Consider the following 230,686-nt stretch of genomic DNA (forward strand, 5'->3'; position numbering starts at 1 on the left):
GGGTTTTTTGCGTCGCTGCGACCGTGGCGACTTTCTGGTCGGTTGGTATCTTCGCCGATGGCGATGCTGGCCGCAGCGGTGGTTCCCGTCATCGTATTGCTCTTCTGGCAGGGAACGTTGGAAAACCTACTGCGTCGCGATCTGCACCTGGTGCATCGCGGCGAGGACTGGCGGTCTGCGGTTGCTGCAATCGACGAGCTTCGCATTGCGGGGCAACCGGTCGCCGTCGATGCAGGCTTGATCGAAGCGAAGCGATGGGAGCGGAGTCGCAGCGAGGGACGTGGTGCTGAATCCGCGATGTTCCTTCAGTATCTGTGTTGTCCCGTGAATAATATCTATCCACTGCGCGAAGTCGTTCCGCTGGCTGGCGTCAGCGAAGAGGAGTTGCTTCGCTTTCGGCAGCAGTCGGCCGATCGGAATTCCTCCGATCGCGAGATGTTATGGATCGTAGCGCGCGTTCCGCAGCGGCGTCATCAAGACGTCGCTGAACTGCTGCAGTCGTTTGCCTCGCGTCAAGCAGACCGCGCCGCCGGCGGCAAACGCTTAAAGTTCGCCACGCACAGCTTCGGCGGCGTGCTCGTGATCCAATGGCGAGTCGAGTGACACGCCCGTTGTTCGCAGTCGTTGGATAGCCGCTCCGTCGGCGAAGCATCAGTTCTATTGTTGCCGTTTTGGGAAGCGGGTGGCTGGGCTGCGATGCGATTAGCACAACGCTGTGATGATTTCTTTGGTTAGGTCTGGGGATCGCTGACGTTGGTGTTCGAGTTCGAGGACGCTGTTGATGATGGTGAGATCTTGGGCGTCTTTGAGGTCGGATTTTTTGATGAAGTTGTTTTCCCAGAGCCAGTGGGCGACTTCGCACCAATTCCACAGTAAAGCACCGTCGGTGATGTTGCATGCGGGGGCTGGGAAACCGCCTGGTCCTCGCGATCCGTTGATGTATTGGTTTACAAGCTGGCGGCTGCGATCGATTCGGCGAGCGATGTCCGCTTGAGTTACCAGTTCGCACGTATCAACTCGGAGTACCGTCGCGGGGATGCCTGAGTCGCGGACACTTTTGATCGCGCTTAAGATCGCGTCTTTCAGTGAGGGTGCGGAACGCGAAAATGTTAAGTAGATACGACCGAACCGCAAGCTGATCGTGGCATCGTCGCAGCCCGCCTGGAAAAGTGAGTCTTCTAAGCTGGGAGTTATCGTGTCAACTCCATCGAGCAGCAGGGTGAAGTCGAATTCGGGTTCGCGCTCAGTCATGTTCTTGTTCCGGTTACTTGTCGATGGCGGTCGTCGTGTCAACGTGCGGGCATCGGTCCACTTCTCGCCAGATGTGTCGTGCGTGGTTTTCCGGATTTCGGGGAGTCGACCAAATGCTGACGATGCAGCCTGACTGGCTGCTCTGTGGGCAATGAAGTCGACCCCAAGCGTGTCCTCCCGGCAATTCGACACGCCAGCCCAGCGATTCAGCGAATTGGATCGCATTTTCGATGTGCTTGTTGGGGTGTCGAGGGCGGGGCATCTCGTTAATGATAGATTTCCTGTTGACAGTTGTCAACAGAAAGTAAGGGGCGGCTGGGACGACGGGCTAGTAGGTCCCGCTGGTAGGGTGTGAGTGTCGACGCCCGGCTTATCGCGGTGTTAGGATGTCGAGTGTCGCAGGTGGTTCCCGCGGAGGCGTTTGTCGATGGATGAGGATCCGGAGGAGAGTGACGATCGGCTGAAGAACCCGCACGATCGGTTTGTGCGGCGGTTGTTGGGCGACACCGATCATGTCCGCGAGTTGGTGCGGTGGCAGTTGCCAGCGGAGGTGGTTGCAGAGTTGGATCTTGAAACGCTTGTGCCGGCCAAGGAGACGTTTGTCGATAAAACGTTACGGGGTGGGCTCTCGGATTTGGTTTTTCAGGTGGAGTTGGCAGGCGGAGGGGATGCGTTTGTGATGCTGTTGTTCGAGCACAAGTCGGTTGTCGACGAGCAGGCGGTGTTTCAAGTGCTCCGTTATATGGTCGCGATCAACGAGCAGCGTCAACGCAACGGTCAGCCGCTTTGTTGCGTGATTCCCTTGATTTTGTATCACGGTGTGCGGTCGTGGAATGCTCCGCGGCGGTTGCCTGAACTGATTCATGCACCCGCGGCTTTTCGCGGTTATATTCCGGACTTCGACATGCCGCTGCTCGATTTGAGCGGCTGCAGCGACGCGGAGTTGCGGCGAGAATCGGTCTTCCTCGCCTACATGACGCTGCTAAAATATATACGGCGGGATGAGTTGCCGGAGCGTTTGCCCGAGATCCTGTCGCTATTTCACCGCTTGCTGCCGCCAGCGACGGCGCTTGAGAGTATCGAAACAATTCTTCGCTATCTCGTGGTCGGCACCGACCGCGTCTCGCGGCAGGAGTTGGTGACTGTGTTTACTCGCGTGATGCAATCCGAAGGAGCATCGGCTATGCCAACAATCGCAGAAGAGTGGAAAGAAGAAGGACGCCAAGAAGGACGCCAAGAAGGACGTCAGGAAGGGCGTCAGGAAGGAGCAATGATTGGTCAGGTCTTAGCCTATCAGCAATTTCTTGGTCGGCCGACTTCCGGTGAAGAGGCGTTGCTGGCGATGGGTGCGGACGAGTTGCGTGCGCTGTTTCAGCAGTTGGAGGCAGAGTTTCGCAAGCTACATCGCTAGCGGTGACGCTGTTTCACCGCTTGTTGCCGCTGGCGACGGCGCTTGAGAGTATCGAAACAATTCTTCGCTATCTCGTGGTCGGCACCGACCGCGTCTCGCGGCAAGAATTGGTGACTGTGTTTACTCGCGTGATGCAATCCGAAGGAGCATCGGCTATGCCAACAATCGCAGAAGAATGGAAAGAAGAGGGCCGCCAGGAAGGGCGTCAAGAAGGGCGTCAAGAAGGAGCAATGATTGGTCAGATCTTAGCGTATCAGCAATTTCTCGGGCGGCCGTCTTCCGGTGAAGAGGCTTTGCAGGCGATGGATTCAGGTGATTTGCGTACGCTATTTGAGCAGTTGGACGCGGAGTTTCGCAAGCTGCGTCGTTAAAGCAGCTCCGCAAAAGAGCGTCGTCATTTGCGAGCGACGTCGCTAACTATCGCGCCGGGACTGCCGGGGGCGGAGTTGCCGTGGGAGTCGCTGTGGGGGGCGGAGGCAGTTGCAAGGTTTGGGTGTTTGGTGTGAGCGATTGCTGGTAGTGTTGCAACAGTCCGTAGACCGACTGGAATTCGGGACGCGCGGCCAGTTGTTGGAACTGCGGATTGGTCGCCACCGATTGGAAATGGGCGAGAGTTTGTTGGACTTGTTGCGGCGTGGGGGGCGCACCATCTGCTGTCGCTGAGAAGGGGAGAGCGAGGTAGGTCTTCCATTGTTCGTCGAGCAAGGCGAACAGTTTGGGGGCGATCTGCAGAAGCTGGCCGCGGAGCACGTCCGATTCTTGTGCCGTGTAGCGTTGGGCCAACGGTGGCATCTGGCTTGTCGAGGTCCCTTCGGTGGGAGCGACTCCGGCGGCGTAATTGGCGATCCGCTGCGTCAGCTCTTGTGCCGCTGGCGGGATCACAACCGGTTGTCCCGGCGCTGGACTGCGGTAGTAGGTTCCGGTGGATAGTTGGTCGATTTGCAAGACCGAGCCGTCGATCGCTACGCCCGCGAACAGGCCGCGGCTGCGCGAGTAGGAATAAATCTCTGCCTGTAGTCGTCCGTCGGTCGCCACCGCGCCTTGGAGTCCGACGGGGCCGGCCGCTGCGGCTGCATCGGCACCGATCGTCAGCGTGCCCGACAGGATGCCTTCAACGCTTTTGGCAGTCTTGAATACCAAGACGATGTCCGACGATTGGAGGCCGGCTTGCCAGCCGATGTTGCCACCGGTCAAGGTGATGAAAACCGGAGCGTGCCAGATTCCATTAGGATCGCGAACGAACAGCAGTCCGCGGCCGTGGCGGGCGCCGATAATGAAGCCCCCTTTGATCACATTGGGGATGATCGCCACGCCATGCGCGTCTGTCAGCATCGATCGCGGGATCTGGTTCAGCGACGTCGACATCGCTTGGCTGAGTACCGCCGAGGCAGCGAGTACAATGCCCTCTTCAGCACTTTGGGCGGACGCCGGTTGCGGTGGAGTAGCCAATGCCAGCAGCAAAAAGCAGGTAATGTAGCGAGCCATCCGTGCGTACCTCGAAGAGATTGTTCAATGGGAGTCGATTGTGGTTGAAGCGGTTGCTCAACGCGATCCTCCGATTGTAGTAGATTCCTCGTGGTGGCAGAACAGCGAATTTAGGCCGTTTGTGCAGGGCCTACGCGTGGCGTTCGAAGCGAACTTCACCGCCGACGATCGCATGAGTCGCTTGCCCGAACAGCTCCTTCCCTTCCCAGGGCGTGCTGTTGCTGCGGGATTGAAATTCATCGCCGCGAACGGTCCAGGCGACGTCGGGATCGATGATCACGATGTCTGCTGGCGAACCAGGTTTTAAGCTGCCGCCGGGAACGCCTGCGATCTCGGCGGGGCGAGTCGATAGCCGAGTGATCGCGTCGGGCCAGGAGAGCAGGCCAGAGCGGATCATGTCGGTGTTGATCGAAGCGAGCGTCGTCTCCAGGCTGACCATGCCAAACGGCGCGAGGTCGAGGTCGTTGACTTTCTTTTCGCGAGCCCGCGGCGTGTGCCCGGTGGAGATGCAGTCGATCGTGCCGTCGATCAACGCCTCGCGGCAGACTTCGATATGTCGCTCGTTTCGCAGCGGCGGGCGGACTTTAAATCGCGCGTCGAACGATTCGAGTTCTCTGTCGGTCATCGACGAAAGAGTTTGCGGCCAGACGCTGGCGGAGATGCTGATCCCGCGCTGCTTGGCTCGCTTGATCAGCTCCACGCCTTGCAGAGTGCTGATTGGGCCGATGTGCAGTCGCCCGCCGGTCGCTTCGGCTAGTCGCAGATCGCGGGTCACGGCGAGGTCTTCGGCTTCGGTCGGCAGTCCCTGTAATCCAAGGATCGTCGAGACGCGGCCTTCGTGCATCACGCCGCTGCCGGTCAGTTCGGGGACCAGCGGCAGGTCGTAGATCGGCAGGTCCAGCATGTGGCAATATTCAAGCGCTTTCTTCAGTAGAGCGCTGTTGGACGTCGGCCGCGGTGCGTCGCTGAAACCGACCGCGCCAGCTTCGGCCAGCAGTCCCAGTTCCGCCATGTCGACTCCCTCGCGACCGCGACTCAGGCAAGCGATCACGTGGATTCGGCAGGTGCGAGCTCGCTGCGCCTTTTGGCGAACAAACTCGACAGCGCCGGGGGAATCGATCGGCGGGTAGGTGTTCGCGGCGCAAAGGATCGTCGTGAACCCGCCGGCAAGCGCTGCGTTGCCGCCGGTTTCGATCGTCTCATCCTCTTCGCGACCCGGTTCACGAAGTTCGGTTCCCAGATCGATCAGGCCCGGGGCGACGATTCGGCCGCGGGCATCGATGCGTCGGACGTTTGGCGGCAGGTCGCCATCGTCGGGATTGATCGCCGCGATCAGCCCGCCGGTGACAAGCACGCGGGCCACGCGATCGATCGATTGCGAGGGGTCGACGAGGCGGCCGTTTTCGATCAGCAGTGGTGTCATGGTCAGTGGACGATCGGTTCGCTGGAGGAGGAGTTGTGGGGGGCGTTTGCCAGCAGCCAAAGGGCCGCCATCCGGACCGCGATCCCGTTGGTGACTTGTTCCAAAATCACCGAGTGCGGACCGTCGGCAACTTCGGGCGTGATCTCGACACCGCGATTGATCGGGCCGGGCGCCATGATCAGGATGTCCGATTTGCTGCGACGCATCCGGTCGGCGTTCATCGCATACAGGTTGGCGTATTCGTGAACCGATGGGAAAGGGCGCGTCGTCTGCCGTTCAAACTGGATTCGCAGCAGGTTCAGGACGTCGCACCGCGGCAGGATTTCGTCGAGGCTGTAAGCGACTTCGACATCCAGTTCACGCCAGCGATGGGAAACGAGAGTCGACGGGCCGCACAGGATCACGTGCGCGCCGAGCTTCTTCAGTCCCCAGATGTTCGATCGAGCGGTTCGGCTGTGCGCGATGTCGCCGACAAGCGCGACGGTCAGGCCATCGATGTTCCCGCGATGTTGGCGAATCGTCAGGATGTCCAGCAAGCCTTGAGTTGGGTGTTCGTGAGGGCCGTCGCCAGCGTTGAGGACCGAACAGGAGAGTTCGCGAGCGAGCAGATGGGGCGTGCCGGGTGTTTGGTGCCGCGTCACGACCCAATCGACTCCCATCGCTTCGATCGTCTTGGCGGTATCGATGAACGTTTCCCCTTTGGCGACGCTGCTGCCGGAGGAGGAGAATTCGACGGTGTCGGCCCCCAGGCGTTTGGCGGCCAAAGAGAAACTGTTTCGCGTGCGAGTGCTGTTCTCGAAGAACAGGTTGGCGCAGGTCTTGCCTGCTAGCAGCGACAATTTTTCGCGACAGTTGTTGGTCGCTTCCTTCAATTGTTGAGCGGTGTCTAGAAGTGTCCGCAGCTCATCGACTGAGAGATCTTGCAATCCGAGCAAGTGGCGGCGGTTCCAGCCCGATGGTGGTTCCAGCAAGGTTTTGGACATGGGGCTCAGCTGTCGTGAGGTGGCGGAGTGGCTGTCTGTCGCATCCAATCAAATTGGCGGAGATTCTACCGAAATCTCGGCGAAAGTGTCAGAGGGCTGCTAGCAAACAAATCTGCGGCAATCGGCATAATCGTTAAAGTCTGCCGGGCTTGGCAGCCGATCGGGAATCAAAGTGGAAGCGTATTGCCCGGATTCCGTGGCCTTTGTTTCCCAGCCGGGGGGCTGAGCGAATTGTTCAACGACGCAGCGAATCGCTGCTTGCAAATCCGTATCTACCCGCGATTGGGAAACCTCATCATGTCACCTCGCCGCTCGAATTGCTTGGTCGCTCCCCTGCTGGCTTTCTGCCTGCTGAACACCGGATGTGCTAGCCTGGCGCTCTTTCCGTCGGACGATAGCGATGCACCAAATGAGGCGACGCTACACGAATCGCCCGAGGCTGCGATGTTCCGAGCCGTGCAGACCGCGCGGCAAACCAATTCGATCGTCTTGCAAGTCGAAGGTGCCGAGAAGCCGATGCGAGTGATTCCGCTTCCCACCGATGGGAAGACTGTGTTCATGAACGACCTGCTTCGTCAGACCGGATTGAAATCGAAATACAACGGGCTGGACATCGTCCTGTTGCGCAGCGGTGCCGGTGAGATGGATGGTGTGAAAATGGCCGTCACGTTCGACGGTAAAGGCCGCGTCAGCACCGGTACCGATTACGCACTTCGCCCTGGCGATCGGATCATGGTTCGTAAGGTGCTGAACTCGACGATCCAAAACGTCTTGGATGGACTCATCCCGCCCGTCGCTCGCGGCTAGCGTCGCGCTGGAGTCGAGGCTTCAGCCGAACGCGCACCACGGCTGGATCGGCTAGATCCTCGACACCAACTTCGGTGTCGTTTGAATTAAATGTTGTCGATTGTGCCGGTGCTGTCGGCGAATGATTGAGTTGGCGATCCGAGTCGCTGAAGCATCGTGGCGAACAGGTTCGACAGCGGCGTGTCCTCGTGCGTGACTTTCTTCTGCCATGGCTCTTGCCCTCCGTCCCAAGCACCGCCCTGAGGGTTGCTGCCTGCATGATCGATGTATTGGCCATGCTTGAAGCCCATCTGTTTGCCCCCGGCCAAAATCAGCGGGTAGTTGCGGGATAGATGGAAGGCGCTCGATGCCGATCCAAACAACAGCAGCGTGTTGTCCAGCATCGTTCCCGTGCCGGCCGGTTCGGGAGTCTGTTTCAGCTTGCCGATAAATCGCCCGTATTCTTCGTTGAGGAACTGGCAATAGATGGCAAAGTTCTTCCAGCCGCCAGGATTTTTGGTCTCGTGCGACAACTGATGTGCCAGGTTGAATCCAACGGCGCGAGCTAGGTGATCGCTTCGTCCGACGCCGTTTTCGCGGCCGATCTGATAGGTTGCGACGCGAGTCGAATCGGTCTTGAACGCTAGATAGATCAGCTCGAACATCGTTTGTAGGTACTCGCGAGGTTCGTCGGTCGTCAGTTCCAGGTTCAGGTGATCGCCATCGATCTTTGGCAGTGGAGCGTTGATCCAGCGTTTCGCCTTTTCGACTTTGATCTCCGCTTGGCGGACCGAGTCGAGGTATTCGTCCAGGTTCTGTTGATCGGCCGACGAGAGCGTCTTACGAAGCGAACGCGCATCGACCAGCATGTCGTCCAGTGCGCTGCGGCTGAGTGCCAACCGTCGAGCTGAATCGCCGTCGCTCTTGACGAACAACATGTCGAAGATCTGTTTCGGGCGGTGTTCGGCGGGGATCGCTCGGCCGTTGCGATCGAACGAGATCGTGTGAGCGCCGCGAGCGGTCCCGGTGCCTCCGTCGGTCGACATCACCAACGATGCAAATCGCGTTTGGTCCCCCACAACCTTCACGTATTCTTGATCCAACGAGATCGTGTTTGCGTATTCCATGTCGCCTCCGCCGGTGGCAGCTCCGGTCAGGAACTGGTCCGCGTTGTTGTGGCCATGCGAATTGCGGCTCTTCGGATGCGAGAATCCTGATAAGACGGTTATTTCATCGCGCAGCGGTTCCAGTGGTTGCATGCACTTGGTGAAAGTGAAATCGTCGCCGTTGCGATGGGGGAACCAAGCCCAGTCCTGGTAGGCGGGATCTTCGGCCAGTGGCATCGGAACGCCGTCGGGAAAGTAGAAGCATCCCAGGCGTTTTGGATTCGCGCGGGCTGCCGCGCCACGCGCTACCGGAGCGGCGAGAGATCCAAACATCGGCAGAGCCAACGCGAGGCCCGTCCCTCGCAGGAATCGTCGGCGATCGATGCGGTTCATGTTCAATTTCATAGCGTTGCTCCGCTGCGGTTGGGGGCGGTGAAGTTTGGTTGCGTCTATTGGGTTTGAAACAATTCGCTGGCAATGATTGTCTGAATCATCGTGGCGAGTCCGTCGCCACGGGTTCGTACTTCGGCAGTGATCGTGTCGACATCGGCTCGATCGGCGAACGTCAGTGGCCGCCCGAGCGCGTAGGTGGTCAGCTTGTGGACCATCGCCCCGACAAATTGGTCTTGCCGGTTTTCTAGCAGGAACCGCTTCAAGCCCTCCATCCCGTCGAGCGTCTCGCGGTTGAAAAGTTCGCTCGACGCAGAGACTGGTTTCCCATCGATCTCGTTTCGCCATCGCCCTAAGGCGTCGTAGTTTTCAAATGCGATTCCCCAGGGATCGATCTTCACGTGGCACGACATGCAGGCCGCGTGATTGCGGTGGTCTTCGATCCGTTCCTTCAGCGTCATCTTCGCGATCTCCGGATCAGCGAGATCGATTTGCGGAACCGCGGGAGGCGGTGGCGGTGGCGGATCGTTGAGGATGCTTTCCAGCAGCCAGACGCCTCGCTTCAGCGGATGGGAATCGGGCCAATCGGAATTCATCGCCAACAGGCCGGCCTGAGTCAGGATGCCGCCGAGTTTGAAGTCGCCGTCTAACGCTACGCGGCGGAAATGATTCCCGCGAACCCCCTTCAACCCATAGTGCCGGGCGAGTCGTTCGTTAGCCATCGCGAAATCGGTGTGAATGAAATTCAGGACGCTTTCGTCGTGCTTCAGCACCTCGTGAAACAACGCGATCGGTTCGTGCTGCATCGCTTCTTTCAGCAGCGGATCAAAGCCGCGGACGTTTTGTTTGATGTTCAGGAAATCGAGCAATTGCAGGTCCAGCCACTGGTGGACAAACTGCTTCGCAAATCGCTCGGATCGAGGATCCGCCAGCATCCGTTGGACCTGTTCGGTCAGCGTTTGCGAGTCGGCTAGTTGGCCGCTGTCGGCCAGTTTTAATAGTTCTTCATCGGGTAGGCTACACCACAGGAACATCGATAAACGTGTCGCCAATTCGTGTGGTGAAAGCGGTTGCCGTTCCGATGGAGACTCCGGCGTTTCATCCGCTTGGTCCTGTGCGATGTACAGAAAGTGAGGCGACGAAAGGATCGTTGCCAGGACTTCGGTGACCGCTTCTTCAAAGCTGTTGCATTGCGGTCGCAGTGTGTCGAACAGCTTAAGTTTCCGGTCGAGTTCGTCCTCGCTGACCGTGCGTCGCCATGCGCGGTGCATGAACGCGGCGATGATCTCTCGCGCGTAAGCCGGCTCATCGTCAGCGTTTTTGCTGTCGAAAAAGATCTTCTTGTGGGACGCCGGCGGCCATTGGTCGTAGACCGGCGCGGAGATCTCGACATAGTCGACTTGAATGTCTCCTGGAGAGGGCGTGCTGTTGGCCAAGCGGATGTATTCCGACGGACTGGGCGTCACGCCCATCGGCGACGTCTTCCGCACGGAGTTGCGAGGGTAAATCTCGCCCAGCGGAAAATCCCATTGATAGATCTCCGGTTGGTCGGGCCCAGCGGTGATCAGCGTGTCTTGTTCGCTGACCCGGATCAGTGCTCGCCCCTCGTTGCTCGCTTGCCAACCGAACAGCATCTGCATGCTTGGGGCCGGGGAATCGTCGCTGGTGGTCCGCGAGGCGCGAACGCGAACTCGCATCGTTCCCTCGTCGGGGACTTGGTTCCCAAGTTCTACGATCAGCTTGGTGCCACGATTGGCTGGCAGGACGGCGACCGTATCGAACGAATCGGGAAACTCGGCCGGCGAGTCGGTCGGGGCGAAAGCGTATTTAGCTCCATAGTACTGCCACGTAGCCGCGGCGGTGCGGCCGGTCGACAGTTCGCGAAAGTAGGCTCCGCGATGCGATTGCTTAAACTTCGCATCCAGTTTGTCCAGTTCCTCCTGCTGCTTGGCAGGATCTTCCTTGAACTGTTTGGTTACCTTTTCAATCTCTTTAGCTTGCTTGGGCCATTCGAAGTTAGCCACATCTTTCATCGACACGCCCCAGTGCCGCACGGCCGGCCGCTGGCCGCGAACCGTGGCGCGAGCGAGTGCTGTTCGGGCGATCCGATGATAGGTTTCAAACTGCGAGACCGACATGTGCAGCAGTTCGGAGCTGTTCTGAAAACCGTCCTCCGAATGCGATTCCGGCGGCAGGTCTTTGGCAAAGTCCCAAGGCAGACCCAACAAGTCTTGCAATGCGTAGTTGTATTCGTAACGCGTCATCCGTCGAAACGCAGAATGCCCGCCCGATCGGCGTCGCACAGTCGACGCGACTTGCATTTCATTGGCCAGCCAGTTGACGACCTTTTCGCGATCCTCGTCCGTCAGTTCACCTTCGTCGGGCGGTGGCATTTCGCCTTTACTGATCGCTGCAAAAACTTCGGTCCACCAGTCGACGTCTGCCCCCGACAAGAGATCGGGATCGAGCGTATCGATCCGCACGTTCCCCTCTTGCGCATCGGGGCCGTGGCAATCGAAACAGGCTTGTTTCAAGATCGGCCCAATCGTCTCGCGGAACTCCGCCAGATCCGGCTCTGGATGAGCCGGAGGTTCCGCGCTCGGCTGCGCGTTCTTGAATCGTGACTTCTGTGCGCCAACGGCTTTCAATTCTTCAAGGCTCGGCCGCTCGTCGGCCGCCGACGTATGCAACGCGGCGGAGCACATCGTTAGCAATATCCAAGCGATCAGCGGCAGGAAGCCTTTGCTGTCGCGCAGAGAGTATCGAGTGTTTACGTCATTCATGCGTGAAGGCCGCGCTGATAACGCAGCGGAAGGGCAGGGTGGGGGACCAAATTTGGCGGGCAGGTGGACCGCAATGCACTTGCAGCTTACCGCTCCAGCATACCGCAACCAACTCCGGAAATCACGCGGAAATAGGAGATCGCTAACCTCGCCGACACCTGTTTTCGGCGCCAGCGCAATACCGTTCAGCGAAGGAGCCTCGGACCGTGGGAAGACTTAGCGGCGGGACGTAGTGGTCGAGGTTACGAGCTGTTGATTACCCACAAGTCGCCGCAAAAACAGCTCGTTTTGGCACGGTATTTGCGCTTGTAGTATTTCATTTTGCACAATGAAATCTTAAGGTGAAAGCATGCAACCGACCAGTATCGCATACGAATTTCAAGATATTCAACTTGGAGACAAACGTCTCAACGATCGAGCCGAAGCGTTGCTCGCCTCGCTGGCGGCCAACCCTTCGGCCAGTATCAACGAAGCTTGCAGTGGCTGGGACGAAACCAAAGCCGCCTACCGTCTATTCGATAACCCCAACGTCGATCCCGAAGCCATTCTCGGGGCTCACGCTGAAAAGACACTCCAACGAATCAAAGCCCAAGACACCGTTTGTATCGCACAAGATACCACCGAACTGGACTACACCGCGCATCCGCCCGAAGGCGTCCGTAATCTCGATCGCTTAGGCCGCCGTGGACTTTACGATCATTCCCACATCGCCTTCACTCCAGAGAAACTTTGTCTCGGGGTGGTCGGTGTTAAGTTCTACGATCGCGACAAAGAAACGCTCGGCACCAGCAAGAAGCGAGAAGGCCAACCCCTACACACCGGCGAAGGGCAACGATGGCTCGATGGTTATCGCAAGGCCTGCGAGATCGCCGGGAAATGTCCTGAAACTCAGATCGTTTCGCTGGCCGATCGCGAAGGAGACATCTACGACATTTTCGTCGAAGCCGATCAGCATGAAACACCGGCTCAGTTCGTCATTCGCTCGCAGCGAAAACGCTCGTTGCCGGAGAAAGACCCCGATGGCGGGCCTGCGGCTTATAGGAAAATGCGTGCCGAAATCGCATCCGCCCAGCCGGTCGCTTACCGCGAAGTCCAGCTTCCCCAAACGCCCAAGCGAACCAAAGGATCAGGAAACAAACAACACCCCGGCCGTGAAGCACGCACTGCGAAGTTAGAAATTCGAGCGAAACGGATGACTCTTCGTGCGCCACACAACAAGCAGTCTTCGATGCCGCCGGTCGAGATCAGTGTCGTTTGGGTGAGCGAGATCGATGGCCCAGGCGACGGAACCGAAGTCGACTGGCTGTTACTGAGTTCTCTGCCGGTCGACACGATTGCCCAGACGCTGCGGATTGTGGATTTGTATGTGGCTCGTTGGCCAATCGAAGTATTCTTTCGAGTTTTCAAAACTGGCTGCCGGGTCGAAGAGATTCAACTCGAAGCGAGAGACCGACTGATCCGCGCGTTGATGTTTTACAAAGTGATCGCATGGCGGATCATGTTTGTGACCTTCTTAGGCCGCGAGTGTCCAGAGCTTCCCTGTGATGTCGTCTTCAGCGAAGCGGAATGGAAGTCGGTCTGGAAAGTGGTGGAAAAGACGGCTCCCCCAAAGCAAGCTCCTGAGCTGTCACAATTCATCCCGGTCCTTGCGACCCTTGGCGGCTACAATCACCGCGAAGGCGACGGTCCGCCGGGAGCCGAAGTGATCTGGCGAGGCACGCGGCGAATGCTCGACTTCGCCCTCTGCTGGCAAGCCTTCGGACCAGACCAATGACTTGTGGGTAATCGACAGGAGGCTACGAGTCCCAGCGATTTGGTCTGATGCAAAAGGACTCGTAACCTCGTCCACTACGCTTCGTTGAACGGTATTGGTCGCCAGCGCTTGTCGGCTGAATATCAAAACCGTCACCTCATAGCGTTTTTGTGCTGCGGGGTAGGGGAGGGCAGGGCGGTGTCAATCGCCGCTGACGCGCCAGCGGGCTCGGAATAGCCAGATCATGATCCCCATCATGCTCGCTAGCAGGCAGATCGAAACGCCGAAGTAGGCGGCCAGAAGCGATAGGTCGCCGGCGTTGGCGATCTCGCTGCCGTCGAGACTCAGGTCGGCGTTGAGCGGCACCGAAATGGCCGCCACAAACGGACTCGCCACGCCCCACCAACGCGAGGCGTCGATCGTCTCGGGCGAGAAGTTGAGGATCCCCATCAACAGCACCGCCGCCACGGGGGCGACATATAAAATCAACAGGCTCAGATAGGTTGCCATCAGGCTGGTCGAGGTCTTGTGGAAGACGGTTGAACAGAACAACGCAACGACCGAATCGACTAAACAGACCATCAGCACGATCGCGAAGAACGACAAGACCGCCAGCCAATTGGTCCAGTATTGCGGGACCATCAGCGTCGCTAGCAACAGCGGCCACAGCAGGAAGGAGGTCAGGACGGCGGAGATTCGAAAACCGGCGACCAGTTTGCCCCACAGGATCTTCCAAGGGGTGATCGTGGTCGTCAGCAACAGGTCCAGCGTCTGGCGTTCGCGTTCGCCGGTCACGCTGCCGGCCGAAAAGACGGGGCCGACAAGCATGTTGAAGACGACGACATACACGGTGTAGAAGGCGCACAGGTGCGAGCGGGCGAACAATAACAACGCCATCAACGGGATCGCCAACAGCATGCTGATCTGGATCACCAGTCGCAGCATCAGCGTTCCTTGGCTGAAGATCTCGCTGTGGATCTCTTTGTCGTAGACCGGGTTGGCACCGTCAGCCATCAATTCGCGGCGACGCGGCGGCGCGAACAGTTTGTCGGGGAACTGGTCCCGTTGGATGACAAGGCCGACCGCCGTTTCGGCTTCGCGGTCCAGATCGACCACCTCTTTTCCTTCGCTCCCCATGTCGGGCGGATACAACATCCGGGCCGCCGCGTTGGCGCACAGCAGCAAAACCAAGGCGATCCCGAAAGCTGGGATTACGGTTATGGCGAGGTTCAGACGCAGCGCCCCTTCCTGTTCCAAGCTGGTCCAGAAGAGAACGCCTAACATCACCAGCGGTAGGATCACGAGATAGCTGACGACCAGCGATGCCGACGTGCGGCCGAAGTAACTGCTGCAGGCGACGCCGATCGCACCAAAACAAACGACCGACACGATCAGCCCGAGGTAGGCGGCTAGCACTTCGTAGATGCTCACGCCTCCCAGCGGCAGGCACAACACGATGATCGGCAGCGAAGCGACGATCAACATGCCCAGGTGGGTCAACGAAGCGACCATCTTGCCGAACACGATCGCGGTCGGACGCAGCGGGCTGGCCAGCAGCATCTCGTATGTCTTGCGTTCTTTTTCGCCGGTGATCGTGCCGGCGGCAAAGCTGGGAGCCATCAGCGACGCCAGCACGTATTGGCCTAAGAAAAAGAGATCGACCAGCTTGCGAGCACTCGGCGGGTTCTGCGTCAGGTCCAACTTCTCGTCGGTCGGCCAGGCGACCAACACGACCGCGGCCAATAGCACTTGGTAGAGTGCCAGCAGGAAAAAAGCCCGATGCGTGCGGAGGTTGACGAGCAGTTCGCGTTGCAGGACGGGATTTTCAAACACAAACACGGGATCGATCCGTAGACGCAAGCAGTGGGAATGAAAAGTGCATCGTATCGTAGTGGATCTTGTTAAAAGATCCGTCAGCGCAGAGGATCTTTCAACAAGATCCACTACGTCTAAAAGGTTCTTCGCAACAAGGATCTTTAACAAGATCCACTACGTTTAGATCGGCTTGGAGACGTAGCGCCGGTCGGAGATGGCAATAACGAAGCGTTTGTTATAGTCGCAAACCGCGACCCTCGCACGCTGCCATCGTCGACTTTGCCGCTTCGCCCGCGTGACACTGCCTCACGCTTCCCATTGGTTCATCCGCGTCGCGATCCGCCGCAGCGTCTCTTTATGCTTTTCGATCGCCATCAGCCCGGCCAGCAACATCAGTCCCATCGTGATTCCAAACGCCCACCACGGCCAAACTTGATCGATCGCTCGCCCCGCGTGCCAGACCATGCTGATCAGCCCGACGACGACAAATCCGGTGCCGAGATAGAGGAACGCCCGCACGTGCATCACCACGCCGATCGCGATCCCGGCAAAAGCCAACAGGATCAGCACGATCGGCCCCCAGATGCTCGATCCAATCTGCTGGACGATCATGTCGGCGGTGCTACTGATATAGATCGTCAGCGTCGCCGCATAGCGAACCGCCGTGACGATCTGCGGTTGCAGGCGTTTGCGTTCGGCATGCACCGCGCCCAAGACACAGGCCGCCGGAGGAATCAGCCACAATTGCGGATGCTGCAGAAATCCCCAGCCGGGATTCTGAGTCAACGTTACCCACAACGCGGCGTTGGCCGCGATGATCCCGGCGACTCGCGTGATCCGATCTCCCGGCCAAAGTGCTGACAAGGCGAGATAGAAGACCGCCGCCAGCAACAGGACCACGTTGTACTGAATCTCGCTATCGGCAAAGATCCAGTCCTGTCCGCGTCCGGTCAGCCAGAATCCGACCAGCGGAATCAACGGCAGGAAGAGAGCTGAATTGCGCAGCGGTCCCAGCAACACTGCGTCCTCGCGTCGCTGAGCCCATGTCGATAGGCCGGCGCTGACAAAGGCCAGTGCCATCACGATGTAAGGCCAATATTCCCGCAGTCCCAGCGTGTCGGGCTGGCAGGCGAGTTTGTTCGCCACGGCCAGCAGCATCAAGACTTGAGCGGCGTAGACGAGTCCTTGGCGATGGGGAATCGTTAACCGTTCGGCGGCGGAGGCCAGGAACTTTCCAGGAGCGATCGCGATCAGCAGCGCGAGCAAACTGAACAACGCGATCACCAGAGAGGTTCCGACGACCAGGATCGTTGGGATCTGAGGGATCCCGACGCCATCGGTTCGCAGGACAACTTCCATCGCTAGCAGGCCGAACAATGCGATCGTCGCAACGCTCGCAGAAAAGATCGCAGACCGCCGGATCGGGGTGCTCCAACGATCGGGATCGAGCGCCAGCAGACGCGGGGCAACCCAGGCGACCAGCGGGATCAACCACACCGACGCGATGAACAGACGCATCGTTTGGGCGAGGGCTCGCGCTTGGCCGAGGTCGACGCCACGCACATCGGCGACCGAACCAAACATCGCCGCGATGCACAGCGAACCAACCGCCAGGGTTCGTAGCGTGTGCGAGGTGCTGTTGCTGCCGATTCGGCCGATCGCGATCGCACAGGCGATGATCGCTCCGATCCAGACCCAACGCCACAGCGGCTCGCCATGTTCCAAGATCGCCGCGGCGGTTCCAAACATTGCGAACAGCAGAGTCGCGATTAATAGGCCACTCAACTCGCGCCGCATCCCCGTTTCGCTGCCGGTTCGCCAGGGGATTTGTCGACCGGCAAGGAAGCGACTGAGCATCCGATGCAGCGGCCACAACCACGCGGCGATTGCTGCAAGCATGCCAAGCGTTAGTCCCGCGATCGCGGAGAACGCTCGCGAGTCGTGCTGCCAATGCGACGCGACGAGCATCACGGTCGCGGTCGATAGGCAGGCTGTGATTAGGTAAGCAACGGTCACTTGCCCGCGGCTGTCCCAGCGAATCGTCGACGCCGCGATGGCCAACAGGCCGACCGGCAACAGCAGGACCGCGGTGTTTCCCATCCGTTCGATCGCGTGAACGCCAAGTTCAAAGCAGTTCGATGCGATCGCTGGCGTTAGGATCGCCAACAGTATCGTCCCAACAAACAGAAGTACCGTGTCGATCTTGAACTTCAGCAGTTCACTGGTCGGAACCGATCGTTTGTAAAAGACAAACCGCAGCCGCCAAAGCACGCCGCAGAACAGCAGCCAGACGATGGCGATCAGGATCGTTGCGAAGAAGTACCGGTTGCCAACGATCATCTGCCAAGCGTTCGACGCATATTCATCGACTGCCCAGGTCAGCAGGATTCCCGAAACGATCGGCACTCCGCTGATCAGCCGGATGCCGCGACGCGATCCGCGATGCAGCGTGACCGCCAGTCCGACCAGCGTGCCGATCGCCCATGGGATCAGCCAAAAGTTAGCTCGTGGCGCGTCCAATGCAACGCTCGAAAGGCCGCTGGCAATCAGCAGCCCCGATCCGACCAGCGGGATCGCGACGGAGCGGCGGCTTGGCGTCGCATTCGCAACGCTGACCACGGCGGCAAGGACCGTGGCGGCCGACCAGATCGATAACATCACCCCCCACGCGACCGTCACATCTTCGGAGCGCCACGAGGTCCAGGCGATTGCCACCGTCGGAGCTGCCAGCGTCATCCATCCCGCCGCGTCGACGAGGCCTCGCTGACGTCGGCTGGCGATAAACCAAAACGCTCCCGCAGCGATCACGAGTGTGAGCCCCATCGCGTTGCCGATGGTCGATACGAGCAGTGCCGGGACGCCTTGTACATTCCAGGCGATCTCGCTCGCCGTCACGACGCCCGAGATCAGGCTGGCCGCGATTCCGATCGAGGCAAGTTGAGAGGTCGCTGTTGGCCAAGCATCGGGCCAGATCCGGAGGACCGGCAGCGAAAGGGGCGGCATGACGCTGGGTGCTTCCTGTTGCCAGCGTTGCAGACAGCGGATGACTCCGGTTTGTTCGGCGATCCGTTGAAACGCAGCGAGAGCAAAACAGCTGAGGCCTAGCAGGTGCAGGCTGTTGACGGCGAGTCCTGCGGGCTGGCCGATCGCTGCGATCCCAGCGGTCATGATTCCGATGATGCCAACGGCCGCCGCTGCCAACGAAAAATCGGCTCGCCGATACCAGGTCGCCTGCACCGCGAACCAGGCCGAAGCCAGCAGCGCGATTGCGGGAGCGACCCAAGCGGCGATCGGATCGATCGTGCCGCCAGAGATCAGCGGTTGCCAGATGCCAAAGACCAGCAGGGCGGTCGTGGGAATGCCTGCCCACAAAGCGGCGGAGGTCCGCTGGCTCGCCATCAGGCCGTTTTCGATCGAGCTGGCGAAAATCGTTTTCCGGATCGTTGCCGTTCGGATCGAGATGCCTATGGCGATGGCAAACGCCAGTGTCGCCGCAGCCAACGTCGGGACTTGGAATGCGGATGGAGAGAGCGTTACGGCCAGCCATCCGATCGCCGCGTAAGAGAGCCACAGCAGCATGACCGCCGCGCTGCGAAGCGTATCGGCAAAGCGAAGACGGCCGCGATGGTGCACTCCGATCGCCGTCGTTGCCGCGGCAAACAGGATCGCTGCGAATGGAGTGATTCCGAATCGTTGCCAGCCGACGATCCAAGCTGCCGGCTCGTCTGCCGAGTCGGTCGGCGCGATGTACAACCCGATCGCGATCAGGGCGGTGGTCGACGCGAGGAGGATGCTGGACAAGCTGCTGGCAAAGCCAAGCTGTCGATGGAGGCCGATCGGATGATCTTCTGCGTTGGGCCAAGCGGTTCGGGCTACGAATTGGATCGCGTGCCAGAGCAGGGCGTAGCTGCCGGCGACCGCGACCAGCATCCAAAACACGGTGCCGTCGATCCAATGAAGTCCCGTGGTAAACAGTGTCGGTTGGTAGGCGTGCAGACCCAGCGTCAGCCCGAGCAATCCAATCGCTTGACCACAGGCGAACCATGCTCGCTGCGCCCCGCGGGTGGCAGCGAGGATCCAGACGATCGCGGTGGCGGAGACCATCGCGGCGCTGCGGATTGGTTCCAAGGGAACGATCAAAACGGCAAAGCCTATCGCCAGGAGGCCCGTTCCTTGGTGCCAGCGGTCGCAATTTTGCAACCGTTGTTCGCTCGGATCGATGTTCGAAACGCGAGGCAAGAAACGCCAAAACAATGCCAGGGCGAACATGCAAATCAGCAGTAGGCTGGCCGCGCTGGAGGCGACAAGGAGCAGCGTCTCCAGCGAGTTGAGCCATTGCGTTTCGGGGCGGCATGCAGCGATGCTGAAGGCAGCCAACCCAAGGCCGCTCAAGTGGATCGCGGCAGGTTGCTTCCAGGCTCCCGCCAGGCCGATCGCGAGCGACTGGATCAACAAGATCGCCAGGATGACGGTCGCCGAGATCGATCCGCTCCAAGCGACCGGACCGATCGCAACGGCGGCTGTGACGGCGAGCCCCAACACCGCAGCGATGCCGCCGACGATCGCCGGTGGCCGCATCCAGTCGGATTGTTTGCGTAGCGTTGCCGCAATGGCTGCGAAGCCCGCCGCGATCAATGGCAGCAGGATCGCACTCTCCCCCGAGACCAGTCGTCGCCACAACGGGAAGCTCGGCTCCCAGCCGGTTCCCATGATCGCGTTGCCCGCGATCAACAGCAGGCCGATCGCCGCGGTGGCACTGGCGACATACAGCATCGTCGGCACGCGAAGGGCGATTGCAAGTGCGATCGAAAGGCCGGCGCAAAGAGCGGCCCAGGCGATCAGGTGCGTTTGCGAACCGAGCGTCGCGGGGAACAACGCTGCGACGATCACTCCGGCGATCATGATCGTGGCGGTCGCCATCAATCGCAGCACGCTGCTCGAATCACGCGTGAATCGGTTTCGCAAGACGCCGCCGCAGGCCATCAGTGCCAGCACCGCAGGCAGCATGCCAAAGGTCAGCGGCACGATCGATGTCAGTCCTCGCGGCAGGTGGAAGGCAAAAAATCCGCTGACCACCGCCAGCGTGTAGATCGCCATTCCGGCCAGCAGTCCAAATCGCCAGCCGGCTGGTGTCGACATCGGTCGGTCGCGTTTGCGGATCAATGCGGCGACGATCGCTGTTCCAATCACCGCCGACGGCAGCAGGTTCAACCAAGCTGCATCGACATTCCAGTGTCGGACAGCGGCCGGAATGAAGGGCATCAAAAACGAAGGGCCGCCAACGGCGAGACTCATCTGCCAGCGGTCGCGTCCGAAAATCGCTCGCCCGGCCAACCACAGCATCAGGCTGTAAGCGATCGTTGCGATCGCGATCACGGCCAGAGTCAGCGGCTGCGTCAACTGGACCGATCCGCCGTCGCCGGTGGCCAGCGCGATCCCCGCGACGACGTTCAGCGGAATCAGCAGCGTGACGATCACCAGCACCGCACGGCTGGTCTCTTTCAGATTCCACTTTCGCAGCGTGTACAGTCCCGCCGCTTCGATGCCCGCGGTTCCCAACAAAAAGACCAGCGATGGCAGCAAGCGGTGCGTCTGCTGCATCGTGCTCCATAAACTGATCACCAACCCGACGCTGCAGATCACGATCAGCAGTCCCGCCAGCAGTTCGCCCCAACGGATGTTGTTCGATGCCAGGAAGCTTTGCAGTACGGCTCCCATCGCCCGCCGCGGTTTGTTCGGAACAGCTGTCGCCGCCGCGACGAATTCCGGTTCCTCTTCGGGCGATCGGTCCAGTGGATGTCGTTCCACGGCTGCCGGCGCATCTGCAGACGTTTCGGCCGGTTCACGCGAATCGATCCGCGGTGGCGTGAGCGATTGCGGGGGAACGATTTCGGCGATGATCGGTTCGGGATCGGCGGCGGTCGAAGAGCCGCCGAGCTCTTCGGTTGGCTCGGGTTCCGCGTTCGCGGGCGTCGCCAAGCCGGCGAGCTCTCGCAGGCGTCGATGCTCTGTTTCGGTCAGCTTTCCCTGCCAATACATCGACGCGAGGATGCGGCTGAACGAGAGCAGGTCTTCGTTGCGGTCGGGCGCTTTATGCGAAGTTTTTTGCGGGTCGTCGAAAATCTTACGAATCAGGAAGGCCGCGACGACCCAGATGCCATGTCCGACGAGGGTCACAATCGTCATGATCAGCAGGAAGAAAAAGAGCGGTTCCATGGCGACATCGCGTTGTAACGGTTGTTTGGTTTTGAGCAGCTGGCGGCGTGCGGCAGCTCCCGCTTGTAAGTATGGCTTACGCAGTAGAGCCCAGCGACGGACGAACGTTGCGCACCCAGGTGTCGATTGACCCGTTGTGGCAATCGGTGGACAATGGATCCCACGCCGATCGCCCTTTTTCGCCTCTGCATGTACCGAGAACGCTGTTGTCCGACGACGCTGAATTTGACGAATTGCTGGGGGAGATCTTTGAAAGGATCGAAGCCGGTTCAGCTCCTTCGCCCGAAGAGTATCTGCAACGTTATCCGCAGTTTGCCGACGAATTGACCGAGTTCTTTCGCAATCAGGCTTGGTTCGCTGCACCCGCGTTGGCCGAAACGCTTGCCGGCGATTCCGAACCGATGGTCGCCGCGTCGTTTGTCGGTTGCGAGGTCGGCCCGTATCGATTGATCGAGGAGATCGCTCGCGGTGGGATGGGAGTCGTCTATCGCGCACTGCAAACGGAACTCAACCGCGAGGTGGCGGTGAAGTTGATCAGCAGCGGCGCGATGGCGTCGCCGGAAGAACTGCGACGGTTTCGCCAGGAAGCCGAAGCGGCGGCTCAGTTGCATCATCCGAATATCGTGCCGATCTACGACGTCGGCAGCTGGCGCGGGCAGACCTACTTTTCGATGACCTTGATCGAAGGGGAATCGCTGCAGGACTGGGTCGCGTCGCGGCGATGCACGATCCAACAAGCGGTTGTGGCGGTTCGCGAGATCGCCCGCGCGGTCAGTTATGCACATCGCCGCGGGATCGTGCATCGCGATCTGAAGCCGGCGAACATCTTGGTCGATGGCGAGGGGAAGCCGATGCTGACCGATTTCGGATTGGCCAAGTGGCATCGCGACGGATCGGCGCTGACGCAGACCGGCCAGATCTTGGGGACGCCGAACTACATGAGTCCCGAGCAGGCGAGCGGTTCGACGAAGATCGGCCCGTCGGCGGACATCTATGCTTTGGGAGCTGTCCTCTATTCGCTGTTGACCGGCCAGCCTCCTCATTGTGGCGAATCAACTGTCGAGATTTTGACCAAGGTGATGGGGTGCGAACCGGTTCCGCCACGCGAACTGAATCGCGAGGTCTCGTCCGATCTGCAGCGGATCTGCATGGAGTGTTTGAACCATGATCCGAAGGAACGCTACGCCACGGCGGCGGAATTAGCCGACGACCTCGATCGCTATCTCAACGGCGATTCGATCTCCGCCGGCCATTCGGGAATGTTCTTGGAATTGGCTCGCACGCTGCGCCGCGACCAGCATTACGAACACTTCCGCAATTGGGGCAAGGCGTTGGTCTTGATGGGGCTGAGTATCTTTCTGGCTCACGTGGCGATCTTCGTGTTGGTTCGCCGCGGCCATTCCGATTGGGCCGCCTACTGGACGCCACGCTGCTACATGGCGGTCGCGCTGACGGCCGTTATCTATTATTACCGCAGCGGGGCGTTGCGGGCGCGGAGCGTTGCCGAGCGACCGATCTGGTCGATTTGGATGGGGTACCTTGTCGCCTTGGGAACGATGAACGCGATCTTGACGCTGCGTGGGACCAGCCAAGTGGAAGTCTTTCCGTTTGCGTCGACCTTGGCCGCGTTTGGCTTCGTCGCATTGGGAGGCCACGTCTGGGGCGGCAGCTATTTATTGGGCGGCCTGTTTGTCGTCAACGCCCTGGTTTCAGTCTTCATCGGGCAATGGGCGATCTTGTCCTTCGGAGCCTGCTGGCTGCTCGCCCTAGCGGTGTTGGCGTATCGCTACCGCAAAGATGCCGCGTCGTAAAACGGTGGGCATAGCGCTTTGGCTCCGCCCAGAGATGTGTCCTGCGGCGCGAGCCGCAGGATCGTAGGCCGCGATCGATCAAATGGGAGGGCCGCCGGAGGCGGCGACAGGTGCGTCTAAATCTGTCGCCGCGTCCGCGGCTACGGAGGCGGTTTGATCGCGGAGAAAACGTCACCCAGGCCGGAGATTGCTTGTGTCGAGAATCTTTTACGGCAGAATAGAGCTTCATCTGAAAATCACCAGCCGCGGCACCAAGTCAATAAGCGAGTACGACACATGCTTAAACCTTTTACAAAATACAACCTTCGGCAACTTGTTGGCGTGTGCTGCGTGCTGCTGTTTACTGCCGGCTGGATGGTGGCCGATGCCGATGATTTGAGTGCTGACCAGGTTGGGACGCGTCCCGTCACGATCGTCACGTTAGGTGATTCGATTACCAAAGGGGTGCGATCGGGAGTGACGGCGGAGCAGACGTTTGCCGCACTGGTCGAGAAGGGGCTGCTGCAGAATGGGGTTAAGGCACGCGTCGTGAATGTTGGTATCGGTGGTGAGCGAACCGATCAGGCATTGAAGCGGCTGGATCAGATTGTCGAACTTCCGGCTGAGAAGAAACAGCTTGCCGCGAACTCCACCATGCAGCCCGATATCGTGACGATCATGTACGGCACCAACGATAGTTATGTGGATAAAGGGAAGACGACCAGTCGGATCACTGTGGATGCGTATCGCGACAACTTGCAGACGATGGTTGTTGAGCTGCTTCGGCGTGGCATTCTTCCTGTCTTGATGACGGAACCGCGTTGGTCCGAAAAAGCGTCGGTCAATGGTGTTGGTGAGAATCCGAATGTTCGTCTGGAGCCATTTGTGGTTGCCTGTCGTGAAACGGCTGACAAGTGGCGCGTTCCGTTGATCGATCATTTTGCTGCTTGGACCGAGGCCGGCGACGCTGGTACCAATCTGCACCAATGGACCACCGATGGCTGTCATCCGAATCCGACAGGGCACCAGAAACTTGCGGATTTGATGTTGCCGGTACTGCAGCAGGCGGTGGGGCCCGAACTGAAGACTCGCCAGAAACTGGCCGCCGGAAAAAACGTACGCGTTGTCTGTTTTGGCGACAGCGTAACCGGGGTTTATTATCACACCGGCAGCCGCCGGGCGTATACCGACATGCTGGGGATCGCTCTGCAGCAAGCCGCGCCCCAGGAGAATATCGAAATGATAAACGCAGGGATCAGCGGCCACACCACCGAAAATGCGTTAGCTCGCATCGATCGCGATGTCATCGCTCACCAACCCGATCTGGTCACTGTCATGTTCGGCCTGAACGATATGACGCGAGTGCCACTGGAAAAGTACAGCGAGAATCTGAAAGCGATCGTCTTGAAATGCCAGGCCGCTGGCAGCGAAGTCGTTCTGGCAACTCCGAATTGTGTCACGACGACTGCCGATCGTCCGACGGAAAAACTAATTCAGTATTGCGACGCCATTCGTCAGGTTGGCAGCGAATTGAACGTTCCCGTCTGCGATGTGTATCGAGAGTTGGACGCGGTTCGAGAAGATGCGGCGTTCGAATGGCGACTGTTGATGAGCGACCCCATTCACCCGAACATGGCGGGGCACAAGCGGATCGCTACCTGTCTTGCTCAGTCGATCACTCGGCAGCGTCAGTCCCTCGACGACGTGCCTGCTCCGGCGAATCCTGTTGATAGAACTCTGGAGTCGCTGAGCGAAGGAAACCCGGTTCGAATCCTCGCCATGCCTCCCTTTGACAAATCGATTGCCCCGGCACTTCGGACGTTCTATCCCGACGCTGAAATCACAGTCGATACGTGGCCGACCGAAAAACTTACGCTTGCCGAAATTGAAGCTTCTGCCAAGGGACGCGTCAGATCGCTAAAGCCCGACCTTGTCCTGATCTCCGTACCTCGCAGCGCCGCGTCTGACAGCGACGAAGCGTTTGCCGAGTCTTACGCATGGATCATGAACTGGTCGTTGAACTTCGGCTCACCGACCTGGGATGTTGTCGTCGCGCATCCTGCGGTGGCTGATATGACTTCGGAGCTTACCCAACGCGATGATTTGGTTCGCCGATTGGTTGGTGCCCAGGACCTGTCGCTGATCGACCGCCCCGCCGGCAGCACAGCCACTGCGGAGGAAATCCTGCTTCAGTGGCTGCAGCAGTTTGCGAAGTAAACATCGATGAAAAACAAGTGGCTAGCGGGGCGTTGAAATACTCCATCAATAACCTGCTAAGTAGGTCGCATTCTGTTTTTTCGTTTAACCGTAATGCCGTTCAACGAAGCGTAGTGGACGAGGTTACGAGCTGTCGATTACCCACAAGTCATTGGTCTGGTCCGAAGGCTTGCCAGCAGAGGGCGAAGTCGAGCATTCGCCGCGTGCCTCGCCAGATCACTTCGGCTCCCGGCGGACCGTCGCCTTGGCGGTGATTGTAGCCGCCAAGGGTCGCAAGGACCGGGATGAATTGTGACAGCTCAGGAGCTTGCTTTGGGGGAGCCGTCTTTTCCACCACTTTCCAGACCGACTTCCATTCCGCTTCGCTGAAGACGACATCACAGGGAAGCTCTGGACACTCGCGGCCTAAGAAGGTCACAAACATGATCCGCCATGCGATTACTTTGTAAAACATCAACGCGCGGATCAGTCGGTCTCTCGCTTCGAGTTGAATCTCTTCGACCCGGCAGCCAGTTTTGAAAACTCGAAAGAATACTTCGATTGGCCAACGAGCCACATACAAATCCACAATCCGCAGCGTCTGGGCAATCGTGTCGACCGGCAGAGAACTCAGTAACAGCCAGTCGACTTCGGTTCCGTCGCCTGGGCCATCGATCTCGCTCACCCAAACGACACTGATCTCGACCGGCGGCATCGAAGACTGCTTGTTGTGTGGCGCACGAAGAGTCATCCGCTTCGCTCGAATTTCTAACTTCGCAGTGCGTGCTTCACGGCCAGGGTGTTGTTTGTTTCCTGATCCTTTGGTTCGCTCGGGCGTTTGGGGAAGCTGGACTTCGCGGTAAGCGACCGGCTGGGCGGATGCGATTTCGGCACGCATTTTCTTATAAGCCGCAGGCCCGCCATCGGGGTCTTTCTCCGGCAACGAGCGTTTTCGCTGCGAGCGAATGACGAACTGAGCCGGTGTTTCATGCTGATCGGCTTCGACGAAAATGTCGTAGATGTCTCCTTCGCGATCGGCCAGCGAAACGATCTGAGTTTCAGGACATTTTCCGGCGATCTCGCAGGCCTTGCGATAACCATCGAGCCATCGTTGCCCTTCGCCGGTGTGTAGGGGTTGGCCTTCTCGCTTCTTGCTGGTGCCGAGCGCTTCTTTGTCGCGATCGTAGAACTTAACACCGACCACCCCGAGACAAAGTTTCTCCGGCGTGAAGGCGATGTGGGAATGATCGTAAAGTCCACGGCGGCCTAAGCGATCGAGATTGCGGACGCCTTCGGGCGGATGCGCGGTGTAGTCCAGTTCGGTGGTATCTTGTGCGATGCAAACGGTGTCTTGGGCTTTGATTCGTTGGAGTGTCTTTTCAGCGTGAGCCCCGAGAATGGCTTCGGGATCGACGTTGGGGTTATCGAATAGACGGTAGGCGGCTTTGGTTTCGTCCCAGCCACTGCAAGCTTCGTTGATACTGGCCGAAGGGTTGGCCGCCAGCGAGGCGAGCAACGCTTCGGCTCGATCGTTGAGACGTTTGTCTCCAAGTTGAATATCTTGAAATTCGTATGCGATACTGGTCGGTTGCATGCTTTCACCTTAAGATTTCATTGTGCAAAATGAAATACTACAAGCGCAAATACCGTGCCAAAACGAGCTGTTTTTGCGGCGACTTGTGGGTAATCAACAGGAGGTTACGAGTCCTTTTGCATCAGCCCAAATCGCTGGGACTCGTAACCTCGTCCACTACATCCCGCCGCAAATTCTTTCGACGGTCTGAGACTCCTTCGTTAAACGGTATTGCGTCTAACCGCGAGCCCATCGGGCCGCGCGATCCTGGAAGCGCGGGGCGATGCCCGCGCGGTTGACCTAGGAAATTTCGTTCACTTTGTCGCTGGCGGATGCAGATCTCGGATGCCGTTTTTCAGGCTGTAGAGCTGCTTCACTTCGTCCTGGTCCAGAACGCGGTTGAATACGCCCAGGTCGTCCATGTGTCCGACGTAAGACGCACCCAGAACGAGTAGCACCTGCGACGGATCCCAGCCGAAGGTCAGGTCCCAGTTCTCGATCGCTCCTTGCAGTTCGCCGTTGATATACAAACGACCCGCTTGTGGTTTGCTCTTGTCGTTGACGTTCTCGAGAGTAAATACAACGTGCGTCCATTCTTCACGTGTGAACGGAGGGCGATCGACTTGCACCATCGGGCGTTTGTTAAATGGGATATCCGCCCAGGATACATTGTCGGGATTCCAGATATGGAACAGCGGGCGAATGGCATAACGGAAATAACGTGGCGTTTCATCTTTTGAGAACTCAAGGAAGATGAACCCCTTTTTCCCGTTGTCGCCAACGATCTGGATTGGATCGCAGTAGCCGGGCTCGAGGTCCAAGTCTGGATTCAATTTCAACCAGACCGAAACGGTGGTGCTCCAATTGTCGTCGCTGTAACCAAGGACACCGCCGTCTTTAAATGTAGGCTGAAAACCGCTCTTCTTTGGGAAATGCAACGCACCTCCAAATCGCCCAGCCTCAGGAAGAAGCTTTGCGTCGTCGTTCGCTTCGACACGAAGCAACTTTCCGCTTCGCCGGACGTAACAAATCTTGTCGCCGGTCGAGAAGTCCGCGTCCAAGCCCTCGTCGAATGAAGCGTGCAGTGTCAGAGCGGAAGCGAGTTTTCCGTTTGGAAGAGTGTGAGCACCTTTGGGTGCATCGGCTCGCATGATGGTCGCCAGATACTTCGCCGTTTCGTCGGCGATGACGTTGTAGCCAGCGAGGTTGGGATGTCTGTCGCCATACCAACCGGGCAAGTGCCCCAGGACCGAATCGAGTTCATTGTCTATGACGACGACGCGTCCTCCTCTAATGAACGGTGCCACCAGTTCCTGGTACTTGTCTGGCACTCTTTCCGTAGGGTATCGGCGGTAGTTGAGCATGTTGGGACCGTTGGCCAATTCCGCCGAGTACCGCGGGTAGATGTCGAAGACTTCCAGCTTTTCTTTCTCCGCGACCTGCCTGACCAGATCGTTGATTTGATTGCAGCCCTCTTCGTTCCCGTAGGGGATCACCGTCATAGGAATCAGCAATGCCTGGGGATGATCCTTGCGGAGGCGGTCGATGAGTTCGTGGAAGTGCTTCGGGAATTCCTCCGCGAAGTTTTCAACTCGAACGCGATCGTTCAGGCCGTAGCGAATGAAGATGTAGTCGAGTCCGGGAAGCTTTGCGACGTCGCGATCGTAGCGACCCGAATCGATGAGGCGGCGAATGTATTCACCGCCGACACCTGAGTTGATGACTTGGCTGGGAGGAAGATCTTTTTCGGCTGCGAGCAATTGCTCGATCACCGATTCAAGGTGAGGGCCTTCCGGTTTGATCAGCCTTGGAATGCTCCCTTCGGTCGTGCTGTCACCGAGCAGGAGGATCTGAACTTTGCCTTCATGCTTCGCCAATGCGACGGAAGTTAGCATCGCGATGGCGACTGCAAAGCTGAGGATTGGGACGGTTCGTCGAATCAGATACTGGATGGGACTACTCATGGGGCGGGATCTCTTTGGTGAGTTTGGTGGCGGGCGGGGCGAGAGCGTGACCGTAATGGCTTCTGCTTCGCAGGACGAATTGAAATCATATTGCCTGCGATGGCTCTTGTCACGGAATTCGGCAGGCATCGCCAGGGCTATTCAGTGTTTCAATTTGAGGTATCAGCCGCCACGCGCTAGCAGCTTGTCGGTTTAATCAGCCGATTGGGCGTTAGCCCCGGTTCCGTTGCCACTAAACCGGGGCTAACGCCCAAACGGCTAATGCAAGGAAGCTCGTTGTGACTAAACCGACAAGCCGCTAGCGCGTGGCGGCTAATTTGCCTAAGCACAAACGGCTGATTAGCCGTGCAGGCATCGCCATTGCCCAGGCCGGGATTCTGCTTGCAGAGCTCGGTTTGCTTGGTCTGGGGTAGGCGAATCGCCTGTTTTTCGGGCCTTGCGGGGACTTTTCGGTGGCGGAGCCGAAGCGGTTTGGGATCGTATTGTTCCGGTTTTGCCGGTTGCTCGCGTCGACCGGGCTTGCTTCATGCAAGCGTTCGAATCGGTCGATTCATAACAACACATCGCCCGTTTATCGAACCAACGTCTTTGCGAGGATCGCGCCGTGTTAGCAAGAATTGCCTGTCTCTCGTTGCTCGCGCTGAGTGCTGTCCCCGCGTTTGCGGATCATCCCTACGGTAGCCTCGACCTGCCGCGGGTCGAGCTGTTCGATTGGGTCGAACGCATCGAGCCGCTGTCGTATCGGGCTCGTTACAATCGGCCGCGCTACGTTGGCGGTAAGATCGCGTTTTACATCGCGCCAAGCAGCCAAGGGGCGATGTCGTGGCACGAGAACGTGCACAACGGAAACTACCGAAATCACGCCGGGCCGACGATTAAGAAGTACTATTATCCCAAGCCATGGGAAGCATTGCAGGTCGGTCCCCGCAGCGCCACACAGGGGCAATACAAAGTGCTCGATGTCAGTCCGGCCGAAGTTGAATCGGTGATCATCGAACCGCCAGCCAATTAATTGGCAGATCGCATCGCCATCACGCGTTTCCTAAGTTGACGAAAAATCGCTCTGCCGGTTTACACCCGCAGCTAGTTGCTGCCGCCGCTTCGCGGCTGTGGATCCTAATCGCGAAGCGATGACAGCGTTTAGCCATGAGCGTCAGCTCGTGGACCCGAGCTACTTCGGTTGCAGTTCGCTCAGCCGGAGTGTTTTTTCTAGCTGGGCTTTTCCCGCCAGATCGCGGACCTCGATCGTCACGGTTGGATCGGGGGCGTCCCAGTCGATGGAGATGACGCCAAAGTTTTCTGCGTGGTAGGTTTGCTTGATCGCCCGAAAGCGGTTGCGAGTTGGCGTTCCACGCGGGTGCTTCTGGTTGAAGCTGCTGGAAGTTGCGTCCAACAGTGGGTACGCGGCACCATCGCTTGCGACAGACATTTCGGCCCAGTGTCGGTCGCCGCTGACAAAGATCACACCGCCGGCGGCAGTGCTTTGCACTAGATCAAACAGACGCGCTTGTTCGTGCGGCAGATTGGCCCAGGTTTCTTGGCCAGCCGATTCGGCAACCACTTGCATCCCCGACGCAATCACGCGCAAGTCCGCTGGCATGCGAAGCTGCTCTTCCAGCCACTTCCACTGCGCTTCGCCCAAGATCGTCTTCTGCGGATCGTTGTCCGGAACATAGGGGCCGCCCAGTTGGCGAGGCCCTGTCTTCAGCGGCGAGCGAAAGTATCGCGTGTCCAGCATGATCACCTGCAATCGTTTTCCCGGCGGCCCAAATCGTTTCGCTTCGTAAATGCCGGGTCGCTGGCGTTTCGGTGAATCGGCCGGTTCGCCCCAGAAATCGAGAAACGCTTGTTGGGCGGCAACGCGCTGTGGGTAGGTCGCACCGCCATCGTTTACCCCGTAATCGTGATCGTCCCATGTTGCCATCACTTGGCATTCCGACGTCAAAGCCTTGAACCCATCGTTGCTTGCCAGCTTGGCGTACTTCGCTCGCATCACATCCATGTCCGATGTGTCGGCGTAAATGTTGTCACCCAGGAACAGCAGCAGTTCGGGCTCGGTTTGCGACATGACGGGGAAGATCGGCGTCGGATCATCCTGCTTGATACAAGATCCAAACAAGACACGGCGAATTGCCGTATCGGTCGACGCCTTATCAGCGGGTTGCTCGGCTGAAACAACCAGCGGGGCAAGGATCAGCAAACCAATGAAACATGGATTCCAAATACGCGACATCATATGTTTTGCCGATCGGACAAGATGTGAGAAATCTGTGAAGCTAAGAAGAAACCGACATCGCGTCGGCATCCTGCCTGCGTGTGCCGATGGCAGATTTTAGTGCAACGCGAATTGGTTTTGTACCTGCGCAGGTTAATCGCCGCAGGTCTGTGGAGTGTTTGTGATTCGGCAGATTAGCTGGCACTCGCTAGTTCAGCGTTGTCCAGGGAAGCCGGGTGCTAGCCCGTGCTAGCTGATACTTCCAGTTGAAACCGTGAGGTGCGTTGGTTTTAAGCGATTTCCAGCTGGCTTGCCATTTTGGAGTCGGGTAGGATGGTGGTTCTCGCCGCCGACTTTATCGGCCCTTTCCTGCCCCACTTTCCGCTCAATCGAAACATGTGATGCTCGCGATACGTCGATTCACATTCTGCTTGTTCCTGCTAGCTTGCGGCATGGTCGCGGGAGCGGAATCGCTGCAGTCCACGTTCAAAGAAGCCGTGCTGCCGGTTGTGCAAGCCAATTGTCTGGAGTGCCACAACCAGGAGACGACCGAGGGCGATCTCGATTTGAGTGCCGATACCGATCTCGCGTCGGTCGTGAAGAACTTCCGTCGTTGGTCGATTGTTCTGGATCGCATGGAAGCTGGCGACATGCCGCCCGAAGATGCGGATCACCAACCGACAGCGGCCGAGCGAGCCGCGGTGATCGCGTGGATCCAACAGGTCAGGACCGCCGAAGCGGAGCGGACTCAGGGCGACCCTGGCATCGTTTTGCCGCATCGGCTCAGTAGCAATGAATACAACTACACGATCCGCGATCTGACGGGTGTGGACATCCAACCGGCAGCCTCGTTTCCGGTCGATCCCGCCAACGAAGCGGGCTTCGATAACTCGGGTGAATCGCTCAGCATGTCGCCTGCTCTGCTGAAAAAGTACCTCGCTGCGGCAACGATTGTCTCCGAACATTTGGCGCTGACGCCCCGTGGATTCGAGTTTGCACCGCACCCGGTCATCACCCCCACCGATCGCGATAAGTTTTGTGTTAACCGCATCATCGATTTCTATCGGAAACAGCGGACCGATTACGCCGACTTCTTTGAGTTGCTGTGGCGATATCAAAATCGCGAGACGCTCGGAATGGCGGATCGGACGCTCGAGCAATTAGCCGATCAAAGCGGTCTGAGTCAGCGGTACAGCCGAACGCTGTATCAACTTTTGTGCGAGCCAGACGAAAGCGACGCCGGCGGGGAGATCGGGCCGATCGCAGCCCTCAAGCAGTTGATGAGTGAACTTCCCGATGCGTCGACGCCTGAAAACGTGGCGGCTGCGGTGAAGGGTTGCCAGACGATGGCATCGTTTGTCTCGACCCTGCGATCATCGCTCGTGCCGGAAGTTGCAAACTTGACCTCTCCCGGGGTGCACAATGGTTCGCAGCCGTTGGTGCTTTGGAAGAATCGTCAGTTCGCTGCCAATCGACGTCGTTATGTCGGCGATACGCTCCCCGATGGCAGTTTTGGATTGCCCGATGATTCGAAGGCGGCGGAGTTGATGCAGGTGCCCGGCGAAGCGGGCGCGGCCCAGTATAAGGAAGCGTTGGGGGTGTTCTGCGATGTGTTCCCCGATGCATTTTTTGTTTCCGAGCGGGCCCGGGTGTATCTGGATCCGAAGAAAGAGAAAAAGTTGAAGGGGCGGTTTCTGAGTGCCGGGTTCCACAGCCAGATGGGATACTTTCGCGACGACGCGCCGCTGTACGACTTGATGCTTGATGACGCTCAGCAAAAGGAACTCGACCGTCTGTGGTTGGAATTGGATTTTGTGACTTCGGCTCCGATGCGTCAGTATGCGGGCTTCATCTGGTTCGATCGGACGGATTCGCAGTTCATGCGAGATCGTGTTTTCGATCGTTATCGGGCGGAGGACAAAGACAGCACTTCGGCAGAGAAAGTGGCTGGGCTGGCCGACGCATACTGCGAGAAAGCCGAAAGGTTGGGGGGCAGCGAGCAAGCGCTGGAGGTCATTCGGTTCTACTTTGACGATATGAATGCGACCTTCCGGCGACTCGAACAACTCAGCATCGATTCGCAGCCTCGGCAGCTCGATGCGTTGATCGAATTTGCTCAGCACGCCTACCGACGCCCTTTATCGAGCGATGAAGCCGCGTCGATTCGGTCGTTTTATGATTCCTTGCGGAGCGAGGAAAGGCTCAGCCACGAACAGGCGATTCGCGGTGGAGTGGTCGCCGTTTTGATGTCGCCTCATTTCTGTTACCGGATGGATTTGCCAAACGATGCTGTGGCCGGATTGGAGGCAGCGGACGCGGAGGTTCCCGCCATTGTGCCGTTGAGCGATTATTCGCTGGCCAGTCGGCTGAGCTACTTCCTGTGGTCGAGCCAACCCGATCGCGAACTGCTGGAACTGGCCAGTAAGGGACGGTTGCATGAACCGGAGGTGTTGAGCGAACAGTCGCGTCGGATGCTGAAGGACGATCGGGTCGAAGGGTTTGTCGTCGAGTTCACCGGCAATTGGTTAGACTTCCGTCGGTTCTCGGAGCACAACGGCGTCGACCGCCAGCGGTTTCCCGTGTTCACCGATGAACTGCGTCAGGCGATGGCTGAAGAACCGCTCCGGTTCTGCCGCGATCTGATCGAACGCGACGGATCGGTGTTGGATTTTCTGTATGCCAAGCACACGTTTGTGAACCCCGTTTTGGCCGAGCATTATGGCGCCGAAGTCGATTCATCGGGGGATGCGAACGAGTCCTGGAGTCGGTGGGATCAAGCGGGGCAGCGCCAGCGTGGTGGATTGTTACCGATGGCTGTTTTCTTAACACATAATTCGTCGGGGCTGCGAACGAGTCCGGTTCAGCGCGGCAATTGGCTGGTCCAGCGGATCCTTGGTGAAAAGGTGCCCGCGCCGCCAGCGACGGTGCCCGATTTGCCCAGCGACGAATCGAAGCTTGGCGATCTAACGCTGCGGGAAGCGCTCGCGCGACATCGCCAAGATGTTGCCTGTGCCGGATGCCACAACCGCATCGACTCGATGGGGCTGGTCTTCGAGGGTTACGGCCCCATCGGCGAACTTCGCAATTTCGATATGGGCGGCCGCGCGATCGATGACTCGGCGGTCTTCCCCAATGACCGCAAAGGGAACGGACTGGCGGGCGTGCTCCAGTATATTCGCGATGCCCGCCAAGAGGATTTCGTTGACAATCTGTGTCGAAAGCTGTTGGCCTTTGCGCTCGGTCGGACGTTACAGCTATCGGACGAGTCGATTATTACCGACATGAAACATAGGCTCGCTGGCAACGACTATCGATTCAGTTCGATGGTCGATGCGATCGTGACGAGTCCCGCATTTTTGAACAAACGTATTCGCATTTCTCTCGACGAAACGGTGGCAATTCCATGAGCAATCCAGAAAATCGTGCAGGCTCGAAATCTAACCGTGCAGAACGCTCCGTTTCTCGACGAACGCTGTTGCGAGGCACCGGGGTGGCGATGGCGCTGCCGTGGTTGGAATCGATTCCGGTTTGGGGAAGCGAAAAGCTTACCGACGATCAAGTGACCGCTTCGCCGCAACGCTTTGCCGCGCTGTTCATGGGCTGTGGGATCAACCGAGATCATTGGTGGGCTAAGGGAAGCGGCACCGAGATGGAGCTTGGAAAGAGCCTTGCACCGATGGAGCCGATCAAGCACAAGATGAATTTCATCACCGGCTTGTATAACGAAAATGCCAACGGCGTCGGCATCCACCCAGGGCAGACCGGCAACATTCTTTCCGGTGCGTCGCTGAAGAAGGGATCGGAGCTGCGTGGCGACATCAGCATGGATCAGGTGCTTGCCAATCATTTTGCCGAAGAGACCGTTGCTCCGAGCCTGGTGCTTGGTTGTGAGCAACCGACGACGGGGTACCACGAAACCAATTTTTCGATGGCGTACAGTTCCCATATCTCATGGCAGAATGCGACCTCGCCGGTGCCGATGGAAGTCTATCCTTCGCTGGCCTTTGACTCCTTGTTCGACAATCACGGCAGCCGGCGGATGGAGAGTATTCTCGACCGGGTGCGTGAAGAGACCGCGTCGCTGAATCGCAAGATCAGTCAGTCGGATCGTACGAAGTTGGACGAGTACCTGAGCAGCGTTCGCGAAGTCGAGAAGCGAGCCGAGGCGATGCGAACCGTTCATGCGAAGGCGACCGAGCGAGCTCATCATCGCGGTCAACCGATCGCTGCGATGAAGCGTCCCGACGACGGTTTGCCTGAAGACATTCGCGAGCACATGCAATTGATGTGCGACATCATCGCGATCGGTTTTCAAACCGACAAGTCGCGCGTGGCGACGCTGCTGCTGAACCGCGACCTGTCGGGATTGTTCTATCCGTTTTTAGACGTCACAAAAACGCATCACTCGGCGTCTCACGACGACCGTTCCGACGAATACGAACGAATCTCACGCTACTACTGTTCGCAGTACGCCTACCTGGCGAGCAAGCTGGATGCGATGCCCGAAGGAGATGGGACCGTCCTGGATCACTCTTGCCTCTTGTTTATCTCGAGCATGTGGTCGGGCAGTTCTCACGATTCGACTAAGTTGCCCGTCTTGTTAACCGGTGGTATGTCCGGGCAGATGGAGACGGGTCGAGTGCTGGATTATCTGGACAAGGGAGATGACAACCGCAAGCTTTGCGGTATGTATCTAACGATCATGAACCGCATGGGAGTGAAGTTAGATGCATTCGGTGACGCCGAAGAACAGCTCGCCGGATTGTAGATGAGAACGCAAATTGCCTTGTTGATTACTCGTCTTGATCCCGAAGGGATGCCCGCCATTCGCAGTAAACTGATCGATGCGTTCAGTTTACAGGCAAGAGATAGCGTGCGATTATCAAGCGTCGTTTGATGCATCAAAGCATGAGTCGGGCAGGCGAGTGCCGCAGCACGTCGCGTCTACACTCATCGCTCGGGTATCAGTTGCCAACGCGATTGGAGGCAACTGTCCCCTGCTGAAAGAAGAGGACGAGTGGCCCCCAGGATTTAGGGCATCTCACTCGATCGCGGCGTGCCTACGGCAGTTTGCTCTCGGTCAGCGGGAAATCAAACGCGAATTGATGGCCATCGGCTCCCGGAACATGTTTGGTTCCCTCGCACAACTCTTCGTTGCTGGGGTGGAACGTCCACGCTTCGACGCGATTTTTGGCTGGGTGAAAACGATATAGACGCAGCCAGCCGGTGCTGTAGTCGGAGAGGACCTGATGAACTTGGTTGCCATGATCGCCCACCGCGACTTCGTGTAGCGAGTGGCTTCGGCTTTGATCGCCGCAGCAAATCATGGAGAGGTTGGCATGTTTGCGAAAGCACTTCTGCCACATCTCTTCTGGAGTGTTGCCAAGTTTGCCGTGGACCTTTTTCCATTGCATCCGGCCCTTGGGAGCATCCATGTAATCGCTTGGTATCTTGGGGTGGTGCTTTGGCCCCAGGCACATGTGTGTCGTGATGATCGCTCGCCGGTCGTTGTGCTGCGTTAAGACTTCATCGGCCCACGCTAAGACGTCGTCCGGTGCGTTGCATTCCAGATGCAGGAAGACAAAGTCGATGCCGGCGGTTGAAAACAGTTGGAAGCTGTTTGCGTTGTTGCCCGAAACCTCGACGCCATGCGTTTTGGGCGTGTAGCATCCGCCGTACCAATCGCAATTGGCAAAGCGTTCCGTCGGGAAGTACTTCTGGAACAGCGACGAATCGCCCGCTCGCGTCATGTCGTGATTGCCGACCGAGATGCCGTAGGGAACTTTGTCGTGCAGGCGGTTCATGCACTGTTGAGCGACGGTCCATTGTTCGTCGATGTTCCTGTCGATGATGTCGCCAACGTGGCTGACGAAAACGATGTTCTGCTTCTCCAGGTTGGCGAGTGTCCAATCGATGTGTTGGGTAAAGATGTCGTTGGATAGTTTGCCATCTTTAGGGCGATACAGTTGTGTGTCGGGGATGACAACGATCGAAAACGAATCCGCATCGGCGGCGGGGAGAGTTCGTTCTTGAGCATCCGCCGACGAAGTGAAGGTTCCTAAGTGGAACGTCAAGGCGAGCAGCAACAGCGGGAAGGAGAGCTTTTTGTGGGGGGAGATTAACAACGGTTCGTTACTCTTGGAATGTGGTGGGGTGTCTATGAAGATACGGCAGGCGGTTTGATCGTTCTCAAACCACACTGCCGTACCATAATATTATAGTGAACTATCGCCTCTTCTTTTTCTCCGAGGGTTCCACCGCAAAATCGTAGGTAGAGTCCTGATGTTCGAACTCATGTTTGGTGACAAAGGTGTCAAACAGCGGTTCGACGATTGGTTCGCCATCTTGGTCCATCTCGGCTTTGGTTTGAAAGCCGGTGACCTCTAAGGTGTAGGCGCCTCCGACCAAGCCCATGCCGGGCTGCGTCGAAAACTTGCCGTCTTTCACATAGGCAACGCTCGCCGGCCCTTTATTGCCAGACGCTGTGTCGGGAGCGAACAGGATCTCTCCTTCGGGTAACGGCTGGCCTTCAAATGTAACGGTCCCTGTGACGCTGTATTTGCCGGGTCCCGCGTCACTTGTTCCACAGCCGACCAGTGCGGTCAGCGAAGGGATAAGCAGTAGTGTCGCGGCGGCGAAGGTTGAGATTCGAGTTGGTGATTGGATCATTGTGGCAGTCCTCCGATTGGCAGCGAATCGTTGCGGATGCCGAGTTGGCGATAGATGTTGAGGTCCATTGTTTCGCTGACAAAGTTCACTGACGCGTCGGCCATCAACATGTTGCAACCGCCGGGGTGAAAGCTGCCGAACAGACGGGAGTATCCGGTGCGTGAATCGGTGCTTCCCTTGGGGACGCTGCCGGTCGGGATGCGAGAATTGATCGGCTCGTACGTTCCAGCCAGCGTCACGGGGTGAGGCATCGTTCCGCCGGTGCCGAGGCGAATCGAAGAGGCCCAGCTGTGGTAGAAAGTCGAAACGGTGCCCGCTTCGGTCAGGTGGTACTTCGTTTCGCCGACCAAAAAGGTGTTGGTGGTTCCGTCGGTGACATCGCGAAACTTGCTGCTGGAGTTTGCGTAGAGGATACCGTTGACGAAGAAGACGTTCGAGTTTCCGCCCCAGCAGTTGACAGTCGTTGAGTCACCGCCCCCTTGGACGCCAAAGTAGCTCAGATTGTTCACGTCGCCACCCGAGGAGGGATCCGACGGGCATTGGTAGTTTGCGTTCTGTTCGTACCATAGCGGGCGGTTTGGTGAAGAGCTGGGGACTTGGCTGGTGTACGAAGCCGACAGTGGAAGGTCGAAGTCGTATTGGTCATACCGCGCGCCCTCTTCCATGAAGGGCAGGATCAATACAGTCCACGGTGCGCCTTGTGTGGAGGATCCGGCGTTACACCATGTGTCGCCAACTCCTTTGGTGACCTTTTCTGCTACGATTCCGCCTGGCGGAAAACTGCGGTGTGTATCGTGATAGTTGTGCAGTGCCAAACCGATCTGTTTGGTTTGGTTGGTGCATTGAATTCGTCGAGCCGCTTCGCGAGCTTGCTGAACCGCGGGAAGCAGCAGTCCGACTAAGATCCCAATGATCGCGATCACGACCAACAGTTCGACAAGCGTGAAGCCCTTTGTATGTGTGTTCGTCCGTTGCATTTTCTTGTTAATTCTGGCGAGCTGGTTCAAAGTTGTTTCTTCAGTAAAGTGAGTAAAGCCGTGCTGGTGGGCCGTTCCCCTTTGCGTTGGCACGACTTGGGGAAGACTATAAAAACAACTATGAAGCGAACGTTAAGGTCGAGTTTAGATTTGGGATTGTCCTGTTTTTCTATCGTGAGTTACTTGCTTTGGTTGGTGGCAATCTTCCGAAAGGACTGGCATTGGCTGCATAGTCGATCCGTTGCGGTGGCAGACCACTGAAGAGAGAGGCGGTCGCATGGACTGGCGGCGTTGTCGGCCGCCGAATTGGGGCAGGGGAGGGCGTCCGCAGAATCGATTGTGTCTGCCTGGAATTGCCCGATGAGTAGCTGAAGAAGCTGCCCGAAGAGCTTCTGACTTGAGGGCCTTGCGATGGCTAGGCAGGAGAGTGGCACTGCCGTAGTGCAGATCAGCCGTCTTGCAGGTCGGGCGTTTTGTCCGCTGGGCTTTTGGGGCTGGCGGTGATCTCTGGAATGGGCGGTCGTCCGAGCATCACCACGAGTCGAGAGAGCGACTCGTGTTTGATCTGCGGGTTTGCACCCGCAGCGAGAGGGCTGCCACCGCTTTCGCGGCTGTGAAGACACGAATCGCGTCGCGATGGCAGCTTTTGTCCATGAGCGTCAGCTCGTGGAGCGGTTTAGAGGTTGAAGTCGAGGGCGTTGTCACCTTCGACAACCGTAGCCGTCAAACCCGATGTGCTTGGGTTTCCGAATTCGGCAGGAACCAACATCGTTGGTGCGGCGACCGGGTCTTCGGGGGTGCCAGCTGGTAGATCCATCGCGGTCACTGCGACTGTGTGGTCTCCTAGGACTGCTCCGTCGCCGGGATCGTAAGTCTTCAGCGAATAGGTTCCATCGGGTTGGATCTCTGCGGTTGCGGGTGGGCCGCCAGTGGTCGGAATAAACATCACGGTACCGGTTGTCACGGGAGCGCCTTTGTAGGTGACCTTTCCTTTGACAGGAGCGGTCGCGATCCGTTTGCCTGTTGGTCCACAGCCGGCTGTTGATAGCAGCAGTGCTGAGGCGATGGCGATCGAAACGGTAGAGCGGAGCCGAGTGGATCGGCCCGCGGTAAGGGAAGTTGGCTTCATGCGTTTGGCTTCAATTCTGTTGTGGGAGAACGTGGATTAAGGGGTCGAGATCACTTCGCCTTGGGCGCGTGTTGCCAGGGCGTGAAGGATGTTCAAGTCCATCGTTTCACTCTGGAATCGCGTGCTCCCATCGCTGAACGAAAACTGCGCACCGCCAGGGTGTGCACTGCGATAGGGGCTTGCGTTGGTGGTGACGCTGCCCGGAAAGTTGATCGGGTATTGCACGTATTTGTTGTCGATCTGCAACCAGCCCGCATTGCCGGAGTAGTAGTAATAACCCCAGGTCCACGGTTGGATTCCGCCCCAGCCGTTGAGCATCGAGTCGGTCCAGCCTTGTCGGTCGGAGATTTCACCGATCAGCAGAGTGCTGCTGGTTCCGTCGGTGATGTGGGCGAACTTGGTTTTGCTGAGCGGGTAGATCACGCCCGAGGTGCTGATGGTTTTTCCGCTGTCCGATCCGGCAACCATTCCATAGTTTGCCGAGCCAGCGTTGGCGCGGTAATGCAGGGTCCCCTGTTGGACGTTGATCTGTGGTGCCGATCTAGCTTGCTCGCCGAGTGGTGACGAAGGGCAGGCGAACGCCGGGATTGGGTTGGCGAAAATCTCGTGGGCGCCGTTGTGTGGAGCCCCGAGGGTGCGGTATGGGGTGATCGTTACCAACGCGTCAGCCGACATGCTGTTCATCGCGTCTAAGCGGTTCCCTTCTTCGATGAAGTCGAAGATGCGGCCGGGCCAGCCGATTCGATAGAGAGTGACTGGCAGTCCGCCGGTCGGGAACTTGAGGTAAACATCGTGGTAGTTGTGCATCGCCAAGCCGAGTTGCTTGAGGTTGTTGCTGCACTGCATCCGGCGAGCTGCTTCGCGTGCGGCTTGAACCGCAGGGAGGAGCAGGCCGACCAGGATGCCGATGATCGCAATAACGACCAGGAGTTCGACTAGCGTAAACGCTTTTGCTTTTTGGGAGTGTCGCATGATGGCAGGTACTTTGGGGGATGAAATCGAAGGGGGGAGGGGCTCGGGCTGGGCTCACTTGATCCGCACGCGGCGCACACACTGGCGATAGGTTCAATGATGAATGAGAATTGCCAGTGGGGGCTTTGCGGACGAAAAGTTCCTTGTCAACGTTCGCCTGTTTGAGGTGTCAGCGGAGGCTGGTTCAGCGTGCCGGCCGGGAAAGGCCCCCGGGGCAAGCTTGTGTCTCAGTGAACGTTGGTAGGAGGGGCTAGGCAGGTGAGCGTGGCAGGGGCGGTCAGCCGCCTAGTGTGGTGCTGACAGCCTTTATTTATGCGGGCAGGGCGTATAAACCACCGCGCAGTGGGTGAAGTCTACCGGCAAGACAAGCAGATGTCAAACAGATTCGTTGTTTCAGGAGGCTGTTTGGTGGGACGATCCGAGCCCTGCCCGGGGGCGGTGGTTCTGGTGCTGGGCACCGGTCTCTTCAGCGGACACTTTGTCGGTGAATCATGGAGTGGTCGCGGCGATCGCTACAGCAGGTCTTCGCTGTTGCCGGTGAATTCGCGGCCGAGGTGTTGGTAGGCTTTGGGAGTTGCCATCCGGCCGCGGCGGGTGCGGACGATCAGTTCGAATCGCAGCAGAAACGGTTCGACTTCGTCTTCGATCGTGTCGATGCTGACGTTCATCGTGTGCCCGATCGCTTCGATCCCCGCCGGTCCGCCGCCGAAGACGCGGATCAGCGTATCGAGGTAGTTGCGGTCCTGTTTGTCGAGTCCCAACGCGTCGATCCCGGTCATCTTCATCGCATCGATCGCTGTCTGGTAAGTCGCTTTGCCATCGCTGCGGCTCTGCGCATAATCGCGGACCCACAATAACCGGTTGTTAGCGATCCGCGGGGTGCTGCGACTGCGGCGACCGATCTCCATCGCGGCTTCTTCGTCGACCGGCACGTCCAGTTTCTTGGCGTTTCGACGGACGATCTCGCTGAGGTCGTCGAGGTCGTAGAAATCGAGGTGCTCGCGAATTTGAAAGCGATCGCGGAGCGGAGCGCTAAGCATTCCGGCTCGCGTCGTCGCTCCGATCAAAGTGAACGGTTGCAGGTCCAGATTCAGTGTCCGCGCGTTGACCCCTTCGCCCAGCACGATGTCGATTCGGAAATCTTCCATCGCCGTGTAAAGATACTCTTCCACCGTCCGCGGGATGCGATGGATCTCGTCGATGAAGAGGACCGAGTTTTCCGCGACGTTGGTCAGGTAGGGGATCAGGTCCTTGGGGGCCTTGAGTCCCGCGCCGTTGGCGATCTGGACGGCGGTCTTCAGTTCGTTGCCGATCACGGTGGCGAACGTTGTCTTGCCGAGGCCGGGAGGTCCGTCGAAGAGGATATGTCCCAACGGATCGGATCGTCCGCGGGCGGCATCGATCGCGATCTGCAGTCGTTCGATCACATCGCGTTGGCCGACCATATCGGCCATCCGCTGCGGGCGCAACTGGCGATCTTGTTGGTCTTGTTCTTCGTCGACACTGGACTGTTGATAAATCGCTTCGCGTGCCATTTCCGATCCGTGGTTGGCGGGATGGGGGGCGGGAACTGTCTGGCGGTCTCACCTTGCCCACGAGGGAACCAAACGTAGGCTACCAAAAATAGGCGAATCGCCAAAGATAGCGAAACATGCTAGCTAAGGCTGCCCTTGGTGCTCATCACTCCCTGAACCCGCGGGTCGACTTCGACAGCCATCCGGACGGCGCGAGCTGTCGCCTTAAAGACCGCTTCGGCGATATGGTGGCTGTTGCGGCCGTAGTGCATCAGCACATGCAGATTGCAGTGCGTGTTGGCGGCGAAGCTTTGCCAAAAGTGTTCGATCAGCTCGGAATCAAAACTTCCCAGCTTCGGATTGGCGATCGGGGCTCGGTATTCAAACGCATAGCGGCCGCTGAAGTCGATCGCGACGGTGACCAGTGTTTCGTCCATCGGCAGGGTGAAGTGACCGTAGCGGCGGATGCCGGCCCGATCGCCGAGAGCTTTGTCGATCGCTTGGCCCAAGCAGATCCCGACATCTTCGGTCGTGTGGTGGTCGTCGACTTCCAAATCGCCGCTGGCGTCGACTGTCAAATCGATCAACCCATGCCGGGCGAACAGGTCCAGCATGTGATCGAGAAACCCGACGCCGGTCGTCCGCGTGCCAGCCCCTTGGCCGTCGAGGTCGATCGAAAGGCTGATGTCGGTTTCGCCTGTTTTGCGTTGAATCGATGCGGCGCGTGTCATGTGATTCTCGATTGTTTGTTGCTCATAGACCGACCGGCCCCAAAGTCGATGGAGATTGCCAAGGAAGCGGGGGAATCGCCGCTGCGAAGATCGGGCCCAAGGGCCGCCAATGGCGGAACCGTGGGGCAGGTCCGCCAACTCTCAATTTACCGCAGCCAGCCTTTTATGGATACGTGCATCGGGTGGACGGGGTTAAGCGTCCAAGCCCCCAGCCGCTTGTCCAGCCGCACCGGCCCTCCCCGAAAAACTCGCTAAACGCTCGTTCTCCGACCCTCCCTGGCTTCGCCGGGCGGGTGAAGGTTGGCAGCACTTCACCCTCCCCAAAACGAAGTTTTGCGGGGGAGGGTCGAACGAGCGCAGCGTTGTTCGGGGAGGGAAGTCCGCTTGGGAATCGACCTTTACCCGTGCTGAATTCCCTCCCCGAAAAACTTGCTAAACGATCGTTTTTCGGATCCTCTCTGGCTTCGCCGGACGGCCGAAGCTGCACGATCTTCGCAGCGGAGCAGGGTAGGGGAGGGCGGTTGGCCTGGATTATCCGCCTGCTGCTGACCTGTGTTCCTTAATATAGAAGGGGCAGCGAGCTGGAGATCTGTCGCGATTTCTCGATTTTTCGGGAATTGAACGTTAACCCTTTTCGCTTTCGAGGCATTTGCAATCATGCAACCCGAGCTTCCCCATCCGCCGAGCGATGCCGAATTTGTTGGCTTGTTGACCCAAAGTCAGCTGTCGCTGCTTTTATATGTCCGCAGCTTGATGCCTGGCGAAGCGGATGCCGGCGACGTCGCTCAACAAGCCAACGCGAAGATCTGGGAGAAGCGAGCCGATTTCGCGTTGGGGACCAATTTTTTGGCTTGGTCCTTTGCGATCGCTCGCTTCGAGGTGCTGAATTACCGCAAGCGGCAGGCTCGCGATTCGCGGCTGACGTTTTCCGAGGATCTGGAGCAGACGATCACCAGCGAGTTGCAGCAGATCGATGACGATCTATTGTCCCGTCAGGAGGCGCTGCGGAAGTGTCTCGACGGGCTGAAGCCGGAGAGTCGAACGCTGCTGATGGATCGCTACGGCACGACCGAATCGCTTTCCGATTTCGCTCGCCGCATCGGTCGCTCCGCCGGTGGCCTCAAGGTCTCGCTGCATCGCATTCGCACAACGCTAGCCGATTGCATCGAACGACGCCTCGTATCGGGAGCCTCGCAATGACCCCCGAAGAACGCGAAGAGTTGATCGACAGCTTGATCGATGGAGAGATCGATGAAGCCGATTTCCTGCGGATCGAAGCGGAGATGTCGGTCGATCCCGAGGTCCGTGCCCTCTATTACAACCGCCTGAAGTTGGATCTGCTGCTGCAGCGCGAAGCGCGCGGCGGCGTTGATGATTCCGAATCGGGTGTTGCCCAAGTGGTTGCTCCTGCGGCGGCGATTTCGCCGGCTGCGCCTGTCAACATTCTGCAACGTCGTTTGACAGGAATCTTCGCTGTGCTGGCGGCTACGGTTTTAGGATTTGTTGCCTGGTCGGTCTGGAATCCGGATTCGATTCGTTTAGGATCGCCCGCCGGATTGGCGGGCAAGTTGGAACCGACAGCCGCCGGGTTTGCGATCTTGCACGGGCAATCGGATGCGGTTTGGGAAGGCGATCCGCTGGCGACCGGTTCGTTGGTGCCCAGTGGCCCGCTGCGGCTGTTGTCGGGCGTGGCGCAGATCGAATTGTTCAGCGGCGTGCGGATGGTGATCGAGGGGGACGCGCAGTTTGTCGTCCAGTCGGCGATGCTGGTTCAACTGGATCGCGGCCGCGCGAGGGCTCAAGTTCCCGAAGCAGCTCGCGGCTTCCGGGTTCAGACGCGGCATGGCGACTTGATCGATCTGGGGACTGAATTTGCGATCGACGCCGGCGACGAAGCGGCTCGCGTCGAGGTGCTGACTGGCGAAGTCGAACTGCAGGGCCAAGGGGCCGCACCGCAACGCGTGCTGGAAGGGGACGCGTGGCAGTTGTCCGATGCGGGCGTTTCCGAGCGATCGGATTCGGATTCGTTGCAGGTGATCGGCCCCGATGCGTTTGAGCGTCAGTTGTCGTCGCAGCAAGTCGACCAACGGCGGCGGTGGCAGCAGCGTGTCGCGTCGATGCGAGAGGACGATCGATTGATCGCCTGGTATCAAACTCAACAGACGTCGGCCGACGGGCGGCAGTTGCCGAATCTTGCCCAGAGCGACTCGCAGACCGCGGGGGCCGCGGCGATCGTCGCATGTCAGCCATCGAGCGATCGTTGGGGACAGGCTGGCGGTGCGCTCGATTTGAGCCGCACGGGCAGCCGGATCCGCGTCGACGTGCCGGGAGAGTTTGGCAGTTTGACGATGATGTGTTGGGTGAAGATTCACAGTTTGGATCGCCTGTACAATTCCTTGTTCCTGACCGACGGGCACGAGCTTCAAGAACCGCACTGGCAGATCATGAACGATGGCCGGTTGTTCTTCTCGGTGAAGAAGTTCGATGGGGCCGAAGGGAAGCGTCGCCGCCCCGACAAATACAACTTTTATTCGCCGCCGTTCTGGGACGCATCGCTCAGCGGACAGTGGATCATGTTGGCAACGACCTACGATGTCCAGGCTCGTCGCGTTTCGCATTACTTCAACGGAGCGGAGATCGGCAGCGAAGCGATTCCGGCCGATTATCTGGTCCCTCGGGTAACGATCGGCCCTGCGTCGATCGGCAATTGGAGCGAACCGATGTATCGCACCGACCCGCAGTTTGTCGTTCGCAACTTGAACGGCAGCCTCGATGAATTTGTCTTGTATTCGTCAGCTCTTTCCGGATCGGAAATCGCTGAACTATATCGCTTGGGAAACCCCGCTCGGTGAATGTCATGAATCAGAAAACCCATCACATGATTGGCTGCCTGCTGTTGCTGGCGTCACTGGCTGGTTCGGTCGCCCGGGCCGAAGAAGCGGCCGGTAGCAAGGCTGATGAAAAACAGCAGGCGATCGAGCGAGACTTCACGCTGAACGTGTTGCCGGTTCTGCGTAGCAAGTGCTTGGGCTGTCACGGCGGCGACGCCGATGACATCAAGGGTGACTTGAGCGTTGTCAGTCGCGAGGCGTTGTTGCGCGGCGGCGAATCGGGAGACCCGACGGTTGTGCCGGGGGATCCCGACGCGGGGACGATGCTTGCGGCAATCCGTTGGGAGAGTATGGAGATGCCTCCCAAAGAAAACGATCGGCTGACCGAGAAGCAGATCGCGGAGATTCAGCGTTGGATCGAGCATGGTGCTCCGTGGCCCGATGAGGCGACGCAGCAGCACTATCGCGATTTGGAGAGTCAGAAAAAGTCGACGGCGGATGGCATGATCGTCTCGACCAGCGGAGGCCTTTCGCAGGACTGGACCAACCGGCGGTATGCCGCCGATGATCTCTGGGCCTACGCTCCGCTGCCCGCGAAGGAATCATTGGCCGCCGATGGCCTGCCGCTCCCCGCGGCGATCGATCTTTATATCGATCGGCAATTGCAGCAGGCGGATCTGCAAGCCAGTGGCGAAGCGACTCCCGCGGCGCTGCTGCGGCGTGCGACTTTGGATCTGACCGGATTGCCTCCATCGCCCGATCAGTACGATGCGTTTGAGATCGCTTGGCATCGGGATCGCGAAGCGGCTTGGGCGGCGCTGATCGATCGCTTGTTGGCTAGTCCCGAATATGGCGAGCATTGGGGGCGGCACTGGTTGGATGTAACGCGTTATGCCGACACCGGTGGGATGGCGAATGATTTCGAGCGATCGAACATGTGGCGTTATCGCGATTACGTCGTGCGGTCGTTGAACGAAGATAAACCGTACGATCAGTTTGTGGTGGAGCAGTTGGCTGGTGATGAGTTGGCCGACCTGTCGGTTCGCCAGCGGACCGGTGGCGATGTCAAAACCGTTCACCAAGTGCAGCTCGATGGCGATTATACGCCTGAAGAAGCGGAGTGGATCGTGGCGACGGGTTTCCTGCGGATGGGCCCCTGGGACAACGCGATGATCGAAGCCGAAGAGGCTCGGCAGATCTATCTCGATGATTTAGTGAACATCACCGGGCAGGCGTTTCTTTCGACGACGATGCGGTGTTTCAAGTGTCACGATCACAAGTTTGATCCGCTGCCGACTCGCGACTACTACCGCATGTACGCCGCCTTTGCGACGACGCGGATGGCCGAACGGACGGTTCCCTATCTGGACGACGAGAGTCGCGAAGGGTTTGAAGCGGGGCGAGCGCACGTGCAACGGATGCTCGATTTTGCTGTCGCTCAAAAGAAGAAGCTCGTTGACAAACGCGAGGCCGCGGCGCGGGCGTGGTTTGAAGAGCACAATCTGCCTTATAAGAACGATGCCGAACGCAAAGATTTGCCCGATGAGGAAAAGCCGGAGCGGCATGTCGGTTTGACGACGGCGGAGCAGGGTGAGTTGAAGGTTCGCGAGCAGGATGAGTGGATCTGGAATCGGCGGTTGGAGCGTTATCAGCCGATGGCTCAAAGCGTGTTTAACGCCGAGGCGGGCAGGCTGGCTTGGAATGGGGCTCGCAAGTTGAGGATCCAGCGGTTGAAGAAGAGCAGTCCGCTGACGAATCACATTTTGTTGGGTGGCGCGTTGACGGCGTTGGGTGAAACGGTGATGCCGGGCGTGCTGAGTGCTGTCTCGTTGCCAGTCGATCCGGCGGCAAAAGATCCTTTCCTGTTGCCTGCCGATATCGATGGCCGGCGGCTTGGACTGGCACGCTGGATCGCAAGTCGCGACAACGGCTTGGCGACGCGTTCGATCGTCAATCGGGTTTGGCAGTACCATTTTGGAACCGGATTGGCTGCCAATTCGATCAACTTCGGCGTCAAGGGAGCAAAGCCTTCGCATCCGGAGCTGTTGGATTTTCTGACGGTCGATTTTGTCGAGAACGGCTGGACGCTGAAGCGACTGCACCGGGCGATCATGCAATCGCAGGCCTATCGTCGCAGCACCGTTCCCGTCGATTCGCAGCGAATCGCCAAGCTCGATCCCGGCAACCAGTTGTTGTCTCATTTCCCGCGGCGACGGATGAGTGCCGAAGAGCTGCGCGATGGGCTGCTGCAGATCACCGGCGAACTGCAAGCGACCCGCGGCGGGCTGCCGGTGATGCCCGAGATCAACATGGAGGTGGCGCTGCAGCCGCGAATGATCCAGTTCTCGCTGGCGCCGGCTTACCAACCGTCGCCGACTCCCGAGTTGCGGAATCGCCGCACGATCTACGCCTACCATGTTCGCGGTCAATCCGATCCGTTCACCGAGCTGTTTAATCAGCCGAATTCGAACGAGACGTGTGAGGTTCGCGAATCGGCGGCCGTCACGCCTCAGGTTTTTGGTTTGCTCAACAGCGACGTGATCACCGATCGCAGCATCGCGTTGGCGCTGCGACTGCAACGCGAGCAGCAGACGGTTGCGGATCAGGTCGCTTATGCGTTTCGTTTGGTCTTGGGACGCGATCCCACGGCAAACGAATCGCAACGATTGACTCAGTACGTTCGCGATATGCAAGCGTATCACGAAGAAAAGGCTCCCGCGGCGGTTCGTTATCCGACCGAGATCACGCGTTCGTTGGTCGAGGAGTTTTCGGGAGAGGTGTTTGAATATCAAGAGATCCTGCCGGTCTTCGAACAGTACGTTCCCGATGCCAAAGCGAGCGACGTCTCGGCCGCAACGCGAGCCTTGGCCGACGCCTGTTTGCTGTTATTCAATACAAATGAATTTATGTATGTGGAATGACCATCCCCTTCGGGCTGTGGTGAATCGTTAACTCTGACTTTCCGTCCACTTTTTCCTGCGAGCGAATCGATGAACGTTCATCCTCAAATCAACGACTCACGGCGATCCTTCCTGTATCAACTGGGAGCTTCGCTCGGTTCGGTCGCACTGACGAATCTATTGGCTAGCGAAGCGGCTGCGGCTGCCGGACCGCTGTCGCCCAAGCCGCCGATGATGCCGGCCAAAGCGAAAAACGTGATCATGTTGTTCATGGAGGGTGGCCCCGGGCACATGGACACCTTTGATCCCAAGCCGGAATTAACGCGGCTGCATAAAAAGGAATCGAAGCTGAAGGCGGGGCAGGAAGCGGGTTTCAAGTTCTTCGTCGGCAGCCCGTTTGGTTTTCAGAAGGTCGGGCAATCGGGGATCGAGATGTGCGACCAGTGGAAGCATCTGGCCGATCCTTACGTGGCGGATGAGTTATGCAATTACCGCGGTTGCCAAGCCGAATCGCTCAACCATCCCGAAGCGTTGTTCCACATGAACACCGGCAGTCGGTTGGGAGGCGACCCGGGGCTGGGGGCTTGGGCGACGTACGGTTTGGGATCGGAGAACGAGAACCTGCCGGGCTACGTCGTGATGACCGAGTTGGCGTTGCCGCAGGGGGGCGCGGGAAACTGGACTAATGGATTTCTGCCTCCTTATTACCAGGGAACGCGGTTGCGTCCGACCGGTTCGCCGATCTTGGATCTTGCCTCGCAAGAGTTCAAGTCGCGGCAGCATCAACGCCGTGCGCTCGACGAACTGGCGCAACTGAATCAATCGCATCTCGAATCCTTGGGAGCGGAGGATCAGCGGTTGCGGGCGCGGATGGAAAGCTACGAATTGGCGTTTCGGATGCAGACCGAAGTGCCGGGCGTGATCGATCTGTCGAAGGAGACTCAGCAGACGCTGGACATGTACGGACTGAACGCGCCGGAGACCGAGACCTTTGGTCGGCAATGTCTGATGGCTCGGCGGTTGGTCGAAAGTGGCGTCCGGTTTGTGCAGATCTTCAGCGGCGGATGGGACAGCCACGATTACTTGGAACGCGGGCACACCTCGCGGATCAAGAGCGTCGATCAACCGATGGCGGCGTTGATCCGCGACCTCAAGCAACGTGGAATGTTAGAGGATACGTTGATCATCTGGACGGGCGAATTTGGTCGCACGCCCGACAACAACAAACGTGGCGGCGTCTATTCGCTGGGCCGCGGGCACAACAACAACGCGATGACGATGCTGATGGCTGGCGGCGGAGTTAAGCGAGGTGCGGTCGTCGGCGCGACCGATGAACTAGGGGCGTCGGCTGTCGAATGTGTACATCCGATCCGCGATCTGCACGTCACACTGATGCATCTGCTGGGGCTCGACGACAATAAGCTGACCTATCTGCATGCAGGTCGCTATAAACAGCTGAGCCAATTCGGCGGCGAAGTGATTAAAGAACTGATCGCCTAGCATTTGCTGGAGTCCAAGGCTCCAGCCGATCGAATTTCCGAGCTGGAGTCAAAGGCTTCAGCCGATTGAATCTCCGCGCTGGAGTCCGAGGCTTTAGCCGATTGAATCCCCGAGCTGGAGCCCAAGGCTTCAGCCGCAAAACGCTTGCAGCGAGTGACACAAACGGGCCGCTCGCTGCTTGGGGATGTAAATCAACACCGCTTCGCAGCGGAATCGCTCACCTTACCTGTTGCTACTTCTTCTTCGCAGCTTTGGCTTCTTCGGCCAGTTGTTGATGATAGGCCATCTCTTCGTTGACCACCTGTTGCTCGAAAGCTTCGATCTCGGTCGCACCGGTCATCGTTGGCTGTTCGGTGCTGCATCCCAAGGTTGGGATGGCGAGCATTAGCATTAAGGCGGCATTCCGGTAGTTCATGTTGGTCACCTCTTTGAGTAGGAAATTTTGGGTGCTAGTTGAAGATGTCTTCGTCGAGCGCTACACCGTCGCGGATGGTGCAGAAGTTCTGAAAGTTGACGGCGTCGACGGTGTAGGGAATCATCACGACCGAACCATCGGCGCGAACGCCTTGGACACCGCCGGGGTGTGAACCGCCGAAGCGATTGGACCAGTGGGTCGATTGGGTGCTGTCGGGGTGGTCGTTGTCCGGTTCGGGCAAGAAGTTGCCGTAGCGAACGATGTCTTGATCCCAGCCGGCGTTGGCCCAAACTTCGTTGTCGCCGCCAGCTGTGCCGAAGGTCGACCAGTGGACCTGTTTTTCAGCGACCAGCAGAGTGTTGGACGTGCCGTCTTTGATGTCGTCCAAGCGACGCGTTTGGTCGGGATTGAAGTTGGTTGTGCTCGAAGGCAACGGAAGGGTTTTCCACTGGCGAACGAAAGGTCCTTGCCAGGTTTGGGTTGTGATGCCGCCGTTGCCAGCGTAATCGGCACGAAAGCTTCCGTTCCAAAGTTGTGCCGGTCGGCGAGAGGGGCAGACGTACGATGTGATCAGCGAAGAGTAGACGTCGCTGTCGGTGGGCAGTTCGTGAACGTTGTTTTGTTCGATGAAGGGAGTCAGTTGGTATAGCCAGCTCCAGCCTTCGCGGACCGTCGAATTGCAGCAGGTTTTGAACGGTCCGTCGGATCCGCCGGTCGGCAGGTAGCCAAACGTGTCGTGGAAGTTGTGGCTGGCGAGGCCGATCTGTTTCAGGTTGTTGCTGCACTGCATCCGGCGGGCGGCTTCGCGGGCGGCTTGGACGGCGGGCAACAACAGACCAACCAAGATGCCGATGATGGCGATCACAACAAGTAGTTCCACTAGCGTGAAACCGCGGCGTTTGTTTCTCGGGATTAACATGGGAATCCTTTTTGATGGAAGAACGACGAACCGAGCGTCAATAACTTGAGGGGATGCGGAGAGAGCGACAGCTGTGATTACAAGTTTTGTTTTGTGACCACAGGGGAAATCGCGGCAGCAGGATAACAATCAACGTCGACTTTCAGGAAGCGTTCCGCCCGCGATCAAACGCAAATTCATCAGCTCTTCATCAACACCGGTGGAATCAGCATTTGTTCATGAATTTGTAGCAAATTTTGTTGATGAACGACTGTTAATTTGAGTGTCTCGGAATCGCTTCTGGGGGGCTCGGGGCCGTCGCTCGCCGCGGTGCGAGTTTGGCTCCTGTCGGAAAGATCTCCCGCGGAACCTGCGGGGGACGTAGTCGAAGGTTGGGAGCGGGCGACGTGTCGCGCACGCCGAATCGGAGTAAACTGTTGGCAGTTCTCCATCTGAGCAACACTCCATCTCTCGTGCGCTGCCGACTCCATGAAATCACCACTCGAACGAATTCGCTACGGTGCGGTCATTCTGGTGTCGATCGTGTGGGGTGCCGTGATCGGGTTCCGGTTCTTGGGTGACTACGACTGGATCGGAGCAATCTGGATGGTCGTGATTACGATCTCGACTGTCGGTTACGGCGAACAGAGCAGCATGGAGCCGGAACTGAAGCTGTTCACCGTGCTGGTGATTTTGTTGGGGATGTCGGCTGCGGCTTACACCTTTGGAGGCTTGTTTCAGTTGATGCTGGCAGGGGAATTGGAACGCGCAATTGGGCGACAACGCATGACAAAAGATCTGAACAGGATGAGTGACCACATCATCGTTTGTGGTTTCGGGCGGATGGGGCAGAACTTGGCAAGCGAGTTGGTGAGCCAAGGGGAGACATTGGTCGTGATCGACTTGGATCCCGATGTGATCCAAGAAAACAGTTCGGCCGAGATGGTCTGTTGGCAGGGGGACGCCACCGAGGAAGCGACGTTGGAGGCGGTTGGCATCGCGCGAGCGAAGACGCTTGTGATTTCGTTGCCCAACGATGCTGAGAGCGTCTTTATCACGCTGACCGCTCGAAATCTAAATCCTCGTTTGCAGATCGTCGCTCGTGCGGAGAAGCAGAGTACGGGGAAGAAGTTGCGGCAGGCGGGAGCTACCAAAGTTGTGATGCCAACGGTCGTGGGAGCGCGACAGATGGCTCGCTTGATCACGCGTCCATCGACCGCTGATCTGATGGAGCGTGTCTCCGAAACCGCGTTCGTCGAATTGGAACTCGACGAACTGTTGATTGCGGAAGAATGTCCTCTGGTCGGAATGACTGTCGGGCAGACCGATGCGCATCGACTGCACAAGCTGCTGGTCATCGCGATCAAGAAATCGGACGAGAGCTTGATCTTTAATCCCGACGCAGGATACGTCTTTCAGTCGCACGACATCATCATGATTATGGGGCACGGCGAGGATATCGCCAGGTTTCGAGAGACGTTCCGGATTTGCTGATTCGCTCGCTCGGCGGAGTCTCGATCGATGCGTCTGAAGCCTAAGCTCACGGTTTTGCGAACCAACGTTCATAGGCTTTCTGCCGCACGATATTTGTGCCAACGGTCAGAGTCTGCGCGGTTTTTATCCGCCGCGCGGCCAGATTTTGTTCAGTCGCCATTCGACGGATCTGGATCGTCTCGGGATGAGAAACGCTTGCCCTAGGCGATTTGGAGAGGCTGTTTGCTGTTTCGGCTTCATCTGGTGCGACGGAGCGGTGGGAAGCGGCCTGATGTATCGCGATCCTGCCGAGCGAAAATTCTCAAAGTTGATTTCAATGCGATATGCAGGGATTTGCTTGTTCTGTGGCCTTTCTTGCCGCAAGGTCTCCGGCGTTTGGCAGCGATTGGTACGGCGGCTGCACTGCGGGTCGCAAGCACAATGGCTGTTTGGGGATACCTGCCGCGCTTCGCATCGCTGTTCGTCGGCAGGGGAATGGCTGTGGCGCGATCTGACGAAGTGGCGTCGGGAGCCGTGGCGGTCAGTCGTCTTCGGGAACTGTGGATCGTCAGTGCCAGCTCGGGCGGATTTGTCCGGTTCATTTCCTATCCAATTCATATCAGCATCGAGGACTATGCAATGACCGCCGCACCATTCAACGTGTTGGTCGTCGACGACGAACCGGGGATTCGCATCGGGTTAGCCAGAGGACTGTTTGGGGAAGCCGACTTGGTCGCTACGGCGGCGGATGCCAATGAGGCGCTGGAACTGTTTGGCAAAGAAGCGTTTCACTTTGTGATCATCGATTTCAATTTGAGGTCCGGCCTTTCGGGGCTCGAGCTGTTGCAGCAATTTCATAAGTTGCAGCCCGGTACCGACGCGATCGTGATCACCGCGTATGGATCGGTCGATGTTGCGGTGCAGGCGATGCGAGCTGGCGCGTTGGACTTCGTTTCCAAACCACTGGATTTGAACGACGTGCGGCAGCGCGTGCGGAGCGCTCGCATGAAACATCGATTGGAATCGGAAAGCAATCGGGTGCCGAAGGCTCCGGGCGATGGGCCTCCAAACGAAGTCGACGGCGATGTTGGCGAGCAGCTTCCGTCACCGAGCCTGCTGCAAGCTTCGCGTGGTCCGTCCGCCGCGCCGGGGTCGTTGCCTAATTCGCTCGCCGAAGCGGTTCAGGAATGCGAGCGGATGACGATTAATCGGGCGTTACAGGCCTGCGGTCGCCACCGCGAGAAGACAGCCAAAGCGCTGAAGATCAGCGTCAGGACATTGCACTACAAAATGGGACGCTACTCGCTGCATTGAGTCGACCCGACGCGCTTCATGCTGACAACTACTCTTCGTCTGTCAGCGCAATCGGAACGCGGCAGCTGAACGTCGCCGCGGGATCGCCGCGATCGACGATCGAACTCCACAGCGACGCGATCGTTCGTTTTGCGGGTCCCGAGAAAATTGTGCGGCCTTCGTAGATGACCTCGATCGGTGAATCCAAGTCGACTAAATCGTCGCGCAGCAGAAGTGCAAATCGGTCGACGTCGGATGCTTCGATCGTGAAGGTGTTACCGTTTCGCGACGCGATGATTTTGCTGCCCTGTGGGGCTGTGCCATCGGGAACGGCTAGCCAGTAGAGCCGGTGATGCAGTACATCGTCTTGCAGCCAGGCAACTCTCTGTGGCAACACGTTTCGAGTGAATTGCATCATCCATTTCACTCCCGAAGCATCTTGGCGGTCCATCCAGTGCCCTTTGTCGGGATGGATCTCAACCCAATGACGATAGCCATCCGGATCGTTTTCGCGCAGCGTCGCCAGTTCCCGTTTCCATCTCGCCGCATGTTCGTTCCGCTGATACGCCGCGTCACACTCTCCGATGTGCAGCGTGAATGGCAGATTACGCAGCCCCAGTGGTTTCGTTTTGTTGGGGTGCCCGGCCATCATCGCAGCCGCGGCGAACTGGTCGGCCATTCGCGGCGCGAGTTGGTAGACGCCGTCGCCGCTAGCCGAATAACCGGAGAGGTAAACGCGGTCGGGATTCACGTTCTCCAACAGCACCATGTTCTCGATCAAACGCGTGAACAATGGGTCGATATGCGGCAGGTGCCACATGTTCCAGGCATCGGTGGGAGCTCGGGGAGCGACGTAGAGCCCTTGCTCCAGAGTGTACAAACCGATCTGGTTCTTCCACTGTTGATCGTTCACGCGAGCCGTCGTTCCACCGCCGCCGTGCATCGAGATCACGAGGCTGTATCCGCCGGCGGGCGGTTCTCCATAACGGCGTTTCCGATATTTCATCGATATGCCGTCGACCTGAACGACGTTCGCAGCGTGTTCTTTGGCCCGTTCGTGGCGAATTTGATTCCGGTAGGCGGCCCACAGGCTTCGTTCCGCCGCGACACATTGTTGCCGTGTTAGCGGCGTGGTGGCGAAGTCTTGCGATGTGAGTTCATCCAACGGGTTTGCGTCAGAGCTCACGTAATCATCGAGTTGACGAAGGGCCGGCAGTTCGTCCACTGACGGTTCGGACGACCAGCTGCTGCCCGCCGGGAACATCAGCAGGCCAGCCACTGCTAGGCTCATCGTCAAGGTCTTGGTTCGCCACATCGATGTCATCTCCCAGGATGGGCTCGGCGGGGGCGGGGGCCGCTTTAGAATTCGATCTGGTACTTCTCAGTCATCTTGCGGCGGATTTCCGTGGTCGATGTTGCGATCTCTTGCATGATGTTGTTAGCCGACGCATACCCTTTGCTTGTCTCTTGTTGCTGGATCTGAGCAAGTTGTTCACCGTCCTGGCGGAGCGACGCGCGGGGATTGTACTGGTAGCGGTAAGCGTAGGCGCCGCCGATGCTGTCGTAGTAGGGGCCGTAATGCGCCCCGGCTCCCGCCGCGTACTTGTAGTTATAGACTTGTGCGTCGGGAATGTTCATCATCCGCGACGCCGTTCGCGCGCCAGCCGACCGCATCGCGTTTTGCGATTGACGCAGGGCACCGGAAACCTGAGTCGCAAAGGTCACCATCTCGGGATCGACGTGCAGGATCGGCAAGGCGTCGATCTTCGCTGCATACTTCGCGTACCAGATCGCTTCCAAGCCAGGCGTGGTCGTTTGGTGTTCCTGATCTTCGTGCTTCAGATCGTTGATCAACAGGTTGATCGATTTGAAGTACTGCTGCGTCGCATGTGCCATCAGTTTTGGGTCTGGCTTTTTCGAATCGGTCGACGTGGAGGCGGACGCCGTGGACGAAGCGTTTGGCAGTGGTTGAAAACCTGGTGGCATATCGAACAGGCTGAAGACTCGCTGGATTCCGCTCGACTGCAGGCTTCCTTTAAGCAGCATCTCCTTCGTGCCCACCTGGACTTGCCAGTCCTTGAATTCTTTGAGCATCACGCCGTGGCTGCCAAGCGTTTCCAGGATCAACGCTTTGGCAAAGTCCTTGGTGGCCGAGATGTCTTCGTCGAAATCGATCTTCAGGCCGCCGGTGACGCGGTCGCTGATCTCGATCCCCAACGTCACGCCGCGGACGCTCGACAACGCGGTGGCGAGTTGATCCAAGTCGGCCTTCTTGTCTTGCAGCGATTTCATCTGCGCCAGTTGATGTCGGATGAACTGTGGCGAAAGCAGGTGCTTCAGATCCATCGCCAAGATGATTGGCACATCCTTTTTGTCTGCGAAGTCTTCGGCTGCAAGCAGGTAGGGCGTCAGCGGTTTGCGGTCTGTCATGGAGAATACGTCGTCGATCCAGACGGCCACTTGTTGGCGATCGGCTGGGTACATCACTCCGGCGATCGACTTGCCAAACTTGACCACGTAGGTGTTGTTGGGAAGGACCGCTGCGTCTTGCCGGCTGATCGTGTCGACGTTGCCGCCGTGACGCTCGGTGACCGTCAACATGTCCGGCTCTTCGGTCAGATCCATGACCGATGCGTGCCAGCGCGGTTGCATTAGTTCGATGTCCATTTGGGAAGCGATCGCCAAGTGCAATGCTTGAGGTGGCACCATCATCAGGCCGGCGGCGAATTTTGCCTGTTCGTTCTCTTTCCACTTCTGCTGAACAGCCAGCGGGCTGGCCATGATCTGTTCCATGTTGAACAGCACCAGCGTGTTCGCCTTGTTGGGAAGATGGCGGACCAAGTTTTCGAACTGGGCATGGCTGGTGGGTAGATGAGTCAGCGCGATCGCTGTGACCATCAGTGACGCGAGTAGATAGTTTTTCATCGCAGGCTGCTCGTTGGATTTGAGTAATAAGTCGAACGTTGGTGTTTTGTGCTTCGGTGCAGAACGCGTTCGGAGTCCGACCGGCTTTGCTGCCGCTTTAGGATTTGCCGCGTTCTTCTTTCACGATCGAATCCGAGGCGTCACGACGACGCGTCGGAGCGGTGCTGGCGAGGTGGTCGCATGTGCACTGCCGAGGCTTGGGCTACCGAAGGACAGTGCCGTTTTAGTCTTCGGCTCCGCGATTTGCACCTGGCAATTTGTTCAAGAGTCCAGATTGGCGAAGGTTTCACACCGATCCGGAAAAATCCGACGACTCGGGCTGCGTTGGGATCTTGGTGCGACCCGCACGTCGGCTGGCTGTGCTGTTCTTGAAGAGAATCAGCCTGCGGCATCGCTTGGCGGTGCTAAACCAATTTGGTAACGCAGGGTTGTGTCGGCATGATCACGTGATGTGTCTTGCGACTGCCACGGAGCGAAGCCCGCGACGTGTGTGACCATTGTGCACAGGGACGGCTGGTTCAACCGTCCTTGGAAGTTGTGCAGACGCAACTGGCAAACCGAATCGCCGGCGAATGTTGCCGGGCGACTCGGTTTGTCTGTCTCTATGCGTCTGTTAGTTGCAGTGTTGGAGGGCTAGCAACTATTCGGCCAGTTCGATCTCGCTCGGTTGCCAGCTTTTGTCGAAGAACGACGGCATTGGGCTGTAGAGACGCAGGATTGTGAACCAGCCTTTGTCGGGAGTGGTCTGGATCCAGTTGCCTCGTGCGATACCCTCGGGTTGTTGAGGGCCGAAGTAGATCGTGGTCGAACCGTCCTCGGCGACTGTTGCGGCCGGAGAAGGATAGGACTGGCTGCCGGCGCGTGGGTATTTCTGTGGCGTTTGCAGCATCGAACGGGATTGATTGTCGTACAGCGTGAGCGACCAGAAAGCGTGGGCTGGAATCCCCTTGGGGAGCGTAAGCTTGTAGGTTTTGCCACCGTCGAACGCTTCGCCTTCGCTGTCCAGGAACCCCATCAGGTACTGAGAACCGACACCGGGGATTCGCATGATCATGCCCGGGGAATCGAGCGTGTAGGCGTAGTAGAACGCAGTGCGAGAATCGAGCGTTCGCGCTCCGGTTGGTGGCAGTGGCTTGAACATCCCGTCGGCATACGCGGGAGGAGGTGTTTCGAAGAAGGCCCCACCTTCGAACAGCATGTTGCCCCACTGAGAATTGGGGTAATAGGCCCAGTCGGGATGGATCGCGGCGTAACGCCAGTTCAAGACGCGACCTGCGGCGTTGCCGATTGCTGCGGCGTCGCTGAGGATCCGTTTCGTCCGCGCATCGGGCTCGAAAGGTTTGCCATGTTGGATTCCAATCGCCGCCAATTGCCCCGCCAGTTCGACGTCGTAACTGGTGGCTGGTTCTTGTTGGACGTTCTCGTTGATCATCTCGAAGAAGCCATAATCGCTAGGTGGGATCGTGTTGAACGATTTCCCCGACGCTTCGATGAACTTCGTTTCTGGCAACGGCGGATTCATGCCCAACTTGACTTCTCCCTCGAGCGCTTCGGCGATGCTGGTGCCGAAACCGCCGGGAGTGTACGGGTAGAGCTTCAGGTTTTTCTTGATGTTCTCGACAGCAGGCTTGGGATCGTTTTCAACGAGGAACGAACGGGCGGCGTAGAGGACGCGGTTGGTCTTCGAGTGGGCAATGAAATAACCACCTTCGGGCAGCGGGCCGTCGTAGCCTGGTGGCACGATCAGGTACTTGCCCCCTTGGCCGCGATCGGGACCAGGCCGACCGATGTCGATGATCCACGAGAACCACATGTCGTTGATAGTTCCCAGTCCAGCCGGCGGTTGCTCCAGCACCATCGGTCCGTTGGACAGATTGATCGCGCTCATGTAATAGACGGTGTCGCAGTTGGCTGTCAGGAACAGCGAGCTGGCATCCATCAGTTCGGAGAAGATGACGATCGAGTTGTCCGCCGCGCCGATACTCTTCAGTCCTTTGGCGATCGCATAGGCCGAAGCGCCGCGGAAGCTGTTGTTGTAAGCAGCCAACGCGTTGGTAAAGGTCAGGACATCTTTTACCTTTTTCGCGGTCCCCTCGGTCGGCGCTCCGTCTTGGAATTCAAGCGTCCCCAGCGGGCTCTCCACTTGATCGGGAGTGCTGATCGCCGCGGGGATGGGAGTCCCCTGTTGCGCGTACGCGCAGCGGTCTTCAGGAATCAGTCCCCACGCCGCGGTCACGGCGAGGGCTGTGGCGATCACGCCGGTGCGACTCGAATAAGTCATGGGATCTTCTCGAATTGTGTGAGTGTTAGAAGAGATTGTCGCTGCAGCCAAAAAGCGTACAGGATGCCCGTTGGGGGCGGGGGATCGGTGAGGCGATATTGGTCCCCGCTAGCTACGGACGCCAGTCCGTTTGGTCCGTTCTGGCAGCCGATATCGTATCCCGCGTGGGCGGGGAGGACAATCCGCGCGATCTACGAGGACTTGCGTAGGGACTCGGGAAGAAGGTGGGCTAGCGATGCCGTTGCTCGGTGAACATGTTTTCCAGCAACTCGCAATCGGCCCCCGTGGAAAGCTGATCGATCTCACCATTGCCCGGGGCCGCCCGAGCAATGGTTGGTCGCGTCTTTTTTGTTAACGCATCGGATAAATTTGGCAACGATTAGCTGCCAGTAAAAAAATCCGGCACTATTCCGGCCCAGTTGTGAGGTGCCAGGCACGGTGCGGCAGTCGGCGTTGCGGTTGTTTCCAACGTTAGGATGCTGCTCGCTTGCGACGCCAAGAATTCACGCCCGCAGCAGCTAGGCCACAACAAGCGATGAACAACGAACTGGGTTCTGGAACTGTTGAAGTGACGCTGGCATTGCTGACCACATAGCCTGGTGCCCCTGGGACATAGTTGGCCATCGTATCTCCGAACACCCAGTTCACCCCGTACGCATTATTGGTCCCAAGCTCGCGAGGTGCACCGCCGCCAAGTCCGGCCCAGCCTGGCGTGAAATCAGCGACACTTGGAGCTTGAATTACAAAATCCGCCAGATCGGCAAAGGTTAGCCCAACACCATGCCCCAATCCTTTGTTTGGCAACCAGCTCAAATCCGAGGTCTCGTAAATTTTTGCGGTTTTGTCGGCTAGATCGGCGAAGGTCAGGTCGTAACCGTTGTTGAATAGTGAATTGAAAGCCGAGTTGGATGGTTCGTTGGCGACCACTGCGTACTTACCCAAACCGTCGGTGATCCAAAAATTCAGGTAAGGCGCAACGAACGCTCCACCTGTCAAGCCTGTTCGGTCGTCGGTCCGCGTGATCGCCAAGCTGTCGATGTCCTTCAGCTTCGTTCCATCGATATCAGAAGACCCAAGGCCTACCTTTTGTCCGCCTCTAGTGATGCTGATGTCGTATCCTCCGGCACCATTGTCAGTCCATGAGGCCGGTGGCCCCACTGTTTCCGTACCTTGTGGATTTGCGTTGCGAATATTGAAAATTACAAAACCAGCGGATGCGGTCTGGGTGAGCATGCAGGAGAGTAAACCGGCAAGCGTGAGCGCTTTCATAGTCATCGGCGATAGATCCAAGGGGTGGTGGGGCGTGAGGTGGGGGGGGGTAACACACTGCCTCACAATGTAGTCGTCGTGTTTTGGTAAACAATCCGGCCTTCTGGTGATTGCGTTTCTGTCGAAGGTGCTGGTTGTGGGCGCTGCTTAATCTATGCGGAAGCCGAATTGGGGGCTGTTTTTACGTCTCCGCAATTCATCTGTCTGTGGAATGAAGGCCCTCAGGGAGCAGGGCCAACTGTGTCTGCAGGCGTTACCCGGTTTGCGAGGGCTGTTAAATTGTGCGTCGTTACGAAGAAACGTTAATTTTCCGTTTCGCGGGGGCAACGGGAGGCGGTCAGCGGATAGCGGAAGAGCGTCAGGGCTAATTGTTTTGGTGTGACACTATTAGGGACTCGCTCACCCAGGGGTTCGAATCCGAGCCATTGGATTAGAAAGTCAGGCAGTGGTTGAGGTATACTCTGATCAAATTGGACGCGTTGTTTCTGTTTGACGAGGAATCCCACGAGTGAATGCTTCTCTGTTTCGCCGGCTGTCGGCTCTCTTTTTGATCGCTGCGGTGACGATTGTCGCTGTGGCGGATGACCATCGCTTGGTGCTGGTCGCTGGAAAACCATCGCACCCGCCGCGGTTGCACGAATTTAATGCCGGCGTTCAGTTGTTGGCTAAGTGCTTGCAAGACGTTCCCGGTCTGCAGACCGACGTTGTCTTGAACGGTTGGCCCAAAGATGAATCGATCTTGGATCAGGCCGATGCGATCGTCTTCTATATGGATGGCGGGGCCCGTCACGAAGTAGTTCAAGAGGAAGGGCGGCGGTTGAAGATGCTCGACGCCCTCGCCAAAAAAGGCGTAGGACTCGGCTTCATGCACTACGGCGTGGAGATCTTAGCCGATCAGGCGAGCGACGAATTCAAGCGTTGGATCGGCGGCCACTATGAAAACATGTTCTCCTGCAACCCGATCTGGGAGCCGCAGTTTGCCAATTTGCCCGAGCACCCGATCACCCGCGGCGTGAAGCCGTTTGCGATTCAAGACGAATGGTATTTCAACATGCGGTTTGTCGCTGATATTCCCGGCAACGAATCGCGCGAGGTCGAGGATCTGAAGTTTGTCCCGATTCTTGTCGCCGCTCCCAACGATGCGGTTCGCGACGGTCCCTATGTCTATCCCAAGGGACCCTACCCGCACATCCAAGCATCGAAGGGACGCGCCGAAGCGATGCTGTGGACGGTGGAGCGTCCCGATGGCGGACGCGGCTTCGGTTTCACCGGTGGCCATTTCCATGACAACTGGGGAAACGACGATTTCCGCAAAGTGGTGCTCAACACCATGCTCTGGACCGCAAAGGTTGAAGTGCCAGCAGAGGGCGTCGTCTCGAGCATCAGCGAAGAACAGCTGAACGCGAACCTCGATCCCAAGCCATCGCGAAAGAAGAGGTAACGGCCGCGGCGGAGATGTTTTCTCGCCACGGTTTTCCGTTGGTTTGTCGATCGATCAACAGCAATGCGTTAGCGTCTGGTGCCTTGAGGAACCGTTCGCTAACGCATGTGTGGTGATTTGCACAAAGCGGCTTAGCGATGCCAGCGAACGTTGCTACGCCAACGTTTTGTCAAACAGGGCAAGCATCCGTTTCCAAGCTTTTTCGGCTTGTTCTTGGTTGTGGACGCGCGTGTCGGGCGGGCACCAACCGTGCCCCGCCGGATAGACTTCGATCTCTGCCGGCAGGTTGGCGGCGGCAAACGATTTTTCCAACACGTTCTTCGCTTCGGGATCGCGTTGGTCGTCGTTCTCTGCGACCGCGATCAGGAACTGCGCCTTCATCTGCGGGATCAAGCGATGAGGGCTGTCGGGACTGTCGGTCGCCAGTCCACCGCCGTGGAAGGTGGCGGCTGCACCGACGCGGGTTGGCACGGCCGCAGCGGTTCGCATCACGATCGGTCCGCCCATGCAGTAGCCGGTGGTGCCGATCTTCTTGCTCTTGTCGACTTGCGGTTGCGCATCCAACCAGGCGATGAAGGCTTTGGCGTCGGTTGTCTGCGTTGTTGCGTTGAGCGACTGGGCCAACGGACGCACTTCGGGAATTGGCGTGTTAGCTCCCTTCTCTGCCGTGGGGGCTTTCATCGTCCGGTAGAACGGATTGACGACCAGAACGCTGTAGCCCGATTCGGCGAGCCGCTGGGCCATCTGACGGAATGCGGGGCGCAGTCCAAAGATGTCGGGCCAGATCAAGGCGGCCGCGTGGGCGCCAGTTTTTGGAGCGACAAAGTAGGCGTCGCAATCGCCGTCGGGAGTTTTGATCGTCACGTCGCTGCCGCTAACTTCCGCAGCATCGGCCGCCCGCGGCAGCAGCATCGCGGCGCCAACACCTGCGGCCGCCATGGTGCCGAGGTCGCGACGGGAGTACTTTTTCAGGTCGTCTTCAAAATGATCTTGATCACACATTGCGGAGAGTTTCTCAGGAGGAAGGGAGCGTTCAGGATGGAACTCCATTTTGTGCTGTCGCGCGACCGCAAATCAACAGGGCGAACGGGCGTTTCCATTGGAAGTGTTTTGCTGCCGCCGATTTCCAGGGTGAGCGGAGTTCGGCCAATTGGTTGCCCGATCAGACGTTTGCCAGGGCGTGGCAAAGCTACGGGGAAACGCTCGCCATCGGTGATGGCAAGGACGTTCAGTAGCCAATCTATATTCGAACTGCGAAGCAGTGGCCGCGTTAATCATGGGGTCAGACTGGCTTGCCAGTCGCAGCCCCAGGTTCCGTAGCGAAGCGCTGCGTGCCTGGTTTTCGTTTTGGCGGCACAGCCGCCAAAACGAAAACCAGTTATGGGGTTGGACGTTGCTGCGACCTGGGGTTACACCATCGGCGCTGTCGCTTGGATGGTTCACCCCAGGCTTTATGCGGCCGCTGCTCCGCAGCTCGGAGAGGGGACGTTTGATTCCGGTGGTATTCGCTGCGCTCAAACCACCGGCTACCTTCTTGGATCCCTTTGGGATCGGGACGGGGGCTATATGGGATGTTGGTGGTTGGGATGTCTTCCATGCGTCCGAACCAACCGATCTTTGGCGGGCCGAAGGTCCAGCAATTTGCCTAGCCCAGGTCGCAGGCCTGGGTTTCATGCGAGCGAGCATATCGGCAAGAAGGGCCAACGGCCCGACAGATTGTCCTCTGTCCCTTCCCCATCGCAGAGATCAGCCACGCGGGCAACTCGCTCGCGCGTCCGGCGTTCCCAGCGGAATTGCAGTTTGCGTCGGGCCGCCTAGCGATCAGGCCAAAATGTTTTTGATCACGTTGCCGTGGACATCGGTCAGGCGGAAGTCGCGGCCGGCGTAGCGGTAGGTCAATTTGGTGTGATCAAATCCCAGCAAGTGCAGGATCGTCGCGTGCAGGTCGTGGACGCTGCAAGGATTCTCCGTCGCTTTGAAACCAAATTCGTCGGTCGCACCATGGATGGTGCCGCCGCGGACGCCGCCGCCCGCCATCCAGACGCTGAAGCCGTAGTGGTTGTGGTCGCGGCCGAGCGTCTCGGCTCCGCCACCGGTTAGTTCCACAGTCGGCGTGCGGCCAAACTCGCCTCCCCAGATCACCAGCGTGTCGTGAAACATGCCGCGTCGTTTCAGATCGGTCAGCAGGGCGGAGATCGGTTGATCGATTTCGCCCGCCAGCTTCCGGTGTCCCTCTTCGAGCTTCGCGTGATGATCCCAGACGTTGCCGGCACCGTGCCACAATTGAACGTAGCGGACGCCGCGTTCCAACAGTCGCCGCGCGATCATCGTTTGCCGGGCGTGAACTCCTGTGCCGTACAGTTCATGGGTCTCCTTGGTTTCATCGGTGACATCAAACGCGTCGGCAGCTTCCATCTGCATCCGAAAGGCCAGCTCGTACGATTGGATCCGCGTTTCCAGTCGCGGATCGTGGCGGGGTGATTTGTGTTCGGCGTTCAGTTGTCGCAGCAGATCCAGTTGCCGTTGTTGGACTTTCGTCGTGGCATGGGGGCTGCGGATGTTCTCGATCAGTTTGTCGATCCGGCTGTGCTTTGGATCGACGTAGGTGCCTTGGTAGCTGCCCGGTAGAAAGCCCGACTGCCAGTTCTCGGCTCCTTTGACCGGTAGGCCGCTGGGACACATCGAGATGAAACCGGGAAGGTTCTGGTTTTCGCTGCCGAGGCCATACAGAGCCCACGCGCCGACGCTGGGGCGTGGCAAAACCGAATCGCCACAATTCATCAGCATCAGTGATGGTTCGTGGTTGGGAACCTGTGCGTACATCGAACGGATGACGGCGGTGTCGTCGATATGTTCGGCTGTTCGCGAGAACAGTTCGCTGACTTCGATCCCGCTTTTGCCGTACTTCTTGAACGCAAACGGCGACGGCATGCAGGCTCCCGTTTTTCGTTCGGTCGCCAGCGACATCGGCGGCGCCTGTCCGGCATACTTCTCAAGCGTCGGCTTCGGATCGAACGTGTCGACATGCGATGGTCCGCCGTTGAGAAAGAAGTGGACTACGCGTTTCACGCGGCCGGGAAAGTGAGGTTGTTTGGTCGCCAGCGGTGACGCGGTCCGGTTGTCGTTTGCACTGGGCGTCGTCCCTTCTTGGTCGGCTAACAAGCTGTTGAGGCCCAGCATTCCCAGGCCGATGCCGGAACGCTGCAGCAGGGATCGACGGTCGATGCGATGCGATGGTGAGTCTGGCATTGGGGATTAGTCCACAAACATGAATTCGTTGGAGAGGAGCAGCGTTTGGGCGAGCTGTTCCCAGCGGTCGAGTTGCCGCGTGTGCAGGCCAGTAAAGTCGCGTTGGCTGGCCCAATCGGGGTTGCCGGCGGTCTCCGAGACATCTTCCGCTGGCGGAAGCCGCGCGATCTTCTGGGACCATTGATGTTGGTCGCTGTGCAAGACCTTGTAGATGTCGACGACAAAATCGATCGTCTCTCCCTGCTCGACATCGACCGACGGGATGTCCACGTCTAACGCCGTGTTGTGGAGGATCTCGCGGCGTAACACCTTGTCGCCCGCGAGCACCCAGCATCGGATTCCGTCGCCGGGAGATTCCGCGTGTTCGATTGTGCTTTGGATCCAGTAGCGACCGCTGGCCGGAGCGGTCCAGCGGCGGATGATCGCGTGTTTCAAATCGTTGCCGGGGTGTCCTCCGTCGGCGTCGATCTGGGCCCATCCGATTTTGCCGTCGGGATATTTGGGGCTGCCTTGCCAAGCGGAACCGCTGAAGTAGGGCAGGGGAGTGAAACTCAACAGCCGCTGCGCGTCGGCATCGATCTCGCCGTAGCCGTAGGTCCATGCAAGTTTTGCCTGCTCCGCTGCCTCATCGATCGACTGAGATTCCCCGTCGCGAACAAACTCCAACGTTGCAGCCAGTTCCGATTCGCTGGGCTGACGCTGCAGTATCGCTGCGAACATCTGGCGAATCCGTTCGGCGGGGGCTTCGGAATCCGAAGTCTTCGAGGTGGCGGCGATCTCGCGAGCGCGGTCGGCGACAAACGGATGGTTTAGGCCAAACAACGCCTGTTGCGGAACGGTGGTTTCGGAACGCCGGGGCGTATGGAGATCGGGGTTCGCAAAATCGAAGACTTGCAAAACGCTTGGCAGCGACTGGCGATCGATCATCGTATAGATCGTCCGCCGTGCGCCGCTGGGGGCCGAGGCAAACAAATCGACAGCTTTGCCGCCGCGCTGCATGTCCAACGTTCCCGCCGCGGCGAGTTGTGCGTCGCGGAGTTCTTCAAAACGGAGCCGCCGCGCGTTCATCCGCCACAGCAGGCGATTCTCGGGATCGGCGGTGCGAGCGGCTGCATATTCCGTCGGACTGTCTGGCCCGGATGATCGTTGGCGATAAGCTGACGAAATCATGATCTGACGATGCAGCCACTTTGTGCTCCAGCCCGATTCGATAAATCCGCGAGTCAGCCAGTCGAGCAGTTCCGGATGCGATGGCGGCTGGGCACGGGTGCCGAAGTCGCTGGTCGTCGGTACGATTCCGCGACCGAAATGATGAGCCCAGACGCGGTTGACCCAGACCCTTGCTGTCAGCGGGTTGTCGGCCGACGCGATCGCCTGGGCGAGTTCCAATCGTCCGCTGCCTCGAGCGAACGGGGCGCGGTCGCTGCCAGCGACGGCGCCAAGGAATTGTCGCGGGACTTCATCGCCAATGTTGACCGGGTTTCCGCGGCGGAAGATCCGTGGCTGAACCAACGGCTCGCGGTCTCGCAAAACGATCGCATGCGGAGCGGCTGACGGATTGGAGATGATCCATTGGTCCACGGCGTTCTGCAGTTTCCAAAGCGCGACACAGGTGCCGGTGTCGACATCAAATTCGATGTTGATGATCGGCAGGTCCGGAATCATGCAAGGAGATCCGTCGCCGTAAAACACTTGCCGCAAGCTCTCATCGGCCGGATCGGGCAACTGCGTCGGCGGCGTCACCTCGGCTTGATTTTCAGCGGCTTGTGTCGCTTCTTCGACTAGTGTATGCCACTGCTGATCGACCTCGGTGAACAGCTTTGCGTACCGATCGACCATTTCCTGCTTGGAACTTGGGGCCGTCGCAAACGCCGCCGCGACGCGTGGATTGATCGCGGGGGCGTCCTGTGAAAGGCTGGCCAGCGCCGCTTGCGAAAGCTCCGCGAATCGATCGTCGGGCAATGGTGCCAAGTGATGCCAAATCAAGAAGATCGGGTCGGATTGCCGCTCGGGCTGCTGCAGGTATTTTTGCCAACGTCGAACGGTGGATGGCAGTAGGTCTCTTTTGTTGAGGATCTGGCTGAACGATTGTTCGGGGTATTTGTCCAGTTCGAATTGAGCTTGCAGGTATTCGCCGATCCGCTGTCGGGCGAGCTTCGCGAACTCGGTGCGGGCTGCCGAGAGGCCAGCTTCCAACGCACCCTGCCGTTTTTTGAGTTCGACTTCAAAATCCGAAAGTTCATCGGACGCAGGAGGGCTTTGAGGTCGCGGCAGCGCGACGGGATGTTCCGCGCAGTTTTGGAAAACGCCGTACAGCGAGTAGTAATCGGCGGTGGGGATCGGATCGAACTTGTGGTCGTGGCAGCGAGCACAGCTGACCGTCAGCCCCATCGTGCCGCGGGTGACGACATCGATGCGGTCGTCGATGATGTCGGGTTGGACTCCTAGAAATCGGCGTCCCAGGGTCAAGAAGCCCATCGCCGCCGCGGCCGCTGGATCGTCGGGGGCTGCTTGGTCGGCGGCGATCTGCAGCAGCAGGAATCGGTCGTAGGGAAGGTCTTCATTGAAGGATCGGATCACCCAGTCGCGATAGTGCGACGCATGGATGAAGCGTTTCTCTTCGCGTCCGTAAACGTAGCCCTTGGTGTCGGAGTAGCGTGCAACGTCCAGCCAGTGTCGCCCCCATTGTTCCCCATAGGCTGGCGAATCGAGCAGCCGATCGATCAATAGTGGATAGGCGTCGACACCATCGTCGTCGACAAATTGTTGAACTTGTTCTGCGGTCGGTGGCAGCCCGGTTAGGTCAAACGTCGCTCGGCGGATCAGCGAGCGTCGGTCGGCGGCCGGCGACGGCGATAGATTTTGTTGTTCCAACGCATGCTTGATGAATGCATCGACGGGCGTCTGTCCCCAGTCCACGTTTTGTGGAGTCGGCGGCGTGGGAGAGGTTAGAGGTTGGAAGGCCCAGTGCGATGCGGCGATATCAGCCATGTCGTTGCTGGGGACGTCCGATTCGGGCCAAGCGGCCCCGCTGTCGATCCAGTGTTTGAGATCCGCGATCGCTGCGGCGGTCAGTTGTTTTTCGCTGTCCGGCGGCGGCATCTTTTCGGATTCGTCATCGGAGACAATGCGGCGGATCAATTCGCTTTCGTCCGCTGATCCCGCGACAACCGCCGCTCCGCTATCGCCACCTTGCAGCAACGCTTGGCGGGAATCGAGGCGCAGTCCGCCCCATTGCGTATTGCCACCGTGACAGCTTTGGCAATTGTCGACCAGCAGTGGGCGGATCTTGTTCTCGAAGAACTCGATCGCTTGCGGCGACTGTTCCGCTGTTGCGATCGATCCAGCGAGGATGAATAGAATGACTGTTGCTGGGAGGCGATAAGCGTGGCCAGCAAACGGATTCGTATTCCGTGAGGCCAGCGCAGCGGCGGCGCAGCGCAAGAGTTGCGGTCGCTTCGACTTTAGGGGAGGGCTCATGTGGTTTTCACCGGCGGGATGGCGAACGAAAGCGGCGAGTCCGGGGGCCCCGAATCCTCTCCGCTTTCTTGGACTCCGACGCCATTATAGTGTCCCGGTCGCAGCGAAGCATCTTTGGCCGTCGATTGTCAGCGGGGCAGCTTGCGAGGCTCTGATCGAAGGCATCGTGCGGTGCCCGCGGCGCAGCGAACCGCCTAGTGAGAAGAGCTTCATGAAGTAGGCGATTGAACGTTTCGTACCGGCGATGAAGGCTTGATCGTCGTTGTCTGCGACACGCTTTTGCGAATGCGTTACGCGTCGGATTGCAGCAGGCGAGCCAGAACGACTAGGGCGGCGTCGATCTGTGCGTCGGTGCCGATCGTGATTCGCAGTCCGTCGCCCCAGCCGGCGTAGTCCATGTAGCGGACGAGCACTTGGTTCTCTTTCAACGCTTCGTAAATCGGTTTGAGTGCGCGATCGGGGTGGGTGCACCACAAGAAATTTGCAGCCGAATCGAGGACGTCGAACCCGAGTTCCCGCAGCTTCCCCTTGGCTCGCTCGCGCGTCGCCAGGATCTTTGCTCGATTGTCGGTCAACCAATCGTTTGACGCCATTGCCGCAGTCGCCGCGGCGATCGCGATCGCGTCGCAGTTGTAACTGTCTTTGATCTTGGTCAGTTCGGCGATCACGTGCGGTTGGGCGACGAGGAATCCAAATCGCAGGCCGGCCAGCGAATACGATTTGCTGAGTGTTCGGGTCACCAAGATGTTTTCGTGTTGCTTGACCAGTTCGATGCAGTTCTCTTCGGCAAAGTCGCCGTAGGCTTCATCGACGACGAGAGGGCAGGGGAGGGGGGCGGCGATTTCCGCGACAGCTTGCGGCGACAGAACGGTTCCGCTGGGGCTGTTCGGATTGGGCAGAAGGGCCAGTCGGGGATCGCCATCGCTGCTGCTGAAAGCGGCCGGCAGGGTCCAGTCGGCGTTAAACGAAATCTCTTCGCAGCGGGCGCCTTGGATCTCGGCGAGGGTCCGGTACAAGATGTAGCTGGGCGTTGGCATCCGCAGCAGGTCGCCGTCGCTCAAAAATCCGCGGACCAGAATCGTCAGGATCTCATCGCTGCCGTTGCCGCACAAAATCCACTCGGGGCCGGGCAGACCAAGTCGCTGCGCGGCCATGCGGCGAAAGGACGAACCGACGGGGTCGGGGTAGCGTTCCAGTCGGCTGTCGGCCGCGGCGCGGATCGCTTCGACCACGGCGGGAGCCGGTGGGTAGGGATTTTCGTTGGTGTTCAGCTTGATGAATTTGCCACCCTGCGGCTGTTCGCCGGGAACGTAGGCCTTCATCTTCGACAGCGCGGGGCGGAAGCGGAGTTTGCTGTTGGTCATCGGTTGAGATCGAGCTGGCGGTTGGTTGGTCGCCTTTCGCTCCGCGAAAGGATGTTGGTTTAATCCCCATTCGCTCCGCGAAAGTGCGTTGGAGGGGCGTACTGGGTGCCGCACTTTCGCGGAGCGAAAGGCGAACATCGGTGTTATCGGCGGATCGAGACGCTGAGTCGATGGGCGGTGAGGCCTTCTTTTTCAGCCAGCAGTTGGACGTCGTCGGCGATGTTTTCGAGTCCGGTTTGGTCGAACTCGATCATGCTGCCGCTGCGGACGAAGTCGTTGCTGGACAGGCCAGCGGCCCAGCGGGCGGTGCCGCTGGTCGGCAGCACGTGGCTGGGGCCCGCTGCATAATCGCCCAGAGCGACGGGGGTGTAGTTGCCGATGAATGTGGCGCCGGCGTTGCGAATCGATGTGGCCAGTTGGCGAGCCGATTCGCATTGAATGTGCAGATGCTCCGGTGCAAACGCATCGGTCATCCGCCGCGCTTGTTCGCGGTCGTCGACGAGGATCAGCGCGCCGTAGGCTTCCAAGCTGGGGCGGGTCAGGTCGCTGCGTTCCAGGGTTTCTAGTTGCTCGCAGATCGCCGCGTACGTGGCGTCCAGCAGCGACTGACTCCACGAGATCAGGATCGCCGAGCCGGGGGAGTGTTCAGCTTGCGACAACAGGTCGGCGGCGACGTGGGCTGGGTTGGCGGTGTCGTCGGCGATCGCGATCACTTCGCTGGGGCCGGCGATCGAATCGATGTCGACATGTCCATAGACTTGCTTCTTCGCCAACGCGACAAACAAGTTGCCGGGGCCGACGATCTTGTCGACTGCCGGGACGGTATCGGTTCCGAAGGCCATCGCCGCGACGGCTTGGGCGCCTCCCATCCGGTAGACCTCCGTCACGCCCAGTTCATGGCAGGTGGCGAGGATGTCGTTGTTGTACGATCCGAATTTTGTCGGCGGCGCGACGACGGCGATCTCCCCGACGCCGGCGACTTGCGCGGGGACTACTGTCATCAACACCGTCGACGGATAGGCGGCGGCGCCACCGGGGACGCAGACTCCGATCCGTCGCAGCGGCACATACCGCTGGGTCAAGCTGACGCCTGGCTTGGGCGTGATCGTGACATCTTGGTGCAGGATCGCCGATTGGAACGTGCGGATGTTTTCAGCGATCCGGCGGATGCATTGCAGGAACTCGGGATCGGCCGCGGCATGAGCTTGCTGCAGTTCGGCGGCGGGGACGCGCAGCGAAGCGGCATCCAGGTCCGCTCCATCGAGCGCTTGGCAATAGCGCAGCAGAGCGGTGTCGCCATCGCGTTGGATATCGTTGCAGATCCGATCGACGACGGCGGCCGGAGCCAATGCTTCGCCGAAGACCTTTAGCGTCAATTCGCGCCCCTTGGGGCTGACGACATCGCCAGCCGGGCTGAGCTTGGCGCGCAGTTGGGCGAGGATCGCGGGGGCGGCGCCATTGCGGGCATCGACGCGTGGGATGTTGATGGAAATTGGCTGGTTCACGGCAGATCGCGTTTGGAGGCAAAGAGGACAATGCAGCTTCTTCACCAATATAACTCGCCCGCCAGCAATCGCGTATGGCCCACAAAACAGGGCAGGGGAGGGCGGATTGTGTTTCGTTGAGTCTGCGGGCCGCTGAATACTGTCGCCGCTGTTCGATTGAATCGCGAAGCGATGGCAGCGATTAGCTGCAGGCGTCAGCCTGCAGAAAAGTGTGCGTCCGCGATTGTGCTAGCCGCGAAGCGGCGGTAGCGGTCGGTTGCTTTCGCCGCTTCGCGGCTGCGGCTTTCTGTGGGAGGCGTTTGGTCTGCGAGCTTACGCCCGCAGCTAAATGCTTTCGCCGCTGTCGCGGCTGTTCATATTTGTTGTTCAGGCGTCAACGCATGGGGATGTGTGGGCAACCCCTTTTTTCTTCCCTGCGATTTTGCTTGTTGCCTCACTTGCGGGCCCCATTCAGTATGCTGGATGCGGAAAGCGGGGGCGTGCTCCTTTTTGGGGGCTGAACAGAGCGGAGCCGCGCTTTGTCTGAACCCGTTTTGTTTTTAGTTTCTCCTTTCCCTCCAACAGGCGATCTTCACCTATGACACTCTCCCGTCGACGTTCTTCGTGTTTCTACTGCGCTGCGTTTTTACCGCTTGTTCTGTTGGGGAGCACGTTGGTTTCGCTGTCTGCGAGTCCCGTTGCGATCGCAGGCGACGTGCGGGTGATGAGCTTCAACATTCGTTATGGGACGGCGTCCGATGGCGAGAACCATTGGGAGCGGCGTAAGGAGTTTGTTGCTGAAACCATCGCGGCCTACGATCCCGATCTGTTGGGGACTCAGGAAACGCTGGAGTTTCAAAAACAGTTCCTCGAGCAACAGATGCCGGGTTACACAAGTGTTGGTGTGGGGCGAGACGATGGCAGCGACAAAGGCGAGATGACGGCGCTGTTCTTCAAGACCAAGCGTTTTGAATTGCGCGATGAAGGCCACTTCTGGCTCAGCGAGACGCCGGGCAAAGCGGGCAGCAAGTCGTGGGATAGCAGTCTGCCACGGATCTGTTCATGGGTGCGATTGAAAGACCGCCAGTCGAACGCGCCGCGCGAGATCCTGTTTATCAACACGCACTTCGATCATCGCGGGCAACAGGCACGCAACGAATCGGCCGCATTGGTGTTGCGGAAGATCGACGAACTGGGAGCGGACTGCGACGTCGTCTTGACCGGAGATTTTAATTCATCGGTTACCAGTGTGCCCTATCGAACTCTGTTCGCCGACGCCGCGGAATCGTCGCGGCTTGTCGACACCTTCGCGGTCGCCGGGACCAAGGAGACGAAGGGGGATACGACGATCTCGAGGTTCCTGGGCGATCAGTTTGCCGGGCCTCGAATCGACTGGATCGCAACCCGTGGCAACTGGAAGATCCTCGACGCGCAAATCGATCGCACGGCCAAAGAAGGGCGGGCGCCATCGGATCACTATCCGGTGACCGCACGCTTGCAGCGAGATGGTAAATAGTGATCGTGCGGAGGGTGGGACGGCTGTTTCTTTTTTTAGCCACAGAGGTCTCAGAGATCACTGAGGGTGCGCTCGTTTAGATTTCTCTGTGGCGTGGTTGTTTTTGGATTGGTTGGGATTGGACGCGCGGGGTGTTGCCCTCGCGGTTAAACGAGATTTCGCCTGAAGGCTCGACTCCAGCGGGGGGCGGTGCTGTTGGTCCCTGGTGTGGTTGGGATGGCATGGGATATGCAGAGTGTTTGGCGATGCCACGACAAATCGCTACTTGAACTCTGGAGTCGATCGCCATGCAAGTCCTTACCGCTCAATGCCCTTATTGTCAGAACAAAGTCGACAGCACGATCGAACATCTCGATGGACCGGTGGTCTGTCCCCAGTGCGCTAAACCGTTTGAGATCGAAATCCCTACTGCGGTGGTCACTGCGGTGCAGGAGGTTGGTCGGGAATCGGTCAACGCCGATCGGATGGCGGCGGAGCCGGGCGAGCGGACGTTGGCGAAGGTTCATCCGGTTGTCTTTCGCGCTCGGCCTCTCGCCTCCTTGATCCTCGGGGCTCTCTTTTTGGTATCCCTGGTTGTCCTGATCGCGTCGCTGGCCGGAGCTTCGATCGCTGGCTACGCCTTCGATGAAAACGCGATGCTGGGGCCGGCGTCGCTGGTGACGTGGGTTTGCGGAATCGTGTTGCTGGCGATCGCTGGGGTCGTTGGATTCTGGATGTTGGTCAGTCGGTTCACCACGTTGACGGTGACCGACGACCGCACGATCTATCAGGAGGGAATCATCTCGCGGGCGACCTCCGAAGTGCAACACAACGATGTCCGCAATATCCAGCTGGACCAATCGTTCACGCAGCGGTTGCTGAATATCGGCGGTGTTGGGATCTCCAGTTCCGGCCAAGATGATTTGGAAGTGGTTGCCCGTGGCTTGCCACATCCCGAACGGATCATCCGCTTGATCCGCGAAAACCAGGGCTAGGGAGAGCCTTCGTTTTCGTGTCGCCCCGATCGTGGAAGGGTGAGCGAGGCGGGGAATTGTGGCGGCTGCGGTCGCTTGATTCCGGTTGCGTTTGGTGGGGCCGGAGTTTGATGGGTGAACGCCCGTGCTGGCCTCTCCGCCTTCATTTGCGTCGACCGGTTGATGAGGGAGGTTGCTTTGAGAACAATGCGTTTACCTATCTTCCCATCTTTTACATCAACGAAGTGAGTCAACGTGACTGTTTTCCGGATCGCCTGCTGCTGTGTCGTCGCATTGCTCTTTTGCCTCTCTCGCGATGCGGTCGCGCACGAGGGACACGACCACGGTACCTCAAAGAAGGCCGGCTCAGCCGCCGCCGCTGCTGCGGATGCAACGCAAAATACCTTTGAGGCCAACGGCAAGAGCTACGTTTGGAAGCACCGCCCCGATCTCGGAAAGCAATCCGAAGCGATGGTTGCTGCGGCCAAAGGGGGCCTGCACAACAACGCCGATCGCGATTCGTCGACTGGCGAGATCGTGACTGTTGTCGCTAAGCACGGTCTGGTGACGCTCGACCCCGAAATGAGAGAGTGGACGCTGGTCGAGGGGCAGGATCCGCTGTTCGCCGCCGGCATGAACGCTCACGGGACCGACTGTTTCATGATCGACGATCAGTCCTATTGGGCTTTCAGTTCGACCAATACTGGCAGCGTCGTCGTCTCGCAGCGTGGCAAAGTGATCGCTCAGTTGACGCAGCCCAAAGGGGATGAATTCGACAACCCAACGGTGAACGCTTATTTCTCCGCCGGTGGCCGTTTCACTCCCTGCGACGTCGTCTATCTTCCAGTTGCCAAGCGGTTGGTCGTCGTGATCGGTTACGCACCGGGCGACTTCGCTCTTTCGGCGGAAATCCGCGATGGCAAGTGGCAATGGGGCGGACCGGCTTGGGGCGGCAAGGAGCAGGTAGGTGGTGTCTTCAGCACCGCGCATGGCGTTCAAGTGGCGACCGAAGCGGGGCAGGAGATTGTCGAAGTTGCATCGCGCAGCCATGGCCGCGTCTTTGCCTTCACATCCAGCGGGGCTCAGATCAAGATGCCGGGCGCCGATGCCAAGTATTATCTCGACCTGCCCAAGGGATCGACTCCCTGCAACATCTCGCACATCGGTTCGAGCATGTTCCTGCCGCTGTTGAATCCACTGGCGTCGACCAAGGGGCTGGCACCGTTGTTGGTGATGGATGGCGGCAAGCCATCGGGAATGTTGGTTCCCGCGACTTACGAAACCTTGGGTTACATGCACCACATGCACGGCTTCTGCCCCGTGGAACGAGACGGCACGCTGTATGGCGTCGTTCTCTCCTGGCCCAATGGCCGTGAGAATGCTGCCGGCAAACGGAACGACGGTCAGATCGCGATCTTCGAAGCTGTCGAGCAGAAGTAGTTTTCTGCGGTCGTAGCGTTCCTGGCGTCGTATCCGGTCCGGGGCGAATCTATTCATCAGGCGACGTCAGTCGGTTTGCGATTTGCGTCGTCGCCTGGTAGATAGGGGGGGGCTGTGTGCCGCCCCGGGTTGCTGTCTTGTCAGTCATACGCAAGTCGCAAACAACGGCGAAAGCAAGGGGCGAAAGGGACAGGCACATTCCTCACACGCCTGTCGCGGGCCGAAGGTCCAGCAATTTGCCTAGCCCAGCCTGCAGGGCTGGGTATCAGCCAACGGCCCCCGGTTTCATTTCACAGCGGGCGAAGGGGCAACGCCCCGGGGTAGGTGGTGACAATCGACCGGGCCTACAGCCCTACCATGTCAATCATCGCCGCTAGAACCCAGGCCGATGGCCTGGGCTATGCAAATGGTCGAGCCTGCGGCCCTGACTCGGATGAATGCGATGTGGAACGGCCTGCGACGAACGAAAGACTTCTCGCTGGCCTGGCGAGCGTTCGGTCGCGATAGCTCACCATGACTTACGTATAACTGACAGGGTTGCTGTCTTGGGACTCTTTGGGGGCCGCGGCGGCGGAGCTGTCATGAGCTAACGTCCGCGACGACCGGCGTTCGATTGGTACCAGCGGGCGAAGGCGGTTAGCACATCCTTGGGTTGGCCACCGTAGGCGGTCACGAAGGCGGTGCGGAAGTCTTTGCCGGCGGCGAGTTCGTTGATCAGTTTGTCGAACTTCGGCTTGTAAGCTCGGTCGATCAGGAACTGGCCGATCGCGTACGAGACGAGATCGGCTTGATCGGCGGGCAGTTTGTTGGTGAGCAGTTGCTCGGGTTTATTGAACGCCGCGATCGCTGCGGGGAGTTCTTCGTTCCAGGTTTCGACAAGTTCGTTATCGCGGTCGGCGAGTTTCGCCGTTGCGGCTCGCCCGATTCCTTCGCTGAGCCAATGCGGAACGTCGCCCGTTTCGGCGACCAGCAGGCTGGCCAATGGACCTGTCAGCCGCGATTTGATTTGCGCGTCCTGGTCGTTCGGTGTAACAACGATCGCAGCGTAGGCGTCTAGGCCATCGTATCGCCAGTGCTGCGTCCAGTCGCGCGGCAGCGTGCGTCCCTCGATCATCCGGCCAAACTCGCTGTAGTCGTAGCGGCGCGGGAAGGCGAAGATCGTCGCCCGGCCTTTGAAAGTCGGTTGGCCTCGTTTTTCGGGGCGGCGGACGATTCCCTTGGCATCGGCCAAGGCGGCTTCGGCTTGCTGGGCGACAGCTTTTAAGGTGTTGGGGCCGACGCTACCGACGACATAGAAGTTGTCGGTTTCGATCTGTGTCGGTTCTTCGTCGGGGCTGCCCATCTTCCAGTTGTGGTCTGCCATCTCGGTGCGACGCTCCATCAGTTCTTCGTGCGTCGCGTCGCGAGCCCAAGCCAGAGCGGTCATCACGCGGAGCGGTTGGTCGGGAGTTTTGCCGTCCAGAGTTGCTCCTTCTTTGATCCAGGTGCTGATCAATTCGATCTGTTCGTCGGAGAGGGGAGGGCGTCCGCCGGCGGGCATGCGGTTGCCCCCTTCGCCTTTCAGTCGTTGGAGCAACAGGCTCATGTCCGGTTTGCCCGCCATCACGATCGGGCCGCTGTCGCCACCGCGATTCAACTGGGCGAAGGTGTTCATTCGCAGGCCGCCTTGGACCTGTCGGGCGTCGATGTGGCATCCGTTGCAGTTCTGGATCAAGATCGAAGCGACATCTTTGGCAAAGCTGACCGTCTCTTTGCCCGTCGATTGGCGAATCGCGGCGGCGGGCATCCGGCCCGGTTGGGCCGCGGTGGCAAACGCTGTCAGTTGCATGTCGGTCTCGGTGCCGTCGAATTTGGCGCCGGCGGCGACCCAGTCGCTGAGTTTCTTCAGCTCCGCCGCGGGGATTCCGTTTCCGTTGGGAGGCATGCTGCCCGAGCCGATGACTTCGATCAAGCGGCTGCCGGCGGGGTTGCCTGGAGCGACAACGATTCCGATCGCGGGGCCTCTCATCAGCGTCGCGTAATCGGACATGCTGAATTCGCCGCGGTTTCCGGTCACGTGGCAGCGACCGCAACGTTGGACAAGGATCGGGGCGACTTCTTTGGTAAAGCTGATCCCGTCGGTCGTCGGTTCGGGAGTGGTTGGTTCGGGCTTGTCCGGTTTGGGAGCCTCCATCGTGGGCGGTTCCGGCTTGGAGAAAGGCGTCATGCGGATGCCTTCGAGTTCCAGTAGCGCGTGGGCCCGGCCGATGCGTGTGAAGAGTGTGCCGGATTCGCGATAGAGTTGCATGTCTCCTACGGCGACCAGCTTTTGCAGCCGTTCTTGCGCCTCTTCGACCTGTTTGCCCGATGTCTCGAAATTGCCCTTCAGGTAGTTTTCGCCAGCCTGTTTGATAATCCCACCGATCTGCGTCAGTTCGATCCGTTGAGCTCGGGTGATCACGGCCCAGGCGGTTTGGGGGATCGACAGCGATCCGCTGACCAGCAGCAACAGGATTGCGATTCGTTGGAATATTGACATCGTATGGCTTCGCTTGGCGTATCGAAATTAGGAGCGAGCGTGCGCCGTAGGCACTGTCGCTGGGAATGGTGGGTCCACCCCTGGCGAGGGTGGTATGTGTGATCTAAGGATAACTGAATCGTCCCGGCCTTAGAAACCGAAAGCTGTTGTTTGTCGGCGTTTAATCAACGGTCCGGGGGGCCGTTTGTACTTCGATTCGGGTCAGATCGATCGGGGAATCGGAACTCTGAGATTGAAATTGCAATTCGTCGCAGCGGATGACGAAGAGGGAATTATCAGCCGTTTGCCTCTTCATGCCACTCGAAGGATGCTTCTGACTCATGGCCCGTCCAACCAAGCTGCAGCAATTGAAGTCGCGCGGTCCGGCGAAAAAATCCGATGGGCGGAGTCAGTCGTATTGCGCCGACTTTATCGTTTATCTGCGGAACGAATGCCATTTGGCGGACAACTCGATCAAGGCATACAGCCGCGATCTGAAGCGATTCCTCGATTGGTTGGAGGATCGTTCGATCCCGCGACTGAAGATCGCCGACCTGTCGCAGTACGTCAGCTGGCTGTGTCAGCGGTCGTTGGCGCCGGCCAGCGTCGCTCGGCACGTCGTCGCGCTGCGAACCTTCTACAAATATTTGCAGCTGGAGGGCGTCGTTCTCGATAACCCTGCGGAGTTGCTGACGACGCAGAAGATGTGGCAGCGGATGCCGGGGGTGCTCAGCCCCGCTCAGGTTGATGGTCTATTGGCCGCCCCACGCCGCTCGGACAGCTATTGGCAGCGGGATCGGGCGCTGTTGGAAGTGCTGTATGCGACGGGTTGCCGGGCGTCGGAGGTCTGCGGTTTGCGGCTGCAGAACGTGAATCTGAAGCAGAAGCATCTGAAGTGCGAGGGTAAGGGGGGGAAGCAGCGGATGGTCCCCTTGGGGGTGCGTTCGATCGAATCGATTCAGATGTATATCGATCAATTGAGGGTCCGCTTGGTGGCGCTGGCGGCAACGACGCCCGAACACCTGTTCCTCAGCCGCAGCGGTCAGGCGTTGGATCGCGTGCAGGTCTGGCGATTGGTCAAGCGATACGCCCAGCGGGCGGGGATCTCCGACGACATCAGCCCGCACAGTTTGCGGCACAGTTTTGCGACGCACCTGTTGGCTGGCGGAGCGGGACTGCGGCAGGTCCAGGAGATGCTGGGGCATGCCAACATCCAGACGACGCAGATCTATACCCACGTCGACCACAGTCGCTTGCAGAAGGTGCATCGCGAGTTCCATCCGCGGGCTTAACCGGTGATCGGTTCGCGGAGGAGCGAGTTCTGCGTTTGGGCGGCCTGCGGCGGGAAGGCTGTTTAGACGATGGTGTTGTTGGTCGTCAGTAGCTGGGCTTCGTGCGTCGCGAGCAGCGTGCGGACTCTTTCGGCCAGCAGTCGCGGGCTGAACGGTTTGTGCATAATTCCTGCCAGTTGCAGTCGGTTCTGCAGATGATCTTTGTCCAGTTCTAGCCCTCGGGCAGTGCAGAGCACGACGGGAAGGTGGACGAATCGGGGGGATTCGCGGAGGCGTTGGATCAGATCCAGCCCGCTGCACAGAGGCATTTGGTGGTCGGTGATCAGCATGTCGTACTCGCCAGCGTGCAGCTGATGTTGGGCTTGTTCCCCATCGCTTACCGAGTCGACTGTGAACCCTACTTGTTTGAGGGCGAACACGATCACCCTTCGAAAAACGGGATCGTCTTCAGCAACAAGAATCTGTTTTGAAGTCATCTGGCTCATGGTTTGCTGGGGATGTGAATAGCGCGATCGACCGATGGGGTGTCGAATCGCCGCTGACACCTCCGCCGAGAAAATTTAGGACAGGATCGCTGGATCGACGTCGGCGACGCGTTGCGAAACTGCCACATCGCGAAAATTAGGTCGCTGAATCCGGCATAATCGGCACGAATGGTCGCTGTTGAATGTGGGAAACCCGCAATTACAGATGGGGGGTGTTCTCTTTTTGCACCATCGAGAATCATGCCGCAGGGGGGCAGGTGCCGACATTTGGGAGTGTTGGAAGGGTTGAAATCGCCGTTTCGTGATCGCGTAAAAGCGTGGCAGCACGGGTACTTAGGCGGTTGATATTGGTTGACACTATTCGTTTATACGGGTAACTTTGCTGGTTTACCCGACTAAGCAATTAGCCAGAAGCCCGGGTGTGCTACGCTCGGGCTCCATTTTTGCACATACAGACCGATCGGTTACGCCGTCGCATGAATCCTCAGGATCTACTTCGATACGTCGATTCGCTTCATCGCGAGAAGAACATCGACCCCTCGCTCTTATTTTCGGCCATCGAGGCCGCGCTGGCGACTGCTGCGCGCCGACATTACGGCGAAGAAGCTGACATTGTCGTGCGAATTGATCACGATTCCGGTAAAATTCATGCCGAAATCGATGGTGCGCCTCTCGACCAGGATCAGGTCGGACGGATCGGCGCCCAAACCGCGAAGCAAGTCATCATCCAAAAGGTTCGCGAAGCCGAACGCGACGCGTTGATGGCGGAGTACCGCGAGCAGATCGGGCAGATGGTCAGCGGCGTGATCCAGCGAGCTGATGGCGGGGTCGCAACGGTTCAGTTGGGGAATGTCGAAGCGATTTTGCCGCGCAGCGAGCAGATCTCCGGAGAGAGCCTGCATGCCAACGAACGCGTGCGAGCGGTTGTGTTCGAGGTCCGCGCGACGGGCAATCGCGTTCGTGTTGTGTTGAGCCGAACGCGGCCTCAGTTGGTGAAGTGCCTGTTCGAACAGGAGATCCCCGAATTGTCCGAAGGCGTGATCGCTATCAATTCGATCAGCCGCGAACCGGGTTATCGCAGCAAGGTGGCGGTCAGCAGCACCGATTCGCAGGTCGATCCGATCGCGGTTTGTGTTGGCTATCGCGGCAGCCGAATCAAGAGCGTCCGCGAGGAACTGGCGGGTGAACATATCGATGTGGTTCGCTACAGCGACGATCCTCAGATCCTGATCCCCAACGCCCTTCAGCCGGCTGAGATCGAGCAGGTGCTGTTGTGCAATATGATTGGGCGTGCGATTGTGTTGGTTCAAGAAGACCAGCTGTCGTTGGCGATCGGTCGTCGCGGGCAGAATGTCCGTTTGGCCAGTAAGCTGTGCGGCTGGGATATCGAGATCATGACCGGCGGCGAGCTGGAAGAGCAGATCGAGCGAGCGGTTACCGGCTTTAGCCAGTTGGAAGGCATGACCGAAGACCTGGCTCAGCAATTGGTCGAACAGGGTTACCTGTCGTATGATGATCTCTCGGTGATCGAGCCCGAAACGCTGATGCAGATGGGTGGACTGACGGCCGAACAGGTCGACGTCATCGTCGAGCAAGCCGAAACTCAAGCCGAAGAAGCGGAAGCCGCAGCGACTGAAGAGCGGAAAAAACGCAAACAAGAACGCGAAGCGGCGGCGAATGCTGCAGCTAGCGGAGAGCAGCCACCAGCGGCTGAAGAGCAGGTGGCAGAGGGGACCGAGTCGGAAGAATCAGAGGATTCTGCCGCTGAAGTGTCCGAAGAGACCCAGCAGGGCGACGGTGCAGAGTCGCCGGCCGCCGAAGAGGCTGGGGCCGATGGAGAGGCGGAAGCGTCTGTAGAGGAAGTAGAAAACGTAATAGTAGAATCGGAGCCGATTGACGAATCGACGGAGCAAGATTCTGATAACAAGAATGTTGCCGTTGAAAATATTAACGAAGAAGGCGAAGCCGAGCAGCTGGCTTCAGACAATGTAGAAGATCCGGATAAGGCGTAAGCTTGTCCTGGACACAAGAGTCAACTGATTACGGGACCCTAGCGGTGTTAATTCACTGCGCGGAGGAGCCTTGAATATGTGAACTCGATATTAGATTGGCACTCGAGCGGGCACGATTTACGTCCGTTCGGTGCATACCAACCAGCAAGAGGGATTCCTCAACGTGGCCGTACGCATCTACGCGCTAGCTAAAGACTTGAAGATCGACAGCAAGGAACTTGTCCAGATATGTAACAAAGTAGGAGTTACTGGAAAAGGCTCTGCGCTCGCAAGTCTTGACGACGATGAAGTGGAAAAGGTCAAAAAGCACCTGAGTCAGCTCGGTGCGCCTAAGGTGGCCAAGGCCGCCCCAAAGGAAGACGTGCGACCAGTACGCGGCGCAGGTCCTTTGGGTACTGGGCTCAAGAAAACGGGCCCTGTGGCGGAGTTGAAATCTCGCCCCAAGACGGCTGCGGAAGAGGAAGTCGAGGCCGCACCGGTCGTGGAAGCCAAGCAACCGCCGGCTGAAACCAAGCCTGTTGCAGAGCCCGCGGCGCCTGTCGAGCCTCCTGCTGCACCTATCGAAGTCGCCAAAAAGCCGGCCCCCGCTCCAACTCCGCCTCCAGTGGAGGAACCACCCAAGCCGGTTCGCGCATCGGCAAAGTCGGAGCCCAACAAGCCTGTCATGCCAGCGGCCAATGCGCCTCTGCGTCGAGAGGCTATTCGCGGCGGATCGGGTTCGCGAATCCGCGACATCGGTGGACGCAATCGCTCCGGTGGCGGGAAGCCGTCGGGCAATAGCGATGGCGAACGCACCGGTGGCGGCAAGAAGCGTGGCCCAGTCATCAATCTGGCTGCGGTTCCCAAATCGCCAGCGCGTCAACAGCGGCCTGCGGCGGGTGAAGCTCCCGCTCAAAAGCCCGAGATCCGTCTCTCCAAAGATGTCATCGCCGGTCACAAGCAGGGGATGAAAGCTTCGTTGGAGAAGCTGGTTCAGGACGACGTCGATAAGAAGGCGGAATCCAACAAGAGCAAAGGCAAGGTTGGCGGCGCGCTCAGTTCCTTCACCGGGACTGGCAACGAGCGCGGACGCGGTGGCAAGGGCGCCGACGTCGAAGAAGAGCGAACCAAGAAGAAGGGTATCGCTGGGATGGCCAGCGCCCGTGCCGATCGCAACAAGGGTCGCCGCGGCGGCCGTCGCGACATCGAGCGATCGTTCGGACATGGCGACGATCGCCGTCGCCGTCGCACGATCACGCGGACCGGTAGAAATACCGCGGCGCCGCGAAAAGAGAGCGTGGTCCTGGAACTGCCGTGTTCGATCCGAAGCTTCTCCGAAGCGGCGGGCGTTAGCGCCGCACAGGTCCTCAAGGCGTTGATGGGTATGGGTATGATGATGAACATCAATGCTCAGATCGACCAATCGACGGCCGAGTTGATCGCGGCGGAACTGGATATCGATATTTCGTTCAAGAGCCAAACTTCGTTGGAAGAAGAGCTGATCGAAAAGATCGAAGATCGCGCCGACGAAGAGGGCGATCTTGAACCTCGCCAGCCGATCGTGACCTTCCTGGGGCACGTCGATCACGGAAAAACCAGCTTGCTGGACTATTTGATCGGGACGCGGATCGTCAAGGGCGAAGCGGGTGGTATCACTCAGCACATTCGCGCTTACGAAGTCGACAAAGACGGTCGCAAGATCACGTTTGTCGATACTCCAGGTCACGAAGCGTTCACCGAAATGCGTGCTCGTGGTGCCAACGTCACCGATATCGCCGTCTTGGTGATCGCGGCGGACGATGGAATCATGCCGCAAACCGAAGAGGCGATCAGCCACGCGAAAGCGGCTGGCGTTCCGATCGTTGTGGCGTTGAACAAGATGGATCTGGTTGGGGTCGATCCCAATCGTCCGATGACTCAGATGACCGAGCACGGTTTGACTCCTAGTGAATGGGGTGGCGATGTCGAAGTCGTTCGCACCAGTGCAACCACTGGGATGGGCATGGACGAATTGCTCGATACTCTGCTGACAGTTGCTGAGCTGAACGAATACAAAGCGAATCCGAACCGCGATGCGTTGGGTGTTTGCTTGGAGTCGGAACAGCAGGCCGATCGCGGTGTGATCGCCAAGTTTGTCGTTCAAAACGGAACGCTGAAGGTTGGCGACGTCGTCGTCTGCGGTCCAGCTCACGGTCGCGTCAAAGCGTTGACCGATACCTTGACCGGCGAAGCGATGGACGAAGCGGGCCCAAGCACGCCAGTCAACGTGACCGGTCTGGATCAACCGCCGGGTGCGGGAGATCGGTTCCATGTGTTGGACAACATCGCTGAAGCTCGCGAGATCGCCGAGACACGCGAGTTCGACAGCAAGAGCCAGAACCTGTCGGGGATTACGACCAAGGTCAGCTTCGAGCATTTCCAACAGCTGTTGCAAGACGGCCAGTTGGGCAAGGCAGAGGAGCGGGCCAAGTTGAACTTGATTATCCGCGCCGATATGAAGGGTTCGCTGGAAGCGATCGACAAGGAGATCGCCAAGTTCGATCATCCCGAGGTCGAGATCCGCGTGCTGCAACGGTCGGTCGGCGGTATCACCGTCGCCGATGTGACGCTTGCTTCGGCGAGCGATGCGGTAATCTTGGGCTTCAATGTGATTCCCGATGAAGCCGCGCGTGGCATGATCGACGATCGCAAGGTCGAGATTCGTCGTTACGACGTGATCTACAAGATGACCGACGACTTGAAGGCGATGATCGAAGGTCGCTTGAAGCCTGAAGAACGGGTTGTCGAATTGGGACGTGCTGTCGTGAAACAGGTCTTCTCGATCAGTCGGGTCGGCGTTGTCGCGGGTAGTTATGTCGCTCAAGGCTCGATCGAGCGTGGGTGTCGTATCCGGGTCAATCGCGATGGACGGACGATCGGTGATTATCCGTTGGATTCGATTCGCCGTCACAAAGAGGACGTCAAAGAGGTGCCACGCGGAATGGAATGCGGTATCCGATTGTCTGGCTTCAACGACATCAAGCAGGATGATGTCTTGGAGGCTTATCGCATCGAAGAGTTCGCCCGAACCCTCGATTGATCGCTGGGGCCGTCCTCGGCGGCTCGTTGTATCTGTTAACGCATCTGTTTCTCAATTTTGGCAATCCTATCGTGACATCTCGTCGTCAGCTCAAAGCCGCTGAGGCTATTCGTGAAGTCGTAGCAACATCGATTCTGACGGAGTTGCGCGACCCGCGAGTCAAGGATGTGACGGTAATCGGTGTTGAAATCGATCCGGATATGCGAAACGCCAAAGTCCGCGTCAGCGTGATGGGGGACGAGAAGCAGCAGACGTTGACGCTTCGCGGGTTGCAAAATTCGGCTGGCTATTTGCAGTCGAAGATTGCCGCCCGTATCGACACGCGGTACACGCCGCGGTTGACGTTCAAAATTGATAAAGGCCTCAACAATGCACTTGAGGTCAGTCGCATACTCGAGGAATTGCGGAAAGAGACTCCGCCCGCGTCCGATGACAGCGCTACCGATGGATCCGAAGATCCATCCTAGTTCCTGTTGGCTCGCTGGTTATTCCTCTCCGTTTTCAACACCGATCATTGACATCTGCAAACTAACAACATGAGCACAACCAATCGGTCTGCCAGGATCACCAAGCTTTTCACTCTTTTGAAAAAGCGATACAAGCCGCTGCCTCCTTCGGCTGGCAGAAATCTGTTCGAGCATTTCTTGTACGCCTGTCTGTTGGAGGACGGTTCGCAGGAAGCTGCCGACGAAGGCATCGCTCGCTTGGAGCAGGATTATTTCGATTGGAATGAAGTTCGAGTAACGACCGTCAGCGAGTTGGCGGAATCGTTTCCCCGCTTGCCCAACGCGACCGAAGCTGCGTCGCGGTTGAAGAAGAATCTGCACGCGTTGTTCGAAACGTATTATTCGTTCGACATCGAAGAGATGAAGAAGCAGAACCTTGGCAAGACGATCAAGGATCTCAGCGAGTTTCCGGCGATGACCTCGTTTGTGTTGGCGTACATCGTCCAACAGGGGCTCGGCGGGCACGCGATTCCGATCAATGCAGTCGGCATGGATCTCTTCTACTACTGTGGAATCATCAACGATGCCGAGCGCGAAAGCGACAAGGTTCCCGGGATCGAGCGAGCGATTCCCAAATCGAAGGGGACCGAGTTTTCGTCGCTGCTGCACCAAGCGTCGTTGGATTTCGCAAGCAATCCTCAAGATCCCGATCTGCTGAAGTTGATCCTGCAGATCAATCCCGACGCGATGGATTTGTTGCCCGGCAAGAAGGCTCCCGCAGCGAGCCCCGCCAAGAGCAAGTCGTCCAGCAAGACCGCTTCGGCGAAGTCAGCTGCTGGCAAGGCGGCGTCGACCAAGTCGGCCGCTCCTAAAGCGGCTCCCGTAAAGAAGGCAGCGAAAAAGTCGACAGCTCCTAGCCCGCCCGACAAGGCGCCGCTGAAGGGGATCGCGGCATCGATCAAGGCGAAGAAGGCGAGCGCTTCGCAACCGGCCAAGGCAACGCCAGCGAAGAAGGGTACGGCGAAGTCTAAAACCGCCAAGGGTGCTGGCGACAAGTCGGATGCGGATGAGGCGACCAAGCCGGCTCGCAGTTCGACCAAAAAGCTTGCTAAGAAAAAGCCCCGCTAGCTCGCTGGCTCACCGCGCTTGAGCGATGGGCGAGCGTTGTGAAGCGTTGGTCTTTCGACTGGCGTTTCACTGACGATAATCTCCTCTCTCTTTGACGCTTCGGAATTTGGATAGACAGCAATGGCAGGCCACTCCCATTGGGCTGGAATTAAGCACAAGAAAGCGCTCGTCGATAACAAGCGTGGAAAGCTTTGGAGTCGGTTGAGCAAGGCGATCATCGTGGCTGCCAAGTTGGGCGGCGGAGATACCGATACCAACATCCGGCTCCGCAAGGCGATCGATGACGCCAAAGCGGTCAGCATGCCCAAGGACAACATCGAACGGGCGGTGAAGCGGGGAACCGGTGAGCTCGATGGTGGGAACTTGGAAGAGATTCTCTACGAGGGATATGGGCCCGGCGGCGTCGCGATTCTGTGCGATGTGTTGACCGATAATCGCAACCGCACTGCGCCGGAGATGCGTGTTCTGTTCGAGCGCAACGGCGGCAATCTAGGGACGATCAATTCGGTCGCCTATCTGTTCGATCGCAAGGGATTGATGCTGTTTGCTGCCGAGACCGATGAGGAACGGTTGACCGAGGTTGCCCTCGAAGGTGGCGCCGACGACATCCAACGCAGCGATTCCGGTGGTTGGGAAGTCACTTGTCCGCCGGAGAGCTTCAGCGATTTGTTAGCCGCGTTCGAAGCGGCTGAGTTGCAGCCGGAACTGAGCGAAGTGACCCGTTTGCCGCAGACAACCGTCGAGGTCGAAGGATCGGTCGCTCAGCAAGCGATGCGATTGTTGGAGCTTTTGGACGAGCACGACGATGTGCAAAGCGTTTCGACCAATCTCAACATCACCGACGATGCGTTAGGCGACGAAGCAGACGGCTGATCGGTGCTGGCGTTGTTTGTCGGTGCCTAGTGCTTCTCGTTTTGCTGCTGGAACCATTGGTCCATCTGGCCGCCAAGTCGGCTTGCAAGTTCTTGGTGTTTGCTGGAGCCGGAGAGGTCGACGAGTTCATCGGGATCGTTTTCCAGATCGAACAATTGCGTGCGGCCAACTTTGGGATAGCGAATCAGTTTCCAACGCGATGTCCGAATCATGCGTTGAGTATCCTTGTAGTATCCGAAGACTGCAGGGTAGATCTCTGTATCGGGCGATCGAAGGATCGGCACGATGCTTTTGGATTCCACGGTTTCGGGAATCGGGATCCCCGCCAATTCGCACGTCGTGGGGTACATGTCGCGCAGATAGATCTGCGCCGCGGTTCGTTGGTTCTTCGGAATCCCTGGGCCCGCGATGATAAACGGAACGCCGATCGTATGTTCGTACATGTTTTGTTTCCCCATCAGCCCGTGGCTTCCGAGTGCCAAGCCATGGTCGCTGGTGAATAGGATCACCGTGTTGTCGTAGCGTCCTGACGCCTTCAGCGCCGCGAGGATCCGGCCAATCTGAGCGTCCATGTCGTCGATGACTGCGTAGTAGGCGGCGATCTCCTCGCGGACGTCCGCTTCGGTCCGCGGCCAGGGGAGCAGTTGTTCGTCGCGGCCGTCGATGTTTCCGTGGTCGAAGGGATGTTTGGGCAGTAGGTTTGCCGGCACCTGCATCTCGGACGGTTTGTATTTGCCAGCGTATCCCGGCGGGATGATCAGCGGATCGTGAGGTGCGGTGAAGTTGACGTGCATGAAAAACGGCTTGTCGGTCTTCCGTTGCAGCAGTTCGATCGCGCCGTCGGCGATGTATTTGCTGGTCTCGCCGACCACGCCGATTCCCTTCTCCAGTTCCGGCGTTCCGTCGGCTGATTTGAAAGTCCATCCGCGGTAGCCGGTGATCAAGCGGTTGTGCCGGCCGTAGCGTGGCTCCCGCCCCAGCGGTCCCGCACCGCCACTGCTGAACAATCCACTCGTTTCCTCATAACCACGCGTCTTGGGTGCGCCGTCGTTCATCCACTTTCCGCAGTACCAAGTCTGGTAGCCAGCATTGCGGAGCGCGTCGGCCCAGAAGACTTGTCCCTTTTTCAGCCGGCCACCGCCGTAGGGGACGCCGTTGTGAAACGCTGTCGCACCGGTCAAGATCTCCGCGCGACTGGGGACACACAGCGGGAACGCAGAGCTTGCGCGGGTGAAAGTCATCCCCTCGCGAACCAGTTGGTCCAAGTTGGGAGTCTCGATCACGGAGTTTCCCAACGCCGCGATCGTATCGGGCCGCTGGTCGTCGCTGACGATGACAAGAAAGTTTGGCTGCTGTTCCGCGGCGGTCGGTTTTGCAAAACCTGTTCCGGCAAAAAGCAACGCTGCAACTAAACCGATCCGCCGAACCCGCTGCGCATAACCCATCATGACCTCCAGTTGTAAAACGTCAGTCAGGATTCTATCGCATCGCTTCTCGGCCAGCAAAATTGCCGGGGATGGGCTGGCTGGAGCATCGGGCCAAGCTAGTGCAAATCATTCGTCACGCGAGCGTCCGGTTGCCAGGAGAACCGGACGCCAGGAAGGCCTTGCGTTAGTATTTACCGATGTGCTTGACCTGTTCCCAGTACTCGTCGAACGCTCCCTCTTTGTGGAAATCGGGGCTGTTGTCGAGGTCGTGGCACTCCATGCATTTCTCGCGTGCCTTGGAGAGTGGCAGTCGCATCGCGTTGCGTAGCTTCTCCAGCAGGTCGTCGTCGGCGTCGATATCCCCTTCCTCGGCGGCGACGTGTTGCGAGCCGGGGCCGTGGCAGTTTTCACAGCCGTTGGCAACCATCTGCGGCGTCGATTCGAGGCTCAGGTAGCCGCTCAAGTAAGGGTAATAGCCTTGCGGATTCCATCCGGTCACGTGACAGCTGAGGCATTCGGGATCGAAGTGTCGAGCGATATCGCCGCGGTCGTTTGGCGGGCGGACGATCGATTCGGTCGCGTGGGCGTGCGGGGTGCCTTCCCAAATCTCCATCGCGGTAGTGTGGCATTCGCCGCACTTCTGTGATCCGACAAACTTGTTGCCGCTGGCGTGAGGGATCGGGTTTAGCCCGAGCCCGCTGAACCCAAGGTTTTTCAGATGGTCCTGGTAGACGGCCAGCGATTGCAGCATCGCGGGGGAATCCTCGAGGGCGTCTGTGAGGGGAATGCGAGCGTATCGGCTGGGCGACCCGTCGTCGTAAAGAGCGACCAAGCAGGCGTACATCGCTTTGTGCCCGGTCAGGATCATCTCGGCGGTGTTGGACCCTTGGACCTTTTGCGGCTTGTAGGTTGGTTCGCCAAATTCGTTGGCGATCACGACCAGGTCGATTCCATCCAACTGGGCTCCCATCGTGTTGATATCTTCTTCGGCGCTGTTGCCGCCGTAATACATCAATACTTTGTAGTCGCAGTTTTCGCTCGCCAGCTTGGCGATCGACGCCTTCACTGCGGGGGCGACGGGATCGACGAGGATTTCGTCGCTGAGCGGTTGAGCCACGGTTTTGGGGTCGAGGATCGAAGTCACGCCGATTCGTTTGCCCCCGGTTTCGATCACGCGTGTCGATGGCAGGAGTTCGGGATCCAGCAGAGTCACGTTGGCGGAGACGAATTGCAGGGGGGCGTCGGGATCGCTGGCCGCTTCGGATAGCAGCAGGCCGACGTCCAGTCGCAGGTCGTCGGGGCCGAAGCCGACGGCGCGATAGCCGAGGGTCCGCAGCGACGCGACGGTTGTCTGGAACTTGATTCCCGCCTGCTGCCCGTAGCGACGGACTTGGTTTCCGGCATCCATCGGGACGACGTTCCAGCCGAGCGTTTGGATCTCTTTGATCAACGTATGTCGCCGGGCCAGGCCTCCCTTTTGATTTTCCAATCCGGTGCAGCCGCATGGTTCGATGTAGCCATGTTGTTCGCCGGTGAACAGCATCACCGCGCTCGGCTTGGGCCATTGCTTCCAGCGATCGTCGACTTCGGTGTCGGCAGCTGGGCTAGCGGTTAACTCGGCAGCGGGGGCTTCGGCAGGCTCATTCGCCGCAGGTTCCTCGGCGTCGGTAGCTTCTTCGGCGGGCGTTGGAGCGGCGGCTGGTGTTGGAGCAGCGGCAGGCGTTGGTGCTGGAGCAGGCGTTGGAACTGCGGCGACAAGCGATGTCGGTTCGGCGGCTGGCGGCTCGGCTGCCGGTTCAGCGGGCGTGGGCGACATGGGCTCGTCGCTGGCGGTCGGCTCGACCGCCGCCGGGGTCTCCGCCGGCTGGTTTTTCGCGATTTCGACGGGCTTGGCCTGTTGAGGTTCAGCCGTTTGGGAGGCGACTGATTCAGTAGCGGCGGGGGCGGGATCGGCGGCCCGATCGACCGATCGGGCTGGCTCTTCCGTCTCCTGGACGACTGAGGTGGAACGGTCGCAGCCGCTGTTGAGCAGCAGGCAGCAGATAGTCGTCAGGATCGCTAGTTGTGTTCTGTGCATATTGTTCGCTTGAACCGCGTTGCCGAATTGTCCCGAACTAATTGTCCACGGCTGTCACCTCTACCGTCAACCACAGCTTCAAAGGTGAAAGATTACTATTTTGAGGTTCCAGCATGACGTAGCCGGTATCGAGCGATTTCATTCCGCGAACGATGCCCAGCGGAGCCTCCGGCTTGATTTGGATATCGATCGGTATCGATCGCAGCGTTCCGCGACGATTCTCTTCGCCCAGCGAGACGGCGAAGACGTTGTCGGGCTTGATCTCGCCCACTTTGACGACCAGATCCTCGTATTCTTTGCCGCGAATTACCAGGTGGATCCGCTCGTTCCCCGGATCGCCTTGGCGGACCGTCCCGAAGTTAAAGCGGTAGCCTCCGCCGTCCCCCTTGTCGGATTGCTCCAATTTGCTGCCGCCGAGCAGCCGCAGCGGGCCGACGATATTTCCCGATAGATTCATGTCAAACGATGGGCTGTCCTCATCGAGATCGTCGTTTTCGTAGTGCACTCGAAGCACGTGGTTCAGCGATCCCTGACGCAGCCCAGGCTTGACCTTCACCTTGAATTCAAAGGCTTGCAACGCTGCGTGGTGCTTGCCGTCGGTCTTTTCGTCGGGCTTTCGAACGGTCCAATCGACTTCGGTCAACGCTTGGACCGTTTCGTCGAGAAATTGGGCCGAGACGATTTCGATCGGCGCGTCGGCGTAGCTGTAAGCTGTGAATTCGAGATCGATGGGTTCGCCGGAGGTGACGTTGCCGACGGACCAATCGGTTGGTTCGGTCAGCAGCGTTTCGACCAGCGTGCCGTGCACCGTCAGTTTCACTTCGACGTTGTTGGGGTCGTTGGTTTTGATCGTCGCGGTTTGAGCGAATTCGGTGGTGTTGGACCGCGTTTTCCAAGTCAGCTTGATCTCGGAGGTCTCTCCGGGGGCGATCGATTCGTTTTCGAGTTCGCCGACGGTGCACTTGCACGTCGAACCGGTCACCTCCAGCCGCAGCGGGCCGGTTCCGACGTTGCGGATCTTGAACGCGTGCTCCCCTTCGGTGTTGCGGTGCATGACGCCGAAGTCGAAGTCCTTTTCGCCGATCAGTTCGATTTGTCCGACGTTATCGGGGATCAACGAACTGAGGTACTGCGGCAGTTGTTCCAGATCGAAGTCTTCGACCTCGGTGAACGGGCCAAAATGATCGATCGATTCGGTGGTTTGACGCGATCCGGTCAGCTTGCCGAGCGAGATGCCAGCGATCAGGGCCAGCGCGATTATGGCTAGGAGACGCATGAATTTTCAGGTCTTCGATGGAGAGGAATGAGGCGGGTCGCTTGGTTCGACCGACGAGGGATGCACCGATTTTTAGTCGTTTTCTACGGTGGGACCCTGGTTTCGGTTCGCCCACGCCTGTTGGACGCTTATCGATTCTAGCGGTTTGCGGCCATCCAGCGGGCGGTCGGCAGGCAGAACTTGCAACAAATTCCATTCCGATTCGGTGTTTTGGTTGACCGCCGTCAACTGCTCGGCGCGTTGCCAGGCGGCTTCGGATCGGTCCTTGTCCCCCACCGCGGCCGCAAAAACGGCGACCTGAGCGGTGATCTGGATGCTTGTCGGGTCCAACTGCAGTGCGATTTCGCTCGATTCCAGCGCGGCCTGCAAGTCCGGGCGGTCGCCCCAGCGGTGGTAGATCCTCAGCTGGGATTCGGCCAGCCGCTGCCAGGCTCGCGGATTTCCAGGCTCGCGGCGCAGGACTTCGTCTTTCGCTTGCTGCCACTCTTGGCGAGCTGCCGCAGTCGACTGCTGCATCAATGCACCGGTCAGGACCGATTCCAGCTGCATTGCTGGCGCGGCATCCCAGCGGTCGGCTTCTGTCGCTTGTCGCAGCAACTGGATCGCCGTGGGGGCGTCGCCTCTGGCGATCCGGTCTCCCGCGGTTTGAGTCAGCGCCAGCGTTTGCATTACGGGAGTGAGTGTGGTGGAGCTGAACAGAGCCAGCAGCCCCAGCCCGGCCAGCAGGCTCAGCTGTCGCGGCGTGCGAGCGTTCGCCTCGGCAGGCATTTCACGCGAGCTGATCGCGCCGATCAGAGCCCACAGCGGTATCGCGATCCCTGGCGTCGTCCAACCTCCGGAGAAGAGCAGGGCGGCCAGGACGGCGAAGCAGCCCGGCCATGCGATCGCTTCCCAGTTGACATCCGTCCCGAACCAGCCGGCCATGAAATAGACGAATGTCGCCGCCATCGGGATCGAAATCAGATAGGGTTCGATATCGGGAGCCACGCCAAACCAAGGCCCCAGGAACCAGACGCTCACAACCGACAGCAACGCGCCGCCGCAGATCGCCCAGTCGCAGTTGCCGCTAGTGGCTGAGTCTCTCTCGCGGCTCGGTCCTTCTTGGTCGTTTGTCGGTTCAGTCGAATGTTCCTCTAAGTTGCTGCGGCTCCAAGCTGCCGCCAAGCTCCACAAGATCGCTAGGCACAGGATGCCGACTGGCAGTCCCGCCGCGGTCGCTGACTCCAACAGGAAGTTGTGCGGGTCGGCGATCATCTCGCTCATCGACGCAGCTTTAAATCGCGGGTAGGTCGATTGAAAGTTCCCCGGCCCGGCGCCGAACCACAGCTGGTCGGCGAGCATTCGGAAGCTGCTGGCCCAATATTGAAACCGGAACTGAACCGACAGCGGGAATTTTGCCAGCAGGGCAGGGGAGTGGGTGATCGCCGCGCCCAGGCAGGTTCCTCCCAGGGCACAGGCAACCGCGACCGCTCCGGCCAACCGCGGCGCAAGTGTCCCCTTTCGCTCCGCGAAAGTGCGTTCTGACTCCGAGCCTTTCGCAGAGCGAAGGGCGACATTCGACAAGGCGCCACCGATAAATCGGCACGCCAGCATCGTGATCGCTGCGGCGATCGAAAGAATCAGCACGATCAGGCTGCCGGTGGTTAGGATTCCCCAGGCGAATATCGCCGTGGCAACCGCCGCCGCCACCGTCTGCCACTGCGTCAGTTGCAATTTCTGTCGCCACAAAATCATGCCGCCGGCGATCGCGAGTCCCATGAACAGGATCACCGCCGCCGACGTCGACAGGCTGAACGTCGCCATCGACTCCGCGGCAAACAGCCGGCCTTCGTACTGGTAGCGAAGCGCCGATCCGGCTGGAGCGTCGAGTCCGGCGAGTCGCAATTGTCCGTCGGGATCCTGGCGATATTGCTCGATCGATGCGGGAATGCTGATGTATTTCTGGTGGATCGCGTGGACTGCCAGCGTCGTTAATGACGCTAACAGGACGATGGCGAGACACTGTTTCTGGGCTGTCGTGACGATCACGCGTCGAGCCGCTGCGTAAGTCGCTAGGCAGCCGAGCCAGACCCAAAACTCGTTGATCGCAAAACGGACGTTCCCGCGACCGGCGACCGACCACGTGGCGAGGCCGACCCAAACGACGAGGGCCAGCAGCAGCAGTTCAGTCCGGCGGCCCTGCGTTGGTCCCGCGGGCCAGTAGAAAAATGCAGCGATCGCCAGCGGTAGCGTCAGTAGACTCAGGTAGGTTGCCGATCCCTGCTCCACCGCCGTGCTGTCGGCGGGGGCCATCAGGGTTGCGATCAACAACGCCGCAATTCCGAACCGCGCCAGTGTGCCCGCATAAGCAACCGGCGGCCACGGGGCTGCCGAAGCATCGCTCTGGCCGTCGCGATGGCTCGGTGCGGGCGGCTTCGGCTTAGTGGTCGTCAGTCTTTGTTTTTTCTTCGCCAACCGGTCGATTCCAGAATCACAACAAGAGCGAGCATGCAGAGGACGATCCCCACGACGATGATCGCCGCTTGGGAATCGACGCGGCCCAACAGCAGCGCTGCCAGACCACAGGTTCCCGTGACCAGATAGATCGTCAGCACAGCTTGAACTTTCGTGAGTCCCAGATCAACCAGCCGATGCGAGAAATGGCTCTTATCGGCGACGAACGGGCTGCGTCCCTCGCGGATCCGAATCCACAGAACCGTTGTCATGTCGTACAGCGGCACCGCCATCACGCACAGCGGCGCCAGGACACCATGCGGTCGTTCGCTTCCTTGGTAACCGGCGTAAGTCGCCGCCAGAGTTGCGATTCCGATCAGGAACCCGACAAGATAACTGCCCGCGTCGCCCATGAAGATCTTTGCCGGAGGGCGATTGTGCCACAGGAATCCCAACAGCGATCCGACGACGACCAGCAGCAGCGCCGCGACAAAAAACTGCGGCTGTTGCGTGTCGGGATCGGGACTCAACAGCATCACCGCCGCCAGCATCGCCGCGATGATCGCCGCCACTCCGCCGCTCAGCCCATCCATGTTGTCCAGCATGTTGAACGAATTGATCAACGCGACGATCCAGATCACCGAGAGTGTCGACGTCACCAACGGGACGGGAATGAAGGCGGTCAGGCCGTAACCGAGCACCAAAACGCTGGCGATTGCGACAGCGAATTCGATCGCCAGGCGAAGTGTCGCTGGCAAGCCGCGCCAATCGTCGACAAGCCCCAGCAGCGTCAGGACAGTCCCCGCCCCAAGCACCAACCATAATTCGCGGGTGCGAAATCGCAGCCCGTCGACATGTTCCAGGACGCTCGCTGGCAACAGGTTGGCGATTGTCGGCAGGTCGATCAGGTACCAGACGGTGATCGATCCCGCCAGGAAGGTGCCGATGATTCCGGCCCAGATCCCTATCCCGCCGCCTAGTGGCGTGGGAGTGGTGTGGACCTTCCGCTCTCCCGGTCGGTCGACGAGTCCTAACGGTTCGGCAAACCGACGCACCACCGCAACGACGATCCAACTGATGATCGCAGCCGGCAGCACGGTGACTGCGAGCAAGAACAATAGCGATCGTAGGTCGAGCATTCGCGAGGGCGTTTTTTTCTAGGAGGGGCGTTTGGGCTACACGCGGTCGATGTAGCGATTAAAAACGTTTGCGGTCGCTCGTAAAGGAACCGTTCGTTTCACCACGCCTGGCTAGGCGCGGTCGATGTAGCGATTAAAAACGTTTTCGAGCATCTCTTGGCGGCCGCTCTGGTTCGCGTCGGCTTCACCCTTTTCGAGCATGTAGGCTTCCAGTTCTTTTAGGCTGGTCTTGCCCTGTTCGATCTTCTGGCCGATCCCCGAATCGAAGCTTGCGTAGCGCTCGCTGACAAAGTTTTCCAACGCCTTGTCGGCGCGGATCGCAGCGGCGATCTTCAGCCCGCGAGCAAACGCGTCCATGCCGCCAATGTGAGCGTAGAACAGATCGATCGGTTCGAAGCTCTCGCGTCGCACCTTGGCATCGAAGTTGACGCCGCCGGTGGTCAGACCGCCGTATTTCAGCAGCATCAGCATCGTTTGCGAGGTCAGGTAATAATCGGTCGGGAACTGGTCGGTGTCCCAACCCAGCAGCATGTCGCCGGTGTTGGCATCGATCGAACCGATCATGTCTTGAGCGCCGGCGTAATCCAATTCGTGCATCATCGAATGGCCAGCCAACGTGGCGTGGTTGGTCTCGATGTTCAATTTGAAATGGTCGGTCAGTTCGTACGCGCGAAGGAAGTTGATGCAGGCGGCGGCGTCCGAATCGTACTGATGTTTCGTCGGTTCTTTCGGCTTCGGTTCGATCAAGAACGGCCCGTCGAAACCAATCTCTTTGGCGTAATCGACAGCCATGTGGAAGAACGATCCCAGGTGATCCAGTTCGCGGCGGATGTCGGTGTTGTAGAGGTTCTGGTAGCCTTCGCGGCCGCCCCAGAAAACGTAGTTCTCGCCGCCGAGTTCCTTGGTGACTTCGAGGGCCTTTTTAACTTGAGCGCCGGCGTACGCGACGACGTCGGCGTTGCATGACGTGGCTGCACCGTGCATGAAGCGGGGGTTGCTGAACATGTTCGCCGTTCCCCACAACAGCTTGATGCCGGTCCGTTGCTGTTCCTCTTTGAGGACGGCGACGACGGCGTCGAGGTTGCGGTTGGTTTCGGCGAGCGATGCGCCTTCGGGAGCGATATCGCGATCGTGGAACGCGTAGAACGGAGCTCCCAGTTTCTCGATGAACTCAAACGCCACGCGGGCTCGGTTGCAGGCGTTTTCGACTGAATCGGTGCCATCTTCCCAGGGACGAACAGCCGTGCCGGGGCCAAACGGATCCGATCCCGTGCCGCGGAAGGTGTGCCAATAGACGACGCTGAATCGCAGGTGATCCTTCATCGTCTTCCCTTCGACAACTTCGTCGGGGTTGTACCAACGGAAGGCCAGCGGGTTGTCCGATTCAGGACCTTCGTAAGCGATCTTGCCGATTTCGGGAAAAGCAGTCATGGCAGCTCTAGAATAATAAAGGAGTTGGAGGAGGCGCGATTCCGACGCGGGGCCTGCGGTTCGATTCGCGTGGTCCTGCAACGGCATCTCAGCCGTTAAGGGCAGAGTGTGCAGCGTTTCGTGCCACGCAAGGTCGGAACCGCCAATATCATCGACGCTCCGAACGCCGGAAACAAGTCCACGGCGGCAGCGAGCGGAAGCCGTTTGCTGCGGCGTGATTGTCGGCGGTTCGATCTAGGAAACGCGTATTTGCGGCCGCGAACGCGGATTAGCCGGCAAATTTCGCGATTCGGAACGCCGTCGCTTGGCCTTGAGGCGAGACGTTCAAGCTGACGAAGTTATCGCCGGCCGGGACGTCGTTGGAGCTGACGACGTTGATAGGGCAGTCGGCGTCGGGGGTCTCGTAGTTCAGCGTCGGCCACAGCGAACCCTCGGAAAGGGCTTGGATGCTGGCGATCGCTTCGACCATTCCGCCGCCGGCACCGAGGTTGCCGAAGTTGCCCTTGGCGGCAACGACTGGCGGCGTGTCGGGGCCCAGAACTTCGACGATCGCAGCAGCTTCCTGGATGTCGCCGTCGGGGGTGCCAATGCCGTGGGCGTTGACGTGACCGACGCTTGTGTCGCTGTTCCGCATCGCACCACGCAACGCGTTGGCCATCGCGGTTTGGATGAACTGAGGCCCCGCAGTGGCGCCAGCGGTCCCGGAGCCGAAGCCGACGACTTCGCCAAGGATCTCGGCGCCGCGAGCTTTCGCGAATTCCAGTTCTTCCAGGATGAACGCACCCGCTCCTTCGCCCAGCACCGAACCGGTGCGGTCTTTGTCGAACGGGCGACTCAGTCCCGCCGGGTTTTCACTTCCGCCGGCCAGAACTTCTTGCATCACCACGTGCAGCGTGCGGAAGGGATTGATCCGTGTGCCGGTCGCTCCAACGACCATCGCGTCGACGATCCCGCGGGAGATTGTCGAGACAGCTTCGCCGATCGCCGCTCCGGGAGAGGCTTCGCGCAAGGTGAGTGAATTGTTGGCACCGCGCAGATCGTTGTAGATCGCGATGTGACTGGCGGGCATGTTCGGCAGATACTTCAACAGCCACAGCGGATTGACTTCGGGCAGCCCCAGTTCGCTCCAGCGTTCGAATTGGAAGCGTCCTTCGGCATCCTGGCACTTGCGAATCCCGGCGGCGAATTCTTCGGGCAGCGTCATAATATAGTCGCTGCCATAGAGGACGCCGGTGCGGTCGGGGTCGCGAACGTCGGACGAGAGTCCCGAATCGTGCAGCGCCAATTGAGCTGCTGCGACGCCCATCTCAATCTCGCGGCACATCAGCTTCAGTCCCTTTTTGATCGCGCGTTGGAGCTGTTTGTCCAACGGACCAAATTCGCTGATGCTGCCGGTGAAGTCGCGCGCCTCGGCGCCACAACTGATCGACATCGCATCGCTGGGGAGGGCTTGCAGCAGGTCGACGCCGCTCTTGCGGTCGCGCAATGCTTCCCACACCGCTTCGACTTGATTGCCCAGCGGGCTGATTAGTCCGACACCAGTGATCACAACGCGGCGAGGAGAGACGGAGTCACGCATATTCAAAGCAATTTGAGAGGTAGCTTGCCAAACCGGGCATTTTATCCCAACCTGGGCTGGAGTGAACGGGGTGGAGCAGGGGAGGGCGGGCGAACTTGGCAAGAACCGCTGAAAAGACAGGGATTAAGCCACCCAGGGTGAGACCATTTTCGCTCGGTTTTTAGCCGATCTGACGCTTTGGTCTCGCAGGGCGTGCCAGCTGATCCGCTCGCCTGCCGATCGATTTTTTCGATTCGATCGGATTAGTAACGGCCTCGGCTGATGCTTCCCGCGACCGCTGCTTGGGGAGCGGGAGCAGGAGCGAGTCCTTCGCCGGCGCGGCCGCCAAAGGTGATGAACAGCAGGGCATCGGCGCGGCCGGGGGTGTTGCCGATGAAACGGTCGAGGTTCAGCAGTGGATTGGACGAAGTTTGCCGATCGGGGCTGGCGATCACGCCGCACGACAGCAGCAGGACCATGTCGGAATCCCAGCGGAAGCGTTCGTGCAGTCGCCAGCTGACGATCTGTGGCACTTCGATCTGCGTGCGGTGCGATTGTCCGTTGGGCAGCGGCAGGTCGATGCCGACTGGAACCAATTTATCGACTTGGTCGATCTGGGCTCGGATCACGCATTCGATCGTTTTGCCATCGGTGTCCAACAGCGGGCTGATCTCCAATTGATAGCCTTCGTGGACTTCGCTGATCTCCGGTTCATAGGGTGGCCAGACGGTCGACGCTTGGCGGATCGTGCGGACATAGGTTCGCCCTTTGGTGCTCGAAAGCGATTGGGTTTGCCCGTTGTAGATCGTCATTTGGGAGTTTTGCGATTCGCGAGCGTCGGTTCGCGAGCTGAGCATCGAAATCAGCACGGCGGCGTTTTCTTTGGTCAGCAGCCAAGCTTGGACACCCGGCGATTGCACGTTGACGTCTTGGATCAACGGCAGAGCGCGAGCCCGCCAGTTGGGGCTGGATACGGTCAGCAGACGCATCTTCAGGATCTGAGGATCGGTGGGGCCGTTGACGAATCGGTCGACCATTTTTTTGACAACCGCTTGCATCTCCGGCGTGTGGTAGGCGGTCAGCATGTTGCGGTTGGTGCTAAGGAACCCAAACGGTTCGGAGAACCAGACGTCGGTGCCGGTTTCTCGCAGCACCCAATCGACGACAGCTTGTTCGGGCTTGTCGATCTTCGACAGATTGTTGGTGTAGCGGCTCAGATCGTATTGCCGGAACTCTTGGTTCGCGTCGCGCGGCAGCTGCCCGCTGACCGAAGTCGCCGCGGTTGTGGCCGGTGCGCGTTGCATGCTCGGCGGTGTCGAGAGTCCACCGGTTGTGGGCGGCGGAGTAACTTGGGCGTAGAGGCTGCGCGCGGACGTCGCAAAACCAATCGCCAGTGCGATCGTGAGCGATGCGTGTAGAGTCTTTTGGAACATGCGTTGCCTTCCTTGGTCGCCGTCTGCCAGCAAGATCGATCGATTTTGTACTCAAAATGGTAGCGCGTTGGCGGGAGTATAGACAGGCGATGTCACGCGGGCCAAGAGCGAATCCCGGCATCGGAGCCGCAAAGCTTGAGCCCTTTTTCCAAAAAGTCTTCGGTGCGACATCGTCGACAGCTTTGCTTGCAATTGCATTGAGCCGGACGTTTCGAACTGTCGCGTCTGGCGGCGGCAGAGGCGTTGGGCAGGCCGCGTCTCAGGTGTTGCGGAGGCGAGCTTGCGATTGGAGATCGGTATGTTGTGCCGTCAGTTTTTCGGTGGGCAATTGCAGCAGTTCTTCCAATGGCTGTTCGGGCTGTTGCAACAATCGCTGGAGCAGCTGGATTTGACCGGCGAGCACGCCCGCTTGTTCGCCTTCCTGGCGTGCGGAGCTGAGCAGCCATTGCTGGTCTCGAATCGCTTTTTCTCGTTGGTCGTACATGACGCGGTCCTCGGTTTTGGATGCGATCCGTTCAACAACAGAAATCGCTGCATGGAATTCGAGACCAGGAAGCATCGCCTGCAATTCCGCTGCGGAGTACCGGTCGGCCCGTAATAGGAAGAAAACCCATTGTTCGATCCGACTGGCTCGGCTGATTGTTTCGGTTACTAAATTATACTTCGGCAGCTCAATCGTGTGTACTTCGATCCCGGCGGGTAATCGACGACCGCTGGCCCTGTCGGTCTGTTCAAAGCGGTGATGCTGCTGGGCCGTGTCGCGAAATAGCCAGTCATTCAAAAAGCAGATCGAGATTGCGGGACGGAGCGTCCAGTATTCGTTGCCTCGTTCCAGTTGGTCGGTGTATAGCGAACAGGCATAGTAGGTCATTCGTTGCAGCAGGCCGCTGGCTCGCGCCACCTGCATTTCCACGTTCACCGACCGCCCCAGGTCATCGCGTGCTCTGACATCCAAGACGATCTGTTTGGCATCGGCGAATTCTTGGTAGTTGAACGGGTTGAGGATCTCGACTTCGGTGATCGGCGAGTCGCGGTCGAGCACTGCATTGAGCAGTCCGATCAGCGCCTGAGCACTCTCGGGACTGCCAAAGATCATTTTGAAAGCAAAGTCGACTAAAGGACTGATCCCCAGAGCCATCGGGCACCTCCGCCCCTTATTGTCGCCGAGGCCGGAGTCCTTGAACAAGCCAGTCGCGTGGGGGGCGGCATTGCGAGCCAGGATGTTCTCGAACCGGCGTTCCCTGTCGTCGGTCTGCTTCTTTCATTAGGATTGAGGTGCTTGCGAGACAATGGCTCCCCCACCTCAAAGAACTCGACGAATGAAACATATTCGCAATTTTTGCATTATCGCCCATATCGATCACGGTAAATCGACGCTCGCGGATCGTTTGATCCAGTCGTGCGGCGGTGTTTCGCTGCGCGAGTTCCAGGACCAGTTGCTCGATTCGATGGATATCGAACGCGAGCGGGGGATCACGATCAAAAGCAATACCGTCACGCTCGACTATCGAGCCCCCGATGGCCAGGACTATCTGCTGAACCTGATCGATACGCCCGGACACGTCGATTTTTCGCACGAGGTCCGCCGTTCACTGATGGCTTCCGACGGCGCGTTGATCGTCGTCGATGCCTCCCAGGGCGTCGAGGCGCAGACGGTCGCCAATCTCTATCTGGCGATGGAATACGATTTGGAAATGTTGCCGGTGATCAACAAGATCGATCTGCCGGCAGCCGACGTCGATCGAGCTCGCGAGGAGATCGATGCGGATTTGGGGCTCGATCCGTTTGCAGCGATTCCCGTCTCCGCCAAGACCGGCGTCGGGATCGAAGACGTGCTGGCTGGGATCGTCGAACATCTACCAGCGCCCACCGGCGACCCCGAGGCGCCGCTGAAAGCTCTGGTCTTCGACGCCCACTTCGATAAATACCGCGGCGTGATCCTGCAGGTTCGCGTCATGGAAGGGACGCTCAAGCCGCGCGATATCATCCACTTCATGCATACCGATCGCGACTTCAAAGTCGATGAACTTGGCTACAACCAACTGAAACTCGTACCTCGCAAACAGCTCAGCGCGGGCGAAGTCGGCTACATCGTCGCGGGAGTCAAAAGCGTTCAAGACATCGAGATCGGCGATACGATTACGTTGGCAGATCGCCCAGCCACCGAACCGATCCCAGGCTATCAACCGGCACGCCAAGTCGTCTTCTCGTCGGTCTATCCGATGAGCACCGACGAATACCAGGACCTGACCAAGGCTTTGGACAAATTGGCCATCAACGACGCTGCGTTGACTTACGAAAAAGATAGCTCCGCCGCGTTGGGCTTCGGCTTCCGTTGCGGCTTCCTCGGCTTGTTGCACCTGGACGTGATCCAGGAACGACTGCAACGCGAGTTTGACATCGGGCTGGTGATTTCCGCTCCCTCGGTGAAGTATCAGTTGACGATGACCGACGGCTCGACGTTGGAAGTCGACAACCCGAGCTATTGGCCCGACCCGATGAAGATCCAGTCGGCGGCGGAACCTTATATCAAGGCGACGATCCTGACGCCCGAGGCGTATGTCGGTCCGATCATGGAGTTGTGTCGAGATCATCGCTCCGAATCGCAGACGATGAACTACCTGTCGGCGGGGCGTGTCGAAGTGGTCAGCGAGATGCCGCTAGGCGAGGTGCTGTTCGATTTCTACGGCAAGCTGAAGATGATCACCCGCGGCTACGGATCGTTCGATTACGTGCCGATCGAATACCGCACGACCGACGTGGTGAAGGTCGAGATCTTGGTCAACAAAGAACCGATCGATGCACTCTCTTATTTGGTCCACCGCGAGAAGGCACGGACGCGAGCGTTGCACTACTGCGAACAGCTTGCCGAGGCGATTCCACGACACCAGTTCAAGATCCCGATCCAGGGTGCGATCGGCGGCACGATCATCGCCCGAGCTACGATCCAACCCTATCGCAAAGATGTTACGGCCAAACTGTACGGCGGTGATGTGACGCGAAAGAACAAGCTGTTGGAGAAGCAGAAGAAGGGTAAGGCGAAGATGAAGCAGTTCGGCAGCGTGAACATCCCGCAGAAGGCGTTTGTCTCCGTATTGCAAGCCGATAAAGACTGATCGGTCGGTTTCGTTCTTCGATAGCTCTAGCATTCAATAGTTGGTCGGCGAGATGACAAACCTGACGATCGCGATGCACGGTGTCACCGGGCGGATGGGAACCCATCAACATTTTGTCCGCTCGATTTTGGCGATCATGCGCCAAGGAGGCGTCCGTGCGGCCAACGGAGAAATGATTCAGGTGACGCCGATTCTGCTTGGACGCAACGAAACGAAGTTGCGACACTTGGCGGAGGTTGTGGCGGACCAAGAGATCGGGACGCAGGTCGCTTGGTCGACCGATGTCGCTGCCGTCCTGACCGATCCCCGGGTCGATATCGTCTTCGATGCTTCGAGTACTCAGATGCGGGCGTCGATCGTCCGTCAGGCGGCTCAGCAGGGCAGGGCGGTTTATTGCGAAAAACCGATCGCCGTCGATGTGTCACAGGCGATGGTCTTAGCCGAGCTTTGTGAATCGGCGGGAATCAAAAATGGTGTGGTCCAGGACAAGTTGTGGTTGCCGGGCGTTTGCAAATTGAGAACGCTCCGCGACGGAGGTTTTTTCGGCGATATCCTCAGCGTCCGCGGCGAGTTTGGTTATTGGGTCTTCACCGGCCATGATCCCGATCGCCCGGCGCAGCGGCCTTCGTGGAACTATCGTCGCGAGGACGGCGGCGGAATGATGCTGGATATGTTCTGTCATTGGCAATATCTGCTGGGCGATCTGTTGGGCCCAATCGATCGCGTTCTGGCTCACGCGACGATCGATCTGCCCGAGCGAATCGACGAGGCGGGCAACCCTTATGCCTGCACCGCGGACGATTCGGCGTATGCGATTTTTGTGACCGAAAGCGGGATCACGTGCCAGTTCAATTGCTCTTGGGCGACGCGCGTGCGACGCGACGATCTGTTGACGATCCAAATCGATGGGACCAAGGGATCGGCGGTCGCTGGATTGCGAGACTGTTGGGTTCAAGAGATGGCTGCGACGCCGCGACCGGTTTGGAATCCCGACATCCCACAACCGATCGACTTCCACAGTGGATGGCAGAAGCTGCCCGACACGACGACCTACGACAACGCCTTTAAGGTTCAGTGGGAGTTGTTTTTGCGGCACGTTGCGGCGGACGAACCATTTCCTTGGACGCTGCGTCGTGGAGTCGACGGAGTTGCGTTGGCCGAAGCCGGTCAGACGTCATCGGCAGAACAACGTTGGGTGTCGCTCGGCGGATCGCCGTCGTCAATATGAACGGCAATTCCGTTGGTCGCCTTTCGCTCCGCGAAAGTGCGTCAGCAGCGCGCACTTTCGCGGAGCGAAAGGCGACCATCGAAGCGAAAAATGCCACGGTTGATCGTCGGCTACAATCCCACGTCTCGCCGAGCTGCATTTGTCCTTCGTCGCTCCCCACGTTCATTTGCGGCAACCGTATGTTCACACGAATTTAGCCGGTTCATCACGCGCCCTGAACAATGGGAATGCTTGCACCGATTCGAATCGCTCGGGCACATATTCAGGAATGGCTTGGGTGTGTAGGCTGGGCCAGTGGCATCGGTTCGCTGGCATGTCGGCGGCGCTTGTTATTGCGAGAGTGGGGGCTCCCGTTTGCAGCGGGCCAGCCGCTAGATGGTGTCCGTTGTCACTGAACCTATCGCCCGATAGGTTGTCTCAAGCGGTGGGTTGGCGATCGACACCGATCAATCGAGAGTGACGGGAAAAGGGACTACGGAAAAGGAAAACGGGTTGAACGAGCAGCAGGGTGAAGAGTGCGATTTGTCGACGCGTCACGAGCGGATCGGTGCGATGTGCGCTGTTGGTGCACATATGATGTGGGGCTTTTTTCCGCTCTACTGGCACCTGCTCGATTACGTTCCCTCGGCCACGCTGACGGCGTACCGGGTGATTTGGTCGTTCCTGTTGTTGATGACGCTATCGATCGCGATGCCTCAGCTGCGTCGTGCTCTGCTGCAGCTACGCGAGCCGCGGAAACTGGCGATCTACGCGGCGACAGCGACGATGATCGGGATCAACTGGGGTGCGTTCATGTACGCAGTTGGCAGCGGCCAAGTGCTGCAGGCCTCTCTGGGCTACTACATCAATCCGCTGCTGAACGTGTTGCTTGGAGTCGTCGTGTTGGGCGAACGCTTGAAGCCATTTCAGTGGATCGCCGTCGGATTTGCCGCGATTGGCGTTGCCGTGATGGTGATGATGGGCTCGGGGATGCCGTGGATCGCGTTGGCGATGGCCTCCGCTTTTGCAATCTATGGTCTGCTGAAGAAGAAGGCGACGCTGCCGCCGTTGGAAGGATTGTCGATCGAGACGGGGCTGCTGTTTCCCGCCGCGTTGGCGTTCCTGTTGCTGCAATCGCCCGATCCGGGCGCACAGCCTTACTCTCCGGTCACCTGGTTGCTGTTGATCATCGGCGGAGCGCTCACGATCGCACCGCTGGCTCTGTTTGCGACCGCAGCCAAGCGCGTCACGCTGACAACGATTGGGATCTTGCAATACGTGGGGCCGACGTTGCAGTGGTTTGTCGGCGTCGTGTTGTTAGGCGAAGCGTTTGGCGGCAGCAAACTGATCGGTTTTCTGTTCGTCTGGACCGGCGTGACCGTCTTCATCGTCGGCGGCCTGCAGATGCAGAGCCGAGCGACGCGGCAAGCCCGCCAAGTCGCGCTGGCCGAATAGAACGATGGTCGCCTTTCGCTCCGCGAAAGTGCGGTCGGCGTGCGCACTTTCGCGGAGCGAAAGGCGACCAACCGAAGACGTCGCTTCTTACTTGCGAGGCTTGGTGAATCGCAGCAGGTAGTTTTCTTCGAACGCATCGACTTCGACTTCATCGGTGAACTGGAAGCCGGCCGCGATGACTTCGCTTTGGAAGACCTCTTTTCCAGCCCGCACATGGCCGAGGATGAACTCGCGCGATTTGCCTGGAATGCGGTCGAAGTCGATCAGGATCAATCGCCCGCCGGGCTTTAATGCACGGTAGATCGACGCCAGCGATTGCATCGGCTTTTCAAAGTGATGGTAGGTATCGCAGATGAATACCAGGTCGACCGATTCGGAAGGCAAGCGGATCGAAACGTCGGTGCCAAGCACGGGCGTTAGGTTTTCGATCCCATCGGCTGTCGCTCGCGAGGCGATGTGCTGCAGGAAGCTTGGTGCGATGTCGACGCTGTAGACCCATCCGTCCCAACCGGTCGTCTTGGCAAACAACTGGCTGTAGAAACCGGTCCCCGCTCCGACGTCGGCGATCCTTTCGCCCGGTTTGATCGCACACGCTTCGAGCACAGCTTTTCGCCCGGCGTAGACCTCGCGGCTTTCGACTTCGAAGCGATCCAGCCATTCGCTGACGTTGAGTTCGGGATCCTTGAAGTTGTCGTTGATCCCAGCGGGCAGCGGAATCGTGGCGGGAGCTTCGGTTGCCGTCTGTTGGGCTTCCAGTCGTGCCGACGTTTGGACCGAGAGGGCAAACAATGCTGCTAGCGAGATGTGAAGGAAGGATCGGTGAGTCATCGGTTCTCTCATTCCTCTTGGGCTGTAAAGTTGACTGCTGTTTTGTTTACTCGTCTGCAGGCATCCGCTGGCCTGCGGTTGGGGCTGGCGCCTATTGTAACAAGGGCATTGCGACTTCGTTCTGCTCGAGATTGACCAGAGTGCTCAGCCACGAGTCAGTTCGATTGGTTTGACGCCTTGGTGTCGGTTGCCTTTTCTGCTGGGATCTTCTTCGGCGGCCCGGTGCTGGTCATTTGATCGTGCATGCCCAGGCCGACGAAGGTTGCGAATAAGATGCTTGTCGCAAGCAGGCCCATCCCCAACCATCGCGTTCGTTTGATCTGCCACCACATCAACAAACCCGAACAGCCCCAGAAGACCATCGAGACGAACATCACATCGACCAGCAGCGCCCACAGCCAACGGATCTCCACGACCGGCGTGTAGATTCGTCCCAGGTGCATGCGTTGCAAGAAGGCTTTTTTGGTCAGTTGCGGGCGGTCGTCCTCGCGAACACTGTTGACGCTGCCGTCGGCCAAGTTGTAGCTGACGATGCAGGGAATGCCGTCGGCTTCAGCCGAAAAGACGACGCTCAGTTTTCGATACCCGAGGCTGGCCCGGTTCGATGGCAGCCCCAATTGATCGAGCACTTCGGGGATCTGGCGTTGGATGTCGGCAGAAACATTGGGCTCGATCTCGACTCGATAGACCTCTGCCAACGGATCGGATTTATCATCTGCCGCGTCGTCAGCTTCGGCGTCGACAAGCGTCGTGCGAACTTCGCCGTCGCCGGTGACGGGATTGACGGCCAATTGATGTTTGGCGGTGGGAGTGTTGACGTTGTATTCCAGGTGTCCGCTGAACAGCGGTCGCCGGTCGTCGGTGATGCGCAGCTCGGGGCCCTGCGATTCGGACGTTAGAAGGTTGATTTGTTCGACGACCGCAATCGCTGTCTGCTGCGCCGATGTCAGGTCGGTCAGCAGCCCGGCGTCGAGATCCGCCGCGTGGTAGGTGGTGACTTCGTCGGCGGTGAACATCCGCGGGTGATTGAACATCCATCCGCTGAACCCGTACATCAGCACCCAGGGGAACATGAAGATACCCGAATAGAGATGGATCCGCCGCAGCAGCATCACCGTCGATCGGCCCAGCTTTTCAGCTCGCGTCTTCTTTTTAGGTAGCCGTCGCGCCGATTCGCCGTTTGCGTTATCGAGATCGTCGGGCGAATTGGGAGTGGCGGATTCGGTCGAGCTCGACATGGCAGGCGTTGAGGATTGGGGAGGTGAATCGCGGCCAACGCGATCGCGCGGTGGATCGCAGTTACGCTGGGCGGATGCATTGTAGAGTGGGAGGTTCGCCGCAGGGTGCGCGGTCGATTAGATCGTTGCTGCAATCTGAGCAAGCAACAAGGGGGCAATCGAGTCGGCAGCAACTGCTATACGTGGGGCAGGGCAGGGGGGGCTTTTATTGTCCGGACTCGCCTCTTCATTCGACCTGCGATAGATCGCGACCGGCGGATGCTGCAGTTGCTGCTAACTGCACATCTTAAAAAAGGCGGAAGCCTCGGATCTCGCCGAGTGTGTTCCTTATTCATCCCAGAGGTCGTCGGTGTAGCCTTCGGGGAAGGGGTTGTAGTTCTCTTGCTGCAGTTTGCGTTTGCTGAGGTCGTCCGGTTTCGTTGCAGGCTGCTTCTTTTTGCTCCGCGGCGGCGCTGGCTTCTTGAGTGGCTTGGGCTGCGATTTTTGTTTGGTTGCTTTTTTAGCTGGCTTTGCTTTGGGCTGGGGCAGGGCAGGGGGGCATGGTTTGGGAATTGGCGAGGGTTCTTCGGCGAGCGAGCTGAGTTCGTCTTGGATCGCGTCGGCATTAAACCGATCCAGCCAGCGGGCCAGTTGTTCGTCGGTCAGTGGGCTGTCGGGCTTGTGCGATTTGCCTCGCTTGGCCTGTCGATTGCCACGGCCTTGTTTGTTTTTCTTCGCACCGGTAGTGACTTGGCCAGCGAGCAGTCGTTCGTACCAGATGTCCGCGTCGACCGATTTCCCGCCGCGGCGATCGATCGCTTTTTGAAGCCGATGGTCCGACGAGACGACAGTCAATTGCTTGGGGTGCGAACTCTTTGCGATCAAGTCTTCGATCAAGTCGTCCGCTTCAGGATGGTCGACGGCATAGAAGATTTGGATTCCGCTGGAGTCGACCTGGTGGGCGTCGATCTGTTTTCCCGAGTGACGGTCGAAGACGATCGTCGTTTGGGGAAGGTCTTGCGGTTCCAAATAGGCAGCGATCGTATCGATCAATCGCTGCCGCGCCCGTTCCAACCATGCCGCTCCATGACCGGTTCCCATCAGGTCGGATTGGTGCAGCAGGTTGTATCCATCGATTAACAGACGCATAGATATCTACAGTGGCATTGGGAATCAAAGCCGTGTTGTCCTGCCGCGGCTGTCAACGGTCGCATCTATCCTGTTACTAGCACGAAGCGCCAGCGAGTGATGGATCTGTTACTAGCACGAAGCGCGAGCGAGTGTTGAATCTCCTGAATCTGTTACTAGCCCGAAACACCCGCGAGTGTTGGATCTCCACTCGCTTGCGCTTCGTGCTAGTATTGCTAGGCGAAAGGCGACTCGCCATTCACCGTTTTGGCATCCGCGTCAGGAGGCGTTTTCGGTCTCCGCTGCGATCCGATTGACGGCGTTGAGCATCGCCAGGATCGTCGCTTCGACCGTGTCGGTGCTGACGCCGATCCCGCGATAGGTCTTGCCGTTATATTCGATCTCCAGCGTCGTTTCGCCTTGCGCGTCGCGACCCAGCGTGGCGCTGTGGACTTGGAAATCCTTGCACATGACTTTCATGCCGGTGATCTGTTCGACGGCCCAGAAGGCGGCGTCGATCGGTCCGTCCCCTTGGTTGACCTCGGCCGAATGTTCTTCGTCGCCGCGGCGAAGCGTCAACTTCACGGTCGGCGTGCTGGTCCGCGAGTTGCGAACTTCGTAATCGACAAGCGACCACTGGGCTTGGTTGTTGCCGGAGATCTGTTGTTGAATCAACGCAGTGATATCGCCGTCGTAGATCTCCTTTTTCTTGTCGGCCAACGCCTTGAAGCGTTCGAAGACGACTTGCAATTGTTCGCCGGTCAATTGGAAACCCAGCTGGCGAGCGCGATCGGCAAGCGCCGCCCGGCCGCTGTGCTTGCCCAGCACGAGGTCGGTCTTGGCAAATCCGACATCTTCGGGGCGGATGATCTCGTACGTGGTCGGTTCTTTTAACATCCCGTCTTGGTGGATCCCCGATTCGTGAGCGAAGGCGTTGCGGCCGACGATCGCTTTGTTGCGTTGGACCGACATTCCGGTCGTGCTGCTGACCAATCGGCTGGCCGGGACCAGACGCTGAGTGTTGATTCGCGTGTCGACTTTGTAGAAGTCGGATCGGGTGCGGAGCGCCATCACGACTTCTTCCAACGAACAGTTGCCGGCCCGTTCGCCGATCCCGTTGATCGTGCATTCGACTTGCCCGGCACCCGCTTGAACTCCAGCCAAGCTGTTGGCGACCGCCATCCCCAAGTCGTCGTGGCAGTGGACGCTGATGACGGCTTTGTCGATGTTGGGCACGCGGTCGATCAACATCTTAATCCGAGCATGGAATTCAGTCGGAGTGGTGTAGCCGACGGTGTCGGGGATGTTGATCGTTGTCGCTCCGGCGGTGATCGCCGCTTCGACGACGCGGCACAAGAAATCGGGCTCGGTCCGAGCGGCATCTTCCGGCGAGAATTCGACGTCGTCGCAGACGTTGGCAGCACGCGTGACGCCCGCGATCGCTCGTTCGACGATCTCGTCGGTCGTCATCTTCAATTTGAACTGGCGATGGATCGCGCTGGTCGCCAAGAAGACGTGGATCCGCGGCTGTGGGGCTCCTTTGAGTGCTTCCCAGGCGCGGTCGATATCCTTTTCGGCACAGCGAGCGAGCCCGCAGATCGTGGCGCCGCGAACGGTTTGTGCGATCTCGCGGACGGCTTCGAAGTCGCCAGGCGACGCGATCGGAAAACCGGCTTCGATCACGTCGACGCCCAATTCGACCAGCATCTGCGCGACTTCCAGTTTCTCATTCAGATTCATGCTTGCGCCGGGCGATTGTTCGCCGTCGCGAAGCGTCGTGTCGAAGATCTTGATGTGGCGTGTTTCGGTCGATTCGTTATCGTTGACTGGCATGGAAAAGGTCCTGGAAATGCTGAGTCGGATTCATCCAATAAAAAAACCCCGTGGCTCATCGACGAGCCACGGGGTTTGGTGATTTGTTACGTTCGCGGTTTTGCGAATCCAATCGTTCCCCTAGCACTCGCCCTTGGCAGCGCGTCGCAAGTATAGCGATAGGAGGTGCAGTTGGATGGTCATTTAGAAGACGTCGCAAAAAAGGTGGAACGGGAGGCCGCTTCGATTATTGACTAGGCAAGCCCCGCGGTCAAGACAGCAGCAGGGCAGGGCGGGTTCGCGCTTTGAAGAATTAATACAACACGCATTACCACGCGGGCGTCGCGGCTCCCCCAGCCATCGCTCTGCGGTCCACTTCGTTCTGGGGATCGTCTCGCTGGCTGTGGGAACGATGGCAGAATGATTGCTGGCAGAATGAGAAAAGCGGGGGGAGCGAGCGTTGTTCGTCGCGGAAGCTGCAGCGCCAATAGACTTCGCCTCGTGCGATTGGCTATTTTGCTCCCATCATCCTGCCGAAGTTTTGTTCCGCCCCGTCATCGTGTGTCGATACCAAATACGACAGGAGACGCAACCGTCTCGTTCTGCGGAGCACCTGCTGGGCAGAGAATGATTCGCAGGTGCATTTGCAAGGGTCGTTAGGTCACCGGTCAGTCCAGTAGTCGGGAGGCCGCGATCCGTGGGCAACAGCGATCACCACAATGTCGGCTCCATCCGTTCGGAAGATAATTCGAAACGGGAATCGCCGCAGCAAAAAGTAGCGATGGCGAGAGTTGCACTTTGGAAACCGCTCGGGGGCATCTGCGATAACGCCCGATCGAATTCTGTATCGAAATCGTTTGCCGTTTCAATGCTTCGTTCGGCGTACCATTTCAGGGACTCCGTGTAGTCGTCCTCTGCCGCCGAACAGATCGTGACGTTAGCCATCCAGGCCGGCCTTGCGTCGTGCGCGCTGGCGCACTTCAGCCCATGGTGTGCTGGTCGTTTCACCCGCGTCGTAAGCGTCGCTGCGTCGATTGGCCTCGGTAATCCATTGCGAATCGGGGGGCACCCAGTCAAGTGGAGAAACGCTGTCCCAAAGGTTTGCGATCAATTGGGCACGATCCGAAGCAGGCAACGACTGCGCGGCGGTCAAGATTTCGTTCATGTTGGTCATAAACGTCAGTGTACCAGTTCGCCCGCAATAAGACACTAAAAGCGACAGTTCCCACAACTACTTCGTTCAGTGGTGGACTGCTTGGCCGGATAAAGATTTCGCGATGGCGAGGCGCGTTGGTCGCGACAGGTGCGTAGCAGAACGGACTTGCCCCAACGCTGCTGATCATTTTGCCCGCGTCGTTGGCTCGTTCTGCGGTTTGGCGGGATGGCAGGATGCTTGCTGGCAGTGCGATAGACCACGACTGACGGACACTCCAAGGGGCGTCAAAGGGCTAAGGATTGCTCGTGGTCGACTTCGAACTGGTTGGGAGTTCGGTAGCCAAGGGTTTGATGAATTCGCGTGGAGTTGTAAAACGTTTCGATGTATTCAAATACGCTGGTGCGGGCATCGTTGATATCGGCAAATGATTCAAATTTAGTCCACTCATGTTTCAGGGACCAAAAGAATCGTTCCATCACGGCGTTGTCGTAACAACATCCAGTGCGGCTCATCGAGCAGGTGATGCCGAGAGTCTTCAGCGTACGTTGATACTCGCTGCTGGTGTACTGGCATCCACGATCGCTGTGGTGAAGCAGGTTCGCTGTGTCAGGCCGTCGATTTGCGATCGCTTGCCTCAACGCATCTTCGACCAGAGGCGTTGCGAGGCTTTCGGAAATCGACCATCCAACCACTTTGCGGCTAAACAGATCGAGCACAACAGCAAGATAGATCCAGCCGTTGGCCGATGGCAAATAGGTGATGTCGGTTACCCATTTGCGGTTCGGCCCTTCCGCCTCGAAAACCTGGTCGAGTAGATTCGGTGCGGGGACTTTGGTTGGATCGGCGACCGTGGTCGTTGGAGTGAAACGCTTGTGGACCTTGCTTTTTAGGCCCATTTCACGCATCGCCTTGGCCACCGTATTGCGACTTGCCGACTCGAGCTGCGCGTCGGCCTGCATCAGTTCGGCGACCTTGTAGCTTCCGTAGATCTGCTTCGAACTGGCGTGCACCCGCTGAACATCCGCGCGAATCTTATTCGTTCTTTGCTTGCGTGCACTTGGCTCACGCACGCACCAGGCGTAATAGCCACTTCTGCTGACAAGCATCACTCGGCACATGGTCTGAATTGGAAACGAGTCGCGATGTTGTTTGATCCAGGCGTACTTCATTTCGACTCCTTCGCAAAATACGCCGTGGCTTTTTTTAATATGTCTCGTTCCATTTCGGCCTGCAGCAGCGCCTTCTTCAGGCGACGGTTCTCGGCAATCAGCGCATCGTTGCTTGAGCCGACTGAAGCGGGGATCGCACTGGCGTCAAACTTCTTGATCCAATCGCGGATGCTCCTCGGAGCCACCGCAACTGCATCGGCGGCCTGTTTGATCGTGTAGCCCTTCTTCGTAACGAGCTCCACGGCACTGCGTTTAAATTCGTCCGAATGCACACGTCGCGGCTGTCTAGGATTCTCTGGCATTATTTTCTCCTGGGAAGATTCTGAGTAATCCTTGGAGTGTCCGCCAGTCGTGGTCTATCGCACAGAATGATAGAGGCGTGGATGGCGAGGGGGGTGCGTAGCAGAACGGACTTCACCCAATGTTGCTGCTCATTTTGCCCCCATCATTCTGCCAACACTTCTATGTTCAGCTTTGTGTCACAACGACACTCGTTGCGACACACCGTGGGGTTACTTCGTTCTGCGGTTCGGCGGGATGGCAGGATGCTTGCTGGCAGAATGATAGAGGCGTGGATGGCGAGGGGGGGCGCGGCCGGCGCGTAGCAGAACGGACTTCGCTCAACGCAGCTCATCCTGCCCCCATTATTCTGCTAACACTTCTATGTTCTGCTTTGCGTCGCAACGACACTCGTTGCGAACGGCCGCGAGGTTACTTCGTTCTGCGGTTCGACGGGATGCCAGGATGATTGCTGGCAGAATGATAGAGGCGTGGATGGCGAGGGGGCCGTGGCAGGTGTATAGCAGAACGGACTTCGCCCAACGATGCTGCTCATTCTGCCCCCCCCATCGTTCTGCCAAAACTTTTCCGATGTGCGACGCGGCGAATGGCAATGCGTGGCGTCGCTGCGATTGGGGCAGGGCAGGGCGGTTTGAGATCGCGCGGGTGTGGGCGAGCGATTTGGATGCGAGCTACCGCGAGTAGCCGAGGCCTTTGACGAACGAGAGCATCTCTTCGAACGTGATTTAACAGAGGCGGTCTCGAGTATCGTGACGGCCGATCGTTGTCGAAGCGGTCGCCAACGCTTTGGAGATTGTTAGCTCAACGAGAATTCGAAACCTGAGGTTCTGCTGCGAAAGTTGCCGGAGGCTTTGTGGGTCTCTACAGGCTTAGCGGAATCCGATTTGAAGTCGTTTTCCACCAGCGGGTTCCGCCTGCCTTTGAGGTCTCGTCCGTTGCTCGTTTTACCTTTCTGTCCCATTTTGCCTTTCCTATCGAAGGTGCAGCGTTTTCTTGCTTTTGGGGACACCGACCTGTAGGTTTTACTGTATCCGAAACACCTTTTCCTCTGGGGGATTGTTCCGATGCGGCCCGTTAAGATTCTATCGATCGTGTTTTGCGTCTTGTTAGGATCTCTGTCGCAGGCAGCAACTCCGCCCGATCTTTTTAAGCATCTCAGTAACAAACGCGAACCGATCCGGCTGAGGGCCATCGCCATGCTGCGAGCCGATCCAACAGCGATCGGGGCCAACCTTGATGTTCTTTGCCGTGCCATTTCGCAGCACGAAGCGAAACCGCCCGCCGACCCGTCTTTAGTGCCCAGCAGCACCCTGCATCTGATCGATTTGGTTGGTAGTGTTAACCAAACGCAAGCGACCGACGAGCTTGTTCGTTTGCTGGAATCCCCAAGAAAGGAAATTGTAATGGCCGCCGCCGATGCGATTGGCCGCTACTCGTTCCACGACGGTGCACTGCCGACGTTGATAGAGCAAGTTCAGCGTCCCGAGTTCAAGGCAAGTTATGGATTTCGAGTGAGCGTTTTGCGTGCGGTATCGAAGATTTCAAGTCCAGCTGCGGTAGAGGTTTTGACCGAGCAGGCACAAGTGTTAACAGGGCAGTTGGGGTTTGAAATCAATGAGTACCTGGACACCTTAACTGTCGCGGATTTTGGTGGGGATGAAGTCAAATTTGAAGCGTGGAAGCAAGTGCGTGCTGGGCCAAGAAAGCCGCGTTTGCAGTTATTCGACCATGATCCCTATCGGCGGATCAAGCTAGCCCCGGCACAATTCTATGGCCTTGATATCCATGCCGACCGGATGCTGTTTATCATCGATCGCTCTGGCAGTATGGCCGAAAATTACAAAGGGGCTTCTCGGCTAAGCCGTGTCGTCGCCGAGCTGAGTCGAACGTTGGAAGCATTGCCTGAAACCTCGATGTTTTCAATCATCTCATATTCGGACAAGGCCAAGGTTTGGCAGCAACAGCTTGTCCCGGCAACCGCAGAGCACAAGCGAAGTGCAATAGGATTTTTAGCGAGGATGTACTCGGTAGGATTAACCAATACGCACGAAGCGTTGACAACTGCGCTGTTTATGAATCAGGATGTCGAAGCCATTTATTTACTGTCCGACGGAGCGCCGACCACCGGTAGGATCGTCGTTCCGGCGATGATTTTGGAGGACATCACGTTTCGAAATACATTTCGAAACATCACGATCAACACCATTGGAATTACTGTGACGGGTAGAGCTCGGGCATTTATGGAGCAGCTTGCCGAACAAAATGGTGGTCAGTACAAATTGGTAGATACCCAGCGCTAAACTTTGCGGCAGCGAGGTTTCACGCTTTAGCGCCCGAAGTGAGCTCCGGCGAACCGAAAGCCGAGCAAGCGACATTCGTTTGCTGGGGTTTGGGTTGCGGTGGAGCCTTTCGGCGAATTCAGCGGCGCTTGAATCGGCTGAAGCCTCGACTCCAGCGCGCATTTGGGGCAGGGGAGGGCGGTTTGAAATCGCCCGGGTTGTGGGGGAGCGGTTGGGCGCGAGCTGTCGCAAGTAGCCGAGGCCTTTGACGGCCGAGAGCATCTCTTCAGAGGTGATGGGCAACATTTTGTGGGGGTCCCCTTCTTCCTCCCCGCACTTCGTGCCACGTTCCATCAACGATGGTAGCGGCAGACAGCGCAGCGGCGATCTGCTGGTAGCGTTTGAGAGCGTCTCGAAGCGATATCGGTCGATCCGGCCGGAAAAGTTCGGTACAGTGGGCTCGGCGTTCGGCTTCCTCTCGCTTCCTCGTAGGGAGTCATGTTTGTTGCTCCTTATGAAAGAATGCAGCGAAGTTGGAACGTTGGAAGACCGTCACGCGACCTCATTGCAACGCGAAGATTTTTGAACCGTGGTAGACACGCTCTCCAACATCGTCCGGCGAATGACCGGCGCACAATCCGTTCAGCTTGGTGAACCGATCCAGAGCCTCTGGAGTGGCTACGGTGTGATTCAGCGTGCTCTCTTGCGAGGACTCCAGGACGACGGATCGGGCGAGCCAACTCCCGTGGTCATCAAACACATCGATGTCTCTAGGGCACGCTCTAACCGTCGAGGCTGGGGAGGCGACGCGTCGCACTTGCGGAAAGTCCGTTCCTACGGAGTCGAGCAGGTGTTCTACGAGAAGTACTCGGGGCAATGCGGACCATCCTGCCAGGTCCCCGGCCTTGTTGCAGCTCACCAGAAAGCAAACGAAGCCGGCTGGGTGATTGTGCTCACCGATCTCGACGCTCAAGGTTTCGATCGCCGCAAAAACGCTCTCGACCAGCATGGACTCCGCGACTGTCTGACTTGGCTGGCAAGCTTCCACGCTACGTTCCTGGGAAGCTCGGCGAGCGGCTTGTGGCCAATTGGCACCTACTGGCACTTGGACACACGCCCCGACGAACTCAACGCCTTGCCGGCCGGCCCCCTGAAGTCGTCGGCACCGGAGATCGATCGCCATTTAAATGCTGCAAGGTTCCAGACGTTGGTTCACGGGGATGCCAAAGTTGCGAACTTCTGCTTTTCTGACAGAGACAGTGGCCGCGTAGCTGCGGTGGACTTTCAATATGTCGGTCGCGGCTGCGGCATGAAGGACGTCGCCTATCTGGTCAGCAGTTGCTTGAGCGCAGACGACGCGGCATCCCAGGAGGCTGCGCTCCTGAATGTCTATTTCGATTCGTTACGGGATGCCATCGCCGTCCGCCACATCGAAGTAGATGTCGCGGAACTGGAACGCGAATGGCGTGCGTTGTACCGGTTCGCCTGGGCCGATTTCTACCGTTTTCTTGCGGGCTGGTCTCCGGAGCATTGGAAGCTGAACGCCTACAGCGATCGCATTACGCAGTCGGTCATCCAGCAACTGGGCCATTAGCTGACCGCCTGCCGCATTCGAGGCTTCCACGTTTTCTGCTGCCAAAGTCTCCTCGTCCTGCGACGCGGCATGACGAACGTGAATGCGCGGTGTCGCCGCGACTGGAGATTGGGGCAGGGCAGGGCGGTTTGAAACCGCCCGGGTGTGAGAGAGCGCGTGGGACGCGAGCTATCGCGAGTAGCCGAGGCCTTTGACGACCGAGAGCATCTCTTCAAACGTGATGTAGCGGCGGCGGTGCTGCAGTTTGTAGCTGTCGATCGCCAGCGCCAATTCTTTGGCTTCATCCGATAGGCCGTCGTGCGAGCTGACGAACTGGCGGCGCTCGGAAACCGAAGCATTTGGGTTTGGTGCGCTGCGACGGTCGACAAAGGTGTTGGTTGGTCCTGCCGGCGGGCTGAGGGTCGTTGACTGCATGGGGCCCCTTTCGATTGTAACGAGCAATCTGGTTCTGCCGTCCAAAACGCAATAAGCGTGCCTTGAGCCCGGTGGGGACTTCGGCAGCGTTCTGAGGGACGGTCACACAAGAACACAAGCAACAATACCTCACGATTGAAGACCTGGCAAAATTGGTGGCGGTTTTGCCCGCAGATCAGCCGCGGTGGTTCGCCTTCTATCAACGTTCCTGCGTCAGGTCGTCGTTGGCGGTGTCAGCGGCCAGTCGGGCTTGAGCTTGTTGAATGTTCTGCGCCAGCGAGAGGCTTTCGGCGTCGTCGGGAGCTAGTTGCAGGGCGTTGCGGATCGCGTGGCTCGCCGCGGCGAATCGGCGACTGGCAAGCTCCGTCTTGGCCAATTCGTGATAGACCTCTCGGCCGCTCATTCCCAACGCGATCGCTCGTTGCAGATGTTGGGCACCGCTGTCGGGATGTCCCAGTTCCCGCATCGCAATCCCTCGCATCATTTCCAGTTGTGCCGCTTGTTCGGTTGGGATGGTCGATTCTTCCAATTGGTCGACTGTCGCCAGCAGGCGATCGTGCCGCTGTTGTCGGCTGTAGATGTCGGCGATCGCTAACCGGACTTGCGGGGATTGGCGGTCGAGAGAGATCGCGCGGTGGTAGGAGGCCAAGGCGGCTTCCAGTTTCTCTTGGCGGACGAGGATATCGCCATGCAGTGCCCAGGCGGTTGCCATGTCGCGAGTCGATTCGAGGACGTGTGCGACTTGGGTTGCCGCGTCGTCGACGCGATCTTCTTCCAAGTACATGTTGCCGAGTCGGACGCGCAGTTCCGGCGCACCGGCCGACAGACGGACTGCTTGTTCCAGATGACTGATCGCTTCGGCGTGCTGCCCCTTCTGCCACAGGACTTCGCTGTAGCCCCAGTAGGCACGGTCGTCGGAACGACTCAGTTCCAGCGCCGCTTCGAACAGCTTTTCCGCTTCCTCCCAGCGATTCTGGTGGATCGCGGCGAGTCCCTCACGCGACATCCGCCGGGCTTCGATCGATTGCCGGCTGTCGACAGTGCGGCGGATCGCCCGGCAACCGGGAGCGAGGCCCAGGCAGACGAAGATCAGGAGGATGGCAGTTTTCAACCGCATGTGCAGTCTGGATAAGTGTCGGGATTCGCGGGGCGATGGTTCGATAGGTTGCTGTGCCACACGCGTCGCGCGGTGGGAATCATTGGGGTTCATAACAAAGCGAGGCTAGGAGGAGCAAGGTCTGCTGGCTGGAGCGATGATCCGCTGGCGCGAAAAGCCGCCGCTAGCAAAGCGGTTTGATTTGCAGCGGTTGTCACCGTTACGATTCGCGGCCGACTGAGCTAATATGAACGCTTTATTGTGTTCTCAGCTAAGGGTTGCGCGATCGAGGCGTACCCGAGCAATAACGACATCCAGACCGATGGTCTGCCACAGCGATAGAAGGCGAGCTAGAAAAAGTGCCGAAAAAATGTGACTTCTTGGGGACTGAGTTGATGTACCCCGACAATTGGGAATTAACCGGGCCGGTCGACGATGGCGACAGCGAGGGTTATGTCGTCGAGAGCCCCACGGGGATGTTCTTCTCGTTGAACCGATATGCGGGGCGCAGCGACCATGAAAACATCTTGAAGCAGGCCTGCCAGGCGATGGACGCCGAATACGATGAGGTGGAGTCGGAGGTGTATAAGTCCGAGGGAGCGTTTCCGGAGGAGGTTGGGGTGGAGTTGCAGTTCTATTGCAACAGCCTGGTGATCACGTCGCGGATGCTGGCGATGCAGTATCAAGACGACGTGCTGCTGGTGCAGATGCAGGCGGAAAACCGCGACTTCGATCAGAACGAACTCGTCTTCGCAGCGATGCTGAAGACGGTCCGCGACGGCCTGGCCTAGTCCGCGGGCGTGGTGGATGGTCGCCTTTCGCTCCGCGAAAGTGCGCTAGCGTCTACCTGCGAGGGGGACGCACTTTCGCGGAGCGAAAGGCGACCATCGTTTGGGCGGTTCTTGTGCTACTTCGGTTCGGCTTGGTGCGTTTCGAAGTGTGTCCGCCGCACGTGTTCCGCCTTTTTGACTTCGGCAACGACCGTGTTGTATAGGACTTCTTGAGCCCGGAAACGCTTGCCTTTGGTCGGCGTTTTGCGTGTGTAGACGCCATCGGGTCCCAGTTGCCAAGCGTTGACGTTGTCCTGGAAATAGGTGTCCAGCGACTGCAGCAGCTTCTGCCGGCAGGCGGTATCTTGCACCGGGACAAACAGTTCGACGCGGCGGTCGAGGTTGCGAGGCATCCAGTCGGCGCTGCTGATGAAGACAGCTTCGTCGCCGCCGTGGTGGAAGTAGGCGATTCGCGCGTGTTCGAGGAAGCGATCGATGATGCTGGTGACCTCGATGTTTTCGCTGAGCCCCGGGACGCCCGGCTTCAGGCAGCAGATGCCGCGAATGTTCAGTTTAATCTTCACGCCCGCTTGGCTGGCGCGATACAGGGCATCGATGATCGTGTTGTCGACCAGCGCGTTCATCTTCGCCACGATCACCGCGCGTTGGCCTTGAGCGCGGCGGCGAGTTTCGTTTTCGATCAGTGATAAGACGCGCGTTCGCAAGCTGGTCGGGGCCATCGACAATTGATGGAACTGCTGCGGCTGGCTGGCTCCGATCACTGAATTGAAGAAGTTGGTCGCGTCGGCGCCGAATTCTTCGTTGCAGGTCATCATGCTGACGTCGCCGTAGAGAGCGGCTGTTGCTTCGTTGTAGTTCCCCGTGCCGAAGTGAACGTAGCGGGCGATGCCTTGCGTTTCGCGGCGGACGACGATGCAGATCTTGGCGTGCGTCTTGAGGCCGCGGACGCCGTAGACGACTTGCACGCCGGAGGCTTCCATTTCGCGAGCCCATTCGATGTTGCGAGCTTCATCGAAACGGGCCTTCAGTTCGACGATCGCGGTGACGTATTTGCCTCGCTCCGCCGCTCGCATCAATGCCGCAACGATCGGGCTGTTGCGGCTGGTTCGGTACAGCACCTGTTTGATCGCCAGCACGTCGGGATCCTCCGCTGCCTCCTGGATCAACCGGACGACGGGGTCAAATTGTTCGTAGGGGTGCAGCAGCAACAGGTCGCGTTGGGCGATGTTGTCGAACATCGATTCGGCGGGATCGATCTCGGGGGAATGCTGTGGAGCCCAGTGCGGATCGCGGAGCGCCGAAAATCCTTTCAGCCCAGCCAGTTGGAACAGGTAGGTCAGGTCCAGTGGGCCGCGCATCGACGTGATGTTTTGATCGCACAGATCCATCTTGTCGCTCAAGAACTGCAGCATCTCTTCGCTCACGCGCTCGTCGATTTCCAGACGAACGCAGCCCGAGGTGCGGCGACTCTCCAGCAGTTCTTCCATCCCGACCATCAGGTCGCGGGCGGAGTCTTCTTGGATCGCGATGTCGGCGTTGCGAGTGACGCGAAACGCGATGCACTCGGCGACTTCACGCCCGTTGAAGAACTCATCGATGTGGTGAGCGACGACATCTTCCAGCAGGGCGTAGGCGTAGCCCCCTTCGGTCGGCAGCGTGACCACGCGTCCCACGGCTCGGCCCAGTGGAATGATCGCATAGTCCCAAGGCGTCTCTTCGGTCAGGCCTTTCAAGCGAACGCACAGCTGGATGGTCAGCACTTGGACCAGCGGGAATTCCCCGCTGCTGACGATCTGTGGCGAGAGGACCGGTTGGATCAAGGTTTGGAAAACCGAGCGGACCGTCTTTTGATGTTGTTCTCCCGCCTCACTCATCGTGACCCGTGCGATGCCGTGAGCCTGCAGCGTCGGTTCGATGTCTTCCAGCAGGATCCGGTACTGGTCGTCGACCATTTTGCGATAGCGCGTGCGGATCGCGGACAACTGTTCCGCGGTGCTCCGCCCCGACGGGTCGGTGAACGATTCGGGGCGCCGGCTTTGCAGGATCAGCCCGCCAACGCGGACCATAAAAAACTCGTCCAGATTGGAACTGGTGATCGCCAGGAATTTCAGCCGTTCCAGGGCGGGATTGTTCTCATCATCGGCGTGATCCAACACGCGTTGGTTGAATTCAAGCCAACTGAGTTCGCGGTTGAAGAAGCGATTTTCTGGCAACGGTTCCGGTTTATTCACGGCGCATCAGGGGAATGAACGAGAGCGGATACAGTAAGCATGTTGGGGCAGGGTAGGGGGCCAGCCCGGTTGGATCAATCGCAGCTTGTCATTGCCCCAACTCTAATAAACTCTAGCGTTGTCGAATCGAAGATACGATCACCCCTGGCCAGATTTCATCGTGGCAGCGGACCGATTTTTGATCGCGATTTACTCGCTTGATTGCTGCCGTTGCGAGGTCGAGAGTGCGGGAGAGGAGATCGATCGCTATCGATCCTCCGCGTCCGTTGGAGCCCTGGCATGCGATGTCGCTGCTGCCCCGACGGCGGCCTTCGTCGAAAGCCTAAAAGAAATGAGTGCGGATGGCGGGATTTGAACCCGCACGCCCGTGAAGGCACTAGCCCCTCAAGCTAGCGTGTCTGCCGTTCCACCACATCCGCATTGGATAAGAATTCAAAAGATTACTCAATCTTCGGCTGGCGTCAATGCCGGTCGCGTTTAGTCAGAGGAGCGGGACGCCGGGGCGGTTTGACCGCAAACGTCCGGCGACTCTTGCCGCTGCCGATGATCACGTGCGACCAAGAGGCGGAGATGGCGGTCTCGGAGCCAGCAAATTCGCGGATTAAATTGCCTCGCCGCGACGCGGGGGTGTCTTTGGGAGGCATCCGCATCGCGCTGGAAATCTCGTCGACTTCGACGATCGAACAGCAGGGAACCGCTCCCGTTAAACGGTGGTAATATCCGTTGGGTGAGAGTTCGTGGTACCGCAGATCGACCTTTTTTCGCGACGCCAGGCTGGCATCGCTTCCCATCTGATCGATCAGCCACTTTTTGGAGGCCCAGTCGATCTTGGCCAGCGAGGGTTCGTAATCGACTGGCAGTTCGCGGATCTGCCCGGCTGCGTCGAGCATCTGCTCCCACAGTTCGAGGATGTCCCAGGCTTCGGAGTTCGCCGGTTCCTCGCTGTCGAAGACGAATTGGCGGCAGCGGTGCAAGTAGGCTTGCTGGATTTCCAGTGCTGTCATCGGACCGCTGTTAGTCGCCACACGAGCGATCAGGCTCCAGTCGCTGGCGATCTGTTGCAGCGCCTCGAGCGGTTTCTTCAGCTTGGGCAGCCCCTTGGCGTAGCCCGCTTCGATCATGTCCAGGACGAGGCTTGTCGCGCCGACTTTTAAATATTCCGCCGCATCGGCGACGTTCGAATCGGCCAATCCGATCTGCAGTCGCTGACGTCGCCCCAGCAGTTCCAGCAGGCAGCGGGGCGAGATGATCGATTCGCTGCACATCGTTTGCAACCAGTGACCGAAGACATAGATCGGCCGCTCGTTCAGATAACCGCCCATGCCGACCATACTGTTGATCGCGGCGGCTTTGCCCGAAAGCGAGAACTTGCCACGAGCATTTAAATGTCCCGTACCGCAGAGGATCGTCCGGGAGATCAGGAACGGGGTGAGCCCTTGGCGTTGTTGGCGGAAGGCGGTGAAGCGGGCGACCAACCACAGCAGGCACGTCAGCGGAGCGTGGACGATTCGCAGCAGTCCCGCGGCGGCGCGGATGCACCAGTTGGGAATGTCCAGCAGGCTTTCCAGGCAGGGGCGGCGGCCGCGAACGATCGCGCCGACACTCTTCAGCGAGACCAGCAGCGAAACGCCTAAAAAGGTTAGCGTCAGGCAGATCGCGACGTACAGCATGTACATCGGGATCAGCATCAAGATCCCGGCGCGGTAGGCCCACAGCATCGGGCCGCTGGCGACGTCGGCCGAATAATTCTCTTGGCATCCGTAGACATGGTCTTCGGCATCGCGGGAGTTCTTCAGCAAGCAGACCGAAGCGGGGAGGTCGCATTCGGCGACCGCGTCGGCGAACAGCCGATCTTGAGCGCGTTGGCAGACCAGCAGATTGCGTGGGCTGCTGCATTCGGGAGTCGCTCCTTCGATCAATCCGCCCGGTTGGTCCATCCAGTCGAAGCACGATTCCAGCGAGATCGCACCGCCGGTCGCGAGGAACAATCGGCAATCATCGAACCTCGCCTTGGCCGTCGGGACCGATTGCGTCAGGCTCTTGCAGACCGCATCGTAAACCTCGCGTCGCGATGGCGGATGTTCCTGGTCGGCTGGCGTTTGAACGACCGTGGCGTATTCGGTTTCCAGCCCGATGTGGCGGCGCAGCAACCGGCTGGGCACGGCGTTATTCGCCTTGTTGCTGTGTGTTTGCACGGCGAATGTACTCGCGAGGGGATCGATGGGCGTCGCAGACAATCTTTTGGGCTACATCCTGCAACGCCCCTTCGTTTGCCGACGGAGGAGGGGAGGCCGTGGGGAGGTTGGCACGTTTGACGGGTGTCTGTGTTGTCATCGGTTAATCGTTCCCGTGGGGTGGCCTCGTGTGGACGCGTGCTCGTCAAACTCAATTGTAACGAGGATTGGCTTGCCAAGTACAGCGACAAATCGAATAGCAAAAACGCAAAATTCTATTTTCTGCAAAATCGTTCTTCCGCTTCACCTTGCCCGTTGACGGGTGTCGCGCTGCGGTGCTAGTAGGCGCGTCGGGCGACGCGATCCGATCGCATTGCTGACACTCCAGGCGATCGATACGCTTTAAAGCATGATCTTCCCCGCGCCCGACATTCCCCGCTTGCTCGTCTCCAATCGCTATCTGTTGCTGGTGATTGCAGTCGCAGTTTTTGCGCTGGCTTGGTCGATCGATCAACGGTTGCAGTTCGATCGGCGGATCGAGCGGATGTTTCCCGAAGCTGATCCGGCGGCGCAGGCTTACCAACAATTAAAAGAGACCTTCGGCGGCAACGAGGTCGCGATGTTGACCTATCCCAATGCCGATCTGTTCGATCGCAGCGGGGCAGGGCTGAAGTTGCAGCGAGAGTTGATGCAGCGGATCGAAGCGCTGCCGGGGGTGGCGAGTGTGTTGAGTCTCGCCAAAGTCGATGCTGCCCTGACCAAGATGCGTCCGGCCGCGTTGTTCTTCGCCGCCGATTCCGCTCCGGAAATCCTGGCCGACGATCAATTAGCCACCGCGTTTCGTGAACTGTTTGCCGGCTACACGCACTCCGACGATGGCGACTACGCCGCACTGGTCGTGATGTTGGACCCGCAGCGCACAACAGACGACGGCCAAGACGCCGCGGTCGCTGGGCTTCGCGAAATCGCGGCGACGCTACCCGCCGAGCACCAGCCGGCGAGTTTGGTCGGCGAGCCGGTTTTGGTGAGCGAAGGTTTTTCGATGGTCCAAGCCGATGGTCGGCGCTTGGGATTGGTGACGCTGTCGCTGTTGTCCGTCGCGATGTTTGTGATGTTCCGCTCGCTTCGCTGGGTGCTGGTGCAAGTCGTTGTGATATGTTGGTCGGTCGTCTGCACCAGAGCTTTGGTCGCCTTAGTCGGTCTTCAGTTAACACTTGTCAGTTCGATGTTGACCGCGGTGGTGACCGTGATCGCCGTGGCGTCGATTATTCATCTTGCGGTGGCCGACCGCAACGCGCGGCTGCGTGGCCGGTCGGGACGCGAAGCGACCGTGTTGGGGCTGCGCAGTGTGCTGCGGCCGATCGCTTGGGCTTGTCTGACCGATGCGGTCGGCTTCGCCGCGCTGTCGGTATCCGACGTGGGGCCGATTCGCGATTTCGGATGGATGATGGCGATCGGAGCCCTGGTCGTGTTGGTCGCGATCGTTTTGTTTGTGCCCGGCTTGGCCTCGATAGGACCGGCCGGCGGAGGCTCGCGTCCGCGGCAGACCAACCGCCGCGTGCGGCACGCGATGTATGCCGGTTACCATTGGCTGACGCTGCATCGGAGGATCGCGCTCGCCGCGCTTGTGTTGCTGACGATTGGGATTTCGCTGGGGCTGGGGCGGCTGACGATCGAGACTAATTTCATTCGAAACTTTCGCGCCAATCATCCGCTTGCGATCGATTACCGCATCGTTGAATCGGATCTTGGCGGAGCGGGTGTGTGGGATGTTTTGTTGCCGGCTCCCGATCTCCTTTCCAGCGAATATCTGGCCAGCGTGCGCGAGTTGGAAGATCGGCTGCGTGCGATCGGCGACCAGCCCGACGCGCGGTTGAGCAAAGTCTTTAGTATCGCCGACGCCGACGAAGCGGCTAGTACTTCGCCGCTGCTTGCGATCGCGCCGCCGTCGCTGCGGATCGCTGGCATGCGAGCGTCGATGCCATATTTCATCGACGCCTTGGTCGCCGGACCGTCGACCGATGGCAAGCCGGCGATGTTGCGCATGATGATCCGCAGCAGCGAGCAGGTGCCGGCGGAAACGAAGCAGCAATTGATCGCCAGCGTTCGGCAGACCGTTCGCGAGCATACCGCTTCGGATCGTTGGAAAGCGTTTTTTGAAGAGACGCAGCCGGCGGTCGAGCCGCAGGTGACGGGGTATTACGTGTTGATGACGGGGCTCGTCTCGGGGCTGGTTGCCGATCAATGGATCTGTTTCGGCGTTGCGTCATTGGGCGTGTTTGGGATGTTGTGGATTGTCGCCAGGTCGCTGAAGCTGGCCGTTTGTGGAATGCTGCCGAACATGCTGCCGATTCTCGGCGTCCTGGCGTTGTTGGGCTGTTGGGGGACGCCGGTGAATCTGGGGACCGCAATGATCGCCGCGGTTTCGATTGGGATCTCGATCGATGGATCGATTCATTTTCTGTGCGCGTACCGTCGGCATCGAATCGGTCACGGCGTGCAGCGATCGATCGCCAGCGTCTATCAAACCGTTGGCATCGCGGTGATCTTGGCGACGCTGTCGTTGACGATCGGGTTCTCGACGTTGGCGACCAGCCCTTTCATTCCGACGGCGACGTTTGGCGTACTGGTCAGCATCACCTTGGTTGTCAGCAGCATCGCCAACCTGACGTTGCTTCCTTTTATGATCCGCATCGTCGATGGGACTGGCTCCCGTTAAGAGAACTCACGATGGCCGAAGACTATTTTTCATCGTCGTATCTGCGAGCGCGGGAACGTTTCCGAATCGCAGCGGATGCGATCGGGGCCAGCTGTGATTCGTATCAAGTCAGCGGGGCAGGGGAGGGCGGTCTAACGATCGATGTCGCCACGCTTGGCCCCGCCGATGCGCCGGCGGTTGTTGTCTCGTCGGGCGTGCATGGAGTCGAAGGCTTCTTTGGATCGGCGGTTCAGTTGGCGATGTTGGATCGATTCAGCCGGCAGCCGCCCGATCGTGGTTTGCGTTTCGTCTTGATCCACGCGATCAATCCGTTTGGCTTTGATCAGCTGCGTCGTTTCGATGAAGCGAACATCGACCTCAACCGCAATTTTCTGATCGATCCGCAAACCTATAAAGGATCGCCCGCCGGATACGCGGCACTCGACAAGTTTTTGAATCCCGCATCGCCGGCGGCGCGATGGGAGTTGCCGTTTCATCTGCAAGCGATGGCGTTGATCGCGCGTCACGGAATGCCAACGCTCAAGGCCGCTGTCGCTGGCGGGCAATACGAATATCCAAGCGGCTTGTTTTTTGGAGGCTCACAGCCCGCCGCGTCGATGCTCGTGGTGCGCGATCACTGCGCCCGTTGGATCGGCGACGCGCCGTCGGTCGTCCATCTCGATCTGCACAGCGGGTTGGGGCGATTTGGGGAGTGCCAGTTGATGCCGGTCGTCAGCGACGCGGCACCGGCGTCGGCTTTTATCGATGCGTTCCCGGGTCGTTCGCTCGAATTCGAAGCGACGCAACAGCGAACCGCTTATTCGGTCCGCGGCGGGATGGGGCAGTGGTTCGTCGATCGATTCGGCGATCGACCGTATCGATTTGCACTCGCCGAGTTCGGGACGTACGGTCCGTTGCGCGTCCTGGCTGCGCTCCGTCGCGAGAACCGTTACCATTTTCAAAGGCCTCGCGATACCGAGGCGCAGCGTCGCGCCAAAGCGGAATTGTTAGAATGCTTTTGTCCTCGATCGGCCGCATGGCGGCGACGCGTTATCGACGCCTCGCTCTCGATCGTCGATCAAGCATCGCGCTGGAGTGCCAGGCTTTAGCCGACACAACCGCTGGAGTCGAGGCTTCAGCCGAACGAGTATAGTTGTTGGAGTCGAGGCTTTAGCCGAACAAGCATAGTTGTTGGAGTGGTAGGCTTTAGCCGAACCGATGAGGTCGAACTCGCATCGGCTAAAGCCTCGACTCCAGCGATGTGGTTGAACTCGCGTCGGCTAAAGCCTCGACTCCAGCGATGAGTTCGAACTCGCATCGGCTAAAGCCTCGACTCCTGCGATGTGGTTGAACTCGCGTCGGCTAAAGCCTCGACTCCAGCGATGAGGTCGAACTCGCATCGGCTAAAGCCTCGACTCCAGCGATGAGGTCGAACTCGCGTCGGCTGAAGCCTCGACTCCTGCCGAGACGCTCGAACTATCTATTCATCACAGAAAGGAATCGCAAGGCGATGGCGAAGGAGCAAACCGGTACCGGTTTTAGTCTGAAGGATCATCTGTTCAATCGAGAGCGCGTCGAATATCTGGCGGGGCTGTTGCATGCCGCCGACGATCGCTTCGACGCTTCGGGATTTGTCCGCGATACGATGCGGTCGCTCAAGTCGCTGGAGCTAAAGCAACGGATCACACACATTGCCGAGATGTTGGAACAACATTTGGCGAGCGATTATCGCGCGGCGGTAAAACATCTGGTCGACGCGCTGCCGCCGCCGTTGGATCCGACCAAGACCGACGATGACTTTGGCGATTTCATCTTCGCTCCGTTTGGAGAGTTTGTCGTTCGCAATGGAACTGCGAAAAAGCATCTGCCGCTTTCGCTGAAGACATTGAAGCAGCTGACGCAGCGGTTCTCGATGGAGGATGCGATCCGCACGTTTATCAACGAGCATCCCGAAGCGACGATGGCGGAGCTGGCAAAATGGTCGACCGACAAGAACTATCACGTTCGCCGATTGGTCAGCGAAGGGACGCGTCCCAAGTTGCCGTGGTCGAAGCGGTTGACGATCGATCTGCTGCAGCCGCTGCCGTTGTTGGATTCGTTGCACGCCGATCCGACGCGTTATGTCACGCGATCGGTTGCCAATCATTTGAACGACATCGCCAAGTCGCATCCGGATCAGGTGTTGCAGCGGTTGCAGCGTTGGGCAGGGCAGGGGGCTCAAGATCCGGCGGAGCTGGATTGGATGAATCGCCATGCGCTGCGGACGTTGGTGAAGCAGGGGGATGTCGACGCGCTGCAGTTTCTCGGCTTCCATGCCAAGCCGAAGATCAAGGTCAGCCAATTTGAATTGGCTTCTGACCAGATCCGTCCGGGCGAAGCTGTCGAGTTTTCGTTTGTGATCACCGCGGAGCGCGAGGAGTCGCTGTTGGTCGATTTTGTCATCGACTTCGTCAAGTCCAACGGAAAGCTCTCCCCCAAGGTTCATAAACTCAAACAGTTGCAGCTGCGCAAAGGTGAATCGACAACGGTTCGGAAGCGTCATGTGTTGCGAGCCAACGCGACGACTTACACCTTGTATCCAGGAACGCATCATTTGACTCTACAGATCAACGGCAAGCCGTTTGGAAGTCAAACGTTTGAGATCGTGTAGCAGGCGTTCGAACGCGGGGCAGGGCAGGGGGGCAAATCGCCGATCCCGAAGGACCCGATTTTCAGAAGACCCAACGGGTCGGTGTTATGTCAGCCCCGGGCAACGCCCTGGGAAAACGGAGCGGACCCAAATGAATTTCCAGCCCCAACGGGGCGGTTCTACGTTGATCGCCATTTGCGTTGCGTCGGTGATGTAGAGCCGCCACGTTGTGGCTTCGCGTCGATGTTCATGGGGCGGTTCCCAGGGCGTTGCCCAAATGGCACTCATTTTCACATTCCAGTAACATTTCCCTTCCCACCACATGCGATTGGCACTGAATTTGCGCTAGCGGTTTGGTTTTCTTTTGACTGCCAGAAAAAGCCATTCCATGTCGAGCGATGCAAGAACTCAGAACCTTAGTGCGGCTTTCGAACTGCTCAAACAGTGGACGGACATCGGCGATGCCGATGTGTTTGAAGAGCTTGGGCCAGCGGCCGTCTATAAAACAAGTGTAGTTCTGTGGCTGATGCTCTTCCAGCGCCTCAACCCCAAGGCGAGTCTGCGAGATGCCGTTCTCCACTTTATCGCAACGGCTCCCCCGGAACTCAAGACGAACAAGCGACTTCGTGAGGGTTCGCTTTCGACGAAGAGCAGCAGTTACAGCGATGCACGACATCGGCTCAGCTTGAAGGCAGCTCATTGGTTCCAAGAGCGTGTCGCGTCGTCGATCGTTAACTCGACGGCGCCGACATGGGGTGACCGGCGTGTGTTCTTGATCGATGGAACGACCTTTACACTGGCTCCAGTGGCCGAGCTTCAGGCCGCTTACCCACCCGCCTCTAACCAGTACGGCGAAAGTGTGTGGCCAATCGCGTATGTGGTTTTCGCACATGAACTCAGCTCGGGGGCAGCAGTGCCTGAGGAGATTGGAGCTATGTATGGCCCAAACGCCGTCTCAGAAACTCGGCTTGCTCAAACTCTCATGAAGCGACTCCCGGCTAAATCCATCATCATGGCCGACGCTGGGTTCGGAATATTTTCGACTGCTTATCATGCCCATTTGAATGGACACAATTTTGTTCTACGGCTAAAGAAAGATCGATTCAATCGAATTCGGAAGCGGGCAGAGCTAATCCATTCGACAGCCACTTCGAAAAGCTACCGGGTGTCCTGGACTCCTTCGGCCAAGGAACGAGTAACCAATCCAGACCTCCCATCCGACTGTGTCATAGCGGCGATGATCCATGAATTGAAGATCGGGGAAGAGAGCCTCTACCTCGTCGAGGATATCGATGCGACGCCCAAGCAACTGCGCGATCTGTACTGGAAACGCAACGATATCGAAGTCGATATCCGCAACATCAAACTGGTAATCGGTACCGAAGAGATCCGAGCGAAGTCGAAGGAGATGTTTCTCAAAGAGTTCGCCTTGTCGATGGTAGCGTACAATTTAGCGACCCAATTGCGTCGCCAAGCCGCAGTGATTGCCGAGTGTGAGCCCCGCGAATTAAGCTTTACGGGCGTGTGGTCTGTCTACCGTCACATGCTGCAGGGGATTGAAGTCAGTGACCCCGGTCGTTGGATCGAACGTTTGGATCGCGTGCTGCACTACGCCTCAAAGCAAAAGCTTCCCAACCGCCCAGGCCGCAGTTATCCACGCGAGGCCTACGCCCGCCGCCCCAAAACCACCCACTTCCAGAAACGAAGAAAGAAAAGTAAACCCAACGATCCAGAAGAACCAACGTCAAAGTGAGTGCCATTGGGCGTTGCCCGGGGTGGCGTAGGGATGTCCCGTTGGGACGTTGGAACCGTGCGACCGCGTTGCGGTCGTGTCGGGTGTTTGCGTGTTTGGATTGCATTTTCCAAAGACCCAGCGGGTCGGTGTTATGTCAGCCCAGGGCAACGCCCTGGGAAAACGGAGCGGACCAAAATGAATTTGCCAGCCCCAACGGGGCGGTTCTACGTCGATCGCCATTTGCGTTGTCTTGGTGATGTAGAGCCGCCACGTTGTGGCTTCGCGTCGATGATGGCGGGGCGGTTCCCAGGGCGTTGCCCTGGGCTGGCGTAGGGATGTCCCTTTGGGACGTTGGAATTCGTGGGACGTTCGATTTCGTGGACGTTCGATTTCGTGGACGTTCGATTTCGTAGGCGGCTGATTTCGTGGGCGGTTGGTTTCGCGGGGCGGGCGGTTGGATTATTGTTGGCGAGTTCGTTTGCGGATGGTGTGATTGTTAGAAAAGGAATGTGTCGGATGCGTGTCGCTCATGTAATTACTCGGATGATCGTGGGCGGAGCTCAGGAGAATACGCTCTTCAATTGCTTGGATCTGCAACGGATCTATGGCGACGATGTGATCTTGATCACCGGTCCCAGCCTTGGCCCCGAAGGAGATCTGTTGCAGCAGGGTAGGGCGGAAGGTTTGAAAGTGATCCTGCTGCCGGACTTGGTCCGCGCGATCGATCCGGTTCGCGATTGGAAGGCGCTGCGTGCGATCCGCCAAACCCTACGCGACTTTCAGCCCGACGTCGTCCATACGCACAGCGCAAAAGGTGGGATCCTGGGACGTCAGGCGGCGCACGATCTGGGCGTTCCGGCGATCCTGCATACGGTTCACGGTGCGCCGTTTCATCCCTACCAATCGCCGCCGGTCCGCTGGTTTTATAAGGCCTGCGAAAAGCGAGCGGCCCGGCAATGCCATCGCCTGATTTCGGTCGCCGATGCGATGACGCGGTTGCTGACCGACGCGGGAGTTGTCGCGGCACCGAAGTGCACGACGGTCTACAGCGGCATGAACGTCGATCCGTTTCTGTGGGCCGACACGCATCGGTTGGCCGTTCGCCAGCGGTTGGGAATCGGCGACGATGAAGTTGTCGTCGGCAAGATCGCTCGGCTGTTTCATCTGAAAGGACATGCCGATCTGATCCAGGCGGCGACCACCGTGGTGAAGGCTCACGCAAACGTCAAGTTCCTGTTGATTGGCGATGGGATCTTGCGCGACGAACTGACCGATCAGATTCGCCAGGCTGGGCTGGAGGATCGATTCTGCTTCACCGGTTTGGTGCCGCCCGAAGATATCCCCGAATACTTGGGAGCGATGGATCTGTTGGTCCACACTTCGTATCGCGAAGGGCTTGCCCGCGCGTTGCCTCAGGCGTTGATCGCTGGCAAACCGGTGATCAGTTACGCGATCGATGGCGCTCCGGAAGTTGTGATCGATGGCGAGACGGGGTTCCTGGTTTCGGCGGGGGATATCGATCGCTTGGCCGACCGAATTGTGGAACTGGTTGGTGACAAAAAAATGCGTGCGGATTTAGGAGGGCAGGGGAGGGCACGGTTTACGGACGCGTTCCGACACGAAACAATGACAACCCGTTTGAGAGAAATTTATCAGCAGATCCTGGCAGATTCCGCTGGCGGTGATCGCTGAAGATGCAATGTAAACATGTTCATTGACTTGTGAGTGATCCACCATGGCGAAGATGCGAGACTCCCTCGGCCCCTATCGACTTGTCCGTTTGATCCGCAACGGTGCGACATCGCAGATCTGGGAAGCTGTCGAAGATGCGTCGGACAAACGTGTTGCGATCAAGTTGTTGAAAGACAATTTCAAAGATGACAAAGAAGAGATCGCATCGCTGAAGAACGAGTTCGAAGTCGCTTCGTCGATGAACAGCCCGCTGGTCCTGAAGGCCTTTCATCACGGCGTGGAAAACGGGATCCCACACAACGTCTTCGAATTGGCTAGCGAGACTTCGTTCCGCAATCTGGTGCGAATGGGAGTCGACGCCTACGGCTTTATGCTCCAGAAGATGATCCAGAAATCGGCCGAAGGTTTGTATTACATGCACACCAAGGATTGGATCCATCGCGATATCAAGCCCGACAACTTCCTGGTCACTCGCGAGGGGGACGTCAAGTTGATCGATTACCGGATCGCCGAGAAGAAGCGGACTGGGCTGAAGGCGATGTTCTACAAGCCGAAGGTTCAAGGGACGCGCAGTTATATGTCCCCCGAGCAGATTCGGGCCAAGGGAATCGATGAACGTTCGGACATGTATTCTTATGGCTGCACTTTGTTCGAGTTGGTGACCGGCAAGCCGCCTTATACCGCGACCAGCCCCACCGAGCTGCTCAATAAGCACCTGACGGGCCAGGTCGTTAGTCCACTGGCTGGAAACCCCAATGTGTCGCCGGAGTTTTCCGAGCTGATCAAAAAAATGATGGCAAAGAAAAAGGAGAGCCGTCCGGCGTCGATGTGGGAGTTCTTGAAGGAGTTGCGGGCGATCACACTGTTCAAAAAGTCACCTCGGATTCCCGACGTCCATCCGTTTGATCAGCTGGAAAAGGGCGAAAAAGGCTTTGGTTTGGACTGATTCGCTGGGATTTCGCCACTCCCCGGCTGCGGAGGGCTGCCGAACCGGTCGCTAGCTTGGCGGGCCGGGATAGGGCAGGGGGGCCGCAGATTTCCCGCAGTCCGATGATCTTCCGTAATCGGCAGCGGGTGAATAAGATGAATTGTCCGGGAAGGATTTTTCCTTGAATTCTTCGTAATCGACTCATCTTATCTCGCAGCGAGAATCCGTATGGCTAAGGCCCGGGACTTCTTCGGTTCCTATCGATTGACACGCCTGATCCGAATGGGCAGTGCATGCCAGGTTTGGGAAGCCATTAATGAGACGGACCAAAAGCGGTACGCGTTGAAGGTGCTTCGCGATGAATTGCGAGGCGACAAGGCGGAGGTTGCGGGGCTGAAGTACGAATACGACGTCGCAACTCAGGTTGGGCCGAGCCCGCGGTTGATCAAGATCCACGATTTTGTGACCGATCCGAAGTCGGCTTATCTGGTGCTGGAACTGTTCAGCGAATTGAACATGAAGCAGGCGTTGCGGCACGGGCCCGATTCGCTGGCCTATATGCTGAACAAGGTCGTTGAACAGTCGGCCGAAGGTTTGTATTTCATGCATACCAAGGGCTGGCTGCACTGCGACATCAAGCCCGACAACTTTCTGGTCAGTCGGGAAGGGGTCGTCAAGCTGATCGACTTCCAGATCTCGCAGAAGAAGAAAACCGGGCTGTCGAAACTGTTCGGCAAGAAATCGCAGATCCAGGGGACGCGCAGCTACATGTCGCCCGAGCAGATTCGCGGCAAGAACATGGACGAGCGGTCGGATATCTATTCGTACGGGTGCGTGTTGTACGAAGTGGCAACCGGCAAGCCGCCGTATACGGGCGAATCGCCTAACGATTTGTTGAACAAGCATCTCAGTGCCCCGATCCCCACGCCGTTGACCAGCAACGAAAACGTCTCCCAGGATTTCGCGGATCTGATCAAACGGATGCTCTCCAAGAAGCCAGAGCATCGGCCCGAATCGATGTGGGAATTTTTGAAGCTGGTTCGTGGGATGCGGTTGTTCAAGAAACAGCCCAAGAAGTTGGATGTGGACGTGTTTGATGTCGCGTCGGGATTCAAGTCGCCCGAGGACCTGCTGAAACATTAAATGTCGTGGCGGCAATCGCTGCGTTGCAATGGAAAGAGCGCGGCCCGTGCGGCCGATCGAAAATCAACTGAAAAAGAGAACTCGAAGATATGGATGCTGGCACGACTTTGGACTTTGAGAAAAGTGTGGCTGAGTTGCAGCAGCAGCTTGCAGCGATCGAGAAGCAGACCGATCGCAGCGACGCCGCGGAGACGGAGATCCGAAACCTGCGACGGCAGATCAATGAAGAACTGCGGCAGATCTACGCCAATCTCGATCCGTGGCAGACGGTTCAGGTTGCGCGGCACAAAGACCGTCCGTATACGAACGACTATCTGAAGCTAGCGTTCGACGAGTTTGTCGAGCTGCATGGCGACAAGCAGTTCGGCGACGACCGGGCGCTGTTGACCGGGTTTGCGAAGATCGATCGCTTCAAAGTGATCGTCGCCGGGCATCAGAAAGGCCGTACCTATAAGGAACGCGCCGCGTGTCACTTCGGATGTGCCCATCCCGAAGGCTATCGCAAGGCGATGAGCAAGATGAAGATGGCCGAGAAATATCGGCTGCCTCTGATCTGCTTTATCGACACTCCTGGCGCCTATCCCGGCGTCGGAGCCGAGGAGCGCGGCCAGGCTCAAGTGATCGCCGAAAGCATGTTCCAGATGAGCCGGCTGAAGACGCCGATCATCTGCGTCGTGATCGGTGAAGGGGGGAGCGGCGGTGCTTTGGGGATCGGCGTCGGCGATCGCGTGGCCGTGATGGAGAACGCGTATTATTCCGTCATTAGTCCCGAAGGCTGTGCGGGCATTCTGTGGAAGAGCCACGAGCACGCGCCGAAGGCCGCCAAGGCGTTGAAGTTCACTTCGAAGGATTTGCCCGGACTTGGCGTCGTCGACGACGTGTTGCCCGAACCGTTGGGCGGTGCGCATCGCGATCATCATCAAGCGGCTTCGCGTTTGCGTAGCTATTTGACGCGGACGCTGACTCAGTTGGAATCGCTGCCGGTCGAAGAGTTGCTGGCTCAGCGTTACGAGAAGTTTCGCCGGATGGGCGTCTTCCTGGAGGCGGCCGAAGCGGCTGTCTGATCTTCCGGGCGTCCGCGTCTTCGCGGCTCGGAAGCAAAGTCCTTGGTGCGACCGCCGCAGATGCTGGCGTTCGCCGGGGTGGGGCCTGGTTTTCAGGCCCTTAGAAACCGCCCCGCAACGTCCGATAATGCCTCTTATGTTGTATTAAGGCCCCCGTTTTCCCTGGGTTTTACGAACATTCGGGTTCTCGGGATCGCACGTTCCCCCGCCCTGAATTCCACAGCGACTGGGGCCAGCGGTTATGGCTGGATCTGGTCGAAGAATTTCGGCGTCAGCAGCTCGGCTGGAATCAGGTTCTCGCTGTCGTTGGGCAGTTGCAGGTTCTGCTGCACCGCGTCGACGATCGCGCCGGTCGCGGATTCGTTGTTGCCCCATGGCGACGGTCGCGCCGGGCCGGCCGCTGCGTTGCCGTCGGCTCGCAGTTGTTCATCCAGTTGATCCAGGTACGGGCCGACAATCTCTTGGAGTTCGGCCGGGATGACTTTGTCGCTGTAGCTGAGGAGCTTGGCGATGTAGTATCCGCTCCGCGATTGCACGATCTGTGTGCGGACCGAATCGCCCAGCAGCGAGAGCGCGAACATCGTGATCAGAATGCAATAGATCACGCCCTTGGCCAATCCGAGGATTCCGCCCAGTTGATGGTCGAAGGTTCGGAGTCTCAATCGGTCGATCGTGCGCGATAGCATTCGGAATAAGATCCAGATCGCGATCATCGTGCCAGTGAACAGGATGAACATCGCCAGGAACATATTCCACGGCGGCTCGGCGTGAATCTGTTGCGAGAACGGTTCGCGGAAACGCATCGCCACCCAGTAGCTGAGCGAGATCGACGCGAGCGACGCGACTTGCCAGGCGAAGCCTTTGATCGCGCCGAGGATCGTGGCGGCAGCCAGCGCGATCAGCATGATGATGTCGTAGGTTTCCATGATCGGTGGATTGGGGATTTCGGGCGGCGAAGAAAGCAAAGGTGCCAAGTATACGTAGGTCCTCGCCGCGGGCGAAGATCAATCAGATCGATCTTGGCAGCGAGGGGCGTTCGCGGTTATCTAATAGTATGGCCGGATTCAAGACACACATGACGGGAAGCACCGTCGTCGGCATCGGATACGGTTATCTGGGAGCAACCCAATTTGGGATGTCTCTGGAGTCGTGCTTGTTAGCCGGAGGCCTGTGCAGTGTCAGCGGGATGCTGCCCGATTTGGACAGCGATTCAGGGATACCGCTGCGCGAAACGGCAATGTTCGCATCTGCCGTGGTTCCGATGATGTTGCTCCATCGGTTGCATGATTTGGGCCTGCGCCGCGAGACGATGATTGCGGTGGCCGGCGTCGTCTATGTCTTCATGCGATTTATCCTCGTCGAAGTTTTCAAAAAGTACACCGTTCATCGTGGGATGTGGCACAGCATTCCCGCGGCCGTTTCGGTCGGCTTGATCGCGTATCTATTGCTGCATTGCGCGGAGGAGGATGTGCGGATCTACAAAAGCATGGGGGTCTTCCTCGGCTTCATGGTCCATCTGGTCTTGGATGAAATTTGGTCGATTGAATTTGGGGTCACTGGGCTCCGTTTCAAAAAGTCGTTTGGGACGGCGATGAAATTTTGGGGCAACAACTTTTTGGCCAACGTCTCGGTCTACGGGAAGCTTGGCATCTTGGTCTACATGGTCTATCACGACCACTCGTTCATGTTGCATCAGCATCTCCCCGAAGCGCCGCAGTTCGAACAGATGGCCGAGCCGTGGATGCTGCCGCAATCGCCCTCGCCGCAACCGGGCTGGCGCTAGCATCTGAATCTTTGCTATCGCCGAGCATGGTGGTCTGGAAAAAAATCAGTCCCCTGCCCTGCTCCAATTTTTGGAGCCTCAGGATTATTTCGCCGTCGACGCCGGTTTGCCGATCTGGTCGCGCGTCTCGGTCACGCAGTTTGGCAGCAGTCGCGAAGGCGACGGTATGTGGTAGCCTGGAGCGCGAGTCCCAGGTCCGGTTGGATTGCGGCGTTCTGCAGTCGCGAAGGCGACGGTATTTGATAGACTGGGACGTAAGTCCCAGGTCCGGTGGACGATGTTGTTTGGAAGTCGCGAATGCGACGGCATGAGTTTTGGTCTGGTCCGTCGGGCGTCGCGCGATCGCATGCCGTCGCGTTCGCGACTTGCTGGGGTGGGGGGAGGTGGCGGCGGTGTTCCTGGGACTTGCGTCCCAGGCTGTTGCATGTCGTCGCGTTTGCGACTGATAGCATGGTGGGCTCAGAAAAATTCAGTCCCCTGCCCTGCTCCATTTTTTTGGAGCTCAGGAAGATTTCGCCATCGCCGCCGGTTTGCCGATCCGGTCACGCGTCTCGGTCACGCAGTTTGGCAACAGTCGCGAAGGCGGCGGTATTTGATAGCCCGGGACGCAATTCTCAGGTTCGGTGGACGTTGTTATTTTGAAGTCGCGAAGGCGACGGCATGAGTTTCGGTATGATGCCGTCGGTTGTCGCGCGATCGAATGTCGTCGCGTTCGCGACTCGTGGGATTGAGCTGTCGTCGGTGTTCCTGGGACTCGCGTCCCAGGCTGTCGCGTGTCGTCGCGTTCGCGACTGTTGCGGTTGGGCTGGTGGGGGCGGCGAAAATTTTTTGGCCGCCCTGCCCTGCTCCGACTCGGCTGGGTGCTGTGTTGCGGTTTGGGTTAATCGACGTTTTCGTTGTTGTCTTCGGCGGGAGCGTCGACGACTTGGATGTTGGTTGCTAGATGTTCGTGGGCGGTTCGTTGGACCTCGTCGCCGGCGACTTGTTTTTCGTGTCGGCGGACCGATTTGGGATTCGATAAGCGGCCGATGTGGACCACCGGTTCGCCTGGTTGGACGGCGGGCAGCGTGGTCATCCCGATGATGATTCCCGAGAAGGGAGCCTCCAGCCGGTTTTGGTCTTCGGCTAACAGATTGCTGTTCGTGGCGATCGCTTGTCCTTTGACGATGCTGTCGCCCGGGGAGACGTGCATCGCGAGAAATCCGCCTCGCTCGGCGCGGATCCATTTGGTTTCGCGAATCGTCGCCTGGGTGTCGGGAATGTCCGGTTCGCCCGACATCATCTTTAGCTCCATCAGCACGTTGAAGATCCCGCGGGTCATGCATTCGACGACCGACGATTCAACTTTCCAGACCTCGCCCCCTTCGACGATGATCGTTGGGCAGCCAGCTCGAGTCGCTTCGCGGCGGAGCGAGCCTTTGGGGCCTTTGGTTTGCAGGATGATTCCCGATCCGAAGGCTTCGGCCATGCGGCGGCAGTCGGGATGGGAGAGGTCGGCTCGGACGTTGGGGAAATTTGTCCGCCGGACCGCCGCGGTGTGCAGGTCGATGCCGAAGTCGCAGCGGGCGATCAGCGATTCAAAAATCACTTTGGCGAGTCGCGAAGCCATGCTCCCCGAAGCCGATCCGGGAAAGCAGCGGTTCAGGTCGCGGCGATCGGGCAGGTAGCGGGAGTGCCGTTCAAAACCGAGCATATTCAGCACCGGAATCATCAGCACGGTGCCGGACTGCAGCGACCATTCCTTGTCCGATAGCATTGTCCGAATCGCCCCGGTGCCGTTGAGTTCGTCGCCGTGCAGTGCGGCGGTGACAAAGACGGTCGGGCCTGGTTGCAGTCCGCGGCGGATGTTGACTGGAATCGAAACGTTTCGGCTGCTGTAGCTTTCGCTGACCACCAATTCGGTGCTCAGCGACTCTCCCGGGGCGATATCGTGGCCGAACCAATTCTGGGTTTCCGCGGCGCTCATTTTCGGTTTCTTGGGCTGGATTGTGGAAAAAATCGCATGGCAACGACTCAATATAGCAAGTCGAAGCCTGGGCGCGTGATACGTCTTTGGCGGGGCCGAGTTGGGCGACTCGAATTCGACTTTCCTCGCCTCTCCAGGGTTGATAGTGTGCGCCTGAGCAGAGGTCTCTCATCTCTTCCCACACTTCTCCCGCTATCAAAGTCAATGCGTTTCAATACTCCGCTTCGATTTGTTTGCTGCTGTCTATTAGGTCCACTTGGACTGGCCGTAGCGCAGCCTGCTGAGAACGGTTGGCGGATGCCGCCCGTTGCAAGCAATCCCGTTGCCGTACCCGCAGCGATGCCGGTGCCACCAGCGGGCGCGATGCCTGTCGTGGCCCCGAACGCTGTAACTGCCGCGGCACCGGTGGAGCCGCAGCGCGTGGTGCCAGCAAGCTTTAATGAGTCGCCGTCGCTTGAGACGGCGGTGGTGACGCGCGAGTTGCTGGCGTCGGAGTTAGCGGCGATCGAAGCGACGACCGATCTGGCGGAGGAGATTCGTAAAGCTTGCACCGAGCGAATAAACAAAGCGAAGGAATGGATCGACAGCGAGGAGGCGTCGCGGAAGCGTCAGCAGGAGATCGAGGCCTATCTGCCGACGATCGGCGATCTTGTCGCGGAGACCAAAGCGGCGCTCGAGAAGCCTGCCGATGCCGAGTTTGGGGCGAACCCAAGCGGCAATACGATCGCAGAACTGGAGAGCCAGTTGGCGGCGTTGCGCCAGCAGGTGGAAGCGGATGAAGCGCAGTTTGCAGCCAAAGGGAAAGAGCTTGAAGGGCGGACCGCGAGACTGGCGGATCTGGCAAAAGAAGTTGTCGAACTGGAACAGAAGATCGCAGAAAACGCCAAGCAGGCTGCGGCAGCAACTGGTACCGATTTAAACGCTCACGTGCAAGCCTTGGAACTGAGGGCCAAATCGCAGTGTCGGCAACAGCAGTTGGTGACGACCAAGTTGGAGCGGCGGCGGTTGGACGAGACGGGGACGCTGTTGCCGTTGGAACACGACTTGGCGCAGCGCAACCTCAATGGTCGCAAGCGGATGTTGGCGCGTTGGCAGACGGCGATCGACCAGTGGCGGAAAGAGGAGTCGCTGCGTCAAGCGACCGAAGCGCGGCGGATCGCTGAGACATCGCATCCGGCTTTGAAGTCGTTGGCTGAACAGAATGCGGAGATCGCAGAGCGCCGGATCGCCACGGCCGCCGGGATCGAACGCGTCACGAAAACGATCAAAGAACTGAAGGAGAAGATCCAGCAGTACGAGGCGGATTTCGAGACGCTGCGCGACAAGGTCGAGCACGCGGGAACGACATCGACGACGGGGTTGTTGTTGCGCAAGCAACGCAGCGAATTGCCGCGGATGTCGGAATTCGAGGAGCGAACGAAATACATTCAAGCGGAGATGCCGGCGGCGCATCTGCAGTTGACCGAATGGAAACAGATGCGGCGCGCCGTCGCCGATCCTGAGGAAGCGGCGGCGGAGATGTTCGATTCGCTCGACGCGTCGTTGGGAGATTACGATCGTCAGCAAGTCATCGACGTCCTGGTACGCGTGCTCCGCGACCGCCGCGATCTGCTGGCCAAAGCGATTCCCGATCAGGATACGCTGCTGCAGGATTTGAACGAACTGGAACTTGTCGATCACCGATTGGAAGCATTGGTTGAGGAGTTTCGCGAGTTTCTGAACCAACGTGTGTTGTGGATTCGCAGCAGCGATGCGATCGAATTAGACGATGTGCGGGCCGGAATTCAAGGGCTCGGCACGTTGGTCAATCCCGTTCGCTGGGGACAGGTGTTGCGTGTTGCGGGAGTCGATCTGTTGCGACGTCCCGCGGCCGCTCTTTCGCTGTTGGCGTTTGTGATTCTGTTGATCATCTTCCGCGCTCGCTTGCGTCAGACGCAAAGCAATCTTTCCGATCCGCCAGCTGCCGGTCAGGAAGCGAAGTTCTCGCGCTATGCGGCTGCGTTTATGATCGCTGTGGTCTTGTCGGCTCGCTGGCCTGCCCTGCTGTTGGTCGTCGGATATCGCTTGCGGACCGCGGCGGCGTCGACCGAATGGACGCAAGCGGTCGGCGACGCTTGTCTGACGATGATCCTGTTTCTGTTGGGCTGCGAGTTGTTGCGCGAACTGTGTCGCAGCGAGGGTGTCGGCGAGAAGGTGTTTGGTTGGCCCGAGCGGGCGACCGCGTCGGTTCGCAATACGTTGGAGATCACGGCGCTGGTCGGAACACCGATCTTTGGGTTCTTGCTGCTGTCGCAGTTCGGCGAATTGGCGGATCAGCAAAGCTCGCAGCGGTTGCTGTTCATCTCGATTCTGGCTTTGTTTGTTTTACAGATCGGTTGGTTGGTGCGACCTCGCGGGCCGTTGATGAAATGTCTGTCGGCGGATTCGCCGCAATCGCTTGTGGTGCGATTCAAGAAGCCGATCTGGTGCGCCGTCGCTGGCGCACCGCTGGCGTTTGCGATCCTGTCGCTGGTCGGATATCACTTCTCTGCCTATCAGTTGTCGGGCCGTTTGGCCGAAACGGGAGCTGCGGTGGTGGCGGCGATCGTCCTCTATTCGCTCGCTCTACGATGGTTGGAAGTGATTGGATACAACCGCGCACTGCGAGATGCCCCGGCGGCGGTACGGCACGACGAGGAGCGGTTGGTGATCGATTCGAGCCTGTCGGAGGAGAGCGTGGTTGTTGAGCCCGAACCGGTCGCGACGGTTTCGATGCACGCATCGGCCGACAGCGAATTCCGCGACTTGTTGCGGTACGCCGGGATCATGCTGTTGGTCTGCGCCGGATGGTTTATTTGGTCGGAAGTCTTTCCGGCCCTGCGAGTGTTGGACCGCGTGGTGCTGTGGCAGAACATCGAATCGGTCGCCGAAACGGTTGTCGATTCGGGGGGCGGCGAGTCGATTAAGCTGAGCGACCGGACGGTTCCGACGACACTGACCGATGTCTTGATGGCTGTGTTGGTCGTCGTTGCCACGATGATGGTCGGTCGGCGTTTGCCGGGCGTCGTTGAGTTTGTGGTGTTGGAGCGGTTGCCGATGGAACAAGGAGGCCGCCAGGCAGTGGCGATCTTGGTTCGCTACGCGGCGACGCTTGTCGGGCTGTTGTTCGCTTGTCACATCATCCGACTCTCCTGGGGCAGCGTTCAGTGGCTAGCCGCTGCGATGACCGTGGGGCTTGGTTTTGGGTTGCAGGAGATCTTTGCAAACCTCGTGAGTGGATTGATCATCCTGTTCGAACGTCCGATCCGATTGACCGATCTGGTGACCGTCGGCGATGTGACGGGGAACGTCACGCGGATGCAGATGCGGGCGACGACGATCACTGATTTCGATCGCCGCGAGTTGATCGTGCCCAACAAAAAGTTCATCACCGACAACGTCATCAACTGGACGCTCACCGATCCGGTCAGCCGCGTCGTGTTGCCGGTCGGAGTCGCCTATGGCACCGACGTCAAAAAGGCACAGGGGATTCTGTTGCGGTTGGCGAAAGAGTGTCCGTATGTGATGCGTGAACCGGCCCCGTCGACGCTGTTCAAATCGTTTGGCGATAGTACGCTCAACTTGGAGCTGCGAGTCTTCATCGCCAAGCGGGATGTCTACTTGGATGTCGTCAACGAATTGAATCTGGCGATCACGCGTGAATTCCAGAAAGCGAATATCGAGATCGCTTTCCCACAACGCGATCTCCACATCAAATCGGTCGAAACGCTCCAGGCGATCCTGCCCGATGTCCAGCAGCAGCGGAGCGCCGCCTGATTCGGCGGGGGAGGAATTTATATCGTCCCCCCCCTGCCCTGCCCCGCAGTGAGAATCACGGTTTCAATTTGAGGTATCAGCCGCCACGCGTTAGCGTCCGGTTGTCCAAGGGAGCCGGACGCTAACGCGTGGCGGCTAATCTGGCTAAGCTCAACCAGTTAACGGCCCTGCCCTGCCCCGAGATGGAAATTGTGTTTCGCAATTCGGTCGCCTAGATTAGGGTTTACATTGCCCATTCTAGGATCCGATTGTGTCACTGCAGGCCGCGCGAAACATCATGCTCGAATCGATCGACAAGCTATCGAAGCGGATGTCGCGTCCGCGGGTTGTCGTCGGAGGTATTCCGGGAGCGCTGGAATCGCATCCGGGGAGCGTCAAAGGGCAGATTCGTCTGATCCAGTACAACGAACATTCGTCGACCGACAAGGTTGTCGAATCGGTGGCTGAGTTGGTCGATTGGGTGTCGCATCGCAAGCCGCCCGAATCGTACGCTGGGTTGGCGCCGACGGTTCCTGGCAATGGTGCCACGCCAGCACACGCTCGCCGCACGACCTGGATCGACATCGATGGTGTCGGCGATGTCGCGATGCTGGAAGAGCTTGGTAAGCTGTTCGATATCCATCCGTTGGCGATGGAAGATGTTGTGAATGTTCATCAGCATGCCAAGTTTGAATACTACGGCGACACGATGTTTTTTGTCGCTCGGATGCCGATCGACGGAGGCGGATTTAATACCGAACAGGTAGGTATCTTTCTGATCGGTGATGTCGTGATCACGATTCAAGAGCGACCTGGGGATTGCTTGGAACCGGTTCGCCATCGAATCGCCAACGCGGCGGGGCGGATTCGCGAGCGGCATTCCGACTACTTGGCCTATTCGATTATCGACGCCGTTATCGATGGCTACTTTCCGTTGTTGGACCGGTATGCCGAAGTGTTGGATGACGCCGCCGAGGTGTTGCAGCAGGGAGGCGACCGATCGTTGCCGCTGCAGTTGCATGCGATCCGCGCCGATCTGTTGTTGATTCGCAAAGTCGTCAACCAGCATCGCTCGGCGATCAATGTTGTGCTGCGCGATGTGGGCTATCGGATGGAGGAGGATACCGCGTTGTACTTCCGCGATTGCCAAGATCATCTGCAGCATTTGATCGAAGCGGCCGACACCGATCGCGAAACCTGTGCCGAGCTCCGAGAGCTCTACTTCGCCATGCTCAGCGAACGGAACAACGATGTGATGAAAGTGCTAACGATCATCGCGACGATCTTTATTCCGATGAGCTTTGTCGCCGGGATCTATGGGATGAACTTCGATAGCAACGTATCGGAATGGAATATGCCCGAACTGCAATGGACCTATGGGTATCCGTTTGCGTTGGGGCTGATGACGTTGATGGCGGGCGGCCTGCTGGCCTATCTGTACCGCAAGGGTTGGCTGACGAAGTAGTCGGTCTTCCCGTCGTTTCGCGTGCCCCCCCCTGCCCTGCCCCGCGTTTTGTGAGGCCGGGCGTCTGCCGAACTTAACGCGGTGGTGTTGCGGATTGCTTCCCGTCTACCAACGCTTGCGGCTGTCCAACAGCAGCGTCACGGGACCTTGGTTCACCAAATGGACCTGCATGTCGGCGGCGAAGATGCCTGTCTGGACTTCGATTCCCGCGGTGCGGATGCGTTGGCAGTAGTGTTCGTACAGTTGCCGAGCGATCTCGGGATCGGCGGCGTCGGTGAACGCTGGGCGGCGACCTTTACGACAGTCGCCTAACAACGTGAACTGGCTGACTGCCAGCAGCTTGCCGCCGACCTGCGCGATGTCCAGATTCATCTTGTCGTCGGGGTCGGCGAACACTCGCAGCCCAATCGTCTTATCGGCCAGATAGTTCGCGTCGGTCTCGGTGTCTCCATTTTCGACTCCCAGCAAGACCAGGAACCCAAGCTCGATCGCTCCGACCACTTGGTCGTCGACAGTAACCGATGCTTCCGAAACTCTTTGGATGACAGCTCGCACGATGTCTCTTTCCTTTTCTTCACGATTGCGGTGGCGATGAACCGATCGGCCTCAGTCGATACAATAACGGGGGCTGATTGTAGGGCAAAACGCGACATCCGCCCTGCCCTGCTCCGTTGTCGCTTCATCCTTTTTGTGTTGCCGTTCCCATGCCGCTGCTCTTTACCTGTCCCCATTGCCAAACGCAAACGCTGGTGGAAACGCAGTACGCCGGTCAAGCGGGAGCTTGCGCGGCGTGCGGTCAACCGATCACGGTTCCCGATTTTCAGGAGGAGACCGGCAGCATCGCCATGGAACCGCGGAAATCGATCGGCCGGCCGATTCGGTTGATCGCCACGATCTGTGTCGCGGCGGTCGTTGTGTTGGCGGGCGGGATGTTGATGTTTCGTTACGGCGTTTCCGGGATCGCTCAGATTCGTGCGAATTCGCTGCGCGGGGCCTGCCGCAACAACGTTCGTTTGATCGCGGCGGCGCTGAACGCGTACGCCGATGATTATGGAACCTATCCGACTCCGATGGTGACCGATGCGGCGGGGAAGCCGATGTACAGTTGGCGAGTTTTGATCCTTCCCTATCTTGGCCACCAGTCGCTGTACGATCAGTTCAATCTGGCGGAGCCGTGGAGTTCCGAGACAAACATGGCGCTCGCTTACAGTCGGCCGGCGGAGTATGGATCTCCCGCGGTGGGAAGCAATGTCTGGAGCGAGCCCAATTACATGTTGATCACCGGCCCAGGGACGCTCTTCCCCGCGTCGGGACCGCTGAGCCCACGCGATGTGATCGACCGACCCGATCAGACGTTGTTGGTCGTCGAGGTCGCGCGGCCCGCGAACCCGATGGCGGGCAACGAACTGCTGTGGACTCAGCCAGCCGATCTGGACGTCGCTAAGATGGTTCCCGCGATCAACGGGAAGGATGGCGTGGAGATCGGTGGCAATCACGAAGGAGGCGCGACGGCGGCGACTAGCGACGGACGGGATCACTTCTTGAGCGAGTCGCTGTCGGCGGGTGAGATTCGCGGCTTGATCACACCTCGCGGCGGCGAACCGCTGCCCGATGATCTTCTCGACGACTGGGAATGATCGGCGGTGTGCGGCCGCAAGAAAGCGATCGCATCGAGCTGCGGATCGCTTGAGAATCGATTTGGTTATCGCTTCAGATCGTCCGGACGCATTCCGATCTCGACATCGACCAGCCGCGTGCTGTCGCCGCGATAGATTTCCATCGAGACGGTGGAACCACCGGTTGTGTCGCCAACCATCCGCATCAATGCGCCCATGTCGCGGACGGGTTGGCTGTTGAAGGCGATGATGATGTCGTCGGGCAGGATGCCGGCGTTGCGAGCGGGCGAGCTGCCGTTAGCCAGCCCTCGCACCAGTGCGCCTCGGATCAATGGATCGTCGCCGTGGCGTCGCGATTCGGGAACTTCGTCCAATGCCACGCCCAGCCAGCCGCGGTTGACGTAGCCCGAACTTCTCAGCCGCTCATAGACCTGTTTGGCGACGTTGCTGGGAATCGAGAAACTAACTCCGCGATAGGTCTCTCCGACGATGGCTGTGTTGATACCGATCAACTCGCCAGCGGAGTTGATCAACGGGCCGCCGCTGTTGCCGGGATTGACCGCAACGTCGCTCTGCATGAAATCTTGGTACCGCGTTCCCGCTTTGGTCGCTCGATGCTTGCCGCTCAAGATGCCAAAGGTGACGGTGCGGTCGAGTCCAAAGGGGCTGCCGACGGCCCAGACCGGCGTGCCGACTTCCGATTTATCGCTATCGCCCCAGCGAACGGGCAGTAGGCCATTGGCTTCGATTTTTAAGATCGCGATGTCGGTCAACGCGTCCATCCCCACAACCTCTGCCGAAACGCGGCGTCCGTCGCTGAGGCCGACATGGATATCCGAACCCCCTTCGATCACGTGATAGTTGGTCAGGACAAAGCCTTGGTCGTCGACGATCACGCCGCTCCCTTGATCGCCTGGCAATTCCATCCCCGAACCACGGCGGATGGCGACGGCAAGTTCGCGTTCCTGTTCGGTCAGGTCGCGTTCGACATCGATGTGGACGACGCTAGGGCCAACGCGTTGGGTGACCATTTGGTAGGCTTGGGCCAGCGAATTCATCGAGACGTTTCGCAGCCCCTCGCCGCTCGATTCATATTCGGCTCGCAATTCCCCTCGATGCCATGCGTAACGGATCTCTTCGACCAGCGTCGGGACGAGGAAACGAGTGGCCAGCAGCAGAACGCCCAGCATCACCAGGCTGACCAATGCTTGGGCCGCACCGGGGCTGGAGGATTGGTTCCGCAGTGGAGGGATTTCTTTCGGTGGTTTCGGCGAAGGTGTAGACTGGGGCCAGGCGTCCGCGGGACGCGAATATTCGGCCGGTTCGACGTCGAAATCCAGGTGATTCATCGCTTCACACCTCAACCAAACGGTTTGGGGCTGCTGAATAGGAGAAGATTGCCGATCCGCGAGCGAATCGCCTTGCGTCTCATTGTAACGAAATCTTTAGCCCGCGACATAAAAAGTGGCCAATCCGCCGAAGCCTCACTTTTTCCCTCCCCCCTCCAGCGCCGATCGTAACGGTTTGGTTGCCATTGACCCCCGGTTCGATCGACCGCGGATGTTGGACGCCTATCGGCACGGAATTTTCCCCTGGCCGTGCCGTTGGGCCGACCAGTGGTTTGTCGGTTGGCACAGCCCCGATCCGCGAGCGATCCTGCCGCTGGATAACGTGCGGATTCCCAAGCGATTGCAACGAAAATTGCGAGCTGGACACTTCCGTTTCCGTTGGAACAGCTGCTTCGACAGCGTGTTGGAACATTGTGCCAGCGTGGGGGATCGCAAGGAAAATGCTTGGCTGTGCCCCGATTTGCTCGACGCGATCTCGTCGCTGCATCGATCTGGCGATGCCCACTGCATCGAGGTCTACGACCGCGACGGAACCCTCTGCGGGGGACTGTATGGGATCGCCGTTGGAGCTGCGTTTTCGGCCGAATCGATGTTCCATCTGCAGAGTGATGCGTCGAAGGCGGCGGTCTGTGGACTGGTCGCGGTCTTGCGCCACGCCGGCTTTGAATTGATGGACATTCAGCAAACCTCGCCTCATTTGCTCGCCTTTGGCGCTGTCGAAATCGATCGCTGCGATTATCTTGTAGCTCTCCAGCGGGCGCTGGGCAAACAGCCGTCGTGGCCCGCGACGACCGAACATCCGATCCCCATCGACCGGATTGGCGCGGAGGATTGAGCGGCGGTGAAATCCGATCGCCCCCCTGCCCTGCCCCGTTTTGTATTTGAACCCAACTTGCGAGCCGAACAAGACTTATGACCAGCGAACTACGACAGCGAATCTATCAACAACTTGCCAGCGTCGAACTGATCGACCCGCATACCCACATCAACCCATTGGATGCCGGTTCGCATACGCTGGTCGATATCTTGGGCTACCACTATTACACCGAACTGGCCCACTCGGCCGGCATGCCACGCGAGCAGATCGAAGATCCCGCAATTTCGGCGAAGGAGAAAGTGGGCCGGCTGATCGAAGGCATTGGCCCGATCGATAACACGATCCAATACAGTTGGTTGATCGATATCTGCCAGCGGTTCTTCGGTTTCGAAGGCGACCGTTTGGACGCGTCGAACTGGGAAGCGTTGTTTGATTCGTCGGAGGCGCAGATGGCCGACGCGGGATGGAGCGACGAGGTGCTGCGACGTAGCAACGTCAAGTCGGTCTTTTTGACCAACGATTTCGACGACCCCTTGGCCGGCTTCGACACCGCCAAATATGTTCCTTGCCTGCGGACCGACGATCTGGTTTTCCATCTTGGCAAACCCGAGGTGCGGCAGCGATTGGAAGCCGCGACAAAAGTTTCGGTTGGCAGTTGGACCGAATTGCGGGAAGCGATCGGCGTGCTGTTCGAACACTTTACGACGAACAACGCCCGCGCGTGTGCGATCTCGATTCCGCCATCGTTTGCTCCCGAACCGGTCTCCGACGGCCGCGTTGAGACGGCGTTGGATGCTGTGCTAAAGGATGGCGTCAATGCTGACGAAAGTCATCTGCGGGCGCTCAGCCACCGCATCTTCTGGACCTTGGCCGAGATGTGTGACCAATACGAATTGCCTTTCGATCTGATGATCGGCGTCAATCGTGGCGTCTACCCGACGGGCGTCTTCCAAGGGCAAGACCTCTACGACAGCCGCGTCTCGTTGATTCAGTATCAACAACTGTTGAACGCCTTCCCGCGGGTCACTTTCCCGATCAGCGTTCTGGCGAGCGTCACCAATCAGGAACTAGCCAGCTACGCTTGGATCTTCCCTAACGTTGTCACCAATGGACACTGGTGGTACAGCAACACGCCAAGCATCATCGAACGCGACGCAGCGCATCGCTTGGAAGCGGTTCCGCGAACCAAGCAGATCGGATATTACAGCGACGCGTACAAGCTGGAGTTTGTCGCACCGAAGTTCGACATGTATCGCAAGATCTTGGCCAAGGTGTTGGAAGAATATTACGTGATCGATCGATCGTGGAGCGAAGAGCGAGCTGTCGAGTTCGGCACGCAAGTTCTACGCGGCAACGTCGAAACGACGTTCAAGATCTCGTAGACAGCAGCTTTTTCACCCTCCCCCAAACGCAGTTTGTAGGGGAGGGTCGAACGAGCGTAGCAAAGTTCGGGGAGGGGAGTTCTCGATTCAAATCTGGGCCGGTTAATGGTTGCTGGTATGCCCTCCCCGGAAAACTTGCTAAACGCTTGTTTTTCGACCCTCCCAGCTTCGCCGGGCGGGTGAAGTTATGGAGTGGCGATGTATCTCAATCGTGAGTTTTCACTATAATCTCATGTTCGTGGGCTCACTCCCCTGCCCTGCTCCGATCGCTTGTTGTGGAAGAGTCTATTTCTATGCCCGAGCCTGCTGACGACTCTGCCAACTCGCCGCTGTCGCATCTCTACGAACTGGGGAAGGTGACCGTCTTTTATCTTCCGTCGCACAAGTTGGACGATCCGCGGTATTACCAGGGAACGCAGACCGCGCGGACGGCGACTCACGATTTCATGATGGATCGCTACCGGGCGTACACGCATTCTCCCACGCCAGTCAAAGGCTATTGGGTCGATTTCAATGGCCAGTTGGTGCACGACGTGATGGAGCGGTTCGAGGTCTCGTTTGGCAGTGAAGCGGAGTTCGAGCGGTTGATCATTTTTTTGATCGAACTGTGTGGGCGGTTGAGCGAAGACGCGGTCTACGTGACACGAGGCGAGCGGAGTTTTCTGGTCCACGGCCAGCCGCGGCAAGAGATCGCAAGCGACAGCGGGCATGACAACCGATAGTGTTTTGAGATGGACCGCCATGAATCCGATCGATCCTCCCCGTCTGCTGGGTCCCTCGTTGGGATCGGTGATCTTCAAGTCGCAGCCGGAGGACTTTGAGGTCGAAGAACTGCTTCGCTTCGAACCATCGGGCGAAGGGGAACATTGTCTGGTTTGGTTGGAGAAGCGGCATCGCAATACCAACGATGTCGCGTCAGAACTGGCGACCAAGCTGGGGCTGCGAAAGCGGTTGATCAGCCACTGCGGCTTGAAGGACAAAGAGGCGGTGACGCGGCAGTGGTTTAGTCTGCATCTACCCGGAAAGCCGTCGCCGTCGGCCGAGGATTTGACGGTCGAAGGGGTTCGCGTGTTGCGGATCGTGCGCCACTTGCGCAAGCTGCACCGCGGCGCGCACGATGGCAATCGCTTTTGGATCCGATTGCGAGGCTGTGAGTTCTCCAAGGAAGCCGCCGCCGCGCGATGGCAGCAGATGATCGACCGTGGCGTTCCGAACTACTTTGGCACCCAGCGGTTTGGCCGCGACGGTGGGAACGTGCCACAGGCGCTGCGATGGTTCAAGGACGAGATCCAAGTCCGCGATCGGATGCTGCGTGGGATCCTGTTGTCCGCCGCCCGCAGCTATCTGTTCAACGCCTGCGTCGGTCACCGCGTGCTCGACGGGACATGGGATACGCCGCTGTCGGGCGACGTGTTTGGGTTCGCCGACAATCGCAGCCTCGTCCTGCCGCACAATCTGCATGGCGATGAAGCCGATCGAGTACGGCAGGGAGCTCTGGAGTTAACCGCTCCGCTATGGGGCGAAGGGGAGCTGCAGAGCCAAGCCGCAGTCAAAGCGATGGAAGAGCAAGTCGTCGCTGCCTATCCCGAGCTGTTGGCCGGTTTGGCTCAGTTCAATCTGCGGCAAGAGCGGCGTGTGATGCGGCTGCGCCCACTGTCGGCGGAACTGACCTGGGAGTCCGATTCGACACTCGTGCTGCGGTTCGATCTTCCCAAAGGAACCTACGCCACGACGCTGCTGCGCGAGTTGGTCGATATTGGTTAACGCCGATGAAGTGTTGTATCCCTTCACCCGCCCGAGCGGAGCTGGGAGGGTCGGGAAACGAGCGTTTAGCAAGTTTTCCGGGGAGGGTTTGACCGCTGGTTCGATCGCTGGCGATTTACCTTGTGACTCGCCTCCCCGAACTTTGCTTCGCTCGTTCGACCCTCCCCTTCAAGCTGCGCTTGGGGAGGGTGAATTTTTGCAAGCCGACGGCTTCAACACGGTTGCCCGTTCATAAGGTTTAGCTTGGCGGTTGGTGCTGTTGGACGATGTCCAGGTGGACTTCGTGCATCGGCAACCAGAAGTCGTTTTTGAGTTTGGGATCGTTGGAGCGGACGATGTTCAGGCTGACTTGCAGCTTCTTCAGCGCCGTGTCGAATTGGCTCTTCGTGCACGCGAGCCTTTCGATCGCTCGCTTTCGCAGCGGACCGGTGTAGTCGGGTTCGAGGCGGATGAATTGGTAGATCTCTTGTGCCAGCGAATCCAATTCGCAGGCCGGTTGGAACGCTGCGGGATAATGGACCTCGCGGAAGTACTGCATCTCGATCAACGCGGCATCGCCACCGGGCACTTTTCCGTAGAAGACCGATTCGGGATAGGTCTGCGGAATCCGAGTCTTCCAGTCCCAAACCGCTTTGACCTTAGGGCTCCATCCGCCTTCCTTGGGCTTCGCCTCCGGTAGATCGGTGTTGTCCCACAGCGACGGGTAATTCGAACATTGGCTGCCAAAGACCGTGCAGACTTTGTGAGTTAGCACAAATTGGTAGGCTTGATCAAATGTCTTTAGCATTGGAGCGAGACCCGGCAGGACTGGTAGTGTTTCAAATTGAGGTATCAGCCGCCACGCGTTAGCGTCCGGTTCCCTCCCCCCCCTGGCAACCGGACGCTAACGCGTGGCGGCTGAGTTGCGCAGGTGCAACGGAATGGTGTGGCTGAGGGCCGCCGTTACAACGGTGTCGATGGTTGTTGCAGGTGAATGTTTCCAGGTGTGGAGCCCGATGTCGGTTCGTCTTGCAGGATGAAGCTGGCGGTCAGGATCGCGGCGGCTGCCAACAGGTTGCAGAAGACGGCCAGCACCCAGAACGGCATCGCGTTGCGGGCCGCTGGTTGGCAATATTTGATGCCGCGAGCGTATCCGACAAATCCGATCGCAAACGAGAGGACGGCGACAAAGACCAGGATCATTCCCAGGGTGGTAACGGCCCACCGCGGTTCGGCGTTGGGCATCACCTTGGCAATCGCCAGCCCCGTCGCCATCGATGCCAGCCCGGTCCGGACCCATGCCGAACAGGTTCGCTCTTCGGCCATCAGCGTTCGATCCAAACCGGTGTCGGGCTGGGCGTTGGCGTTCTGGCTCTCTGGATTCACGCTATCGTTGCTCATCGGACGCCTTGTCGAGAAGTTGTTCGGCTCGCTGCCGTTGTAAAATCTGTTCCATGACTTCCAGTTCGGTGTAATACATCGCACTGGGGTCGATTCCTTGATGGTCGAGCCACTGCAGGTGCTTCGTCATCGCCGGTTGGCGGGCGTAGGCTGGCAGGATCACCAGCCAAACGACCGCGACGCCAGCGATGGCAAGCACCAATGAGAGCAGCTTTTTGGTGTCGGTTAGACCGATCATTGTTCAACCACAGGGGCAAAGACGACTTCGAACATCAGGTAGGCCATCAGCAGGGTCAGGCACAGGTTCAGTGTCTGGCCGCAGACGTAAAGGATCAACGGCTTGCCACCCTTGAGTTGCGGAAGGAGTTGCTTGAAGTTGGTCTCCAGCCCGATGCTGACAAAAGCGAGGCAGAAGAGCCAGCCACGCAGCGTTTTGGTCGAGCCTTTGATCATCGCGTTGATCAATTCGGGGCCGGCGGTCATCGTCGAATAGAGTACCGAAAAGAGGATCGACATCGCCACGAAACCGAGGACAAATTTGGGGAAGCGGTACCAGATCTCCGAGGCTCCCACGCGGGGCGCCGACGGGTCGCGTTCGACATACGTCACCCAATAGATCGCGACACAAAAGGCTGTCACGCCGATCAGGATGTTCTGGATCATCTTCACCGTCGCGGCAACTTCTAACGCTTCGTCGCCCAACACCGCACCGGCGGCGGCGACCGCGCCTGTCGAATCGATCGTACCGCCCAGCCAGGCACCGCCCAGAGTCGGGCTCATTCCCGTCGCTTTGATGATCGCGGGCAGCACGACCATCATGATAACGGTGAAGCTGAGCGACATGCCGATAGCAAGCGATAGCTCTTCCTTTTTGGCTTTGCACGAGGCCGCGGTCGCGATCGCCGCGGAGACGCCGCAGACCGACATGTCGGCCGAGATCACCATGTTCAACGATCGCGATGGGATCTTCAAAACCTTCTGGCCGAATATGTAAGTGGATACCAAGACGATTGGCGTTACGACCCAGGCGACAAAGACGCCAGGCAGGCCAAGAGCCAACAAGCGGCTCATCAATACCTCTGCTCCCAGTAGCACCAAACCGGTCTTGATGAAGAACTCCGTCATGATCGCGGGCCGCAAAAATGCCGGAGTGCCGATTGTGTTACTGATGATCAATCCGACCAGCAGTGCCCACAACGCGTATTCCAGGTTGTACGCCTTGAGCACGCTTTGCCCGGCCAGCACGTAGGCCAGCGTGGCGAGCAGGAAGACGATCGGGAACCCTGCCAGAAAGGCGGCTGCCGATTTGCCGCGACACCACATCGCGAAACCGCACAGGACCGCCAGCACGAGGAAGACGCCGCCGATGCCGACCAGTTTGCCATCGAGTGACGCCAGCGGATCCGCTTCCCAGGAGCCCGGCTTGGAGAGGTACGCCTTCAGAGGGCTCACGACTTCCAAAGGTTCTCCCATCCCGATGCTTTCGGCCAGCCCATCGGGCCGCCCCAGCCAGACCGCACCAAATGCAAAGACCAACAAAAGTGCGGCACACCAAATCGCCCACCAGTCTTCGGCGGTCCGCATGTCGGTCCATAAACTGTGGCGCTCCGGAGGCAACGTGACCGTGTCATCACCGTCGGGGGCGGCATCGTTGTCGGATGGTTGAGAACCTGGTTCGTTGCTCATCGTGAATACTTTCGTCGTTGGTGGGAGAATGGTGGGGGAAGCCGACAGCTTTGGGGACTGCAGCTTAAACTAAATCGCTTAATTCGATTGGCGGTTGCCGCTGGCCGCTCTTTGCTTGGCGGCGCAGCTCATGCTGGCGCGAACCAATTGCAGCAAGCGGATCAGTTCTTTCTGCTCCTTCTGTTTGAGGCCGTTGATCAAGTTGTCTTCAAATTCGCGAAGCTCTTCGCTGGCGGGACGAACAAGCTTTCTGCCCGCGTCGGTGATCGCGACATACACGGTCCGCCGGTCCTCTTCGGATCGCTCGCGCGTGACGAGATCGCGGCGCAGCAAACGGTCGACCAGCGCGGTGACGGCGGGGACGATTTGCACCAACCGGTCACCGATTTCGCCACAGGTTAGCGGGCGATCTTCCATGTCCAGGATTCGCAACAGGTTGTATTGCGAAAACGTCAACTCGCGAGGACGGAAAAATTGTGACAGTTGATTGTCTAGTTGGTCGCCAGTTCGTGCCAGGCTGACAATCGCCTCTTGGGCAACGCTCGCAAAGGGTTGGCAGCGTTTTAATTCGTGACGCAGGTCGTCCATCGGTTGGATGCTCGTAGGCAGGAGGGGGGCGATCGCGGGTGGGGGAGACGCTGAAAGACGTTGACTCAGTAAAATCTTATGGATAAAATAATCGGCGATCAAGCGTTGTTTGCCGATTTTTGGCGGATCGGTCGTTAGCGCCCTTCGAGGCTCCGGTTTTCGGTCGCCCGTTGGGATTTTCTACCCCCCCTGCCCTGCCTCACGTTATGCCTACCATGCAAACCACAGCCATCATCGGTGGCGGCTTCAGCGGAACGCTGGCGGCCGTCAATCTCGCTCGCTTTGCCACCACGCCTCAACGCGTCGTGATCATCAACTCGGGGCGTCCGTTTGGTCGCGGCACCGCCTATGGAACCACTCGCGGCGAACATTTGTTAAACGTTGCGGCGCGGAACATGTCGGCGTTTCCCGACCACCCCAGCCACTTCTTCGATTGGTTGCGATCGCGCTGCGATTACGACGGACTCAGCGACGATGTGCTGCGAGAGACGTTTATCCCGCGGCGGATCTTCGGCGACTATGTTCGTGGGTTGGCATCGCATTATTTGGGCGGAGCCGATCCTCGCAGCCAAGTCGAGTGTCAGGTCGTCGAGGATTCAGCCGTCGACATCCAGCCGCGCGGCGAGAACGGCGGTGTGGTGATGTTGGAGCATGGCGATCCGATCGAAGCGGAGTCGGTGCTGCTGGCAACGGGCAATCAGCCGCCGGCTGGGCTGCCGGGATCGGGCAAACTGGCCAACGATCGTCGCTACTGCGGCAATCCCTGGACAGCGTGGCATGAAAACCTGCCCGACGACGACAAGCACATCGTGATCTTGGGGACTGGGCTGACCGCTGTCGACGTGATCGTGACGCTACGGCACAAAGGATGGAACGGCAAGATCACCGCGATCTCGCGGAATGGGATGCTGCCTCAGCGTCACTTCCGTGGCATCGCCTGGCCGACCTCGATCCCCGACGACGGCCAGACGCGATCGTTGAAGGAGTTGGTTAGCCTGATCCGACAGGACTGTCAGCGGTTGCGTGGTGCCAGCCAAAACCCAGCGATCGCTGTCGACAAGTTGCGCAGCCGAACGCAGATGTTGTGGCGGAATCTTTCGATCGATGAAAAACGCCAATTCTTGAAGGACTATGCGGCCGATTGGAATGTGATCCGGCATCGCATTGCCGGGCCGATCCACGACGCGGTCACCGATTCGTTGGACTGTGGGCAGTTGACGATCCTTCCCGCCACGATCGAATCGTTGGATGCGGGGGAGACGTCGATCGAAGTTCAATTGGCTGCCGGCGGCGATGGTCCCGATCGGATTCATGGCGACATGGTGATCAATTGCACCGGGCCGAAGTCGCGGTTTTCCGATTCGCAGATTCCGCTGTACCGCGCCCTGTTCGATCGCGGCATCGCCAAGCCGGATGCGATGGACATGGGAATCGCCGTCACCGATGACTTTGCGGTCGTTGGGGATGATGATCGCCCGTCGCCCTTTCTGTATGCGATCGGTCCGATCTTGAAGGGGACTCTGTGGGAAACGATCGCCGTACCCGAGCTTCGCCAGCAAGCGATGGCGGTCGTCCAAACGATTCTCAAGCAAAAACCGATTCGCGTGGCCAGTCCCGAGACGATCGAGTACTGCATCTAACCTCGACCCTGTTGGCGACTGCTTAGACGCGTCTGTTTCCTACCAGTCATCACGCTCGCGATCGGGGTTCCGCCTGCCGATCGCCTGCGATCGGGTCGCGTGAAGGTACCGCCCCGCCCTGCCCTGCCCCGATCTCTTGTCGTCAGCTCCAGGTGGTCTGGAGGATTGTGGTGTGGTGTTGAGTCAATGTTGAGCGAAGAAGGATCCCCGGCTGATTTCACCTGCCGGGGCGATAGCGTTTATCATCATGGCTCCCCTGCCCTTCTCCCTTTGCTCGCCTGGAGTTTGTCATGATGTTTCGCTCTGCAGCCTTTCCTTTGTTGTTCGTCTTGGGGCTGATGGCTTCGATTGTTCGGGCGGACGAACCTGTCGCCAAGGAGTATTCCACCGTGATGCTCTCGGGCGACTGGGTTCCGGAGGATCCTCACCAGATCGATTTCGACAACCTGCCTAGGATACCCTCTCAGTATGTCGTGATCAGCGATGTGCGGAAGTCAAAGGGTGTGCACCAGCACAATTATTTGACCTTCCACGCTGGGAAATACTGGGCGATGTGGAGCGATGGGCCGGCGGTCGAGGATCGTGTTGGTCAACGCGTTTCGTACGCGACCAGCAAGGACGGGATCGACTGGAGCAAGCCGCGGTACCTAACGCCCGAACCGCCGGGATCGGGCAAGGGTTCCAAATATTACAACACGCGCAGGAGCAAAGGCTTTCGTTGGATCTCGCGTGGCTTCTGGCAGCGCGATGGCGAACTGCTGGCTCTCTGTTCGCTCGACGAAGCTGCCGGCTTCTTCGGTAAAAGTCTCCAACTGCGGGCGTTCCGCTGGGACGAAGATGAAGGTGACTGGAGCGACCATGCTTTGGTACACGAGAACGCCATCAACAACTTCCCGCCAAAAAAGCTTCCCGGTGGCGATTGGATGATGTCCCGCCGAACGTGGGACTACTCCAAGCGTGGCGTCGATTTTTTAGTCGGTGGCGTCGATGCGATCGACGAATGGGATTCGTTTCCCGTGCTTGGCACGAGTCAGGAATTGGCGGCCGAGGAGCCGTATTGGTGGGTGCTGCCCGGTGGGCGTTTGACGGCGCTGTTCCGCGACAATCGTCGCAGCGGATACCTGTATCGATCGTTTTCCGAAGACGGCGGCCGGACGTGGAGTCGGCCGCACCGCACCGATTTTCCGGATGCGCGGTCGAAGTTCAGCGGAGTTCAGTTGGCGGATGGTCGCTTTGTGTTGGTCTCCAATCCGCATCCAAAGCGACGCGATCCGCTGGCCCTTTCGGTTAGCGACGACGGTGTTGTCTTCACGAAGATGGGCTATCTCGCTGGAGGGCGGCACGTCGATTATCCACATGTGATCCAACAGGACGGCCATGTGCTGGTCGCCTTCGCCACGCAAAAGCAGACGGTGGAAGTGCTGAAGATCAATCTGGAGGATATCGACGCGTTAACGATGCCCGATAAACCGCTGGCCGTCCCGCCGCCGTATCAGCCGCAAGCTGGCGATACGATCGTGGATGCCGGCAACAGTGATCAAGTGACCGTCACCGGGCCATGGAGATCGAGCGACCGCGATTCCGAGCGGCATGGCGACGGCTATCTCGTTCTCGATCCAACAGCTGGTGGCGCGGTTCGGTTCGACTTGAACGTGCCGGAGAAAGGGAACTATGAGATCTTTGCGATGTGGAGTGCCCGAGGGCAACGGGCGAAAGAAGTTCCGTTTGCGATCACTCACGACGATGGAACAAAGACAGTCCGCGTTGATCAGCGACGCGATGGCGGCGTCTGGAACAGCTTGGGGACGTATTCGTTTTCCCCGGCCAAAGCGTCGGTCGAAGTGGCTGTAGAGAAAGCGAAGAACTACGTCATTGTGGATGCGATCTTGGTGGCACCGCGTCGATAGTTATCGCTGCACATAAATCGGCAAGTAGGCTAAGCCGGTGGTTTGTTAGCTGGAGTTGTCGTGTGAGGCAGTCGGTCGATGAGATGAGGAGTTGTTGTTAACGGTCCGAGCGGGCGATCGATCGACTAGCCAAACAGTTCTTCTGTCGGCTGAAGGGCCGATGGTGAGATCCGTCGGCCGAACTTGTCACTGTAGAAATCCCAAGTGACATTTTTGCACAGCGGTTTGTAATGCTTGATTACATCGCGGGCTGGACGCTGGAACGCGACGATGCCTTGGCTGTTCGCTTGGTTCGACTTTGACACTCGAGCAATGTCGGTGGGGTGAGTTGTCAGTAGGCTCGGCTGCTCCGCTTGCATCTCTTTGTCGATCTGCATCAAGTCGGTAGTCGGGAGCGACTGGCGAGCCCAGTCGCCGACAAGGATCATGTCGTCGGCGAGTTTGCCTTGTTGGAAGAGTTCAAACAGTTGGCCGATCATGATTGCTTGGGAATGTCCCAGCACGCGTAGGTCTCGCGACGTTTGAGCAAATGTCTCGCTGCCGACGAGTCCATATTCGTAGCGATCGGCGTCGTATTCCATCTGTCGCAGCAAGCCGCAGCTGATCGCATTGCTGGCGACCATAAAGCACCATAGAACACCGCGGGTACCGACGACACAAACCTGAGCTAGTTGGAGGACGAGGCCGATCCGGTAGTCCGATTCTTGAATCGCATCCTCTAACATCTCATCCAGAGCATCGCGTTGGTAGACAACTCGGGTGAACCACCAATTGATCTTTCGAATCAGCATCGTCGCCCCCATCCCGATCCGTTGGGAGAAGTGTCCAAATTCGTGCGCCAAGACGCCCGCGAGTTGTTGCATCGAGAGACCGGCCAGCAGTGGAACCCCAATCGTCAGGACCATGTTTCCGGTGGCGACGCTGAACAGCCCGCCCGCCGGTTGTGCCGAAGCGTTGACATCGTAATCGACATCGATTCGCGTCGGCTTCGGCGCCCCAACGGCTTCACATATCTGGTCGACGAATTCGAACAGCAAAGGTTCTCCACGCCGCGTCAGCGTGCGTCGCCGCGAGTCGGATGCGATTCGAAAGAAGAGTGGCTTGATGAGAAACAGGACCGTCACGACTCCTGCAATCGCCGGTGCGAGAACGGCCACGATATAGAAGATCGCCGCGCGGCCATGAGGGATGTGTGACATCAGTCCCGGAATGGTTACCGCGATGTAGTAGAAGACTCCAAATCCGGAAGCTGCGACCAACGCCAGGTAGGCCAGTGGGAGGATCGCCATCGCTATACCGACCAGCAGCAGTTGCAGGCGGTAGCCCATCGCAACCGGTTTACGCGGCAGTTTAGCGGTGAAGCCGGCTAGTAGTTCTTGAGATGTCAGCCGTTTGGCATCGTTGGCTTGCGTTTGCGCATTGACCAGCTGCTGCGCCTGGTCGATCGCTTCGGAGAGATCGGCAAACGGTTGGTCGCTCGAAGCGATGGGGAACTCCTCTTGGTCCGCCGTAGAGGGCTGGCTGGGAGGATTTGATGAGTCACCGAGATCCGCCGTAAGCGGCTGGCGCCTTGCCGCGTCGGAGGGCTTCGGCTGTGTCCGCTGCGGATTGCTTGGGGGCGGGATTTTAAGTGCGGTGCCGCACTTGTTGCATTTTGCTGAACGTCCAGCGGCCGCAGATGGTGCCCGCAATTGCTTCGAGCACTGTGGGCAGGGAAAGCGAACGTAGGATTCGGTAGCCATGATGCGGACTCGACGATGCTGGGCCGGTTGCAGTGAGCAGTGGCTCAGTATAACTGGTCAACGTGTTAGTTTGTTGTTCCGCAAAAGGTGGGTTTGGTTTCCCGGGGGGCGGTGAAGTTAGTCGCTCTCCGTACGACGGAGTTGACGCTACCGTGGCGCATAAAAAAACAGGTGATGTCCGCTGGGAAAGCGGACGCCACCTGTTGCTGAATCGATCAATTAGCTTGCGTTCAGTTGGCGCGTGCCAAGTTCTGACGCTTGAGGGCTTCGACGTAATCGCGAGTGATGTTCAAGACTTCGTCGTTGTAGAAGTTGTGACGGAAGACTTCATCGTCGGGCATCTCTGCTTCCAACAATTGCTTCTCCTCTTCCTTCTGCGAATCGAGTTCCTTGCGACGCGCGAAGAACTTGTCCTCTTGCAGCGAGACGAACTTCTCCGACTTCTGTCGTTGGTACGATTCGATGCGGCGCAACAGGTCGACAAACTCGTCGGACTTTTCGATCCGGTTTGCGGAATTGGTTCGGACCGTGTTCAACACATCGGCTCCCATCATGTTGTATTTACGATGCTTTGTCTTTTCGACACGATCGTGTTCCAACGCGTATTCCAGATCGGCTTCGCCAACATCCATATGCGTTGTCAACGAAGGCAGGATGATGTCGGCTTTGACACCTTCCTTCTGAGTGCTTTCGCCGTCGGGCAGGTAGAATTGTTGCAACGTAACTTTCAAGGCTCCGAAGTTCGGGGCGCGATTGCTTCGCAGGATCTCTTGGCCGAGGTCCATCAGAGTTTGCACGGTTCCCTTACCGTGAGTTGCTACGTCGCCAACGACGATGCCCCGTCCGTAGTCCTGGATCGCACCGGCGAGAATTTCGCTGGCACTCGCGCTGAACTTACTGGTCAGAACAACAAGCGGTCCGTCCCACGCGACGCCACTGTCTTCATCGGCATAGGGAGTGACTTGTCCGTCGCTGTCTTTGACTTGGACCACGGGGCCTTGATCGATGAACAGGCCGGTCAGATTGATCGCTTCGGTGAGGCTGCCACCGCCGTTCATCCGCAGGTCCAAGATAACCGCTGCGATGCCGTCGTCTTTGAATTCGTTCAAACGATCGCGAACGTCCTTGGTGCTGCTGCGATAATCGCGAGCGTTGCGACGAGCGGCTTCCATGTCCAGGTAGAAGCTAGGCAGGCTGATGTAGCCGATCTTCATCTTGGGTCCGGTCTCGCCATCGGTCTCAACGACTTGGCTGCGGGCAGCGCTGTCTTCGAGTTCGACTTTGGCACGCGTGATCGTGAGGATCTTCGTCTCGCCGGTGCCGCCCGACTTGATGCCCAGTCGGACAATCGTGCCAGCGTGGCCGCGGATCTGTTCGACCACGTCGTCCAGTGGCATTTCGACGATGTCGACCATTTCGCCATCGGTCCCCTGCCCTACGCTGACGATGTAGTCATCGGCTTTCAGTTCGCCCTGCTTGTGGGCGGCTCCGCCGGGGATGACTCGCGACACGACGGTGTGTCCATCTTTCTCACGCAGTGCGGCGCCGATCCCTTCCAGGTTCAGACGCATCATGATGCGGAAGTTGTCGAGCGATTTAGGCGACATAAAGGTTGTGTGCGGATCGTAGCTGGTGGTGACCGAAGTCAGGAACAGTTCCAGCAATTGATCCGAATCGGTCTCGTGCCAACGCTTTTGGTTTCGCTTGTAGCGACGCAGCAGTTTGGCTTTGGGGTCTTCGAGATCTTCTTGAGTTGGTTTGTATTCTTCGCCCGATTCTTCCGCCTTGCGTTTGCGTTCCAGGGCTTCGTCTTTGGCGACCAGCAGATTGAATTTGATCTGGCGACGCCAGCGGTCTTTCGCTTCTTCGGGCGAGGTTGGATAGCGGGCTGCATCGGGTTCGACCACGATCGATTCATCGGTGGTGAAGTCGAAGTCTTCGTTGAGCAACGCCTCGGCGACGGCGACGCGTTCATCGATTCGTTGCAGGAAGCGTTTAAAGACGACGTAAGCGACGTCCAGGTTGCCGCCTTTGACCATGTCGTCGATCGTCAGGTTGTAGCGGGCAAACTCATCGACGTCCGACTGGTAGAAGTAGAGCTTCATCGGGTCGAGCGATTTGAGGAACAATTCCATCGCGCGGGCGCTGAGTTCGTCGTTGAGTCCGGTGCGCGACACGTGTCGGCGTTCCAGTAGAGCTGCGACGATCTTCGCCACGTTTTGGTCGGTTTTGGTCGGCGCGACCAGATCTTCAGCTGCGCAAGGACTAATTTGCGGGGCGGCGAAGATGATCGCGCAGAAGGCCGACAACAGCAGTGGCCGGACGAAGCGGGGTTGGGGAGACGTCATTGAAGCCATACTTGAGTTCCGATTTGGTAAAGACACGTCGCGTCGGACAGGCGAACCTTGGTCCACGATGTTCATAGTAGAACAGGGTTCAGAATATCACAAGTTCGATCGGCTGATAGCAAATGCGTCCGGGGAGGCATTAGGGCCGGCGTATATAAGCTCGCAAGCGGCGCATCGGCGGTGTCGATTCGACCCGCTAGCACGATCGTCAGGGCTCGCGTGTCGCGGTGGGGAGGCCAGCAGAGATCCCGCGTTTTCGCGCGGAATCGAGCGTTTTGCGTTCCTTTACTGAGTCCCGCCGCTCAATCGGATCGCCCACCACAGCTGGTTCAAGGCAGCTTCGTCGGTATCGGTAAGCTTGCGGATTCGCTTGGCTGCCTCGAGTTGTTGGTCGCCCACTTGGGGATTTCCCGCAACGTAGAAAAGATGTTTTACCTGTTGCTCAAAACCTCCCTTTTTACTCAACGAGGCGAGCCAGCCGGCCGGCAGCGTGTTGGTTGCATCGTTTGCAGGGAAGGCTCGGCGAAGCGATTCGAGCCGCAGGTCGGCTGGGGATTTGGGTTTCGGTTTGCCGCCAGAGCCGTTGTCGTTTGCTTGGGCTAGCAGTCCCGAGGGGGCGACGAGCGAACCCTTGCCGCTGGCGCGGTTGAACGTTTCGGTTGCGGCGATCAGTTCTTTGAACGACCAGTTTCGCGGTTGGTTTGAAAAGCCAGCAAACGCTCGCTGTTGCAGTTCAGCCCGGTTCAGCGACGCTTCGGTGGCAGCCAGCGAATCTTGGTCGAAGGGCGAGAGAGGCGATTGCAGCCGCATTGGGCGGGCGGCGATGATCCAAGCCACCGCCGCGCCGAGGTCGTAGTCGTGGGCTCGCAGTTGTTCGGCCATCAGGTTTCGCACCGCGATGAACGCTTCGTCCGCCGGGGGTGCCAACGGGTCGCTGGTCCGTCCGACGATGCGATTCCCGTAGATGACTTTCCAGAGTCCGTTGATCGTGGCTCGCGCCAGTTGATCGCTGTGCTCGATGCTCGCCGCCAGATCGCGCAGATTGGTGGGACCGCCCGGAAGAGGCGAATCGCCGATCCAGTCGCCGACAACCGCTGGCGAAGCGACGGCTTGGCGTCCGTCTTCGGATTCGTAGAAGACAGCGTCTTTGGAGCGATCGCGCTGCAGGTCCAACGCGATCTTCAGGCCGCCCTGCTGCCCCAGTTGCCACTGAACGCCGGTCTGGAAGATCGCATTCAGGTTCCAGTAATTGTGTTGGGTTATGTTCCCTTCCAGCGGGTGCGTGTGGCAGCGTCCACAGCCGACGTCGAGGTCCAGCAGGACATCGCAGAACTGATTGGTCAGCGGAATCGCAGATGCGCCAGCTAGCCCGGCCATCCAGAGCGTCGCCGGTTCAAACGAATCGTCTTCTGGCGACGAAGAACCCTCGGAAGTGAGCATCTGCTGGACCAGCGTGTCGAAGGCTTGTTCGCCGCGGAAAGTCGTCGCAAACAGCTTGCCAGCTTCCTCTCGCTGAGCCGCCGACAATTGACTCCACGCCGCTTCGCCGAGCAGGTGTTGCGCCCAACGAGAGCCGAGGTGATCGGAGGTTTGCCGATCGTCGATGTATTGGTCGATCAGCGCGTTGATATCGCCGGCGGTCAGATTGCGAACCGCTTCGGTATCCAAAACGTTGGCTGTCGAACGCCCTGCGACGGCCGTCGCAAACCGTTGGACCATCTGGTCGGCGGAGATCTCGGTTTGCGGGCGAATGTCCATCCGCTGCCACGCTTGTTCCAGCAGTTGGTCGACGCGTTGCACGATCTGATCGGCTGGCAACCGTTCGACCACCGGTTGGTTGGCGATCGCTGATGGTGCGGGGGTGTCGGTCGGTTCTTTCGCTGGGGCGTTAAACGGCAGGTCGTTGATGCCGATTTCAAACTTGCGAGGCTCTACAGGTTGATCGACGATCGCGTCGACGGTTGGAGCGTCATCGGTCAGCGGTGTCGCTGCGTGTGGATCGGCGATGCCGGCGATTTCAGCTGCCGACGGTTGAGCAGTCTGTTGGTCGTTGGCTGGTTGCGACGGAGTGCTTTGGGCGATGCCAGGATCGGCAGCCGGTGGTTGTCGCAGTTCCCACAGGTAGCCGCCGACGGCGATCAGCAGCGCAGCGGCGAGGGGTAGCGGCAGCCAAGCATTGGAGCGTTGCTTGGTGTTTCGCGTGGTTTCGATCCGCGGCAGCGCCACGGTTGGGTTCTGTTCGGCTTCCAGAATCGCCAGTACTTGCACGGAGACATCCGGCGGCGTCGCCTCTTCGAGGGCTTCGCCAAGCATCGTCTCCAGCAATTGGTCGAACGCCGGATCGTCTATGTCAGTTTCGTTTGGACGCATTCTTTTAGCTGTTGTTTTGCTCGCTGCACCAAATTCTTCGCACCATGTTCGGTGATACCCAACTTGTCGCCAATTTCGACCCGCTTTGCATCGTCGGTGAATCGCATACGGAGCGCCAGTTGGGCTCTGTCGGTCAGCCCTTGCAGGCATTCATTGAGAGCGCTGATAAATTCTTCGCCGTCTTCTTCGGCACCGATCCAGCGATCCCAGACCGCATCGAGCGATTCGATCGCTGCGACTAAGTGCATTCGCTTGTCGCGACGCTTGAGTGATATGAACAGGTTCCTCGCGATCCGCCGCAAATAGGCGGCGGTCGCTTCATCGCTGTATTGGTTAAAGGGTGGACGCCGCAAGATCGTCAGGAAGGTTTCTTGAGTCAGATCGTCGGCGGTCGAATTGTCGCAACCGAGCAGGCGCAGGTATCTCCATACGCCAGCTTGGTGACGCGTGATCAATTCCTGCGGGCTCAAATCAGTTTCGCTTCTTTGCGACACTGCCGATCTATCCACAATCACTTTCTGAAATCTTCTGAACCTCCAGTTTACGTGAGATCCAAGTGCCTTGGTTTCCGTTCGTGCTAAACGAACAGATCCTTGATGATCTTACCACCGCCAGCGATTTTCATCGGCCGACGGTTGTTGGCGGTATAGGTTGTATCGGGTGAGATGCCAAGGGCTTTGCAAACCGATGTCATCACATCCTCGGAACTGTACGGTTCGGTTTCGACCGCCGTACCATCGCTGTTCGTCTCGCCGATCGCGATACCACCCTTCATTCCCGCTCCGCCGACAACCACGCTCCAGGCTCGCGCGAAGTGATCGCGGCCAGCGTTTTGGTTGATCCGCGGAGTACGGCCGAATTCACCCATCCAAATGATCGCTGTATCCTGCAGCATTCCACGCTGTTCCAGGTCCTCGGTCAAGGCGCTCATCGCTTTGTCGAGGGCTGGCAGGTGGCGGTTGGTGAGCGTATTGAAGATGTCGCTGTGGCTGTCCCAGCCGCCCAAGTCGACTTCGACAAACGGAACGCCCGCTTCGACCAAACGACGTGCCAGCAGGCAGCCTTGGCCAAAGCCGCCGCCACCCATGCCCATGCCGGTTGCCCCGTATCGCTCTTTCACAGCTTCGGGTTCTTCGGCAACCTTGAAGGCTTGCATCTGTTCGCTGGACATCAGATCGAAGGTCTTCTTCAAAACCTTCTGGTGATCTTCGGCCGCGGTGCCGCGGTTCTTCTTGACGAAGTCTTTTTCGATCAGGTCCAGTGCCGCCATGCGTTGCATCAGCCGCTGTTGTTCCATCCGCATCTGCAAGTTGCGAATTTGGCCGTTGCTGGTGACTGCAAACGGAGCCCAAGCCATGCCCAAGAAACCGGGGCCAGCACTGCCGCCGCCGATGGTGACAAACGGAGGGATCTCGAGTTCGGGGCGTTGGCCAATCAATTCGTGAGCCAAAACCGAACCGTAGCTGGGGTGTTCGATGTTGGGGTTGGGGACAAATCCGGTGTGCATGTAGTAGCGGCCGCGATCGTGATCGGCTTCGCGCGTGCTCATCGATCGGATGACCGCCATGTTATGCATCTGTTTGGCCATCAACGGCATGTGTTCACAGATCTGCACGTCTCCCGATGTGCTGATCGGTTTGAACGGTCCGCCGGTCGGTGCGCCTGGTTTCAGATCCCACAAGTCAATCGTCGACGGGCCACCACCCATCCACAGCAGAATCGCCGACTTGCGGTTCTTCTTCAGGACGTCGGCGTTGGCTTTGAGGGTCTGGCCGAGCGTGAAAGCGGTGCCTGCCATGGCCGCCGAAGCGCCAGCCATGTGGTTCATGAAGTGCCGGCGAGTCATCCCGGCGGGCGTGGTCCATTGGCTGTTAAACATCGGGTCTCTCCAGTTCGGAATAGAAGGTGACGGCGTGTCGACGAGACAGGCTGGATTTGGTTTGTTCGGACGCGCCGCGGCGCGCCTGCGGCGAATCAGTGGTTGAGGATAAATTCATTGCTGTTGAGGATTGCCCACCAAAGATCTTGCAGCATCTCCGCCTGGTCTCCCTTGCGGGCGGCCAGCAATTTGTTGGCGATCGTCAGTTCATCGCGCGACGCGCGACGTCCCATGCCGGCTAGGAACAGCCGATTGACCTTTTCGATCGGTTTGAGGTTTTGTCGAGACAGATCGCCCAGGAACGTCCCGCTCTCGATCGAGGTCGCGTTCTTGACGAGGTCGCCGTTAAACATCATCAGAGCTTGCGGGATCGAGCCGTTAAACGACGTCGATTCGTCTCCCTCGTCGGTGCCAAAGGCTGTCACGAACTGCTGCAACCAGCGGTTTCGTTTTTCTTCTTGTTGTTCGTACGAACCCTGCCCGCTCGATTTGGCCGTCGATAGCAGCGATTGATACAGTTGTTCCGCCGACATCTGGCGAAGGTAGAAATGCGTGAACTTTGGTGGTTCGCCCATCTGTGGGTTGTCCGACGCATTGGACCCGGTCGTCTGGCTGCTCAAACGATAGGGTTCGCTGAGTGCGATCCACTGGATCAGTTGCTTCATGTCGAAGCTGGCTTTGCGGAATTCGGCTCCCAGTTCGTCCAACAGGACAGGGTGCGACGCGACGTTATGAGGCCCCAGGTCGTCGACCGGTTTGGTGAACGCGTAGCCCATGAAGTGAGCCCACATCCGGTTGACGATCATCTTGTCCATGAACTCGCTCTCGATCATCATCTTGCCGAGTGCTTCGCGGCGATTGACGTCGCTGACATACCCGCTGACGTCGACTTCGGTGCCGTCCATGAAGACGGGACCGGCGGTTCGCGTGACGCCGTTACGGAGTTCGTAGAAGACGATAGCTTTGGACGGATCACCCATCTCACCAGCGAAGTCTTCATCGACAAGTTCGGCGTGAGAGACGTCGCGGGTTCCTGGAACATAACGCCGCAGAGCGCGGGTTTGTCGGAAGAACGAATTGAACTCCCAGAACTTCTGTTGCTTCCATTGATTAAATGGATGGTTGTGGCACTGCGTGCATTGGACTTGCAGTCCCATGAAAATTCGCGAGGTCGACGATGTGGCCAATGTCGCTTGGTCGTCGTTGACCTTCATCGCCAGAAAGTTCGTGGCACCGTTGAAGTTTTCGGTCCCCGGTTTGGTGCTGCCCGTCGCAGTGACCAGTTCGAAAACCATGTCGTTGTAAGGCTTGTTGCGAGCGAACGAATCTCGCAGGTATTTGCTCATCCCCGGTCGGCTGGTCAGCGAATTCCGTTCGTTGCCGCCGGTTTGCCCGATCAGCACGTTGGTCCAGATCGTGGCCCAGTTGCGAGCGTATTCTTCGGTGTAGCGGTCGTCGTGCAGCAGCTTGTTGACCAGCCGTTGATCCTTGTCCGACGATTTGTCTTGTAGGAATTCGTCGAGTTCCTCGGGAGTCGGAATCCGGCCGATGATATCCAAATAGACGCGGCGACACCAAAGACCATCGGGAGCTTCGGGAGAAGGCTTCAGTTCGTAATCGACCCAACCCTGGCGGATATGTTTATCGATCAACTGAGTCTGGCTGGGCACGTTCGATTGGGCGACGCTCCAGGTCGCTGGCAGCAGCGCAGCGAAGACCACTGCGATTCGCGTAATCGTTTGTGGACATTTAGTCATTATAATAAGTCGTCCCATCGGGGTTCCCTGATGCGGGGATTGCATTGCTTCTGTCACTATTTAAACGGGGCCCGAGTCAATTCGTACTCAGTGAATCCTCGTGCATTATTGTAGAACGGTCTTCCTATTCTAAATCGAGCCTCGCAAAATGTGTGCTTCAATGCACGATTTGCCGCCGATCGTAGTGATTCCAGAAGTCGACGGGGCGCACGTTTCCGCTTTTTCCGGCAAAGGAAAACTAGGCGTTCCGGCGAGTAGAGGCACATAATTCGGCGCAATCCCCCTGGTTGCGGCGTGCCATGGGGCTGTTCAGGGATTTTTGCGTGTTTTCCACCACTTCACCCCTCGGGCTGACTAACCGCACGTGTGCGACGGTCTGTCCCCCGGTATGCCTCGCTCCGCTTTAGCGTTGGAAGTAGGCGAGGTAGCGATTTTTCCAGTCGGGAAGTTCTGTATCGACGCGTCGACTCAGTTGTCCCGGTGGTGAGTGGGCCTGCAGATCTTGTAGGAAGCGAATCAGCACGCCCCGCGATTGGTCGCTTTCATGAAGCAGGAAGTGGACCCAGGACCACGCCTCTTGGTATTCGGTCGCTCCCATTGCGGAGAGGTCGCCGACCGCTTCGAGCGATTCGATCGAAGGGACTTGTCGCCAGAACGCTTTGCGTCGCGTGCTCACTTGGTGAACATGTTGCCTGACGTTCCCCGTCGGTGGGCTCTCGAAGTATTCGGCCAGTCCTTCGTCGAGCCACAGTGGGACGTAGGGGAGCGAAGCGTTTAACAACGCGTGGCTCGTCTCGTGCCGCAGGTCGATATGCATCTGGTCGCTTTTGTAAGCGAAGACCATTCCCGGCCCGCGGCGTTTAATAAACAACGCCCGGCGAAACGGAACGTTGGGGAAGTAGCGCTGCATGTAGCCTTGGTAGTTCGATTGATGTTCGAACAGGATCAAGTGGATCGGTTCGGGGTAGATCTCGATCTGCAGCGTCTTCTTTAGATCCGCTTGCAACGATCCCAGTTGGGCGACGATCTGCGGATCGGCGGCGACGTTGAAGTCCGAATGGAGCGCAAATTGGCCGATCTGCGCTTCGAACGGCCACCGATTCGCTGTGCTCGTCTGGGCATCGACGACACCACCGCACAACACCCCGGCGAACATTAGCACCAGGCGGAGAAGGTTGGTTGTATTCAATCGATCACCGTCGGCGTGCATGTCGGTCGGGGGGAGTCGTTTAGGATTCAAGGCGGCCGGAACCGCTAAGCGGCCTGTCGTTTCAGGATCCGGTCCATCCAGCCGCGGCGTTTGATCGGCGGCAGTTTGGCGACGGTCTTCCCGTTGACGACCGCCAGCGGATTGTGGCAACAGATCGCGGTGGCATACGCTTCGCCAACCAGTTCGCTGGCGCGGTCGAAACTGCGCCGCATCAATGGCTTGCGTCGCCGAGTGCCGTGAGCGTCCGAAGCGATGAAATGGGTCAGCCCATTTTGCAGCAACCATTCGCTCATCTTCTTCGGTGCGCTACCGAAGACTCCCGTCAGGCTGTCGGCGGTGATCTGCATCAGGCAACCTGCCTGGACCAGCGGCGGGATCAGGTCGGGGCGTTTTAAGATCCCTTCGTTCCGCTCGGGGTGCGAGAGGATCCCGACCATTCCCAGCTTCTTTAAGTTGGCTAGCACGGGCTCCAACGGAAAGTAGAGTTCGTGTGGCAGTTCCAACAGCACGTGTTTGCTGCGGTCGGACAGCGAGACGCAGTCGCCGCTAGCCAAGCGTTCGATCATATCCAAATCGATCCTGACGTCGGCACCGGGGCGCACGACCAGCGGGATCTCTTGCTCTTGCAGGCGGGTTTGGAATTCGGCGGTCAACCGTCGGATCTCATCGCCGGTTGTCAGCGAATATTGTCCCAGTTGATGCGGAGTCAAAACGGAGCAACGAATGCCATCCTGGACAGCAATCCTTGCCATCGCGAGCGATTCGTCCCAGTCCCTCGCGCCATCGTCGATACCCGGCAGCAAATGGCAGTGAATATCAATAAAAGCGAGTTCCTCGTCCATCCAACGACATCCTTGTCACGGTGATTGAAGCGATACGTTGGGGAATCTCCCATCGAGTCCAAACGCTGTCAAGTTCATTCGCTGTGATCGTCGGCGATTCGGCCGCCACGCGACCTTTGGTCCTGCAAATCGCTGCGCCGGGGCAAGTATTTGCTAGCGTTGGCGGCGTCGCGATGGAGTGCTGGCAATGCGAACCGCCGCCGCTGCGTCAATCTGTGACATAGGTTTCAGTTGACCCTTGCAGCGGTGGTAGTTAGAAAGATGTATGGTTTGTGCAGCTTTGGCGGTTGGCGATCGATCCTGGTCCGCTGCTGCTGCTCATGCCTTCCCCCCCCCTGCCCTGCCCCGCCTTTTTGTTGGTACCACGATGAAATACAGAGTCACCGCGTTTGGAGTCTTCTTCGCCATCGGATGTTCGCTGGTAACGCTTCGAGCCGAACAGCCGGAGGCCGTTGCCGATCCGGCGGCTAAGCGAGTTGCCGTGGCGAGTTCCTTAGTGGAAGCTCGCAGCCGGGCGACGCTGTTGCACGAAACAATCCACGGCACGCTGCAGGTCGTCCATCGCGATCTGTTCGACGAGGACGATGCCCACACGATTCCGTCGGCATCGTTGGAGGACGTCTTTCACGCGATGGCCGACAGCTTTCAGGTCGAGATGAAATGGTTGGTCGTGAACACCGATGTCGTGAACGTCGACCATCGCCCCGAAGATGAATTCGAACACGCGGCGGTCAAAGCGTTGGCCGCAGGGAAACCCTATTTCGATCGCGTGCAGAAAGATCGGTATCGCTTTGCGGGGTCGATCCGCTTAGCCTCACAGTGTTTAAAATGTCATGTCAAACATCGCACCAGCACTCACGATCGGACTGCCGGTCTGTTGATCTCGATGCCGCTGAAGTTGGACGCTGCGGCAACGCAGGAGTGAACTTGTGGCACCAGGCGTCGTGGCGAATTCGGTGCTGATTGGTGAGTCGATGCGATTTTGGCTGCTGAAATTTTGCTTGGGAACCTAAGGAGAGATCGCATGGCGTTGAATCCGTTGATCGAAGAATACGCTGCCGGCGGTGCGGTGTTGCGAAGGGCTGTCGCTGGTTTTTCGGAGGCGCAGTTCGATGCGGTGCCGATACCGGGCAAATGGTCGACGCGGCAGGTGCTCTGCCATATCGCCGACTTTGAATTGGTCTACGCCGACCGGATGAAGCGTGTGATTGCCGAGCAGGAGCCGACATTTTTTGGTGGCGATCCCGATCTGTTTGCCGCGGGACTGGCTTATGATCAGCGCGACGCCGAAGAGGAGTTGCAGGTGGTCGAAGCGGTCCGCGCTCAGGTGACGCGGATCTTGCGAACCCTGGATGTCGCCGATTTCCAACGGATCGGGAACCATCACGAAGACGGTCCGCTGACGCTCGCGGCGCTGTTGGATAAGATCGCTGGGCATCTGCAGCATCACGTCCGCTTTATCGAAGAAAAGCGAGTTGTCCTCGAGGGGATGCAGCGATGAACGGTTCGCGGCAAGCCGAGTTGTTGTCGGTGCAAGTGGGGCTGCCGCGGACGATCACAGCCGATAAGGAATGGACGACGGGGTTCTGGAAAGAACCGATCCGCGAGCCGTTGTGGCTGGGGACGACCAATCTGCAAGGAGATGGCCAAGCCGATCGGGTCAATCATGGCGGGCCTCACAAAGCGGTCTGCGTCTATTCCGCCGCCCATATTCCGGTCTGGCGGGAAACGCTTGGGATCGACGACTTGGGGGCCGGAGCGTTCGGTGAGAACTTTACCGTTTCCGATCTGACCGAAGCCGATGTTTGTATCGGCGACGTCTGGTCGGTCGGCGATGCCGTGGTTCAAGTCTCTCAGCCGCGGCAGCCGTGCTGGAAATTGGCAAAGCGTTGGGGGATCAAAGACCTGGCGTATCAAGTGCAACAGACGGGGCGAACCGGTTGGTACTTCCGCGTTCTGGAAGAAGGCTTGGTCGGGCCGGGGATGCCGGTTCGGTTGATGCAACGGCAGTGGGACGATTGGACGATCGCCGCGGCAAATCGCGTGATGCATCACGACAAACAGAACATCGACCAGGCGGCTCGGTTGGCCGCGGTCCCGGCACTCTCGCCCAGCTGGCAAGCGACGCTGAACAAGCGGATCGCCAAACAGCCGAAGGTCGACGAGAGCTTGCGGTTGGATGGCCCCGGCGACTGAACGCGACAGTTTCGCGGACGCGTTCGATCAATGCAGTCCGTAGCGGCTCATCTTGTAGTGCAGCGTGCGGACGCTGACGCCCAGGCGCTTAGCGGTATTCTCGCGGTGGCAATCGCAAGCGGCCAACGCCGCGGAGATCGTCTCACGTTCGCACCGCTCGACAGCTTCGGCCAACGTACACGCGGTTGCCGTGGGGGCGTTGGAGTTGTCTTGCAGTTGCAGTTCCTGGGGCAGTTGATGATCTTGGATCAGATCGTCGGTGTGGGTGACGACCATCCGTTCGACAACGTTCCGCAGTTGGCGGACGTTGCCCGGCCACTTCGCGGCGACCAGAGTCTGCATCGCTTCGGGGGAGATCTGTTTCATCGGACGCCCGTGGCGATCGCAGAAGTGTTTTAAGAAGTGTTCGACCAGCAGCGGAATGTCCTCGCGTCGCTGCCTCAGCGAAGGGACTTCGATTGGGATCACGTTCAAGCGATAGAACAGATCCTCGCGAAACGTCCCCTCTTCGATCATCGCCTGCACCGACTTGTTCGTCGCCGAAACGATCCGCACGTTGGCCGACAGCAGTTGTTCGCCACCGACCCGGATGAACTGGCCCGATTCGAGCACGCGCAGCAGATCGACTTGGCTCTTGGGCGACATCTCGGTGACTTCGTCCAGGAACAGCGTCCCGCCGCTGGCTTGTTCGAAGCAGCCCGGCTTCTGCCGGGAGGCACCGCTGAAGGATCCCTTCTCGTGGCCAAACAGTTCGCTTTCGAGCAGCGATTCGGGCATCGCACCGAGGTTGACGGCGACAAACGGTCCGTCGCCGCGGGGGCTGAGATCGTGGACCGCTCGGGCGATCAACTCCTTCCCCGTTCCGCTCTCCCCTTGGATCAGCACCGTCGCTTCGGTCGCTGCAACTTGACGGATCTGATGGAACACATCCTGCATCGCGGCGCAGGTGCCAAGGATGTTAGAGATCTGTCCGGCGTCGGCCAATCGGCTGCGCAGTTGTTGGTTTTCGATTCGCAGCGCGTGGTGCTGCCGCGCTTTGCGAACCTGTTGCCGGACGAGGTTCAGGTCCAATGGTTTGGAGATGAAGTCGAACGCGCCGGCTCGCATCGCATCGACAGCCGTTTCGACGGTGCCATGAGCGGTGATCACGATCACGGCGGTCTGGGGATGAGTTTGCCCAAGTTGGCGGAGCAGTTCGATCCCGTCGATCTTGCCGCCCAGGCGGACGTCGGCGATCACCAGCTGATAAGTCGACTGTTCGAACTTCTCCAGAGCCGCTTCGGCATCGCTGGCGGTCTCGACGCGATCGGCTTCGCTAGCCAAACCCTTGGCCAGACCCGATCGGATGTTGGGTTCGTCGTCGACGATTAGAACGCTAAAGTCCGATGTTTTCATTCCTGGGTACCTCGAGGCAGCAGCACGGTGAATTCGGTTCCATCGGGGCTGGTGCGGAAATCGATACTGCCATCGTGTTGGCGAATGATCTTGTCGCAGAGCGCAAGCCCCATCCCGGTCCCTTCGCTGCGGGTCGTGAAATAGGGATCAAAGATTTGTGATTGGATCTCTGGAAGGATCCCGTTTCCTGTGTCGGCGATGTCGATGCGAATCTGGTCGTTGAGTTGGCCGACGCGGAATCGCAGCAGTCCTCCGTCGGGCATCGCCGCCATCGCGTTGAGAGCCAGGTTTAAGAAGACCTGTTCCAGACGAACCGAATCGGCTTGGATCAAGCCGAGCATTTCGGGGGGCGATTCGATTTTGATCTTCACCTGTTGCTGGTCGGCTTGGGGACGCAGCAGGCGGACCAGTTTATCGATCAACAGCGTGACATCGACCGCCGATCGACCGATCTCCGACATCGAGGCATAGTTGCGGAATCCGTCCAGGACGTTGTTGATCCGATGGACTTCGGTCTGCAGGACATCCAGCAGTTCGGCGACCTCCGGATCGTACGGTTCGCTGGCAAGATGTTCGCACAACAATTGAATATGAATCGAGACGGCACTCAGTGGGTTCTTGATTTCATGCTGCAGTCCCGCGGCTAAAGAACCGAGCCCCATGTAACGCTCCATCCGACGCAGTCGTTCTTCGATAAGCGCCTTTTCGGTGACATCGCGAACGTGCAGCACGGTGCCGATATCTTCTCCCTGCTGATTGCTCAACAGCGTGCATCCGGCGCGAAGCGTCTGGCGGTGGCCGTTGCTTGTCACGCAGTAATCGCGGTCGCGGATCGCATCGTGGTAGGTGCGGACCTCGCTGCAGATCGAATCGAGCAGAGCATGTTCATCACCGAGGTCGGACAAATAAAGTCCCACGCCCTCGTTGTCGGGGCTGCCGAGCAACGTCTGCGCCCGTGGGTTGGTGCTGCTGATCATCCCGTTGCGATCGGTCGTTATCACGCCCGCGTCCATGCTGGCGAGAATGTCGGTTGCGAGAACTTTGACGGCTCGCAGCGAGCGTTCGCTGCTCAGATAGCCGCGGACGACAAGCGCCAATGCGATCGTGGTGCCGCTGAGATTGACGACCAGCAGAATCGTCAGCGTCCGATCGAGTCGCAGTTCTCCCAGCACTCCCTCCGCCGCCGCGGCGTGGCTTGGTGGAAGATGCAGCACCAAGCGAGCCATGATGCCATGTTCGTGGTGGACGTCCATCAGGATCTTGCTGGTCAACAGCAGCGACGTCAGGCTAAGGATGGCCAGCCCCACAGCGATCCGCCGGATCCCGCGGCCAATTGATCCATCTTGAATTTCAAACATGAGTGGCTCGAGCGGATCGGCCCGGTGGAAAAGCGGGCTACGGATTGTGAAGGGACGCAGCAGCGGATGCTTCATATATAAGGCATCGTTGTCGGTTTCCCAACCATGCGGATTGTAAATCGCAGGTGCCGGTAGCGTCCGCTCGGCAAGGGGAAGTTCTTGAGTCGAACCCTGGGCGGTTGATTCTGCTGTTAAGCCCTCCCCGAAAAACTCGCTGAAGGCTCGTTTTTCGACCCTCCCAGCTTCGCCGAGCGGGTGAAGGCCGGGCGCTTCACCCTCCCCCCAAACGCAGTTTGTAGGGGAGGCTCGAACGAGCGAAGCGATGTTCGGGGAGGAGCGTCTGCTGAGTCACTCCTGTGCGTTTCTCCACGTTGTTAAGCCCTTCCGGAAAAACTCGCTGAAGGCTTGTTTATCGACCCTCCCAGCTCCGCCGGGCGGGTGAAGGCCGGGCGTTCACCCGCCCCCAAACGCAGTTTGTAGGGGAGGGTCGAACGAGCGAAGCGATGTTCGGGGCGGGGCGTCTGCGATGTCGCCTGCAGCAAATTGCACGATTGCTGACAAATTTTGGCTCGATGCTGTGCTCTTTGTGCCGGTTGTAGCGGTTGGCTTTTTGTCGGTTCAGCCGCCTGGTGGGGTTCGCCGAAATTTGTCGTATGTTCTCCATGGGTGGGTGGAAACAGATGTTCGAATGGAAGGGAGAGTGGCGGTTATGGGATACCCTTTAGAACAAGCAACACGAGGCAACGGATGGTGCCGCGCGGTGTTGGCGTCGATGGGCGTCGTGCTGCTTGGCAGTTTGACGACGCTCGATGCGCAAGAGCCTGTTCTTTTGCCAGCTGTCACCGACCAGCCGCAGGTCGAAAGCGAATCGAACATCCAATGGGAACTGCAGCGGTTGCAGCAGCAGATCGATGAACTGCGCGCCGGAGCGGTGACGCCGGTGGTCTGTAGCCCCGATCCGATTGCGAAGCCCAAATTTCCTACGGTGCGAGTCACGGGACTGATCCAAACCGATGCGCTTTGGTTCGATCAAGACGAAGCGAACCGCACGACGCTTGGTGCCGGCGATCCGGTTCGCGGAGACATTCAGGACGGCGCCGATTTTCGTCGCGCCCGACTGGCCGCGACCGGGCAGGCTTGGGACAACGTCAGCTATATGCTGGAGATGGACTTCGGATTTCCCGGGCGTCCGAGTTTTATGGATGTCTGGTTGGACATCGATGACGTGGTCGGATCGAACAACCTGCGGATCGGTCAGTTTCGCCAACCGTTTGGCATGGACGGGCTGACAAGCGTTCGAGAGATGACGTTTCTCGAACGCGGTTTGCCATTCGCCTTCCTGCCGTTTCGCCAGATCGGTGCGACGTTGTATGGCTGCGACAGCGATGAAGTCATGACCTGGGCGGTTTCGGGTTTCCGGTATCCCACCGATTTCAACGGTGGAAACATCGGCGACAACGGCGGCTATGGCATGGCGGCTCGGTTGACCGGTCTGTTGATGAACAATGGCCCCGGCCGCGGATTGGTTCATCTCGGCGGCGGATACAGTTTTGTCGATCCATCGAACGACAGCTTCCAGTATCGCAGTCAGCCCGAGGTCGGCATATTCGAAACCGGTGGCGGAGTGCCCGCGGCCGCGCCCACGTTCGTGCCACCCTTTGTCGACACCGGCATATTTCAGGCAAACAACAGCAATCTATTCAACGTCGAATTTGCGACAGCTCTCGGTTCGTTCTACTCGCAAAGCGAGTTCTACTTCGTCGTTGTCGATCGCCCCGGTCAATCGACTGTTGGGTTCACGGGAGCCTATTCGCAAGTCGGTTACTTTTTGACCGGCGAATCGCGGCCCTACAACAGCAAGGGAGGCGTGTTTGGCCGCGTCAAGCCAAATCATAGCGTCGGTAGAGGCGGTGGTTTGGGAGCTTGGGAAGTCGCCGGGCGATGGTCTTATCTCGATCTTACCGACGACGATATCCTCGGCGGTACGCTTAACGATCTGACAGCCGGTTTGAATTGGTACATAAACCCCTTCACCAAGTTCCAATTCAACTACATCTACGCGATGTTAGATAATCCGATCTACGGCGACAGCGAAGCGGGAATCTTTGCGATGCGAGCTCAGGTCGACTTCTAATCGAGTCGATTACGGAGCCAGCGGGATGTCGCGAAACTGACGATGGCACGATTTGCAATTTGCCTCGATGCGATCGGTGAATTGTCGCCGCACATCGTTGGGCAATCCTTGGCGAATCGCAGCTTCCAACCCCGCCGCTGCATCGCGGCTGTCGCGGATCGATTGCTGGAAAGCTTGCGATTGGGGAGCGTCCCTGTCGCGAAGCATCTCGGTGAAATGCTCTCGCATCAACAGCGCTTCGTGAGCCGGGTCGAGGTCGGGATGTTTGTCGGAGACTTTCCAGTCGGCGGCGGCTAGTCGCTTGAGGTTGTCGTGAGTCTGCTCGATCGCAATCATCTGTTCGACCATCGGCGGTGGGCTGACCTGGGCTTCAAAGCGAACCTGCAATGCGTCCAGTTCGGCGGTGGCGATTGGCTGGGCTGATTTGGCGGCGCGATAGAGTCCTTGGTAGTTCGGGCTGGTTCCAGCCAGCTGCAGAATCGCGGTGGCGTCGCCGGCTGGGATTTGACCGGCGGCGACGCATGCGACAGTCGCCGCGGCGGGGCTGCGATGTTTGCCGTGGTGGCAATGAATGTAGATCGGCCCTTCGAGATCGCGGACCGCTTTCGCCAGCTCTTGAACTCGCGCGGTTGGGATCCCGTTGTAACCGTGCGGCAGGTGGACGTATCGGAGTCCGAACCGCGATGCCATCGCAACGTCGGGCTGGGCGCCGTCGACGCTGATGATCGTCTTGACTCCCAGCGATCGCAGTTCGGCAAAGGCTTGTTCGTCTTCGGGCAGCCCGCCAGAGATCACTTTGTCGCCGATCTGCACTGGATTGGGCAGATGGGACGCCTGCACGCGGTGAGCGGCGATCACCCGGTCGGCCGCCGCTGGCGGTGATTGAGCCGCGGCGTCGGTGGCGAAGTGGAGCGGTGCTGCGGCGGATTGCAGCAAGGCCAACGCGACGATCGGAAGTGAGTGTCGAATCATTTGGGAGAGAGACTCGCGAAGGAACGGGGGATCGCAGCCGGCGGTGGGGCCGGCCGAGTACCGGAGATTATAAGTTCTCGCCGGAGCAAATGGAGGTAACAGGCCTCGGCCCCCTCCCCTGCCCCGGCCTGCAAGTTTTTGCATCCGCCTGCAGAGGCTTGCAGGGATCCTCCGCCGGTGTTGCTGCGACAATCTGTCGCCGGGTGGGCGGGTGTCAGAAATGGAGAGGTTTTTCGCGTCTCATTCCGACTTTGCTGAATCCTACGTGATTTTTCATCGATTGGCATAACCGTTGCTTTTGAACCGTGGGGCCCCCCTTTTTTAGGTTGATTGCTGCAACACGGTTGCCTCGATTCCCGCCTCTCTCCCTCGCGATTCAGGAAATTTCTTCGATGCACGATGCAACTTCGATTCTGTCGCCAGCGGAAACTTCCAACGGCAACGGATCCGGTCGCTGCGATCCCGATAGTTTGCGAAAGGCGATCGACCACGCGATCCATTTTCTTCCCGCACAGGGTCCGATTTCGATCTTCGTGCATCACAACACCTTGCACTCGATGGAGGATCTTCCGTTTGAAGAGGCGGTGATCGAGGGGGGCAAGCGGTTTGGATGCGAGCCCTATCTGGCGGAAGATCGCTACCGCAGCGAACTGCATCGCGGGCGGATCTCGGTCGACGATCTGCGCCAGGTCTTGATGGACGATCTGGACGAAGGGGCCGACGAATTGGTCGCCAGTTTTGGGACCCGTTACACGTTGCAGCTGGCGATGTTGCAGATGACGTTGCATTCCGCTCCGGATGCCGAGCTGCATTGGTTGCTGGCCGAGACCGATCTGTTGAAGCGGTTCCAATCGGAGATCTCGCCGCAGCGTCGCGAGCAGATGATCGCGCAAACGCGCAGCTGGGTGATGCGGCATCGCGATCTTTCCCGCCGCGATGGTGCGGCAAGCGAATCGACGTCGCAGTTGCCCGCGGTGGTCGATTCGGTGATCGATCAATCGCGCGACAACCGAATTCAATCGTGGACCGATCCGCAGTGGGAAGCGTTTGTGTTGAGACTGTTGTGGCAGGTTTGTCGCGACGGAGTGCAGGCGGCGAATCTTCCAGAGCCCGAGTTTGTTGCTCCCGTACGTCTCCGCGATCTGTTGTTGGCGGCTACCGGTGAAGATATCGATGTGTCGGTCAATGAAGTGTTGATCCGATTTTGCGGCGGCTTCTTGGATCAGGGCCTCGCCGATTGGAGTCTCCCCGATCGTGAGCAGGGATTTGCGGTAGCGTTTGCCAATCTGTTCCTGCAGCCGATGGCCGTTAAACCCGCCTGGATGAAAGGGATCGAAGCGACGCTGCAGCCGATTGCGGCGGGAGGATTTGATCCGCTGGCCTCGATCGCCGAATCGCTTCAAGCGATGGAGGTTCCACACGCAGACGTCGAAGAAAAATTGTGTGCAACGCTGCTGGCGCTGCGTGGTTGGGCGGGGATGATCTGGCAGACCGAAGCGAATACGCCCTGGTTGCCTCATCCAATTCCAGCGGGATCGCTCGACGAATATCTGGCGATTCGATTGATTCTCGAACGCTTGGCGATCGCCGATCTGGGGCAGCGACAATTTGGAACGCGGCAGATGTCGGAGATTCGTCGACTTGCCGAAGCGCGGTTGCCCGGTCGACGGGGACCCTCGATCGACGAACGAACTTATACCGTGTTCCAGCTGGCTCAAGCGGGCGGTTGGACGCCGGAGAGCTTGGTCAGTATGACCGGCGAGCAATGGGCGTGTTTGGTCCGCGAGATCGGGTTGTTCGATTCGACAGCGCGGCGACGCATACTTCATCTGGCCTACGAACGTCACTATCAAGTTGCAGCGCTCGACGCGCTGGCACTCCATTCGGCGCGGCGTCGCACCGCGGAGCGTCCCGCCGCTGCGAAGCCCGCTTTTGTTGCGATCTTCTGCATCGATGATCGCGAGGAATCGTTCCGGCGCCATCTGGAAGAGGTCGATCCGGAATGCGAAACCGCGTCGGCGGCTGGCTTTTATGCCGTGGCAATGTATTACCAGGGAGCCGACCACGCGCACTACCGGCCGCTCTGCCCTGCGATCGTCACGCCGAAGCACTACGTTCGCGAGGAGCCTTTATTTTCAGCGGTCGATGACAGCCAGCGGCGGGCTCAACGGCGGCGTCAAATCGGTTGGTTCACGCATCAAGTGCACGCTAATTCACGGACGCTGTTGGGCGGATGGGTGACCGGCATCTTCGGTGCGGTGGCGACGTTCCCGATGGTGGCTCGCATTCTTGCACCGCGGTTGACGTCGCGGATCCGCGAGTCGGTCGGAACGTTTGTGCGTCCGCCCGCGACCGAACTGCATATCGAACGGACTGCGGAACAGCCCGGTTCGGATCCCGAGGCGTTGGGATACAGTCTGGATGAGATGGCGGGGATCGTTGTCCGGATCCTTCAGGACATCGGATGCGTCGACAACTTTCCACCGATCCTGCTCTTCTTTGGGCACGGCAGCGGCAGTCTGAACAATCCCCATGAATCGGCTTACAACTGCGGTGCTTGCAGCGGTGGTCGCGGCGGACCGAACGCTCGCGCTTTTGCGACGATGGCAAACGATCCGCGAGTGCGGCGGTTGGTGGCTGATCAGGGGATCGAGATTCCCGAAGACGTTCGCTTCGTCGGCGCGTTTCACAACACCTGCAACGACGCCGTCGAATACTACGATTTGGATCTGTTGCCTCGCACCCATCGGCCCTTGTTTCGGCGGATCGAACAGAGTGTGAATGAGACGCGGGCGCGGAACGCTCACGAACGATCGCGTCGGTTTGAATCGGCGCCGTTGGATCTGAGCCCCGCCGCGGCGCTGGAACATGTCGAACAGCGAGCCGAGGATCTGTCGCAAGCTCGGCCCGAATACAACCACGCGACCAACGCCTTGGTGACCGTCGGACGCCGCGATTGGACGCGCGGTCTGTTCATGGATCGCCGCGTCTTTTTGACGGAATACGATCCGGCGGTCGATGACGAAAACGTTGGTGTGCTGACGCGGATCCTGCAGGCGGCGATCCCCGTTTGTGCCGGCATCAACTTGGAATATTACTTCTCCACCGTCGATACCGAAGGCTACGGATGCGGGTCGAAGTTGCCGCATAACGTCGCATCGATGTTAGGCGTGATGACCGGAGCGGCTAGCGATCTGCGGCCGGGCCTGTCGCAGCAGATGGTCGAAATTCACGAGCCGGTACGGATCTTGTTTGTCATCGAAACGACGCCCGAGAAGATGGATAAGATCATCGCCGCAAACCCTGGGATCGCGCGACTGGTTGAAGGAGCGTGGGTGCAGTTGGCGCTGATCGATCCGGAGACCTCGACGCTGCTGCGTTACGTCAAAGGAAAGTACCAACCGTACACGCCCGAATCCACCGAACTGCCGGTGGTCGATTCGTCGATCCAGTGGTACCGCGGACAGCGTGGCCATCTGGGTTTTGCCTCGGTCTCCGATCCCGCCAAGCCTGCATAACATCGCGGCCGTCCAAGCCCCGATCGATCCCAATCATTCCCGTTTCTGTCGTCTTTGCGAATCACTATGAATTATCTCGACACGACTTTTCAGGCACTCGGAACCGCGGTCGTCGCAAGTCCCGCGATCCTGCTGGCGATCCTGGGGCTGGCAGCGTTGGTCAATTGGCAGTTGAGCGAGGCGACGATCTCGCGGCTGACTCAGGCTGCGGTGCTGTTTTCGTTGCTGCCAGCGATCGGCATCTTGGTGATCATGTTGGCCACCGGGATCCGTTACGTTCCGATCGAGCTAGGGAATTGGGTGTCGATCCCGGAGCAGGAATTTCATTTTCATTTGAAGTTCGTGTTCGATCGATTGAGCATCCCGTTCCTGATGCTGTCGTGTGTATTGTGTGGCGTCGTCGGCGCATTCACTCGCCGCTACCTGCATCGCGAAGAGGGGTACCGGCGGTTCTTTTTGTATTACGCCGTCTTCTTCTGTGGGATGGTGTTGTCGTCGCTGGCCGGCACGATCGAAGCGTTGTTTGTCGGCTGGGAACTGGTGGGACTGTCGTCGGCCCTGTTGGTCGCCTACTTCCACGAACGCGTCAATCCGGTTCGCAATGGTCAGCGGGTGTGGTCGATCTACCGCTTGTCGGACGCCGCATTTTTGATCGCCGCACTGATGATGCATCACTTGAGTGGCGAGGGGGACTTCGGCGGTTTGATGAGTTCGGGCGTGTGGCCCGAAGGAACCGCGGCGATCAGTTCGACGGAGGCGTTGTGGGTTGGTTCGTTGTTGCTGGTGGCGGCTGCGGGCAAATCGGCGCTGTTTCCCTTTAGCGGCTGGTTGCCGCGAGCGATGGAAGGACCGACGCCGTCGAGTGCGATCTTCTACGGGGCGCTGTCGGTTCACTTGGGAGCGTTTCTGTTGTTGCGTTTGAGCCCGATCCTGGACGCTTCGCTGACGTTGCAGTTGATGGTGATTGCGTTGGGCGTCGTGTCGGCAGCTTGTGGTGCGGTGATGTCTCGCGTTCAGAACGATATCAAGGTTTCACTGGCTTACGCTTCGCTGACACAAGTTGGAATCATCGTTGTCGAGATCGGATTGGGACTTCGCTACTTGGCGTTGATCCACATCATCGGCCACGCCTGCATGCGAACGATGCAGTTGTTGCGAGCTCCGACGTTGTTGCGAGACTACAACGAATTGGAAAACAAGATCGGCACGCGTTTGCCGCACCAAGCGTGGGCTGGTGCCGCGTCGCTGCCGGCGAGCGTGCAGCGGTGGTGCTATCGGTTTGGATACGACCGCGGATTCATGGATCTGGCCTTGGACAAGTGGATCGTGCGGCCATTTCTGCAAACGTTTGGTTGGTTCGATCGCTTGGAGCGGCGGATCACCGATTCGATTTCTCATGAGCCATCGCGCGAATCGGATCGCGCCGAACCACATCCCGAGGATCTTCAGAACGTCGCTTGAGCGACCGCGGCGTCCAGCCGCCGCTGATTCACCGTCGTTTCCGATTTCTGTTGCCTTCATCCGCTCGATCAATCTTCAACCTGTCGAACCGCCAAATGCCTGAACTCCATTTTCCTTGGATCGAAGTTTCCATCCTGGTTCCATTATTTGGAGCCTTGTGGATTCACCTGCTTGGCAACCGCGAAAGCGTTCTGCAACATGCGATTGCGATCTGCGGGGTGACCCTGGCGTTGACCGTCGGCGAACTTGTCGACTTTGTCTCGATCGGGTCGTTCGAAGCGCACGACCATTGGCTGTTCCTCGATTGGTTGTTTCAACGCGATATCTTTGTCGTCGATGAACTGAGCGCGTTCCAGTTGCCTCTGGCGGCGTTGATCTTTCTGGTCACGGTGATGTCGACGCTGCGGACCAAAGCACCACGCTTTTCATTGAAGCTGACGTTGATCTCCGAGTCGTTGGTGCTGGCGACGTTCAGCTGTCGATCATCCTGGACCTTGATCGCGCTGTTGATCGCCGCGACGATCCCGCCTTATCTAGAGCTTCGCAGTCGGCAGCGTTGCACGCGGATCTACGTCCTTCATATGGCTGTCTTTGCTCTGTTGTTGGTCGTCGGATTTGCTTGGTTAAACCACGCCGGCGGCTCGTCGTCGCAGGCTTTGATCGCCGGTGCGTTGCTGACCGCGGCGGCGCTTTTGCGCAGCGGCATTTTTCCGTTGCATCTGTGGATGACCGACCTGTTTGAAAAGGCGACCTTCGGGACAGCGATCCTGTTCACGACGCCGTTGGTTGGGGCTTATGCGGTGATGCGGTTGGTGTTGCCGATGGCTCCCTCGTGGGCGTTGCAAAGTATCGCCGTGCTGTCGTTGGTGACCGCGGTTTACGGCGGGGCGATGGCGTTGGTTCAACGCGAGGCGCGGCGGATGTTCTGTTATTTATTGTTGAGTCAATCGTCGTTGGTGCTGGTCGGATTGGAACTCGTCACACCGATCGGTTTGACCGGGGCGTTGTGCATGTGGTTGTCGGTGGGACTATCGCTGACAGGTTTTGGGATCACGCTGCGATGCATCGAAGCGCGAATCTCGCGTGTGTCGCTGGCCGATTATCACGGCTTGGCTCGCCAGATGCCGATGCTGTCGGGCTTCTTTCTGTTGACCGGTTTGGCGTCGATTGGGTTTCCCGCGACGGTTGGGTTTGTCGGCATGGAGTTGTTGATCGAAGGGGCGGTCGATGTCTATCCACTGGTGGGCACGATGGTTGTGATCGCCGCGGCGCTTTGTGGAATCACTGTGCTGATGGCTTACTTCCGCGTCTTTACCGGACATCACAATCGGACTCTGGTGCCAATGCATGCTCGGCCCGCCGAACGCGTGGCGGTACTGATTCTGACGCTATTGATTCTCGGTGGCGGTCTGGTTCCGCAGCCGGGCGTCGCGTCGCGATATCACGCCGCCGAAGCACTCACCCGGCAACGGCAGACCAATCCGATGACCGAGCAGCAGGTCGGCGAAATGGAGATCGAAACGGTGGCGATCGGCAAACACTCAGCTGAATAGATCGAAGCGGACGCGGCGGATGACCGAAACCGCGGCGTTCAAATATGGCTTACACATTTTTTACGAAAGCAGATACCATGAGCGCGCCTGTTGCATCCGACCGAGAGATCCCCTGCGGGAATTTGCAGGGTTTCAAGCGTTACTTTAAGCACGACTTTATCTCTGGGCTGTTGGTCTTCCTGATCGCCCTCCCCTTGTGTTTGGGAATCTCGATCGCCAGCGGTTATCCGCCGATCGCCGGTATCTTTACGGCCATCATCGGTTCGGTGGTCGCCACGTTGATCAGCAATTCGGAGCTGACGATCAAGGGGCCAGCGGCTGGTCTGATCGTGATCGCGATCGGATGCATCAATGCGTTTGGCGGCGATGGAACGGTTGGCGGTTGGACCGAAACCGACATGGATGCCTATCGCGCGGCGTTGGCTGTGGGCGTGGCAGCGGCTGTGCTGCAGGTCTTCTTTGGAATCTTTCGAGCGGGCATCTTGGGCGAGTTCTTCCCGATCTCGGCGGTCCATGGAATGTTGGCTGCGATCGGCGTGATCATTATCGCCAAACAGATTCCGGTGGCGCTGGGAGTGAGTGCGTCGGGAGGTCCGTTGGAACTGCTGCGGAAGATTCCGGAGTTCATCGCGACGGCGAACCCTGCGATCGCAGCGATCGGTTTGACGAGCGTGTTGATCATGTTTGTCTGGCCTGTGGTCGTTCGGAAGTTTCCGGTGATGAAGGTCTTGCCCTCGCCATTGATCGTGTTGATCGTGGCGATTCCGATGGGCATGTCGTTCGATTTGATGCACGCCCACTCGTACACGCTGCAAAACCACGAGTATCAGTTGGGAGAGAACTATCTGGTTGCGATGCCCGACCGCGTCTTTGGGATGTTCGATTCCCTGACGACGCCCGATTTCAGCGCGTTGCAGCAGCCGTTTGCTTGGAAGTGGGTCTTTATGTTCTTCATCATCGGTAGCCTTGAATCGCTGCTGAGTGCCAAGGCGATCGACATCATCGATCCTTGGAAACGCAAGACGAACATGGATCGCGACATGGTCGCTGTGGGGATCGGCAATCTAGGTTGCGCGATGGTCGGCGGGTTGCCGATGATCTCGGAGATCGTGCGTAGTAAAGCGAACATCGACAACGGAGCCCGCACGCGGTTCGCCGACTTCTGGCACGGGATGTTCCTGTTGGTCTGCGTCGCGTTTATCCCGATGGTGCTGCACCGGATTCCGATGGCCGCGTTGGCTGCGATGCTGATCTACACAGGTTTTCGCCTGGCTCATCCGACCGAATTCATGAACGTTTGGAAGATCGGCCGCGAGCAGTTGGTGATCTTTGTCGTCACGCTGGTCGCGGTGTTGGCAACCGATCTGTTGATCGGGATCGCGATTGGGATCGCGACCAAGGTTGTGATCCACCTGTCCAACGGCGTCTCGCTGCGTTCGCTGTTCAAACCGGAGATCGAACTGGCCGAAGACGATGGCCAGACGGTGCGGTTGACCGCTTACAATTCGGCTGTCTTCAGCAACTGGATCCCGATTCGTCGGCAGATCGAACGGCTGGGACTGGTGGAACGCAAGAATGTCGAACTGGATCTATCGAGTGTGCAATTGGTCGATCACACGGTGATGGACAAGTTGCATGAGATGGAAAGCGATTTCGAGCAACAGGGGCTGACCTTCACCGCCGTCGGGCTCGAGACGCATCAACCGTTTGCCGGCCACGCGCAATCGGCTCGCCGCAAGGGATTGTGGACCGCGCGACGGTTGACCGTGGTCTCGGATATCGAGAACCAATCGATGCTCGAAGCGGTGTTGGTCCGTTTGGGAGCGAGTGGGTTTACGTCGATGCAGTGTGTGGGGGCGGGCCGCCACGAACTGCTTGAGAATGCAGGTCAGCCGAAGCCGATGGTGCGGATCGAAGTCATCGCTCCCCAAGAGGCGTGCGAACAGATGATGAGCTATCTGCGTCGCGAAGTGCAACTGAAGCATCGCGTGACGTTTGCCGTCGAAACGGTGCAGGTCGCTCGGATGGATGCGTTTGATCAATCGGTGCCGACGATTCCGGCGGAGGCCCAGCCGAATGCCGATGAGTCGTCACTGGAACCGGCGGCCCACTGAACCGCAAGCGAATTAATCGTCGCCGAATTCTCGGCGGCGATTGTTTCGGATCAATCGATGCACTCTAGCTGCTGACGGGTTGGGACGACATCGGCGAGCGTGACCGTGTCGAGGTAAGCGCGCTGCACTCGTTCGGCTTCCGCCAAGACGCCTTTGAGCTTGCAGAATGCGTCGATCGCACAGCCGCGATCGGTGCCGACGCAGGCGAGCAGGTGCAGGTCTCCCTCGATCGCTTGGATCACATCGCCCAGACCGATCTCGTTTGGCGGGAGTGCCAGTTCGATGCCACCGCCGATTCCGCGGGTGCTGCGGATGTAGCCATGCCGCGCCAGCAGGTTGACGACTTTGGCGACGTGGTTGACCGAGATCCCAAACAGCGATGCGACATCGGCAACGTTGGCGCGGGAGGTTCGTGTCGCCAAGAACATCAGCGTTCGCAAAGCGTAATCGGTTTGCGTCGTGAGCTTCATGATTGGAATGAGTCGAGGCGAGAGAAGCGGGCAAGATCTAGCAATCGCTAGCCTATTGCCGAAGTCGGCCGTCGTCAATTCGGAGCATCGCGCCGGCGACTGCCTTGTCGCTCTTCTGGAGGCGTGCGGATCACGTGGTAGAGCGTTTGCAGGACCTCCGAAGGGTTAAGCCCTCGATGCTGGCAAACGTACCGCAGCGATTTGCCGCCACAGCTGGTATCGAGCCCGAGTTGGTCGAACACGGGCATCGTATCGGGATGCTCGATGATCCACTCGGGAATCGTCGTCTCTAGATCGCAGTCCATGCGTGAGATTGTAGCGGAGGAATTCTGGGGAGGGAAACGCCGCGGAAGCCCGGTGCTGGGGCTAATGCGCGGCAGTGCTCAGCCGAGTTGGCTGGCAGACGTTAGCGCGGCGTTACCGGATGGAACCGGACGCCATCGCATGGCGGATGGTACCTCGGATTGAAACGCTGCTTATCCGCCCTGCCCTACCCTGTGCTGGCAAACGAACTACCAGGAATCATCCATGCCCAGACGGGTCTTGAGGACTTCGAACTGGTGCTGGTACTTTTCGTTGCTGCTGTGCACGTGTTCCGCTTCGGTGACAAAACGAATGTCAGCGTCGGGGTAGACGTCATGCGCGATGAACGACTTTTCAAAGTCTTTCAGCGGATCGCCGTACGTGATCAACAACTTGTGTTCGTCGAACTGGACTTCCTGCTTGCGTCGTGGATTGACGATCGCGATCCCGGTGCAGCCATCGTTGAGCAACAGGTCCTCGAAATCCCAGAGGGTGCTTTTCAGGACCGGCATGTCGATGTGTTCACGATACAGATCGTTGTGTCCTTGTCCGCTCTGGTGACTGGTTTCCAGCACCACATCGACGACAGGGCCCAGCGATTCGATCAGGTCCATGAACAGATGCATCAAGTTGTTGCGAGACGCTGCTGCCATCAAGACGGGCACGCTGGTGGACGATGCATCGTCGACGTATTCGTCGCGACGAAAGCCCTGGCGTGGCACGACTTGCAAGTCGTAAGAGGGTCGGATCGCATTGGTCAGCTCAAACGCTCCGTAAGTTGCAATGCCCAGGTGAGTGCGCAGTTCATCTTCAGATAGTTGTTGGAAGCTGGCCGGCGAAGCCTCTTTGGTCGTTGTGTCGGGACCGCCGGTGCGAAGGATGCGCTTCAGAAAGCCCATAATATCTCTCATCGTTTGCGTGTCCGCACGTCAGCGTGTGGGCACGGCATGGGTGGATCAGTTTGGTTGATACCCAACGTTAGGTCACCTACGCGGCAGGGGTTGTTGATCTCACATTGCTTCTTCTGTCGTATTTTTTTGCGAAACCCAAAAATTCGCCCGACCCCTAAATCGTGTAGATTGGTAAATATTGGTACGATCGCGCCAAACCGCCGTTTTGGGTCGCAGGCTTGGCGCAATCGTTACAACGCGACGCTACCGCCGACTCTCCCGGTTCATTCGATACCCCCCTTTGGCTGGCTCACCCCATGTATGCATTTTTGAGACCTTTTTTTCGCAGCGCGATCGCGACGCCTAGCTGTTCGTGGTGTCTGTTGATGGTTATGGGGGTGGTGATGTTTGGCGGCTGCGATCGAGTCCCGCCACGCCCCGAAATTGGTAAGGATGCCGAGGGGGAAACACGAGAATTCAGCGATGATCAGCCAGCGAAGAAGGTGGCGAAGTCGCTGCCAAGGGTTCCTGCAGAATCGAGCGACCGGGAAGCCGAACCGCCAACGGGGATCGTCGACCGCGATCTGCAGTGGTGGGACGCCTATCTCGTGGGACGCGAACCCATCGGGTTCAGCGTCACGAAGGTCGAACCGGTCGGCGGCGGCGACAGCTATGTCCGCTACAGCATGGAGGAACAGTTAAAGGTCCGTCGCGGCAAGCAGGTCGTGCAGCAGTGGCTGAAGCAAACCAGTCTAGAGGCGGTCGATGGGACGTTCCAAGAGTTTGGTAGCGAGCTGAGTCGCGGGGGGGAGATCGTGATCAGCAGCGGCGCGGTGGGCTACAACAAAATGAATATTGAAGTTCGCCGCGGCGATCAGGTGGAGACGGTTGCGATTCCCTGGGACTCCAAATATCGGGGGCCCTTTGCGACGCAACAGTCGCTGCGAGCCACGCCGATGCAACCGGGAGAGGAACGGGTGCTGGAGGCGTTGCTGCCGGTGCAGAATGTGGTTGGCACGATCCGATTAAAAGCGATCGATGTGGTCAACGTCGCGATGCTGACTGGCGATTCGAAGAAGCTGTTGGAGATCGAATCGTCGACTTTGGTGGGAGACCGCGTGGTGTTGAGCCAGTTGTTGTGGACAAACGAACGGGGCGATCTTTTAAAGACCTACACCCCTGCCCTCGATTTCGCCACCTATCGCACCGACCAAGAAACGGCGACTGAGGTCGGAACGCCTAAGCAAGATCTGTTGGCGGCGACAGCGATCCGTGTAGAGACCGATGCCCCGTGGTCGACGATCAGCCAGCAGACGCCGATCGCCTACCGGATCGAACACCGGACGCAAGATCCAAGCGACTTGTTTGTCTCCTCTGCCAACCAGACGATCGCGGCGATCGACGACCGGACTGTTTTGGTGGTCTGTAGTGCTGAAGAGGAGCAGTCGGTCGATAGCCAGCCGGTCGCGGCGGAGGACGAGCTGTCCAACGCGTTGATTCAGAGCGATCATCCGACGATTCGCCAGATGGTAAACCGATTGTTGGTATTGGAAGGGGCCAGTCTCGACCAGAAGGCGGAAACGTTGCGGTTGGGGGTCTATCGGCACGTTCGCAAGAAGAACTTCTCCCGCGGCTTTCTATCGGCGGGCCAGGTGGCGACCGAAGCCGAAGGGGATTGCACCGAACATGCGATCCTGTTGGCGGCGCTCTGCCGGGCGGCTGGCATTCCGTCGCGCGTCGCCGCTGGGTTGATGTTGCTGCCGCCCGCCGAAGGGCAGACCGAACCGTTGATGGCGTATCACATGTGGACGCTGATCTGGACGGGAGAGCGATGGATGGCGTTGGATGCGACGCTCCCAGAGCGACCTCAGTTTGCCGACCGGATCATGGTCGTCTCATCGAACCTCGCATCGGGAAACGAATACAGTTGTCTGTTGCCGGTCTTGCAGGTGATGGGCCAGGTCGACGTCGCGATCGAAGATTGATCGCGGGGGTAGATCGGGGCGGCGGGCTTCGGCGACGCGGTTACCCGCGGTTCGATTGGTCGAAGAACTTTTCAGCGTAAGCCAACAGCGGGTCGATCGTCTGCGGCTGGATCTGGTGCGGCGGCGACCAATCGAACCATTCGAAACCGGGGTGTTCGGTCGGCACGATCTCGATCTCGGTGGTCAGTTCCGCGAGGAAAATCGAAACGCGTTTGTCGCGCGGCTTGCCCGATTTGCGGCCGATGACGCGGTATTCGATCTGGAACAGGAAGTTCTCGTCGTGGACGAAATCCTTGGGGCGGATCCCGGTCTCTTCGCGCAGTTCGCGGCGAGCCGTCTGCAGGATCGATTCGCCGTCGTCGACGTGTCCCTTGGGCAGATCCCAGCGGTCGGCGTGCCGCATCAATAAGAACTGGCGGCGTGGATGGTTGCGAAAGACGAGGTAGCCGGCGGCTTGGATCATCGATTTGGGCGGCTTCGTGGGCCTTGCCTTGCGTGATAGAGTGGAGGGTTGATGGGGAGCGGTCGTCGGTTGGCCAGCGAGCGGCGTTTGAGCCGCTGGGTTGGGTTTGCCGTTGGCCGCCCCGGCTATGATGCTAAACAAAGAACAACACAAAATGAAGATCTATACTCGGACCGGCGATGCAGGAATGACCGGATTGTTCGCCGGCCCTCGCGTTTCCAAAGACGATTTGCGGATCGAGTCGTTTGGGACTGTCGACGAATTGAACTCGGTCTTGGGCGTGGCGCGGTCGCATCCGATCGACGCCGATATCGCCGACCAGTTGGAACAGGTGCAGGCCGATCTGTTCACCGTTGGGGCGCGGTTGGCGACGACGCAGCCCGAGCGGCTGAAGATTCGTTTGGTTGGCGACGCGGATGTCCAGCGGCTCGAAAACTGGATCGACGCGCACGAGGAATCGCTGCCGGCGTTGGAGCATTTCATCTTGCCCGGCGGAAGCGTTGCGGCGGCGAGCGTACACCATGCCCGTACCGTCGGCCGCCGAGCGGAACGGTTAGTCGTTGGATTGGTGGCCGCCTATCCTAACGAGGGGTACGAAGTGGTCGGGATCTACTTGAACCGCTTGAGCGATTATTTGTTTGTCTTGGCGCGAGCGATCAACCATCGCGGCGGGGTCGCCGATTCGATTTGGATTGGCGAGCCGTCGTCGCCGAGTTCTTGAGGTTTGGCCCCGGATGTTGCCGAAGCGATTGGGGCTTGGGGCGTCGGTCGATCGAGTGAAAAATACCCTGTTTTCTGGGTGGCGTCGCGGTATCGCCAAGGCGGGCCACGCGATGTTACAATTTAGCCAGTGCGGCGGACTGAACGGATGTTGTGCGCCCAAAGAATCGTTGGCTTGCTGTCTCCGAAAGGAACTTTACTGTGAAAAAAATCGAAGCTATCGTCCGTCACTTCAAGCTGGAAGATGTGAAGAACGCATTGACCGAGCAGGGGATCCACGGCATGACTGCGAGTGAAGTCCGCGGATTCGGGCGACAAAAGGGTCACACCGAAATCTACCGCGGCACCGAATACGCCGTCGACTTTGTTCCCAAGGTGAAGATCGAAGTCGTTTGCAGCGATGAAAACCTGCAGACCGTTGTCGATACGATTTTGGAAACCGCGCAGACGGGCCAGATCGGTGACGGCAAGATCTTTGTCACCAACCTCGAAGATTCGATTCGCATTCGCACCGGCGAGCGCGGCGAAGATGCGCTGTAGTCGCGGGATCGTTTAATACGGTCGTTTCGTGTGATGGCGGGTCGCACATAACTGCTCCTTTTCGTAAGCAAGCTATCTCTTGCTGCTAGGTTGATATGGTTGGCTCGACACCTGTTCGCGAGGTGGTTCAACGCTCGAAGCAATATCTGCTCGTGGAACGCGAGAAGCTTCGCATTCAGCATGACAGCGGATCGCCTGGGCCTCAGGTCTCTGCCGCCCTGTCCCAATTGGCCGACGAGATCGTCGTCGATATCTATCAGCAGTGTTTGCGCGACGCCAAGTTGGAACACCTGGCGGATCAAATGGTGTTGATCGCCCACGGCAGTTACGGTCGCGGCGTGTTGGCACCTTTCTCCGATATCGATTTGATGTTGCTGCACGCGCCGTCGGTGGAAAAGCAGATCAATCCTCTGATCAGCCAGTTGTCGCGCGATATCGTCGACGTCGGCTATGTGCTCGGCTTTTCAGCTCGCACCGCGTCGGAAGCCTATGCCTGGGCGTGGAAAGAGATTCCCGTCTTCACCTCGCTTTGCGAATCGCGTTGGCTAGAGGGCAGTCGAGACCTCTTCGAACGTTTCTTCCACTCCTTTCGTTTGCGTGCGATGCGGCGAAAGAATCGTTTGACCAATGGGATCATTGCGGCGCGATTGGAGGAGCGGGAGAAGTGGGGCGAATCGTCTTATCTGCTGCGTCCCAACGTCAAGCGTTCCCGCGGGACGTTACGCGATGTGCAAATGATCCGCTGGTTGGGGTTTGCCAACGCGGGGGAGACCGATATTGGAAAGCTTGTCGATTTGGGAGTCTTTAACGAAGACGACTATCGACACGTGAAGCGGGGTAACTCGTTTCTTCTGCGGCTTCGCAACGAGCTTCATTTCATGTCGGGCAAGCAGAGCCAGGATCTGTTGGATCGACATCTGCAGATCGAGATTGCCGATCGCTGGGGCTATCGTGGCGAGACGGGGATGCTGCCGGTCGAGGAGTTCATGCGGGACTACTTCGAACATACCGGCGAGGTCCGGTATGCGGTCTCCCACTTTCGCGATACCTGCCGCAATCGATCGGTCTTTGGAGCCGCGATCGACCGCGCCTTCTCGAAGACTGTCGACGAGGACTTTAAGGTCGGGCCGTATCATATCTGGATCAAACCGCGGTCGTTGGACCGCGTCGCGAACAGCGTCGCCGACGTGCTGCATCTGATGGATATCGCCAACCAGCGCTGTCTGCGGATTCGGCACCAATCCTGGCAAGCGATCCGGACCGCGATGCGGGTTCGTCAACCCGAGTCGCCGACTCCCGAGACGACTCAACACTTCCTGTCACTGATCAGCCAACCGGGCCGCTTGGCTGATCTGCTGCGGCGGTTGAACGAACTGCGAGTGTTGGAGCAGATCATTCCGGGGATGAAGCACGCACGGCGACTGCTGCAATTCAACCAGTACCACAAATATACTGTCGATGCGCATTCGATCCGGGCTGTTGAAGCCGCCACGCATTTTATCGACAACGAGGATTGGCCGGGCCAGATCTATCGCGCCATGAAAGATAAGACGCGGTTGCATCTGAGTCTGCTGATCCACGATCTGGGCAAGGGATTCGAAGAGGATCATAGCGATGTCGGGAAGCGGATCGCCGAAGAGACGGCCGATCTGCTGCACATGTCCGAAGACGATCGCGAGCTGTTGGGATGGATGGTTCATAAACATCTGTTGATGGCGCACACCGCGTTTCGTCACAACCTGAACGATCCCGACATGCTGACGATGTTTGCGTCGGAAGTTGGCACGCCCCAGCGTTTGGATATGTTGGTGCTGCACACGATCGCCGATCTGACAGCGGTTGGCCCGGACGTGTTGACCGATTGGAAGTTGAGCCTGTTACGGGAGCTTTACGAAAACACAAAACGCTATTTCCGGACCGGCGAATTGCCGGACGATCCCGACATCTCGGTCCTGGAAACGAAGAATCAACTGCTCACCGCATTGGAGAAAGCCAACGCGTCGCGAGTGAGTTTTGAATGTGTCAAAAGCATGCCCTCGTCGATGCTGCGGCACCACGACGCCGACGAACTGTTGGAAGAGTTGATGTTGGCCGACAAGTTGACCAACACCGATCGCGTTGCGGTTGTTATTCCCCGCTCGATTCCCGACAGCCACGCGTTGGAATACACGGTGATCATTCGCCAAGACGATCGCCCGATCGGAACGTTCTCTCGGATCACCGGGGCGCTTTCGGGGATGGGATTGGAGATCTTGCGAGCCGACATCGAGACGGTGGGCGACAATCTCGCCTGGGATCGATTCCTGGTCAACGATCCCGACGCGGTGGAGACGTCTTTGGCGCGGCGGAATGCTGTCTGCAAGGCGATCGTCGATTACCTGGCAGCGGATGAGATTCCCCAGCCGACGTTTCGCCGGCGTTGGAATCGGGCTGCGGTCAAACAGGTCGCCGAGGTGCAGCAATTGCCGACCCGCGTCACCTTCGATAACGAAACCTCCGAACGCTCTACGATCATCTCGCTGTTCGCTTACGACCGCCCTGGCCTGCTGTTCACGATCGCCAAGGCATTGGCTAACCTCGGCGTGGTGCTGAACTTCGCCAAGATCTCGACTCACCTGGATCAGGTGGTCGACGTCTTTTACGTCACCGAGCTCAATGGCGATAAGCTCGATTCGCCTCAGCGACGCCAGATTCTCCGCGAGCATCTGCTCGATTCGGTTCAACGCTTAGAGCAATAGTTGCTTTCAAGTGCTGGCGACGCGTCGCAGCGACAGTCGCCAGCGAGTCCACGTTGGCCGCCCTCCCCTGCCCCGCCTTGCGATACGCGTAATCGTTGTAATACGTTCGACCCGATGGCCAATTGGGGGAACTCATGCGATCCAGCTCATTCGGCGTTGTCTGCGCGGCTCCGACGCCCGATATCCCATCAAGGCTAGGTGTCTGCGGACTCAATAGTCTGTCGTTTGTGGTTTGACGTTAGGGATGATGGAAGGATGCGGATCATGCATGCGAAGCTTCTGACGGTTGGTCTAGTACTTTGTCTGATGCATGTGCCCGTCTTGGGGCAATGGAATCCTCAGGTTCCTTACCGCTTGGCTCAGACGCCCGGGCAACCTGTGCCGCAGGACGCTCCGGCAGTTCGTGTCATTCAGCCAGCGACAAGCGGAGCGGAGTTGGCCCCTCAGCCGCTGCCGCAACCGATGCACGCCCCCGTGCCGAAGCCAGCCGATTCGTCGGTGCTCGATTCTTCGGCCAGCCAAGGGGCGATGTCGATCGACTTCGATCAGGTCCTTTCCGACGAAGGTGCTGTCGGTTGTGGATGTGCAACCGGCGCGAATGCTCAGCCGTGTATGCAATGCAATAACGGGTGTGGCGACGACAAGTGCGACAACGCGTGTTGCATGGCAGGCTTTTTCGGACTCGATCCATGCGTCGTCCCGCCGCCGGTCGGCACCGATCCGCTGGGCGTTTACAGCCTCGAGAGCGTTTATAAAGCGGAAGCTCATCAACGCGGGCTGTGGGCGACCTACCCCGCCGAAAAGATGAAGCAGAGTCTGGCGCTGCGACGCAGTCGCGTGATGCCAACACCTCCCCAATACCCCAACGGTCCAACGATGTATCGACCGAGAGTTCCGGCGTGCGAACCGGCTCCCGTCGAAGCTTGCCCGCAAACCGACGAGTGCTGTGTCACTCCAAATACGACTCAGATTCAACAGGCTCAACTGGGACGCCCCGGGCTTCCACGCTAGCCAACGAATTTTCAAGTTTCGAGCAAATTGTTCAATGCCGGCTGGCGGACGTTGCCGATACCACAAGTACCATGGATTGGGAGGGTGGAACGACGGTGCCATCGTTCCAGCGATTGATGGGTCATGGACGGGCAGGGAGGGCCTTTCCATGACCCTCTTTTTTTGCTATCGCCCCTTTCCAGCTTCTCTTCCGCATTTGGTCCACTTTTTGCAACTACTGTGCCTCGGTAAATCAAGCTCCTGCCCGTTTGACAGGCTTGCCCTACTTCTAGGCCCCGTTATCTGTAGTTATCTGCAAAAATGGAACAATCAATCGTTGGGAATTTGTTGGTCGCAGCGCCCGCGTTGGACGGAACACTGTTTCAACGAAGCGTTTGCTTGCTGTTGCACCACGACCAGGAAAACGTCATCGGGGTGGTTTTGAATCGTCCCCTGTTCGGCGGTATTAGTCTCCCTCAGGGGAATTCTCCTGCGCTGTTGGTCAAGCAGAGTTTGCATCTGGGCGGTCCGAATGCCGGGCCGGTTTTCGCGTTGCATAACTGCGCCGATCTCGCCGAATTGGAAACCGGCACCGGGCTCTACATGGCCTCCAGTCGGCAGCACATGCAGCGGTTGTTGGCCGATGCTAGCTTGCCCTGCCGCCTGATCGTGGGGCATGTGCAATGGTCGATCAAAGACCTGCAGTCTCAACTTTCCAGCGACCTGTGGCGGGTTCTGCCGGCGACTCCCGAAGCTGTCTTTGAGCCGGACGATCTGATGTGGTCGGATCTGGCGCGGAAGTCGGCGGCGCTCCATTTCGCTCATTTGGTCGGGGCAAAGCACATTCCGTCGCATCCCGCTTTGAATTAGAATGCGGTTTGAAACGGCGGGACATGGCCCGCCATCGACAGCTTGTCATACGAGACCTCTACTTTGAACATCCGATACGACGACGAATACATTCAACGCAAGCGAGTGGGCGAGATCCGCAACATCGACCCGGTGAAGAACTTTGGTTTCATCAGCGGCGAGGATTTCCGTGGCGATGTCTTCTTCCACATGTCGGTTTGGGAGAGCGACCGCAATATGCTGCCCGAGATCGGGATGATCGTCGAATTCGAAATCAACCAAGTCCATTTGCAGGAAACCGATTCGCTGCGGGCAACCGTCGTCCGACGTACCGACCGTCCCTACACCAAGCAATTGGATCTCAAGGCGGACGAATCTCTAACCGTCAAGCATCACCCTAACGCTAGGAAGCGGAAGCCGGTCTGGCGTGGGAAGAAGACTTAGGTCTTAAATCGCCGACGGCATGCGATTGCCCGATTCTGGGGCGACGTCAACGCGTCGGGTTTGTTTGTCCCAGTACGCCAACGCTGCGTGCGTTGGCAGATAGAACAACGCTGGCAGGCCTAGCATCAGGCAACTCAGCCACGCCCAGCCGGGCATCCAGGTCTGCGCCGTCTCGGGGTCGGGACCAAAGACGTAGTTCACGTTGTGCGGTTGGTTGGGGAACGCCAACGGATCGCCGGGACCGGGCAAAGCAAAGTAGGCGATCAACATCGCCCCCCAAGCGATGATGGTCCAGCCGATCAGTGCACGGCGGTCGTAGCCCAATCGCCAGACGAGATACAGCAGCAGGATCGGCAGCCAGAAGTGGAAGAACGAGAGTCCGCGGGCTATCAACGAGATCGAATCGTCGAACATGTACTCGGTCATCCCGGTCACGCGGACTCCGGCAAAAGCCCCCAGGAAATCGATCTGCCACAGCAATTGAGGGATCGTGATTCCGACGGCGGCCATCGAGGCGTAGATCGGTTTTTCGGTCCAGACCGCCAGCACTGCCAGGAACAGCGCGATGTCGCAGAAGTAGAGGAAGTTGGTCGGGCCGTATTCGCGCCAATAGTAGACGGTCAGGACGGCTGTAAACGCCGTGTAGGCCAGCTTCAACGGCCACGGGATGATCGTCCGACGCTGGCTTGTTTCGCCGTGGGGCGGTGTCGTGTTCATCGGGGCGCTCCGCAAAAGGTTTGAACGGGAAGACTTGGTCGCTTGAACTTTAAAAGAGACCAGTCGTCCTGCGAATGTGCGCCTTATCGACGAGAAACTGCACTTTTGACTCGGGCGGCTACTCGAGTCGCAGGGAGTCGATGTTCATCAATCCGCCCCGCTGCTTTTCGTTCTTAAAGACGATGAACAGTGCATCGCGGCCGCTGCTGGGATCGATCGCGATCTGTTTCTCTTCAAACGCGTCCCAGCTGCCGTTGACCTCCACCAACACGCTGCCCAACAGCGGGCCGTCGACCGTGCCGCGGCGGACTTCGATCATCCCCCCTGCCCCGGCGCTTGTCACGCGGACGGCGATCGATGCGATCGCATCCAGCGGAATATCGTTGAACTTTAAGAACGCATCGTGGTTGATCGCGCCGATGAACTTCTTTCCTTCGGCTTTGCCCGATCCGAGTTCGCGTGCACCGGAGATCTCGTCCGCCGATTCGGCTTGCATGTTGCGGCTTCGCAGAACGACCTCCGCGGTCCCGATCAGTTTGGGAATCTCATCGCGCCCTAGGTCGGTGTAGGTCGCTTCGAGTCGCATCTTGCCGGGCGTCTCGATGGCGAGCAGTTCGTTGTTGAATCCTTGGGCGGTTGGAGCGGAGGAGTCGGCGGTCGCTGCGTAGACGTACTGAACCATCTGCAGCACTTCGGCTTCGGTGTGCTGCTGGTGCGGCAGCATCCCGATCTTACCCCACACGCCAGTCGATCCCTGGCGTACGCGAGCTACCGATTTTTCGATCTCATGCGGCTGGTCGCGGTATTTGGTGGCGATCTCGACAAAGCTGGGGCCGACCAATCGACGGTTTGCTGCATGGCAATTCAGGCAATCGCTTTTGCGGATCAATGCGAGGCCTGGAGGAACGTTTGCCGCGGCACCTTCATCGGCGACGGCGCTCGCTTCGACAAACAGCCGCGTCGGGGCAAGCCCTTCGATCAAGTGCCATCCCTCTTCTTCGGCTTCATCGAAGTCGCTGGTCCCATCCTCGATGTCGCGGACTTGCAGTCGATAACGAATCGGTTTGCCGGGGCTGAAGAAGTCGCCGTTCTGCGGTTCCAGGAACTTTACTTCCGGTCGCGCGTTCCCGACGATCACCGGCAGCGACATGCTGTTGGTTGCCCCCGATGGATCGGTCACCGTCAGTTCGATCGTATAGACTCCCGGTTCGGCGAAGCTGGCTTCGGCCACCGCTGTCGTCGCGATCGGCTTTCGTACGGGAGGCGTGACGCCCGAGCGAACCGATGTCCATTGATAGGTTAGGCTGTCGCCATCTTTGTCGTATGAATCGGCGGCTGACAGTTTGACGATCAACGGTTCTCGGCCGACGGTGCTCTCGGCGCTGGCCACCGCCACGGGAGAACGGTTGCCGCGGACGTAATCGATTCGGACCAGCCGCGCGTCGGGGTTCACGCCCCATGTCTCGCCGTATTCTATCACGTACAGCGCTCCCGCCGCGTCGAACTGCAAGTCGATCGGGCGGGCGAATTTCATCTCGGGCAGGAACGGCTCCAACCGCTGGACGTTGGAGTCTTTGTCCATGTGAACGGCCATGATCCAGTGCCGCGACCACTCGAACGCAAACAACGTCCCGTCGTAGGCTGCGGGAAACTTGGTGGTCGATTTCGATTGGGCGTCGTAGTGATAGACCGGCCCGGCGCAGGCGGTTCGGCCGCCCGAAGCGACTTCGGGAAACTCCGGCGACGGCGCGGCGGGGTAATAGATCATCGCCGGCTGCGCTGGTGGAAGCTCTTTGCTGCCGGTGTTGTTGACCGATTCGTTGATCGGTTTGAGAGGGTCTTGCGCGGGGTGGATTTCACCGCTGGCAAAATCGACCATCGGGTAGGCGAAGTTGTTGCCGATGAAGTAGGGCCAGCCGAAGTTGCCGGCGGCGCGGGCTTGGTTGACTTCGTCGTAGCCGCGGGGGCCGCGATCGTTGTCGCTGCCGGCATCGGGGCCGACGTCGCCCCAATACAGGTAGCCCGTTTTTTGATCGACGCTGATCCGCCAAGGGTTGCGGCAACCCATCACGTAGATCTCGGGATGTCCGATCGAGCCGTCTTTGGGAAACAGGTTGCCGTCGGGGATCGAATAGCTGCCATCGGGTTCGGGGCGGATCCGCAGCACTTTGCCGTTGTAGCTTTTGGTGTTGCCGGCCGATCGTTGGGCGTCCCAGGGCTCGCGATTCTCTCGCTGGTCGATCGGCGCAAAGCCTTGCGAATCCTTAAAGGGATTCGTGTTGTCGCCGGTGCCGATGAATAGGTTTCCGTCGGGGCCAAACTCCATCGATCCGGCGTGATGGCAGCACTCGCGTCGCTGTTCTTCATACTTGAACATCAACTTCTCGCTCGCCAAATCGATCTGGCCGTCGCGGAAATCGAAGCGGCTGATGTGTTGCCCCGAGAATTCCGGAGGAGAGTACTGCAGGTAGATCCAGCCGTTTTCGGTGAAGTTGGGATCCAACGCCATGCCGATCAGGCCGTTCTCCTGAGCCGTGGTGACTTCCAATTTGCCGACGACGGTCGCTTGTCCGGTTTGCGGATCGATGCGTTTGACCAAGCCCGCGATCTCGATCAGGAAGATGCTCCCGTCGGGAGCGATTTCCAGCTCCATCGGCTGTGTCAGTTCGCTGTAGACCGTCGTTCGCTCAAACCGCTCGACATCGACCTCTTCGGCGTGCAGAGGTGTTGCAGGAATGATCCCGCAGCACAGCAGGAGTGACAGGCAAAGCGGGGCGAACGAGCGGGGTGAGTTCGGCATGGATAGCAGCTCGGGTTAGCGTAGGCGGCAGATCGATGTCGATATTCTAGTCGATGTGATTGCGGTGCGATGGGGAAACGAAAACAGGGCGTTACGCCCAACACATGAAGTGTCGTTCGCAACGCCCTGTCGATTTCAAAGACGCGTTGGCGGTCAGAGCCTAATAAGGAGCGATCACGTTGCCGTCTTGAGGTGTGTGCAGATCGCGATAGGTGATCAGGTCGATTGTTTCGGTCATGAACCGAACAGAACCATCGCCCAGGGTGACTTGCATCCCGCCGGGATGGCAGCCCTTGGCGCTCCAGTCGTCTGCCCACGAAGCCGTTGTGCGACCGAGGCCGTAGGTCAAGCTTTCACCACCAACGTTGGTGACGTCCAGCATGCGCAACCCCGTGTGCCAGGTTTCGGTCGCGCTGATGATGCGTGGCCCAATCCAGATACCACCGGCCCAGTTGCAGTCGGTACCGCCACATTGCAACGACCCAATGCGATCGTCTTGAGTGGTTCGTTCGGAAACAAACATCGTGTTGCTGGTTCCGTCGGTCACGTCGCGGAAGCGGCGATTCGAGTTTTCAAAGAACATGCCGTTCTTGGTTCCCAGGGGATTGCCCGAGGAGTTGGTTTGAATTGCCGAACGTCCAGCGATTGCGAGGTAGTTCGATTTGCCGAGGTTCGATTTGTCGGAGTTGATGCCCGACATCGGATCCGATGGGCAAACATAGGCGTCGATCACGACGGATGCCGAATCGATCGGATCGTTCGCCGATCCGTCGCCATTTTTATCCTGCCAAGACCGAGCAAACCCGCCCGTCTCGGTACCGATTAGATCGTACAGAGCGGATTGTTCGATGTACGGCAGCAGCGAGGTTGCCCAGCCGAGTCCGTTGTTGTTGTTTGCAGCGTCGCCGGGTGAATTCGTGGCGGGATTGCTGTCGTAACATCCCGATGGGAAAACCTGGAACGTGTCGTGATAGTTGTGCATCGCCAGGCCAATCTGTTTCAGATTGTTACCGCATTGCATTCGGCGTGCCGCTTCGCGAGCCGCCTGGACTGCTGGCAACAGCAGGCCAACCAGGATTCCGATGATGGCGATAACCACCAACAGTTCGACAAGTGTGAAGCCGCCTCGGCTGCTTCGATGATTGCGCTGAATCATTACTGAATCTCCACGAAAGAGGAAACGAAAACAGAAAAATAGAAAGCTCGCAGCCGCGGGCGAATTCGTCCGCGGTGCGTTGTGAGCGAGATATGCGAAGCGACTACTTCGACGTTAGCTCCAGCGGGATGTCGTTGGAGCCAGCTTGGACTTCAACAACCAATTCGGATTTCGAATTGTATTTGGCAGGGATCGGTTCCTTGGCCTGTCCCGATGGATCGGGAGCGTCGCTGGGCGTGGTCACGCTGACCTTGTGTGGCCCGATCAATGCGCCTTGTTTGTCGGCGTGGTAGCTGAGCGAGTAGTGTCCCTGTTCGTCGGAAAGGGCCATCGAAGCGCGAGCTTTTGGGTCGTCTTGCGGTTGGAAAACGATGGAAACGTTGGGCAGCGGTTGGCCGTCCATCGTAACCGTACCCTCGACCAACCCGGTCTCGGGCATCGCCAGTCCACTTCCGCCGCAGCCTACCGAAGCGATGGTGAGAACGAGTGCTACGAAAGCAGCAGCAGACGTGGAGTTTAGGTATGTATAAGTTGAGTCGACAAAACGCCGGGGGCTAGTCACGTTGCAGAATACCTTGATACAGAGGTGGGGATGATGTTTAATCCAGGTCTATAGATTATCACTTCATGAATCAACTTTTGTAGAGCCTTTTTGAATAGTTACGCCGAATTGCAGGACGGTGTGGTTCACATAATGCGTGATGTTTTCGCTTTGCGAAATGCGGTTACTTTAGAATGCCATGCTCTACAAGGCTTAATGTTAACTTTAACCCCAAAGTAACAATTTGGCGTTTTTCTAAATATTAATATTGGGTCTAGTTTCTGTTGTGGGTCGCCCTTGGTCAGAGTGGTGGTGTTGTGGTGTGAAGTGGTCAACTTGCTGAGCCGATACGGTTCTCCAGCATCGGAAGCTTGATTCGATCCAATGTGTTGATCATCTGATGGCAGTGTTGGTACCGATTGTGGTCGGCGCGTGCCGAGGCTGTCGTCGTGATTCGATTACCCCCCAAAAAAATCCAGGCAGCCTCGCGGGTGCCTGGATCGGAGCGGATTCGGCGACGCAAGCTAGGGTGCTTGGTTGCCGTTAGCCGATGACGGTGATCGATTCGCGTTAGAAGTTGGAGATCACGTTTCCGTCTTGCGGCGTGTGAAGGTTGCGGTAGAGGTCGAAGTCGATTGTTTCAGTGATGAAACGGACCGAACCATCTCCAAGAGTCGCTTGCATCCCGCCAGGGTGGCATCCCTTGGCGTTCCAGTCGGCACCCCATGTTGCGCTGCTGCGTCCGAAGCCGTGGGTCAAGCTGTAGCCGGTGTCGTAGCCGCCAACGTTGGCCACATCGAACAGATACAGGCCGGTGTGCCACGCTGCGGAACTGCTGACGATACGCGGACCGATCCACAGCCCTCCGGCCCAGTTGCAAGGCGCTCCACCGCACTGCGTCGAATTGACGTTGTCGTTTTGGGTCGTTCGCTCGGAGAGGAACAGCGTGTTGGAGGTACCGTCGATGACGTCGCGGAACTTGCGGTTGGAGTTCTCGAAGAACATCCCATTGCGCTGTCCCAGCGGCGAACCATTGCTGTCGGTTTGCACGGCATAGCGGCCAGCGATCGCCATGTAGTTGGATTTTCCATAATCGCTTTTGTCGGAGTTGAGTCCGGACATTGGATCCGATGGGCAGACAAACGCGTCGATCACAACCTTGGCTGAATCGATGGGGTCGTTTGTGGTGCCATCGTTGTTTTTGTCCTGCCACGATCGGCCGAAGCTACCGGTTTCGAAGCTGATTTGATCGTACAGCGGGGATTGTTCGATGAATGGAAGCAGGAGAGTGCCCCAACCCAGTCCATTGTTGTTGTTGAGTGCATCGGTTGGGGAGTTCGTCTTGCGGTTGCTGTCGATGCATCCCGATGGGAAGACTTGGTAAGTATCGTGGTAGTTGTGCAGCGCCAGCCCAAGCTGTTTCATGTTGTTGCTGCATTGCATCCGGCGAGCCGCTTCGCGAGCCGATTGCACAGCGGGCAATAACAACCCGACTAAGATCCCGATAATCGCGATCACTACCAATAGTTCGACCAAAGTGAAGCCGCGACGACTGTGTCGCTGTGGGTGTTGTGACATGGTGTAGATTCCTGAAGTGTTAATGAAATAGAAGTGCAGACCGGTAGCCGACAAGAATTCGAGCGTACGTCGATCCCGGAGATGACTGCGGACCTTCAGCGGTCGGTTCGACCGCTGGCTGGTCTCGTGCAATCGCTTGCGAGTGGGGTTATTTCGAAGTCAGTTCTAACGGGATATCGTTTGAACCCGCTTTGACTTCGACTACCAATTCGCTTTGCGAGTTGTATCTCGCTGGGATCGGATCCTTCGACTGTCCCGATGGATCGGGAGCGTCGGTTGGCGTGGTGATGCTGACCGTGTGCATTCCGATCAGTGCGCCTTGCTTGTCGGTGTGGTAGGTCAGCGTGTAACGCCCCTGTTCGTCGGAGACTGCCATCGAAGCTCGCGCTTGAGGATTCTCTTGCGGTTGGAAAACGATGGAGACATTGGGTAATGGTTGTCCATCCAACGTGACAATCCCTTCGACCTCACCGGTCTCCGGCATCACCAAACCGCTGCCGACGCAACCTACCGAAGCGAGCAGCAAAACGATCGCTACAAATTTAGTAACAAGTGTTGAGTTAATCTTGGTGTTCGTCGAGTCGACAAATCGTCGGGGGTCGGTCACGTTGTAGAATGCCTTCTTGCAGGGTTTGAGAAATAATGTTGTACGGAACGCTTATACATTATCACTTCACGTATCATCTTTTGTAGGGCTATTCTGTATAGTTGTGCAAATTTACACGAGGTTGATGAGCGTATTATGGGGAATGATTTCGCATAGCGGATCCCGTTCACCGCAAAAATACTTGATCGATGAAAGGCTTAATGTTGATTAAATCCCCAATGTCGCAAATCGCGGTTCTTCTATTATTAATATTAGCCGTGCCGCTTGTGGCTGTTTATGTTCCGTCGGTTGTGGGGTCTTTGAGTCCGCTGCCGGTCGTCTTTCAGGGCGGAACAACCTGTCCGGCATCAAGCGTACAGTTCGATCAGGTGGCGTTGGGTGGCACGTCTGTAGGACTGCCGCAGATCACCAACGTGCAAGTCCTCGATTTTGATGGCGACGGCGCCAACGAAGTGCTCGCTTGCGATTCGCTGAAGAACCAAGTGGTGCTGTTTCGTCAGGTCGATGGTGAATGGCAAGAAGAGGTTTTGGTGCCCGATGTCGCCGCACCCGCGCACGCGACGGCTGTCGATATCGATTCCGATGGCGATCTCGATTTGGTCGTTTCGGTCTTGGGAAACATCCTGCCCGACGACAGCGTGATCGGGCGGGTGGAGTTGTTTGAGGCGACGCCCGATGGGTATCGGCGGCATGTGATCTTGGACGACGTGCGACGCGTTGCCGATGTCCAGCCCGCCGACTTCGATGGCGATGGCGATATCGATCTCGCGGTGGCTGTTTTTGGGTACTCTCGCGGTTCGGTCTTGTGGCTTGAGAATCGCGGCGAGTTGAAGTTCCGCGACCATCTGCTGCACACTGCCCCGGGGACGATCCACGTTCCGATCGCCGACTACGATGGCGATGGCGACCTCGATATCGCGGCGATCGTCACGCAAGACGAAGAGGAGCTGTGGGGATTTGAAAATCTTGGCCAGGGGGAATTCAAGAAACGCCGGCTGTGGATGACGATCAATCACGATCTCGGCAGCGCGGGGCTGGTGCAAGCCGATCTCGATGGAGATGGCGACCCCGACCTGATCCTGCCAGCGGGCGATAACCTGGAGGATCTCGATGCCTATCCGCAGCCCTATCACGGCTGTTATTGGTTCGAGAACCAAGGCGATTGGACTTTCCAGATCCATCGTATCTCCGACCTCGGTGGAACGTATGCTGCCGACGTCGGCGATTTCGATTCCGACGGAGACCTCGACGTCGTCTTGGCCAGCATGACGAACAACTGGAATCGGACCGATACTGCGAGCCTGGTCTGGCTGGAAAACGATGGCCAGCAGAACTTTACGACCTGGCAGATCGCTAGCGATCCGATCCATCTGGTCACCGTGGCCGCGGGAGATCTCGACGGCGATGGCAGCGACGATATCGTGGCGGGGGCGCTGAATCTGCGGAAACCGTTTCAGCGGGTGAGCCGCGTGAGTGCATGGATCAATCAAGGCGAGGGAAAACAATGAAACGTCTCAAACAGCTTCTGATTGTCATCCTGGTCCTCGAGGTCATCTTCTGCGGCATCTACGTCAAGCGTCGCTTGTGGAACCATCATGTCGTGCTGCCAGCGGTGACGCTGGACGATCCGTTATTGGCGGCGGAGTTCCAGCAGCTTGCCGATCAAGCGACTGCGGGAGGGAGCGCGGAATGGCAGGCTCTCGGCGAAGGCTTGCTGGGACAAGGCTTTTACGGCGAGGCGGAGCATGCGTTTCGAGCGGCTGTCGATATCGACCCGAGCAACTACCTGGCTCACTTCGCCCTGGCCTTTTGTCTCGATCGCACCGGCCGGATTGCCGAGAGCAGCGAAGAGTATTTGAAGGCAGCCGAAATCCAGCGCAAGTCAAAGCAATTGGTCGGATCGGTCGAGCATTGTTTGTATCAAGTCGGCAAGAACCACTTGCGCGAAGAGGACGCGGCGGCGGCGATCGACAGCTTTGCCAGCCAAGCCGGGTTTGCTCCCGCCAGCTACCAATACGCCAAGCTGTTGGTTCGCGATGGCAAGGTCGATCGCGCGATGCCGGTGTTGAAGATGGAGCTCGATAAAACGCCGCTGTCGTTGAAGTTCAACGCGCTGCGGTTGCAGGCGTTGGAATCGACGGGCCAGCAGCGTTTGGCGGACGAAGCGGCCGACGTGCTGCAACGATCGCAGTACCAGATCCCGATCGATCTGAACACCGACTACGTGACTCCCATGAATCAGCGGTTGGGGATTTCTCGGCAGTTGCAGGAATACAACGAACTGCTGGCGTCGGGAGATATGGATCTACTGGCGAAGCATTTGCAGTCGATGTGGGATGTTGTCGAGCCGACGACGCTGAACCAAAAGAGCAAGATCCTGATCAGCATGGCGGAGGTTGCGTTTCAGCGGCGTCGAGCCGAGGAGATGTTACACGCCGTCGACCGCTTAAAAGAACTGGGTGTCAGCAGTCCCGACATGTTGCAATTGGAAGGGGCGGCTTATCAGTTGAATGGCGACATCGATCGGGCGATCGCGTTGTGGATTCGCGCCAGCGAGATGTCTCCCAATATCCCGCTGCACCAAATTCTGGCCGATGCCTATCAGCAGAAGAACGACGACGCACGACGCGATTATCATCGCGGCCAAGCTGCCTTGTTGGAAGCGAAGCTGGCCTATTGGAATAACCAATGGGAGCCGGCGAAGCAGGCGGCCCAGCGGGCGATCGATGTCGATCCGTCGCTCGATCAAGCGTGGTTCTACCTGGCGGAGATCGAACGAGAGCTAGGCAATCCACAACCGGCGTTGGAGGCGTACCAAAAGTGTTTGGATCTGAATCCCAACCACGGCCGAGCGCTGGCGGCGGAGAGTCGCTTGGGCGAGAAGGCAGTCGATTCGGAGTAGCGGTTTGACTTGCGCGATTCGTTCAGGTTTATTTGGCCATTTGCTGAAGCGTTTTGAATGGCAGGTACATCCGCATCGGGTATCCGGGTAGCGTCGCGAAATCGAAACGCTGGTAGAACTGCTTCGATGATTCGTCGACGCAATCGAGCCGTCACCTGGGGCTTTCGCCGCCAGGCTTTATGCGATCGCCACTCCGCGGCTGGGTGCTGGTAGGGCGTCGGGGGGCAATCTTTGGAGGCCTGGGGCTTTCGCCGCCAGGCTTTATGCGATCGCCGCTCCGCGGCTGTGTGCTGGCGGGGTGGCGTTTGGCTTGAGTGGGGTGGGGCTTACCCGCCGAGGTGTGATAGGACTTGGGCGTGCAGTTTTCCGTTGGTGCCGAAGGCGTCGCCGCCGCGGATCGTTGGATTGCCTTTCCAGTCGCTGAATTGGCCGCCGGCTTCGGTCAGAACCGGTTGGACCGCGGCGACGTCGTAAGGGTTGACGATCGGATCGACCATGATGTCGGCGCGGCCGGTGGCGACTAACAGGTAGCCGTACGCATCGCCCCAGCTGCGAGTGATCGATGCTGCCGATTGCAGGCTGTCGTAAGCGGCGGCTGCGCCGCGGTTGGCGAAGCTGTCGACTTGGCTGGTCAGAAAGACGGCGTCTTCGATGCGGTCGCACGGCGAGACGTGGGCGGCGGTCCAATCGGCGTCGCTATTGCGGCGATGCCATGCGCCACTGCCAATCGCGGCGACGATCGATTCGCCCAAGGCGGGGATCACGATCGCTCCAGCGATCACTTGATCGTCTTTCTCGACGGCGACAATCGTCGAATAGAGCGGAACGCCACAGATGAACGACTTCGTGCCGTCGATCGGATCGACGATCCAGCGGTAGCCCGAACTGCCCTGCGTGTCGGCAAACTCTTCGCCCAGGATCGCATCGTCGCCATACGATTCGGCGACTCGCTGGCGGATCAGACGCTCGGCGCTGCGATCGGCTTCGGTCACCGGCGACGCGTCTCCTTTGCGATCGACGGCGAGGGTGGCGTCGCCAAAGAAGTTGAGCGTCAGTTGGCCAGCGGCATGGGCCAAGTCGATCATCGCTGCAACACGACCTTCATCGCGAGCGGACCATTCACTGGGAGGAGTTGTTGTCACGGTGTGCCTCGTTGGAATCTTCTTGAGAGTTTGGTTTGTCGTCGTCGAATTCATCGACGGGGAAAAACGATCGGTAGATCAGCATCGCCGCGCCGCAGACTAGCAGGCTGTCGGCGATGTTGAAGTTGGGCCATTTGAGCGTGTCGCTGGCTTGGAACAGGATCCAATCGCGGACTCCCGATTGCCAACGCGGATCCATTCCCGGTTCCCACCACAATCCGAGCCGATCGTAGAGGTTGCCGATAATGCCGCCCATCACACAGCCCAGGGCGATGGTCAGCAGCCATTGGTGGGCGGCGCGTTTAACGAACAGCCAGACGAAGATCGCGATCGCCGCGACGACCGAGATCGCCGCAAACAACTGTCCCTTGCCAGCACCGATGCCAAAGACGGCGCCGATATTCACGGCGGTCTCGATGCCAACATAGCCTTCGACAACCCAGTGGGGCGGACGCATGCCGGGCAGCCCACGCCATGCGAACATCGCTTGCTTGGTCCACAGATCGGCGACCGCACCGAGGATTGCCAGTGCGAAGAAGGTGATGTAGCGGTTGGTGGGGATGGCTGGCAGGGGATTGGAGTGCGGCAAGGGGCTTCCGTCACGCGATTGGGGTGGGGGATTGGAGCGGTCGGCGGGAGCGTTTGCTAGCACCTGCGGATCGCCGTTTGGGCTGAGCATTGTCGCTTTCTCCACCAGAATACTCGTTTTTTGTCTTGCGGTTCCTGTTGCTTCGTCGAATTTGAAACAGCATACCGGAAATCGAATTTTCTGGTCTCAATTAGCAGGTCTGGCGATGCCAATCTAGCGACAAACGAGAAAAACCGATCTATTCTATAGTTTGGGACCGATGACTTGGCAAAGTCCCCCGAATTACACAATCCGCCGTCACGCAATCGAATCACGCTATCATGCTCCAGACGAAACCATCGCATCGCAAGACCGAAGGAATCGCGCTTCAGAAGTGCATCTCGCCCTCCTGTGGCGCCACCTACGAGGCGGAGTCGGTGCGCACCAGTTGCGATCGGTGCGGCGATCTGGTCGACGTGATCTACGATTGGGACCGCGGTACGGTTCCGGCAAAGTTGAAGGACTTCGAACAATTCTGGACGCAGCGCCACGATCGGCTGCGGTTCAGCGGCGTTTGGCGGTTTAAAGAATTGCTGCCATTTGCTCCCGACGACAAGATCGTCACCGTGGGCGAAGGGCAGACGTTGCTGCAGCAGGCTGAATCGGTCGCCCAATACGTCGGCATGAACGCTGGCCAGTTGTATCTGCAGTACGAGGGGATGAACCCGTCGGGCAGCTTCAAAGACAACGGCATGTGCGCCGCCTTCACTCACGCTCACATGATGGGTGCCAAGCGAGCCGCTTGCGCCAGCACGGGCAACACCAGCGCGTCGTTGGCGATGTATTGTGCGGTCAGCCAATTGATGAAGGCGATCATCTTCGTCGGATCGGGCAAGATCGCTTACGGCAAGCTCAGCCAAGCCCTCGAATATGGCGCCCTGACCGTCCAGATCGCTGGCGACTTCGACGATGCGATGATCCGCGTCAAACAGGTCAGCGATGAACTGGGGATCTATCTGGTCAACAGCGTAAATCCCTTCCGGCTGGAAGGCCAGAAGACGATCATGTTCCGCGTTCTCGAAGCGTTGCAGTGGGAAGTGCCCGATTGGATCGTCGTTCCCGGCGGCAACTTGGGGAACAGCAGCGCGTTTGGCAAGGCGTTTACCGAGCTGAAGGAACTGGGGCTGATCGATCGGATTCCACGTTTGGCCGTGATCAACGCATCGGGAGCCGACACGCTGTACGAACTGTACGAACGCCGCGGCGTGCGTTGGAACGGCGGCAATGTCGATATGGATCCGATTCGTGCGTTCTACGACGAAATGGACCGCGATGGAGCCAAGGCGGACACGATCGCCAGCGCGATCGAGATCAATCGCCCGGTGAACCTGAAGAAGTGTCTGCGTGCGTTGGAAGCTTGTGATGGCGTCGTTCGGCAGGTCTCCGACCAAGAGATCCTGGACGCCAAGGCGAAGGTCGGTGCTGGCGGAATCGGTTGCGAGCCGGCTAGTGCAGCAAGCGTTGCCGGAGCGAAGATGCTTCGCCGCGAAGGGGTGATCGCTCCGAGCGACCGCGTCGTCTGCATCCTGACGGGGCATCAGTTGAAAGATCCCACAGCGACCGTCGCCTATCACACGACTGACCAGGCGGTCTTTAACGACGTCTTGGGGAGCCGTGGCGTGCAGCGGGCCAGTTTCGCCAACCGAGCTGTCGCGTTGCCTAACGATTTGGAAGAGATCATCAAAGCGATCCGGCTGTATTCTTAAGCCGGCATCGGCCGCTGGCCAGAACGGGAGCGGTCCGCCCTCCCCTACCCTGCTCCATCCAGTCGGATGGAGCCTGCCGTCGCTTGGCATTTCATCGACTGGGCGGTTTTGCTGCGCAGACGCGTTGCCGGGCGCTATAGAATCGTAGTTGTGATTGCACAACTAATGCGTCGATTCGACGACTGGCGGTTTGGCAAAATCGATCTCAGTCGTCCCCTGGGAGAGCGTGGCGAGCAGGCTGCGGAGCGTTATCTTCGCAAGCTGGGCTACCGGATCGTATCGCAGAACGATCGGCAGGGGATCGGAGAGATCGATCTGGTGGCGGTCGACAAACGGACGGTGGTGTTTGTCGAGGTCAAGACGCGGACCAGCGATCATCGCGGGCATCCCGCCGACCGGATCGATGCCGACAAAGAGCGGCGTTTGACGCGTGCGGCTCTTTCGTTTCTGAAACGCCATCGATTGTTAGAGCACCGGGCGCGGATCGATGTGATCGCCGTCTGGTGGCCGCCGGGGCTGGAACAGCCCGAGCGGATCGAACACTATCAGAACGCTGTTGAGCCGACCGGTCAGTACCAATGGTTCAGCTGACCGGCCGATGAACAACGCGTTTTGCAGACGCTGCTTTTTAGAGACTACAGGCCGCCAAAGATCTGGTCGACGGCTTGGGTGTAGTCGCTGAAATCAGCTTCCCCTTCAGCAGTGATGCTGGGGACAAAGTTCACGTTGCCGAGAACGCGAATCACCGTATCGCCGGTGTCGGGATCTGCGACCGAGATGAACAGGGCTCGTTGGATGATAACCGGATCCGACACGCGGCCGTCGGCGTACAGTTTGGTCAATTCCAACTGGTTGCCATCTTCGCTCAACGTCGCCGAGATCGCTGCGGTGCTGTCGAAGCCGCTGCCACCCTTGACGTACATGAACGTCATGTCGCCGCTGGTGTTGAGGCCAAACACGATTCCCTGCTGAGCCAACGCGTCGAGGTCGGCTGTGGTCATGCTGGGGTTAGCACGTTGCAACGCCATCAAGTAGCTGCCGATATAACGGTCCAGCGTGTTGCCAGCGGTTGCGTTGAAGCTGTCGGCGGTGAAGGAGATGTCGGCGTAGGTTTCGCCACCTGCTGGAGCAATCGACAGCGAGATGCTGTTCGGATTCGAGGCACTATCGACGACGCCCGATGGAGGAGCGTAGGAGAGTGTGTAGTCGCCGGGAGCGACGTTCTCGAAGACGAAGTTACCGTACGCGTCGGAGAGGACCGATTGTGGAGCGGAGCCCTCTTGGGTCAGAGTCACCCAAACCGCACCGAGTCCAACTTCGCCTTCATCCTGCGAGCCGTTGGGTTCGCTGCCGTTGGCTTGGTCGACGTAAACCGATCCGCTGATCGTGCTCGGTTGGAATGGCAGGATCTCGACGGCGACGGTGCCGACGCGGTCGGAGAACGAATCGGTGACAGTGTAGGTAAACGAAGTCTCTTCAGCGGATGTTTCCGAAGGAGTCGTCAACGTGATCGTCGTTCCGTCGGCACTGAGAGTGGCAGAGCCAACCGACGGCTGAGTGATCGATGTGATCGTCAGCGTGTCTCCCTCGGCATCCGAATCGTTTGCCAACAGGTCGCTGACGAGGATCGTTTTGGTCAGACCCTTGTAGGTCGAGACGGTGTCGTTGCCGACAACTGGAGCCGCGTTGTTGGTGATCGAAACCGTTGCGATCGAAAATTCGCTAGGCGATCCGTTGTCGCGAACCGAGATTTCGAACGTGTCGGTTCCCGAGAAACCTGCGACTGGTGTGTAGGTGACCGATTGATCGGCGTTGAGGACCACGGTGCCGCCGCCGGAGGTTGTGCCTCCGTTGCTGACCGCGAAGATCGTCAACGTTTGGCTCGATTCGTCGGCTGGTCCCGGGGTCGCACCGCTCAGCAATGTGCTGCGGTCCAACGTGATCGCTTCGGAACCTTGGGTCAGCTGAGTGACGGGTTGCAGGTTCGGTGCGTCGTTGATCGAAGCGATCGAGAAGCTGGCCGTTGCCGTCGTCGTGTCGACGCCGTCGCTGATCGTGTAGGTGAACGAGTCGTTGCCGTGGTAGTCGGCAGCCGGTTGGAAGGTGACGACGCCACCGTCGAGCGTGACCGTGCCGCCCGCAGCCGAAGTGGCTGCGACAGCCGAGATCGCAAGCGTTTGCTGCTCGTTCGCAGGGCCTGCCGAATCGTTTGCCAAAACGCTGGCTGGCAGCGTGAAGGTTTCGTCTTCGTCGATTTGGAACAATCCGTCAGCACCAAAGACTGGTTTGTCGTTGACCGAAGCCACGTTGATCGTGACGGTTGCGGTGTTGGCACCAATCGCTGCGGCTGCGGAATCGTCGCCGCTGGTGTCGCTGATCGTGTAGGTGAATGTCAGCCCGCTGGTGCTGAAGTAGTCTTCCGCCGGAGTGAAGGTGACGACGTCGTCGGTCTTCGTCGCGGTGCCGTTGTCATCGATCGCCAGCGTTCCCGCCGCGGCAGGGAATCCGGTGGTGTCGATCGACTCGAGCGTTACCGATTCACCGACGTTGCCCAGATCGTTCGACAGCACGTTGATGTCGATCGCTCCAGAATCTTCGTTGATGTTCACGACGTCTGGGATCGCACGTGGGCGGACCGTTGGGACAACGCTCAACGTGACATCGGCGGTTGCCGAGAGTCCCTCGCTGTCCTGGATCGTGTAGCTGAAGTCGATCGCGGTGTTGACGTAGTTGGCCGATGGAGCGGTGTAGATCAGCGATTGGCCGTCGCCAGCGATCGCGATGGTGCCGGCACCCGCAGGCAATGCGGTGACGTCGGTGATCGTGACCGAGGTTCCTTCGCCGGGGCCCGCGTTGTCGTTGTCCAGCACGTCCAGCGTTCGTGGCGTCAGGCCTTCGTCGACAGTCAAGGCGTCGTCGGTCGCTACGGGAGCGTCGTTGACACCGGTGATGTTCACTCGAACGGTCGCCGTGACGCCTGGGTTCACACCATCGGTCAGAGTGTAGGTGAACGAATCGGCGTTGCTGCCGAAGACGTTTGCAGCGGGGGTGTAGGTGATTGTGCCAGCACCCGAGTTGAGCACGACGCTGCCAGCGGATGCGCCCGATCCGGCGGTGACGCTAGCGATGCTGAGGATGTTGTTGTCGTCCGAATCGTTGGCCAACAGATCGGATACGTCGATCGTCAACGGCACGTCTTCGGTTACTGCGATCGTGTCGTTCACAGCGACCGGCGGCGTGTTGACGTCGGTCACGTTGACGGTGACGGTTCCGGTCGCGGTTCCGCCAGCGCCATCGCTGATCGTGTAGGTGAAGGTGTCGTTGCCCAGTTCACCGCTGAGAGGCGTGTAGAGGATCTCGGAAGTCGATGAGTTAAACGAAACCGATGCTCCCTTGGACGACGTGGACGATACGCCCGTGACGGTCAGAGTTTGGCTCGATTCGTTTGCGGGGCCCTTGAGGTCGTTGGCCAGCAGGCGAGCGGCGGTGATCGTCAGCGAATCGGTTTCCGGAGTCGTCAGGCCAGTGCCCGAATCGTTGACGGCGGTGGGAGGATCGTTGACGGCGGAGACGGTGATCGAAACGACGCCTGTCGCTTCGACACCTTCGCTGTTGACGACGGTGTAAGTGAAGCTGTCGGGGCCGTTGTAGTTTGCGTCGGGAGTGTATGTCAGGGTGTTGGTAGAGCCATCGCGGGTAACGGTACCGTTGGTCGGCTGAGTGAAACCGTCTGTCGATTTCAGGGTCAGCGTGCCCCCGTTGATCTCGGTGTCGTTGGCGACCGGGTCGAAGGTTCTTGCTGTGTCCTCGACGGCGGTGATGCTATCGGCGCCGATCGTGATGTCTTGCGGAGGAGCTACAAAAGTACCGCGGACCAAACCCTCGCCATTTTCCGAGAGGTCGATCTCGACAAGGCCGTCTTCGGTCAAAGCTTCGTCGCTTCCGAAGACTGTCAGTTGGTTGCCGACCAGATCGGGCATGTTCAGGCTGAAGGTGACGTCGCCCGGTTGAACAACCACAAGTTCCAGGCTGTAGGCTTCGAAATCCTGGCCGTTGTATTGGTTGGGATTAGGGACGATGGTCGGCAGGCCACCGGGAGAGATGTTGTTGGAGAATCCGCCGACTTCGTCGAAGATCACATCGTCGCCGTCGGGATTTCCATCGCCGGTGAGCGTGTAGTTGCCGCTGGGGCTGGAAGTGTAAAGAGCGCTTTCGTTCAGGTTCGACGAACGGAAGTCGATGTTGTAGCGGAAGGCGTCGGGGTTGAGCCCGTCGGCTTGGTTGTTGTTTAGGTAGACGGGGATCTCGGCCGTGGTCGCGTCGATGGTGAGCGCCTGGCCTCCAGCGTCGGAGAAGTTGGCTACGACGTTGAGTGCGGGGATATTTTGAAACTCTTCGTTGTCACCGTTGTAACGGACGACAAATTGGTACGGATCGCCAACACCCGTCTCTTCATTTTGCTCGCGGGTCGATCGCACGCCACTCGGGAAGACGCTGATGCTGCCCGATTCGAAGTTGCCAGCTTCTTCGATGCCGCTGGCCAGAGCGTTTTCGAATCCGTTGGCAGCAACGTCTGCCAAGCTAACCGTGGCGGTATCGCCGCCAGGGAAGCTGAGTTCGAAGTTGCCCGATCGAGCATCGACAAGGTTCTCGGAGATCGTCAGGATCTGCGTTTCGCTTAATACCGGTGCGAAGACGTCTTTGTTGTTCGCCAAGATGTCGGCGTAGACGGTGAACGCGCCCAAAGGTTTCGAGAAGGGATCGTTACCGAAGTGAGTCCAACGGACTTCCAGATTGAACTTCTCACCGACCTCGAGTTCAAAATCTCGAGTCGTCATCGGATTGGCAGTCGTCGACGCTCCCGTATCGCGAAGCAGCGATTGGTTGTCTTGGGAGACGTCCAGCGAAAGCTTTAATACCGCCGCCAGTTCGCCTTCGCCACGATTGATCGTGTTGATGATGTTCAACGCATCGATCGGTGTGATCAAACCGTCGTTGTTGACGTCGGGGAAGACGCCATCTTCGTTGGTCGATCCCAGTTCGCCGCTAGCCGACGCGCTGGCCGAATTCAGGCGATTGATCACGATCAGAGCGTCGACCGCAGTCGTTTGGTAATCCCGATTGGTATCGGTACCAAAGATGTAGTTGTGGTGCGGATTCAGACCATCCATCGGTACCGCGATGTCGGCAGCCAGCAATCGCCGACCTTCCAACGCCTCACCAAACAATTTGCGCCGCTGACGGCTGCTGTTTTTTTTGCGTGACTTCAAAAACCGTTGGCGCAATTGGTTCATCGCCATTCCTATTGTTTGGTCTGCGAGAAGCGTGGTCGTTTATTTACGATGTTCGATGCGATCGAGCTTGCCCAATAAATGGAGGCAAAGCATCTGGGGGTTCACCGTTGTTTCAGCTGGGGCCGAGTCGCATGCCACGCGACCAAATCTCCGCCGAATTTGGTGAGTTTCTCTATCTTATCCAGACTGCCGGCGTTAGCAAGTTTTCTTGATCATTAGAATGTAAGTCATGCTGCGAAAACAAAAGTTAGAACCTGGAATACCGATATAGTTCCACCAAAACCGAGATTTGGTTTTACTTTTGTAGTGGTTGGATTAAAGGTTCAAGCGGTCCGGACTCTGATTCTAGTGAGTTTTTCGGTTCGTCTGTTTCTTCGGGACTCGCAAATTGTTCTAAATTTAATGGGGCAACTGGCTGCCCTGCCTTGGGGTGTTGGCCCATGGTCCCGGCGAAGGAGGCTGACGACAGCGCCGCAAAAAATTTGTCGGTCGCCTGTTCGTGTTCCCCTTCGGCAACTTGCGTCGCTGCGTCGGCGGTTTGGAATCTTGCCGAGACCGCTGCGGCGAACGGGGCGGATGCCGAGTCGCCGTCGGTTTGCGAGCCGGTCTGCGGCTCGGAGCCGGCGTCTGCATACCACTCGCCAGCGTCCGCCGGATTGCGTTGCAGTTCGTTTAGGATCTGCAGGACGTCGATCGGAGCGATCATGCCGTCGCCGTTGACGTCGTAATATCGCGATCCGATGTCGGATGCTGTCAGCTGACGGCTGCCGCTGCGATTGATTTCGTTCAGGATCTGCAAGGCGTCGAGGGGTTCGATCGAGTTGCTGGCATTGACGTCGTAGCGGTCGGTGGGGTTTTGCCAGGGGCTGGTCAGCTGAGTGACGCGGACCGCGGCAAATGCTTGCGCCACGCCATCGACGACTTCGATATCGATCAGAGGAGTTTCCACCTGATAGATTTCCGGGCGGTCGCTTTCGATTTCCAGCCGATATTGGCCGTCGGGGAGGCCGTTGAGCGAGAACGTCCCGAGGTTGTCGGTGCTTGTGGCGGTTTCGGTTCCGAAGCGTAGATTGTCCAGGGCGATCGAGGTTTCGGCGTGGCCGTAGGCGCGAATCGATGCGATCTGCCGCGTCGCGGTAGATATCTGGAGAGTCGTGCTGGTCTCCACGGCGATCGCGTCGCTGGTGATCCGATGGATCAATTCCCCGCTGGCGTCGTAGGCTTCGATGCGTGCATAGCTGGGGGATGCGAGCGCGGTCGCATCGATCCAAACGCTAGCAACAGGTTCGTCGAATGTCGCTTGGAAGATCTGGTCGCGGGCGGAGGACCACGATTCGGAGTTGCGGAATTGGGCGGTGTTGAACGCGGCAAACACTTGCTCGCCAGTCGTAGCGAACTGCGACACCGATGCCGAAATCGTCTCGCTGATCGAGGTGCCGACCGCCGAAAGCGTGACTCCAGGCGTCGCGGGGATCGCGGCGGCGGGGTAGTCGTCCGGTTCGACCCCTTGGATCAGCGAAACCGGCTGTCCCAGCTGGTCGACGATCTGGATGGAAACGTCGGCAACTCCCGGATCGGCAGCATCGAATTCGCTGTCGTTCTGGCGGTCCAGCCAGACGTGTCCGGCGATCGCGGCGGAGCTTTCGGTGGTCGCGGGCAGATCGGACGATCCGGTGAAGAGGTTGCTGGTGATCCCCGTCTGCTGATCGATCGCCCGAATTTCGATCAGGTTGAAGGGAACGTCGATCGCGATGCGAAGGTCCAGCGTCGCGGTCTGAGCGTTCGGCTGCGACGCGATCAGCCAATCGCCCGCATCGATGCGGTATTCGATCCGGCTGATCTCGTTGAGCGTGATGTCGTTTTGCAGGCCTGTCGAGTTCTGATTGGGCAGAGCTTGCGCCGCGGCGGACCCTTGGAATCTGTAGGTTCCGGTGGTGCTGTCGAATCGGCCGCTGCCCGAGAGTGTCAGCGGAACATCCAAGACGTCGAAGATGCCGTCGCCATCGCTGTCCTGCCAGCCGACGAGGGCGAGCGTCGCGGCAGAGCTGGTGTGGTTTACGTAAGCCGTCTGCAGGCTGGTGCCTCCCGACATGATGCTCGGCTCTTGAACAAAGCCAGGATCGGGGTTGTTGTTGATCGCGTTGAGGTTTTGCGAATCGTAGTAGCCCCGTGTGCGGTAGGCGGACGCCCCGCCCGCATATTCGTCGAGAGCGTAGAAAATATGCCCCGTCTCGTGGGCAAACGTCGACGCGGGACGCGAGGCTGGGGAGACGAAAAACAGGCCTCCCGGCAACGCAAAGGCGGTGGAGAACGAACCCCCGGGGGCGAATTGGCCGTTGGGGTCCGATGCGGCTACGAAGATCGTAAACGACCAATCGGTATCCAATTTCTGCCGTTGGGCGTCGTTGAACTCGCGAATCCCCTGCTCCAGCGAATCGACGTCGGCGTGTCCGACATCTCGCAGGAATTGGGAGATCCACACTTGGTAGTCATCCGAGGGGCGGTCGATCGGTTCGAACGGCGACTCGTAAGGCGTCGTCGCGAAGCTGTCGTCGATGACAAATTCCAGCGAATGGACTGTATCGAGTTGGTCCAGCGTGTCGGCCCACCACTGCACCCCTTCGGTTACTTTGGCGAGAGTCGCCGCGATTTCTGTTTCGGACCAGTCCTGAGTGCTGGTATCGATCGAGCCATCGCTTTCGATCAACACGGGGGTCACCGCGACGCGGCCGAGGAAATATTCGCCGGTATCGGCGGCGGTTGCACCCAGCGGCAGCCCCGCTAGCAATTGCCGGGACTCGAGATGTTCCACCTGCAGCGCGCAACGGTTCCGCGAATTGCGGCGTCGCGACAGTCGCAGCGGGTGGCTCATATAGCAGCAGGCAAAGACGAGGGGCTAACGGCAACTAACAGACGATCGTACCGATAAGGGACGAAAATCCTCTTATTAGATTCTCGTATGCCAAAAAGATTCCGTCTTTAAAATAAACTTCTCCGTCTTGGGAAACCTTGCGGCGCGATCGGGTCATACCTACTGGGTGAGATTTCCCGATCGCGTCGTTTGCTGCAATGGATCCTATTCGAAGCTTAGGTTTGCGAAGAAGTCGTCGATTGCCGAGGGTTCTTCGGTCGCTTGTTCGGACGCCAGTTCGCCGATCACGTCGTCCAGCGAGCCGCTGGTCGGTGAATCGAAGACGCTAGCGGTCTGTGCCGTCGCCGGAGTCGATTGCTTGGCAGCGATCGTTTCGGGTTCGGCTTGCGGTTGCATGAACTCAGGCGTCAGGACTCCGTTGGCTGCTGGAATCCAGCCAGCGCTTTCTCCCTCGCCAGCGGCGGCTGTCGAGTTGAGATAGTTCAGCACGATCAATGCGTCCAACGGTTCCAGTTGTCCGTTTCCGTTGACATCGACGTATGGGAAGGCGGGGACCGAGCTATCGATCGGACCCGAACCGTACCTGGCGATCGCATTGATGATTTGCAAGGCATCGATCGGCGAGACGTCGCCGCTGCCGTTGACGTCCAACGCGTTGGTTGGGTTCTGGTGCGTGCTGGCTTGCACGTTGACAACGATATCTTCGACTTCACCGTCGTTCACTTTGCCCAGCGGCGATGAGACGCCGTTGGAGCTCAAGCGGAAGCGACCGTAGGTGGTCCCCGGCTTGGCGGTGGCTGGGACAGCGATCGAATAGGTTTGGTCGCCATCTTGCAGTTGGATGCCGCCGGTGCTGGCGACGATCGGACCTGGGCTCCAGACGACGCGTTCGCTATCGGAGAACTGGCCGTCTTGGTTCCAGTCGATCCAAGCGTCGAGGATCGCGTTGAGACCGAGGGAGTTGTTCAAGTTGATCTCGACCGCTGCGGTTCCCGATGGAGTCACAACGGCTCCGTTTGCGAAGGCGATGCCATCGTCGATGTCGCCATCGGCAGCGGAGGTGTCCGTGCCCAAGCGAGCGTCGCTTTCGGGAGTCGCCGTCGAACCGAGCGAGAAGCCAGGGGTGACGGTGTGGCGTGGGCCGTTGTTGGCTTCCAGCGTTCCGTATTCCGCAGGTGCATCGCCGTAGTCCAAACCGGCTTCGCTGGAGACGAAGATCGTGAACTGGGTCGTTCCGGTCAAAGGATCGTTCGACGACAGGGTGTTCCCCGCGTTGTCGCTGATCGCTTGGACGCGTGCCGCACCGGCTCCGGTAACCGCTTGGGCACCCTTGACGATGATCTGGTCGCCGATCACTCGCAGCGAAACACCCGACAGATCGGCCGACTGGATCGAAGACACGATCACCTGGCCTACTTCTTCGCTGGTCAAGTTGCCAGCCAAAACGATTGGCACGGCGGCTTCGTCGCCAGGCTGACCGACTTGCGTGAAGACGCTGTCGACGAGGTCGAGCGTAACGTCGGCGGCATCGGGCAGCAGGATCTGGCCGCCATCGACGACCTCTGGATTGAGGCCGAGGTCGGACAACAGGATCGCATCGCGAATCGAAGTCGCGATCGATGTCAGGTCGGTTGTCGAACTGATCTGAATCGGAGTCGCCGAGGTGTTGTTGACGCTGCCATTGAGGTCGATCTCGAAGAATCGAATTCGGCCGTCGCCGCGTCGGATGCTGAACTGCTGGCCATCGGTGACGCCTTCGGCAAGCCCCAAGTTGTTTGGGATCTGGATTCCGAAGCCGGTGGTGACGCCGACGCTTCCCTCGACGCCAAGCGTGGAGGTGCCGGTGTCGACCGATGTCAACCGATTGCTGGAGAACAGTTGGACTTCGCCGTTGAGGTCGACGACTTGCAAACCGAGTCCCGACAGTTGGATCGCTTGGGCGATCGCTGCGGAGACCTGGTTGGCCGATTGAGGTTCGCCAGTGCTGGTGCTCGGCGGGATCGAGATTGCGACGTTTCCGGCAAACGCGCTGCCGTTGGTGTCGAATTCGAAAGTCCGTTGGCTGACACCGTCGAAGATGACAAAGGTTTCGCCATCGTTGACGTTGGCGAAATCGCCTGGCAGTGCGGGGACCGTCAGGATGATGCCGCGTTCGATTTCGAACGGCGTTTCAACCGAATTGCCGTCGATCAAACGGATCTGTTGGCCATCGGTGTAGCTGCCGGAGTCCAGCGATTTCAGAACCGCTTGGGCATCGTTGAGCAGTTCGATTCGGTAGACCGAATCCTCTTTCCAGCGTCCGGCCAGCGGAGTCAGACGAATGATGTCGCCCGAGGAATCGTAGGCAAAGATGTAGTCTTCGCCTTCGATCAACGGAACGTTGTCTTCGAACAACAACAACGCGTCGGATGTGACCGTGGCGTCGTTGATGCCAACACCACCGCGTGGGTTGGCTGGTTCACCACCGTCGACCAACAAGATCTCAAAATAGTTCTTGTTCGATTGGCTGATCTGTACCGAATCGGTCACCGGGTCGGCATCCGAACCGTCGCGTGAGTTGTCCAGCGGAGTGATCACGATGCCGCGAGGCGGCGCGAGGTCGCCACGATCAAACGCACCGCGGTCCTTGTAGACCAGGCTGCCCTGACCACCGGGGACGTTGTGAGTTGGGTCGTCGATCCGCAATGCGCCGTTGGCGTCGAAGTCGGGAGCCAGGACTGGCGAAGCGAGCAGGCCAACGGTCTCGCGAACGATCTGCAGTTGAGGGCGATCGGCCAGCGAGTTGATCGAGCTGTCGATCAGGTCCGACCCTTGAGCCGGAATGAAGATCGAATCGGAGGCCGAGACAAACAGGTTCGTGAACGGATCGACAAAGCGTGCCAGGACGTTGTCTAGCAGTGCCGAGTTAGGATCGTTCAGGGCGACCGTGTTGGCTTGGAACGTGTTCGCTCCAAGCACCACAGGATGGTTTGGCACGACGTTGCCAGAGGCATCGATCGCGGTTTCGTTGTTGACAAAGACGTTGTTCAGCAGCGTCGGGCTGACGCCGTTGGAGAGTGCGATTCCGACTCCGCCAGCCTCGAACTGATCGGCTGGTACCGAGGTGATCGCACCGACGGCGTCGATGTCGGCACCAACGGCTTGATCCAGTGCACTGCCGAAGTTTTGGTCGGTGATCCGCACAAACGAGATTCGGTCGTTGGGACCAAATCCGTAGCGATCGATGTCGATCTGGTTGGCACCACCGACGGATGTACCGACGCTGGTGTACGTGATGCCGTCGACGCTGACTTCGACAAGTACCGGTTCGGCGTTGCCGACTTCGAAGATTTCCAAGTCGGGCGATGCGTCGCCGCTGCCGACCAATCGGTTGTCGACGAATTGCACGGTGATCGATCCGCCGCCACCCAAAGAGACAGCCCCTTGGCCAGCGTTTGGAGTTGGTTCGGCGACGCCACCGGTGTAGTCCGGAACGCCCAGGATCTCAGCGGAGATCTGCAGTCCCAACGCGGGAGGCGTCGTTGTGCTGGGGTCGTAAGAGACGACGACATCGGCGAACGAGATGCTGCCGTTGGCGTACGTTGTCCCATCGTAGGTCGCTGGGCCGGGCGATTCGGTTGGGCTGATCGTGCCGCCAATGATTGTGTTGTTGACGATTCGATCGAACGCAACCATCGAGCGTTGCGAGCCGTTGGATGTGTCGATTCCTTGCACGTTGATGCCGCCGGAGCGGTTGTAGGCAAGCAGGTTGCTTTGCACCACAACTCCGGGAGCCAGGCCGGCGTGGACGACGCCGTTGGCATCGACGTAGGAGTTCAGTTCGACCAAGTTCTTGGGGTACATGAACTTGCCGACGTCGGCACCATGATCCAGATCGATTCCGAATTGCGAGGAGTACGAAACCGCAACTCCTTCGATCTTGATAACGCCCTGCTCTTCGCTGCCGGTGTTCGAATCGCCGCGGCGATCCAAGGCCAACGCCTGAGTCGATTGAGCGAACAATTCAACGGTCGGCAGTTCATCGGTGCCAGGCTTGCGCGAATCGCCGAGGATTTGCGACGACAGGCCCGACAGGTTTTCGATGATGTTGACGTTCCCCGACAGGTTGATCCGCGAATCGCCCGCCGCGGCGGCTGTTGCGGAGGTCTCTCCGCTGGAGCTCAACGCGCTGATGTCCAACAACGCTTGGACGTCGGGAAGATTGATCGCATCGGTGATCTTCGCCGCGATATCCGCTGCGGTTTCCGAAACGCTTTCGCCGCTGATCGGATTGACCACGCCGGTGCTGTAGTAGATCGGAACGCTGCCTTCCAGCGGTTCGATAGCCGAAGCTTCGTTGACAAACTCAAACGTGATGCTGGTTTGCCCGTCGCTGAGCGTGAAGCTCAGACGCGTGTCCGGATCGATGTCCTCGAGCGTCGGGTCGTTGTTCCGCAGTAGGATCAAATCGGCCAGAGCGGTCGCGGCAGCGTCGAGCTCTTCGGCGCTGAGGGTCTCGAGCGTCACGCCCTGCACCAAACGATCGTTGGTGTCGAAGGATCGGAACATCGAAACCGGGTTCGGCAGGCTCTGCGAAAGGACGTATTCGCTGGCTCCACGAATCTCCAACTGGTATTCGCCAGTTTGAGTCGAGGCGACGTCGTCACCATTGAGGTCGAAGCCGCTGTTGGGGACAAAGTCATTGGTGTTGCCAGCGGAGGTGACAAATTCACCTCGCTCGCGGAAGCCGATGATGAAGTCGTCCAGGTAGACGCCGCGGTGATCGTTGTCGCGAGCCATTTCAACGGTTGGCGAACCAAAGGCATCACCGGTGCGAACCGGGATGTTCAGCGGGCCAGCGTTGTTGATTCGCAATCCAGGCAGGCTCAGCACGCCACCTTGCTGCGTGATGATCTGGCCGGCTCCCAACGTGTCGCGAATCGCGTCGGCAATCGCCGAAGCGACTTCGGTCGCGGTCATGTCGCGGTTGATGTTGACCGGGATGCCGCTGGATCCATCGTTGCCGACAACATCGATCGTGCTGTTGGCCGAGAAGAGAGCGGGTCCGGTGCCGTTGAGGATCACTTGATCGCCGGCGACGCGGATGTCGTAAGGCCGCGTGCTGACAAGTTCCAGCGAATAAGCTCCGCTCTTGCCAAACGTGCGTCCGCCGAGGTTGTCCGTCGGATCGTAGTTGCCGTTGCCTTCGCCGCTGATGCCGATGTAGTAGGTGCCGTCGGCGGGAGCTTCAAAGGAGACGACGGTGTTGCCATCGACCGACAGTTCGCGAGCCAATTCGACGCCTTGAGCGTTAAACACTCGAGCGATCGGATTCAACGCGGGGGCCAGAGTCGATTCGGTGACGGTCAACATGATCGTTTGGCCGGCCGACAGTTCCATTCGCATCATGTCGACGTCGACAGTTTGCTGCGAACCATTGGGCGTGCCGATCGAACCGTTGGCGTTGATCGTCGTTTGACCGCCTGGGACCTGGAGAATGTTCGCAGTCGACATGTTGTCGTTCTGCTGCGACGCGTCCTGGTCGGTGTCGTAGTCGGTGTTGGTGACCGTGGTGTAGTTCGCGATCGCGTCGTGCAGCGATTGTGCGATCTCTTCGCCGCTTTGCGTAGGGTCGTAGACGACCGCAACGTTTGGACTGAGCACGGTCGATGCATCGGTCGTGAACTGGTAGACCACGTCGTCGATTGCGATCAATTCGCCGTTGGCAATTTGGTTGCCGGCGGGGATTGTCAACAGTGGCGACAACACGAACTCGTAATCGCGGCCGCTGATCTGGAAGCGATCGCCATCGAGGATCTCTTCCCCGGTGACTGCTTGCAGTTCGGATTGACCAAACTCCATGCTGCCCGAGGTGCTGAATTCGAATCGCAGCTTGAGGTCTTTCTGACCCGCGAAATCGTCCAACGCGATGCGAGCTTGTCGCCAAGTGCCGGTGTTGTCAAACGTTTCTTGAGCCTGGTCCAAAGTCAACACATCGCTGACCGAAAGGTTCGGATTGACAGTGCTTGCGGTTGCCGAGTCGCTGTTGGTCGACAGTAGGAATTCGCTGCCGTCCTCATCGACCAGATAGACTCGCAGCGAGTCCTCTAGTTGGCGATCGCCATCGCTATCGGTTTCCAGGAAGTAGTTGAAGTAGAACGTCGGCAGGTCGGCGGAATTGTAGCCTTCCAAGCTGAACGCGTTGCTGACCAGTTCGCCGTGGGCACCACCAGCGAAATCGTAGGTTCCGTTGACCGTCGTGCCATCGACGCGAGTCGTCCGGGCGTTGAGCGTGCCGGTCGAGATCGTGTCGTCCAAACCGAAGTACCAGCTGGTTCCGCCAGCGGTCGCGGTTCGCGTGTCGTTGAACGTGGCGTTGATGCCGTGGCCAGGCAGCGTGATCGGAGTCGTGCTGCCCGCGAACGTGTCACTGGTGACATGCCACAGGTTGTAATCGAGATTGCCGAAGTCGAAGCCGGTTGCTCCGGCAACTCCTGTCGAGATCCGCGACGCACCGTTGGCGAAGATCGGCTGCAGTTCACCACGCGTGTTGAACGCATAGATGTCGCCGTTGCCGGTGATACCAAACAGCAGGTCGGAATAAGCACCGCCGGCGAGGTTTTCAGGACCTGCCGAGAGGCCGGTGAAGTTGATCCCCAACAGATCGGTCGCGGTGTCGACGTAATCGCCGATGTTTTGCGTGAAGTTAACGCGAACCGGAGAGATGACGCCCGAATCGATACGGTACAGACCGCCCGCGTTGCTGACGGCATACATGTCGCCGCTGGTCGGGACTGCGATGCCGGTGACTTGGCCGCCAGGAGCGATGCCCGCGACGTCCAGTGCTCCCGCCGCGGTCAGCACATTCGCTCCGCTGAACGCAACCGTGTTGCCATCGACAGTCGCGGTGACGCTGGTCAACAGACCTGAATCGACAGCGGCTTGGATCGCATCGACGACGCGTGCTCCGATATCCGCAGCGGTATCGTCGACGTCGAACGGAATGACAGTTGGTCCACCGGTGGTGTTGGCGGTTCCCACGATCGAAATCGCTTGCCCGACGCCCAGTGGCGTATCGAGGTCGAGATCGATGATCGGGTTGTCGGTGAAGTCGATCCGCGTGCCAGCGGTTGCGATCGCAACTTGGTTGGCTCGCAGAACGTCGGAGACGGCGCGAGTCAGGTCGGTGGCCGAGAGGTCTTCGTCGACGACGATCGCCGTTGCGTTGGCGGTGGTGATTCCATCGGCACCCAGCGAGCTAACGCCCAGTCCGATCGTGGTCGCCGCTCCGGTGGCACCGGTCAGGACGATCTCGCCGGTGTTCGATGCGGTCGCACGGATTCCGATGTCCGCGGCGTTGATCGCCGAGGCCAAGATGGTTGCTGCCGAAGCATCGGTCGTCGAAGCATCGAGATTTACAGCAAACAAGTCGGGACGCGAGAAGTCGCGGCCTGTAAAGTCGCGGCCGTCGCTGTCGAATTCAAACGTATACGCCATGCCAGTCGACTTGCTGGTCAACGTAACGCGTGAGCCTTCGGCGACACCGCCTGCCAACGGATCTTCGGATCCGACGACGTCCAATCGAATGCCCGTGTCGAATTCGAACAACTGGCCGCCGACGGTGATCGTTTCACCGTCCCGCAGGAAGGTTCCCCCGCGGACGTTGCTGCTCAACTGGATCGCCGATCCCAGATCGAACTGGAACAGCACCGAACCGGCGTTAACAAAGTCGCGGATCGTGAAGGTCAAGCCATCGGTCAAGCTTGGTGCCAGGAATCCGTTGGCGTCGACCACCGATGCGGCGGTCACGCCCAAGCGGGTGCTGGGCAGGTTGTTTGGATTGCCGGTCTCGATGTAACCGCGTTCGCGTGGGTCGGTGTAAGCTCCTGCGAATCCGGCGGCTGGCGGATTTGCTGGCAGTCCAACGCCATTAATATTGCCTGTCGAAGGATTGATCTCCCACAGGATGTTGTTGGTCCAAATGACTTCGTTGCCAGGACCGCGGTCGCCAACGATAAACCCACGTTCGGCACCGTTGACCGCGTCGAAGGTGATCGCGTTGACGGTCACGCCCGAATCGGTTTGCACGATCGTTCGCGTGACGTTGCCGTTTGCATCGACCGTGGCAAGCGTTTCGTGAGTGGTCAGGTTCGTTCCGGTGGGCGTCAGGTCGGTGACGTTACCGAAACCTGTATCGATGTTGAAGTAGTGCCAGGAGGCGTCATCGACGATGCCGTTGATGTTGTACCCGAACAAGTCGCCGTTGGCACGCAGCGCGATGTCGTTGAAGATCTGTCCGCCGGTGGTGCCGATCGTTCCGTAGTTTTGCCCGGTGTAAGCGTTCACCAGACGAAGGTTGTCGGCGCTGCCGCTGGTGCTGACGTACAACTTCATGTCGTTCAGCGTCAACGGACTCGCAGCGGTTATGGGGTCAAACAACAGCGATTGCAGGGTCGTTGGAGCGTAGGTGCTGCCGCCGACAAAGCTGACGTGATCCTCGGCGATTCGGATCAACGATTCGATCGGTTCGAGTCGGACCAACGGATTGGTTGCCGCGGCGGTGGTGAATTGATCCAGCACCGATGGCATGTTGTTCAAGCCGCTGATCGCAACGTAATAGGTCTGCGAATTGCTGGTCGCATCGCCTTGAGCACTCAGTTCGACCGCACCGATGAATGGATCGGCGGTGCCGGTTGAACCGCGTGACAGCGAGGTGAAGTCGGACGAGTTCGGGTTGCCCGGTTGGTCGTCGGCAACATTGCTGTCCAGACCGGTCAGGATCAATTGCCCGTTTTGGTCGAAGACCCACAGCGAGAAGTCGCCGCGTCCGAGGCCGTCGGCGTAATCGAGATCGAAGACCGTCGAGACGTAGTTTCGCAGGCTGCTCTCGCTGGCCGAGTCGGCGATCGAGAACTGGAACCAGTCGATGTCGGTGTCCGAACTGATCGCACCGGCGATCGAAAGCGAATCGTTCGAATTTGGATCGCCTTGCGTGCCGTAAGGGCCCAGCTGTTGAGCGGTTGCAAGCGTGTCGTTGTTGTCGCTGCCAGCTTGGTCGATGAATTCAACCGCGTCGCCCAACAGCGGCGAATTAAATGGCTGGCCAATCACCGAGACGCCGGTGGTGGCGTAACGGATGTCGGCGAGGTTCAAATACGAACCGGCGGTCTCGTCGCTCTCGGCCAAACGAATGCTCAATTCGTAAGGGCCCGACGTCAAACCGTCGTATTTGCCTTCGTCGATCTTGGCGCCGGTTACTGGCGAGAAGAGCTTCGAAACCGGATCGTTCAGCTGCAGGTTGCTGCTGCGAACGCGGACCTGATAGGTGAAGACTTCGCCCGTCTCACCCGGCAGCACAACGCGCAGACCGGGATCGTTCGGGTTGGTCGAATACAGATCTTGCGGCGTGTTGAAGGCCGAGTTCGCCGAAGCGGTGAACATCGAATTGTTGAGCGAGTTCACTTGTCCGCTGCTGACGGTGCGTTCCAGCGAGCCCGCGTTTTCGTCGCGGATGATCAGTCCCGAATCGATCGCTTCGGAGATCGACCCGTTGGAGATCGCTACGATGCTGTCGGAGATGCCGTCGTTGTCGGCGTCGTCGCCGCTAGACATCACGCGAACCAGTTCGATCACCGAATCGAGCGAGCTGTTGGTGCGGTCGATCTCCAACCAGACCTCGGTTCCCGCTTCGGCGTCAAACGAGTAGACGTCGACGTCGGAAGGTTGATCGATGTTGCCGTAGACTTGGAATCCGATCCGGCGGTTTTCGCTGCCAGCGGAGGTCGACGGAGCCAATTCGCCCAGGTATTGAGCCAATGCGATTTGGTCGTTGCGATTGACCGACAGGTCCCCTTCCTGTTCGACAGCCGCTTCGACGTTGCGATCGTGAGCCGCTTCGCGAAGCACGATGCCATCCCAATCGCCCGGCTTGCCGAGGCCAACGGTGTCGTCGAAGACGTCTTCGATCAATTCGAGTGCCGACGTGATCGTGACGGTGGTTGCGGTCGGGTTCACCAACCAAGCGTGTGCCGTGGTTGTGATCGCTGGCCCATAAACTGGTGCTGGGAGATCGGTGACGTTCGCCAATGGGACCGATGCGGTGTCGATCGTTCCCGTGGGTGTGAACGGTAGGTTGAACACG

The 230,686-nt window shown here is 58.6% G+C and carries 154 protein-coding genes, 1 tRNA gene and 1 pseudogene (2 of these 156 cut by a window edge); 69 read left to right on the top strand and 87 right to left on the bottom strand.

Annotated features, from left to right (window positions below; all coding sequences use genetic code 11):
• Window positions 1–603, top strand: the 3' portion of a protein-coding gene (locus tag CA51_RS01670; protein WP_197451513.1) for a glycosyltransferase family 39 protein. 987 nt of this gene lie to the left of the window's left edge; the window shows 603 of its 1,590 coding nt (coding positions 988–1,590); its start codon lies off the left edge, out of view; the stop codon is at window positions 601–603.
• Between the two features lie 99 nt (window positions 604–702).
• Here the strand turns inward: CA51_RS01670 and CA51_RS01675 are convergent, their stop codons facing one another.
• On the bottom strand, window positions 703–1,251 hold the full coding sequence (locus CA51_RS01675) for a hypothetical protein (protein ID WP_145117402.1): 549 nt from the start codon (window positions 1,249–1,251) through the stop codon (window positions 703–705).
• A gap of 427 nt (window positions 1,252–1,678) precedes the next feature.
• On the opposite strand from CA51_RS01675, the gene CA51_RS01685 reads away from it, so the two are divergent.
• Window positions 1,679–2,662, top strand: coding sequence for an Rpn family recombination-promoting nuclease/putative transposase (locus CA51_RS01685; RefSeq protein ID WP_145117404.1), 984 nt, complete (start codon window positions 1,679–1,681; stop codon window positions 2,660–2,662).
• A gap of 2 nt (window positions 2,663–2,664) precedes the next feature.
• The gene (locus tag CA51_RS01690) at window positions 2,665–3,033 is read left to right on the top strand and encodes a FliH/SctL family protein (RefSeq protein ID WP_145117405.1); all 369 of its coding nucleotides are present in this window, start codon (window positions 2,665–2,667) and stop codon (window positions 3,031–3,033) included.
• Between the two features lie 46 nt (window positions 3,034–3,079).
• Here the strand turns inward: CA51_RS01690 and CA51_RS01695 are convergent, their stop codons facing one another.
• The 3 genes from CA51_RS01695 to CA51_RS01705 form a co-directional block, all read right to left on the bottom strand.
• Complete coding sequence (locus CA51_RS01695) at window positions 3,080–4,147, bottom strand: lipid-binding SYLF domain-containing protein (RefSeq protein WP_145117406.1); 1,068 nt, start codon at window positions 4,145–4,147, stop codon at window positions 3,080–3,082.
• A gap of 130 nt (window positions 4,148–4,277) precedes the next feature.
• Complete coding sequence (locus CA51_RS01700; RefSeq protein ID WP_145117407.1) at window positions 4,278–5,570, bottom strand: dihydroorotase; 1,293 nt, start codon at window positions 5,568–5,570, stop codon at window positions 4,278–4,280.
• A 2-nt stretch (window positions 5,571–5,572) separates the two neighbouring features.
• The gene (locus tag CA51_RS01705; RefSeq protein ID WP_145117408.1) at window positions 5,573–6,553 is read right to left on the bottom strand and encodes an aspartate carbamoyltransferase catalytic subunit; all 981 of its coding nucleotides are present in this window, start codon (window positions 6,551–6,553) and stop codon (window positions 5,573–5,575) included.
• Window positions 6,554–6,850: 297 nt separating this feature from the next.
• Between CA51_RS01705 and CA51_RS01710 the strand changes: the two genes are divergently transcribed.
• On the top strand, window positions 6,851–7,360 hold the full coding sequence (locus CA51_RS01710; protein ID WP_145117409.1) for a hypothetical protein: 510 nt from the start codon (window positions 6,851–6,853) through the stop codon (window positions 7,358–7,360).
• 86 nt (window positions 7,361–7,446) lie between these two features.
• On the opposite strand, the gene CA51_RS01715 is transcribed toward CA51_RS01710, so the two are convergent.
• On the bottom strand, window positions 7,447–8,850 hold the full coding sequence (locus CA51_RS01715) for a DUF1552 domain-containing protein (RefSeq protein ID WP_145117410.1): 1,404 nt from the start codon (window positions 8,848–8,850) through the stop codon (window positions 7,447–7,449).
• 44 nt (window positions 8,851–8,894) lie between these two features.
• Window positions 8,895–11,618 (bottom strand): DUF1592 domain-containing protein, encoded by a 2,724-nt coding sequence (locus CA51_RS01720; protein ID WP_231745933.1) that lies wholly within the window; start codon window positions 11,616–11,618, stop codon window positions 8,895–8,897.
• 349 nt (window positions 11,619–11,967) lie between these two features.
• Between CA51_RS01720 and CA51_RS01725 the strand changes: the two genes are divergently transcribed.
• Window positions 11,968–13,392 carry an IS4 family transposase gene (locus CA51_RS01725; protein ID WP_145117411.1) on the top strand — a complete coding sequence of 475 codons (1,425 nt, stop codon included), beginning with the start codon at window positions 11,968–11,970 and terminating at the stop codon, window positions 13,390–13,392.
• Between the two features lie 180 nt (window positions 13,393–13,572).
• Here CA51_RS01725 and CA51_RS01730 read toward each other — a convergent pair whose 3' ends face one another.
• A complete protein-coding gene (locus tag CA51_RS01730; protein ID WP_145123961.1) occupies window positions 13,573–15,210 on the bottom strand; it encodes an ABC transporter permease in 1,638 nt (545 codons plus the stop codon).
• A 282-nt stretch (window positions 15,211–15,492) separates the two neighbouring features.
• Complete coding sequence (locus CA51_RS01735; RefSeq protein ID WP_145117412.1) at window positions 15,493–21,402, bottom strand: hypothetical protein; 5,910 nt, start codon at window positions 21,400–21,402, stop codon at window positions 15,493–15,495.
• Window positions 21,403–21,608: 206 nt separating this feature from the next.
• Between CA51_RS01735 and CA51_RS01740 the strand changes: the two genes are divergently transcribed.
• Together CA51_RS01740 and CA51_RS01745 are read left to right on the top strand one after the other, a co-directional pair.
• On the top strand, window positions 21,609–23,213 hold the full coding sequence (locus CA51_RS01740) for a protein kinase domain-containing protein (RefSeq protein WP_197451514.1): 1,605 nt from the start codon (window positions 21,609–21,611) through the stop codon (window positions 23,211–23,213).
• Window positions 23,214–23,489: 276 nt separating this feature from the next.
• Complete coding sequence (locus CA51_RS01745; protein ID WP_145117414.1) at window positions 23,490–25,409, top strand: SGNH/GDSL hydrolase family protein; 1,920 nt, start codon at window positions 23,490–23,492, stop codon at window positions 25,407–25,409.
• A gap of 148 nt (window positions 25,410–25,557) precedes the next feature.
• On the opposite strand, the gene CA51_RS01750 is transcribed toward CA51_RS01745, so the two are convergent.
• Both CA51_RS01750 and CA51_RS01755 read right to left on the bottom strand, forming a co-directional pair.
• Window positions 25,558–26,982 carry an IS4 family transposase gene (locus CA51_RS01750; RefSeq protein ID WP_145117415.1) on the bottom strand — a complete coding sequence of 475 codons (1,425 nt, stop codon included), beginning with the start codon at window positions 26,980–26,982 and terminating at the stop codon, window positions 25,558–25,560.
• A gap of 293 nt (window positions 26,983–27,275) precedes the next feature.
• Complete coding sequence (locus CA51_RS01755; RefSeq protein WP_145117416.1) at window positions 27,276–28,925, bottom strand: GDSL-type esterase/lipase family protein; 1,650 nt, start codon at window positions 28,923–28,925, stop codon at window positions 27,276–27,278.
• 604 nt (window positions 28,926–29,529) lie between these two features.
• On the opposite strand from CA51_RS01755, the gene CA51_RS01760 reads away from it, so the two are divergent.
• Window positions 29,530–29,937, top strand: a complete 408-nt coding sequence (locus CA51_RS01760; RefSeq protein WP_145117417.1) for a hypothetical protein — start codon at window positions 29,530–29,532, stop codon at window positions 29,935–29,937.
• Window positions 29,938–30,096: 159 nt separating this feature from the next.
• Here CA51_RS01760 and CA51_RS01765 read toward each other — a convergent pair whose 3' ends face one another.
• A complete protein-coding gene (locus CA51_RS01765) occupies window positions 30,097–31,158 on the bottom strand; it encodes an alkaline phosphatase D family protein (protein ID WP_231745934.1) in 1,062 nt (353 codons plus the stop codon).
• 383 nt (window positions 31,159–31,541) lie between these two features.
• On the opposite strand from CA51_RS01765, the gene CA51_RS01770 reads away from it, so the two are divergent.
• Window positions 31,542–34,547: a DUF1592 domain-containing protein gene (locus CA51_RS01770; RefSeq protein WP_145117419.1), complete on the top strand. Its 3,006-nt coding sequence runs from the start codon at window positions 31,542–31,544 to the stop codon at window positions 34,545–34,547.
• A 68-nt stretch (window positions 34,548–34,615) separates the two neighbouring features.
• Complete coding sequence (locus CA51_RS01775; protein WP_231745935.1) at window positions 34,616–35,908, top strand: DUF1552 domain-containing protein; 1,293 nt, start codon at window positions 34,616–34,618, stop codon at window positions 35,906–35,908.
• A gap of 292 nt (window positions 35,909–36,200) precedes the next feature.
• Here the strand turns inward: CA51_RS01775 and CA51_RS01780 are convergent, their stop codons facing one another.
• From CA51_RS01780 to hisB, 7 genes are all read right to left on the bottom strand, one after another.
• Window positions 36,201–37,265, bottom strand: coding sequence for a metallophosphoesterase (locus CA51_RS01780; protein ID WP_231745936.1), 1,065 nt, complete (start codon window positions 37,263–37,265; stop codon window positions 36,201–36,203).
• Between the two features lie 100 nt (window positions 37,266–37,365).
• A complete protein-coding gene (locus CA51_RS01785; protein WP_145117421.1) occupies window positions 37,366–37,809 on the bottom strand; it encodes a hypothetical protein in 444 nt (147 codons plus the stop codon).
• Window positions 37,806–38,786: a DUF1559 domain-containing protein gene (locus tag CA51_RS01790; protein WP_145117422.1), complete on the bottom strand. Its 981-nt coding sequence runs from the start codon at window positions 38,784–38,786 to the stop codon at window positions 37,806–37,808. The genes CA51_RS01785 and CA51_RS01790 overlap by 4 nt, the downstream gene beginning before the upstream one ends.
• A gap of 676 nt (window positions 38,787–39,462) precedes the next feature.
• A complete protein-coding gene (locus tag CA51_RS01795; protein ID WP_145117423.1) occupies window positions 39,463–39,915 on the bottom strand; it encodes a hypothetical protein in 453 nt (150 codons plus the stop codon).
• 36 nt (window positions 39,916–39,951) lie between these two features.
• A complete protein-coding gene (locus CA51_RS01800; RefSeq protein WP_145117424.1) occupies window positions 39,952–40,887 on the bottom strand; it encodes a DUF1559 domain-containing protein in 936 nt (311 codons plus the stop codon).
• Window positions 40,888–41,399: 512 nt separating this feature from the next.
• Complete coding sequence (gene ruvB, locus CA51_RS01805) at window positions 41,400–42,422, bottom strand: Holliday junction branch migration DNA helicase RuvB (protein ID WP_145117425.1); 1,023 nt, start codon at window positions 42,420–42,422, stop codon at window positions 41,400–41,402.
• 119 nt (window positions 42,423–42,541) lie between these two features.
• Window positions 42,542–43,132 carry an imidazoleglycerol-phosphate dehydratase HisB gene (gene hisB, locus CA51_RS01810; RefSeq protein WP_145117426.1) on the bottom strand — a complete coding sequence of 197 codons (591 nt, stop codon included), beginning with the start codon at window positions 43,130–43,132 and terminating at the stop codon, window positions 42,542–42,544.
• 657 nt (window positions 43,133–43,789) lie between these two features.
• Here hisB and CA51_RS01815 point away from each other — a divergent pair.
• From CA51_RS01815 to CA51_RS01830, 4 genes are all read left to right on the top strand, one after another.
• A complete protein-coding gene (locus CA51_RS01815; RefSeq protein ID WP_145117427.1) occupies window positions 43,790–44,332 on the top strand; it encodes a sigma-70 family RNA polymerase sigma factor in 543 nt (180 codons plus the stop codon).
• A complete protein-coding gene (locus CA51_RS01820) occupies window positions 44,329–45,984 on the top strand; it encodes a LamG-like jellyroll fold domain-containing protein (RefSeq protein ID WP_145117428.1) in 1,656 nt (551 codons plus the stop codon). The genes CA51_RS01815 and CA51_RS01820 overlap by 4 nt, the downstream gene beginning before the upstream one ends.
• A gap of 5 nt (window positions 45,985–45,989) precedes the next feature.
• Complete coding sequence (locus CA51_RS01825; protein WP_231745937.1) at window positions 45,990–48,884, top strand: PSD1 and planctomycete cytochrome C domain-containing protein; 2,895 nt, start codon at window positions 45,990–45,992, stop codon at window positions 48,882–48,884.
• Between the two features lie 69 nt (window positions 48,885–48,953).
• Entirely contained in the window at window positions 48,954–50,363 is a 1,410-nt protein-coding gene (locus CA51_RS01830; protein WP_145117429.1) for a DUF1501 domain-containing protein, read from the top strand.
• Between the two features lie 232 nt (window positions 50,364–50,595).
• On the opposite strand, the gene CA51_RS01835 is transcribed toward CA51_RS01830, so the two are convergent.
• Window positions 50,596–50,778, bottom strand: coding sequence for a hypothetical protein (locus CA51_RS01835; RefSeq protein ID WP_145117430.1), 183 nt, complete (start codon window positions 50,776–50,778; stop codon window positions 50,596–50,598).
• A gap of 34 nt (window positions 50,779–50,812) precedes the next feature.
• Window positions 50,813–51,697: a DUF1559 domain-containing protein gene (locus CA51_RS01840; RefSeq protein WP_145117431.1), complete on the bottom strand. Its 885-nt coding sequence runs from the start codon at window positions 51,695–51,697 to the stop codon at window positions 50,813–50,815.
• A gap of 468 nt (window positions 51,698–52,165) precedes the next feature.
• On the opposite strand from CA51_RS01840, the gene CA51_RS01845 reads away from it, so the two are divergent.
• A complete protein-coding gene (locus tag CA51_RS01845) occupies window positions 52,166–53,170 on the top strand; it encodes a potassium channel family protein (protein WP_145117432.1) in 1,005 nt (334 codons plus the stop codon).
• 480 nt (window positions 53,171–53,650) lie between these two features.
• Entirely contained in the window at window positions 53,651–54,463 is an 813-nt protein-coding gene (locus CA51_RS01850; protein ID WP_231745938.1) for a response regulator, read from the top strand.
• A gap of 28 nt (window positions 54,464–54,491) precedes the next feature.
• Here the strand turns inward: CA51_RS01850 and CA51_RS01855 are convergent, their stop codons facing one another.
• From CA51_RS01855 to CA51_RS01870, 4 genes are all read right to left on the bottom strand, one after another.
• Window positions 54,492–55,757 (bottom strand): alpha/beta hydrolase family protein, encoded by a 1,266-nt coding sequence (locus CA51_RS01855; RefSeq protein WP_145117434.1) that lies wholly within the window; start codon window positions 55,755–55,757, stop codon window positions 54,492–54,494.
• Window positions 55,758–55,801: 44 nt separating this feature from the next.
• Entirely contained in the window at window positions 55,802–57,367 is a 1,566-nt protein-coding gene (locus tag CA51_RS01860; protein WP_145117435.1) for a hypothetical protein, read from the bottom strand.
• Between the two features lie 640 nt (window positions 57,368–58,007).
• Complete coding sequence (locus CA51_RS01865; RefSeq protein WP_145117436.1) at window positions 58,008–59,648, bottom strand: DUF1254 domain-containing protein; 1,641 nt, start codon at window positions 59,646–59,648, stop codon at window positions 58,008–58,010.
• Between the two features lie 471 nt (window positions 59,649–60,119).
• Window positions 60,120–60,923, bottom strand: coding sequence for a hypothetical protein (locus tag CA51_RS01870; protein ID WP_145117437.1), 804 nt, complete (start codon window positions 60,921–60,923; stop codon window positions 60,120–60,122).
• 502 nt (window positions 60,924–61,425) lie between these two features.
• On the opposite strand from CA51_RS01870, the gene CA51_RS01875 reads away from it, so the two are divergent.
• A complete protein-coding gene (locus CA51_RS01875; protein WP_231745939.1) occupies window positions 61,426–62,358 on the top strand; it encodes a ThuA domain-containing protein in 933 nt (310 codons plus the stop codon).
• A 153-nt stretch (window positions 62,359–62,511) separates the two neighbouring features.
• On the opposite strand, the gene CA51_RS01880 is transcribed toward CA51_RS01875, so the two are convergent.
• The 5 genes from CA51_RS01880 to hisD all read right to left on the bottom strand — a co-directional run bounded on the left by CA51_RS01880 (window position 62,512) and on the right by hisD (window position 71,956).
• Window positions 62,512–63,360, bottom strand: a complete 849-nt coding sequence (locus CA51_RS01880) for a dienelactone hydrolase family protein (RefSeq protein WP_145117439.1) — start codon at window positions 63,358–63,360, stop codon at window positions 62,512–62,514.
• Window positions 63,361–64,179: 819 nt separating this feature from the next.
• Complete coding sequence (locus CA51_RS01890; protein WP_145117441.1) at window positions 64,180–65,607, bottom strand: DUF1501 domain-containing protein; 1,428 nt, start codon at window positions 65,605–65,607, stop codon at window positions 64,180–64,182.
• A gap of 6 nt (window positions 65,608–65,613) precedes the next feature.
• The gene (locus CA51_RS01895) at window positions 65,614–69,087 is read right to left on the bottom strand and encodes a PSD1 and planctomycete cytochrome C domain-containing protein (RefSeq protein ID WP_145117442.1); all 3,474 of its coding nucleotides are present in this window, start codon (window positions 69,085–69,087) and stop codon (window positions 65,614–65,616) included.
• Between the two features lie 290 nt (window positions 69,088–69,377).
• Window positions 69,378–70,451: a histidinol-phosphate transaminase gene (gene hisC, locus CA51_RS01900; protein ID WP_145117443.1), complete on the bottom strand. Its 1,074-nt coding sequence runs from the start codon at window positions 70,449–70,451 to the stop codon at window positions 69,378–69,380.
• Between the two features lie 143 nt (window positions 70,452–70,594).
• Window positions 70,595–71,956, bottom strand: a complete 1,362-nt coding sequence (gene hisD, locus CA51_RS01905) for a histidinol dehydrogenase (protein WP_145117444.1) — start codon at window positions 71,954–71,956, stop codon at window positions 70,595–70,597.
• A 577-nt stretch (window positions 71,957–72,533) separates the two neighbouring features.
• Between hisD and CA51_RS01910 the strand changes: the two genes are divergently transcribed.
• The 3 genes from CA51_RS01910 (at window position 72,534) to CA51_RS01920 (ending at window position 75,844) form a co-directional block, all read left to right on the top strand.
• Window positions 72,534–73,451, top strand: a complete 918-nt coding sequence (locus CA51_RS01910) for an endonuclease/exonuclease/phosphatase family protein (RefSeq protein ID WP_145117445.1) — start codon at window positions 72,534–72,536, stop codon at window positions 73,449–73,451.
• A gap of 287 nt (window positions 73,452–73,738) precedes the next feature.
• On the top strand, window positions 73,739–74,425 hold the full coding sequence (locus tag CA51_RS01915) for a PH domain-containing protein (RefSeq protein ID WP_145117446.1): 687 nt from the start codon (window positions 73,739–73,741) through the stop codon (window positions 74,423–74,425).
• A 234-nt stretch (window positions 74,426–74,659) separates the two neighbouring features.
• On the top strand, window positions 74,660–75,844 hold the full coding sequence (locus tag CA51_RS01920) for a hypothetical protein (protein WP_420821474.1): 1,185 nt from the start codon (window positions 74,660–74,662) through the stop codon (window positions 75,842–75,844).
• Between the two features lie 586 nt (window positions 75,845–76,430).
• Here CA51_RS01920 and CA51_RS01925 read toward each other — a convergent pair.
• Window positions 76,431–78,362 carry a c-type cytochrome domain-containing protein gene (locus CA51_RS01925; RefSeq protein ID WP_145117447.1) on the bottom strand — a complete coding sequence of 644 codons (1,932 nt, stop codon included), beginning with the start codon at window positions 78,360–78,362 and terminating at the stop codon, window positions 76,431–76,433.
• 320 nt (window positions 78,363–78,682) lie between these two features.
• On the opposite strand from CA51_RS01925, the gene xerD reads away from it, so the two are divergent.
• Window positions 78,683–79,633 (top strand): site-specific tyrosine recombinase XerD, encoded by a 951-nt coding sequence (gene xerD, locus CA51_RS01930; RefSeq protein WP_145117448.1) that lies wholly within the window; start codon window positions 78,683–78,685, stop codon window positions 79,631–79,633.
• 62 nt (window positions 79,634–79,695) lie between these two features.
• Here the strand turns inward: xerD and CA51_RS01935 are convergent, their stop codons facing one another.
• On the bottom strand, window positions 79,696–80,109 hold the full coding sequence (locus CA51_RS01935) for a response regulator (RefSeq protein WP_231745940.1): 414 nt from the start codon (window positions 80,107–80,109) through the stop codon (window positions 79,696–79,698).
• Between the two features lie 485 nt (window positions 80,110–80,594).
• Here CA51_RS01935 and nusA point away from each other — a divergent pair, with 485 nt between their 5' ends.
• The 5 genes from nusA (at window position 80,595) to CA51_RS01960 (ending at window position 87,635) form a co-directional block, all read left to right on the top strand.
• A complete protein-coding gene (gene nusA / locus CA51_RS01940; RefSeq protein WP_145117450.1) occupies window positions 80,595–82,130 on the top strand; it encodes a transcription termination factor NusA in 1,536 nt (511 codons plus the stop codon).
• Window positions 82,131–82,293: 163 nt separating this feature from the next.
• Window positions 82,294–85,188 (top strand): translation initiation factor IF-2, encoded by a 2,895-nt coding sequence (gene infB / locus CA51_RS01945; RefSeq protein ID WP_145117451.1) that lies wholly within the window; start codon window positions 82,294–82,296, stop codon window positions 85,186–85,188.
• Between the two features lie 71 nt (window positions 85,189–85,259).
• Window positions 85,260–85,655 carry a 30S ribosome-binding factor RbfA gene (gene rbfA / locus CA51_RS01950; protein WP_145117452.1) on the top strand — a complete coding sequence of 132 codons (396 nt, stop codon included), beginning with the start codon at window positions 85,260–85,262 and terminating at the stop codon, window positions 85,653–85,655.
• A 69-nt stretch (window positions 85,656–85,724) separates the two neighbouring features.
• On the top strand, window positions 85,725–86,762 hold the full coding sequence (locus tag CA51_RS01955) for a hypothetical protein (RefSeq protein WP_145117453.1): 1,038 nt from the start codon (window positions 85,725–85,727) through the stop codon (window positions 86,760–86,762).
• 120 nt (window positions 86,763–86,882) lie between these two features.
• A complete protein-coding gene (locus tag CA51_RS01960; protein WP_145117454.1) occupies window positions 86,883–87,635 on the top strand; it encodes a YebC/PmpR family DNA-binding transcriptional regulator in 753 nt (250 codons plus the stop codon).
• A 26-nt stretch (window positions 87,636–87,661) separates the two neighbouring features.
• On the opposite strand, the gene CA51_RS01965 is transcribed toward CA51_RS01960, so the two are convergent.
• From CA51_RS01965 to CA51_RS02005, 9 genes are all read right to left on the bottom strand, one after another.
• Window positions 87,662–89,080 carry a sulfatase family protein gene (locus CA51_RS01965; protein ID WP_231745941.1) on the bottom strand — a complete coding sequence of 473 codons (1,419 nt, stop codon included), beginning with the start codon at window positions 89,078–89,080 and terminating at the stop codon, window positions 87,662–87,664.
• A gap of 166 nt (window positions 89,081–89,246) precedes the next feature.
• The gene (locus tag CA51_RS01970) at window positions 89,247–91,139 is read right to left on the bottom strand and encodes a multiheme c-type cytochrome (RefSeq protein ID WP_145117456.1); all 1,893 of its coding nucleotides are present in this window, start codon (window positions 91,137–91,139) and stop codon (window positions 89,247–89,249) included.
• 37 nt (window positions 91,140–91,176) lie between these two features.
• Window positions 91,177–92,415, bottom strand: a complete 1,239-nt coding sequence (locus CA51_RS01975; RefSeq protein WP_145117457.1) for a DUF1573 domain-containing protein — start codon at window positions 92,413–92,415, stop codon at window positions 91,177–91,179.
• A gap of 72 nt (window positions 92,416–92,487) precedes the next feature.
• On the bottom strand, window positions 92,488–94,869 hold the full coding sequence (locus tag CA51_RS01980; RefSeq protein WP_145117458.1) for an O-antigen ligase family protein: 2,382 nt from the start codon (window positions 94,867–94,869) through the stop codon (window positions 92,488–92,490).
• Window positions 94,845–95,987, bottom strand: a complete 1,143-nt coding sequence (locus CA51_RS01985; protein ID WP_145117459.1) for a glycosyltransferase family 4 protein — start codon at window positions 95,985–95,987, stop codon at window positions 94,845–94,847. The genes CA51_RS01980 and CA51_RS01985 overlap by 25 nt, the downstream gene beginning before the upstream one ends.
• A gap of 111 nt (window positions 95,988–96,098) precedes the next feature.
• On the bottom strand, window positions 96,099–97,418 hold the full coding sequence (gene xylA, locus CA51_RS01990) for a xylose isomerase (RefSeq protein WP_145117460.1): 1,320 nt from the start codon (window positions 97,416–97,418) through the stop codon (window positions 96,099–96,101).
• Between the two features lie 268 nt (window positions 97,419–97,686).
• Entirely contained in the window at window positions 97,687–98,997 is a 1,311-nt protein-coding gene (locus tag CA51_RS01995) for a beta-ketoacyl-[acyl-carrier-protein] synthase family protein (protein ID WP_145117461.1), read from the bottom strand.
• Window positions 98,998–99,239: 242 nt separating this feature from the next.
• Entirely contained in the window at window positions 99,240–100,409 is a 1,170-nt protein-coding gene (locus CA51_RS02000) for a hypothetical protein (RefSeq protein ID WP_145117462.1), read from the bottom strand.
• A 259-nt stretch (window positions 100,410–100,668) separates the two neighbouring features.
• On the bottom strand, window positions 100,669–101,547 hold the full coding sequence (locus tag CA51_RS02005; RefSeq protein WP_145117463.1) for an Rpn family recombination-promoting nuclease/putative transposase: 879 nt from the start codon (window positions 101,545–101,547) through the stop codon (window positions 100,669–100,671).
• A gap of 181 nt (window positions 101,548–101,728) precedes the next feature.
• Here CA51_RS02005 and lepA point away from each other — a divergent pair, with 181 nt between their 5' ends.
• From lepA to rarD, 3 genes are all read left to right on the top strand, one after another.
• Entirely contained in the window at window positions 101,729–103,525 is a 1,797-nt protein-coding gene (gene lepA, locus CA51_RS02010; protein WP_145117464.1) for a translation elongation factor 4, read from the top strand.
• Window positions 103,526–103,577: 52 nt separating this feature from the next.
• A complete protein-coding gene (locus CA51_RS02015) occupies window positions 103,578–104,753 on the top strand; it encodes a Gfo/Idh/MocA family protein (RefSeq protein WP_197451516.1) in 1,176 nt (391 codons plus the stop codon).
• A gap of 492 nt (window positions 104,754–105,245) precedes the next feature.
• A complete protein-coding gene (gene rarD, locus CA51_RS02020; RefSeq protein WP_231745942.1) occupies window positions 105,246–106,187 on the top strand; it encodes an EamA family transporter RarD in 942 nt (313 codons plus the stop codon).
• A gap of 87 nt (window positions 106,188–106,274) precedes the next feature.
• Here rarD and CA51_RS02025 read toward each other — a convergent pair whose 3' ends face one another.
• The 7 genes from CA51_RS02025 to CA51_RS02055 all read right to left on the bottom strand — a co-directional run bounded on the left by CA51_RS02025 (window position 106,275) and on the right by CA51_RS02055 (window position 113,799).
• Window positions 106,275–107,015, bottom strand: a complete 741-nt coding sequence (locus tag CA51_RS02025; protein ID WP_145117465.1) for a class I SAM-dependent methyltransferase — start codon at window positions 107,013–107,015, stop codon at window positions 106,275–106,277.
• Window positions 107,016–107,170: 155 nt separating this feature from the next.
• Complete coding sequence (locus CA51_RS02030) at window positions 107,171–108,253, bottom strand: PepSY domain-containing protein (RefSeq protein WP_145117466.1); 1,083 nt, start codon at window positions 108,251–108,253, stop codon at window positions 107,171–107,173.
• Window positions 108,254–108,580: 327 nt separating this feature from the next.
• Entirely contained in the window at window positions 108,581–109,381 is an 801-nt protein-coding gene (locus CA51_RS02035) for an NYN domain-containing protein (RefSeq protein WP_145117467.1), read from the bottom strand.
• A gap of 258 nt (window positions 109,382–109,639) precedes the next feature.
• Window positions 109,640–111,193 (bottom strand): 2-isopropylmalate synthase, encoded by a 1,554-nt coding sequence (locus CA51_RS02040; RefSeq protein WP_145117468.1) that lies wholly within the window; start codon window positions 111,191–111,193, stop codon window positions 109,640–109,642.
• Window positions 111,194–112,109: 916 nt separating this feature from the next.
• On the bottom strand, window positions 112,110–112,337 hold the full coding sequence (locus CA51_RS02045) for an addiction module protein (RefSeq protein ID WP_231745943.1): 228 nt from the start codon (window positions 112,335–112,337) through the stop codon (window positions 112,110–112,112).
• 275 nt (window positions 112,338–112,612) lie between these two features.
• A complete protein-coding gene (locus CA51_RS02050) occupies window positions 112,613–113,497 on the bottom strand; it encodes an IS3 family transposase (protein ID WP_145117470.1) in 885 nt (294 codons plus the stop codon).
• A complete protein-coding gene (locus CA51_RS02055; RefSeq protein ID WP_145117213.1) occupies window positions 113,494–113,799 on the bottom strand; it encodes a transposase in 306 nt (101 codons plus the stop codon). Before CA51_RS02055 ends, CA51_RS02050 begins: the two co-directional genes overlap by 4 nt.
• Window positions 113,800–114,861: 1,062 nt before the next feature.
• Between CA51_RS02055 and CA51_RS02060 the strand changes: the two genes are divergently transcribed.
• Both CA51_RS02060 and CA51_RS02065 read left to right on the top strand, forming a co-directional pair.
• A complete protein-coding gene (locus tag CA51_RS02060) occupies window positions 114,862–116,097 on the top strand; it encodes a VWA domain-containing protein (protein ID WP_145117471.1) in 1,236 nt (411 codons plus the stop codon).
• Window positions 116,098–116,665: 568 nt separating this feature from the next.
• The gene (locus CA51_RS02065) at window positions 116,666–117,670 is read left to right on the top strand and encodes a phosphotransferase (RefSeq protein WP_231745944.1); all 1,005 of its coding nucleotides are present in this window, start codon (window positions 116,666–116,668) and stop codon (window positions 117,668–117,670) included.
• Window positions 117,671–117,838: 168 nt separating this feature from the next.
• Here the strand turns inward: CA51_RS02065 and CA51_RS02070 are convergent, their stop codons facing one another.
• Together CA51_RS02070 and CA51_RS02075 are read right to left on the bottom strand one after the other, a co-directional pair.
• Entirely contained in the window at window positions 117,839–118,084 is a 246-nt protein-coding gene (locus tag CA51_RS02070) for a hypothetical protein (RefSeq protein WP_145117472.1), read from the bottom strand.
• 199 nt (window positions 118,085–118,283) lie between these two features.
• Window positions 118,284–119,195, bottom strand: a complete 912-nt coding sequence (locus CA51_RS02075; RefSeq protein ID WP_197451518.1) for a tetratricopeptide repeat protein — start codon at window positions 119,193–119,195, stop codon at window positions 118,284–118,286.
• 344 nt (window positions 119,196–119,539) lie between these two features.
• Between CA51_RS02075 and CA51_RS02080 the strand changes: the two genes are divergently transcribed.
• On the top strand, window positions 119,540–119,971 hold the full coding sequence (locus CA51_RS02080; RefSeq protein WP_145117474.1) for a hypothetical protein: 432 nt from the start codon (window positions 119,540–119,542) through the stop codon (window positions 119,969–119,971).
• A gap of 116 nt (window positions 119,972–120,087) precedes the next feature.
• On the opposite strand, the gene ppk1 is transcribed toward CA51_RS02080, so the two are convergent.
• The 3 genes from ppk1 to CA51_RS02095 form a co-directional block, all read right to left on the bottom strand.
• A complete protein-coding gene (gene ppk1, locus CA51_RS02085; RefSeq protein ID WP_145117475.1) occupies window positions 120,088–122,202 on the bottom strand; it encodes a polyphosphate kinase 1 in 2,115 nt (704 codons plus the stop codon).
• A gap of 336 nt (window positions 122,203–122,538) precedes the next feature.
• A tRNA-Leu gene (locus CA51_RS02090) sits at window positions 122,539–122,621 on the bottom strand.
• Window positions 122,622–122,663: 42 nt separating this feature from the next.
• Window positions 122,664–124,364, bottom strand: a complete 1,701-nt coding sequence (locus CA51_RS02095) for a proteasome accessory factor PafA2 family protein (RefSeq protein WP_197451519.1) — start codon at window positions 124,362–124,364, stop codon at window positions 122,664–122,666.
• A 421-nt stretch (window positions 124,365–124,785) separates the two neighbouring features.
• On the opposite strand from CA51_RS02095, the gene CA51_RS02100 reads away from it, so the two are divergent.
• The 8 genes from CA51_RS02100 (at window position 124,786) to CA51_RS02135 (ending at window position 136,265) form a co-directional block, all read left to right on the top strand.
• Window positions 124,786–127,095, top strand: a complete 2,310-nt coding sequence (locus tag CA51_RS02100; protein ID WP_145117477.1) for an efflux RND transporter permease subunit — start codon at window positions 124,786–124,788, stop codon at window positions 127,093–127,095.
• Window positions 127,096–127,106: 11 nt separating this feature from the next.
• The gene (locus CA51_RS02105) at window positions 127,107–128,183 is read left to right on the top strand and encodes a M14 family metallopeptidase (protein WP_145117478.1); all 1,077 of its coding nucleotides are present in this window, start codon (window positions 127,107–127,109) and stop codon (window positions 128,181–128,183) included.
• Window positions 128,184–128,584: 401 nt separating this feature from the next.
• Window positions 128,585–129,724 (top strand): hypothetical protein, encoded by a 1,140-nt coding sequence (locus CA51_RS02110; RefSeq protein WP_145117479.1) that lies wholly within the window; start codon window positions 128,585–128,587, stop codon window positions 129,722–129,724.
• A 343-nt stretch (window positions 129,725–130,067) separates the two neighbouring features.
• Window positions 130,068–131,456 carry an IS4 family transposase gene (locus CA51_RS02115; RefSeq protein ID WP_231745945.1) on the top strand — a complete coding sequence of 463 codons (1,389 nt, stop codon included), beginning with the start codon at window positions 130,068–130,070 and terminating at the stop codon, window positions 131,454–131,456.
• A 498-nt stretch (window positions 131,457–131,954) separates the two neighbouring features.
• The gene (locus tag CA51_RS02120) at window positions 131,955–133,130 is read left to right on the top strand and encodes a glycosyltransferase family 4 protein (protein WP_145117481.1); all 1,176 of its coding nucleotides are present in this window, start codon (window positions 131,955–131,957) and stop codon (window positions 133,128–133,130) included.
• Window positions 133,131–133,173: 43 nt separating this feature from the next.
• Window positions 133,174–134,076: a serine/threonine protein kinase gene (locus CA51_RS02125; RefSeq protein WP_145117482.1), complete on the top strand. Its 903-nt coding sequence runs from the start codon at window positions 133,174–133,176 to the stop codon at window positions 134,074–134,076.
• Window positions 134,077–134,286: 210 nt separating this feature from the next.
• A complete protein-coding gene (locus CA51_RS02130; protein WP_145117483.1) occupies window positions 134,287–135,201 on the top strand; it encodes a serine/threonine-protein kinase in 915 nt (304 codons plus the stop codon).
• A gap of 89 nt (window positions 135,202–135,290) precedes the next feature.
• Window positions 135,291–136,265: an acetyl-CoA carboxylase carboxyltransferase subunit alpha gene (locus CA51_RS02135; RefSeq protein WP_145089771.1), complete on the top strand. Its 975-nt coding sequence runs from the start codon at window positions 135,291–135,293 to the stop codon at window positions 136,263–136,265.
• Between the two features lie 239 nt (window positions 136,266–136,504).
• Here the strand turns inward: CA51_RS02135 and CA51_RS02140 are convergent, their stop codons facing one another.
• Window positions 136,505–137,239 (bottom strand): CvpA family protein, encoded by a 735-nt coding sequence (locus CA51_RS02140; RefSeq protein ID WP_145117484.1) that lies wholly within the window; start codon window positions 137,237–137,239, stop codon window positions 136,505–136,507.
• Window positions 137,240–137,319: 80 nt separating this feature from the next.
• Here CA51_RS02140 and CA51_RS02145 point away from each other — a divergent pair, with 80 nt between their 5' ends.
• A complete protein-coding gene (locus CA51_RS02145) occupies window positions 137,320–138,048 on the top strand; it encodes a metal-dependent hydrolase (protein ID WP_145117485.1) in 729 nt (242 codons plus the stop codon).
• Window positions 138,049–138,928: 880 nt separating this feature from the next.
• Here the strand turns inward: CA51_RS02145 and CA51_RS02150 are convergent.
• A complete protein-coding gene (locus tag CA51_RS02150; protein ID WP_145117486.1) occupies window positions 138,929–140,014 on the bottom strand; it encodes a succinylglutamate desuccinylase/aspartoacylase family protein in 1,086 nt (361 codons plus the stop codon).
• Window positions 140,015–140,311: 297 nt separating this feature from the next.
• Here CA51_RS02150 and CA51_RS02155 point away from each other — a divergent pair, with 297 nt between their 5' ends.
• Window positions 140,312–143,809, top strand: coding sequence for a mechanosensitive ion channel domain-containing protein (locus tag CA51_RS02155; protein WP_197451520.1), 3,498 nt, complete (start codon window positions 140,312–140,314; stop codon window positions 143,807–143,809).
• A 250-nt stretch (window positions 143,810–144,059) separates the two neighbouring features.
• Window positions 144,060–145,253, top strand: coding sequence for a magnesium/cobalt transporter CorA (gene corA, locus CA51_RS02160; protein ID WP_231745947.1), 1,194 nt, complete (start codon window positions 144,060–144,062; stop codon window positions 145,251–145,253).
• A gap of 105 nt (window positions 145,254–145,358) precedes the next feature.
• On the opposite strand, the gene dtd is transcribed toward corA, so the two are convergent.
• Complete coding sequence (gene dtd, locus CA51_RS02165) at window positions 145,359–145,808, bottom strand: D-aminoacyl-tRNA deacylase (protein WP_145117488.1); 450 nt, start codon at window positions 145,806–145,808, stop codon at window positions 145,359–145,361.
• A 149-nt stretch (window positions 145,809–145,957) separates the two neighbouring features.
• Here dtd and CA51_RS02170 point away from each other — a divergent pair, with 149 nt between their 5' ends.
• Window positions 145,958–146,890: a DUF1559 family PulG-like putative transporter gene (locus CA51_RS02170; protein WP_197451521.1), complete on the top strand. Its 933-nt coding sequence runs from the start codon at window positions 145,958–145,960 to the stop codon at window positions 146,888–146,890.
• Window positions 146,891–146,955: 65 nt separating this feature from the next.
• On the opposite strand, the gene CA51_RS02175 is transcribed toward CA51_RS02170, so the two are convergent.
• The gene (locus CA51_RS02175; RefSeq protein ID WP_145117489.1) at window positions 146,956–148,218 is read right to left on the bottom strand and encodes a S1C family serine protease; all 1,263 of its coding nucleotides are present in this window, start codon (window positions 148,216–148,218) and stop codon (window positions 146,956–146,958) included.
• 211 nt (window positions 148,219–148,429) lie between these two features.
• Here CA51_RS02175 and aat point away from each other — a divergent pair, with 211 nt between their 5' ends.
• From aat to truD, 4 genes and pseudogenes are all read left to right on the top strand, one after another.
• On the top strand, window positions 148,430–149,053 hold the full coding sequence (gene aat, locus CA51_RS02180; protein ID WP_231745948.1) for a leucyl/phenylalanyl-tRNA--protein transferase: 624 nt from the start codon (window positions 148,430–148,432) through the stop codon (window positions 149,051–149,053).
• A 74-nt stretch (window positions 149,054–149,127) separates the two neighbouring features.
• Window positions 149,128–150,417, top strand: a pseudogene (locus CA51_RS02185) (glucuronate isomerase); the annotation flags it as partial.
• 293 nt (window positions 150,418–150,710) lie between these two features.
• Window positions 150,711–151,139, top strand: coding sequence for a hypothetical protein (locus CA51_RS02190; protein ID WP_145089795.1), 429 nt, complete (start codon window positions 150,711–150,713; stop codon window positions 151,137–151,139).
• Window positions 151,140–151,158: 19 nt separating this feature from the next.
• On the top strand, window positions 151,159–152,181 hold the full coding sequence (truD, locus tag CA51_RS02195; protein ID WP_197451523.1) for a tRNA pseudouridine(13) synthase TruD: 1,023 nt from the start codon (window positions 151,159–151,161) through the stop codon (window positions 152,179–152,181).
• Window positions 152,182–152,419: 238 nt separating this feature from the next.
• On the opposite strand, the gene CA51_RS02200 is transcribed toward truD, so the two are convergent.
• From CA51_RS02200 to CA51_RS02220, 5 genes are all read right to left on the bottom strand, one after another.
• On the bottom strand, window positions 152,420–152,968 hold the full coding sequence (locus CA51_RS02200; RefSeq protein WP_145117493.1) for an AlkZ-related protein: 549 nt from the start codon (window positions 152,966–152,968) through the stop codon (window positions 152,420–152,422).
• Window positions 152,969–153,123: 155 nt separating this feature from the next.
• The gene (locus CA51_RS02205; protein ID WP_145117494.1) at window positions 153,124–153,561 is read right to left on the bottom strand and encodes a DUF202 domain-containing protein; all 438 of its coding nucleotides are present in this window, start codon (window positions 153,559–153,561) and stop codon (window positions 153,124–153,126) included.
• Window positions 153,548–153,799, bottom strand: a complete 252-nt coding sequence (locus CA51_RS02210) for a hypothetical protein (protein WP_145117495.1) — start codon at window positions 153,797–153,799, stop codon at window positions 153,548–153,550. Before CA51_RS02210 ends, CA51_RS02205 begins: the two co-directional genes overlap by 14 nt.
• Window positions 153,796–155,247, bottom strand: a complete 1,452-nt coding sequence (locus CA51_RS02215; protein ID WP_231745949.1) for a YeiH family protein — start codon at window positions 155,245–155,247, stop codon at window positions 153,796–153,798. The genes CA51_RS02210 and CA51_RS02215 overlap by 4 nt, the downstream gene beginning before the upstream one ends.
• Before the next feature lie 78 nt (window positions 155,248–155,325).
• Window positions 155,326–155,835 carry a MarR family winged helix-turn-helix transcriptional regulator gene (locus CA51_RS02220; RefSeq protein ID WP_145089811.1) on the bottom strand — a complete coding sequence of 170 codons (510 nt, stop codon included), beginning with the start codon at window positions 155,833–155,835 and terminating at the stop codon, window positions 155,326–155,328.
• Window positions 155,836–156,050: 215 nt separating this feature from the next.
• On the opposite strand from CA51_RS02220, the gene CA51_RS02225 reads away from it, so the two are divergent.
• Together CA51_RS02225 and CA51_RS02230 are read left to right on the top strand one after the other, a co-directional pair.
• Complete coding sequence (locus CA51_RS02225; RefSeq protein ID WP_145117496.1) at window positions 156,051–157,475, top strand: FAD/NAD(P)-binding protein; 1,425 nt, start codon at window positions 156,051–156,053, stop codon at window positions 157,473–157,475.
• Window positions 157,476–157,765: 290 nt separating this feature from the next.
• Window positions 157,766–159,382: an exo-alpha-sialidase gene (locus CA51_RS02230; RefSeq protein ID WP_145117497.1), complete on the top strand. Its 1,617-nt coding sequence runs from the start codon at window positions 157,766–157,768 to the stop codon at window positions 159,380–159,382.
• A gap of 125 nt (window positions 159,383–159,507) precedes the next feature.
• Here CA51_RS02230 and CA51_RS02235 read toward each other — a convergent pair whose 3' ends face one another.
• The 8 genes from CA51_RS02235 to CA51_RS25600 all read right to left on the bottom strand — a co-directional run bounded on the left by CA51_RS02235 (window position 159,508) and on the right by CA51_RS25600 (window position 171,530).
• Window positions 159,508–161,124, bottom strand: coding sequence for a M48 family metalloprotease (locus CA51_RS02235; protein WP_145117498.1), 1,617 nt, complete (start codon window positions 161,122–161,124; stop codon window positions 159,508–159,510).
• A gap of 230 nt (window positions 161,125–161,354) precedes the next feature.
• Entirely contained in the window at window positions 161,355–163,472 is a 2,118-nt protein-coding gene (locus CA51_RS02240) for a carboxy terminal-processing peptidase (protein ID WP_231745950.1), read from the bottom strand.
• Window positions 163,473–163,757: 285 nt separating this feature from the next.
• Entirely contained in the window at window positions 163,758–165,842 is a 2,085-nt protein-coding gene (locus CA51_RS02245) for a DUF1549 domain-containing protein (RefSeq protein ID WP_145117500.1), read from the bottom strand.
• A complete protein-coding gene (locus CA51_RS02250) occupies window positions 165,818–166,312 on the bottom strand; it encodes an RNA polymerase sigma factor (protein ID WP_231745951.1) in 495 nt (164 codons plus the stop codon). The genes CA51_RS02245 and CA51_RS02250 overlap by 25 nt, the downstream gene beginning before the upstream one ends.
• Before the next feature lie 107 nt (window positions 166,313–166,419).
• Window positions 166,420–167,721 carry a DUF1501 domain-containing protein gene (locus tag CA51_RS02255; protein WP_231745952.1) on the bottom strand — a complete coding sequence of 434 codons (1,302 nt, stop codon included), beginning with the start codon at window positions 167,719–167,721 and terminating at the stop codon, window positions 166,420–166,422.
• Window positions 167,722–167,816: 95 nt separating this feature from the next.
• Window positions 167,817–169,478 carry a DUF1549 domain-containing protein gene (locus tag CA51_RS02260; protein ID WP_145117501.1) on the bottom strand — a complete coding sequence of 554 codons (1,662 nt, stop codon included), beginning with the start codon at window positions 169,476–169,478 and terminating at the stop codon, window positions 167,817–167,819.
• A gap of 403 nt (window positions 169,479–169,881) precedes the next feature.
• Window positions 169,882–170,667, bottom strand: coding sequence for a DUF1570 domain-containing protein (locus CA51_RS02265; RefSeq protein ID WP_197451524.1), 786 nt, complete (start codon window positions 170,665–170,667; stop codon window positions 169,882–169,884).
• Window positions 170,668–170,732: 65 nt separating this feature from the next.
• Window positions 170,733–171,530: a tyrosine-protein phosphatase gene (locus CA51_RS25600; RefSeq protein ID WP_197451525.1), complete on the bottom strand. Its 798-nt coding sequence runs from the start codon at window positions 171,528–171,530 to the stop codon at window positions 170,733–170,735.
• A 367-nt stretch (window positions 171,531–171,897) separates the two neighbouring features.
• On the opposite strand from CA51_RS25600, the gene CA51_RS02275 reads away from it, so the two are divergent.
• From CA51_RS02275 to CA51_RS02285, 3 genes are all read left to right on the top strand, one after another.
• Window positions 171,898–172,455, top strand: a complete 558-nt coding sequence (locus CA51_RS02275; protein WP_145117504.1) for a c-type heme family protein — start codon at window positions 171,898–171,900, stop codon at window positions 172,453–172,455.
• 99 nt (window positions 172,456–172,554) lie between these two features.
• Entirely contained in the window at window positions 172,555–173,031 is a 477-nt protein-coding gene (locus tag CA51_RS02280) for a DinB family protein (RefSeq protein ID WP_145117505.1), read from the top strand.
• Entirely contained in the window at window positions 173,028–173,726 is a 699-nt protein-coding gene (locus CA51_RS02285; RefSeq protein WP_145117506.1) for an MOSC domain-containing protein, read from the top strand. The genes CA51_RS02280 and CA51_RS02285 overlap by 4 nt, the downstream gene beginning before the upstream one ends.
• Window positions 173,727–173,753: 27 nt before the next feature.
• Here the strand turns inward: CA51_RS02285 and CA51_RS02290 are convergent, their stop codons facing one another.
• Window positions 173,754–175,121, bottom strand: a complete 1,368-nt coding sequence (locus CA51_RS02290) for a sigma-54-dependent transcriptional regulator (protein ID WP_145117507.1) — start codon at window positions 175,119–175,121, stop codon at window positions 173,754–173,756.
• On the bottom strand, window positions 175,118–176,479 hold the full coding sequence (locus CA51_RS02295; protein WP_145117508.1) for a two-component system sensor histidine kinase NtrB: 1,362 nt from the start codon (window positions 176,477–176,479) through the stop codon (window positions 175,118–175,120). Before CA51_RS02295 ends, CA51_RS02290 begins: the two co-directional genes overlap by 4 nt.
• Before the next feature lie 709 nt (window positions 176,480–177,188).
• Here CA51_RS02295 and CA51_RS02300 point away from each other — a divergent pair.
• Window positions 177,189–178,613 (top strand): OprO/OprP family phosphate-selective porin, encoded by a 1,425-nt coding sequence (locus CA51_RS02300; RefSeq protein ID WP_145117509.1) that lies wholly within the window; start codon window positions 177,189–177,191, stop codon window positions 178,611–178,613.
• Window positions 178,614–178,622: 9 nt separating this feature from the next.
• On the opposite strand, the gene CA51_RS02305 is transcribed toward CA51_RS02300, so the two are convergent.
• A complete protein-coding gene (locus tag CA51_RS02305; protein WP_197451526.1) occupies window positions 178,623–179,585 on the bottom strand; it encodes a cytochrome c in 963 nt (320 codons plus the stop codon).
• Between the two features lie 392 nt (window positions 179,586–179,977).
• Between CA51_RS02305 and CA51_RS02310 the strand changes: the two genes are divergently transcribed.
• The 4 genes from CA51_RS02310 to CA51_RS02325 all read left to right on the top strand — a co-directional run bounded on the left by CA51_RS02310 (window position 179,978) and on the right by CA51_RS02325 (window position 188,231).
• Window positions 179,978–183,103, top strand: a complete 3,126-nt coding sequence (locus CA51_RS02310) for a DUF2309 domain-containing protein (RefSeq protein WP_145117511.1) — start codon at window positions 179,978–179,980, stop codon at window positions 183,101–183,103.
• 66 nt (window positions 183,104–183,169) lie between these two features.
• The gene (locus CA51_RS02315) at window positions 183,170–184,564 is read left to right on the top strand and encodes a proton-conducting transporter transmembrane domain-containing protein (RefSeq protein WP_145117512.1); all 1,395 of its coding nucleotides are present in this window, start codon (window positions 183,170–183,172) and stop codon (window positions 184,562–184,564) included.
• Window positions 184,565–184,659: 95 nt separating this feature from the next.
• Window positions 184,660–186,117, top strand: coding sequence for a proton-conducting transporter transmembrane domain-containing protein (locus CA51_RS02320; RefSeq protein WP_145117513.1), 1,458 nt, complete (start codon window positions 184,660–184,662; stop codon window positions 186,115–186,117).
• 77 nt (window positions 186,118–186,194) lie between these two features.
• Window positions 186,195–188,231: a SulP family inorganic anion transporter gene (locus tag CA51_RS02325; RefSeq protein ID WP_145117514.1), complete on the top strand. Its 2,037-nt coding sequence runs from the start codon at window positions 186,195–186,197 to the stop codon at window positions 188,229–188,231.
• Between the two features lie 50 nt (window positions 188,232–188,281).
• On the opposite strand, the gene CA51_RS02330 is transcribed toward CA51_RS02325, so the two are convergent.
• From CA51_RS02330 to CA51_RS02340, 3 genes are all read right to left on the bottom strand, one after another.
• The gene (locus tag CA51_RS02330; protein ID WP_145117515.1) at window positions 188,282–188,701 is read right to left on the bottom strand and encodes an RrF2 family transcriptional regulator; all 420 of its coding nucleotides are present in this window, start codon (window positions 188,699–188,701) and stop codon (window positions 188,282–188,284) included.
• A 74-nt stretch (window positions 188,702–188,775) separates the two neighbouring features.
• The gene (locus CA51_RS02335) at window positions 188,776–189,006 is read right to left on the bottom strand and encodes a DUF542 domain-containing protein (RefSeq protein ID WP_145117516.1); all 231 of its coding nucleotides are present in this window, start codon (window positions 189,004–189,006) and stop codon (window positions 188,776–188,778) included.
• A 207-nt stretch (window positions 189,007–189,213) separates the two neighbouring features.
• Window positions 189,214–189,903: a hypothetical protein gene (locus CA51_RS02340; RefSeq protein WP_145117517.1), complete on the bottom strand. Its 690-nt coding sequence runs from the start codon at window positions 189,901–189,903 to the stop codon at window positions 189,214–189,216.
• Window positions 189,904–190,223: 320 nt separating this feature from the next.
• Between CA51_RS02340 and CA51_RS02345 the strand changes: the two genes are divergently transcribed.
• Window positions 190,224–191,879: a transglutaminase-like domain-containing protein gene (locus CA51_RS02345; protein ID WP_197451527.1), complete on the top strand. Its 1,656-nt coding sequence runs from the start codon at window positions 190,224–190,226 to the stop codon at window positions 191,877–191,879.
• Between the two features lie 40 nt (window positions 191,880–191,919).
• Here the strand turns inward: CA51_RS02345 and CA51_RS02350 are convergent, their stop codons facing one another.
• On the bottom strand, window positions 191,920–192,342 hold the full coding sequence (locus CA51_RS02350) for a bis(5'-nucleosyl)-tetraphosphatase (RefSeq protein ID WP_145123972.1): 423 nt from the start codon (window positions 192,340–192,342) through the stop codon (window positions 191,920–191,922).
• Window positions 192,343–192,496: 154 nt separating this feature from the next.
• Between CA51_RS02350 and CA51_RS02355 the strand changes: the two genes are divergently transcribed.
• The 6 genes from CA51_RS02355 (at window position 192,497) to CA51_RS02380 (ending at window position 198,623) form a co-directional block, all read left to right on the top strand.
• Complete coding sequence (locus CA51_RS02355) at window positions 192,497–193,063, top strand: cob(I)yrinic acid a,c-diamide adenosyltransferase (RefSeq protein ID WP_145117519.1); 567 nt, start codon at window positions 192,497–192,499, stop codon at window positions 193,061–193,063.
• 200 nt (window positions 193,064–193,263) lie between these two features.
• Complete coding sequence (locus CA51_RS02360) at window positions 193,264–193,602, top strand: P-II family nitrogen regulator (protein ID WP_145089887.1); 339 nt, start codon at window positions 193,264–193,266, stop codon at window positions 193,600–193,602.
• 95 nt (window positions 193,603–193,697) lie between these two features.
• Window positions 193,698–196,340, top strand: a complete 2,643-nt coding sequence (glnD, locus tag CA51_RS02365) for a [protein-PII] uridylyltransferase (RefSeq protein WP_145117520.1) — start codon at window positions 193,698–193,700, stop codon at window positions 196,338–196,340.
• A gap of 264 nt (window positions 196,341–196,604) precedes the next feature.
• Window positions 196,605–197,351, top strand: coding sequence for a hypothetical protein (locus CA51_RS02370; protein WP_145117521.1), 747 nt, complete (start codon window positions 196,605–196,607; stop codon window positions 197,349–197,351).
• Between the two features lie 300 nt (window positions 197,352–197,651).
• Window positions 197,652–198,200, top strand: coding sequence for a YqgE/AlgH family protein (locus CA51_RS02375; protein ID WP_145117522.1), 549 nt, complete (start codon window positions 197,652–197,654; stop codon window positions 198,198–198,200).
• A 63-nt stretch (window positions 198,201–198,263) separates the two neighbouring features.
• Complete coding sequence (locus CA51_RS02380) at window positions 198,264–198,623, top strand: cold shock domain-containing protein (RefSeq protein WP_145117523.1); 360 nt, start codon at window positions 198,264–198,266, stop codon at window positions 198,621–198,623.
• Window positions 198,624–198,626: 3 nt separating this feature from the next.
• Here the strand turns inward: CA51_RS02380 and CA51_RS02385 are convergent, their stop codons facing one another.
• The 6 genes from CA51_RS02385 to CA51_RS02410 all read right to left on the bottom strand — a co-directional run bounded on the left by CA51_RS02385 (window position 198,627) and on the right by CA51_RS02410 (window position 206,022).
• Window positions 198,627–199,340 (bottom strand): hypothetical protein, encoded by a 714-nt coding sequence (locus tag CA51_RS02385; RefSeq protein WP_231745953.1) that lies wholly within the window; start codon window positions 199,338–199,340, stop codon window positions 198,627–198,629.
• A gap of 118 nt (window positions 199,341–199,458) precedes the next feature.
• A complete protein-coding gene (locus tag CA51_RS02390; protein ID WP_145117524.1) occupies window positions 199,459–202,140 on the bottom strand; it encodes a PQQ-dependent sugar dehydrogenase in 2,682 nt (893 codons plus the stop codon).
• Window positions 202,141–202,300: 160 nt separating this feature from the next.
• Window positions 202,301–203,296: a DUF1559 domain-containing protein gene (locus CA51_RS02395; RefSeq protein ID WP_145117525.1), complete on the bottom strand. Its 996-nt coding sequence runs from the start codon at window positions 203,294–203,296 to the stop codon at window positions 202,301–202,303.
• Between the two features lie 103 nt (window positions 203,297–203,399).
• Window positions 203,400–203,735, bottom strand: coding sequence for a carboxypeptidase-like regulatory domain-containing protein (locus CA51_RS02400; RefSeq protein WP_145117526.1), 336 nt, complete (start codon window positions 203,733–203,735; stop codon window positions 203,400–203,402).
• Window positions 203,736–204,407: 672 nt separating this feature from the next.
• Complete coding sequence (locus CA51_RS02405; protein WP_145117527.1) at window positions 204,408–205,415, bottom strand: DUF1559 domain-containing protein; 1,008 nt, start codon at window positions 205,413–205,415, stop codon at window positions 204,408–204,410.
• A 148-nt stretch (window positions 205,416–205,563) separates the two neighbouring features.
• The gene (locus CA51_RS02410) at window positions 205,564–206,022 is read right to left on the bottom strand and encodes a transthyretin-like family protein (protein WP_145117528.1); all 459 of its coding nucleotides are present in this window, start codon (window positions 206,020–206,022) and stop codon (window positions 205,564–205,566) included.
• Between the two features lie 200 nt (window positions 206,023–206,222).
• Between CA51_RS02410 and CA51_RS02415 the strand changes: the two genes are divergently transcribed.
• Both CA51_RS02415 and CA51_RS02420 read left to right on the top strand, forming a co-directional pair.
• Window positions 206,223–207,530 (top strand): FG-GAP repeat domain-containing protein, encoded by a 1,308-nt coding sequence (locus CA51_RS02415; protein ID WP_197451528.1) that lies wholly within the window; start codon window positions 206,223–206,225, stop codon window positions 207,528–207,530.
• Window positions 207,527–208,924 (top strand): tetratricopeptide repeat protein, encoded by a 1,398-nt coding sequence (locus tag CA51_RS02420; RefSeq protein WP_197451529.1) that lies wholly within the window; start codon window positions 207,527–207,529, stop codon window positions 208,922–208,924. Before CA51_RS02415 ends, CA51_RS02420 begins: the two co-directional genes overlap by 4 nt.
• A 326-nt stretch (window positions 208,925–209,250) precedes the next feature.
• On the opposite strand, the gene hisN is transcribed toward CA51_RS02420, so the two are convergent.
• Both hisN and CA51_RS02435 read right to left on the bottom strand, forming a co-directional pair.
• Window positions 209,251–210,066 carry a histidinol-phosphatase gene (gene hisN, locus CA51_RS02430; protein ID WP_145117531.1) on the bottom strand — a complete coding sequence of 272 codons (816 nt, stop codon included), beginning with the start codon at window positions 210,064–210,066 and terminating at the stop codon, window positions 209,251–209,253.
• Complete coding sequence (locus CA51_RS02435) at window positions 210,044–210,745, bottom strand: signal peptidase II (RefSeq protein WP_145117532.1); 702 nt, start codon at window positions 210,743–210,745, stop codon at window positions 210,044–210,046. The genes hisN and CA51_RS02435 overlap by 23 nt, the downstream gene beginning before the upstream one ends.
• A 230-nt stretch (window positions 210,746–210,975) precedes the next feature.
• Between CA51_RS02435 and thrC the strand changes: the two genes are divergently transcribed.
• Both thrC and CA51_RS02445 read left to right on the top strand, forming a co-directional pair.
• Window positions 210,976–212,400: a threonine synthase gene (gene thrC, locus CA51_RS02440; protein WP_145117533.1), complete on the top strand. Its 1,425-nt coding sequence runs from the start codon at window positions 210,976–210,978 to the stop codon at window positions 212,398–212,400.
• 150 nt (window positions 212,401–212,550) lie between these two features.
• Entirely contained in the window at window positions 212,551–212,991 is a 441-nt protein-coding gene (locus CA51_RS02445) for a YraN family protein (RefSeq protein ID WP_231745954.1), read from the top strand.
• 44 nt (window positions 212,992–213,035) lie between these two features.
• On the opposite strand, the gene CA51_RS02450 is transcribed toward CA51_RS02445, so the two are convergent.
• The 3 genes from CA51_RS02450 to CA51_RS02460 all read right to left on the bottom strand — a co-directional run.
• Complete coding sequence (locus CA51_RS02450) at window positions 213,036–217,694, bottom strand: Ig-like domain-containing protein (protein WP_197451531.1); 4,659 nt, start codon at window positions 217,692–217,694, stop codon at window positions 213,036–213,038.
• A gap of 295 nt (window positions 217,695–217,989) precedes the next feature.
• Window positions 217,990–220,566, bottom strand: coding sequence for a dockerin type I domain-containing protein (locus tag CA51_RS02455; RefSeq protein ID WP_145117535.1), 2,577 nt, complete (start codon window positions 220,564–220,566; stop codon window positions 217,990–217,992).
• Window positions 220,567–220,770: 204 nt separating this feature from the next.
• Window positions 220,771–230,686, bottom strand: partial view of a GEVED domain-containing protein gene (locus CA51_RS02460; protein WP_145117536.1) — the 3' portion only. It continues 6,047 nt past the right edge of the window; 9,916 of the gene's 15,963 nt are visible here — the last part of the coding sequence; its start codon lies off the right edge, out of view — the gene reads right to left on this strand; the stop codon is at window positions 220,771–220,773.

The organism is Rosistilla oblonga, from assembly GCF_007751715.1.
Classification (GTDB): Bacteria; Planctomycetota; Planctomycetia; order Pirellulales; family Pirellulaceae; genus Rosistilla; species Rosistilla oblonga.

Bases quoted from the DNA above. Each gene is read 5' to 3' on its own strand.
- CA51_RS01790 (WP_145117422.1), bottom strand. From the start codon at position 38,786: ATGCAACGGACGAACACACATACAAAGGGCTTCACGCTTGTCGAACTG.
- CA51_RS02155 (WP_197451520.1), top strand. From the start codon at position 140,312: ATGCCGCCCGTTGCAAGCAATCCCGTTGCCGTACCCGCAGCGATGCCG.
- CA51_RS02120 (WP_145117481.1), top strand. From the start codon at position 131,955: ATGCGTGTCGCTCATGTAATTACTCGGATGATCGTGGGCGGAGCTCAG.
- CA51_RS02025 (WP_145117465.1), bottom strand. From the start codon at position 107,015: ATGACTCACCGATCCTTCCTTCACATCTCGCTAGCAGCATTGTTTGCC.
- CA51_RS02300 (WP_145117509.1), top strand. From the start codon at position 177,189: ATGGGATACCCTTTAGAACAAGCAACACGAGGCAACGGATGGTGCCGC.
- CA51_RS02355 (WP_145117519.1), top strand. From the start codon at position 192,497: ATGAAGATCTATACTCGGACCGGCGATGCAGGAATGACCGGATTGTTC.
- CA51_RS02200 (WP_145117493.1), bottom strand. From the start codon at position 152,968: ATGCTAAAGACATTTGATCAAGCCTACCAATTTGTGCTAACTCACAAA.
- CA51_RS01700 (WP_145117407.1), bottom strand. From the start codon at position 5,570: ATGACACCACTGCTGATCGAAAACGGCCGCCTCGTCGACCCCTCGCAA.
- ruvB (WP_145117425.1), bottom strand. From the start codon at position 42,422: ATGGCACGCGAAGCGATTTATCAACAGTCCAGTGTCGACGAAGAACAA.
- CA51_RS01750 (WP_145117415.1), bottom strand. From the start codon at position 26,982: ATGCAACCGACCAGTATCGCATACGAATTTCAAGATATTCAACTTGGA.
- CA51_RS01745 (WP_145117414.1), top strand. From the start codon at position 23,490: ATGCTTAAACCTTTTACAAAATACAACCTTCGGCAACTTGTTGGCGTG.
- CA51_RS01880 (WP_145117439.1), bottom strand. From the start codon at position 63,360: ATGTGTGATCAAGATCATTTTGAAGACGACCTGAAAAAGTACTCCCGT.
- CA51_RS02310 (WP_145117511.1), top strand. From the start codon at position 179,978: ATGCACGATGCAACTTCGATTCTGTCGCCAGCGGAAACTTCCAACGGC.
- CA51_RS02235 (WP_145117498.1), bottom strand. From the start codon at position 161,124: ATGGCTACCGAATCCTACGTTCGCTTTCCCTGCCCACAGTGCTCGAAG.
- CA51_RS01795 (WP_145117423.1), bottom strand. From the start codon at position 39,915: ATGAAGCCAACTTCCCTTACCGCGGGCCGATCCACTCGGCTCCGCTCT.
- CA51_RS02335 (WP_145117516.1), bottom strand. From the start codon at position 189,006: ATGGACTGCGATCTAGAGACGACGATTCCCGAGTGGATCATCGAGCAT.
- CA51_RS01985 (WP_145117459.1), bottom strand. From the start codon at position 95,987: ATGCTCGACCTACGATCGCTATTGTTCTTGCTCGCAGTCACCGTGCTG.
- CA51_RS01815 (WP_145117427.1), top strand. From the start codon at position 43,790: ATGCAACCCGAGCTTCCCCATCCGCCGAGCGATGCCGAATTTGTTGGC.
- CA51_RS02420 (WP_197451529.1), top strand. From the start codon at position 207,527: ATGAAACGTCTCAAACAGCTTCTGATTGTCATCCTGGTCCTCGAGGTC.
- CA51_RS02405 (WP_145117527.1), bottom strand. From the start codon at position 205,415: ATGTCACAACACCCACAGCGACACAGTCGTCGCGGCTTCACTTTGGTC.
- CA51_RS02385 (WP_231745953.1), bottom strand. From the start codon at position 199,340: ATGAACACGACACCGCCCCACGGCGAAACAAGCCAGCGTCGGACGATC.
- CA51_RS02170 (WP_197451521.1), top strand. From the start codon at position 145,958: ATGCCGCTGCTCTTTACCTGTCCCCATTGCCAAACGCAAACGCTGGTG.
- CA51_RS02130 (WP_145117483.1), top strand. From the start codon at position 134,287: ATGGCTAAGGCCCGGGACTTCTTCGGTTCCTATCGATTGACACGCCTG.
- CA51_RS02350 (WP_145123972.1), bottom strand. From the start codon at position 192,342: ATGATCCAAGCCGCCGGCTACCTCGTCTTTCGCAACCATCCACGCCGC.
- CA51_RS01915 (WP_145117446.1), top strand. From the start codon at position 73,739: ATGCAAGTCCTTACCGCTCAATGCCCTTATTGTCAGAACAAAGTCGAC.
- CA51_RS02060 (WP_145117471.1), top strand. From the start codon at position 114,862: ATGCGGCCCGTTAAGATTCTATCGATCGTGTTTTGCGTCTTGTTAGGA.
- CA51_RS01830 (WP_145117429.1), top strand. From the start codon at position 48,954: ATGAACGTTCATCCTCAAATCAACGACTCACGGCGATCCTTCCTGTAT.
- CA51_RS01865 (WP_145117436.1), bottom strand. From the start codon at position 59,648: ATGACTTATTCGAGTCGCACCGGCGTGATCGCCACAGCCCTCGCCGTG.
- CA51_RS02415 (WP_197451528.1), top strand. From the start codon at position 206,223: ATGTTGATTAAATCCCCAATGTCGCAAATCGCGGTTCTTCTATTATTA.
- glnD (WP_145117520.1), top strand. From the start codon at position 193,698: ATGGTTGGCTCGACACCTGTTCGCGAGGTGGTTCAACGCTCGAAGCAA.
- thrC (WP_145117533.1), top strand. From the start codon at position 210,976: ATGCTCCAGACGAAACCATCGCATCGCAAGACCGAAGGAATCGCGCTT.
- CA51_RS02435 (WP_145117532.1), bottom strand. From the start codon at position 210,745: ATGCTCAGCCCAAACGGCGATCCGCAGGTGCTAGCAAACGCTCCCGCC.
- CA51_RS02100 (WP_145117477.1), top strand. From the start codon at position 124,786: ATGATCTTCCCCGCGCCCGACATTCCCCGCTTGCTCGTCTCCAATCGC.
- CA51_RS02320 (WP_145117513.1), top strand. From the start codon at position 184,660: ATGCCTGAACTCCATTTTCCTTGGATCGAAGTTTCCATCCTGGTTCCA.
- CA51_RS02245 (WP_145117500.1), bottom strand. From the start codon at position 165,842: ATGCGTCCAAACGAAACTGACATAGACGATCCGGCGTTCGACCAATTG.
- CA51_RS01895 (WP_145117442.1), bottom strand. From the start codon at position 69,087: ATGAGCCCTCCCCTAAAGTCGAAGCGACCGCAACTCTTGCGCTGCGCC.
- CA51_RS02190 (WP_145089795.1), top strand. From the start codon at position 150,711: ATGCCCGAGCCTGCTGACGACTCTGCCAACTCGCCGCTGTCGCATCTC.
- truD (WP_197451523.1), top strand. From the start codon at position 151,159: ATGAATCCGATCGATCCTCCCCGTCTGCTGGGTCCCTCGTTGGGATCG.
- CA51_RS02215 (WP_231745949.1), bottom strand. From the start codon at position 155,247: ATGAGCAACGAACCAGGTTCTCAACCATCCGACAACGATGCCGCCCCC.
- CA51_RS02370 (WP_145117521.1), top strand. From the start codon at position 196,605: ATGCATGCGAAGCTTCTGACGGTTGGTCTAGTACTTTGTCTGATGCAT.
- xerD (WP_145117448.1), top strand. From the start codon at position 78,683: ATGGCCCGTCCAACCAAGCTGCAGCAATTGAAGTCGCGCGGTCCGGCG.
- aat (WP_231745948.1), top strand. From the start codon at position 148,430: ATGTTGGACGCCTATCGGCACGGAATTTTCCCCTGGCCGTGCCGTTGG.
- CA51_RS01705 (WP_145117408.1), bottom strand. From the start codon at position 6,553: ATGTCCAAAACCTTGCTGGAACCACCATCGGGCTGGAACCGCCGCCAC.
- CA51_RS01855 (WP_145117434.1), bottom strand. From the start codon at position 55,757: ATGTGGCGAACCAAGACCTTGACGATGAGCCTAGCAGTGGCTGGCCTG.
- CA51_RS02175 (WP_145117489.1), bottom strand. From the start codon at position 148,218: ATGAATCACCTGGATTTCGACGTCGAACCGGCCGAATATTCGCGTCCC.
- CA51_RS01725 (WP_145117411.1), top strand. From the start codon at position 11,968: ATGCAACCGACCAGTATCGCATACGAATTTCAAGATATTCAACTTGGA.
- nusA (WP_145117450.1), top strand. From the start codon at position 80,595: ATGAATCCTCAGGATCTACTTCGATACGTCGATTCGCTTCATCGCGAG.
- CA51_RS02015 (WP_197451516.1), top strand. From the start codon at position 103,578: ATGACAAACCTGACGATCGCGATGCACGGTGTCACCGGGCGGATGGGA.
- CA51_RS02450 (WP_197451531.1), bottom strand. From the start codon at position 217,694: ATGAACCAATTGCGCCAACGGTTTTTGAAGTCACGCAAAAAAAACAGC.
- CA51_RS02340 (WP_145117517.1), bottom strand. From the start codon at position 189,903: ATGGGCTTTCTGAAGCGCATCCTTCGCACCGGCGGTCCCGACACAACG.
- hisC (WP_145117443.1), bottom strand. From the start codon at position 70,451: ATGACCAACAGCAAACTCCGCTTCCGCCCCGCGCTGTCGAAGATGAAG.
- CA51_RS01965 (WP_231745941.1), bottom strand. From the start codon at position 89,080: ATGGGTTATGCGCAGCGGGTTCGGCGGATCGGTTTAGTTGCAGCGTTG.
- CA51_RS01715 (WP_145117410.1), bottom strand. From the start codon at position 8,850: ATGAAATTGAACATGAACCGCATCGATCGCCGACGATTCCTGCGAGGG.
- CA51_RS02205 (WP_145117494.1), bottom strand. From the start codon at position 153,561: ATGAGCAACGATAGCGTGAATCCAGAGAGCCAGAACGCCAACGCCCAG.
- CA51_RS01975 (WP_145117457.1), bottom strand. From the start codon at position 92,415: ATGCGTCTCCTAGCCATAATCGCGCTGGCCCTGATCGCTGGCATCTCG.
- CA51_RS01800 (WP_145117424.1), bottom strand. From the start codon at position 40,887: ATGCGACACTCCCAAAAAGCAAAAGCGTTTACGCTAGTCGAACTCCTG.
- CA51_RS02290 (WP_145117507.1), bottom strand. From the start codon at position 175,121: ATGAAAACATCGGACTTTAGCGTTCTAATCGTCGACGACGAACCCAAC.
- CA51_RS02105 (WP_145117478.1), top strand. From the start codon at position 127,107: ATGGCCGAAGACTATTTTTCATCGTCGTATCTGCGAGCGCGGGAACGT.
- CA51_RS02030 (WP_145117466.1), bottom strand. From the start codon at position 108,253: ATGTCGAGCTCGACCGAATCCGCCACTCCCAATTCGCCCGACGATCTC.
- CA51_RS02275 (WP_145117504.1), top strand. From the start codon at position 171,898: ATGAAATACAGAGTCACCGCGTTTGGAGTCTTCTTCGCCATCGGATGT.
- CA51_RS02455 (WP_145117535.1), bottom strand. From the start codon at position 220,566: ATGAGCCACCCGCTGCGACTGTCGCGACGCCGCAATTCGCGGAACCGT.
- CA51_RS02125 (WP_145117482.1), top strand. From the start codon at position 133,174: ATGGCGAAGATGCGAGACTCCCTCGGCCCCTATCGACTTGTCCGTTTG.
- CA51_RS02225 (WP_145117496.1), top strand. From the start codon at position 156,051: ATGCAAACCACAGCCATCATCGGTGGCGGCTTCAGCGGAACGCTGGCG.
- CA51_RS01735 (WP_145117412.1), bottom strand. From the start codon at position 21,402: ATGGAACCGCTCTTTTTCTTCCTGCTGATCATGACGATTGTGACCCTC.
- CA51_RS01840 (WP_145117431.1), bottom strand. From the start codon at position 51,697: ATGTTAATCCCGAGAAACAAACGCCGCGGTTTCACGCTAGTGGAACTA.
- CA51_RS01675 (WP_145117402.1), bottom strand. From the start codon at position 1,251: ATGACTGAGCGCGAACCCGAATTCGACTTCACCCTGCTGCTCGATGGA.
- CA51_RS02395 (WP_145117525.1), bottom strand. From the start codon at position 203,296: ATGATTCAGCGCAATCATCGAAGCAGCCGAGGCGGCTTCACACTTGTC.
- CA51_RS02240 (WP_231745950.1), bottom strand. From the start codon at position 163,472: ATGACGTCTCCCCAACCCCGCTTCGTCCGGCCACTGCTGTTGTCGGCC.
- CA51_RS02400 (WP_145117526.1), bottom strand. From the start codon at position 203,735: ATGCCCGAGACCGGGTTGGTCGAGGGTACGGTTACGATGGACGGCCAA.
- CA51_RS02045 (WP_231745943.1), bottom strand. From the start codon at position 112,337: ATGAACGAAATCTTGACCGCCGCGCAGTCGTTGCCTGCTTCGGATCGT.
- CA51_RS02325 (WP_145117514.1), top strand. From the start codon at position 186,195: ATGAGCGCGCCTGTTGCATCCGACCGAGAGATCCCCTGCGGGAATTTG.
- CA51_RS01710 (WP_145117409.1), top strand. From the start codon at position 6,851: ATGTCACCTCGCCGCTCGAATTGCTTGGTCGCTCCCCTGCTGGCTTTC.
- CA51_RS01860 (WP_145117435.1), bottom strand. From the start codon at position 57,367: ATGAAAAACTATCTACTCGCGTCACTGATGGTCACAGCGATCGCGCTG.
- CA51_RS01765 (WP_231745934.1), bottom strand. From the start codon at position 31,158: ATGTCGCGTATTTGGAATCCATGTTTCATTGGTTTGCTGATCCTTGCC.
- CA51_RS01925 (WP_145117447.1), bottom strand. From the start codon at position 78,362: ATGTCAATATTCCAACGAATCGCAATCCTGTTGCTGCTGGTCAGCGGA.
- CA51_RS01845 (WP_145117432.1), top strand. From the start codon at position 52,166: ATGAAATCACCACTCGAACGAATTCGCTACGGTGCGGTCATTCTGGTG.
- CA51_RS01695 (WP_145117406.1), bottom strand. From the start codon at position 4,147: ATGGCTCGCTACATTACCTGCTTTTTGCTGCTGGCATTGGCTACTCCA.
- CA51_RS01910 (WP_145117445.1), top strand. From the start codon at position 72,534: ATGACACTCTCCCGTCGACGTTCTTCGTGTTTCTACTGCGCTGCGTTT.
- CA51_RS02050 (WP_145117470.1), bottom strand. From the start codon at position 113,497: ATGAAGTACGCCTGGATCAAACAACATCGCGACTCGTTTCCAATTCAG.
- CA51_RS01955 (WP_145117453.1), top strand. From the start codon at position 85,725: ATGAGCACAACCAATCGGTCTGCCAGGATCACCAAGCTTTTCACTCTT.
- CA51_RS02150 (WP_145117486.1), bottom strand. From the start codon at position 140,014: ATGAGCGCCGCGGAAACCCAGAATTGGTTCGGCCACGATATCGCCCCG.
- CA51_RS01820 (WP_145117428.1), top strand. From the start codon at position 44,329: ATGACCCCCGAAGAACGCGAAGAGTTGATCGACAGCTTGATCGATGGA.
- CA51_RS02040 (WP_145117468.1), bottom strand. From the start codon at position 111,193: ATGCCAGTCAACGATAACGAATCGACCGAAACACGCCACATCAAGATC.
- CA51_RS02375 (WP_145117522.1), top strand. From the start codon at position 197,652: ATGGAACAATCAATCGTTGGGAATTTGTTGGTCGCAGCGCCCGCGTTG.
- CA51_RS02295 (WP_145117508.1), bottom strand. From the start codon at position 176,479: ATGTTTGAAATTCAAGATGGATCAATTGGCCGCGGGATCCGGCGGATC.
- CA51_RS02110 (WP_145117479.1), top strand. From the start codon at position 128,585: ATGGCGAAGGAGCAAACCGGTACCGGTTTTAGTCTGAAGGATCATCTG.
- CA51_RS02285 (WP_145117506.1), top strand. From the start codon at position 173,028: ATGAACGGTTCGCGGCAAGCCGAGTTGTTGTCGGTGCAAGTGGGGCTG.
- CA51_RS01770 (WP_145117419.1), top strand. From the start codon at position 31,542: ATGCTCGCGATACGTCGATTCACATTCTGCTTGTTCCTGCTAGCTTGC.
- CA51_RS01960 (WP_145117454.1), top strand. From the start codon at position 86,883: ATGGCAGGCCACTCCCATTGGGCTGGAATTAAGCACAAGAAAGCGCTC.
- CA51_RS01835 (WP_145117430.1), bottom strand. From the start codon at position 50,778: ATGAACTACCGGAATGCCGCCTTAATGCTAATGCTCGCCATCCCAACC.
- CA51_RS02260 (WP_145117501.1), bottom strand. From the start codon at position 169,478: ATGACTAAATGTCCACAAACGATTACGCGAATCGCAGTGGTCTTCGCT.
- CA51_RS02220 (WP_145089811.1), bottom strand. From the start codon at position 155,835: ATGGACGACCTGCGTCACGAATTAAAACGCTGCCAACCCTTTGCGAGC.
- CA51_RS01935 (WP_231745940.1), bottom strand. From the start codon at position 80,109: ATGACTTCAAAACAGATTCTTGTTGCTGAAGACGATCCCGTTTTTCGA.
- xylA (WP_145117460.1), bottom strand. From the start codon at position 97,418: ATGACTGCTTTTCCCGAAATCGGCAAGATCGCTTACGAAGGTCCTGAA.
- hisB (WP_145117426.1), bottom strand. From the start codon at position 43,132: ATGACACGCGCCGCATCGATTCAACGCAAAACAGGCGAAACCGACATC.
- lepA (WP_145117464.1), top strand. From the start codon at position 101,729: ATGAAACATATTCGCAATTTTTGCATTATCGCCCATATCGATCACGGT.
- CA51_RS02305 (WP_197451526.1), bottom strand. From the start codon at position 179,585: ATGATTCGACACTCACTTCCGATCGTCGCGTTGGCCTTGCTGCAATCC.
- CA51_RS02000 (WP_145117462.1), bottom strand. From the start codon at position 100,409: ATGTTCCAAAAGACTCTACACGCATCGCTCACGATCGCACTGGCGATT.
- CA51_RS02330 (WP_145117515.1), bottom strand. From the start codon at position 188,701: ATGAAGCTCACGACGCAAACCGATTACGCTTTGCGAACGCTGATGTTC.
- CA51_RS02390 (WP_145117524.1), bottom strand. From the start codon at position 202,140: ATGCCGAACTCACCCCGCTCGTTCGCCCCGCTTTGCCTGTCACTCCTG.
- CA51_RS01825 (WP_231745937.1), top strand. From the start codon at position 45,990: ATGAATCAGAAAACCCATCACATGATTGGCTGCCTGCTGTTGCTGGCG.
- CA51_RS02070 (WP_145117472.1), bottom strand. From the start codon at position 118,084: ATGCAGTCAACGACCCTCAGCCCGCCGGCAGGACCAACCAACACCTTT.
- CA51_RS02055 (WP_145117213.1), bottom strand. From the start codon at position 113,799: ATGCCAGAGAATCCTAGACAGCCGCGACGTGTGCATTCGGACGAATTT.
- CA51_RS01870 (WP_145117437.1), bottom strand. From the start codon at position 60,923: ATGACTATGAAAGCGCTCACGCTTGCCGGTTTACTCTCCTGCATGCTC.
- CA51_RS01995 (WP_145117461.1), bottom strand. From the start codon at position 98,997: ATGCGTGACTCCGTCTCTCCTCGCCGCGTTGTGATCACTGGTGTCGGA.
- CA51_RS02035 (WP_145117467.1), bottom strand. From the start codon at position 109,381: ATGCGTCTGTTAATCGATGGATACAACCTGCTGCACCAATCCGACCTG.
- CA51_RS01685 (WP_145117404.1), top strand. From the start codon at position 1,679: ATGGATGAGGATCCGGAGGAGAGTGACGATCGGCTGAAGAACCCGCAC.
- CA51_RS02280 (WP_145117505.1), top strand. From the start codon at position 172,555: ATGGCGTTGAATCCGTTGATCGAAGAATACGCTGCCGGCGGTGCGGTG.
- CA51_RS02005 (WP_145117463.1), bottom strand. From the start codon at position 101,547: ATGGCTCTGGGGATCAGTCCTTTAGTCGACTTTGCTTTCAAAATGATC.
- CA51_RS01755 (WP_145117416.1), bottom strand. From the start codon at position 28,925: ATGAGTAGTCCCATCCAGTATCTGATTCGACGAACCGTCCCAATCCTC.
- CA51_RS02315 (WP_145117512.1), top strand. From the start codon at position 183,170: ATGAATTATCTCGACACGACTTTTCAGGCACTCGGAACCGCGGTCGTC.
- CA51_RS01785 (WP_145117421.1), bottom strand. From the start codon at position 37,809: ATGATCCAATCACCAACTCGAATCTCAACCTTCGCCGCCGCGACACTA.
- CA51_RS01720 (WP_231745933.1), bottom strand. From the start codon at position 11,618: ATGAATGACGTAAACACTCGATACTCTCTGCGCGACAGCAAAGGCTTC.
- CA51_RS02135 (WP_145089771.1), top strand. From the start codon at position 135,291: ATGGATGCTGGCACGACTTTGGACTTTGAGAAAAGTGTGGCTGAGTTG.
- CA51_RS02145 (WP_145117485.1), top strand. From the start codon at position 137,320: ATGGCCGGATTCAAGACACACATGACGGGAAGCACCGTCGTCGGCATC.
- CA51_RS25600 (WP_197451525.1), bottom strand. From the start codon at position 171,530: ATGGACGAGGAACTCGCTTTTATTGATATTCACTGCCATTTGCTGCCG.
- CA51_RS02255 (WP_231745952.1), bottom strand. From the start codon at position 167,721: ATGTTTAACAGCCAATGGACCACGCCCGCCGGGATGACTCGCCGGCAC.
- CA51_RS01970 (WP_145117456.1), bottom strand. From the start codon at position 91,139: ATGCACAGAACACAACTAGCGATCCTGACGACTATCTGCTGCCTGCTG.
- CA51_RS02230 (WP_145117497.1), top strand. From the start codon at position 157,766: ATGATGTTTCGCTCTGCAGCCTTTCCTTTGTTGTTCGTCTTGGGGCTG.
- CA51_RS02210 (WP_145117495.1), bottom strand. From the start codon at position 153,799: ATGATCGGTCTAACCGACACCAAAAAGCTGCTCTCATTGGTGCTTGCC.
- CA51_RS01890 (WP_145117441.1), bottom strand. From the start codon at position 65,607: ATGCCAGACTCACCATCGCATCGCATCGACCGTCGATCCCTGCTGCAG.